We start from the raw sequence: 230,686 nt of genomic DNA, 5'->3' as shown, positions 1-230,686 counted from the left end.
TGGCCGTGCCGCATCCGCAGGCGCGCTACTTCTTCCACGACTTCGGCCGCTTCCGCCTGAAGTGGGAATGCCATACCGAGTTCGCCACCTACACCTTCGTCGAACGCAGCGAAGCGGACGCCAGCTGCGGCGAAGCCTTCGAGCGCATGCCGCTGCAACACGTGCCGCAGGAATGGCTGGCCAGCCTGCACGGCAAGATCATCGTCGCCGCCCACGTCCTGCTGTGCAAGGGAGAACCGGACGACGCCGGCGCGGTCGACGCGATCCGCGAACTATTCCAGGGCAAGTCGCTGGTGGGCAGCAGCGTCGGCAGCGGCGCCGAAGTGTGGACCGATTTCCTGATACAGCCGGACGGCTTCAGCCGCTTCGTCGTGCGCGACCTGAGCCTGCGCGAATTCCAGGCCGGCCGCCTGGTCGGCCGCATGCTGGAAATCGAAACCTACCGCATGATGGCCCTGCTCGGCCTGCCGCAAGCCGAAGCCACGCAGCCTATGTTGAACGGCATCGAGAACGAACTGGCCGACCTGACCGCCATGCTGGTGCAGGCCGACCAGCCGGACGGCATCTCCACCGAAGCGCGCGAGGAGCAGGCACTGCTGCACCGTATCACCAGCCTGGCGGCGCGCCTGGAAAAACTGTCGGTCAACAACAGCTACCGTTTCGCCGCCTCGCAAGCCTACTTCAGCCTGGTGCAGTCGCGCATCCAGGAGTTGCGCGAAGTGCGCATCGCCGGCATGCCGACGCTGGCCGAGTTCATGGGCCGCCGCCTGGCGCCGGCCATGCACACCTGCACCTCGGTGGCGCAGCGGCAGGAGACGCTGGCCAAGCGTATCGCCCGCAGCAACGACTTGCTGCGCACCCGCGTCGGCATCGAGCAGGAGCGGCAGAACCGCAAGATCCTGCAATCGCTGGATGCGCGCGCGGCGCAGCAACTGCGCCTGCAACAGGCGGTGGAAGGTTTGTCGGCGGTGGCGATTTCCTATTACGCGCTGGGCCTGATCGGCTACGCCGGCAAGGCTATGAAGGCCAGCAACCTGCCGGTCAATCCCGACATCCTGACCGGCATCGCGGTGCCGCTGGTGATCGGCGTCGTGTGGCTGGGCTTGCGCCGGCTGCACCACCAGCTGACCGACAAGCCCGTCAGGATTGCGGCTGGCTGAAGCGGTGCGCCAGGAAGCTGGCGATGCGCTGCTGCGTCGTATCCAGGTAGGGGATGTTCATGTGGTCGGAGTCGGGCACGATTTCGTCCGCATGCAGCAGCCCCAGCTTTTCGACCAGCAGATCGGTGTGCGAATGCGGCACCACATCGTCGAAGGCGGCGCGCAGCACATAGGTCGGCGCCTTCAGCTGATGCGCGTATTTGACCGATTCGAATTTATGCCGCAGCACATACTCCACCGGGATCGCCTTGAACTTGCGCTTGGCAATGGCGAGGATGGAATCGTAGGGCGTAATCAGCACGATGGAGTTGGCGTCGCGCTCCATCGCCACCTGCACCGCCACGCCTGAACCCAGGCTGCGGCCGACCACGGCGATGCGCTTGGGGTCGACATGATGGCGTTCGCTGAGCCAGTCGAACAGCATGCGGCCGTCGTCGACGAAATGTTCCTCGGCCGGATCGCCGTGCGAATCGCCGTAGCCGCGATAGTTCACCGCCAGCACCGCCATGCCTGGGAACAGCTTGCCGGCGTCGCGCGCCACCCAGGACACTTCCTCCGAGCGGCCGCCGAAATAAATCACGCCGGGATGCGGCCCTGCCACGGGCGGCGTCATCAGCCAGCCGGACAAGCGCGTGCCATCCTTGGAGCGCACCACGATGGGCCGCGTGCGATGGCCGCTGCTGTAAGGCTTGAGCACCTCGCGCTTGCTGCCCAGCGGATTGAATAGCAATCGCTTCTGGTTGGCTGCCACCGCGGCCGTCAGTCCCATCCACAGCACGCTGACTATGCCTGCCAAGCCCGCGACTTTTTTAGAATTATTCATACCTCTACTTTACTCCCGCCCCTCACTTCCACGGAACGAAAAAATGACGCCGTGCGTGATATAGGCCACACATCGTGGCGCGCTGCCGGTTTCACAAGTGCCGGTATAATATGCGCTCCGTTTTTTCGTGTCGTGCTGATAATGAAACCTGCTGTTGTACTGCTGCATAGTTCCATGAGTTCCAAGGCCCAGTGGGCCGACCTGGTGTCGCAACTCGAAGACAGTTTCCGCTGCATCGCCGTCGACCTGCTTGGCTACGGCGCCTCGCCCTTCCCGGCCGATGTCGGCGACGGCTACGTTCACACGCTGGCGCACGAAGTCGACGCCGTCAACGCCGCCATCGCCTCGCGCCTGGAGCCAGGCGAAGCTTTCCACCTGATCGGCCACTCCTACGGCGGCGCCTCGGCGCTGCACATGGCGCGCCGCATGCCCGGCCGCGTGCTGTCGCTGACACTGTTCGAACCGGTGGCCTTCCACCTGCTGCCGGCCCGGCATCCGGCGCGCGCCGAGATCGTCGATGTGGTGGGCCGCATCAATGCCTGCGCGGCGCATCAGGACCGCGACGCCACCCGCATCTTCATCGATTACTGGAACCGCGCCGGCGCCTTCGACGCCGCGCCGCCGGCGGCGCAAAACAAGATGGTGGGCATGATCGCCAAGGTGCGGCTGGACTTCCAGGCGCTGCTGGGCGAAGCGGCCACGCTGGACGATCTGTCGGCGCTGACCATGCCGGCACTGGTGATGTCGGGCGCGCACAGCCCGGCCTCCACGCGGCTGCTGGCCGAAGCGCTGGCCGCCGCCCTGCCCGAAGCCACCGCAGTGCAAACGCGCGGCGGCCACATGGGGCCGATCACCCACGGTGCCGTGGTCAATTCCGCCATCGTCAACTTCCTGGCCGACGCCGAAGTCACCGCCGATTGACAAGGATGCGGCCCCCAACAAGGAACTGGACGCAGACAACAGCGTCGCCATCGCCGGCGACGCTGTCAATGGTGTTCCGAGCTAGGCCGCGTCAATGCCTGCGCGACCGACCAGGAACGCGACGCCCCAACGCCATCAGCCCCAGGCCGGCCAGCAACATTACATAGGTCTCCGGTTCAGGCACGGCACTCACCTGGGCGGTGAGCATCATGTCGCCGAAGCGAATCTCAGAGCGCGATGGCCCTCGGTATAGTATCGGAATCTCGCCATGAGGATAGGTGACCGAGGCGCACAATGCGAACACATCTACCAAGCTGAGGATGTTAGAAACGAAAGTGCCGGTGTTGTGTAGCGCCAAGGACATACTAAAATTTGTGACGCCGTTCAAGTTCTCGGTTTTCCAATCGGCGGCCAGTGGGGCGAGGTCGGGCTGCCAGATACTCCACCGGACCTTTGCCGAGTTGGTCGCTTTGCCCTCGTTCCAGTAGCTATAACCAACACCGCTCGTGTCGACTTCCAGCAAGCCGGTGAGGGTGCCGCTCAAGGTCAGCGACGTAATCTGATAGCCCTGCCGAACGGAGCCGCTCAGTTGGGTCAACGCTTGGTCGCCGTCCGATCTCCAACTATAGTCTACCTGCAGGGCGGTGTCCGGGGCGCCAGCCCCCCGCATCGCAATCTTAATGGTTCCATTTTCATCGGACACGACATTCATCCCGAAGCTAGAACTATCCACCGACTCAGTCAGCTCGAGGTCGAAGCCGCTGGTGCTAAGCTGCGTTGCCGCGTGGGCGGCAGAGCCAGCCAAAAACAAACTGCTGAGCAAAAAACCGGACAACGCATCTTTCATATTCATCCTACGCTCCGATAGTTATAAAAAAGAATAGATTAATGATAATGCATTTTCAATTAAGACAATCTATCCAATTATCGCCTTTTCAATTAAATATCGGATGAAACCTCTGGACAGGCTAGCTGGCGCACAGTCATCACCAGCGGCACACGCACCGTCATTCCCGCGAAAGCGGGAATCCATGCGCCGCCTCCGCCGCAAACTCGGCATTGCTCAGGCACTGATTGTTGGCCCACGAGCGCGTCAGCTTGTCGCGCGTCTCCAGCAGCGAGGCGCGCTGTGCATCCAGAGTCTGCACCATGCGCTCGATCTCGCCCAGGCGCGCATCGAGCTTGTCTAGCAGCCCGTCCTGGAACGCCGCCCCCTCCAGCATCGACACCGCGCGGATCGCCTCCAGCGTGAAGCCCAGATTCTGGCCGATCTGGATCAGAAGCAGCCGCTCCAGCGCCGCCTCCGCATACACGCGGTAGCCATTCGCGCCGCGCACCGCCCTGGGCAGCAAGCCCTCCCTCTCGTAGTACCGGATCGCCGAGGCCGCAACGCCCGAGCGCTGCGCCAATTCGCCTATTTTCATTTTTCGCTTGACCTTGAAGTGAACTTCAACCTTAGGATACATCATCTCCTTTACCCGAATCCGGAATCGACATGATGTTCACCGCTCTGACGCTGCCGAACGGCAGCACCCTCCCCAACCGCCTGGCCAAGGCCGCGATGGAAGAAAACATGGCCGACGCCGGCCAGCTGCCCGGCCCCGCGTTAAACCGTTTATACGAAAGCTGGGCTGACGGCGGCGTCGGCCTCATCATCACCGGCAACGTCATGATCGACGGCCGCGCGATGACCGGACCGGGCGGCGTGGTGCTGGAAGCGGGCACGCCGCTGGACGCGTTCCGCACGTGGTCGCAGGCGGCGCGCCGCCAGGGCGCGCAGGTGTGGATGCAGATCAACCACCCCGGCCGCCAGGTGATGGCCAATATGGGCGGCAACGCCTGGGCGCCGTCGGCGGTGGCGCTGGATATGGGCAAGCACAGCAAGCTGTTCGCGCAGCCCGTCGAGATGGGCGCCGCGCAGATCGAGGAAGTCATCAGCCGCTTCGCCGCCACCGCGCATGCGGCGGAAAAGGCCGGCTTCAACGGCGTGCAGATCCACGCCGCGCACGGCTACCTGATCTCGCAATTCCTGTCGCCGCTGACCAACCGCCGCCGCGACGACTGGGGTGGCAGCCTGGCCAACCGCGCCCGCCTGCTGCTGGAGGTGGTGCGCGCGGTGCGATCGCGCGTGTCGCCCGGCTTCAGCGTGGCCGTCAAACTGAATTCGGCGGACTTCCAGCGCGGCGGCTTTTCCGAGGACGATGCCAGGCAGGTGGTGTTGCTGCTCAACGAGCTGCCGGTGGATTTGATCGAACTGTCCGGCGGCAGCTACGAAAGCCCGGCCATGCAGGGCCGCACCGCCGACGGCCGCACGCTGGCGCGCGAAGCCTACTTCCTGGAGTTCGCCAAGGAACTGGCGGCGGTCGCCCGCATGCCCGTCATGACCACCGGCGGCATCGCCCGCAAGCAGGTGGCCGAACAGGTGCTGGCCAGCGGCATCGCCGTGGCGGGCATCGCCACCGCGCTGGCCGAGGTGCCCAACCTGCCGCAGGAATGGCGCGCAGGCCGCTCGCCGGCAGCGCTGCCGCCGCCCGTGACGTGGAAAGACAAGACCATGGCATCGGTCGCCGCCATGGCGCTGGTCAAGCGCCGTCTGCGCGCGTTGGGCAGCGGCGTGCAACGCACAGGCAACTACTCGCCGCTGCTGACCATGGTGATGGGCCAGCTGCGCATGGCCTTGCTGACCAGGCGCTACCGGGCCTGGCTGCAGCGCTAGTCGGGCGCCATCAGCCGTTTCAGCTCGGGCGCCATTGCCCGCGCCCAGATTTCATAGCCCTTCTGGTTCGGATGCAGCAGGTCGGGCATGATGTCGGTCGACAGCCTGCCATCGGCCGTCAGGAATTCCTGGTTGAGGTTGAGGAAGTAGACCTGCCGGTTGTCGGCAAAGCCGGCGATGATGCCGTTGACCTGCTCGTTGATGCGGCGCAGCGGGTCGTCCGCCGTTTCGCCGCGCGGGAAGATCGCCAGCAGCAAAATCTTCGCGGCCGGCAGACGCTGGCGCAGTTCCTCGATGTCGCGCCGGATGCCGGCGGCGGTGGTCTTGGGATCTTCCTTGCGATGGCCGGTGTTGTTGGTGCCTATCATCAGCACCGCGACCTTGGGCGCGATGCCGTCCACCTCGCCGTGCTGCAGGCGCCACAGCACGTTCTCGGTGCGGTCGCCGCTGAAGCCCAGCCCCAGGGCGTGCATGGGCTTGTAGTAGCGCTCCCACACCTCGGGTCCACGGTCTTCCCAGCCATGCGTAATCGAATCGCCGATGAAGACGACCTCGGCCGACTTGCCCAGCGCCCGCGCTTCCGCCAGCTTCTTCTCGTGGCGCGGCATCCACCAGTCGACGGCCCAAGGTTCGTTCAGCGTTGCCGGCGTTACCGACAAGGACGCCTCAAGCGGCGCGGCGCAGCAGGCAAGCTGCAGGACGGCCAGGCATACGGCCACGGAGCAGCGGATACGATTCATAGCAAGTGTCTCCCTGAGTGAAATGGTATGGTTCAATCGGCCAACGATGTTTGCACGCGATACGACAACGGCAGCGTCAACAGCAACAAGGCGGCCAGCGCCATCAACGCAGTCGGCACGCCGACCACATCGCCCAGGCGGCCGAACAGCACCGGCGCCAGCGCGCCGCCGCCGACCGTGCCGGTGTAGAACTGGGCGAAGGCTTGCTCGCGCTTGCCGGGCGCGGCCAATTCGGGCACCGTGCCGTACAACACCGACGAGGTGCCGTTCAAGGCCAGCCCCAGCAGCGGCAGCATGGCCATCATCGCCGTCAGCGGCAACCACACCGACAACAGTATCAGCATCGCCGTGGCCGACTCCGTGATCCACACCGTCTTCATCATGCCGATGCGCGCGCCCAGGTAGCCGCAGAACAGCTTGCCGAAAGCGCCGCCGACAAACAGCAGCGACAGCGCCACGCCGATGCCGGCCGTGCCGGCGCCCTTGTTCTGCAACAGGAAAGGCAGGAAGGTCAGAAAGCCCATGCGCACCGCGCTGTCGAGCATGCCCGTCATATTGAGCGCGCGCAGGCCGCGGACCGAGCCCTTGCCGACGACCGTCCTGGCGGATGGCGTGGCATCGTGCTCCGCCACCACGGCCACCGGCAGCAGCCACCACAGCAGCGCCGCCGCGGCCAGGCCCAGGCAGCCGATCAGCACCACGCTGGCCTGCCAGCTCACCACCACCAGCAGCAGGCCGACCGCGCCCGGCACCAGCGTCTTGCCGATGTCGCCGGCGAAGTTGTACTGCGCCAGCGCTTCCTTGACGCCGCCGCCCGCCTCGTGCGTATCGGTGACGATGGACGAGGCCAGCGGATGCTGGGTGCTCGCGCCCAGGCCTCCCAGCAGCAGCGCGAACAGCAGCACCGTCAGGCCGCCGGCCATGCCCGCGATCAGGTAAGCGATGCCGGCCAGCGCGGTGCCGCCGATCAGCGTGCGCTCGCGGCCCCAGCGTTTGGCCATGCGGCTGGCCAGCAACTGGAATCCCGCCATCATGCCGGAGTAGGCGCCGCGCAGCAGGCCCACCATCGCCAGGCTGATGGCGAACTGCGCCTGCCAGATCGGCAGCAGCACATAGATCACATCGGTCAAGCCATCGTGGATGGCATGGGCGCTGCAGGCAGCGATAAGCGAACGGCGGCGTACATTCTTGGTATCATTCATTGCAGGGATTGTAATGGATTCCCCGGTACTGCGCGCCATAGCCGGGCCGGAGCGCGTACATTGGCGGCGTAGAGCCAGCCATCAAGGAGGCAGCCGTGCCGACCAAGTACATCGACGATTACGAAATCGAATTTTCGGCGGAGCCGCTGGAAGGCTGCGCGCTGTGGGGCGCCTACGTCGCGGTGTTCGCGCCGTCCACCACGCCCATGCACCGCATCAACATCCGCCACAAGCGCCGGGTGGCGGTGACACAGCGCTTCGTCGACGCCGCCTCCGCCTGCGCCGCGGCGGAAGCGGCGGCGCCCAATATTGTCGCTTCGATCAAGGCGAGCCCGACAGGACGTAGATAGGCCGCCACACTTGCGGGCTCAACGCTTGCAACGGGCGGCGCTCAGCTGATATTCTTTTCCCAACGCTACTATTGGGATACCAGCGATGAATCAGAAAGCCAGAGTCTCCCACCGCCACGCGACCCGTCATGCGGCCACGCTGACGATGATCGACGAAACCCGCCACACCGCCCGCACGCTGGACTTGTCGCATGGCGGCGTCAGCCTGCAAACCGGCAGCCAGATCCGGCTGGCCCAGTACTGCGCCGTCTCGTTCCAGGTGCAGCTGGGCGACGCCAGCCACAAGGTGCTGGCCATGGGCCAGGTGGTCTACAGCGATCCCGACGCCGAACTCGGCTACAAGACCGGCGTGCAATTCCTGCGCATCGACGACGGCAGCGTGGCCGTCATCGACCAGCTGCTGCAGTCGCCGGCATGACGGCTCAGTAGCGCACGAACTGGGACTCGTCGGGCGCTTCGACGCTGATCGCGCGCACCGGCGCCAGACGGCTGCGCAGCACCACACCATGTTGGCGCTGTCCGCCGTGCCTTGGGGCAGAACCGTTCAGCGCAAAGAAGCCCATGGTCTGCTGCAGCTCTTCGGCCTGGGTGCTCATCTGCTCCGCCGTCGCCGCCAGCTCCTCCGAACCGGAAGCGTTTTGCTGCGTGGTCTGGCTTAACTGGCTGATCGCGGAATTTATCTGCACCAGTCCGGTCGATTGCTCTTCCGATGCGGCCGTGATTTCCTGCACCAGGTCCGAAGTCTTTTTGATGTTGGGCACCATCGCGCCCAGCATCTGCCCGGCCCGCTCGGCCAGATCGACGCTGCCGCTGGCCACCTGGCCGATTTCCTGCGCCGCCACCTGGCTGCGCTCGGCCAGCTTGCGCACCTCCGCCGCGACGACGGCAAAGCCCTTGCCGTGCTCGCCGGCACGCGCCGCTTCGATGGCCGCGTTCAGCGCCAGCAGGTTGGTCTGGTAAGCGATATCGTCGATGATTAACACCTTGGCCGCGATCTGCTTCATCGCCGCCACCGTCGAGCGCACCGCATCGCCGCCCTCGCTGGCCTCGACGGCGGCGCGGCTGGCCATGGCGTCCGTCACCTTGGCGTTGTCGGTGTTCTGGGCCACCGAGGCCGTCATCTCTTCGACCGACGCGGACGTCTCTTCCACATTGGACGCCTGCTCGCTGGCGGCCTGCGCCAGCGCCTGCGCCGTCGCGCTGACTTCTTCGGAGGCGGCGGCCAAAGCCTCGGCGCTGTTGTTGACTTCGCTGACCACCTGGGCCAGCTTGGCGACCGTGTTGTTGGCGTATTCCTTCAGCTCGCCGAACGCGCCCTCGTAGGGCTTGTCGATGGTCTTGGTCAGGTCGCCTTCCGACATCGCGCCCATCACGCGCACCACGTCGGCAATGCTGGTGCCGGTGGTGATGGCCAGCTGGTTCAGGCTCTCGCCCATCTCTTGCTGAAAGCCCGCCATGCCGGTCAGGTCGACGCGCGCATCGAAGTTGCCGCGGTTGGCTGCGGACACCAGCGCGCGCTGCCCGTCGACCACCTTGCGCAGCTTGACGATCATTTCGCTGATCGCAAACAGCATGCTGTTGCGGTCATCGGGCTTGAGGCGGATCTCGCCGCTCAGGTCGCCCTTGGCGATACGCTCCATTAGCTCGGCCGCGTAGGTCGGCTCGCCGCCCAGCCGCTTGACCAGGTCGCGCGTAATCAGCCACGCAATCACGATCGCCGCCAGCACCGCCGCGATCGACAGCGTGACCACCACCTTGCGCGTCTCCAGATAGCTGTCTTCGGCCTGCTGGGCTTCCTGGTCCATCAAGTCGCTCTGGAACTTGGCGAAGGTGTCCAGCGTGCCGGCATAGACGTTGTTGGATTCCGCGAAATCCCCTTTCAGGAATTCGATCGCTTTTTTCTGGTCGCTCTTGGCCAGCGCGTACAGCTGATCGTATTTCCCGGTCATCATCTCCGCTTTGCCGGCGACATCCTTGAACAACTGCCGCCCCTTCTCGCTGCTGAGCAGCTTGTCGATCTTTTCCATCGCCTCGGCGATCTTGGCGCGGTCGGCCTCGGCCAGCTTGCGGAATTTCTCGCGCTCGTCGTCGCTGGTCGCCAGCATCATGCTGCGCAACTGGCGACCGCTATCGATGGTGTAGCGGATGTTGTCCTTCGCCAGCACCACCTTGGGGTAACGGTCTTCAGTGATGCGATTGATCGCGTCATTCAACGCAGCAAGGCGCGTTATGCTCACCACCGACAGCAGCAGCAACAGGACCACTACAGCGCCAAAACCCAGACCCAGACGGGTCGCCACCTTCATGTTTGCAAACATCATGTCTCCTCGAAGAAACGCTATGTCTTGCTGCTCACGGAATTGAGATGAATCAGGGCTGGTCCGGCGGGTGCAAGCTTGCGGACGGGGTGAAGGAAATGTGCGCGCTCATCTCGACAATCTGATCAAAAAATTAAAGCTGGCACCAAGTCAAACTTGATGCCCTGCCATGGATGTTTTTCTCAGCGAGTTACTTGAAGCAGAGAGAGATTGTCCACCAGCATATTGGCCGGGTCAATCACTTCAACGCGAGGTGTGGTTGAAACTAATCGGGCAGCGGGATGTTCATTTGCTGCTTGCCGCCGGCGGCTTCCATGGCAAATGTTCCCGGCTGGATTTCCACGCCCCACAGGGTCTTGTTGCTGCTGCCGTGTTTGCAGCGCCTTCGTCCGCCGCGAGGAGATACGGATGTTCCAGCTTACTGCGCTCCGGCGTGTGTTCTGTCCGCGCGGGGTAGACCGCATTGCCGACGAAATACCTGTCCACGCGCATGACGCCGCCGTGGGCCGCGCAGTAATCCGTCAGCTGCGGCTTGGGCCAGTACAACTGCGTGCTGTCCGCGTCGGTGAAATGCGCCACATAGCCGCCCGCAGAAGCCGGGGCATCGGGCGGCTTCACGGCGGAGGCGCAATGTGTCACGGGGCATCAAGCCCCGTCAAGGAAAATTTGTCTTTGTGACAATTGGCGAGATTGCCGCCGCGCTCAGGTAACGGTGAACGCAGCCGGGCCGGCCAGCACGCCGTAGCCGTCGTTGTACAGGCACCAGGCGCTGTAGTTGCCCGGCGCCAGTTTGCTGGTGTCGAAGCTGGCGCTGCCGCTGGCGGCGGTGACGTACTGCCAGATGATGTAGGTGCCGCTGCCCGGCGTGACACCGGCTTTCCAGATGCCGATCCAGTTGGTGCTGTTGACCTTGGACGCAGGCAGTGCATAGCTGAAGGCGATCGCCGTCCCCTGCTTTACGCTGGCGGCCGATGCGGCCAGCTGCGTCACGCTGAACGCCACCGGCCCGCCCAGCGTCACGTAAGCGTTCTGATACAGATACCACGCCGTGTAATCGCCCACCGCCATCGAGCCGGTGTTGAACGATGCGCTGCCGCGCGCATTCGGCGCGTAAGCCCACTGCACCGCACTGCCCTTGCCCGGCGAAGTGCCTGCCGCGAACAGGCCTATCCAGTTTTGCGCATTGAGCTTGCCGGGTGGCGCTGCGTAGTTGAACACCGCCGCGCCGCCGCGCGTGACGTTGGGCGTGCTGGTGCCGAGAAAAATCTTGACGCGGTTGGTGCCTATCATCGGATCGGGACGGCTAGGCATTCCGGTTTCCACGTGGCCGGCCGCGCGGCGCAGCCATTGCGGATCGGCGTCGCTGGTGACGCTGAGGTCGTACCAGCCGTAGCTGCCCGTCAGATTGAACGGCACCGACAAGGTCTGGCCGGCGGCCACGCGATAGGTGGCGGTGCCAGCGCCGTAGGCATTGTCGGTAACGGTGTAGCCGCAGGCCTGCTGGCCGTCCAGGTTCGACAGCACCAGGCTGATGTTGCCGCTGCCGCGCTCGTAGCGGACTTGCACTTCCGGCCGCGCGCCGCCTGCCGTGGCCGCAGCGAACGCGCCCTTGTACTGGCGCAGGAAGCCGTTGGCGCCATGTACGCTGAGGTCGTAGGCGCCGCCGCTCCAGTTCCACACTTCGTTGTCGATTTCCTTGCCCGCTTCGACCGTGTAGTACCACGGTCCATCGGCACGCAAGCCGGAGTAGACGATGAAGGCCGCACCGGCCTGGCCGCTGTTGGCAAAGCTCAGCGCGTACTGCCCGGCGCCGGCCAGCTTGCCCTGCACCGACAGCTCATACGGCAAGGCGCAGGCGATGCGCGGCCCCGGCGCGCTGGTGCCGGGCTCCTGCCTCGGCATGGCTTGCACCGTCGGCGGCATCGGATACGGCTTGCCGGAGACGCGCTGGTAGGCCGCCGTCTTCGGCACGCTGTCCGGCCAGATGCTGTTGGGCGTGCTGAAGTCGAAGGCCGAGGTCAGATCGCCGCAGACGGCACGGCGCCACGGCGAGATCAGATCGCACTGAACATTGGCGCGGGCCTTGCCGCGCACCACCAGCCACTCTTCCAGGAAGCGCAGCTTGGACGTGTGGTCGAACAGCTGCGAGCACACGCGTCCGCCTTTGCTCCACGGCGAGATCACCAGCATCGGCACGCGCGGCCCCAGTCCCACCGGCACGCCCTGGTAGTTTTCGTGGGTGCCGACATCGGCCAGCGTGGTCTTGCCCATGCCCGCGTTGAGCGGCGCCAGGTCCGACGGCACGTGGTCAAAGAAGCCGTCGTTTTCATCGTACATCAACAGGAACACGGTCTTGGACCAGACCTCGGGATTGGCCACCAGCGCGGCCAGCAGGCGCGCGGTGATGTGCTCGCCGGCGTTGGGCGAGTTCGGCGCATGCTCGGTGTAATCGTTCGGCGAACTGATCCACGACACCTGCGGCAGGCGGTTGTTGCGCACATCGTCGGCGAAGGATTCGACCAGCCAATCGCCCTTGGTGCCGCTGGCGTTGGCCGCGTTGGAACCGGGCGCCAGCAAGCGGCCCTTGCGATACAAGGGCGAGTTGCTGTCGAGGCGGCTGCCGTCGGCGTTGACGCGGAAGTTCTTGAAGTAGGCCAGGTAGTTGTCGCCGTAGTTGTCCCACTCCTGGTAGACCTTCCAGCTGACCTGGTTCGCTTCCAGCACTTCGGCATAGGTGCGCCAGTTGGGCGCGCCTGCGGTGACGCTGGCGGAGATATTGTCCAGCGCGGGATCGCCGTTGTAGTAGCCGGCCGCGTTGATGTTGTACAGGCTGCCCATGGCGCCCATCCAGCCCTGGTTGCTGCCGGTGAGCGAGTACAGCCGGTTCGGATCGGTGGCGCCGAACACCGAGCAGTGATACGCGTCGCAAATGGTGAACGCGTCCGCCAGCGCGTAGTAGAACGGCAGGTCGCCACGGTCGAAGTAGCCCATGGTCTGCGGCGTCTTTTGCTTGACCCACGCATCCCAGCCCTGCCAGGTGGTCTGCGAGCCCTTCCACGAGTGGTTGGTGCCGACCGACAGCGCGCTGGTGTTCTTGGCGTCGAAGTGGAAGGGCAGCACGTAGCCGCCGCTGCCGTCCGGCTGATACCAGACCGGGTGGCCGTCGGGCAGGTCGATCGCGCGCGGATCGTCGAAACCGCGCACGCCGGCCAGCGTGCCGAAGTAATGGTCGAAGGAACGGTTCTCCTGCATGAAGATGACCACGTGCTCGACGTCGGCCAGGGTGCCGGTGGCGTTATTCGCGGGCACTGCCAGCGCCTGCCGGATCAGGTCCGGGAACATCGAGCTGGCGGTCACGCCAGCGCCGGCGGCGTAGCGGAGGAATTTGCGGCGGGTGATGGACATCGGCGGTCTCTCGGAATGCGCGGAATCAAGAATCATAGCGAGCAAATATGACAATGTTGTTGCAGAGTGCGGATAAAACATCACGATCCTGCGAATTTCATCAACAAGCCCCTCCCGCCTCAAGAGCTGAAAAATCGTTTCACATCGCGAAATTCCGCACAATTATCGGCTGCCCGATCTACCTCACTTTTTGAAAATTCATTTTACATAGTGGAATTTAACATCTAAGCCGTTGAAATACAAAGACTAAATTTAAGTTATATGTCTTATATAAGACCTTGATGCAGTGCACCAGAATGGCCTACTATTTAGTCATGCAGTTTGCTTCGACAAGACGTAGCGGCGCACTCAAGATTTTCTCAAACTTGCTTTATTCTTTAGGAGATACACATGTCCCAATATCAAGACGACATCAAGGCAGTTGCTGGTTTGAAAGAGCAACAAGGCAGCGCCTGGAACGCCATCAATCCTGAGTCCGCCGCCCGCATGCGCGCCCAGAACAAGTTCAAGACCGGTCTGGACATCGCCAAGTACACCGCCAAGATCATGCGCGCCGACATGGCCGCCTACGACGCCGATCCATCCAAGTACACCCAGTCGCTGGGTTGCTGGCACGGTTTCATCGGGCAGCAGAAGATGATCTCCATTAAGAAGCACTTCAACAGCACCGACCGCCGCTACCTCTACCTGTCGGGCTGGATGGTTGCCGCGCTGCGCTCCGAGTTCGGCCCGCTGCCTGACCAGTCGATGCACGAAAAAACCGCCGTCTCGGCGCTGATCAAAGAGCTGTACACCTTCCTGCGCCAGGCCGACGCCCGCGAACTGGGCGGCCTGTTCCGCCAGCTGGACGCCGCCGAAGGCCCGGCCAAAGCCGCCATCCAGTCGCAGATCGACAACCACGTGACCCACGTCGTGCCTATCATCGCCGACATCGACGCCGGTTTCGGCAACGCCGAAGCGACCTACCTGCTGGCCAAGCAGTTCATCGAGGCAGGCGCCTGCTGCATCCAGGTGGAGAACCAGGTGTCGGACGAAAAGCAATGCGGCCACCAGGACGGCAAAGTCACCGTGCCGCACGAAGACTTCCTCGCTAAGATCCGCGCCATCCGCTACGCCTTCCTGGAACTGGGCGTGGACGACGGCATCATCGTCGCCCGTACCGACTCGCTGGGCGCCGGCCTGACCAAGCAGATCGCCGTCACCAACGAACCAGGCGACCTGGGCGACCAATACAACTCCTTCCTCGATTGCGAAGAAGTGTCGGCCGACGCGCTGGGCAATGGCGACGTCATCATCAAACGCGAAGGCAAGCTGCTGCGTCCTAAGCGCCTGCCAAGCAACCTGTTCCAGTTCCGCGCCGGCAGCGGCGAAGCGCGCTGCGTACTCGACAGCATCACCTCGCTGCAAAACGGCGCCGACCTGCTGTGGATCGAAACCGAAAAACCGCATATCGCCCAGATCGGCGGCATGGTCAGCGAAATCCGCAAAGTGATCCCGAACGCCAAGCTGGTGTACAACAACAGCCCATCGTTCAACTGGACGCTGAACTTCCGTCAGCAGGTGTATGACGCGATGAAGGCAGAAGGCAAGGATGTATCGGCCTACGAGCGCACCCAGCTGATGAGCGTGGAATACGACACGACCGAACTGGCGATCGCCGCTGATGAGAAGATCCGCACCTTCCAGGCTGATGCAGCCCGCGAAGCCGGCATCTTCCACCACCTGATCACGCTGCCGACCTACCACACCGCCGCGCTGTCGACCGACAACCTGGCCAAGGAATACTTCGGCGACCAGGGCATGCTGGGCTATGTGGCTGGCGTGCAGCGCAAGGAAATCCGTCAAGGCATCGCCTGCGTCAAGCACCAGAACATGTCCGGCTCGGACATCGGCGACGACCACAAGGATTACTTCAGCGGCGAAGCAGCGCTGAAGGCCGCTGGTAAAGACAACACGATGAACCAGTTCTAAGATTTGGTCTCAGAAAAAAAGCTCGCCTCGGCGAGCTTTTTTTTCGACCATGTCCCACCGTCAGAACGCGCTCTTGATGACGCCACCGTCGACGCGCAGCGCCGCGCCGGTGGTCGCCGATGCGAGCGGGCTTGCCACGTAGGCCACGAGCGAAGCCACCTCCTGCGGCGTGCCGAAGCGCTTGATCAGTGAAGTCGGACGCACGTGATCGAAGAACTCCGCCTCGACCTGCTCGAAACTCTTGTCGCTAGCTCGCGCCATGTCTGCGACGAAGTCGCCAACGCCACGCGATTTCGTCGGGCCGGGCAGTACGCTGTTGACGGTGATGCCGGTGCCGGCAACCGATTCCGCCAACCCGCGCGCCACCGCGAGTTGCGCGGTCTTGGTCATGCCGTAGTGGATCATCTCGGTGGGAATCTGCACCGCGCTTTCGCTGGAGATGAAGATGATCCGTCCCCAGTTGGTGCGCTTCATCTCCGGCAGCACCAGGCGCGCAAGGCGCACGCCGCTCAGCACATTGACATCAAAGAAGCGCATCCAATCTTCATCGAGAATATCTTCGAAAGCCTTGGGCTCGAAGATGCCGAGGTTGTTGACCAGGATGTTGATGTCCGGATGAAGCCGTACGACTTCCGCCGCAGCCTCGGCGCGGCTCAGGTCCGCGACATAGCCGTGGACGGTGCCCTGCGTCTCCGAGCGGATGCGTTCCACCGCCTCGTCGACCCCGGCCTGCGTCCGGCCGTTGACGATCACGCTGGCGCCCTCCTTGGCCAGCGTCTGCGCTATCGCGTAGCCGATGCCGGCCGTGCTGCCACTTACCAAAGCTACTTTGCCACTGAGTTGCAAGTCCATGTCGATCTCCTAAGGATGTGCTCAAGTTGGTGTTCGTCATATCGGCTACAACTTCAGTGTATCAAGAAGCCTCTCCCGCATCCTCTCCCATTTAGCCCAGCTCGAAGGTCGTGATGCCGTACTGCCTGTCCATGTTGAGCTCGGGCGCTTCCCGCGTGTACATGCGCGCAGTCTCAAAGCAGCGTTGCATCTGATGGCGCTCGGCAAGCGCAACGGCCGCGGGATTCAATTCAGGGACATCGAGAAACACAGGCTGCTCCGGCGTCAGCTGATCCAACACACTGGCAAACAACTGCTCCGCCACCGCAGGCGTATCGGCGAACAAGGGACCGACCTTGTAGCCGGTGCGACACGGCCGCGCCACCACATACCCAGCCAGCCCTTCAGCGCCCGCAATGCCAAGCGCGATGTGCTGTTCCTGTCGCACCCAACGTTGCAGGAAGCGGGCACGCGCTTCCGGGAAGAAGCGCCGGTCATAGCGGCAGATTTCAGCATCGCTCAGCGTCGACAACGGCACCGTTGCGCGCGCGTCAGTCGAGCGTCCGCCGCCTCGTCCCTCATATCGGAAATTGCGATGTGCAAGATGAAAGCCCGACTTCGCATAATTGGCTTGTTGCGCCAGCACGCCGTCGAGTCCGATGTTACGGCCGGAGAGCCGCTGCATCGCGGCCTGCCACAGCGTCCAACCATAACCGCGACCGCGCCAGGCGGGCTTGACGATGTAGCCGCCGATGAAGCCGAAGCCGGCGCCATACCTGACCGCGAAAATACTCGCGACCGGCTCGCCGTCCAATGCGCCGATCAGAAACCCTTCGGGGTCGGCGGCGTAGAAACAGGCCGCATCGTGCAGGCCGGGATTCCAGCCTTCATCGGCCGCCCAGTCCAGGGCGAGACCAAGCTCAGCCTCGCTCATGTGTCGTATTGCCAGCGGTGGTGCAACCATGATTTCCTCCCGGCCGTAGCGCGCCTTGATTACTTTTTGCTGACCTGGCGTGCCGTGTCGTGATACTGCCAAAGCACATTGACGATCTTCCACTCGCTGCGCTGGTTCTTGTACAAGTGCATATAGTCGATCCACTCGTCGGCGGTCAGCTTGACGGTGGCCACACGCTGGTCGACATCGAGGATCTTGATGTCCACACGTGGCTGAGCGGGGAACTTCGTGCCGTCCTTGTTGTAGGTGCGGGCTACCTTGACCATGGTGTCGAAGTCGGTGTTCATGATGAACTCCGATCCGTCAGCCGCCTGCCAATACGTGCGCTTGGCCAGCTTGGGGTCGATGCCGCGCTCCATGCGCGCCGGATCGGCCTTGTGCTGCGACTCGATGTAGTCGCGCACTGCGCGTTCGATCAGCTGGTTATCGGTGGCATCGGCTGCATGCACAGCCAGCGGCGACAGGGCGAACAAAAGAAGCATCAAAGAGCGTTTCATGGGCACCCTTACCAAGTAGATAACACCAGCATGAAAACACAAGTCCAAGCACTAGGCAACGTGATTCGACCCAGTGCTTCGGTGGAGCAAGAATAGCTAAAAAATGTTGAACCGTTTTGTCGAACCAAGGTCTGTACCGCGCCGCACGAAGACGATTCGCAATAAGGAGAAAAATCATGCGGCAATTTCTGAGAGAGCTGCGTTGATCGATTGAATCCGCAACTCCCGGGTGATAACCGATTAGATGAGCGAGCAGGAATCCGACATCGGAATCTTGGCCATGTCTCCTCTGCCAGTGCAGGTCATCTCGACCTGGGCGCCCCGCTTGAGCTTGGCGAGTTGAGGGCCGGCGTCCTTATCGAAGGCAAACTGCGGCTCCATGAATTCGTTCACGCCACCGCGCAATGTCAAGTACGGACGGCCAAGGATATCGGTATTGATCTCCGCAACGGTGCCGGTCACTTTGAATGCCTTGTCTTTAAATTGCTGATCGGCTGCGACGGTGTTCTCGTCATAGGCGACGGCCATGTCGTGCGCGGTCACTGATGGCAGCGCGGCTACCTGAGCCGGAGTTTTCGCGGCTTGATCACTTTCCGGAGCAGCTTGTTGAGCAGCCTTCTCCGCTTTCATTGCATTGACAACGACACCCAGGACCACCAGTGCGAAAAATCCACCGCCTACCCACTTCAAAATCTTTTTCATGCTGTCATCCATTCAATGTTTAGTATAAGAAATTATATTCTAGCAATTAAATGGCGACGGCGCGAGGATCAGTCCCGGGAATACGCCCTTGGTTGCCATGCTGGACCAGCTGTTTCTACGGCCTGGCAAGCGGCGGTGGGATTTGGAGAGTTTGCCAGCATAAAAAACTGTTAACATCAAACAGTTAATTGCACATTAACCAATGTTTATCAACTTCTATTGCGAGTGGAAACCCAATGAAAATTTCCCGTTACACAGTACTCTTCGCTGCGATTGCCGCGACGTCGGTCGCCCATGGCCAAAATGCCATGACCATCGAGCAACTAGCGAAATCGACGGCATGCTCAGCCCCCGTTTTTATTACCGACTCCGGAAAAGAAGGCATGTTCGTCAAGTCTTCGGATTCTTCTGACCAACTAAACGGAGGCACTACGCTTCAGTGCAACGGAACAAATTATTTGTACAAGCGGGTCTACGACAATGCCATCAATGCCAGATGGTTCGGCTTGTCCGTCGATGCGCCGGACAACTCCGCTGCCGTACAGAATGCCATCAACGCGGCGCGAAACGGCCAGGAAGTACTGATTCCGGAGGGTACTTATCGCTTTCTAAATTCCATCACCTTGCGTGACGGAACCTACATCCACCTGACGGCGCGCGGAACATTATCTTTTGGTGCACGGGATGGCATTATCGTCGAAGGTCGTTTCGGACACGTTGTTGAACTGACGCGACTGCTCGGCAGGCCTTGGGAAGACCATCCAACGTACGGCTATGTGGGGTCGGGCATAACCTTGGTGAACGCGCAATTCGCGAAGGTTAGTGTTAACTGGATTGACGGTTTTCAAAACGCGATCAAGTTGACGGCCAAAGGAAGAAACGGCACGCAATACAATAAAATCGACTTTGATGGGTTGAGACAAAATGACGTCGGAATATTGCTGACGACCGAGAGCGATGTCCCGAAAAACTGGGTAACCGAAAATACCTTCACTGGCGGAAAAATCACCGGCGTCACTGGTGTTCTGTCCGCGCCAGGCGCAGGTGCGGACCCGTTTAATGGCAACAAATTTTACAATGTAGGATTCGAAGGCATTACCACTGCTGTCGACGCGACTGGCTTCTCGCGCAACATATTCATAGCACCGCGAGTGATGGGAGCGGAAGGTGTGCTTAACGGTTTCAAGTTCAGCGCAGATTCAATTAATAACACGATTATTACCACCGCACTTTATGAAGCTGCATTTGTATCGAACGGAATATCTGGTAATGCTGGTGGCAACACCTTGGTATTAGGTACGCTGTCGACACCAAGCGGACGCACATCAGGCGTGTTAAGCGTTGCAGATGACAAGGGCCGCTTCCTTGGCGTGATTCGGGACAAGAACACCGAAACTATCAAAGAAAGCAAATCCCGCATACTGTCGCTCGATAAGCAGACTGACGTCTCGAATTAATAACTAACTTGCAACGCCTATCAGAGTCTTGAGCGACAGCGCAAATTCGCGTGCAACAAGCGGCTTCCCCTGGGGAGCCGCTCAACAAGCGTCACAGAACCGCCGAATGCCTCATTTTGGATCAGCCAGTCTCTGTCAGTTCGGCCGCGGTTCCGGTATCATTCGGCATGAATACGATTTCCTTCCAACCGTTTATTATTGGCGTCGCAGGCGGTAGCGGCAGTGGCAAGTCCACGGTGTCCCAGCAAGTGCTAGCTGCGTTTGGCGCAGATATGGTCTCGGTAGTGATGCAGGACGATTACTACCACGACCAAACCCATCTCTCCCCTGAGGTCCGTCCCCAGCAGAATTACGACCATCCGCAGGCTTTCGAATGGTCGTTGCTGGTGCAGCATGTCCAGGCCTTGCGCAATGGCGAATCGATCGAGATGCCCGAGTACGACTTCACGATCCACAACCGCTCCAACCGGACCATTCCGGTCAAGCCTGCCCCGGTCATCGTGATCGAAGGCCTGTTTGCCCTGTATGACGCGGACTTGTGCGACATGATGTCGCTGAAGATTTTTGTCGATACGGCTTCGGATATCCGCTTCATCCGCCGGATGCAACGCGATATTACCGAACGCGGCCGCTCGGTGGAAAGCGTCGTCAGCCAGTATCTGGAAACGGTGCGTCCGATGCATAAACAGTTCATCGAGCCGACCAAGCGCAACGCCGATATCATTATTCCGCATGGCGCCAATGGTCCGGCGGTCGATATGATTACCACCAAGGTGGCCAGCGTTATCGAGCAGTTGAAGCCGTAACCAGCCCGATGGGCCGTCAAGCGGCTCAATCATCAGCGGAACAGGCGGTGGTTTGCATGACGTGCTGCGTCACCTGTTCCAACAAATCTTTCAGCTGTGCGACCATGGAGAGCGCGCCCTCCACCTCGCTGGCAGCCTCCCCCGGCGCAAGCCGCTCCAGATCCTCGCACAAATCGGCCATGCGGAAAGCTCCGACACTACGCGCCGCCGATTTGATGCGGTGCCCCAGGTCGCGCACCGTCTGCACCTCGCCGCGCGCCAGCGCGGCGTCCATGTCGCGCACACCCTCCTGCGAACTGAGCAGGAATTTATAGGCAAATTTGCGCAGCTTCTGCGGGTCGTCACCGAGCAGCGTGGCCAGCACCGACAAGTCCATCACGGCCGGGCCGCCGCCGATGCCGGACTTGACGGCTGGCTCCGGCAGCTGCGGCCGCCGCGCATCTGCCGGCGACGCGCGCTGAGGCAGCCAATTGGCGACGGTCTGGTACATCAAGGCCGGATGCACAGGCTTCGAAATGAAATCGTTCATGCCGGCATCGATGCAGCGCATCCGGGCTTCGGTGGTGGCGGTGGCCGTCATCGCCAACACCGGTATATGGGTCAGTTGCGGATCGGCGCGGATGCGGCGGGTCGCTTCCAGTCCATCCATGAGCGGCATTTGCAAGTCCATCAAGACGCAGTCGAAATCGCGCTGGCGCAGCAACTCCAGCGCGTCGACGCCATTATTGGCGAGGCACACCGTGGTGCCCACCTCTTCCAGCATTTCCTGCGCAATTTGTTGATTGAACAGATTGTCCTCGACCAGCAAAATGCGGGCCGCACTCAGCGCCGCCATCATGGCGGACGTGCGCGCGCTGGCCAGCAGCTCGCCGGCAGCGTCGCCAATCTGGTTGATGAGCGCGGACATGGTCTTGTACGATACGCCCAGCTGGGCCGTGAACCAGAACGTGCTGCCGACCCCGGGCTGGCTGTCGACGCCGACCTCGCCGCCCATCAGCTGGGTCAGCTCCTTGCAGATTGCCAGGCCGAGGCCGGTGCCGCCGTATTCCCGCGTGGTCGATGTGTCGGCCTGCTGGAACGAGACAAATAATTTGTCCATCTCCGCTTGGCTCAGGCCTATGCCCTGGTCGCTCACTTCGAAACGCACCAGGCAATCGTTGGCGTCGCCGAGGACCTTGCGCACGCGGATCTCTATCCGGCCCTGCTCGCTGAATTTGATGGCGTTGTTGGCGTAGTTGATGAGCACCTGTCCCAGCCGCAGCGGATCGCCCACCAGCACCGGCGGCAGGCTGGGGTCGAGGTCGAACACCAGTTCCAGGTTGCGGGTGGCCGCCTTCGGCGCTACGACCGTGGTCAGCGTTTGCACCACCTGGTCGAGCGAAAAATCGATGTGCTGGATCTCCATCTTGCCAGCTTCGATCTTGGAAATGTCGAGTATGTCGTCGATGATGCCCAGCACGTGTTCGCCGGCGAAACGGATTTTTTCCAGGTAGTCGCGCTGGCGCGGGTCCAGTTCGGTCTTCAACGCCAGGTAGGCCATGCCGATGACGCAGTTCAGCGGCGTGCGGATTTCGTGGCTCATATTGGACAGGAACTGGCCTTTGGCCATGCTCGCTGCCTCGGCTTGCTGCTTGGCCTGCTGCAGCTCTTTGTTCTTGGCTTCCAGCTGTTCTTCGTAGTGCCGTTCGGAGGTGACGTCGTGGTAGATGGTGACGAAACCACTCACCTTGCCGTCTAGGCCGTAGATCGGGCGGCCTATGATGTTCAGCAGCACGCCGTCCATCCGGGCTCGGGTGAAATTGTGGGGCTGGAACTGCAGGCACAGCGCTACACGGGCGGCTACCAGTTCGTCGATGTCGCCCGGCCCATAGTCCCCGCGCAAGGCGATGCAACGGAATACGTCGGCCATGGTGACGCCGGGGTGCATCACTTCGACCTGAAACCCTTGCAGTTGGCAAAAGGCGGGGTTCCAGAATCGGATGGTCAGGTCACAGTCTACGATGGTCACACCTACCGGCATGTATTCCAGTGCAGCTGCCAACCTGGGGAAATTTAACCTGATGAACTCGTCACTTTGAACTGTTAATTCCATAGGTCGATCATCCAGCAGTGCCAAACAAGATAGCTTCCCGGGATTCGGGGCCTTGTACCTGGCCCTTACCTAAAGGCCGGACATCTCACTTGCATCTTCGATCATCGCGACGTTCGCTTTTAGTCGCTTGCGGACCAGGGGAAATCGCTATTCAATCTTACTACACGTGGCGCATCCATTGTCTGAGCAAGGCGCGAGGGTCAGATATCGGCAACGTGCCAGTTGTGCTTTTCGGCAGTCCAGGGGCGATTTCAGGCAGTTTGTCGCTTTTGCCCGCTAGCGCCGCACGGCCGGCTTTACCATTTGCCTGACTTACAACAGGAGGCAATATGCAACGCAAGGTTCTCGCGGCATCCATACTTTTCTTCAGCAGCGCGCTGGCCCAGGCCCAGGCCACCAGCCCGGAACTCCAGCGCATGCTGTCCGGCGCACTCAAGGACCGCAGCGTACCGGCCATGGGCGTACTCGTCATCCGCGACGGGCAGCCGCAGGCGCAGGCCGTCGACGGCGTCCGCGCCAAGGGCAGCGCGGAGCACGCCAGCCTGCAGGACAGCTGGCATATCGGCTCCGATGCCAAGGCCATGACGGCCACGCTGGTGGCGCGGCTGGTGGAACAAGGCAAGTTGTCGTGGGACGCGCCGCTGAAGGACATGCTGCCGCTGCTCGGCATGCGCGCCGAATATGCCGACGTCACGCTGGCCGACCTGCTGTCGCACCGCGCTGGCCTGCCGCCCAACAGCGACGAAAAACTGATCGAGGCCACCCGCAAGGACGCACGCCCGCTGCCTGTGCTGCGCATGGAGTACGCCCAGCGTGCCTTGTCCGAAGCCCCGATAGGCGCGATCCGCAGCGACGCGCGTTATTCGAACAGCGGCTTCATGATCGCCGCCGCGATCGCGGAGCATGCCACCGGCAAGGCGTTCGAGGAACTGATGCAGGAACAGGTGTTCGAGCCGCTCGGCATGCGGGTCGATACCGGGCAGGCGCAACGGGGACAGCTGCTGGGACATAAAAAGGGCAAGCCGCTGGCCGGCCCAGGTTCCGACATCCCGCCCTTCTTCGCGCCAGCCGGCGCCACGGTCAGACTGTCGATGGCCGATTGGTCAAAGTTCCTGGTCGATCAGATGGCCGGCGAACGCGGGCACGGTAAGCTGCTGTCGCAGGCCGGCTATACCCATCTGCACACGCCGCAGGGCGACTCCAATTCGGCGCTGGGCTGGGGCGTTAAAACCAACTGGCCGGCGCAGGCGCCGATCCGCATGCTGATGCACGCGGGCTCCAATGGCTACTGGAACGCGCTGGTGGCGCTGGCGCCGGACCGTCAGGATGGCGTGCTGGTGGTGGCCAACGCCGGTGAAGGCACGGGAGCCGAGCAGCAGCAAATGAAGTTGGTGATGACGCTGATGTCCACCATCGCTAAGGGGCAGTAGGATGGCATAGGCTCTGCCGTCTGGCTAGACGCGAGGGTTGTAGGCGAGTTGCCGGCCGCGCGAGGTGGGGGGGGGTTCCGGCATCGCGCCAAGGCTTGGAGGGGATTTTGCGCTGCGCGCTGCGCCTTCGGCGCGCCACCGCGCAGCGGTGGCAATCGGACGATTCGGAGAGGCTCGCCCCGGTAGGGGCGATGCTACTAGGCAGCCCCATGAACAAGTGCGCAGTAATTCTACCCACATAGAAAAATCTACGAGACTTGGAGCCCCTCTCAGTCGAACCGCCCCCCCTCATCCAACCATGTCATGATCCATCGTCGCCATACTTTAAAAGCATCTGATATAAATATCCTTCTTTCTTAGTAGTTAAATCCCTTAATTCAATATCAATATTCCACATCTTCTCAAATACTTCACAATCAATGTAATCGAGAGCTTCACCCACTATTATTCGATAAACTGGCATACTAGCCAGCGCAAACAACTGAATTCGCACTTCCAGAAAATCTGTTCCCCTTATATTTATCCAGTCAGCCTCGTAGACAATTGAGTGCTCAGACTTGGGACCAAAGCCAGACTGTCCACCGACAAAAAATTCTCCCTGAGCACGATCCCCATATAAAATAAATTCTCTTAGTAGAGGTCGAAATGGTATTCCACTATGAATTGCAAATCCGTGCGCTATTTTAGCTAAGAGCCTCATAAATGGAACAAGTTTAAGCTCCCCTGTAGCGACGTATTCTGAAGGGTAGCGTCTCTTAAATTCTTCGTGTTTTTCTGGATCAAAAACAGAAGTAATGAACTGCAAGTTCATCTCGCCGGTCCTTAAGGTTGGGCGATCGCACGATAATATTGACGGTTCTGGAAGAGCAACTAATGTTAAAAATCCGGGATTATGCTCCAACGGCACCTTTACTTTCACCTCCTCAGAGTCTGATTTTATCAAGGTTAGTGGCAGCGGATCCTTACTGTTCGAACTTGACCTGAGACCAAGAAATTTTCTGGGAGACCAGAATATTCCTTTAGACATGGGATTCTCTATCCCATCATTTATGATTTTTTGACATTTATAACAACAGGATTTTTTTATGTAAGAAATCCCCCCAAGCCACTGGGAAATATGATGTTCATCAGTGGTTCCTGCATCTCCACAATAGATACAAAATCCAGTGTAACTTGTTTCAACATTCATTATCCCTCCGTGAGAACTTAAAAATAGAACATCTTTAAATATTTCAACATAGGTAATAACCTTCCACTCCCGTCATTCTTTATTTTATTCTAAATCACACTGATGATGGCTCGGTGATTGTTCCCTATGAGGCGAGAATTCAAATAGTCGAAACTACGCCAAGAGTTACGCCCAAGAATTTGATCGCCTAACTCGCAGTGAAAGCCAATCCACCGCAATACGGTCGCGAAAAATCACGATATCGTTGACGGTCAGGAGAAGTCATTCATGGAACGCATCGAACGCCGCAGCAGGCCTGAACGCACCCGCGACACCATCGTCAACGGCGGCATCGTCATGATGGCCATCGACGGCCGCGAGGTGGGGTCAGTTCCGGCCGCGAAGTGGGGTCAGCGCGAGGTGGGGGTGGTTCCGGCATCGTGCCAAGTGCTTGGAGGGAATAGTGGGCTGTGCGCTGCGCCTTCGGCGCGCCACCGCGCAGCGGTGGCAATCGGACGATTCGGAGAGGCTCGCCCCGGTAGGGGCGATGCCTTCGAATCCCCCCCGCACGCCCCGCAGGGGGCGTGCTTCTCTCCGCTAAGGATGCAAAAACAAAAAGGCCACCCGAGGGTGGCCTTTTGTTTTTGTATCCTTGGCGGAGAGAGGGGGATTCGAACCCCCGATAGGCTATGAACCTATACACGCTTTCCAGGCGTGCGACTTCAACCACTCATCCACCTCTCCTGCATCACTTCTTCCCCTTTCGGAGAAGCCGCGAATTATAGCAAAGATTCCCAAGAGTACAAAGTTTATTTCCCGCCCCTTAGGAAGCTTCCTTCAACTGCTCCAGAATCGCCGGATTCTCCAACGTGGACACATCCTGCGTAATCACCTCACCTTTGGCCAATACCCGCAGCAAGCGACGCATGATCTTGCCCGACCGCGTCTTCGGCAAATTATCCCCAAAACGAATCTCCTTCGGCTTGGCAATCGGCCCAATCTCCTTGGCCACCCAATTGCGCAACTCCAACGCCAGCTTCTTGGCCTCTTCCCCAGTCGGACGCGCCTGCTTCAGCACGACGAACGCACAGATCGATTCACCCGTCGTATCGTCCGGCTTGCCCACCACCGCAGCCTCGGCCACCAGTGGATTGGCCACCAGCGCCGATTCGATCTCCATCGTGCCCATGCGGTGCCCCGACACGTTCAGCACATCGTCAATCCGTCCGGTGATGGTGAAGTAACCCGTATCCTTGTTGCGAATCGCGCCATCGCCAGCCAGATACATCTTGCCGCCCAACTCCTCAGGGAAGTAGCTCGACTTGAACCGGTCCGGATTGTTCCAGATGGTGCGGATCATCGAAGGCCACGGACGCTTGACGACCAGGATGCCGCCCTGCCCGTTCGGCACATCCACACCAGCCTCGTCCACGATGGCGGCCATGATGCCCGGCAGCGGCAAGGTGCACGAACCCGGCACCATCGGCGTCGCGCCCGGCAGCGGGGTAATCATGTGGCCGCCGGTCTCGGTCTGCCAGAAGGTGTCGACGATAGGACATTTCTCGCCGCCCACCTGCGTGTAGTACCACATCCATGCTTCCGGATTGATCGGCTCGCCCACCGTGCCCAGCAAACGCAGCGACGTCAGGTCGTAATTTTTCGGATGCACTTTCGCATCCACATCCGACGCTTTGATCAGCGAACGGATCGCGGTCGGCGCGGTGTAGAAGATGCTGACCTTGTGCTTGGCGATGGTGTCCCAGAAGCGGCCGGCGTTCGGGAAAGTTGGCACGCCTTCGAATACCACTTGCGTTGCACCCACCGCCGTCGGGCCGTAGGCGATGTAGCTGTGGCCCGTCACCCAGCCGATGTCGGCCGTGCACCAGTACACGTCGTCAGGCTTGATGTCGAAAGACCACTTCATCGTCAGCGCGGCCCACAGCAGGTAGCCGCCGCTGGAATGCTGCACGCCCTTCGGCGTGCCGGTCGAGCCGGAGGTGTACAGGATGAACAGCGGATGCTCGGCATCCACCCACTCCGGCTCGCACTCGGCCGACTGGTTGGCGACCAGCTCGTGCAGCCACAGGTCGCGGCCTTCCTGGAAGTTGATGTTGCCACCGGTACGCTTGTAGACGATCACGTCCTTGATGGTGTCGCAGCCGCCCAGCGCCAGCGCTTCGTCGACGATGGCTTTCAGCGGCAGCTGTTTGCCGCCGCGCAGTTGCTCGTCGGCGGTGATGACGGCCACAGCGCCGGCGTCGATGATGCGCTCCTGCAGCGATTTGGCGGAGAAGCCGCCGAACACCACCGAGTGCGTGGCGCCGATGCGCGCGCAAGCCTGCATGGCGGCGACGCCTTCCACCGACATCGACATGTAGATGATGACGCGGTCGCCCTTCTTGATGCCGCGCGATTTCAGGCCGTTGGCGAATTTGCAGACCTTCTCATGCAATTCCTTGTAGCTGACGTTGACGGACTTGCCGTCGTCCGCTTCGAAGATGATGGCGGTCTTGTCGGCGTTGCCGTTCTGCAGATTGCGGTCCAGGCAGTTGTACGAGACGTTCAGGTGGCCGTCTTCGAACCATTTGTAGAACGGCGCGTTGTCTTCGTTGAGGACTTTGGTGAACGGCTTTTGCCACACCAGGTTTTCCTTCGCCAGACGCGACCAGAAACCTTCATAGTCGGCCGCCGCTTCGGCGCACAGGGCGTTGTAGGCGTCCATGCCGGCCACGGTGGCCTGTGCTACAAACGCCGCCGGTGGCGTAAAGACGCGGGATTCCTGTGGACCTTGTTGGGTAGTTGTGCTGCTCATGCGTGTCTCCAGAGGTTGTAATCGTTTGCTATAAACATAAACTTCGTCGCTTACTGAGCCCTTACAGATTGATAGTCCCCGGCGGAGGATGTGGCGCTCTATGTAATTTTACCAATATTTCATCAACCATATGTAGTAGCCAACGGCTGCGATGTAGGAGGAATGTAGTAGCCGTCGGCTGCGATTGCTGGACGGCACGTGTAAAATATCGGCATTCCGTTAGTCTGCACCAATTCAAGGAGTTCCGCCCTAATGACCAAGCCACAACCGAAGCTGCGACCGCTACCCGCCTTTATCTTCATGACGCGATGGCTGCAGTTGCCGCTGTACCTGGGCTTGATCCTGGCACAGTGCGTCTACGTGTTCCATTTCTGGGTCGAGCTGAAAGACCTGATCGGCGCCATCATGGGCAACGAAGCCTCCTTGCAGCACATCCTCGCAGCCGTGGCCGTGCACGCCCCTACGCCCGAAGCGGTGGCCGCCGCAGCAGCAGCCCACGCGGCGCCGGCCAAGCTGACCGAAACCACCATCATGCTGGTCGTGCTGGGCCTGATCGACGTGGTCATGATTTCCAATCTGCTGGTGATGGTCATCATCGGCGGCTACGAGACCTTTATCTCGCGCATGAATCTCGACACGCATCCGGACCAGCCGGAATGGCTGTCGCACGTGAACGCTTCCGTGCTGAAGACCAAGCTGGCGATGGCCATCATCGGCATCTCGTCCATCCATTTGCTGAAAACCTTTATCAACGCCAGCGTCTACGATGAGAAGACGCTGATCGCCCAAACCGGCATCCACGTGGTCTTCCTGCTGTCGGCGCTGGCGATCTCGTACACCGACCGCATCACCACGCTGACCCACAACGAATCCCATTAATATCCCATTCACCACGCGAGAACATCATGACCATCATAAAGCAAGAAGACCTGATTGAATCCGTTGCCGCCGCGCTCCAGTACATCAGCTACTACCACCCTGCCGACTACATCGAGCACCTGGCCCGCGCCTACGAGCACGAGCAAAGCCCGGCCGCCAAGGACGCGATCGCGCAGATCCTGACCAACTCGCGCATGTGCGCGGAAGGCAAGCGTCCGATCTGCCAGGACACCGGCATCGTCAACGTCTTCCTGAAGATCGGCATGGGCGTGCGCTTTGAAGGCTTCAGCGGCACCGTCACCGACGCCGTCAACGAAGGCGTGCGCCGCGCCTACAACTACGACGACAACAAGCTGCGCGCGTCGATCGTGGCCGACCCGCACTTCGATCGCAAGAACACCAAGGACAACACGCCGGCCGTGGTCCACATGGAACTGGTCGAAGGCAACACCGTCGACGTCAAGGTCGCAGCCAAAGGCGGCGGCTCGGAAAACAAATCCAAAATGGTCATGATGAATCCTTCCGATTCGCTGATCGACTGGGTACTGAAAACCGTGCCAACCATGGGCGCCGGCTGGTGCCCGCCAGGCATGCTGGGCATCGGCATCGGCGGCACCGCCGAGAAGGCGATGCTGATGGCGAAGGAAGTGCTGATGGAAGACATCGACATGTACGAGCTCAAGCAGCGCGGCCCGCAGAACAAGCTGGAAGAGCTGCGTATCGAACTGTGCGACCGCATCAATGCGCTGGGCATCGGCGCTCAAGGCCTGGGCGGCCTGACCACCGTGCTGGACGTGAAGATCATGACCTACCCGACCCACGCCGCGTCGAAGCCGGTCGCGATGATCCCGAACTGCGCCGCCACCCGCCACGGCCACTTCGTGCTGGACGGTTCCGGTCCTGCCTACATGACCCCGCCTCCACTGTCGACCTGGCCTGATGTCAGCTGGGCGCCGGACACCGAGAAGTCCAAGCGCGTCGACCTGAACACGCTGACCAAGGAAGAAGTCGCTTCGTGGAAGCCGGGCCAGACCCTGCTGCTGAACGGCAAAATGCTGACCGGCCGCGACGCCGCGCACAAGCGCATCCAGGACATGCTGGCCAAGGGCGAGGAACTGCCGGTGGACTTCAAGAACCGCGTGATCTACTACGTCGGCCCGGTCGATCCGGTGCGCGATGAGGTGGTAGGCCCGGCCGGCCCGACCACCGCCACCCGCATGGACAAGTTCACCGACATGATGCTGGAAAAAACCGGCCTGATCGCGATGATCGGCAAGGCCGAGCGCGGTCCTGTCGCCATCGAGTCGATCCAGAAGCACAAGTCGGCCTACCTGATGGCGGTCGGCGGCTCGGCCTACCTGGTGTCGAAGGCAATCAAGGGCGCCAAGGTACTGGGCTTTGCCGATATGGGCATGGAAGCGATCTATGAGTTCGACGTGGTGGATATGCCTGTCACCGTGGCAGTCGATGCCGCCGGTACTTCGGTGCATGAAACCGGTCCGAAGGAATGGAAAGCCAAAATCGAACAGCTGAACGTTCCGGTCCTTACCGCCTGATGATAGTCGCCCGCACTCCCGGTGCTCCTATCGGCGTCTACGATTCCGGCGTGGGCGGGCTGTCGGTGCTGCGTCACATCCGCGCGCAGCTGCCGGCCGAGGACTTGATCTACTTCGCCGATTCGGGCCATGCGCCCTACGGCGAGAAGACCGAGCAGTACGTGGTCGACCGCGCGCTGCTGGTCGCCGCCTTCCTGCTGGAGCGCGGCATCAAGGCGCTGGTGGTCGCATGCAACACCGCGACCGTGGCCGCCATCAAGGCGGTGCGGGCGCGCTATCCAGATCTGCCCGTGGTGGGCGTCGAGCCCGGCCTGAAGCCGGCCGCCGCCATCACCCGCTCCGGCAAGGTCGGCGTGCTGGCGACGGCGCGCACGCTCAAGGGCGAAAAATTCCTGCAACTGCGCGAGCAGATCAGCGCCACCACGCGGGCCGAGTTCCTGCTGCAGCCTTGCATCGGCCTGGTCGACCAGATCGAACTGGGCGACCTGGAAACACCGGCCATCGCCGCGCTGCTGGAGCAATACGTGGCGCCGCTGCTGGAACAGGGCGCGGACACGCTGGTGCTGGGCTGCACCCACTACCCCTTCGTCCAGAAGGGCATAGAACATGTGCTGCGCGAGCACGGCCATCCGGACGTGACGCTGATCGACACCGGCGACGCCGTAGCGCGGCAACTGGTGCGCCTGCTGGACGCCGGCGGCCTGCTGCATCCGGCACCGGCCGCCGGCGAGGCATCCGCCTCCCTGCGCGGCTACACGACGGCGGACGTCAGCGCGCTGGCGCCGGCCTTCGCCAATCTGCTGGGCCTGCATCCGCCGGTGGAAAAGGTTGATGTTTGAGCAAGTTCGGATTTTTTGAAGAATCTTTGCATTTAGATTTGCAGGATTCAAAACTGGCTTGTATAATTCGGCACCTGTCTACGAAACAGTAGACAAAGCGAAGTAAATCAGTGGTGGCTGTAGCTCAGTTGGTAGAGTCCAGGATTGTGATTCCTGTTGTCGTGGGTTCGAGCCCCATCAGCCACCCCACTGTTTGAACGTTGAAAAAATAGCCGCCCTAGCGGCTTTTTTTTCGTCTGCACCTTCAGTCACCTCCCCTCCCCTTCCGCATCGCCCATCTCAGCCCCTCCCTCAAGTCAACATCGTAAATGCGAATGATTCTTGTTATTATTCGTACGGATTGCTATCATGCCTCCTTTTGACAGGACGCGACGCGGTGCTCGAACGCTATTACCAGGAACTGCTGCGCTTGATGGCGCGCGCCACCGGCTGCCGCGACAAGGCGCAGGACGTGGTGCAGGAAGCCTATGCGCGCGTGCTGGCCGTCGGCCGCGCCGGCAATGCGGCCGAGCCTGGCAGCCGGGAGCGCGCCCTGCTCTACGTGACGGCGCGTAACATCGTCATCGACCAGCAGCGCCAGAGCATGGCGCGTCGCTACGAGGACATCGCCCTGCACGAGCCGCTCGCCTCGCGCGCCGACGAACCCGAACAACGACTGGCCGACAGGCAGCACATGGAACATTTGCTTGCGATCATAGAAAACCTGCCGCCACGCTGCCGGCAAGCCTTCACCCTCTACAAATTCGACGGCCTGAGCCATATCGAGATCGCCGCGCAGATGGGCATCTCGGTCAACATGGTGGAAAAGCACATCATCAGGGCGATGGTCGCCTGCAAACAGGCGATCGCGACGGAGGTGCGCGCATGAGCCTGCACCGCACCTCCAACAGCGAGGACATCGACATCGCCGCAGCCCAGTGGCTGCTGCGCCGCGACGCCGGCCTGACGCCGGCCGAACAGACCGAGCTGGAGCAATGGCTGGCCGGCGACACCGCCCACGCGCTGGCCTGGCAGCAGATGTGCCGCACCGACCAGTTGCTGGCCAGCCTGCCGGCCGCCCGCGTCGCGGAACTACGGCGCAACGACGCCGCGCCCGCCGCCGCCGCCTCACGCTGGGCCGGCGTGGCGCATTGGCTGCGCGGCTGCGTCGACGCCGTGCCACGCGGCGCGGTCGCGGCCTGCGTGCTGCTGCTGTGCGGCCTGCTTGGCTACCGCCACCTGATGGAACCCGACTACGCCCAGACCTTCAGCACGGCGCGTGGCGAAATCAGCGTGCAGCGCCTGCCCGACGGCAGCACCATCGAGCTGGACACGTCGACCGAGCTGCAAGTGGCGCTCTACGCCGACCGCCGCGAAGTCCACCTGCTGCGCGGCCAGGCGATGTTCCACGTCCAGCCCGACGCACAGCGTCCCTTCCACGTCGACGCAGGCCCAGCCCGCGTCACGGTGCTGGGCACGCATTTCTCCGTGCGCCACACCGGCGGCCAGGTCAACGTCGCCGTGCAGCAAGGCAAAGTCTCGGTGGCGGGACCAGGCCGCAGCACAACGGCGCCGGCGCTGCTGGCCGGCGACGGTCTGATCCTGGCGGAAAACGGCGCGGCCACGCCGCTCAGCGTGGCGCCCGCCGCCGTGGGCAGCTGGCGCCAGCGCCGCGTCAACTTCGACGACACCACGCTGGCCGATGCGCTGGCCGAGTTCGACCGCTACGCCGACAGCGGCCTGAGCATCGTCGATCCCGCCGTGGCCCAGTTGCGCCTGAGCGGCAGCTTCGACGTCGGCAACCCCGCCCAGTTCGCCGCCGCGCTGCCGCTGGCCCTGCCGGTGCGGGTGGTCGGCAACGGCAGCGTGCGCCGCATCGTGGCGCGCTGAGCCGGCGCGCCGGCCGGTCAACTTTATTTCATTGCGGACGTCAGGGTAAATGAGACTCATTCGTTTTAACTATGAGCGACACCTTCATCACCATAGGAAACAACGATGCCTTCATTGATACGCCGCAAGTCTTCTCCCCTGCTTCTGCTGCTAGCCCTGGCCTTCGCCGCGCCCTCCCCATCCCAGGCGGCGCCGGCCGCCGGCACCGAATTCAACATCGCCGCCCAGCCGCTGGGCCGCGCCCTCAACGAACTGGCGCGCCAGGCCGGCATGTCGCTGCTGGCCGACGCCAGGCTGACCCAGGGCCGCACCAGCCCGCAACTGAAGGGCAGCTTCAGCGTCGCCGAAGCGCTGCGCCAACTGCTCGCCGGCAGCGGCCTGCGCGCCGACATCCGCAGCGACGGCAGCATCATCCTGTCGGCGGCGCCGCAGGCGGCGGCCGGCGCGGTGCAGATCGGCACGCTCAGTGTGCACGGCCAGGCCGGTGGCAGCGCCTGGCCGTCGGATGGCGACACCGACCCGGCCGACCTGCCCTACACGCTATCGTCGTCGGCCGCCCACATCGGCCGCGAGCAGATCGAACGCTTTCGCGGCACCTCGCCGGCCGACATGTTCAAGGCCACCGCAGGCGTCCAGGTTGGCGACAGCCGCAACAGCGGCGCCGTCGACATCAACGTACGCGGCCTGCAGGGACAGGGCCGCGTGCCGGTGCTGATCGACGGCAGCCTGCAATCGTCGACCGTCTACCGGGGCTACGCCGGCATCGCCGACCGCAGCTACATCGATCCTGACCTGATCAGCGACGTGCGCATCGACAAGGGACCGAACCTGTCGGCCCAGGGCGCCGGCGCCATCGGCGGCATGGTCAGCATGCAGACCCTGCGTCCGGAAGACGTGCTGCTGCCGGGCGCGCGCAGCGGCGTGCGCCTGCGCGGCGGCCTGCAGAGCAACAGCGTCAGCGCTCCCGGCGATTTCTCGGCCACGCCGCGGCGCGACCGCAACGGCCTGCTCGACGCGCACAGCGGCTACGGCAGCGTGGCCGCCGCTACCAGCCAGGACGACTACGATCTGGTGGCCGCTTACAGCCGCCGCCACATCGGCAACTACTTCGCCGGCACCAAGGGTTACAACCGCTACCAGATGCTCGACGAATGGGGCGACGACAGCGGCGTGACCCAGTTCTTCAAGGCCGGCGACGAAGTGCTCAACACTTCCAACACCACCACCTCGATGCTGCTGAAGGGCGTGCTGCGCCTGCCGCGCGCGCAGACGCTGGAACTGGGCTACCGCTACTTCGACAGCGCCTTCGGCGAAGTAATGCCGTCGCAAATCTACCGCAACAGCACCGGCTACATCCCGCAGTGGAACACCAGCCAGGTGCGCACCGACGCCTGGACCGCGCGCTACGGCTGGAAGCCTGCCGGCCAGTCGCTGCTCGACCTGAAGGCCAATCTGTGGCTGACCGATATGCACAGCGCCGCCCGCAACGGCGACATCTTCCACAACCCGCTGGAAGGCAAGCCCAATCCCGGCGACCATGAATGCCAGGACTGCGTCGAGAGCCTGTACCTGGCCAAGACCCAGGCGCGCCGCGTCGGCGCCGACCTCAGCAACACCAGCCAGCTGGACACCCGTTTCGGCCCGCTGCGGCTGAACTACGGCCTGTCGCTGCAAAACGAAAACATCGGCCCCGGCAAGGACGTCAAGATCATCGACGACGATATCAACCACAACCGCACCCAGCGCAACGGCAAGCGCCACGAGGAAAGCGCCTTCCTCGCCTTGCAGTGGCGGCCGCTCGACTGGCTGACCGTCGACGCGGGCGGACGCTACCAGCGCTACGGCACCCGCGACCGCAACCGCATGGCCGAGCAGCTGCATGATCCGCGCGGCTGGCAGTGGGTCAACCTGTACGACAAGGCCGGCGACAACATCGGCAGCGTCAAGTGGTACCAGGACGACGCCGGCAAGTTCAGCGCCGCCACCAATCCCATGCTGACCGGCGTGGGCATGGTCGAGAACTACGGCAAGCCGCCGGTGCCGATCGATGTATCGCAGGTCGACTACGCGCAACCCAACGACTACGTCTACCACGACGACATTCCCGGCGCGTTCAAATACAGCGAACCGTTGCAGCGCAAGGACCACGGCTTCTCGCCCTCGTTCGGCCTGACGGCGCGGCTGTCCGACAGCGTCAGCGTCTACCTGCGCGCCGCGCGCGGCCTGCGCATGCCCAGCCTGTACGAATCGACGCTGGGCTTCTCGGCCACCTATTTTTCGCCGCTCAAGCCCGAGCGCAGCGACAACCGCGAGATCGGCCTGAACCTGGTGCGCGACGGCGTCTGGAGCGACAGCGACAAGCTGCGCGTCAAGCTGGCCTACTTCGACAACATCACGCGCGACTACATCACGCGGCGCCAGATCGCCGGCCTGCCGGCCTGGGCGCAGAACTTCTCGATGGCCAACACCGACAGCTACCAGGTGTCCGGCTTCGAGCTGCAATCGAGCTACGACCGGGGCCGGATGTTCGGCGAACTATCGGCCACCTACAACCGCAAGACGCTGATCTGCGACGCCGCCACCGCCGCCTACCTGCGCACCAAGGGCAGCTTCCTGCCGCGCATGAAGGAGACGCCGGACTGCTCGCCAATCGGCTTCACCACCTCCTATGTGAGCAACCACATCCAGCCCAAGCTGAGCATGAACGTCACGCTGGGCGCCCGCCTGCTGGACAACAAGCTGACCTTCGGCACGCGCCTGAGCCACGTCGGCTCGCCGCTGGCCACCGAGGATCCGGACGCGCAGTGGCAAAGTTCGGCCGGCACGGCAACCCAGGTGCTGACGCGCGCCTACACGCTGGTCGACCTGTTCGCCAGCTACAAGCTCGCTGACAACACCACGCTGGACCTGGGCGTCGACAACGCGACCGACCGCTACTACCTCGATCCGCTCACCCTCAGCCTGATGCCGGGGCCAGGCCGCACCGTGCGCCTGTCGCTGGGCGTCAAATTCTAAGCCATCCATCAAAGGAATTCCCATGCACCCTAACGATCTTCCCCTGAGCCGCAGCCAGCGCCTGAAAGCGCGCACCACCGCGACACATCAACAACTGGACGACGGCATCATGGCCAGCGCGCCCTTCTCCAGCAAGGAAAACTACGCGCGCTTCCTGCAGGCGCAATATAGCTTCCTGCGCGACGTCGACGCGCTGTACGAGCACGCCGGCCTGGCCGCGCTGCTGCCGCAGCTCGACGAGCGGCGCCGCTACGCCGCCATCGCCGCCGACCTGGACGACCTGGGCGCGGCGCTGCCGGCCGACGGCCCGGAAGCGCCGCTGGACATCAACGTCGACCTGGCCACGGCGCTGGGCTGGTTGTACGTGACTGAGGGCTCCAAGCTGGGCGGCACGATCCTGTACAAGCTGGCCGGCAAGCTGGGCCTGGACGGCCGGTTCGGCGCGCGCCACCTGGCCGCCCATCCGGACGGCGCGGCGCAGCACTGGCGCCAGTTCACGGCCGCGCTCGACAGCGTCAGCCTCGATGCGGAACAGGAGGCGCGCGTGGTCGCCGGCGCCGAGGCGGCATTCATGCGCATGCACGGCCACGTCGGCCGCACGCTCTGATGATGCAACCGCCGGCAACGCAGGAAGCGCCGGACGGCGGCGCCGACAAGCCGGCCGCGCGCCTGCTGCGCTGGGGCTACATGGCGCTCGGCATGCTGATGGTGGCCCTGGGCGTGATCGGTGCGCTGCTGCCGGTGATGCCCACCACGATCTTCCTGATCCTGGCGTTGGCCTGCTTCAGCCGCGCCTCGCCACGGCTGGAGCAGCGCTTGTTGCAGCACCCGCGCTACGGCGCATCACTGCGCCAGTGGCGCGAGCACCGCGCCGTGTCGCGACGCGGCAAGCGCATGGCCTGCCTGGGCATCGCGATCGGATTCGTCGCGATGTGCCTGGGCCGTCCGCCGCTGGCGGTGGTGGTGCTGGTCGGGCTGTCCGAGCTGATGCTGGTGGTGTACCTGCTGCGCCGTCCCGAGGGGCCGCCCGCAGCTCTGGCCGAGCCGGCCATCCCGACCATCCCGGCCGGCGCCGCCGCACGCACGGACGCCCGCGCCACCTCGCGGCCGCTCGCCGCGGCGGCCATCGTCGCCGTCCACGGCGCGCTGCTGGCGTGGATACTGTACGGCCACGCACAAGCCCCGCAGCGCGCCACCATCGTGCCGCAGGCCGAGCGCAATGTAATGCTGCTCTACCTGCCTGCCGCCGCCCCGCCCAAGCCGGTGGAGCAGCGCCAGGCCGAGCGCGTCAGCCCGGACTCCGCGCCGAAAGAAAAACCCCAGCTGCCGCCGCGCGAAACGCCGTCGCCGCAAGCGCCCGCAGCACAAGCCGCCACGCCCGTGCCCGTGGTTGCCGAGGCCCCGCCAGCCGCTGCGCCGGTCAGCAGCACGCCGCGCAGCGTGGCGCCATCCAGCGCCGCGACCCAGGCCGCAGCGCCGCCATCGCCCGCGCTGCCGCCCGCGCCGCAGGAAGTACTCAGCGGCGCATCGAGCTGGGAGGGCAAGGTGCTGGCGCGCATGGAACGCTTCCGCCGCTATCCGGCCGCCGCGCGCGCGCGTGGCGATCAGGGCGTGGTGACCTTGCGCTGCCGCGTCAATCGCGAAGGCCAGGTGCTGTCGGCCGCCATCGAGCGCAGCTCCGGCGTTCCGGCGCTGGACCAGGCCGCGCTGGAGACGCTGCAACGCGCCGCGCCGCTGCCGCGCGTGCCTGAAGAACGCCCCGCCCCGCTCGACCTGTCCATCCCGGTGCAGTTCAGCGTCGGCTAACCAACCGGCCTGCACACACCTCAGTGCAGCCTGAAGAACCGTCGTATGCCTTCCAGATAGGTGGCTTGCTGCGCCTGCTCAGGCTCGGCATGGTCGGTGCGGATGGCGTTCAGTACCTGGTTGCGGTCGCTGAGCACATGGGCGAATTGGTCGGCCAGCTCGGGGCGTTCCTGCAGGATGGAGGCAAAGTTTTCCTTGTCCAGCCGATAGCACAGCACATCGGTCTTGGCGGTGACGGTGGCGCCGCGCGGCGCGCCGGTCAGCAGGCCGATCTCGCCGAACACATCGCCGGCCTTGAGCGTCGCGCAGTAGACGCGCTCCTGCCCCTCGACTTCGAACCACACGTCGGCCTCGCCGCCGACCAGCAGATACAGCCAATGCGCCACCGCGCCTTGCCGGGTGATGATGTCGTCCTTGACGAAGGGCGTGTTGCGCAGCGCCTTGGCGAGCTTGGCCAGCTCCTCTTCGGTGAGGCCGGAAAACAGCGCCACCTTGGCCAGGGCCTGCTTGCGCACGTCCATTTCCGCCGCCAGCCGGGCGCTTGAACGCCGCTCGGTATCCGTGTTCAGGCGGATGTCCATGCACGGATGGGCCAGCGACATGCTCTGCCGCTGCAAGGCGCTGTAGAAATGGATGCGTACCGCGGAATCGGTGCCGTCGTCGTGCGCCGGATTGGTGAGCCAGTAGCGCACCGCATACTGTATCAAGCCTTCGCGGTAATCGGTGACGATGCATTCGGGCGGCCTCTCCGACGAGATATGCGCGATATGGGTCTGGCGCAGCGCCGCCTGGACGGTGGCGATGACTTGCTGCGGCGGCACCCCATCCTCGATCCAGAAATTCACCCAGCGCCGGAACTCCGGCTTGCTCTCGCGGCTGTACACATCCACTTTCGATTTCATCAGCACGCTGTTGGGAATGACGATCAGGCTGCCGTTGTTGGTGCGCACGGCCGTATGGCGCCAATGGACTTCCACCACTTTGCCGCGCACGTCGTCGACCTTGATCCAGTCGCCGATGCGCACCGAATTGTCGAGCTGTAGCGCGAGTCCGCCCAGGATATTGCCCAGCGTTTCCTGCATCGAAAAGGCGACCACGCCAGTGATGACCGCCGAGGTGGTCACCAGGCCGCTCAGGTCCAGGCCGGCCACGCGCAGCCACACCAGGCCCCAGACGATGTAGGTGAGCACCAGCAGGATGTCTTCCATGATGCGCGGCGGGTGCATGCGCAGCGCCGGCAGCAGCACGCGGAACGCGGTCAGGCCGAGGATGCGTATCAGCAGCAGGCCGAAGCCGAGCATGGACGCGCTTTCGAACAGGCCGGCGGCCTGGCGCTGCTCCATGTTAATCATGAGCTTGCTGGAGAGGCTGAGTATCAGGCACAAGCCGCCGAACAGCAGATTGTTGCGGAACAGATGAGGACTATCCGGATCGGAGCGGGTCAGCAGCAGCTGCATCACGCTGCAGAAGAGGACGGCGGCAACCAGACCGGCATGCCATGGATTGATCCACGGGCCATCTATCGTCAGCATCCAGGCTCCTCATCCATCAGGCCGGACCGGCGGTCGCGCGGGCGGCGCGCATTTTGGCGACGACGTGGTTGAGCGTATCCATCACCGCGCCCGGCGTGAAGGGCTTGACGATATAGCCCTTGGCGCCGTTGCGCAGCGATTGCTCGACCGTGCTGCGGTCGGCGCTGGCGGTGACCATCAGCACGGCCGCCTGCGGCTGCTTCTGGCCTATCCATTCCAGCAGGCTCAGGCCGTCGCCGTCCGGCATCACCACGTCCAGGCAAACGATGTCCGCCTTTTGCGAACGCAGCCGCAGCTTGGCCGATTCGGCCGTCCCGGCATCGCCCACCACGTCGAATTGCTCGCCCTGTATGATGACGCGCAACAAGTCGCGCGTCATTTCATTGTCATCGACGATAAACACCCGCAATCGCTGCTGAGATGCCATGCCTTCCTCCGATCGAGACCGTCACCGATAAACTATAGCGCAGTTTGCCTCCGGCATCACCGGTTACAAAATTTTCGCGTAGCTGTTGCCTAATGGAACTAGATTGGCGCTACAATGATCGACGCTGCATCCGCATGCAGCGCCAGCCCAACCCCACGAAGAATACATCCAGCCATGTCCCAAGAGAGAACACCCCTGCACGAAGTCAGCACCTACAGCAAGGACACGCCGGTCGGTTGTCCCGACATCAACGGCCGCGCCGCCGTGTTCGTGCCGACCCCGATGTTTGATGTGAACGCCTCCACCACGATCCGCAAAGGCGCCGGCATCGTCGGCTACGGCAACCCGGACGGTTCGCTGACGGTCTACTTCGAAGCCAACCGCTTCGACGAAAGCAGTCTGCACAAGTGGGAAAACAAGGCCCGCAAAGCCTACGACCGCATGGTGGCCGGCGCGCCGACCGTGTCCAAGGCCAAGATGGACCCGAAGATGGTCGAACAGATCGGCTACATCGACGGCTCCGGCATCCAGCTCAAGCAGCCGGAAAGCCTGCAGCACTGGCTGGAAGTGTCGAACGCCACCGACACCGCGCCGGCCGACGCCATCATCGTCTGGAAAACCAAGTAAATATTGGCAAAAAGATAGAGACGGGCGTTTGTCCTACAAAGCGCCGGACATTCGGCTGATGTCCGTCCGACATCTCCTGGGCTATTCTGGCTACATCGGAAGTCCCACACACTCAGGAGTTTGTCATGACACGCTATCTCCATTTCGCCTTCGGCGCGTTGCTGCTCAGCCTGGCTGGCGCATCGACCTACGTGTTGTGCTCGGAAAACGTCCTGCAAGACCAGACCACCTCGCTGTACCAGCTGCGCTAGGCCGGCGTCACTCGCGCAGCCCCAGCATATTCACCAGACGGTTCAGATCCCCCTCCTCCCGGATAATCTCCGCCATCAGCTCGGGCAGCGGCATGCGCCCCCAGTTGACGGCGCGGCGCAGCAGGTAAGGCGTCGGGCTGTGCGGTTCCACCAGACTTAAATAATCGGCAATCGCGCCCAGCGCCGCGTAGGCTTCGTCGCGGTTCTTCCAGCCGGACAGGGCCGCCGCCGGCGGCGCCAGCCCGGCCGCCAGGCCGATCACTTCCTCGCCGCCTTGCGGCTCTTCGGGCGTCGTCATTTCTTCTTCCCTTTCCTCGGGAACCAGCTGTTGCAGCACGCGCTCCACCGCCACCAGCGTTCCCTTCAGTTTAGACAGATTCGGCGCCTGCCCGCCCAGTTGCAGGTCGACAAAGGCCAACATGGTTTCCAGGCAATTCAGGCAGCGCTGCACCACCTGCAGGCGGGTGGACAGCTCGCGGCCGAGCCGCTGCCGGGCGTAAGCGATCACTTCGATGCGGGTCAGCGGCGCCTCGCCGTCGGCGTGCGGCTCGCCCGGCTGGCCGGCCAGCTCGCGCGCCGTCATCCGCTCCCAGTCGAACAGGCTCTGCGCCGGCGGCTTGCGGCCGTTGATCTTCAGGATAGGCATCTGCACCCGCATCGTCATCGAGAACGAGGCGTTCAGCCATTCCAGCGGCGCGATGCGGGCGTCGGCGTCGCCGTCCTGGATGGCCGGATGCAGCGGCTCCCAGAATTGCCGCAGCAACTGGTCCACCAGGCTCAGGCCGCGATACAGGCCGTCGATGCCGTACTGCATGGTCCACGCCTCCAGCAGCCAGACGGCGATCTGCAAATCCTTGGAGCGGCTCGACAGCATGGCCTTGCAGCGGTTTTCGATCAGCGGCCAGTCGGCCTTCTTCAGCGGCCGCTCCCACTGCCCCATCGGCAGGCTGGGGTCGTCCTCCTCGCGCGCCAGCCGGATCTCGGTGAAGATCGGATCGTAGCGCAGCGCCGGCCCGCAGGGCTGCGGCCCGGACAGCGGCGCCAGCAGCAATGCCAGTTCCTGCTGGTGCTCCAGGTTCATCAGGGACAGCGGTATCGGCAGGCTCGGTGCGTTCATAGGGGCGGTCGGGGTAGCAAAACGGGGTGGTCGGTCATCGGAAATCAGCAGGCGCGCCTTGTCGACCAGGTTGCGTAGATTGTTTTTGATGGTCGCCATGCGCCATTCCGCCTACGGTAGCATCTTGCCGAGTTCGCGCGCAAAAAACTTGGCCGCCACCGGCGAGGTCAGCTTGTGCAAGTCCACCACCGAAGCGCCGGCCGGCACATAGATTTTTTCCGACAGCGCCAGCAGGCGGCCGGTGTCGAAGCCCTCGTCGATCTGGTGCATGGCGATCACCACGTGGTCGGAGCCGTTGTCCAGCAAGGCCTGGAAGGGATTGGGGCCGGCGTAGTGCGAGGGCCAGCCGTCGTCGATGCACGGATGCAGGTTGTAGAACCCCTTGGCCGGCAGCTCGAACAGCCGGGCGTCGATGCGCTGGCCGAAGGTGGCGGTGATGCACAGGTCCGGCTTCCACTGCTGCTCGAACAGCTGGTAGAACTCGTCGGTCTTGACGCGGCCCTTGTACGGCGCCAGGCCGTGCGACAGCGCCAGCCGCTCCACCATCACTTCCTCCTCCGGGCTGTGCGGATAGGCCCAGACCCGGCGCGCGCGGCTGACATGGTCCGAGCCGACATCGTCGGTGGCCACGCCGACCACGCGCACGCGCTGCGCCAGCGGCCCTTTGAGCAGCTCGCTGAGCACGTGGAAGCCGCGATGGAAGCTGCCGAACACGGCAACGCGCATGAGAGGAGGCAGGGATGACATGGCGAGACCTCGTTAAACCCGGCCTACCAGGCCGGCGCCTTGACAGGGAAGACCGGCGGCCACACCAGCGGCGTGCGCTTGCCGGCCGCGCTGACGGTCAGCCGCACATACACCCTGGCGCGGCTGTCGCGGGTGGCGATGCGGCCGTCGCCGACCGCCACCATCGGGAACTCCAGCTTCAGCAACTGCGAACGGGCGCCGGACGCCGGCGCCGCATCGGCCTCGCGGTAGGCCGACACCAGGCTGAACAGCGCCCACGGATCGTCGAAACGGTAGCTGACGGTGCGCTCGTCGACCGCCATGCCGGGATGGCCGGCCTCGGCTTTCGGTAGCACCGGGCCGTCCTGCGCCAGGCGCAAGGTCAGCACCACCGGCAGGCCGGGTTCCCAGCGCAGCGCGCGCGCCGGGTCGCGCTGGTGCACGGTGTGGCTGCCGATGGTCAGCGCCCAGTCGATGATCTTGTTGCCTTCGCTTTCGACGGCGCTGTTGGCGCGGAACTCGGCCATCACGTCCAGGCCGGCGGCCTGCCCTTCCTCGCTCGGATACAGCGGCGCCAGGAATTCGCGCACCTTCTGCATCTGCTCGTCCACCTTGCGCACCGTGCTGGCCGGCGACGGCCGCGTCGGGTCGCGGTCGGAGGCGACCGCCAGCACATGCACGCGGTCGAACAGCTTGAGCACGGCGCCGACTTCGTCGACGTCGGCCGGCACGCGCTCGCCCGGCGCGGCCTTGGCGTTGGCGCCGCCGCCGGCGTCGGCCGGCGCCAGCGCGCGGAACGGCGCGCGGTTGGCCAGGCTGGCGTTGAAGGCGTCGGCGAAGCGGGTCCAGGCGTCCTGGTAGCCGGTCTGCATCAGCTCGCGGCAGCGCGAGTACAGCCCGGCCTGCAAGCCCTGCATGCGCTCGGAGAACACGTCGGTGGCGCGGCGCTGGGCGGCGCGCGCCGACAGTTTGTCCAGGCAGTTGTTGAGGTCGAGATCGGCCGCGCCCGCCAGCACGAACTGCTCCAGCGTGGTCAGGCTGCTGGTCGGGCTCTTCAGCTTGTAGCGGTTCAGGTCGGCCACCGTGGCTTGCCAGCGCGTCACCAGCGGATTGCCGGCGCCGGCCCCGCCCAGTTGCAGCAGCAGCGTTTCGGCATCCTTGCCGGTGGCTTCGATGAACGATTGCTGCTGCGACACATAAGCCGCCAGCGCGCCGGCATCGGCGGCGCCGAAGGCGTCCAGCAGCGGCGCCTTCTCGCCGTTCCACGAGCGGAAGGCGCGGTCGCGCGGCACGAACACCTCGGCCCGGGTCAGCGTTTCGTCCAGCAGCTGCAGGCGCGTCAGCGCATCGCGGCTGAGCACGGCGGTGAGGTTCTCCGCCACGCCGTTCGCGCCGAGGTCCTGCAGCCACGAGCGGATGCGCAGCGCCTTGGCGCGGTCGGCCTCGGAGGCCGGCGCCTGCACTTCGCGCGCCGAGATGATGTAGGCCTGCGACAGCAGGTCGCGCGCGGTCTCGCCCAGCGCGCCGTCGGCCAGGCGCGCGGCCGGCGCCTGCAGCATATTGGGGAACTTGGGCAGGAAGTCGGTCTGCACCCGCTTGCGCGCGTCCGTCAGCGCCTGCACCTGCTCCAGCCGCGAACCGTCCCAGCTGACGGTGGAACCCGGCGGCACCTCGGGCAGGCGGCTCAGGTGGTTGACCTTCATGAACGGTTGCGACAGCAGGCCGTTCAGCGCGTCCATCAGCGCCTTGCGGTCGGCCGCGAAGGCCCAGGCGCCGTTCGCCTCCACCCATTCCAGGCCCGAGCTCAGGCCCTGCGAGTGGCTGTCGGCCGCCAGCGTCGCATCCCACTGCGAGATGAACTGGCTGAAGCCGTCGTCGATCTGCTTGCGCGCCTCGTCGGCGGTGGCCTTGCCCAGCATGCTGACGTTCTCGGCCTTTTGCAGCAGGTTGTCCCAGGCCGGGCCCAGGTCCGGCGTGCTGCGGTGCATCCACGCCCCCTTGCCGCTGGTCAGATACGCTTCCTGCGTCTTCAGCGCGGCGCGCAGCGCCTGCCAGATGACAATGTTGGTGGCGGCGTCCGCCTTCGGATCGGCCTCGTACAGCGCGGCCGACGCCTCGCCGATGGCCTGCTCGGCCTTCAGCAGGCCGTTGTTGACGTACAGGCGCTTGGCCGTGGCCCGCACCGCCAGCCTGAACGAACAGGCCGCCGCCACCTGCAGCGGTTCGACCGTCAGCGACGTCACATCCCTGGCCGCGCGCCGGAACAGCGCCGCCGTGTGCGTGGGGTCGCCGCTCAGTTCGCTGCCCAGCAGTATCCGCACCACCAGCGCCAGATCCTCGCCGGACGGCGGCCCCGATGCGTCCGACTTCAGCCGCATCATCGCCTGCTGCACCTGGTCCAGCTGCTCCATCCGCTCCACGTATTGCAGCAGCGCGGAAAATTCCGGCAGGTTTTCCATGTTCAGCGCGGTGTTCGGCATCGAGGTCATCTCGGCCCAGCGCGCCGGCAGCGAGCAGCGGCCGCCGATGATCAGGCTGCCCGAAACGGGATCGACCGGCACGCCGGTCAGCTCGCTGACGCGGCCGTACATCGAGCGCCGCAGCGGGTCGAAGGCATTGTCGGCAAAGCCTTTTTCCATGCGGCGCCGCACCCGCTGGTGCAGGTCGTCGAACCACGGCCAGGAGCCGGGCATGAACACGGAACCGAGCCGGGCATTGCCCATCTGCTCGATATTCTGCAGCGCCTCGATCGCGCGCCGGCGGCTCTGCGCCGGATCGGCCAGGCTGCGGCTGCTGGCCTGCAGGCTGGCGCGCGAATCGTGGTCCAGCTTGTACAGATAGAGCACGATGTCGTTGCTGAGGCGGTGCACATTGAAGGTGGCGAACACCAGCCCCAGCACCCACACCGCCGGGATCGCCACGGCGCTCCAGCGCGCCGCGCGGTTCATCGCCGGCCGCCGCATGCGGTGCACCGACGACGAGCGCACCAGCCCCGCCTCGGCGAAGATCTTGCGTTCGAAGATATCGCGCAGGAAGGCCGGCACGGCGCTGCCCTGCCCGGCCGCATACGCCGAGGCCTGCGCGGCGCCATCGGCCGACAGGGACGGCTCGGCCCGCTCAGGCAGGGCGGCGGCCGGCCCGGTGGCGGCCTGGTCGACCGTCATGAAGCCGTCGTCGTCGGCCGCCAGGCCGGCGCCCAGCAGCGCCGCTTCGTCGCTGCAATCGCCGGTCAGGTAGACGCCGCGCAGCAGGAACGGTTCGTGGTAGGCGCTGGGCCGCATCAATTCTTCGGCGAACAGCTTGAGGCCGGCGCGCAGGCGCTCGACCTGGTTGGGCAGCAGGAAGTAGGCGCTGCTGTCCGCATCCGACGGTTCCAGCGCGCACAGTTCGGCGCAGCTGTCGGACAGCGTGCGGACTATCTCGTTCATCGCCGTGTCCATCCATTGCGCCTGGAACGGCGCGGCCAGCTCGTGCGGCGACGACCAGCCCAGCATCGAGCGGCGCAGCGGTTCCGGCAGCGCCGCCGCGAAGCGGGCGAAGCCGGGGATGGTTTCGCAATCGCTGATCGCCAGGTAGATCGGGAAGCGCAGCGCCAGCCGGTTCTGCGCCAGCCACAGGCGGCGGTGGATGGCCTTGGCGCGCGCGGCCAGGTCCAGCTGGCCGGCGCCGTCGGCGTCGAGGAAGGCGCGGGCCGGGATCGCCACCACGATGGAATCGAACGGCCGGTCGGGACGGTAGTTGCGGCACAGGCCGAGGAAATCGTCCCAGGTGCTGTTGGCCATGGCATTGGCGCCGGAGGCTTCGGGATCGGGCGAGCCCAGCAGGTCCGATTGCAGCTGCACCGCCACGCCGTGGTCGAAGAAGTTCCAGCTGATGCCCTGGGCGCCGGCGGTCAGCGCGCTGTCGGTGCTGAGCGCGCTTTGCAGGCCGGACTGCAGCAGCGGCAGTTCGCGGCCGGCGCTGCCTTCGTTGAGCACCAGCGTCCACGCCAGGCTGTAGCGCTCGGAGCGGGCGGCGATATTGTTTTCGATCAGCTCCACCGCCACGCGGAACGATTGCTTCAGCGAGTCGGCGCTGATCAGGCGCGGTTTCTGCTCGGCCGGCTGGTCGGCTTTTTCCGCGCCCTTCATCGCCGCCCAGATGACGATGGCGAACAGCAGCATGACGAGCAGCGTCAGCACCAGCAAGGTGGCGATGGCCGTGTTATCTGACAGGAAGTTCAGCACTATGCGCCCGTCCCGATGATGGTTAGGTTACACGGTTGTGGCGAGCGCGGCGCGCACCGGCCACGATTGCCACAACCACAGCAGTTCAGACAGGCCCAGCAAGATCAGCAGCGCCAGCAGGAACATCAGCCCGCTGCGGTTGAACTTGGGCAGGCGCCGCGCCGCCAGATGCGACAGCGTGCTGGCATACGCCTGCTCGGACAGCGTGCGGTCGCGCCCCTGCAGGTCGGCCGGCCGCAGATACACGAACTGGAACAGCTCGCGCCGGTACTCGGCGATCTTGTCCTGCTTCTGGCCCCGGTAGCGGCCCTGGAAGCCCAGCGACAGCAGATACAGGTACAGCCGGCCGACATGGCGGCGCGACGCCTCGCGCTCGCGCAGCAGCTGGTCGAGGTCGTCGAACACGCGCTCGCCGGCATAGCTGGACTTGAACAGCGTGGTCTCGATCAGCACATGGCGCCAGTAGCTGCGCCCGGCCCACTCGGTGTTGAGCAGCACCTCGTCGGCCAGCGCCGCCTTCAGGAAGCGGCCCTGCGCCTCGGCCTCCATGCCGGCCTTGCCGACGATGCGGCGCGCCTCCAGCGACTGCAGCTCGATCAGCTGGCACAGCTGGCGGCTCAGCGCCTCGGCGGCCGACCTGGCCTCGCCCTCGCCGACCCGCGTGGCCGCCTGCGCCGAGCGCGACAGCATGTCGTAGAAATCGCGGAACTGCACCGACGCCAGGTCCACGCCTTCGCTGACGCCGCCGCTCCAGGCCGGCGCGGCCGGCGCGTTGTTCGCCTTGCTCGATAATATGCTCACGGCCTCATCCCTTTATGAACAACACCACTTCCTGCGGCCGCTGCGCCAGCAGGCTTTCATTGGCGTTGCTGATTAACAGCGCCTGGTCGGCCACGATGAACTCGTCGCTGACCTCGACGCTGAACAGCGTGTAGCCGGCGCTGGCGCGCAAGCCCAGTTCCGGCGCGGCGTCGATGCGGGTGCGCGCCGCGCCCAGCACGCGGCGGTCGGTCAGCGAAGTCCACACCGTCTGCGAGCCGATCACCGCGCCCGCCATCCATTGCGTGGCCTCGCGCTCCGGCTGCCCGCGCAGGCCGACCACCAGCCGCGCGCCGATCCAGTCGGCCTGCATCGCCAGCGCGAACGCCTGGCCATCGTAGTTGAACACGCAGGTCTTCCATTCCTGGCTGACCTCGCCCACCAGGTCGGTCAGCGCGCTCAGCACGGCGTCGAAGGCCGGGCCGGCGTCGGCATGGTCGTAGGCCGGCGGCATGATGGGCACGGCGCCGGGGCGCAGCGTCGCCAGCGGCCCCAGCTGCGCGCACAGCGCCAGGTACAGCGGCAGCGGATGCACGGACGGGCTGCGCAGCAGGGCTTCCAGCAGCGGCAGGTTGAGGATCAGGCTGGACAGCCTGGCCTTCTGCTCCAGCAGGTTGATGCGGTCCTCGGTGCGCGACGACGGCTGCGCGGTCTGGCGCGCCAGGAACACCGCCTTGTTGCGCATATGGGTGGCCAGCACCTGCGCGCGCTGGCGCACGCCGGACGCGGCCGGCACCTCCAGCAGCGCCGGCAGATAGGCGCCGGGCCGGACGATCTCGTTGCCCTTGTTGACCGTCATCAGCCGCAGCGAAGTGTAGGCGGCCGACGGCACCGGCCCGGCCGCCAGCGCCAGGTTGACCGCCATGCGCGGCACGTCGGCCGGCAGCGCCTGCGACACCTCGTCCTCCACCGTCGGGCTTTCGATGCCGCGGAACATGGCCGGCTGGCCCGGCTGGTTCAGCGAGCGCGTGTTGCCCACCACCAGGTACACCGCCAGATCCTGCTGCGCCATCGCTTCCGCCCACGGCGCCAGGTCCAGCTCCAGCGGCCGGCCCTGCGCCAGCGCGCTGTCGTAGGTCACGGCCATGCCGTTGGGCAGTATCGCTTCCAGTTGCGCGACGCGCAGCAGGCCGGTGGTCAGCAGCGCCTCGTCGATCTGCAGCGCGCGCACGCCCCAGCCGTAGGGATTGGTCGCCATCGACTGCCAGGCCAGCAGCGCGTCGATGCGCGCGCCCTCTTGCTGGAAGTGCTGCGGCGTCAGCATCATGCCTTCGTGCCACTGGATGCGGTGTGAGAGTTCAGGTACGGTCATTGAGTGGCTTCCATAAGCTTACTGGGCCGCGCCGGCTTTGGGCTCGTTCGCCACGAAGCCCTGCGCGTTCAGTTGCACAACATATCCCGAGGCGTTCAGCAGCAGGCGCGCGCGGTGTTCGCCGGCGTTTGCATAGCCGGCAAACACCAGTGCGGCCCAGGCTTTCTGGTCGCTCCATTTTTTATCGCTCAGCTTGATCGTTTGCGCCGGCACCAGCTCGTAGGGGTAGACCGTCAGCGCTTCCGGGAAGGTGCGCTGCAGTTCGGCGCGCGTGGCGAACCATTTCGAGGCCGGCATGGTCAGCAGCGAATCGAGGACGGCCTGGTCCTTGACCAGCACCACGTCCACCGCCACCGCGCTGTTGCTGTTGGCGTCGTCGGCGGCGCGCAGCGTCAGCGACTTCCAGCCGGGCGCGGCCATGCTGGGGCCGAACAGCGCGCGCGTGGCGCCGCAGCCGGCCAGCGCCAGCATGGCCGCCACGGACAGCAGCACGCCGCGGCGCGTCATGCGGGCGTCCATTCGAACATCGAAGTCATCATCAGTTGCATAAGTCAGTCTTCAAAAAGCCCTGCGCAGGCCGTAGCCTATGCCGGCGCAAAACACTGTGGACAAAGCAATCAACAACAGGAACAGCACGGACAGCGCTTGCTTGCGGGTGAAGACGAGCTTGAGCGTGGACGGATGCCACGCTTCGGAATCTTGCTCGTTATTAATATACAGACCATCCGCTACCAAGGCAATCAGAGCCGATGATATGAGAAAGGAAAGTAAATTCCGTGGTCCTTCGCACAACACTTCCACCAGCATAAACACCGGCAACACGGCTTCCAGCGGCAGTCCCATCGAGGCCATCACGAAGCTGCCGAGTATCACCGACTTGACACCGGCGATGCCCACCGACCACAGCGCGGCGGTCCACGACAGCGCGCAGATCCAGGCGATGTCGGCGGCCGACAGCGGATGGTGGTACAGATTGGCGATGAAGATGGCCAGCACCGCGAAGAACATCGCCTCGCCGGCCTTGATGAACACCGGCGCGATCGGCGACACCAGCTCCACCAGCCCGCGGCTGAAGCCCAGCCGCACGCTCATGCCGTGGATGAAGCCCGGCACCGCCGCCACCGCCACCGGCGAGAACAGGCACACCGTGATCGGCTCGCGCAGCGCCAGCAGCACCGGCCACGGCGACTTCTTCAGCTTCCAGCAGATGATGGCGATGGCGCCCGCGCACACCGCCGCCGCCGCCGCGAAGAAGGCCGCCAGGAAGCTGCCCAGCAGGACGATGGCCTCGACCCCGGCGGTGGCGGTGGCGGCCGCCGCCAGCACGAAGGCGGCGGCCGGCAGCAGGGTATTGAAACGGTTCACCAGCGATTCCAGCGCGCGGTAGGCGCCTTCGAAGATGCCGCTGAGCTGGGCCGAGCGCAGCGGATCCTGCACCGACACCGCCGCGCCGAAGCACAGCACGCCGATCAGCACCGACGGCAGCGAACCGTAGGCCAGCACGCCGAAGAAATTGTCCGGCACCAGCGTGCCGATGTCCCACACGTCGGCACCGGCGTCGCTGCTGTCGCGCAGGGCCATCATGAATTGCGACTCCGAGCGCAGCGCCAGCTTGCCCAGCGCCGCCGTCTGCCCGGCCGACATGCCGGAACCGGCGCCGCCCACGCTGGCCACCAGCACGCCCACCACCGCGCACAGCAGCATCGCCAGCAGCGACATCGCCGCCAGCCGCGCCAGCCGCGCACCCGAGCCCGGTTCCGACGGCAAGCGCTGCAGGCCGAAGTACACCGCCAAAATCACGAACGGCAGCGCCGCCATCTGGATCAGCGACAGGTACAGCATCGACACCGCCGCCAGCAGCGGCGCGCTGCCTGGAAACAGCGTGCCCACCCAGCCGCCCAGCAGCATCGCGCCCAGCAGCGTGGCCGGATGATGGAAGATATCCCTGATCTGGAACATGGCGGGTTTGACGAGGGTCTGCATGGCCGGTCCTAGAGCTTGACGGGTGCGGCGCAGATGCTGGCCACGGCGGCGCAGCTGCCGATCACGGTGACGGCGGTGCGCGCCATGGCGCAGATCGGATCGACCGCCATCAGCAGGATGAAGGCGGCCTCGAACGGCAGCGTCATGTAGCTGCAGATGGTGCCGACCAGCGACACCGTGACCACGCCGGCCATGCCGGCCGAGGCGAAGCCGGACAGCACCGACACCAGCACCAGCACGCCCAGGTCCAGCACCGACATCGGCCGGCCGTACAGGGCGGCGATGAACAGCGTGCTGCAGACGAAATACGCCATCGCCCCGACCCGCAGCAGCGAAATACTCAGCGGCACCAGCAGCTCGACCCGCGCGCGCGCAAACTGCAACTGTTCGACCAGGCCGCTGACCATGGCCGGCATGCAGGTGGCGCTGTTGTTGGTGGCCACGCCCAGCGCGAACGGCTCGCGCATCGCCGCCATCACCGCGCCGAAGGGCACGCCGGCGCGGCGGCTGATCAGCGCCATCGCCAGCGCCATCAGCAGGCCGGACACCAGCAGGAACAGGATCACGAAGCCGGCCATCGCCGCGATCGGCTGCAGGCCGGTCTGCGCCACCTGGCTGGCCGCCATGCACACCAGCACGAACGGTATCGGCAGATTGACCCAGCGCGTCAGCGTCTGGCAGGCGTGGTAGATGGTTTCCAGCGCCTGGTGCAGTCCGCCCGAGATGCGGCTCGGCACCTGGCCGGCGGCAAAGCCGAACAGCAGCGCGAACACCAGCGCCTTCAGCGTTTCGCCGTTGGCCAGCGAGGCGAAGATGTTTTGCGGGATCAGCGATTGCAGCACGTCCTTGAGATCGGTGTGGTGCGGCGCCGCCTCCTCCGCGCGCAGCGCCATGACGGTGTTGCTGCTGTCGCCGTCGGCGCTGATGATCTTGCCCAGTGCGGCGCGGGTTTCCTGCGGCAGATTGCCGCCCGGCCGCACCAGCACCGAGCACACCGTCGCCAGCACCGCCACGATCAGCGAGAAGCTGATGAACACCACCACCACCCGCTTGAAGATGCGCGCCGCGCCGCCGTCGCGGTACAGGTTTTGCAGGCTGAAGATCACCGCCGAGATCATGAACGGCAGCACGATCATCTTCAGCAGGTCGACATACACCACGCCCACCACGCCCAGATGCCGCGACAGCGGCGGCGAAGCCCAGCCCAGCAGCCCGCCGGCCAGCACGCAGCCGAGCACGGTCCACGGGTTCAGGGCCCAATCCTGGAAGCGCTGCATGCTGGTCGGAGCGTCCACGTGGTTTCCTTATTTGATGACTCTGAGCACGCTGTCGGCCGTGGGCTGCACGGCCCGCTGCGCAATCAGCTCGTTGATGAAGGACAGCAAGGTCAGATCGCGGATGCCGACGATCACGCTCAGCGGCGCTTCCAGATCGCTGAAGGTGACGGTGCGCAGCGTCAGCGCCAGGCCGGGATCTTCGCGCAGCAGTTGCACCACTTCCATTTCATCGCGGTAGACCACCGTCACCTCGCCCTTCTTGGCCGCCTCGACCAGTTCGGGCCAGGTGGGATAGGTGACCAGCTTGGCCTTGGGGAAGTTGCGGCGGCCAAACTCGACCCATGACGAGCCGGCCAGCACGCCCATGGTGCCGTTGTAGTCGCGCACCACCTGCGGCAGCGGGCGGTCGCCGGCCAGCTCGGCAAAGCGGATGCGGTTGATCAGCAGCGCATGGCCCAGCTTGATGTAGGAGATCGAGAAGTGCACCATCTGCGCGCGCTTGAGCGTGCGCCCCAGCCGGCTGACGGCGACATCGGCCTTGCCCAGCGCCACCGCCTCGACCACGCTGTCGAAGGTCTTGTAGCTGCGGTCGAAGCGCAGCGATACGCCGAGTTCACGGGAAATCAATTTGGCCAGGTCGATGTCGGTGCCGACCAGGTCGCCGTTCTTGTTGGCGAAAAATGGCGGATTGTCGGTCGCCAGCATGGCGACCACCAGCTCGCCGTGGTTGACGATGCGGGCGATATCCGGCGCCAGCATGCGGCCGTCGGCGACCTTGACCAGCCCGGTACGGTCCGGCTCCGCTGGCGCGGCGGGCGCGGCCGGTTGCGCACCTGGCTTGCCGTTCTGCTGCGCGCCGTGCGCCCACGCTACGGCGCACAGGCACAGCGCGGCCAGCAACAGCGCGATGCTGGACAGGCGGCTCATTGGGCGGCTCATTGGGCGGCCTTTTGCGCGGCGTTCACGCGCTCGGTCACGGGAGCGGCCATGGTGGCGGCCTCGCTGTTGACCTTGCCCGTCAACTGCTGGCGGGCGCGCTTGGCGGCGTTGTCGACCACGGCCGGCGCGGGACGCTCGGCCATGCTCTGCCCGATCTGGTAGCCCAGGGCGAACAGCAGCACCATCATCGCCACGCCGGAGAAGATGGCCAGGGCGATCAAACGGGGAGTCAGGCTGAATCGGTATTCCATGGTGGCGGTCGCGGTTAAGTGTTCAGGGAATGGAAACGGTGGTCTGGCCGGGCGCGTTGATCGCGATCACGCCGCCCCACATGCACATCAGCTTGGACGAATTGTTCAACGCCGGCATATTGCCGATCAACACAGTGGGCGAACCCGGCACCCACGGCGCGACGGTGGCCGGGATGCACGGCATCGGCGTCAGCACGCCCAGCGCCGCCGCCGTGGCCGCCGCCACCATCGGGTTGGCCATCGACTGGCACATGCCGAACGGCAGGATGTTGACCATCGGCTTGTTGTCCATGATGTTGGCGTCGGGGACGGCGGTCAGCACGGCGTTGGCCGGCAACACCATCAGCGTGCCCGGCGCCACGCCGAAGCTACATTTGAGCATCGCGCCCATGCAGGTTTGTTGTCCCATCAGCTTCCCCTCACCAGCTTTTGCAGCCGGTCCAGAATTGCGGGTGTGGCGGCGGCGTTGTCGGTGCGCTTGCCCTTGGGGTCGAAGCGCGCCGGCGAGCCGACCGGCTTGCCGTCGCGGTAGATCACTTCTTCCATCAGTTCGCCGTCCGGCCAGTAGCGGCGCATCGGGCCGTGCAGCAGGTTGGCGCGGTAGGTGCAGGTCTGCACCACGCTGCCCTGGGCGTCGAAGTCGGTCGACTCGCCGTCCAGCAGGCCGGCCTTGTAGTGCGATTTGCGCACCCGCAAGCCTTCAAAGAAAAATTCGGCGGGGCCGTGGATCTGGCCGTCGAACATGTTCAGGCGCGAGGTCAGGTGGCCGGCTTCGTCGTAGGACAGCGACGGCCCGGCCGGCACGCCGTCGACCATCGTCTGGCGCGCGATGCAGCGGCCGTTGACGTAGGTTTCCATCTGGCCGTGCGGCACGCCGTGCTGGAACTGCGATTGCTGCACCAGCTTGCCGTCCGGGGCGAACACGGACATGGGGCCGTGCATCTTGCCCGATTCGAAGTGCGCCTTCATCAAGGTATGGCCCAGCGCGCTGAACTGTTCGAACGGGCCGTGCAGCACGCCGTCGCGCAGCCAGGCGCGCTGCAGCAGCTGGCCGCCCTCGTTGTGCTCTTCGAGCAGCAGCGGCTCGGCAGGCACGGGCGCGGAGGGCGGTACGGCGGCGAGGTCGGTTTCGGTCGTCATATCAGTTCACCTTGGCCATGGCGCCCTTGAGGGTCAGCATCGCGCCGGCCTCCACGGTCTGGGTTGCGTCGGCCTTGCTGTTGATGACAGGCGCCTTGTTATCCATCTGCACCGCCGCCTGGTTGACCATCTTGGTGCCGGCCTTGTTGGTCAGGTCGGTGCCGGACTCGTTGGTCAGCGCCGTGCCCGCCTTGGCCGTCAGTGCCGTGCCGGCCGTGATGGCGTAGGTCGTGCCGGATTCCTCCTTCACCGATGCGCTGGACTTGATGCTGATGTCGCCCGTCACCGTGATGGTCAGCTTGCCGTCGATGGTCAGCGCATAATCGCCCGTGACCTTGTGGGTGAACTTGGCGGCGTTGGTATGCGTCTCGTCGCCCGTCACCGTCACCTCGCGCGTGGCTTTGACGTTGTGCGTCTCCTTGCCCTTCTGCACATCCACCGTGCGGTCGCCTTCCTGCAGCGTGTGGATTTCCGCGCCCTTCTTCACCGTCGTGGTCAGCGCGTTCTCGATCTCGGTCAGCATGTCCTTCTGCGCATGCATGTAGAGCTGCTCGGAGTCTTTCTTGTCCTCGAAGCGCAGCTCGTTGCCCGCCGCGCCCTGCTTGGACGACCAGGTGCGCATGATGGTCTGCGTCTGGTTGGCCGGCAGCTCGGCCGGTGTGGCGTTCTCGCCGTTGTAGACGCAGCCCGTCACCAGCGGCCGCTCCGGGTCGCCGTTCAGATAGGTCACCACCACCTCCTGCCCCACGCGCGGCAGGAACAGCGAACCGAAACCCTTGCCCGCCACCGACTGCGCCACGCGCATCCAGGTCGAGCTCTTGTCGTCCTTGGTGCCGTCGCGGTCCCAGGGGAACTGCACCTTGATGCGGCCATACTTGTCGGTCCAGATTTCCTCGCCGCTCGGCCCCACCACCAGCGCCGTCTCGCAACCGACCGCGCGCGGACGCGCCGTCTGCACCGGCGGCCGGAACGGCACCGTCACCGGAAACGCCTCGAAGGAATTGGTGTACAGATCGTCGCGCGCCGTGTGGTGCACGCGGCGCAGCACGAAGGCCGCGTTGAGCGCGGACACAAAATGCCCGGACAGCGTGAACTTGCTGCCGGCGCAGAACGGATAGCAGAAGCTGTCGCCGCGCAGCACCTCGGCGTTGACCTGGCTGGCCTCCACGCGCAGCTTGGCGATCGCCGTGGCGGCGGCCACCGCCAGATGGCCGGTGGCGAACTCGTACACCGCGCCGCTGCCGCCGCTGGCCGAATGCGTGCCCTCCAGCGACGTGCTGGGCTTGGTGAAGTCGTAATCGTTGACGGTGGCCTTCTTCACGGCGATGGTGTTCTCGTGCGCGAAGCGCGACACCGTGTCGATGGCGTTGCCCATGCCGGTGCGCGGGAAAAAGCGCACCGCCGCCGCGCCGTCGCAATCGGCGAAGTTGGACGAGGCGTCGCCCAGCACCATCGTATGCGCGCTGCTGCTGAAGGTGAAGAAATAGAAAATGCCGGCCTGCTCCATCAGCCGGCTGATGAAGTCGAACGCGGTTTCGTCGTACTGCACGATGTAGTCCACCGGATCGTAGGTCTGGGTCAGCTTGTCGTCGAAGGTGACGCTGAAGTCGCCCAGCACCGCCTTGATGATGTCCGCCACCGACTTGGCCTGGTAGATCTTGCGGTCGCGCGACAGGGTCAGCAGCCACAGCATCGGCACCACCTCGGCCTCGTAGGTGGCGAAGTCCTGGTCGAAGCCGCTCTGGATGAAGCGCGACACCATGCCGGTGATGTAGCGCTTGCTGCCGCCCTCCACGCTCAGCGTCACCGTCATGGTCTTGCCGACCGCCGTGGCGGCGCTCAGGCTGGTGCTGCCGGAACGCATGTGCAGGTTGAACTTGAACATCTCCGAAATGCCTTCGCTGCCCTCGACCGAGTCGAGCAGCAGGTCGTTGTCGCCGAAGGGCGACGACAGGGCCATCAGGCCGCCGGGCTGTTCGAAGCCGGTCCTCATGGTTGCCCCCGCAGCGGATGTTCGCGGAAGGTGTAGGCGAACTGCTCGTCCGCGCCCACGCTCATGTGGATGGCGGTGAAGGGCTTGAGCATGGCCATGCGTTCCAGCACCAGCGACGACAGCAGCGGCAGCACCGTCTGCGTCAGGATGAAATCGATGTTGCGGGCGCCGCTGTCGACCTCGGTGCAACGGGCGGTGACGACTTCGGTCACGCGGTCGTCCCAGGTGAAGCGGGCGTTGTGGTTCTGGGCGAAGCGCGCCGCCAGCTTGGCCAGCTTGAGATCGACGATGTTGCTGATCTGCTCGTCACCGAGCGGATAGTAAGGCACCAGCACCAGCCGCCCCAGGAAGGCCGGGCTGAACTGTCGCAGCAGGGCCGGCCGCAGTTGCTCGATCAGCTCGGTCGGGTCGGGCCGCTTGCCGTTGGCGCAGGCTTGCGTGATGACGTCCTGCGCCGCGTTGGAGGTCAGCAGGATCAGCGTGTTCTTGAAGTCGATGGTGATGCCTTCGCCGTCCTCCATCGTGCCCTTGTCGAACACCTGGAAGAACAGTTCCAGCACGTCCGGATGGGCTTTTTCCATTTCATCGAGCAGCACCACGCAGTACGGCCGGCGGCGCACCGCCTCGGTCAGCACGCCGCCCTTGCCGTAGCCGACATAGCCGGGCGGCGCCCCCTTCAGGCTGGAGATCGAATGCGCCTCCTGGAATTCCGACATATTGATCGTCACCATATTGCGTTCGCCGCCGTACAGCATGTCCGCCAGCGCGAACGCGGTCTCGGTCTTGCCGACGCCGCTCGGGCCGACCAGCATGAACACGCCGACCGGCTTGCCCGGATCGTCCAGCTCGGCGCGGAAGGTGCGCACGCGGCGGGCGATCGCGTCCAGCGCCTGCTCCTGCCCGACCACGCGGTCTTCCAGCCGCTCCTTCAGTTGCAGCACGGTGTGGATTTCATCGGCCAGCATCTTGCCGACCGGGATGCCGGTCCAGCCGGAAATCACGCCGGCGACGATTTTCGAATCGACGCAGACCGGCACCAGCGGCTCGTCGTCCTGGATCGCCTCCAGGCCTTTTTGCAGGCGCTGCAACTGGTCGCCGCGCGAGATGCGTTCCTCGTCGTCGAGGGCGGCGTGGTCGTCGGCCGAGGCGGCGATTTCGCGCCGCAGCGCCAGGATTTCTTCGACGGCGCGGCGCTCCTCGGCCAGCTTGTCCTGCAAGCGCAACAGGCGGCCTTGCAGCAGCGCCTGCTGTATCTCCATCTTGGCGATGGCGGCGGCCTGGTCCTCGCCGCGCGCATGCCGCTGGCGGGCGATACGCAGTTCCTCGCCGTTGAGGACGATGTCGTGCTCCAGCGCCTCCAGCTGCTGCGGCGCGCCGGCCTGGCCGATGGCGACGCGGGCGCAGGCGGTGTCGAGCACGCTGATGGCCTTGTCCGGCAGCTGGCGGCCCGAGATGTAGCGGTGCGACAGGCGCACGGCGTCGGTGACGGCTTCGTCGAGGATCTCGACGCCGTGGTGCTGCTCCAGCGTCGCCACCATGCCGCGCAACATGCCGATGGCGGCGTCCGTGGTCGGCTCTTCGACCTTGACCACCTGGAAGCGGCGCGCCAGCGCCGGATCGCGTTCGACGTATTTCTTGTACTCGGCCCAGGTGGTGGCGGCGATGGTGCGCAACTCGCCACGCGCCAGCGCCGGCTTGAGCAGGTTGGCGGCGTCGCCCTGCCCTTCGCTGCCGCCGGCGCCGATCAGCTGATGGGCTTCGTCGATGAACAGCACGATGGGCGTGGCCGAGGCGCGCACTTCGGCGATCACCGATTTGAGGCGGTTTTCGAATTCGCCCTTGATGCCGGCGCCGGCCTGCAGCAGCGCCAGGTCCAGCGTGCGCACCACCACGTTGGCCAGCGACGGCGGCACAGCGCCGGCGGCGATGCGCTGCGCGAAGCCTTCCACCACGGCGGTCTTGCCGACGCCGGCCTCGCCGGTGAGGATGGGGTTGTTCTGGCGGCGGCGCAGCAGGATGTCGATGATCTGGCGGATCTCGGCGTCGCGGCCGCGTATCGGGTCGATGCGGCCGGCGCGCGCCAGCGCCGTCATGTCCACCGTGTACTGGTCGAGCGACGGCGTGGCGCCGCCGGCCGCCTGCGGCGTGGGCATCATGCCCGGCACGGCGCCGCCTTGCCGGGCCACAGGGCCAGCGCCGCCCGCTTGCGGGCCGCCGGCCAGCGGTCCGCCGCCATCCTCCGACGAGGCGGCCAGCAGCGACGGCAATTCCTGCTTCAACTGGTCGCGCGGGATCTTCAGCAGCTCGGGCGCGCTTTCGATCAGCAGGCCGCGCAGGCTGTCCACTTCCAGCATCGCCAGCAGCACCGTGCCGGAGCGCACTTGCTGGCTACCCAGCAGCATCGAGCTCAGCATCCACGCTTCCTGGAACAGCGCGATGAAGTGCGGCGACAGCGCCGGCGTGCGGCCGTTGCCGCGCTTGAAGCCGTCCATGCTGCGCTGCAGTTGCGCCGCCACCGCGCCGTCGTCGATGCCGAAGCGCTGCAACAGCAGCGCCAGATCCGGCGCCCGCTCCTCCAGCAAGGTGAACAGCAAATGCTCCAGCTCGACGTTGTACTGCGTCTGCTTCACGCACAGCTCGGCCGCATGCCCCATCGCCCGCTTGCATTCGGGGTTGAGCTTGGACAGCAGGGTGCGGATATCGATTTCCATCGCCGTCAGCCCTCTTCCGTCGACAGCAGGAACTGCGCCGGCTGGTAACTCACCGGCGTGGCGTCGTCGGCGCGGCGCGGGCTGCACAGCCAGGTGCTCAGACCCAGGCGCGGCGGCAGTTCGATGGCGGCGCTCAAGCGCGTTTGCGGCCGCACCGCAAGGTCCAGCCGCAGCCGCACCTGGATGTCGCTTTGCAGATGCCGCGCCACCAGCCAGCCCAGCAGCGCATTGTCCTTCTGTCCCGGCAGCAGGGCCGCGTACTGCTTCGGTTGCAGCGGCGGCGCATCCAGCGCCAGGCCGGCGCCCTGGTCCCAGGCCCGCGCGCCGAGGCTGGCGCCCATGCCCAGCCGCGCCGTCATCGGCGCCGGCTTGCCCGGATCGTGCAGCGTGGCGCGGTCGCACGGCGCCAGCGCATGCCAGCCGCCGACAAACTGTTTGCCGCTGAAACGCACGCCCATGCGGTCGCGTACCACGGCCAGCAGCGACACCATCGAACGCGGCGCCGCGCCCTGCAAACCCGCGTGCCGCAGCCAGGCTTGCTGGCCGTCCGGCCCGCGCACGCCTTCGGCGCGGCCCAGGCTGGACAAGGCGTCCAGGCTGCGCACGATGGGTGCGTGGTTGATGCTGTCCGTGCTCAGCGCCAGGTGGTGCTTGCGGCGGCTGCGGTACAGGAAGCCCAGCAGACGCTGGTTGAAGATGTCCAGGAACTCCAGCCCCGCCATGTCGCGCGCGCGGCGGCGCTCCATCAGCAACTCGGTGAACGGCATCGGCAGCGGGCCTTGCGAACCGGCCAGCGTCAGCACCGGCGTCTTCAGCGTCAGCGGCGGGCCGGCCTGCTTGCTGTCGTGCAGGCCGCTGACGTCGCTGGGCGCGAACGACAGGTCGACCTGCGCCGACAGCCGCAGCGCCTCGTCCATGCCGACCGAGGTGCCGACGTGCGCGCGCGCAGGTTCGCTGCGCTCCAGTATGCTGATCGCCTGGAACAGATCGAAGGCATGCGGGTCGTCCCGCAGCAGCGACATCAGATCAGACATTGGCGTCCACTCATGGCAGGCCACTGCATCCACGGTTCGCCGCCGCGCGTGACGGCCAGGCGGACGAAGGAATTGGCGGAGGTGTACAAAGCGAAAAACCGCGACAGCACGCCGGCCAGCACCAGCGGCGAGGTGCCGACGAAGGCGTCGGCGTCGAACTCCAGCACGATGTCGGTGCCGCGGCAATGGCCGCGCCAGGTATCGGCGCCCAGCCGCGCCGTCGCCACCGACGCCGCCATGCTCTTGACGCCGCGCACCTGCGCCTGGTCGCGCGCGCTGTCGCCGGCGAACAACATCAACATCTGCTGCAAGGTCTGGACGCCGGTGGTGCCGTCGACCAGCGAGCGGTGGTTCAGGCGCAGCAGCGCCACCAGCGACCACAGGGCCTTGGCCTCCATCACCGGCGGCCGCTGGGCGCTGGGCTGGTACAGCGCGCGGATATCGGTCGAGGTGGAGATGCCTTCGCCGTAGAAGCGCGTGCCGGGCGCGATCTGCTCGGCCAGGCCGCGATTGGTGCACAGCAGTTGCGCGTACACCACAGGCTCGTCCGGCATGCTGCGCACATCGCTGCGGTCGACAAAGCTCAGGTAGACGTCGGTGCCGGTGATGCCCTTGCGCAGGCTCATCTCGCGCCGCAGCGACCAGAACACCGTGGCGTCGCCGGCGTCGGCCGCCGATTCGGCAAACACGCTGGGGATGATGCCGGGGCGCTCGGCGCGCGGGTCGGACGCCGTCACCGACACCACCGAGTGCACTTCCATCACCGCCTCGCGCTGGTAGTCCGGCACCAGCATGTATTCGTAGTGGCGGCGGTGCAGGCGGATCGGCTCGCTGGTGACGGGGAACAGGTTGACGGCCGGCACGCAGCCGAGCAGGAAATTGGCGGCGCTCAGCTGCGACAGCACGCGCGCGCTGCGGTTGAACACGAAGCGCAGCGAGAAGCCGGTGCCCGCGCCCAGCCGGCCGCGCAGGCCGGCCAGGTCGAAGAACTGGAACTTGCGCGGGAAGGCAAAGTATTCCTGCAACAGCGCGTAGGCCGGATGGGCGTGCGCCGGCTGCGCCAGGATGGCCTGGCCTTCGTCGAAGCCGACCTCGCTCAGGCTGCCGGGCGACAGGCGGTGCAGCCCGCCGCCGCCGGACAGCAGTTCGATGCGCTCCAGGCCGCTAATCAGCAGTTCGTGCAGCGGCATCGTCGTCAGCAGGTCGCCGGACAGGTGCAGGCGCAGGCGGTCCAGCTCCAGCTCGGAGACGTCGAGGCCGGTGTCGCAGCGCAGGTCGAGGCGCAGCGTGCGCGTGTCTTCCATCTTGATGGCCGCCACTTGCAGCGGCCACAGCGTGGTGTCCCAGGCGACCTGGAAGCGGCAGTTCTCGCCGCTGGCGGCGGTGGTCGACAGCATGGCGCCGCGCGCCACCGGCATGCCGGCCATGACCTTGCCCTGCGAAGAGTCCAGCGTCATCCGCACCACCGTCATGGCCGGCACCGGCTGCGTCAGGCTCGGGCACAGGTTGTCCAGCATGGCGCCGGCGATGGTGGGGAAATCGCGGTCGAGGTCGCGGTGCACGCGCGCCGTCAGGAAGGCCACCGATTCGATCAGGCGTTCGGTGTGCGGATCGGCCGATTCGCCGCCGCTCAGCACCAGCCGCTGCGCCACCTTGGGATAGCGCGCCGCGAAGTCGGCCGACTGGGTGCGCAGATAGGACAGTTCGCGCCGGTAGTATTCGAGGATGTCGTCGCTCACCGCGTGGCCTCCATCTGGCCGACCATCATGCGGCCGCCTGCATCGCGGCCGAACGGGCGTCCAGCGCAACGTCGAAATTGACCCGGCACAGCTGCTGCCCCAGCAGCACCACGGCGGCGATGGCGGCGCGGGCGGCGTAGGGCTTGGCCGGATCGGCGCTGACCTCCACCTTCACGTGCGACAGCCGGGGTTCGTACAGTTCCAGCGCGCGCTCCAGCACCCTGCCCCAGGTGCCGAGATCCTGGTCGGTCTGCGGCGACAGGCTCAGCATGTCCGGCAGGCCGTAGTCGAGCACGGTGGGGTCGCCGTTCAGATAGGCGTCGATGGTCAGCGCATTGCGCACGTTGAACAGCCGCATCAGGTCCAGCTGCAGCGAGTGCTGCAAGCCGCCGCCATCGAGCAGCCTGCCATCCGGCGAGGCATGGTGCGCGCCGGTCAACCGATCAAACAAGGGAACGAGCGACGCCGTGATGGCTTTAGACATAGGGTTCTGTACGAGCAGCACTCAAGACGGGCGATCGGCGGCGCGCCCGGGGGCGCCCGCCGCAACGCCGCATCAATCCGCTTTCATCGTCTCCAGGTTCCAGTTCCAGGTGCCGGTACCCTTCGCGGAGGAATCCGCCTGCTGCTGGGTGTAGTCGCACTTGATCTTGGTGAAGTTGAGCGAGAACGAATCCGACGGAATGCCGCCACCGCCCGAGGTGCTGATGTTGGAGATCATGGCGTTGGTCATCTCGTACGTGAAGAAGTTCATGTACTTGCCGTTTTCCACCCGCCCCACGTGCAGCTTGGCGCTGCCGATCTTGGTGCCCTGGGTACAGGCCTTGTACATCTCGGTGGTCGACAGGTCGGACATTTTCGAGAACGAGATCTCGGAAAACACCGGACGCCCGGAAGTGCGCTCGGTGTTCGATGCATCCATTTGCAGCGGCATCGAAGCGCTGTGCGAGTACGACAGCACGATGATCTTGGCGGTGTAGCCGGTGACCATGCAGTTGCCTACGATGGTGGTGCCCAAATCCAGAATAAGTACGTCAGACATTGCTGGCTCCAAATTTTTGAGAGCCCGCCCGGCGGCGCTGCCGGGCGGGCGGGAACATCAGTGTATGCAGCGGGGCATCAACCCAGGGCGGCCGGCAGTTCGGCCACCAGGCGGATCGACGTGGTCAGCTCTTCCATCTGGAAGTGCGGCTTGAGGAAGACGGTGGCCGAATAGGCGCCGGGCTTGCCCGGCTTCTCGGTCACGTCGACCCGGCCTTCGGCCAGCGGGAAGCGGGCCTTCTCGCCCTGCGTCGCGTTCTGGCTCAGCAGCACATAGCCGCTCAGCCACGAGTTCAGGTAGTTCTCCACGCTCTGGCGGGTCTGGAAGCTGCCGACCTTGTCGCGCATGATGACCTTGATGTAGTGCGCGAAGCGCGAGGCCGCCAGCACATACGGCAGGCGCGACGACAGCGCCGCGTTGGCGTTGGCCGAGTCGAGGTTGTAGACCTTGGGCTTGTTGACGGTCTGGCCGCCGAAGAAGGCGGCGAAGTCCGAACCCTTGGAATTGACCACGGCGATGAAGCCGAGGTCGTTGAGCTCTTTCTCGCGGCGGTCGGTGATCGTCACCTCGGTCGGGCACTTGAGCACGACATCGCCTTCGTCGGTCTTGAAGGTGTGGGCGGTCATGCCCTCGATCTTGCCGCCGCCTTCGACGCCGCGGATCGCGGTGGTCCAGCTGTGCTTGGCGTAGGCGTCGGTGATGCGCAGGCCCAGCTGGTAGGCCGAGTTGGCCCACAGGTATTTGCTGTGGTCGCGGCCGTTGACGTCTTCCTCGAAGCTGAAGCTTTCCACCGGAATGGTCTTGGCGCCGTACGGCAGGCGCGCCGAGTAGCGCGGCAGCACCATGGCGATGTAGCGCGAGTCTTCCGATTCGCGGAAGCCGCGCCACGAAGCCAGCTCGGCGCTTTCGAAGATCTTCGACATGTCGCGCGGCACTCCCAGGTCGGTGAATTCGGTCATGTCGAACAGCGACGGTGCGGCGGCGGTGATGAACGGCGCGTGGGCGGCGGCGGCCACCTTGGACAGGCGCTGCAGCAGGGCCACGTCTTGCGGATGGCGGCCGAAATAGTAGTCGCCGATCAGCAGCGAATACGGGGCGCCGCCGAAGGTGCCGTACTCTTCTTCGTAGACCTTTTTGAACAGCACGCTCATGTCGTGGTCGACGGCGCTCTCCAGGTCTTTCAGCAGTTCTTTCTTCGACACGTTCAGCAGTCGCAGCTTGAGGGTCGGGCCGGTTTCGGTGCCGTACACCATGTCGTGCAGGCCGCGCCAGGAGCCTTCCAGTTTCTGGAATTCCTCGTGGTGCATGATGGCGTTGAGCTGGTCGCTGAGGATGCGGTCGATCTCGGCCACGCGCTCGTTGATGGTGGCGACCACGCCCTTGTCGGGGGCGGTCTTCATGCCTTCGTCCAGCACCTGCGTGGCGAACTGGCCCAGCAGTTTCTTGGCGTAGGCGTGTTGCGACGGTTCGACCGCCATCTTGCCTTCCTGGACGATGCGGTCCAGCAAGCTCAGCTCGCCGGCGGATTCCGTCGACTTGGCGCCGCCCTTGGCGGATTGACTAGTAGCCATGATTTAGCTTTCTCTGTAAGCGATGAGGGGAAGCACGCGCGCGGCGTGCTATCAGGATGGGGTCGCTTCTGCGTCCGCCGCCGGGGCCGCGTCGGCGTCCGGTTCCTGGTCCTTGAGTGTCTTCAGCTCTTGCGTGTTCTGGACGATGTTTTCCAGCAGCGCATCGAGCTCATCGTTACCGTCGAGTTTGCCGAGCAGGTCGCGCAGTTGTTGGCGCACTTCCAGCAGCTTGGCCAGGCGCGGCACTTGCTGCACGATGGCTTCGGGATGGAAGTGGTCGAATTCGGAGAAGTTCAGCTCCACCTTGAGATTGCCTTCGCCCTTGAGGGTGTCGGGCACGGAGATGTCGAGACGCGGGGCGATCTTGCCCATGACTTCGTTGAAGTTGTCGCGGTCGATTTCGATCAGGCGTCGCGCCTTGAGCTTGGGCGGTGGCACCAGGGGCTGGCCGGAAAGATCGGCCAGCAAGCCGACCACGAGGGGCAGCTCTTTTTTTTCAGTGGCGTCACCGATTTCGACGTCGTACGTGATTTGCACACGAGGGGGACGGTTACGTCCTACCCATTTTTGTAAGCTGTCTGACATTCACATCCTCACATTATGGTGACTAGCGGCCGACGATACTTTTCATGCAAAAACAGGCGGACTGAGCACGAGGCTACCTCTCATGACACCACCATTCGCTGCGCCGCAACGTAATTGATAGGTACAAAGATTTCCGATACTCAATTGATATTAAATGTAAATTCTATTACGAACAAGCTATTTCAAAATTTCACACGTCATATTTTCGCCACGCATTTGAGCAGGATCAATATGACAAATTGATGACGGTGTTTTTAGTTGGCGGCTGGCGGGCCGGCGGGTGGTGGGATTGCATCTTTGAAGCTTTGCAGGGTCGCGGCTGGGTCTGATGGAGGGAGTTTGGCAGCGGCTTCCCTGGCGGCTTTGAGTTTGTCGGCCAATGCCTGGGCGGCGGCTGGATCGGCGGCGGGTGGTGTGGCGGGAATGTCGATTTTTGGTTTGAGCGCCGAGAGTGCGTCGGTCGATGGGAGCTCGACTTTTGGCTTGGCAGTGGCGAGGACGTCGGCCGGTGGAATGCTGGCTTTGGGTTTGGCAGCAGAGAGGATGTCGGCTGCGGGGATGTCGGCTTTCGGTGCGGCGGCCGCGAGTTTGTCGGCGGACGGGATGTCGAGCTTGGGCTTGGCGGCTGCGAGCGTGTCGACAGCTGGGATATCGGCTTTCGGCTTGGCCGCTGCGAGTGCATCGGCCGCCGGAGCGTCGGGTATCGGCTTGGGGACTGTCGACTTGGCTGCCGCGAGCGCGTCGGCTGCGGGAGCATCGGCTTGCTTCGAAGCTGGCGCGGTCGCGGTCGCGGTCGCGGTTGGAGCGGCGGCATCGGCGGCGGCGCCATCGGGCGCGACTGCGGGCGTTGCGTCGCTGGCCGCAGCATCCGCAGCGGGCGCCGATGCTTCGACAGGTGGAGAGCCCGCATCCGTCGATGCAGCGGCTGGCGAATCGGCTGCTGCGGTTGCCGTCGCATCGGTCGATGCAGCGGCTGGCGAATCGGCGGCTGCGGTTGCCGTCGCATCAGTCGCGGCGCCTGCCGGCGCAGCTGCGGCATCGGGAGTGGCGGTTGCCGATGCTGCGTCAGTGGTGGTGGCCGTTGCCGCAGCATCGCCGTCGGCCGTGGTGCTGGTTGCGGCGTCCGTACCAGCTGCCGGCGCAGCTGCATCGGCGCTGGCAGCGCCTGTGGCCTCAGTTGCGGGTGCCGCGTCGGCGGCGGCTGCATCGGTGGTCGCCGTGGCGGCCGCTGCATCGGTTGCAGCAGTGTCGGTGGTTGCCGTAGCGGCTGCGGCATCGGCTGCTGTCGCATCGGTGGTTGCGGCTGCGGCAGCGGTTGCGGCGGCGGCCTCGGTGGCTGCTGCGGCTGCGGCGGCATCGGCGCTGGCGGATGTGCCGCCATGCTTGACCACCTCCGCGTCGACAATCGCCTCCGCCTTGATCGCCTCAGCGCGCGCCACGTTGACCTGCGCCTGCACCGCCTCCACCTGCGCCACCGTCTTGTTAATCCCCGCCTGCGCCTCATCCTTCATGGCCGTCGTCTGCGACGCCGCATCGTCCGCCGCCGCGCCCACATCCTGCTCGCCGGCGACCACCTGCGCCGCCAAGGCCTGCTCCGACTCCTTGGCCGCGTTGGCCGCCTGCTCCGCCTTGTCCGCCTCCGACTTCACATCGGCCAGCATCGCATCGCTATCCGGCACATACGGCTCCATCGCCGTCTCCGACTCCGTCTGCGCATCCTCCAGCGAGCCCGACATATCCGCCAACGCCCCATCCGACTCCGCCGCCACACCCTCCGCGTCCTGCTTCATCTCATCGAACGAGGCCTGCACCTGCTCCGCCACAGGGCTATCGACCATCGCCTCGCCCGCGCTCTGCGCGCCGGACGCCGTGTTGTCCGCCGCCGTCTGCACATCGCTGACGCCTTGCTGCGCCTCGTCCGCCGCCTGCCGCGCGCGGTCCAGCAAATCATTGGCCGCCTGCTGCGCATCGCTCTTCCAGCTATTCACCTTGTCGGCCACGGCGGCAGCGCTCTGCACCTGCGATTGCACCTGATTGAACGTCCCCGCCACATCGTCATAGAACTGCGCATACGGCGCGATCTGATCGCCCACCGCGCGGATGTTCAACCCCGAAATCGCCTGCGACGCCTGGTCCACATACGACAAGGCCTGGTCCGCCGCCTGCCGCACCTGCTGCCGTGCCGTTCCGCTCACCGAGTCCACCTGCCCGCGCGCCGTGGCCAGCGTGTCGGTCAACTTCTGCAGCGGCTGCATGGCCTGCTGCTTCACCGACGCCAGCGCCGCGCTGAGCTTGCCCAAGCCATCCTGCGCCATCGCCGCCGCCTTGCCGACCTCCGCCTTGCCCTGCTGCAGAACGTTCTGCAACGGCGCACCGGCGGCCTGTATCTGCGCCTCCAGCGGCTTGAAGGTCTTGTCGAGCAAGTCCGACAGTTGCTGCTGCAAACGCCGCACCAAGGCCTCGCATTGCAGCTTGGCCAGGCACTGCTCGGCGGCATCGCGCACCTTGTCCAGGATCTGCTGCACGGCCGCCTTGGCCTTGTCCATCTGCTCCTGCATCAGCGGCGGGATTTTCTCGGCCGCCGCCGACACCTGCTTCAACGCCGCCTGCATCTGCTCCAGCAAGCCGATCAGCGCATCGATCGCCGCCTGCACCTTCGCGATGGCCTGGTCCAGCAGGGGGTTGAGTCCATCGACCAGCGTGATGGCCTGCTCCATCAAACCGGTGGCCTGGTCGCCGGCCGCCTTCACCGCCGCGCGCGCGCTGACGATGGCAGTCTTCACGCCCGGTATCATGGCCTTGATGCCGACGAACAAAGTGCGCGCCGCCATCAACGGCGGCGCTTTCATCATGTAGCGGGTGCAGATTTCGATCGCGCCGGTGCACAGCGCGTCGGCCTGATCGAGCTCGCCGGAGGCCGCATCGAGCGCGCTGTTGGCCTCGGCCACGAACACCGGAATATTGTCCTTCACCTGCACCAGCATGGCGATGGCGTCGGCGATCATGGTGCGCACCGGGACGAAATTCTCCGGCAGCTGGCGCAGGATGGTCTTGGCGTTTTCCGCTTCCTCATCCAGTTCCACCATCAGTTGCAGCACCTTCTCCACCTCGGCGCGGATGGTGTCCAGCACTTCCTGCAAGGCTTGCTCGATGGCTGCCACGCTCCGCTCCAGCGCGTCCAGCGGTTCCATCGCCTTCTTCACCATGCCATCCACGGTGGCCGCCGCTGCGGCCAGCTGGTCGATGACGACGTCGGCCTGCGCGCGCGCGGCGGCCAGCGGCTTGATCAGGATGTCGCTCAGGCGGCCCAGCTGCGCCGACGCTTCATCGAACAAGGCATCGCAGTTGCGCGCCTCGTCACCCAGCGCGCGGTTGATGTTGTCGACCAGATCGATCTGCGCCTGCAACGGCGCCAGCAGCGCATTGCCTTTCTCGCTGAGCAGGTCGGATACGCCGCTGATGGTTTGCGTGGCCTGCGCGGTGGCGTCCTGCATCGCCGCGTCGAGATCGGTGACGTTGCCGTCCAGCGTAGCGCGCAAGGCCTTGACCTGCGCCAGGCTGTCCGCCTGCAACTGCTCGGCGCGCGCCAGCACGGCTTGCACGGCGTCGTTGCCGGCGCCGGGACCGCCCTGCATCGTGGCCAGCTGTTTCATCTGCGCCGACAGCGGCAGCAGGTCGCGGCCGTACTGCTCGACCATGGCGCCGGTGCGTTTGGCCAGGTCGGCCAGCGCCTGCCCGCGCGACGGCAGGCTGTTGAAGAAAGTCATCTGCGCGCCGAAGTCCGGCACCAGCCCGGACAGCTCGGGCAGCAGCGTGCTCATCGCTTCGACGGCCTGGTTGGCCGAGGCGATCACCGTCTGCACGCCGGCCGTCTGTGCCAGTAGGCGCTGCGGGATCGCGGCGGCGTCGTTGGCCAGCTTGCGCAGGTCGCTGGCCGCCTGCTCCAGCACGCCCGTGCAACAGTCCAGGATGGGTTGCGGATTGAGCAGGTCCGGAATCGCCTTCATCTGCTCCGCCACCTTCTGCATGTCCTGGTTCAGCGAGGCGGCGGTGGTCGTGACTTCGGTGGCGAAGGTCTTGCCCTGCCCGACGATGGTGTCGGCCGCCTTCTGCACCGCGCTGGCGATGTTGACCGGACATTGCGGCAACACCTCGATGGAGTGGTCGATGACTTTCATCTAGAGCGAACCCAGCGTGGAGGTGGTGCGCTCGGTGGCCGCGCTCAGCGCCGCCTTGATCGCCGCCACCTTGGTCGGCGCCGGCTCCAGCGACAGCGAGGCCGAGCCCACCGTCGAGATCGTCACCTTGACCTGGGCCAGCGCGTCGTTCAGCTCGGGCAGCACTTCGGCGCCTTCGATGCGGATATCCTCCAGCACCGGCAGCAGATTGGGCACGACGGGGATTTGCGGCACCGCGCTCAGCGCCGGCAAGGCCGACAGCGCCGCGGCCGACATGGCGGCCGCCGGCGGCGCCACCAGCCGCCCCGGCATGGCCTGGCGGCTCAGTTCCTCCAGCACGACGACGGCGCCGCTGACCAGGCGTCCGGCCAGCGCGTGCAGCCAGCCGTCCACGCCCGCGTGGGCGGTCGCCAGCGACGGGCCGGAACGTTGCAAGATCCATTTGAGTTCGGCGCGCGCGGCCGGTTCGCCCAGCCAGTAGCGCAGGTAGCTGTAGGCGTCGTCGGCGGACGCGAAGCGCCGGCGCGAGCCCGCCATGTGCGCTCCGCCCTGCAGCAAGGCCTGTCCGACCTGGCCGCCAGATTCATAGAAGGTGACGCGGCTGGAATGGCGCCATAGGCTGGCCAGTGGATGCAGCATGGATGTCTCGGGAGGACAGGTGTCGATTGACAATAACATGAGCAGCTTGATAACGCAATCCACTCCACGGCACGGCCACGCCACAGTGCCAACCGCCGTCGTTGCGTGATGAGCCCGCATTGGGGTAGCATGAAAATCGGTCTGGGCCCCAGAGAAAAACAACCATGCGGAATCGAGCTTTTTTGTACCTGTTGGGTCTGATCGGCTTGCTGTTCCTGCCACTGGCGGCGCAGGCGGCGGGCGACAGCGCATCGCTCGACAACATCCGCAGGAAGGGCGTGATACGGGTCGGCGTCAAGACCGACTTCAGCCCCTACAACTCGCTCAACGCCCAGGGCGAGGTGGTCGGCTTCGAGAGCGATATCGCCGCGCTGATCGCCGGGCGCCTCGGCGTCACCCTGAAAAAAGTCAGCATCACCACCGAGAACCGGTTTCAGAAACTGGAGCTGGGCGAGGTCGACATCCTGATCTCCACCGTCGGCGACACGGCGGCGCGGCGCAAGATCGCCACCGCCGTCGAGCCCGGCTACAACGAGACCAGCGTCAACGTGCTGTTCAAGCCGGGCGAGGCGGTCGACACCTGGCCCAAGATACGCCACGAAACCATCTGCGCGGTGCAAGGCAGCTATTTCAACAAGCCGATGAGCGAGCGCTATCTGCTGGAGCTGCAAACCTACAAGACCGTGCGCGACGCCCACCTGGCGCTGCGCGACGGCCAGTGCTCGGGCTTCCTATACGCGACGGCGGCGCTGGCCAACACCAGCAAGCTGCCCGAGTGGCGCGGCTACACGATGCCGCTGCCGAACGCGCTGATCACGCCGATGGCGATCTTCATCGCGCGCAATGAGCAAGGCGGCGAACTGGATCTGGCGCTGGGCAATATCCTGGCCGAGCTGCACCGCACCGGCTGGCTGCTGGAGGCCAACAACAAATGGGGCATCGCCTCGACCGGCTGGCTGACGGCGCAGAAGGCGATCTGGTCCGAGCAGGACAAGAACGGCCAGTACAAATGCGTGCGCAACAGCAGCGGCCTGTGGGTGGCGGCCTGCCGCAGCGGCGAGTATGTGTCCAGCACCGAGGTCACCGGCATGCAGGCGGTCGGCCTGTGGGTCAAGGAGCAGCTGGGCGTGGACCTGAACTTCATCTACGATCCTTACGACCGCACGCAATTCCTGACCGGCGTCGCCTACTCGATGCTGCTGATTACCTGCAGCATCGCCATCAGCCTGACGCTGGGCATCGCGGTCGCCATCGCGGTGGACGGGCGCAGCGGCCTGGACACGCGCGCCATCCACACCATCATGGCCTACGGCCGGCTGACGCCGCCGCTGCTGATGATGTACCTGATCTTCTTCGGCTTCGGCAGCTGGACCATGCGCGAGTTCGGCCTCAAGCTGCCGGCGTTCGCGGTGGCGGCGTTCTGCTCCGGCTACTACACGGCGGGCATGGTGATGCGCGCCTTCCTGGAGGCGGCCAACCACGTGCGCAGCAGCGAGCCCGGCTACCGGCTGCGGCTCAGGCAGCTGGCGCGCACCGCGCAGTACGCCAACTGGCCGGTCAAGCAGGCGCTGATCAACCTGACCAAGCAGACCATGATCGCCTCGGCCATCGCCATCCCCGAGCTGCTGAGCGCGAGCAGCCTGCTGATCGCCGAAAAGGGCAATATCTTCCTGACCATGACGGTGCTGCTGATTACCTTCTACCTGATCACCAGCCTGTGGACGCGGCTGTTCGACTACCTGGAAAAGGCCTGGCTGCCGGCGGCGGAGCGGCCATGAACAACGAGACCCTGAGCTTCCTGCTGACGTGGACGCCCTTTCTGCTGCAGGGCTTCCTGTGGAATGTCTTCATCGCCGTGTGCGCGGTGGGACTGGGCTCGCTGATGGGCGCGGGCCTGGCCTGGCTGCGCGTGACGCGCCACGGCCGCACCGCCGCCCTCGCCGAACGCATCTCGACCTTCTTCCGCGGCGTGCCGACGCTGGCGCTGATTTTCTACGCGGTGTTCGTGCTGCCCAGCGAGTTCGTGCTGCCGGGCAGCGGCGCCACCGTGCACATCCCGCAATGGATCAAGGCGGTGATCGGGCTGTCGGCGGCGCCGCTGTCGTTCACCTCCGAAAGCCTGGTGGTGGCGCACCGCGCGTGGCGGCGCGGCGACATCGGCGCGGCGCTGCTGTTCATCCCCACCTGGATCAATGTGTTCCTGATTTCCTTCATCGCCTCCAGCGCTTCGTCGCTGGTCGGCGTGAGCGAACTGGTCAGCCGCTGCAACACGGTGATCGCCGCCACCGGCACCAGCGTCATGGTGCCGGTCTACCTGTATTGCAGCCTGTATTTCGTCGTCACCTCGCTGGTGTTCACGGCGCTGATCGGCAAGTTCAAGACTTCGGCCTTCATGGCCCGCATCGCCCAAAAGCTGACCGACTCTGCCCGCCCCCATCCATAGGAGTTTTCCGCCATGCCACTCACGTTCAACGAAGAGATCGCACTGCAGGCCGCCTTCATGCACATCAAGCGTGAGCGCAGGGAATCCTTGCAAGCCATGTTCAACGGCACGCAGCTGCGGCCCAAGAGCCGGGTGGAGGACGCCAAGACGCTGGCCAAGGACGCCAAGGATTGCAAGAAGAAGCTGGGCGCCATCCCCGGCGTGGCGGTGCCGCACTTCAGCGTGCCGCAGCTGAACATCGACCTGTTCAAGGGCATCGACCTGCGCGGGCTGGTCGACTTCCGCATCCCCGCCATCGGCCTGCCGAACTTCGACATCAACCTGATCCCCGATATCCGGCTGGGCTCGATTCCCGGCTTCAGCCTGCCGACGGTGCGGCTGAACCTGAAGGGCCTGATCAAGTTCAAGGACCTGCTGCCGGATATTTCGCTGCGCGCGCTGGTGTTCCATATCGGCCTGAAATTCCCCGAGCTGAACATCCCTTCGCTGCTGTTCGACCTGAGCAAAATCCTGGACGTCGATTTCGACATCGCCTTCCCCCGCATCCGCGACCTGTTCCCCGACTTCTTCAAGATCGACCTGAACATCAGCCTGCCGCACCTGGCCATCCCCGACATCAGCCTGCCCAACGTCAACCTGCCGAATCTGGACCTGCCCAGCATCAACCTGGGCGAGATCGATTTCAGCAAGATCCACATCCCCGGCTTCGACTTCCCGACCATGCTCAAGGTGCCGGGCTTCGACAAGGTGCTGCGGCTGCTGTTCGAGCTGTTCGATTCGATCGACATCCACGTCATCCTGGCCGAACTGGGCGTGGAGTTCATGGCCGACTTCATCAGCTCGGCGCTGCCGCTGGTGCAGCAGGTCAAGGCCGGCGCCAAGGCGGCCAGCAACTGGGGCACGGCGGCGATGGACTGGCACAAGGCGCGCAAGACCACGGTGCAGCGCGGCTTCCTGCTGCCGGGCGACGCGCGCGACGCCTGCGACGCCGTGGCCGCGCTGCTGCGCACCAGCCGCAACGAGCACGCGGCGCTGGCGGCGATCCAGACCACGCAGCTGGCGGTGTCGACGGCCGGCCTGTTCGCCGACCTGGGCGGCGTGACCGGCCCGGCCACGGCGGCCGCCAGCGCCATCGCCACCACCTGCCAGAAGATCATGATTATGGGTGCGCGCTACAAGGAAATGAAGAAGGTCAACCTGGTCCTGAGCACCTCGTCGATGGAAGCGCTGAGCTCGAACATCTTCCTGGTGTCGCCGCTGCTGGGCTGCTACTACCTGGCCAACAACAGCACCAGCAGCGTGCTCAACATCCTGTGCAACAACATCATCGAGGATGGCTGGATGGCGCAGTGGGAACAGAACAAGCGTCAGCACCTCGATCCGCTGCTGACCGAGTGCGCGCGCTTCATTTCGGAATCGCGCTACGTGCTCGATCCGGTGCGGCAAAACAAGGGCATGTTCGTCGAGAAGAGCGGCATGGACAAGCTGAAGGAGGGACTGACGCTGTACCTCAAGAAGAAAGCCGGCATGGCGCCGGCCCACGCCAGGGTGGCGACGCACAAGTATGTGGGGTGAAGCGGCCCGCCGCGGGGGCGGCGGGCGTCAGGCGAGAATCAGCGGCGGTGGTAGCCGCGGCCCCGGTAATGGCCGCCGCAGCACCAGTGGCCGAACGAGAAGTCCAGGCCGATGCTGACCGGCGGATAGTAATAGGCAGGCGCAGGTGCGTAATACACCGGCGCGGGCGCGTAGTACACGGGCGCAGGCTGGACGTAGGTGGTGGTGTAGACCGGTTCCGTGGTGTAGACCACGCGCGAGCTCGACGCCGGCGCTTGCTCGGTCGTGTAGCCGTCCCGATCCGACGGCGCGGACGAGACGGTGTGCCACTGGTACGGATCCTGGACCACGCGGGTAGTGGTGGCGTAATAGCCGGGCTGCTGGACGGCACAGCCGGACAGTGCCGCCACTGCGGCGACAACGGCGATGATGGTTTTCATGGCACTCCTCCTAGTTTCAAAGTGTACTATATAAGGAAGCGCGCCGCCCCGAGAGCCCGATTACAGCTTGTTACAACGCTTGTGACAGCTGAAAAAAAAGGAACCGCACGCGGTTCCTTTTTGACGACTTGGGGAATATCAGTCCAGCTTCCAGGCGTAATCGACCTTGGTCCAGGTTTCGGCCGGAGCGCCGTCCTTGGTGCCCGGCTTGAACTTGCAAGCGCTCAGGGACTTGATCGCCGCCTTGTCCAGGTTCTTGAAGCCGCTGCTCTTGTCGACCTTGGAATCGGCCACGGTACCGTCGGCCTTGATCAGGAAGGACATCGAAACCGTACCCTGCTCTTCGTTCATCAACGACGCTTTCGGGTATTCCGCCTTGCAGTTTTTGGCATCAAAACTGGCCGGGACTTCGGCAGCAAACGCTACCGGTGCGCTCGAAACGAGCACTGCTGCGATCACACTCAACCAACGCTTATTTGTAGACATGATTTCCCCAAGTGTTTGTATCCGGCACTCAGGCCGCGCGTCGCCGCACGGCCCCGTTTAACACTAGCTGATTACAGCTTCCAGCTGTAGTCGACTTTGGTCCAGGTCTGGGCAACTGCGCCATCCTTGGTGCCTGGCTTGAACTTGCAAGCGCTCAAGGCCTTGATCGCAGCCTTGTCCAGATTCTTGTAGCCGCTCGACTTGTCGACCTTGGACTCGACGACGTTGCCGTCGGCAGCCACCAGGAAGGACATGGTCACATCGCCCTGCTCTTCGTTCAGCAGCGATGCTTTAGGGTATTCAGCCTTGCAGTTCTTGGCATCCAGGGTTGCTGGCACTTCACCGGCGAAGGCGGTCGAAGCGGCGGACAGGATGACGGCGGCGAATACACTGGTCGAAAACTTATTCATTTTGCAATTTCCAAACTTATTATTAAAAACTGGTTGATCGAATCCCACAGCGGACCTACATGCCGCGCAAAAGCGCGACGGCAGACTGCGGCAAAGTTTTAAAACTCTTCCCACTCATCGCTGCCGGCTGCGCTAGCTGCCGAGGCGACTTTCTTCGGTTTGGCTGCTGCGGCAGGCGCCGGCGCGGAGGCCAGTTTCTTGACAGGAGCACGGGCCACGATCGGTTTGACCGGAGCCTTGGCGGCGGCAGGCTGGTACACCGGAGCCGACACGCGCTCCTCGCCTTCCACCAGTTTGAAGATGCTGACCACGCGCGACAGTTCTGCGGCCTGGTCCTGCAAGCTTTGTGCGGCGGCGGCGGCTTCTTCCACCAGCGCGGCATTTTGTTGGGTCATGCTGTCCATCTCGATGATGGAGTGGTTCACCTGCTCGATGCCGGCGCTCTGCTCCTGGCTGGCGTTGGCGATCTCGCTCATGATGTCGGTCACGCGGCGCACCGAGGCCACCACTTCGTCCATCGTCACGCCGGCCTGGCCGACCAGCTTGGTGCCGGCGCCGACTTTTTCCACCGAGTCGTCGATCAGCATCTTGATTTCTTTGGCGGCGCCAGCGGAACGCTGGGCCAGGTTGCGCACTTCCGACGCCACCACCGCGAAGCCGCGGCCTTGTTCGCCGGCACGGGCTGCTTCCACCGCCGCGTTCAGCGCCAGGATGTTGGTCTGGAAGGCGATGCCATCGATCACGCCGATGATGTCCACAATCTTCTTGGCCGAAGCGTCGATCGAGCTCATGGTGTTGACCACTTCCGACACCACTTTGCCGCCCTTGATCGCCACGTCCGATGCTGCCGACGCCAGTTGATTGGCTTCGCGGGCATTGTCCGCATTCTGTTTCACGGTCGAGGTCAGCTCTTCCATCGCCGAAGCGGTTTTTTCCAGCGAGCTCGCTTGCATTTCGGTACGCGACGACAGGTCGATGTTACCGGCGGCGATTTCACGCGAGGCGGTGCCGATGGTTTCGGTGCCCGAGCGGACCTGGCCCACGATGTCGACCAGGCTGTTGCGCATTTCCTTCATCTCGGACAGCAGGCTGTCCTTGTCGTTGCCGTCGGTGTCGATCGAGATCGACAGGTCGCCGTTGGCGATGCTGCCGGCGATCGACGCGGTGTAGTCAGGTTCGCCGCCCAGCTGTTTCAGCAGGCCGCGGGTGATGACGTAGGCGGCGGCGACCGAGATCGCCACGGCCAGCACGCCCAGGATAATCATGAAGCTGCGGGCGGACGAGAAGCCGGCGGCGGCGTCGGTCTGCACTTGCGCGTTCAGTTTTTCTTCCAGCGCGCCCAGTTGATCCAGCGCGGCCATCCATTTTTTCTGGGCCGGACGGATTTCCTTGATCAGGACTTTGGTCGCTTCTTCGGCCTTGTTGGCCAGCCACAGTTCGGACGCCTTGGCGATGGCCGGCATGGCGATCGCTTCCTGCTCCTTGACCGTTGCCAGCAGCGCTTTTTCTTCCGCAGTGGCTTCGTTGGCGAACTGTGCGCTCAGTTTGTTTTGTGCATCGGCGTACTTGGCAGCCAGTTCCTTGATGCGGTTCATGTCCGGTTCCATGTCGGCGGCATCGGTCATCATGGTCAGGATGCGCAGCGAGGTGACGCGATCGCCGACGTTGGCGCGCATGTCGACCACCAGGCGCGACACGACATTGTTCACCGTAATCACGTGATCCAGACGATCCTGAATCTGTGCCATGCGGAAGATACCCACGGTCGTGACGGCTACCAGGAATAACAGTACCAGGGCGAATCCGAGGCCCAGGCGCGTTCCGACTTTCATTTTTGCTAAATTCATTTCGTCTTCTTCTTAAGTGACACAGTTGATAAGAGTGCCCTGGATAGTCTCGTCTTGTGCACGACACAATCCACCCGGCCCTTGCTGCTAGGTAATATCTGTGACAGTAGCAAACAATGACTGCGAATGCAAAACTTGCGGCTCCACCGGCTGCTTGCATGTAGTTTTACCGCAATATACAAACGTCAATACAAGGTGGATATGTGTGTATATTCAGGAATTATAGATGCAAATTTTGCCTCAAAGCAAGCAAAACCCGCCTAAAAAATACGCAAACGAACTTTCTGCGTGGAAATACCAACAGTCCAATATATTGTTTGCCAGAAACGTCAGATTGTGCTCTGAGCTACGCAGCAATACGTAGGCGGGCAGCGGCTTCGCGCAGCAGGTGGGCATCGCCGAGGGCGAGTTTTTTGGAGTCGGACAGAACCTGACGGAATGCGCGGGCACCCGGCAGGCCCGTCATCAGGCCCAACATGTGGCGGGTGATGGTGTTGAGTTTCAAGCCGTGGGCGCCGTGCTGGGCCAGCTGGGCTTGAATGTAGGGGATCATCGCTTCGATCACTTCTTCGCGGCTCTTGGGCGCGCGCGTATCGCCGTAGTAGCGCTGGTCGAAACCGGCCATCACGAAGGGATTGTGGTAGGCCTCGCGGCCCAGCATGACGCCGTCCAGGTGCTTCAGGTGCTCATCGATCTCGGCTTCAGTCTTGATGCCGCCGTTGATAATGATTTCGAAGTCAGGGAAGTCGCGCTTGAGCTGGTAGGCGAACTCGTACTTGAGCGGCGGGATTTCGCGGTTTTCCTTCGGCGACAGGCCCTTGAGGATGGCGTTGCGGGCATGGACGATGAAGGTCGTGCAGCCGGCCTCTGCCACGGTGCCGACGAAGTCGCGCACGAAATCGTAGCTCTCGGCCTGGTCGATGCCGACGCGGTGCTTGACGGTGACGTCGATGCTGACGGCGTCGCGCATGGCTTTGACGCAGTCGGCCACCAGCTGGGGCTCGGCCATCAGGCAGGCGCCGAAAGCGCCCTTCTGCACGCGTTCCGACGGGCAACCGCAGTTGAGGTTGATTTCATCGTAGCCCCACTTCTCGCCCAGCCTGGCGCTGGTGGCGAGATCGGCAGGATCGCTGCCGCCCAGTTGCAGCGCCACCGGATGCTCTTCATCGTTGAAGCGCAGGTGGCGTTCGACGTCGCCGTAGACCAGCGCGCCAGTGGTGACCATCTCCGTGTACAGCCAGGTGTGCTGGCTGATGTGGCGGTGGAACACGCGGCAATGGCGGTCGGTCCAGTCCATCATCGGCGCGACGGACAGGCGGCGGCTCGCTTTCACGGGCGCGTTGTCGGTGGTCGGCAAAGTGATGATGGTCATGGCGGCAACTATGGGAATCGCTTGGGGGTCGACATTATATCGCAAATGGCAGCGTCACCAGCCCGACCAGGTAGCGCGCCGGCGTCTTGCCGGGATTGGCGTAGCTGATGTGCTGGTCTTCGCGGATGGCCAGGCAGTCGCCCGCCTCCAGCCGCCACTGCTGGTCGCCGGCGCTGACGTCCATCACGCCATCCAGCAGCCAGATCTGCTGGTGGATGTCGGCCTCGCGCACGACCTGCTCGTAGGTCACCCGCTGGCCTGGCGGGAACACCACTTCCACCAGCTGCAGCGGCGTGCGCACGGCCGGCGACAGCTGGCGCCGCACGTAGCCGGAGGCGGGATCGGTCCACACCGGCTGGTCGGCGGCGCGCTGCAGCGGCGACGGCGGGGCCGGCTGGCCCTGCCCCGCTTCGAACAGCGAGGCCAGGGTGACGCCCAGCGCGCCGGCCAGCTTGTCGAGCACGGTGGCGGTGGCGCTGCTTTCGCCGCGCTCGATCAGCGAAATGTTGGAGCGGCTCACGCCGCTGCGCTCGGACAGCGCGGTCAGCGACAGCCCACGGCGCTCGCGCAAGGCCAGCAGGCGGCTGGCAATTAATTTGTTGATATCCATGGAATCCATTATACTGGATTTTCTCATCCACTAAACTGTCCATCGCCGCCATGCAGATCGCTTTCGAATCCCCCGACCAGCCCGAAGTCATCGCCCTCATCGCCGACCTCGACGCCTACCAGCTGAGCCTGTACCCGCCGGAATCCGTGTACGCGCTGGATTTGCCGTCGCTGACGCAGCCGCACGTGCGCTTCGCGGTCGCGCGCGACGATGGTGGCGCCGTCGTCGGCTGCGCCGCCGTGGTGCTGACGCCGGAATACGGCGAGATCAAGCGCATGTATGTGCAGCCGGCCGCGCGCGGGCTAGGCCTGGCGCGCGGACTACTGGACTTGCTGGAAGGGGCTGCACGTGAACACGGCTGTCCGCAGCTGACGCTGGAAAGCGGCCCCGCCCAGCCGGAAGCGCTGGGCCTGTACGAGCGCCACGGTTTCCAGCGCTGCGGACCCTACGGCGACTACCCGGAAGATCCGCTCAGCGTCTTCATGCAGAAGCCGCTGGCGCGCTGATCAGGCCTTGGTTTTCTTGCGCACCACGGCCAGCTTGGGCGACAGCGGTGCGAACATGGCGGCGACGCGCTCCAGCCGAACCGCGCCGTCGCCGCTGACCGTGCCGGTCGCGCCCGCCACCTGGCGGACGATGGCCAGCGCCGTCGCCCGCGCTTCCGGCGCTTCCGGCAGCAGCAGCGGCAGGTCGCGGATCGCCGCTTCCTCGTCCACCTGCAGCATCAGATATTGCTCGCGCAGGATGGTCTTGAAATGGGTGACGCTCAACTCCTTGTCATCCGAAGTGCGCAGGCGCAGCTGGCGGATGGTGGCGAAGGCGCGCTCGTCGGCCGCGCTCATTTCCGGGCTGCGGTAGATGTACAGCAGGCCGCGGATGATGGCCTCCGTAACGCCGCCCTCCGCCGTCTTCAGCGCCGCCGCCGCGCGGTGCGCGTTCAGCGCCGCCTCGCGCGCGATGTCGCGGCCGATGCGGCGCGGGCGGCCGCCGTCGGTGCGCAAGCCCACCAGCGCCTGCAGCACCGGCGAGCCGTACACGCCGAGGAAGATGTTTTCCGTGGCCTGGTCGCGCAGGTCGCGGTAACGGTCCAGCGCATCGACGATCTGTTGCGACATCGCCTCCTGCATCTGCATGAAGATGTTGTCCTCCGCCACCGGGCGGCGCTCGGCGCGCACCTTCTCTGCCATCGCCGGTATGCCGTCGAGCAGCGGATTTTTACTGGAGAACATGCGGTAGCGCAGCCGCAGCGGATGGGCTTCGCGCTGCTGCTCGGCGCCGGACTCCGTCACCATGGCCTTGACCAGCGGACTGGCGAAAGTCTGGTACAGGCCGGTGTTGATTTCCGACACGCGGGCCACGGTGGCGAAGCGGCGTTCGTCTTCGATATCGTTGCCGCCCAGCTTGCGCAGCGCGTCCAGGTTGCGGCGCTCGAAGCGCATCACGTAATCGCCGGCCGCCATGTCGCCGGAGGCGATTTCCGCCTGCAGCATTTCCTCGTCCTTGTCGAGGAACACCGCCTCGTACAGGCCGGGCGGCATGATGTCGATCATGTCCATCGCCGCCGTGAATTCCTCGTGCTCCTTGTTGGCGACCGAGGCGGAAACGAAGATGCCCAGGTGGCCTATGCTCTGGTGCATGGAATAGATGATGGTCTGGCCGCCCGCCACCAGCGCGGCGTCGTCCTCGTACAAGTCCAGCACCCAGCCCAGCGCCTGCTGCGGCGGCGTGATGTCGTCGCCCCACGAGCAGAACACCACGATCGGCGATTTAATGTTGCGCAGGTCGATGCGGTGGCCGCTGCTGTCCATCAGCGCGGCGTCGCTCAGGCGGTTGCCGACAAACAGCGAGTCGGCGATGTACTGCATTTCGCCGGCGTTCAGCAGCACCGGATTGCCCCACCATTTTTCGAATTCCAGGAAGCGGTGCGCCTCGGTGTCGATCTTCGAATAGACGTTGTAGTTCTTACTCCACAGCGTGTTGGATGGATTCATTTTCTCGAAGTTGGCGACCAGTTGCGCGCCGTCGAAAATGCCGTTGCCGAGGTCGCCCGCCAGCGCCGTCAGCCAGGTGCCGCCGAGCACGCCGCCCAGGTAGCGCAAGGGATTCTTGCCGCGCACGCCGGCCCAGTACGACAGCGGCGCCCCGGCCAGCACCAGCGGGCCGACCAGGTCGGGATTGAGGGCGCTGGTCATCATGATCTGCCAGCCGGCCTGGCAGTTGCCGATCAGCGCAGGCTTGCCGTCGGCCTTGGGGTGCAGCTCGGCCACCTTGGCGATGAACTGCGCTTCGGCGCGGCACACATCCTCGATGGTCTGGCCCGGCACCGGATGGGGCAGGAAGCCGACGAAGTAGCAGGGATGGCCGGCCTTGAGCACCACGCCGATTTCGCTGTCGTGCTTCATGCCGCCGATGCCGGGGCCGTGGCCGGCGCGCGGGTCGAACACGATGAAGGGACGCTTGGTGGGATCGGGCGCGACGCCGTCCGGCGGCACGATGTACAGCAGGCCGTAATTGACCGGCCGCGCCAGGTGGCGGCCGTCGAGGATGACTTCGAATGCAAAGCTCAGCACGTGCGGCGCGGTCTGCTCGGCGCGGTGGTTGCGCTCGTCGCCGCGCTGGCGCAGCACATCCATGAACAACACGCTGCGCTGGCAGGCGTCGACCCAGTAATCGGTCGCCTGCTGGGCCAGTGCAAAGGGATTGCCGGGCCATTGCGGCCACGGGTTAGTCTTGTCGTCGCTCACGGAACTTCCTCCACGCGGGTTATGCTGCCATGCACCAAAATAACCCGGCGACAAGGAAAACGCAAACGAATTCAACGCGGGATGGACGGACGAAAAAAAACCGCAGCCTAAGCTGCGGTTTATGTCGCCAAGCAGGTATTACGCTTCGCGCGATGCCTTCTTACGCTCGTGCTCTTTCAGGAAGCGTTTGCGCAGACGGATCGATTTCGGGGTGATTTCCACCAGTTCGTCGTCGTCGATGAATTCGACAGCGTATTCCAGCGACATCTGGATAGGCGGCACCAGGCGCACTGCTTCGTCGGTACCCGACGAACGCACGTTGGTCAGCTGCTTGCCCTTGATCGGGTTGACGACCAGATCGTTGTCACGCGAGTGGATACCGATAATCATGCCTTCGTACACTGGGTCGTTGTGGACCACGAACATACGGCCGCGATCTTGCAGTTTCCAGATAGCGTAGGCAACAGCGGCGCCGTCGTCCTGCGAGATCAGCACGCCGTTGCGACGGCCGCCCAGTTCGCCTTTGGTGTTGTCCACTGGCGCGTATTCGTCGAACACGTGCGACATCAGGCCGGTACCGCGGGTCAGGGTCATGAATTCGCCCTGGAAGCCGATCAGGCCGCGCGCAGGGATCTTGTATTCCAGTCGCACACGGCCTTTGCCGTCGGATTCCATGTTCTGCAGGTCGCCACGACGACGGCCCAGTTCTTCCATCACGCCGCCCTGGTTGGCTTCTTCAACGTCAACCGACAGTTGTTCGAACGGCTCGTGGCGCACGCCATCCACCATTTTGAACACCACGCGTGGACGCGATACAGCCATCTCGAAACCTTCGCGACGCATGTTTTCGATCAGGATGGTCAGGTGCAGCTCGCCACGGCCCGATACTTCGAACGTGGTGTCGTCTTCGGTTGCGGCAACGCGCAGAGCGACGTTGGCTTTCAGTTCTTTGTCCAGACGGTCGCGCAGCTGGCGCGAGGTGACGAACTTGCCTTCGCGGCCGGCCAGCGGCGAGTTGTTGACCATGAAGTTCATGGTCAGGGTAGGCTCGTCGACGGTCAGCATCGGCAGCGGCTCAGGGGTGTCGACCGCGCACAGCGTCGAACCGATGCCGATTTCGTCGATACCATTGATCAGGCAGATGTCGCCGGCAACAGCTTCGTTCACCAGCACGCGCTCCAGGCCCTTGAAGTTCAGCACCTGGTTGATGCGGCCTTTGATCGGGGTGGCGCCTGGGCCATTGATGACCAGAACGTCCTGGCCGACCTTGACGGTGCCGCGGTTGACGCGGCCAATGCCGATCTTGCCGACGTAGGACGAGTAGTCCAGCGACGTGATTTGCATCTGCAGCGGGCCTTCTGGATTGTCATCGCGCACTGGCACGTGTTCCAGGATGGCGTCGAACAGTGGCTTCATGTCGCCCGAGCGTACGTCTTCGGTCAGGCCGGCGTAGCCGTTCAGGCCCGAAGCGTAAACGATAGGGAAGTCCAGTTGTTCGTCGGTAGCGCCCAGCTTGTCGAACAGTTCGAAGGTCTGGTTGATCGCCCAGTCAGCGCGCGCGCCCGGACGGTCGACCTTGTTGACCACGACGATAGGCTTCAGGCCCAGGGCCAGTGCCTTGCGGGTCACGAAACGGGTCTGTGGCATCGGGCCTTCCTGGGCATCGACCAGCAGCAGAACCGAGTCAACCATCGACAGAACACGCTCCACTTCGCCGCCGAAGTCGGCGTGGCCTGGGGTGTCGACGATGTTGATGTGGGTGCCTTCGTACTCAACAGCGCAGTTCTTCGACAGAATCGTAATGCCGCGCTCCTTTTCCAGGTCGTTCGAGTCCATGACACGGGTGTCGACCGCTTGGTTTTCACGGAAGGTGCCGGACTGACGCAGCAGCTGATCCACCAGGGTAGTTTTACCGTGGTCAACGTGGGCGATGATGGCGATATTACGAATTGCGCGTTTTGTAGTAGACATGATGATTTTATATGCTGAAAAACTGCGGGTACGTACGTACTGTACGAGAAGCCGGCAAGTATAGCATGTTGCGTTGCAACTATCTCGCCGGTTTCCTGAATATTTTCAAAGAGTTGCTATTCGGGCGCGAAGGCGATCAGCCGCTCCGGCGCCAGGATGCTGTATTCGCCGAGGATGGCGGTGCCCAGCAGTTTGGCGTCCAGGTAGACGCGCACCCTGCCCTGCCCGGCCGGCACCTCGACCGGTTCCTTGCCCAGCGCCAGGCGCTGGCCATTGAGGAAGCGCTTGGCCAGTTCGGCGTTCAGGCGCACAGCCGGGAAGCTGGCCAGCAGCGCATCGACCGGCGCCAGCAGACTGAGCGGCGCTGCGTGCGCGGTCAGCTGTTCCAGCGTCAGCATGCCGTCCATGGTCAGCGGGCCGACCTGGGTGCGGCGCAGCGCGTTCAGGTGGGCGCCGCAGCCGAGCGCTTCGCCGATGTCCTGGCCCAGCACGCGGATGTAGGTGCCCTTGCTGCACGTGACGACCAGCTTCAGGAACGGCGCCTCGTAGGACACCAGCTCCAGCTTGTGGATGACGACGTTGCGCGCTTCGCGCTCCAGCGTGATGCCGGCGCGGGCGTACTCGTACAGCGGCTTGCCGTCGCGCTTCAGCGCCGAATACATGGGCGGCACCTGGGCGATCGGGCCGCGGAATTTTTCCAGCACGGCGTGGATCTGCTCCAGCGTGACGTTGACGTCGCGGCTGTCCACCACTTCGCCTTCGGTGTCGCCGGTGTCCGTGGTCTGGCCCAGGTGGACGGTGGTCTCGTAGGTCTTGTCGGCTTCCAGCAAGTCCTGCGAGAACTTGGTGGCCTCGCCAAAGCACAGCGGCAGCAAGCCGGTGGCGAAGGGATCGAGGGTGCCGGTATGGCCGGCCTTCTTGGCGTTGAGCACGCGCTTGGCCTTGATCAGCGCGTCGTTGCTGGAAAAGCCGACCGGCTTGTCGAGCAACAGCACGCCGTCGACCAGGTCGCGGACTTTTTTAGGATGGTTTTGCTTCATAGGTAGGATGCTCAGTATGGGTTCCCGCGTTCGCGGGAACGACGGCGCGCGCTGCGTCATTCCCGCGCAGGCGGGAATCCATAGAACGCAGGATTACTCCACGTCCTTCTTCTCTTCGGCCGGTGCCTGGTCGTCGTCCAGCGAACGGGTGCTGTTGGCCTGGTCGATCAGTGCCGACAGTTCCATGCCGCGCGCGGTCGAGGTGTCGTGCACGAAGTGCAGCGCCGGCAGCGTGTGGATGTGCAGGCGCTTGCCCAGCTGGCCGCGCATATAGCCGGCCGCGGCGGACAGGCCGTCGACGGTTTGCTTGACCTGCTCTTTGCTGTCCTTGAGCATGGTGAAGAAGATCTTCGCATGCGCGTAGTCCGGCGTCACCTGTACTTCGGTGATGGTAATCATGCCGACGCGCGGGTCTTTCAACTCGAAAGCGATGATTTCAGACAGATCGCGCTGGATCTGATCCGCCACGCGCTGACCGCGCTGCGGGATGTTTTTGCTATGTTTTGCCATGATATTCCATAAACGGCAAGTGGACGGGAGCTGATGCCCCCGTCCACTTTACCTTATTGCTGCCTGTGCGCCTGGGCTTACAGCGTACGGGCGATTTCCTGAACTTCGAACACTTCCAGGGAGTCGCCCACCTGGATGTCGTTGTAGTTCTTCAGCGACAAGCCGCACTCCAGACCGGCGCGTACTTCTTTCGCGTCGTCCTTGAAGCGTTTGAGCGAGTCGATCTCGCCGGTCCACACCACGATGTTGTTGCGCAGCAGGCGTACCGAGGACGAACGCTTGACCACGCCATCGGTGACCAGGCAACCGGCAATCGCGCCGACTTTCGAGACCAGGATAACCTGGCGAATCTCGACCTGACCGATAACGGTCTCGCGCTTCTCCGGCGCCAACATGCCCGACAACGCCGATTTGATCTCGTCGATCGCATCGTAAATGATGTTGTAGTAGCGGATATCCACGCCGTTCGACTCGGCCAGCTTGCGCGCCTGTGCATCGGCACGGGCGTTGAAGCCGATGATGACCGCTTTCGAAGCGACCGCCAGGTTGACGTCCGATTCGGTGATGCCGCCGACCGCTGCGTGCACGACTTGTACGCGCACTTCGGAGGTCGACAGTTTCTGCAGCGAGCCAACCAGCGCTTCCTGCGAACCCTGCACGTCGGTCTTGATGATGAGCGGCAGGTTTTTGACTTCGCCTTCGGCCATCTGGTCGAACATGTTTTCCAGCTTCGCGGCTTGCTGCTTGGCCAGTTTCACGTCGCGGAACTTACCTTGACGGAACAGACCGATTTCGCGGGCTTTACGCTCGTCCGCCATGACCATGACTTCTTCACCGGCTTGCGGCACTTCGGTCAGGCCCTGGATTTCGACCGGGATCGAAGGACCGGCTTCGTTGATCGGCTTGCCGTTCTCGTCCAGCATCGCGCGAACGCGGCCGAAGGAGGAGCCAGCCAGGATCACGTCGCCGCGCTTCAGCGTACCGGACTGAACCAGCACGGTCGCGACCGGGCCCTTGCCCTTGTCCAGACGGCCTTCAACCACCAGACCGCGCGCAGGCGCATCGATCGGGGCTTTCAGTTCCAGCACCTCGGCTTGCAGCAGCACCTGTTCCAGCAGGGCGTCGATGCCCTCGCCGGTCTTGGCCGATACCGGCACGAATGGCGATTCGCCACCGTATTCTTCCGGCACCACTTGTTCTGCGACCAGCTCTTGCGTCACACGGTCCACGTTGCCGCCCGGTTTGTCGATCTTGTTGATCGCCACAACCAGAGGCACGCCGGCCGCCTTCGCGTGAGCGATAGCTTCCTTCGTTTGCGGCATCACGCCGTCGTCGGCTGCCACCACCAGGATGACGATGTCGGTTGCTTTCGCACCGCGGGCACGCATCGCCGTAAAGGCTTCGTGACCCGGCGTATCCAGGAAGGTGATCGTGCCGCGTGGGGTGTCCACGTGGTACGCGCCGATGTGCTGGGTAATGCCGCCGGCTTCGCCCGACGCCACTTTGGCGCGGCGGATGTAATCCAGCAGCGAGGTTTTACCGTGGTCGACGTGACCCATGACGGTAACCACCGGTGCGCGCGGCACGGACTCGAAGTGAGCGTGCTCACCCTGGTCGGCCAGCAGTGCTTCCGGATCGTCCATCTCGGCGGCGAACGCCTTGTGGCCCATTTCCTCGACCAGAATCATCGCGGTTTCCTGGTCCAGCACCTGGTTGATGGTGCACATCTGGCCCAGCTTCATCAGTTGCTTGATGACTTCGGAAGCCTTGACGGACATCTTGTGCGCCAGTTCGGCCACGGTGATGGTTTCCGGCACGTAGACGTCTTTGACGACGGCTTCGGTCGGCGCCTGGAAATTGGTTTCACGGTCATCCGAGTGCGAGCCACGACGGCCGCCCTTGCCACCACTGCGCCAGCCGTCACGGCCACCGGAACCGGTGTTGCCACGGCCCTTGTTGGCGGTGTTGCCAGGTGCGCCGCGTTTCTTGGCGTCGTCCTGCCAGGTCGACGAGACATTGGCCGACTTGATCGATTTCTTGTCCGCGCTGACAGGCTTCTTGTCGCCTGGCTTGTCGCCAGGTTTGGCGACGGCGCCGGTGGCTGGCTTGTGCAGCGTGCCTTCGGCAACCTTGGCCTTGACCGGCGCAGGCGCTGGCTCAGGGGCTTTGATGGCGCGGCGCGGCGCGTTCATCATGGCCTTGATCTGCGCTACTTCGTCAGCCACGGCTTTGCGTGCCAGCTCGGTGGCGGCCGCTTTGTCGGCGGCTTCCTTGGCGGCGGCGGCAGCCTTTTTCTTGGCTTCTTCGGCAGCGGCTTTTTTCTTTTCTTCGGCAGCGGCGTCGGTCGCGGCTGGCGCGGCGCCAGCGGCTACGGCGGTCGCGGCGGCGGCGGCCTTGACGGCGGCTTTCTTCGCTTCAGCGTCGGCTTCCTTCTTGGCTTCGGCTTCGGCGGCGGCGGTGGCTTTAGCCTGCGCTTCCTTCTCCGATTCCAGCTTAGCCAGGCGCTCTTGCTTCTCGCGCAGTTCCGCTTCCTGACGTGCGATCAGTTCCGCTTGCTTGCGTGCTTCTTCTTCACGGCGAGCGACTTCAGCGGCATCGACCACCGGGGCGGCAGGCGCCACCGGCGCGGCGGCTACCGGCTCGTCGCGCTGGACGAAGGTGCGTACCTTCTTCACAGCGACCTGAATCGTGCGGGCCTTGCCATTGGCGTCGGCCTGTTTGATTTCAGTGGTTTCTTTGCGCGTCAGCGTGATCTTCTTCTTTTCGGTATCAGCCGATGCACCGTGGGTACGGCGCAAGTGATCAAGCAGCTTATCCTTATCATCTTTCGACAATGGATCTGACGTCGAACTTTTTTCGACGCCGGCAGAACGCAGCTGCGTCAGCAGCAAATCTGCAGGCATCTTCAGTTCGGTGGCAAATTGGGCTACGTTGTTACTCGCCATTCAGTCCTCTTTTCTATGTGTCGCGGAGATGATAAAGATACTCAAATTAAGCCTTTGCGGATTCGGCAAGACTCCATGCCTTGGCTTGCAAGCCTTTGGCACGATCGTCGTACTTTGAGTCAACCAACTTCATCTCATCGTCGGTCACATCTTCAAATTCACTCTTAATCAGTTCTCGTGCACGGTCGGCGGACAGGGCCAGGATGGCGCCAAATTCGTCGTAAGCCAGTGCAGCAAATGCTTCTACAGTCTTGATACCAGCCAGGCCGAGCTTGCCTGCGGTGATGCGGTCCATGCCTTCCAGACCGACCAGCGCCTCGTCCATGCCTTCCAGGCCTTCTTCCGAAGCGATGGCTTCGGTGACCAGGGCGTCACGGGCGCGGGTGCGCAGTTCGTTGACGGTATCTTCGTCGAACGATTCGATTTCCAGCATTTCGGAGATCGGCACGTAAGCGATTTCTTCCAGGCTGGCAAAGCCCTCTTCCACCAGGATGTCGGCGACTTCCTGATCGACGTCCAGTTTTTCCATGAACAGTGCACGCACTGCCGCGGTTTCCTGGGCTGCCTTGTCGGCCGATTCTTCGGCCGTCATGATGTTGATCTTCCAGCCGGTCAGGTCGGAAGCCAGGCGCACGTTCTGGCCGGAGCGGCCGATGGCGATCGCCAGGTTTTCCTCGTCGACGACGACGTCCATCGCGTGTTTCTCTTCATCGACCATGATCGACGAAACGTTGGCCGGAGCCAGCGCGCCGATGACGAATTGCGCCGGGTCTTCGGACCACAGCACGATGTCGACGCGTTCGCCGCCCAGCTCGCCGGTCACGGCCTGCACGCGCGAACCGCGCATGCCGACGCAGGTACCGATAGGGTCGATGCGCTTGTCGGCCGTGTAGACGGCGATCTTGGCGCGGACGCCGGCATCGCGTGCCGCCGATTTAATTTCCAGCATGCCTTGCTCGATTTCCGGCACTTCCAGCTCGAACAGCTTCATGATGAAGTCTGGAGCGGTACGCGACAGGATCACTTGCGGGCCGCGCATATTGCGGTCGATACGCAGGATGAAGGCGCGGACGCGGTCACCGATACGCAGGTTTTCTTTCGGGATCATCTGGTCGCGTGGCAGGCGGGCTTCGATCTTGCCCGACTCGACGATTGCATCGCCGCGTTCCATGCGCTTGATGGTGCCGGTTACGAGCGAGTCGCCGCGTTCCAGGAAGTCCACCAGGATCTGTTCGCGCTCGGCGTCACGCACGCGCTGCAGGACGACCTGTTTGGTGTCTTGCGCAAAGCGGCGGCCGAATTCGACGGATTCGATAGGCTCTTCGATGTGGTCGTCCACTTCGATGTCCGGAATCTGTTCCTTGGCTTCGAAGTGCAGGATTTCCTGGTCCGGCAGTTGCAGGCCAGCCTCGTCGGGCACGACGTGCCAGCGGCGGAAGGATTCGAACTCACCCGACTCGCGGTCGATCGAAACGCGGATATCGACTTCACCTTCATAGCGTTTCTTCGTGGCTTGCGCCAACGCGAACTCCAACGCGCCGAAAACCACATCTTTATCGACGTTTTTCTCACGCGCCAGCGCGTCTACCAATAACAAAACTTCGCGACTCATGCTTTGCGTCCCTTAAAAACCACCTGTGGCACCAAGCGTGCCTTATCCACATCGGCGAGCGTAAACTCCAACAGCGCCGGACCATCATTGCTTTCAAATTCCAACGACAAATTATCGCCCTGAGGTTCTTGCAGAATCCCCTGGAACGATTTCCGGTTGTTCGTACCCGGCATTGCGGTGCGCAGTTTGACGATTGCTTCGCAACCGGCAAAACGCACGAAGTCTTCCAGCTTGCGCACCGGGCGATCCAGCCCTGGCGACGAGATTTCGAGACGCTCGTAGTTCACGTTCTCGACCGTCAGCACGTGCGACAGCTGGTGGCTGACCGTAGCGCAATCTTCTACGGTAATCGGGCCTTTTTCTTCGGCGTCGGCTGCGCTGAAATCGATAAAGACGCGCAGCAGTCCGCGCTCGGCCCGTTCGACATCAACCAGCTCATAGCCCAGACCGGCAACGGTCTTTTCAATTAATTCCGGCAGCTGCAAGAAATTCTCCAGATCAAGGCCTGTTTCCAACTTATCAAAAACAGACCGTTCAAAACGGTTCACCAAAAAAAAAATGGGCATCTGCCCATCTTCTTGTAATACTCAGCCAGATGAAAGCATTCTCAGGGATATACCCTGTGAAGAACTTTTACTAGGCTGGTTATTATAACCTTATATGCTTTCCGCTGCAATGCCGCACGGGGCGGAAAAGCAGGCTTACAACAGTTCATAGAAGGCCAGAAGCCTTACAAACAGGGGCTTGCGCCCCGTTTTGCAAGTTGACTACATTAACCCTTGCGGCGGCGCGGCATGCCATGATCGATGGCACCACCACGCGGCGGCTGGTTGCGGCGCGGCGCGCCGGCATTACCGAAACCGAAAGTGGTTTGCAATGGATCCGGCTGACGCGGACCGCGGCTCGGGCCTTTGGCCGATTGGCCGCCGCCCTGACCTTGTCCACCTTGGCCGCCACCTTGGGCACGGCCCTGGCCTTGACCTTGCGGACGGCCACCCTGGCCTTGCGGACGCGCCGGGCCTTCGCCCAGCGGACGGCCGCCGGCGTAACCGCCGATGCCTTGCGGACGACCACCTGGACGGCCGGACGTCTGCGCGCCGCCACCCGGACGACCGCTGCCCGGACCGCCACGGCCATTGCCGGCACCAGCACCGGCGCCGCCTGGACGGCCCTGGCCGCCACCGAAGCCGCCCTGGCCACGGCCATTGCCGCGCGGGCCCTTGGCGAACGGCATCGCGTTGGCGTTGCTGACGTCGGCGCGGTTGAAGTTTGGTTCGTCGTGATCGTCCTCGTCGTCATCGTCGAAGTCGCGATCGTCGCGCTCGGCATCACGGCCGCGCTGCGGGCGCTTTTCCGGCCCCTTGTTCTGGGCCGGCTTGGCTTGCTGCGGGCCCTTGCCGCGCGGAGCGGCAGGCGCGTCGCCGCCTTTTTTATCGACGCCGTAAGCGGCCAGCATGTCGCGCACGGTGTTTTCTTCCAGCTCTTCCCAGCGGCCGCGCTTCAGGCTGCTTGGCAGGGTCATCGCGCCGTAGCGGGTACGGATCAGGCGCGACACGGTCAGGCCGATCGCTTCGAACATGCGGCGCACTTCGCGGTTACGGCCTTCGCCGATGATGACGCGGTACCACTTGTTGATGCCCTCGCCGCCGCCGTCGGCGATCTTGGAGAACTGCGCCAGGCCGTCTTCCAACTCGACGCCGGCCAGCAGCTTCTGGCGCATGCCCTCTTCCAGCACGCCCAGCGTACGCACCGCGTATTCACGGTCGATGTGATAGCGCGGGTGCATCAGACGGTTGGCCAGATCGCCGGAGGTCGTGAACAGCAGCAAGCCTTCGGTGTTGAAGTCCAGACGGCCGACGGCCAGCCATTTGCCAGCCTTCATGGTCGGCAGGCGGTCGAACACCGATGGGCGGCCTTCCGGATCGTCCATCGAGACGATTTCACCGGCTGGCTTGTGGTACACCAGCACGCGCGGCGGTTTCTTGCTGACGCGGCGCTGGATCAGCTTGCCGTTCAGGCGCACAGCGTCGGTCGGCAGGATGCGCTGGCCGATGTGGGCCGGCTCGCCGTTGACCGACACGCGGCCGGCAACGATCAATTCTTCCATGTCGCGGCGCGAACCCAGGCCGGCTTCGGCCAGCACCTTGTGCAGCTTGGGCGCGTCGTCGTCCGAGGTCAGGTCGCGGCGCACGGCTTTCGGTGCGGCGTGACGGCCCTTGGCCGGTTCGTCGCTGTCGAAGGCGTCCGAGGTGACGTAGGAGAACGCTGCATCAGCATCGTTAGGCTTGCCGCCGGCGTTCTGGCCGTTGCGTGGCTTGCCGTTCTTACCCTTGCCGTTCTTGCCGTTGCGCTGACCATCGGCGCGTGGACCGCGCTCGTGGCGTGGCTTGCCGCCTTCGGCAGGAGCGGCGCCGTCGGCTGCCGGAGCGGCTTCACCATCGGCAGCAGCGACCGGTTCCGGACGCGGCATCATGGCCTGGCGGGCAGCGCGCTGTTCGCGCATCTGGCGCGGGCCACGTGGACCACGCGGGCCGCGTTCGGCACGTTCTGCGCGCTCGCCGGCTTCGGCAGGAGCGGCTTGCGCTTCGACTGCTGGGGCTGGAGCTGCGGCAGAGGCTGCAGGTGCGGCATCGGCGGCTGGTGCGACGGCTGGCTTTTTGGCGCGTGGCGCCTTGGCTGGCGCATCGGCGGCGGCTGCGACTGGCGCGGCGGCCTGCGGTGCGGCTTCAGCGCTAGCGGCTGCATCGGCGGACTTGGCGGCCGGTTTTGCGCGCGGCTTTTTCACCGGGGCCGGTGCATCGGCGGCGGCGACTTCGGCATCAGCCTTGGTCTTGCGCTTGGCCTTGGCGGCGACTGGCGCATCGCCGGACGCTGCGGCTGCCGCATCGGCTTCGATCTGGGCTTTGGTGCGACGCTTAGGCTTGGCGGCCACTTCGGCCGGCGCTACGTCGTTGACTGTCTCTGGGGAATTAGGATTGTTCATTATTCGTTTCTTGGTTGTGCTCAGCGTCAACCGTTACATCTGGCGCGGGTTGTGTTTGTGCTTGCTGGCCGGCTTCCGGGCTAGTCGCGGCTTCTGCTTCGGCCACTGGCAACTCGCTATCCGTACCATCTGGTTGTTGCGCGGCTTGGTGTGCCGCTTTGTCAAAGTTTTCCTGCAGGGCTGCTTCCAGCGCTTCCATGTCCGGACCGCCGCCCTGCGTATCGCTGATTTGCTGCAAAGGAGGCAGCTGGGACAGCGAATTCAAGCCCAAATCATCCAAAAACTGCTTGGTGGTGCCCAGCAAAGCCGGGCGGCCGACGACATCGCGATAACCGATGGCGTCTACCCAGCCCCGGTCTTCCAACATCTTGATCGTCTGCGAATTGACGGCGACGCCGCGTATTTCTTCAATATCGCCCCGCGTGACAGGCTGGCGGTAGGCAATGATGGCCAATGTTTCCAGCGTCGCCCGCGAGTATCTGGGTGGCTTTTCCGGGTTCATCCGGTCGAGATACAGCTTCATCTCGGGGCGGCTCTGGAAGCGCCAACCGGTCGACAGGCTGATGACTTCAACACCCTTGCCGGCCCAGTCCAGCCTTAATTCTTCGAGCAATTCCTTGATCGTATCGGAACCGACTCCGGGACCGCGCGGCCTGTCTTGATCGTCCACTTCGACAAACAGCTTTTTCAGACTGTGGATCGACAATGGCTCACGAGCGCATAGCAAAGCGGTTTCGAGGACTCTTTTAGCCTCTGCTGTATCCATAGCAATCTTGTGGTTGCATTTTCATGCAAGAAAGAAATCAATCACATTCAGTGAGGCAATGGCTGGCATCAATGATGCTGCCTGCTGGAATAACTCGCTGAAGCTGTTTTTCCGACGCCCGGGCCGATGCGCGCCAGGCGGGAGAGAGGGACATGCCAGCAACGGCCTAGGCCATCACTTTCTACGTGAAACGCGGCCGGCAGGCGCAGTTTTCGGGCGAAAACATACGAGACCAATCAAAGACGTTTCATCCAACAAGCCGAATTGTACCTGATAAAACGGCAAAACGCGCATTTCGCCTTCATCGAAATGTAACTAGCCTTACGCGGCAGCAAGTCTTTCTGACAAGATTGCGGAAACGCCCACAAATGCCGGGTATTCGGCGGTGATGACCCAGGTCGGCACTTCGGACAGATATTTGTTGAAGCGCCCTTTGGCTTCGAAGCGGGCGCGGAAGCCGGAGCGGTCGAAACGCGCGCCCAGGCGCGGCACGATGCCACCGCCTATATAAATGCCGCCCTGCGCGCCCAGCGTGACCGCGATATTGCCGGCGATGGTGCCCAGCATGCAGCAGAACGCCTCGATCACTTCGTCGCACAGCGTGCACTCGCCGGCCAGCGCGCGGCGCGAGATGTCGGCGGCGCTCAGCTTTTCGGCCGGCATGTCGGTATGGTCGGCCAGCGCGCGGTAAATCAGTTCGATGCCGGCGCCGGACATCAGGCGTTCGGCGGAAACGTGTTCGAATTCTTTCCAGGCAAATTGCAGGATGGCCACTTCGGTGGCGTTGGCCGGCGCGAAGGTGACGTGGCCGCCCTCGCTCAGCAGCGCGGTCCAGCCGTCCTTGCCCGGGATCAGGCCGGAGACGCCGAGGCCGGTGCCGGCGCCGATCAGGCCCAGCGGCGTGCCGGCGATGGCGGTGCCGCCGCCGACCTGGTGTTTTTGGGCGGCCGACAACTGCGGCAGCGAGCTCGCCAGCGCGGTGAAGTCATTGACGACGACCAGGGTGTCGAAGTTAACTTCGCGGCGCAGCGCCTCGATCGAGAATTCCCAGTGGTGGTTGGTCATGCGCACCATGTCGCCGGTGACAGGATTGGCGATAGCGATAGCGCCATTCCGGATGCCGGTGACGCCGGCCTGGGCGACGGTCGGCGAGGCCAGATAGGCAACCAGGGCGGCGGCCAAGGTTGGATATGCGGCACAGGCCAATACTTCGATCGCTTCAATCCGGCCCGGAGCGGTTTCCAGCGCAAAGCGCGCGTTGGTGCCGCCGATGTCCGCCAGCAGACGCGGGCCACCTGGGAAAGCAGTGGTCAGGGAGGGAGGCGTTTGGAGGGACTGAGCTGTCATGATAGATCGAAAATAGTTGAGGCCTAAGCTTAAGGTATTTTCACGCAGAGAAGCAAGCGAAGTTTGTAGTTTTAGTACACATGAAGCGGCTTTGCCACATGAAATTACAATGTGGGATATTTTTTACGTAGTATGACTACGATTTTTATGGGCAATATTGCGGACTGAACTACGGTTGAGCGGTCTCAAAACGGCAGGGATAAATGAAGTCAGTCTTGAGTCTTCATAGTCGTAACGGGAGAGCTCCAATGGCCACGCATGCCACACGCAAGAAAAGAGTTGCGCACGGAGATACGTCTGAACGGGATCCATCGGTGGTTCCCGAGTCGTCGAAAACCGCACTGCGGGAGGCAATGCGGCTAGAAAAAGTTCCGACCACACAGTTTCAAGATCTGTTGTGGATTATGGCGCAGGAATCCAGTGGCAAAGTTGACGCACGCAACAGTCACTCTACGGCGCGGGGCTTGTTCCAGCTACTAAGAAACAACTACGAGCTCAACCCGAATGGAGCAGATTCGTTCGGCAACGACCTGGAAGAATGCCAGGGAGGCATACGATACATTCGCCAGCGCTATCATAGTGCGGCCAAGGCCCGGAAATTCTGGCAAAGACACCACTGGTACTAGCCATGACGCCCATATTTCACTTGTTGACCATCACTACGTTTGCTCTGACCGTCATGGACGCGAGGGCGGAGGCTCCCCCATTCTCCCGCTTTCGTACCAGCGAAAACTACACGGGCCCCGTAGCAAAACCCATATTTCGCACTCCGGCCGACCGTGAGTTTCGCACCAGGCTGAACACGGCCGCAAAACAGCCGGTAAATTTCGCCGGCCGTTATGTGCTGAGTACCTGGGGTTGCGGGACGCAGTGCTTAATGGGAGTGATTCTGGACGCCCGCAGCGGAAACGTGACTTGGCTGCCATTCACTGTTTGCTGCTTCCAGGACGTAACGAAGGAACCCATCGAGTTCCGTCGCGACAGCACCTTGCTGGTGATCCGGGGAATGCGCAATGAGCAGGGGCTAAATGGAACGTTCTATTACCAATACGATCACGACGACCTAAGGCTGATTCGCGATCAGCCTCGGACTAGCGATTAACCCACCGAGGCCGTATTGCCCTCGTCGACTTCGCGGGGCACGCCGAAGGCGGCGTTCCAGGCGTCCAGGCCGCCGTGCAGGGGCTTGGCGCGGCTGTAGCCGTGACCGATCAGCTCTTTCGCCACGTGGGCGGCGGTGACGTCGTTCGGGCAGCTGCAGTAGACGATGATGTGACGGTCCTTGGCCAGCGCCGCCAGCTCCGGTATCGGTTCGCCGCCGTTGAACAGCAGCGCGCCCGGTACGGCCGGCTCCAGCATCTGCGCCGTGACGCTGCGGGCGTCGATCAGCACCGGCTCCTTTCCCTGCTCCAGCAACTTTTTCAGCTCGTCGATGGTGACGCGGTCGATTTCCACCGACTGGCGGAAACGCTTGCGCTCGATATATTTGAAGGTGACGAACAACACCAGCAACACGCCCAGCACGATCAGCGCGGTGGTGCCCATGGTGCTCAGGATCTCCAGCACCTGGTCGATCTGGGTGTGGAAACCGGCGCCGATGGCGATGCCGGTGCCGCTCCAGACGATGCCGCCGGCGATGCTGAAACCGAGGAAGGTGGCGTTGCTGGTGCCCATGGCGCCAGCCAGCGGCGGCGCGATGGTGTTGAAGCCGGGAATGAACTTGGCCACCACCAGCGCCTTCGGGCCCCAGCGGTTGAAATTGTCTTCGGTCTGGCTGACGCAGTAGTCGGGCGACAGGGAAATCTTGCACAGCAGGCGCAGGATGCGCTTGCCGTAGTAGCGCCCGGCGCGGAACCAGAAATAGTCGCTGATCAGGCAGGCAACCACGCTGACCGACAGCACGGCCAGCCAGCTGCTGTCGCCATCGACCGACAAGGCGCCGGCCACGATCAGCAAGGGGAACGCAGGAATCGGCAGGCCGATCTGCTCAACCAGTACGATCGCGAACACGATCAGTACGCCATATTCTTGCAATAGAAGGATTAAGTTCGCCATACGGATATCTTATCTTAAAAAGCGCTTAACCGTGACGCGGTATTGCGGCCAGCAAGGCCCGCGTGTACGGGTGCCGGGGATCGCGGTACAACTGGTCCGAATCGGCCATTTCCACCACCGCGCCCTGGTGCATCACCATCACCTGGTCGGCGATGTACTTCACCACCGACAGGTCGTGCGAGATGAAGATGTACGACAGTCCGAACTCATCCTGCAGATCCTGCAGCAGGTTCAGCACCTGAGCCTGCACCGACACGTCCAGCGCAGAGACGGACTCGTCGCACACCAGAATCTCCGGTTTCATCGCCAGGCAGCGCGCGATGGCGATGCGCTGCCGCTGGCCGCCGGAAAACTCATGCGGATAGCGCTGGAAGGCCGATGCCGGCAGCCCGACCTTTTCCAGCAGCTGATGCGCCAGCGCGACGCGCTCGCGCTCGCCGGCGCCGATGCGGTGGATGCGCATCGGCTCCATCAGGATCTGGCCGACCGTAAAGCGCGGGTTCAGCGAGGCGTACGGATTCTGGAAGATGATCTGGATGCGCCGCTTGTATGCCTGGAATTCGCGCGCCGACATCGCCAGCAGGTCGCGGCCATCGAACAGCGCGCTGCCGCCACTGGCCTGGTGCAGCCGCAGCAGCGTCAGGCCGACGGTGGTCTTGCCGGACCCCGACTCACCCACCACGCCCAGGGTCTTGCCGCGTGCCAGCGTGAACGAGACATCCTTCACCGCCTGGAACTCGCGCCGGCCGAACCAGCCTTCTCGCTGGTAAAAACTTTTGCTGAGATTGCTCACCACCAGCAGCGGCTCGTCGTCCGGGCCGCTGCCGCGCTGGCGCTCAAGCGGATGCAGCGGCGTGACGCCCTGCCCTTCGGCGATGTCGCCGCCTGCGTAGCGCTGCGGCTCGACGCCAGCCAGGTAGTCGGCAATCACCGGCAGATGCCAGGGCCGCGCATCGAGCGACGGCCGGCAATGCAGCAGCGCCTTGGTGTAGCCATCCTGCGGCTGGTCGAGCACGGCGCGCGCGGGGCCGGCTTCGCGCACCTCGCCATGGCGCATGACGATCACGTGGTCGGCGATTTCCGACACCAGACCGAGGTCATGGGTGATGAACAGCACCGCCATCGCGTGGCGCTTTTGCAGGCGCGCGATCAGCTCCAGAATTTGCTTCTGGATGGTGACATCGAGCGCGGTGGTCGGCTCGTCGGCGATCAGCAATCTGGGCTCGCAAGCGATGGCCATGGCGATCATCACCCGCTGCTGCTGGCCGCCGGACATCTGGCTGGGATAGGCGTCTATCCTGGTCTCCGGATCGGGGATGCCGACCTCGTCCAGCAGTTCCAGCGTGCGGCGGCGGGCCTGGGCCGCGCTCATTCCCATGTGCAGGCGCAGCACTTCGGCGATCTGCGCGCCGACCGTGAACACCGGGTTCAGCGACGACATCGGCTCCTGGAAGATCATCGCGATCTCCTTGCCGCACAAGGCGCGGCGTTCGGCGGCGGACAGCGCCAGCAGGTCGCGGCCGTCGAACAGGATGCGGCTGACGGGATCGATGATGGCGCTGTCGGCCGGCAGCAGGCCCATCACCGCGAGCGAGCTGACCGACTTGCCGCTGCCCGATTCGCCCACCAGCGCGACGGTGGCGTTGCGCGGTACCTGGAAGGACACGCCTTTGACGGCGTCCACCGTGGCGCGGCGCCCGCTGCGAAAGGCGATACGCAGATTGTTGATTTCCAGCAGTGGATTATCAAGAGGGTGAGCGCTCATCATTTCACCTTGGGATCGAGGGCGTCGCGCAGGGCGTCGGTGAACAGCGAGAAGGCCGTCACCAGCAGCGCCATGGCGATGGCGGCGGCACTCAGTTGCCACCAGCGGCCGAGTATCAATTCGTTCTGCGCTTCGTTGAGCATGCTGCCCCACGAAACCACGCCCACCGGCACGCCGAAGCCGAGGAAGCTGAGGATGACCTCGGCCTTGATGAAGCCCACCACCAGGATGGACATCTGCACCAGCGCGACGTGGCTGACGTTGGGGAAGATGTGCGTGAACATCTTGCTCCAGTGCGAGACGCCGATGGCGTCGGCGGCCAGCACGTATTCGCGCGACTTGTGCTTGATGTATTCGGCGCGGATCAGGCGGTAGGGGCCGGTCCAGCCGGTCAGGCCGAGGATCAGCACGATGGTCAGCACGCCCTTCTGCTGCAGCACGGCGGCCACGGCCAGTATCATCAGCACCGAGGGAATCGCGGTGAAGATGCTGTAGAACCAGTTGAAGCAGTCATCCACCACCCCGCCCCAGTAGCCCGACAGCGCGCCGAACAAGGTGCCCAGGCTGACCGCCAGCAAGGCGGCCACTAGCCCGACCACGATGGAGGTCTCGCCGCCCTTGATGGTTTTCTTGATGACGTCGTGGCCCCACTTGTCGCCGCCGAACGGCAGCGTCGGCCGCCGAGCAGCGCCAGCATGGGTCGCCGCGCCCGAGCCCGCCGCCGTCGCCAGCGAGCCCGCGCCGGCCGTCGCGGTCGCACCGCGCAATTGCGCCATGTCGTCGGCCAGCGGATCGGCGACGCCGTACATCTCCACCGCCCCTGCCGCAGCGGGCGCGAGTTGCGCGCGCAAGGCGCGGATGTCGTCGGCCAGCGGATCGAATGGATTCTCTGGCAAGGCCTGCGCCGGCGCGGCAGGGACAGCCGTCTCGCTGGACGCCGGGGTGGCGCCCACAAAGCCCGGCGGCGCATAACTCACGCCCACCTCCGCCTCCCAATCCGCCACGATCAGTCCGCTGGCCGACAACACCAGCATCAGCAGGAAAGCCGACACCACCGCCAGCGACACCATGGCCACGCGGTCCGCGCGCAAGCGCCGCCAGGCCAGCAGCCACAGTCCGGGCGACCCGGCGTGCACGACGGCCGTCATGTCAGCTGCACCCGCGGATCGACCGCCTGGTACATCAGGTCCGTCAACAGATTGAACACCATCGTGGCCGCAGCCACGTACACGGTGATCGCCTTAATCACCGGGAAATCGCTGCGCTCGACCGCCAGTATCACCTCGCGCCCTATACCCGGGATGCCGAAGAAGCGCTCCAGCAAAAAGGCGCCGATCAGCAGGGCCGGCAGATTGGCCATCACATGCGTGATGATGGGGATGGCCGCGTTGCGCAGCACATGCACCCACATCACGCGCCGTTCGCTCAAACCCTTGGCGCGCGCGGTACGCACATAATCCTGCCCGACCTCGTCCAGCACGAAGCTGCGGTACAGGCGCAAGGTCGGCGCGATCGACACCGCCAGCCCGATCAGGATCGGCAAGGTGGCGTAGCGCAGCAGGTTCTCCCAGAAGCTCTCGCCCCAACCCTGCACCGGGAACCAGCCCAGCTGATAAGCCAGGCCGTACTGAAACACGATGATGTAGACCAGGATGCTGACCGACATGCCGACGGTGCAGGCGATCATCACCGCCCGGTCCGTCAGCGAGCCGCGCACGAAGGCGACAGCCAGCGCCAGCGCGATGCCCAGCAGCGTCTCCAGCAGCGTCAACGGCAGCAGCACCGTCATCGACGGCCCCAGCCGCGTGGCGATGATGTGCGACACCGGCTCCCCGGTCGCCCAGCTGAGGCCGAAGTCGAAACTGGCGATCTGCTTGATGAAGATCCACAGCTGCACCGGATACGACTGGTCCACACCCAGCTGATGGCGGATGTTGGCGATGCTCTCGGCATTGGCCATCTTGCCGGCCAGGATGTAGGCCGGATCGCCGCCCACCCAGTTGAACAGCACGAACACCAGCAGCACCACGCCCAGCATGGTCGGCAGCATCTGCCACAGGCGCCGCACAATATAAGCCAACATTTCTAGTCCTTGCGCTCGATATCGATGTACTTCCATTCCTGATGCAGGATGGGATGCTTCTTATACCCCAGCACGGCCGGTTGCGCCAGCATGCTGCGGTAGCGCGAATAGGCCGGCATCGCCGCCGCCTGCACTTCCAGCAGCCGTGCCATCTTGCGGTACAGCGCGTCGCGCTGCGGTCCCGGCGGCATGGCGTGGCTGGCTTCGTACCACTGGTCGAACTGCGGATCCTGGTAACAACCGTTGTTGTTCTGGTTGATGTTGCGGCCGTAGAACAGCTGCATGAAGTTGTCGCCGTCGGGGTAATCGGCCATCCACTGGTAGGTGCGGGTCTGCAGCTTGCACAGCAGTTCCGCCTGCTGGATGTCGCTGAAGATCATGCGCTGGTTTTCCATGCGGATGCCGAGCCGCGTGTAGGTCTTGCGCCACAGCTCGGCCATCAGCACGCCGGCCGCCTCGTTGCGCGAGGTGTAGTGGATCAGCAGCGGCTTGCCGTCCGGCAGGGTGCGCCAGCCGTCGGCGCCCTTCTTGTAGCCGTAGCGGTCCAGCAGCTGGTTGGCCAGCGCCGGATCGTAGCGCAGCAGGCCCTGATAATCAGGATCGTGCCCTTCCACGCCGGGCGGGATGGGAAACTCCAGCCGCCGCGCCTCGCCGTTGAGCACCAGGCGGATTTCCTCGTCGACATCGTGCGCCATCGCGATCGCGCGGCGCAGGGCGATCTTCTCCTTGCCGAAGCCGCCCACCACCGGATCGCGCATATTCCAGTAGTAATAGGTCAGCACCGGGTCGACGATGCGCGACAGCTGGATGCCGCGCGCCGCCAGCTCCGGCCGCAGCTTGCCGTCGGCCAGGCCCTTGGGCGCCAGCGGGCCGTCAAGCCAGAACAGATCGGCCTCGCCGCTGGTGAAGGACAGCCAGCGCGACTGGTCCTCGACCTGGATGCTGATCTCGATGCGGCCGATTTGCGGGATCTTCTTGCCCTGCATCTGGCGGATGATGCGCTCGTCGTCGGCGCGGTCCTCGGCGCTGGGTTCGAAGTTCCACGACTCGGCGCGATGGCCGGTGTTCTCCTCCAGCACGATGCGGCTGCCGCGTATCCACTGCCCCAGCTTGTAGACGCCGGTGCCGACCGGATGGCCGGCGACCTCGCCCTTGCTGTCGCCGTACTTCTCCACCACTTCGCGCGCCACGGCCGCCATCGGTTCGTAGGCCAGGATCATGCCCAGGCTGAAGTCGCTATGCGTCAGATGGATGCGCAGCGTGTAGCGGTCGATCTGCTCCAGGCCGGGCACCGGCGCATCGTAGTCGAAGCGGCCGGTCTGTTTGGCCTGCTCGGCCAGCGCGTCCAGGCCCACCACCTTGCCTTCCAGCAGCCAGCTGTTCGGCGAGGCCAGCCGGGGGTCGAACAGCCGCTTCCACGAATACACGTAGTCGGCCACGGTCAGCTCGCGCGGCTTGCCGCCGAAGGCCGGATCGGGCGTGAAGTGCACGCCCGGCTTCAGGCGGATCAGATAGGTCTTGCCGTCGGCCGACACCTCGGGCAAGGCCGCCGCCGTCTCGGACGCCAGCTTGACCGGGCGCGCCAGGTAATCGTAGGTGTACAGGGTTTCGAAGATCGCTTCGGTGATGTGGCCGGTATAGAGATCGCGCCCCAGCGCCGGATCGAAACTGGCTTCGGCCGCCGGCAGGATGTAGCGCAGCGTCTTGACCGGCGGCGCCGCCAGCACGGCCAGCGACCAGCAGGCGGCGCTCACGGCGGCGGCGAATTTGATGCACTGCATACACTTCCTCTGGCCGCTGATAAGTGCTTGAACAATACAACAAATCGCCGGCGGCCGAAATGCCTCCTGGGTGATAGCGAATGACTAATACGCCGTCGCGAGCACAGCGGGCCCGACACACCAGCGCTTGTCGCATAAATGTAACGCCACGTTGCAGCATGAACGCAGGTTCATGAAATTGCACCGCACCAACTTGTTGCATGCAACCGACGAAGTCACAAGATTTTCCCTTCTTTTTTGATACTAAATCAATGTTACAGACAGTTTTTTTGCTGGACGCACCAAATTAGAGCGTTTTTACGTCCACTTTTGGATCATTGTTGCAATCACGTAAAGAATAACCTTTAGCTATCAGCTTGGAAGCTTGTCCGTTGACAGTCGATGTCGGCGAGTGATCTGATGAAAAGACGAAAAGAACGTTGGTGTTTTTTTCAGACGGCAAGGCATCGCCGATAAAAAAAATAAATCACACCCTTGTGTTTACATCGTTTTAAATTGGGAGCAAAAAATAATGATGGTTGAAACTGTATTGTCCCGCTCGGTACGCCTGATCTGCGCCAGTGGCCTGGCGCTCGGCATGCAAGCGGCTGTAGCTCAGACCGCTCCGGATGCAACGATCCAGCGCGTGGAAATCACCGGCTCCAGCATCAAACGCATCACGTCCGAAGGCGCGCTGCCGGTGCAGACGCTGTCCAAGCTGCAGATCGAGCAAAGCGGCGCCAGCAGCGTTGCCGACCTGATCGCTACCCTGCCTTCGATGCAAGGTTTCACCACCTCCTCGATGTCCGTCAACGGCGGCGGCGGTGGTCTGCAGACCGCCTCCATCCACGCCATCGGCGAAGGCTACACCCTGGTGCTGCTGAACGGCCGCCGCCTGGCCCCAGCCACCTCCGGCTCCACCGTCAACCTGGCCAGCATCCCGCTGGCGGCAGTCGAGCGCGTCGAGATCCTGACCGACGGCGCCAACACCCTGTACGGCTCGGACGCGATCGCCGGCGTGGTCAACTTCATCCTGAAAAAGAACCAGACCGACGCCATCATCGAAGGTTCGTTCAACTCGCCGAAGAGCAGTGGCGGCCAGACCACCAACGTGTCGATTTCCAAAGGCTGGGGCGACATCGACAAGGATGGCTTCAACATCCTGGTGTCGGCGGCTCACGATGAGAGCAAGGCCATGTACGCTTCCGAGCGCGACTTCTCGAAATCGGGCGTGATCGCCTTCCAGGACAACGGCAAGAACTACTCGCTGTACCAGCTGAGCTCGAACTCGATTCCAGGCAACGCCACCGTCAAGTACAAAGACGCCACCGGCACCGCCACCAGCAAATCCTTCGGCCCGAACTTCCTGGAAACCGGCAAGTGCAACGGCCCGAACCTGTTCAACGTCGGCAACCGCTGCCTGTTCGACTACGCCGCCACCGTGCAAGACACGCCAGGCCTGAAGCGCGACAGCGTGTTCGGCTCGCTGAACTACCGCGTCAACGACAACACCAACTTCTTCCTGGAAGCGCTGGGTTCGTCGTTCAGCAACACCGCCCAGTACGCGGCACCGGCACAGCCGCTGGGTATTCCGGTCGGCAGCGCGCTGTACAAGAAATCCATCCTGCCTTACCTGTCGCGCCTGGGCATCGATCCGAACTCGGTCACGACCGTATCGATGAACCTGCGCCTGGTGGACGCCGGCGGCCGCGCCGACCAGTACAAGACCGAAGCCAAGCACCTGGCCTTCGGCTTCGACGGCTCGTTCAAGGGCTTCGACTACCGCGCCGCCTACACCCACTCGGAAAACAGCCAGACCGACACCGCCGCCGGCGGCTACATGAGCCTGGACGCCTTCGACGCCCTGGTCAACAACGGCAAGTTCGATCCGTTCGCACCGTCGGGCAGCTCGAAGGACGTGCTGGCGCCAGCCGTGCTGCACAACCAGCTCAACGAGACCAAGTCGAAGATCGACGTGCTGCAAGCCAGCGCTTCGACCGAACTGTTCAAGATGCCAGCGGGCACCGCCCAACTGGCGCTCGGCGCCGACTTCACCAAGCAGCACTATTCGGAAGCCCCGGATGCGTACTCGCAAGGCCAGAACAAGCAACAGCCTAACTTCACCGACGCCATCGTTGGCGGCGGCGCCGGCGCACTGCCGATCGACGCCAGCCGCAAGAACTGGGGCGCCTACGGCGAACTGCTGCTGCCGATCATGAAGTCGATGGACCTGACCGCGTCGACCCGTTACGATCATTTCAGCGCTGTCACCAACGACAAGAACTTCGACACCGCCGGCAATCTGATCGCCTCCGGTTCGCAGGGCGAGACCGCCAGCAAAGCCACCTACAAGCTGGCGCTGCGCTGGAATCCGATCGACACGCTGCTGCTGCGCGGTTCCTACGGCACCGGCTTCAAGGCGCCTAGCCTGACCAACATCGTCAAGCCACTGGTAAACGGCGGTTCGTCGCAGTTCCACGCCTGCCCGATCACCGCGCCTAGCGATCCACGCTTCCCGCTGTGCAACCCAGGTTCGTCGGAATACAACCTGCTGACCGGCGGTAACGCCGCCACCGGCGCCGGCGCGCTGAAGCCTGAACAGTCCAAGCAAGCGACCCTGGGCTTCCGCCTGGAACCGGCTGCCGGCCTGTCGATCGGCTTCGACTTCTGGGACGTCAAGCTGAACAACCAGATCCAGACGCTGTCGGAAGACACCGTGTTCGGCAATCCTAAGCTGTACGACAGCCTGCTGCGCACCTACTTCGACCCGATCCAGAAGCAGAACGTGCTGGCCGCCGCGCTGACCCCGTTCAACCTGGCGTCGTCGCACTTCCAGGGCATCGACTGGGATCACAGCTACAAAACCGCCACCCCGTACGGCAAGCTGAACGTGCAGTGGACCGGTACCTTCATGAGCAAAGCTGAACAGGAAACCCCTGAAAGCGGCGTCGAGAAGAACATCGGCCGCTTCAACTCCTACTCGGACGTGACCTTCCGCTGGATCTCGAAAGTGACCGCCTCGCTGCGCACCAGCGACCGCTTCACCCACGCGCTGACGGCCAACTACCACTCGGGTTACACCGACCAGGTGTACAGCGAAGACGACAGCGTGGTCCGCACGGTCAACGCCGACGGCAGCCTGGGCGACTACGTTGCCTTCAAGCGTCGCGTGTCCTCGTACACCACCCTCGACTGGCAGAGCAAGATCGCGTTCAGCAAGCAGTTCACGCTGACCGCCGGCATCAAGAACATCGCCGACATCGCTCCGCCGTTCACCATCCGCAACGCCGGCGGTGGTAACCAGTCCGGCTACGACGGTCGCTACACCGACCCGCTGGGCCGCCAGTTCTACCTGGTTGGTTCGTACAAGTTCTAAACCTTTGGTGACCGGCTCATCCCGGTTTCCGCAAGACCCCGTCTTTTTCGGAAGACGGGGTCTTTTCCTTTGATGCAACATCAACTGTCGCATTAATGTAACGTCCCGCCCTCCGGCCGCCCACGCCCCCGCACGCCCTCCCCTGCACCACCATGTTGCACGACCACGACGCCGTGACAATACTTTCCCTTCTTTTTAGTTTTCAAACAATGTTTTATGCACCGAGAAGCGTTTCGCACCGAATTAGAGCGTCTTTTTGCACCAATTTGATGCATCTTTGATTTTCCTCCGATTGTGGCAATTTTGTTCATTGATAAACGTTTGTTCGTTGACAGTAAAGACGGGCGGATGCTCTTATGAAGAAGTGAAGAACATCGGGTTCTTTACATAAGACTCAAAAAAGACTGCATTACTTGGTGTTCATTGTTTTCAAATGGGAGAGAGAAATAATGATGGTTGAAACAGTATTGGCGCGATCCGTGCGCCTGGTGTGCACCGGCGGCTTGCTGGGCCTGGGCCTGATCGCTCCATTGGCGCAAGCCCAAACCACCGACCAGCCGATCCAGCGCGTCGAAGTGACGGGTTCCTCGATCAAGCGCCTGGTGTCGGAAACGGCCAACCCCTTGACCGTGTTCAAATCGGACGACTTCGTCAAGCAAGGCTTGACCACGGCCCAGGAAGTGCTGGACCGCATCCCGTCGAACAGCTCCAGCTTCAGCTCCGGCAACGTGGTCGGCGGCAACAGCAGCGGCCTGCCGACCGGCGGCCAGGCCAGCGCCGACTTGCGCGGCCTGGGCGGCGACAAAACCCTGGTGCTGCTGAACGGCCGCCGCATCGCCAACCACCCGTATGACGGCGCCAGCGTCGACCTGAACATCATTCCGGTGTCGGCCCTGGAACGCGTCGAAGTGCTGCGCGACGGCGCCTCGGCGATCTACGGTACCGACGCCATCGGCGGCGTAATCAACTTCATCACCAAGCGTTCGGTCAAGACCACCACCATCACGGCCGAAGCGGTCGCCCCACGCAAGGTCGGCGCCGACGAGCATCGCCTGAACCTGTCGACCGGTTACGGCGACCTGGACGCCGACGGCTTCAACGTGTTCGGCGTGTTCGACTACCACAAGCTCGACATCCTGACCTCGCAACAGCGCGAGTTCTCCAAGACCGGCGTGATCCCCGAGCGCGGCCTGAACCTGACCTCCGGCACCACCTATCCGGGCAACTACTTCGACCCGACCTCGGGCGCGACCGGCAACCCCGGCTTCGCCAAGGGCTGCGACGCGCCGCTGTCGGTGCCGCGCGCCAGCAACGGCACCTGCCGCGAAGACTACACCCGCCTGATCGACGATCTGCCGGCGCAAAAGCAGACCGCCTTCTTCGGCAAGGCCACCTTCAAGATCAACAACGACCACCAGGCTTCGATCGAGTACCTGCACGCGGAAAACGATGTGGTGTCGCACACCGCGCCGCCGCCGCAGACCGGCCTGATCCTGCCGAAGTCGAGCAAATACTATCCGGGCAATTCGGGCGGCGTGCCGGCCATGCCTGGCCTGTCGGGCGATCCGCTGTCGGTCAACTGGCGTCCGACCGAAGCCGGCCAGCGCACCATCAATTCCAAGGGTGCGGCTGACCGCCTGAGCATCGCCGCCGAAGGCCTGTACAAGGACTGGGACTACAAGGCCGGCTTCACGCTGTCCGAAAGCCGCTCGGCCGAATACTTCACCGGCGGCTATGTGCGCGACGACAGCTTCGCCGCCGGCGTCGCCAACGGCATCCTCAATCCGTTCGGCCTGCAGGACGCGGCCGGCAAGACCTACCTGGACAGCACCGCGCTGCGCGGCCAGGTGCAGAACGGCAAGACCCGCAACACCGGCATCGACGCCAAAGCCAGCCGCGAGCTGATGGACCTGGCCGGCGGCAAGCTGGCGGTGGCCGTCGGCGCCGAACTGCGCCGCGAAGAGGCGGACTTCTTCGTCAACCGCGACATCGCCGGCCAGGCCGCCAGCTCCGGCCTGTCGGGTTCGCAATCGACCGCAGGCGACCGCACCATCAAGGCCATCTTCGGCGAGCTGAACATGCCGCTGCTGAAAGACCTGGAAGTGCAGTTCGCCGCCCGCTACGATGACTACAGCGACGTCGGCAGCACCACCAACCCGAAACTGGGCGTGCGCTACCAGCCGACCAAGCAAGTGCTGCTGCGCGGTTCGGCCTCGACCGGCTTCCGCGCACCGACGCTGTTCGAGAAAAATGCACCGCGCTCGAAGAACGATACCAACAACTCGTACAACGATCCTATCCTGTGCCCGGGCGGCAAGCTGTCGAGCAACCCGATCGCCAACCCGCTGCGCGACTGCGACCTGCAACAGTTCAAGCTGCAAGGCGGTAACGCCAACCTGAGCCCGGAAAAATCGAAGACCTTCTCGATGGGCATCGTGCTCGAGCCTATCCCGCAAGCGACGCTGGCCCTGGACTACTGGAACATCCGCCTCAAGGACAAGATCAACGCGCTGCCGGAAGAAGCGATCTACGGCGACTACGCCAAGTACCAGGCGCGCTTCCTGCGCAATCCGGACGGCTCGCCGTACGCGATCCTGGACTTGAAGGAAAACCTGGGCAAGGTCAACACCGACGGCGTCGACATGAGCCTGACGCTGCGCTCCGGCACCACCGGCTACGGCAACTTCACGCTGACCGTGGACGGCACCTATGTCCACAAGTATGAGTACCAGGACGAGCGCGACGGTCCATTCATCCAGAACGTCGGCCGCTACGCCGCCAACAATCCAGTGTTCCGCTGGAAGCACAACGCCGCGCTGAACTGGCGCCTGGGCACCTGGAGCGCGACGCTGGCCCAGTCGTACAAGTCCGGCTACACCGACCAGAACCTGGACCTCGCGCCTGAGTTCAAGAACTCGGTGCCGTCGTACTCGCTGTGGAACCTGTCGGGCACTTACACCGGCTTCGCAGGCCTGAGCCTGACCGCCGGCGTGAAGAACTTGCTGGACAAGGAACCACCGTTCTCGAACCAGGGTACGCTGTTCCAGAAGGGTTACGATCCACGCTACACGGATCCGGTCGGCCGCGCCCTGTACGCCCGCGCCAGCTACACCTTCTAAGCTAGTTTAGCTCCTGCCCCAGTGGCGATGCCCCGGCCCCGGCCGGCGCATCGCCACTTTCTTTTGGGCGCTTAGAACTTGTAGTTGCCCGTGATGTAGAACGCGCGGCCGGCCGGATCGGTGTAGCGTCCGTCGTAGCCGAGCTGGTTGCCGCCGCCGGCGTTCTGCAAGGTCAGCGGCGGATTGCGGTCGAACAGGTTCTTGATGCCACCGGTCAGCGTGAAGCGGCCGAAGTCATACTTGCCCTGCCAGTCAAAGGTGGTGTACGACGGCGTCCACAAGCCGGCGAAGTCCACCGAATCGCTGCCGCGGCTGCCGTCCGGATTGACCGGGAAGATCGCCGTGCCGGCCGGATAAGCCTGGTCGTGGTAGCCGGACTTGTAGTGCGCCGTCAGCGTGTTGGTCAGCTTGCCGTTGGTCAGGCTCAGCGCCAGGTTGCTCTGCACGCGGAACACCACCGCGTTGTCCGGCCCGAAGCGGCCGAGGTCGGAATTGATGTCGCCGCCGGCAGTGGTGGTGTAGTTCTGCTTGATCATATACGTGCCGGTCCAGGCCGCCTTCCAGTCGCCGAACGGCGACTTGTTGCGGTAGCTGAAGTCCCAGTCGACGCCGCGGTAGTTCGCCACGCCGCCGTTGATCGGCGCCTGGATGTAGGCGATCGTGGTGTAGCCGGCAGGATCAGGATACGGGTTGACGAACAGGCGCTGGTACTGCTGCGGATTGGCGAAGCCCACCTGCTCCGGTATGCCGGCCGACAGCACCTGGTTGCGGATCTGGACGTTCCACAAATCCAGCCCCAGCGACAGGCCGCGCAGCGCCTCGATGCGGCCGCCCAAGGTCCATTGCTTGGATTTTTCCGGCTGCAGGCCTTCGCTGCCGCTGGCGCCGTTCGGCCCGTTCAGCAAGTCGTACTGCGCCTGGGTCGCCACCTGGCAACCCGGCGATCCCGGGAACGGACAGCGGTAGCTGCCGGCGGTGCTGCCGTAGAAGGTCGGCGCGCCGGCGATGTCGCTGATGTTGGGCGTCTTGAAGCCGGTGCCATAGGCCGCCCGCAACAGCAGGCTCTCGACCGGCGTCCAGCGCGCGCTGACCTTGTAGGTGCCGGCGCTGAACGAGTTGCCGACCTCGCCGGACGGCAGCAGCGGGCGCAGGCCGCTGGCGTCGGCCAGCTTGGCGAAGATGTACTCGCTGTGGGTCTTGTCGTAGCTGTCGTAGCGGCCGGAGACGGTGGCCTCGAAGGTCTTCGCCAGCGGCAGCAGCACCTCGCTGTAGATGCCCCAGTTGTCGCGGCGGGCGTCGAACGGCACCTGGCCGTAGTTGCCGCCGACCGGATAGTTGCCCGATGCCGGCTGGGTCGAATAGCCGGAGTTGGACAGGATGGTCGGATGGTAGGCGATCTGGTAGCGGGTCTTGGAATAATCGCCGCCCAGCGAGATGATGGACGTGCCGCCAGGCAGGCTGAACAGGTCGTGCTGCGCGCCGGCGTGCAGCGTGTTCAGCTTGGAGGTGTTGGTCGAGAACGTGGTGCCGTTGACCAGCGCGCCGCGCAGCTGGTCGGCGCCGCTGCCCATCACCGGATCGTAGGCGCCGGACGCCACCAGCGCGTTGAGCTTGTCGAAGTCCGTGTAGCCGCCGTAAGCGTTGTCCTTGATCTTGCTTTCCGAAAGGATCAGGCTGGCGTTGTAGGCCCAGCCCCAGGCGTTGCCGTCGACGCCGACGGCGAAGTGGCGGGCGTCGGTGATGTATTCGTCGGCGCGGCCGCCGACCAGCACCGAACGGTAACCCAGCGTGCCGTCACCGGTCGGGTTCTCCAGGTTGTTGGCGTCCAGGTAGGGCTGGATGTAGCGCGCATACAGCTGCGGGAAGCGGTCGGTGGAATTGACGCCCATCGGCTGCGCGGACGGCGCGTACTGCGCGGTCATCGAATAACTCGACAGCACCAGTTCGCCCCACAGGCGGGTGTCGTCATTCAGTTGCCAGGTGCCCTTCAGCAGGCCGCTGTCGCGCCGCGAGCCGGGCACATCCTCGACGGTGGCGCCGTAGTTGAAGCCGCACTGCGTATCGAGCGGGCCGGCCAGCGGGCCGCCGCAATTGCCGTTGGCGATCTGGTAGGGATTGATCGCCACGCCGACCGTGGCGACGCTGTCGGCCGAGCCGCGCGGACGCACGTTGAACGAGACGTTGGCCGGTTCGGTGTTGGCGGTGCGCTGGTCGAACCAGTACTGCTTGCCGCCGCTGTTGAACTTGAAGAACGCGCCCTGCGCCGAGAAGCCGCGCTGCAGCGCCGTGATGCGCTGCTGCTCGTCGTGGCTGTACGAGAACAGGATGTTGAACTTGTCGTTGTCGAGATCGCCCCAGCCCTTGGTCAGGCCGGCGCTGTTCCACTTGCCGCCGGAGGCGCGCGGCTGGCCGTAGGTGGCGTAAGCCTCGCCCTTGGTCATGTTCTTTTTCAGGATGAAGTTGACCACGCCGGCGATCGCGTCCGAGCCGTACAGCGCGGAAGCGCCGTCGCCGAGGATCTCGACCCGCTCCACCGCCTCCAGCGGGATGCTCTCGATGTTGACGGCGTAGCCGCCGCCCTGGCCGTTGCCGAGCAGGCTGGGCGCCATGCGCTGGCCGTCCAGCAGCACCAGCGTGTACTTCGACGGCAGCGAGTGCAGCGCCGCCGTGGTGACGCCGGCGCCGCCGCCGTTGACCGAGCTGGACGACGGCACGAAGCCCTGCATCGACGGCAGCATCTGGATCAGGTCGGTCGCGGAGGTGGCGCCGCTCTGTTTGATGTCGGCCGCGGTCAGCACCTGCACCGGCAGCGCGCCCTCCTTGGCGATGCGCTTGATCGCCGAGCCGGTGATCTCGACCCGCTGGATGGGCTGCTTGTCGGTTGCGGCGTCTTGCGCGATGGCCGGCAATGCCAGCAAACCGAAGCCGGCGATGGCGCCGCCCGAAAACATCAATCGCAAGGAACGCGACAACACTCTTTCTTGAATCATGACTTACCTCCGATATTATTTTTTGAATGCACCGGTCCAACGCCCGCTGCCGGGGTGGCAACGGGTCGCGCTGAAAACAGGACAGGTGAATTAACGTAGAAGGGTGTTCGAAGACACCATCCATGCTTAGTATAAAAACATGCAAGGAAGGTAAGGTCAATCGAACTCGTGATGCATTCGGGGTTCTTACAACACTCTTGATAGCAATCCGCAAAAACAAAGGGCCCCATATAGCCATTGGGGCCCTTTGTATCAAGAGTGTAACGGCGCTACATTATTTTACTTGGCGGCGGCCTCGGCAGCCTGGGTAGCGAGACGGCGCTGGCGCACGGCGGCGGCCAGGTCGTGCAGCACTTGCACGCTGCTGTCCCAGTCGATGCAACCGTCGGTGACGGACTGGCCGTAGGTCAGTTCCTTGCCCGGCACCAGGTCCTGGCGGCCGGCCACCAGATGCGATTCCACCATCACGCCGACGATGCGGTTGTCGCCGCCCGCCACCTGGCGGCCGATGTCGGCGCACACCGGCACCTGGTTCTCCGGCTTCTTCGAACTGTTGGCGTGCGAAGCGTCGATCATCAGGCGCGCCGCCAGGCCCTGGGCCGCGATCGCCTTGCACGCTTCATCGACGCTGGCGGCGTCGTAGTTCGGGGTCTTGCCGCCGCGCAGGATGATGTGGCAATCCTCGTTGCCGTTGGTCGAGACGATGGCCGAGTGGCCGCCCTTGGTCACCGACAGGAAGTGGTGCGGCTGCGACGCCGCCTTGATCGCCTCGACGGCGATCTTGACGTTGCCGTCGGTGCCGTTCTTGAAGCCGACCGGGCACGACAGGCCGGAAGCCAGCTCGCGGTGCACCTGCGATTCCGTGGTGCGGGCGCCGATCGCACCCCAGCTGATCAGGTCGGCGATGTATTGCGGGCTGATCACGTCCAGGTATTCAGTGCCGGCCGGCAGGCCCAGCTCGTTGATGTCGCGCAGCAGTTCGCGCGCCATGCGCAGGCCGTCGTTGATGCGGAAGCTGCTGTCCATGTACGGGTCGTTAATCATGCCCTTCCAGCCGACGGTGGTGCGCGGTTTCTCGAAGTAGACGCGCATGACGATCTCCAGGTCGCCGGCCAGTTCGCGGCGCAGTACCACCAGGCGGCGCGCGTATTCCATCGCCGCCTTCGGATCGTGGATCGAGCAAGGGCCGACCACCACCATCAGGCGGTCGTCCTGGCCGTGCAGGATGCGGTGCAGCGCGATGCGGGCGTCGGCGGCGGTTTGCTCGGCCTGTTCCGAACACGCGAATTCGCGTATCAGGTGGGACGGCGGCGTCAATTCCTTCATTTCGCGGATGCGCAAATCATCGGTACGGGGCATGCTGTTCTCCAGGTGATGAATCAAAAAATATGGGTAAAAAAAAACCGCCTCGGGAGGCGGTTTTTTTGGAATTTGCTGGAACTCGTTTTTTGCTTCTACGTGCACCGGCCGCTACTCCACCGCCTTTGGGTTGGAATTGCTAAAGTAAAAGTAGCCGGTAAAGAAGAAGCGGGTCATGAACGTGTTCCGTAAGAGTTGACTGACTATAACCCTAATATTCGAAATCTGGCAAGCGTTTTCTTAGGCCGTGCCGCCGACGGTCACGCCGTCGATGCGCAGCGTCGGCTGGCCCACGCCGACCGGCACGCTCTGGCCTTCCTTGCCGCACACGCCCACGCCCGGGTCCAGGCGCATGTCGTTGCCGATCATGGAAACGCGGTTCAGCACCTCGGGACCGTTGCCGATCAGCGTGGCACCCTTGACCGGGTAAGTCACCTTGCCGTCCTCGATCATGTAAGCCTCGCTGGCCGAGAACACGAACTTGCCGTTGGTGATGTCGACTTGGCCGCCGCCGAAATTGACCGCGTACAGGCCGTTCTTCACCGACGCCAGTATCTCCGCCGGATCCTTGTCGCCGCCCAGCATATAGGTGTTGGTCATGCGCGGCATCGGCAGGTGGGCGAACGATTCGCGGCGGGCGTTGCCGGTCACCGGCATCTTCATCAGGCGCGCGTTCATGGTGTCCTGGATGTAGCCTTTCAGGATGCCGTCCTCGATCAGCGTGGTGCACTGGGTCGGGTTGCCTTCATCGTCGATGTTGAGCGAGCCGCGGCGGTCGGCCAGCGTGCCGTCGTCGACCACCGTCACGCCCTTGGCGGCGACGCGCTCGCCGATCATGCCGGAGAAGGTCGACGAACCCTTGCGGTTGAAGTCGCCCTCCAGGCCGTGGCCGATCGCTTCGTGCAGCAGGATGCCGGGCCAGCCCGGTCCCAGCACGACGGTCATCGGACCGGCCGGCGCCGGGCGCGCGTCGAGGTTGACCACCGCCGAGTTGACGGCGTCGGTCGCGTATTGTTCCAGCAGCGTATCGCTGAAGTAGCCGTAGTCGTAGCGGCCGCCACCGCCGGACGAACCCATCTCGCGCCGGCCGTTCTGCTCGACGATCACCGTCAGCGACACGCGCACCAGCGGGCGGATGTCGGCCGCCAGCACCCCGTCGCTGCGCACCACCAGCACCACATCGTATTCGCCGGCCAGGCTGGCCATCACCTGCACCACGCGCGGGTCTTTGGCGCGCGCCATTTTTTCGATGCGCTCCAGCAGCTTGACCTTGGCGGTCGCGTCCAGCGACACCAGCGGATCGTGCGGCAGGTACAGCGAGCGGCCGCCGCTCGGCGTCATCGCGCTGGCCACCTTGATCTTGCCGGCGCCGGCGCGGGCGATGGTGCGCGTGGCCGAGGCCGCGTCCATCAGGGCCGCTTCCGAGATATCGTCCGAGTAGGCGAAGGCGGTCTTGTCGCCGGACACGGCGCGCACGCCGACGCCCTGGTCGATCGAGAAGCTGCCGGTCTTGACGATGCCCTCTTCCAGGCTCCAGCCTTCGTTTTTGGTGAACTGGAAATACAGGTCGGCGTAGTCGACCTTGTGGGTGAACATCGAGCCCAGCGTCTTGAGCAGCTTGGCTTCGTCCAGTCCGAACGGCGTCAGCAGGATGTCGCGCGCCACGGCAAGGGTGGACAGATTCGGTTCAAATGGCTTCATGATGGTGTCTTTGTGTAGTGTGGTGCAATTGTAGCGGAGTTCACATGGTCCGGTGTTTGAGGGCAGGCAGGCTCTGGCGCACGCTGTCCATGAACACCAGGTCGATATCGCCGTGGACCGTGCCCTCGCCCTCGGCCAGCACGGACTTGACCGCGCCCCACGGGTCGATCAGCATGCTGTGGCCCCAGGTGCGGCGGCCGTTCGGATGGTTGCCGCCCTGCGCCGCCGCCAGCACATAGCACTGGTTTTCGATAGCGCGGGCGCGCAGCAGGATTTCCCAGTGCGCGTGGCCGGTGGTGTAGGTGAACGCGGCCGGCACGACGATCAGCGACACCGGCCCCATCGCGCGGTACAGCTCGGGGAAGCGCAGGTCGTAGCAGACCGACATGCCGACCTTGCCGAACGGCGCTTCGAACACGCCGACATGCTTGCCCGGCACGATGGTCTTGGCTTCGTTGTACGACTCCGTGCCCTTGGTGAAGCCGAACAGGTGGATCTTGTCGTAGCGGCCCACGTGCTCGCCCTGCGGGTTGTAGACCAGCGTGGTGTTGATGACTTTTTCGGCGTCGTCGGAGGCCAGCGGCAGGGTGCCGCCGATCAGCCAGATCTCCAGTTCCTTGGCCAGCGACGACATGAAGTCCTGGATAGGTCCGCGGCCCAGCGGCTCGGCGACGCCCACCTTGTCGCTGTCGTTCAAGCCCATGATGGCCCAGTATTCCGGCAGCAGCACCAGCGTGGCGCCGGCATCGGCGGCCTGCTTGACGAGGCGGCGGGCGGTGGCGATGTTCTCCGTCACGGACGGCGAGGAAATCATTTGTACTGCGGCGACTGTATTCATGGCGGTCCCGTTCAATTTAGTGCATGCCCTTGGCGGCGGGCGGCGGCTCCACTTTGGAGGCATCGAGCTTGGTGACGACCGGCGCCTTCCAGGGCCCGGTCACCTGCATATGATAGGTCAAGGCCTTCATCACCGGCGCACTCAGGAACAGCTGCGCCAGGAAACTGCCCAGGCCGATCACCGGATTGACGGCCAGCGCATACACCAGCGGCGCCGTGCCCAGATTCACTTCCGGTATCACCACCACATGCAGGTTGGTGGTTTCGTTGGCGATGTCGGCGCTGCCATCCATCAGCACGGTGGCGGCGACGCCGTGCATTTTCAAGTTGTCGGTCTTGGCGATGCCGTGGTTGATGGCGGCGTTGGCGGTAATGCCGTCGAATGCCAGGCCGTCGGAAAACACGTCATGGAAATCCAGCTTGAGCAGGCGCGGCAAGGCTTGCAGGCTGAGCACGCCAAGCAGCTTGGCGGCGCCCGGATCCTGCTTCAGGAACTGGCCTTTTTCCACGTTGAGCTTGATCTCGCCGGACAGGCTGGGCAGGTCCAGCGCATACGGCAAGCCCTTCCAGGCGATGTCGCCGGTCAGCGTGCCCTTGCCGTTTTTCAGCGTGCCGGCGAAGCCGAAGCGGTCCAGCAGCTTGCCGGCGTCGGCGATGTCGAGATTGAAGTTCAGGCCGGTGGTGTGCACGCCATCCTTGGTCACCCACTTGCCGGTGCCTTTGAGTTCGCCGTCCGGGTTGGTCAGCGACAGCTTGCTGATGCGCCATTCGCGCGCATTCGACAGCTGCGCGTTATTGGCTTGCAGCTCCAGGTGACCCAGCTGCTTGTTGAACAATTCGAAGCGGTCGACCACCACGTCCAGCGCCGGGATGGTGGCGGCCGCGCTCTTGCCGTCCAACAGTTCCTGCACATCCTTGGAGGCCGATTCCGGAATGACCAGCGACGACAGGCGCGCCGTCACCTTGCCCAGGCCTTGCCCGGTCGACGGTTCGCTCCAGGTCAGGTAGCCATTGGCCTGGCTGGAATCGACGCTGGCCTGCCACACCGATTTCTGGCGGCTGACGCCGACCACCACGTTTTCCAGCTTGCGGTCGCCGATCACCAGTTCGCTGGCGCGGGCGGCGATGGTGTCCGGCATCACGTACTGGGCCACGTCGGCGCCTTCGCCGGCGGGCGATGCGGTGTCGGCCTTGCCGGCGATCTCGGTGCCGAAGTCCAGCCACGAATCCACGTTCAAGGCGCGCAGGCTGATGTTGAAGGCCATGCCGCTGTCCGGCTCCGGCGCCGGCGTGTTCACGCCTATGCCGCCGCGCACCAGCTTCCACGGCGTCTTGCCGGTCTTCTGGCGCTGGTAGCGCGCCGCGATATTGCCGCCGAGGGCGATACGCATATCGTCATGCACGGCGCCGGCAGCGTCGGGCGTGAGCGCGCTGGTCAGCACGAAGCGCAGCGGCAATGCATCCGGCGCGGCCTTCCTGACCGGCGCCGGCAGTTCAATGCCGAGGCCGTTGAGCGTGGAGTCGACCGCCACCACCACCTGATGGTCGCGCGCGGTGACGGTGCCGGTGTAGCGCGTGGCGCCCGAGAAGTGGCTGGCCAGGCGCTGCATGGCCGGCATCGGATAATTCTTGCGGAAGCCTTCGGCCGTCAGCATGCCGCCCAGCTTGACGACGATGGAGTTGTCCTTCTGGCTGCCGCCGGTGATGCTGACCGGGCCGCCGAGGAAGTTGCCCGACAGCTGATTCAGATTGACGCCGTGTTCGTTGAATTCGATCTTGCCCTGCGACGACTGCACCGGCGGCAGGTCGTTCATCAGCACGATATCGTTGTTCATCAATTGCAGCGCGCCCTGCACCTTGGCGTCGATCATGTGCGACAGCGGCAGGCGCAGGCTCAGCGCCAGCTTGGCGTTGCCGCTGGCCTGGGTTTCGTCGGTGAAGTGCGAGATCCATTCCAGCACCGGGCTGACGGCCATGTACTTGAGGTATTCCTGCATCGGGCCGGCCGCGTTGCCGTCGATTTCCAGCATCGAATCGTGGATGGTCAAATCGGGGATCACCGCTTTCACGCCGGACAGCGCGACGCCGCCGGTGGTGGCGGTGTCGCCGCGGATTTCCATGCGGGCGCGGTCGAACACGAAGCTGCCCTTGATGTGCTCGGCTTGCGGCCACAGCGGCAGCGGCTTGCCGTCCTTGCCCAGCTCCTTGCCGTCGTGCAGGAAGTGGCTAGGCGAATAATTGAGCTTGCCCTCGGTCAGCTTGCCGGCCACGCGGAACTCGCCGCGCGCCTTGTCGGCGCCGGTGTCGCCGTGGAAGGGGAAGTGCGCCAGGTCGCCGCGCAGGCGCAGCGTGACGTCGCTGGCGACGCCGCCTTCAAGCGCGCCGGTCAGCCAGGCGCGCAGGTCGTGCGGGGTCTGCATCGGCAGGTAGTGGTCGATGCGGTTGAGCTGGAATCCGTTCAGCGTGCCGGTCAGGTCGATATTGCCTGCGCCCTTGCCGGCCAGCGGCATCTTGTGCGTGCCTTGCAGCGTGCCGCTCAGGCCTTGCTGCAGGAAGTCCATGCTGTCGATCTGCAGCAGCAGCTGGTTGTCCGGCTCGAACGACCAGCGCGCCTTCAGGTTCAGGTGATCGAAGGGCATCGACGCTTCGCTGAAATAGTCCGGCATCTGCAGCACCAGCTGCTGCGAGGCCAGGCTGAAGCTGCCGCCCTGGTCGCTGGCGTCGATGGAGCCGCTCAGGTTGTCGAAGCCGGGGATGGCGGGCATGGCGGCGATGGCCGGCGACTTCGCGGTCTTGGCTTGCGCCAGGCGCGGCGGCTGCGGCTTCAGGCCCAGCCCGACCAGGTCGCCCTTGACGCGGTAGGATTGCAAGGCCGGATACGCGCCCTGCCATTCGGCGGAAAAGTTTTGCAGCAGGCCGCGCGGCGCGAAGTCGGCCAGCAGCTTGCGCTGGTGCTCGGTCAGCGGCAGGCGCTCGGCCAGGCCGGCCATGGTTTGCAGGTCCAGCTGGCGGGCGCGGATTTCATAGCGCTCCGGCTTGGCGCCGCTGGCGGCGGTGTAGTGTTCCGACAGCGAGGTCGGCGCCATCACCAGGCCGTCGCTGGTGGTCAGCGTCAGGTTGCTCAGTTCGATGCTGTGGCCCAGCGCGCCGAAGCGCGGCTTGATCGCGCCCCGCTTCACCAGCGGCGCGGTGGCCGAGACTTCTTCGCGGGCGGCGATGCGGCCGGTCAGCTGGCGCAGGTCCAGCAGCGGCAGCTCCTTGCCCAGCACGGCGGACACATCGCGCAGGCCGACGTCGGCGGTGAAGCCGGTCAGGCGCGACTGGTCGATGCCCACCCAGGCGCGCAGCGAACCGCCGCCGCTATTGAGTTCGAACGGGAAATCCAGCCACGGCTTCCAGGCCAGCAGGTCGGTGCCGCGGATGTCGGCGTAGACCTCGCCCTTCCACATCGAGACATTGGAAACCCGCGCGCCGAAGGCAGGATGGGTGAAGTCGGCGCGCACGTCCAGCGGCGCGGCCAGCGCCGACGGCGGCGTCGCCTTCAGCGCGAATTGATGGTGCAGCCACTGGTTGCGCAGCACGATGGTCAGGCCGTCCAGCGCCAGCGGCGGCGCGGCGCGCTGCAAGTCGGTCCATTGCAGGCGGCCTTCGCGGATGACGATTTCACGCTGCGACAGCAGCCAGTCCGTGCCCTTGCCGTCGCTCGGCCGCTTCGGATCGATGTAGATGCCGGCCACCAGCAGGCGGCCGTCGGCTTCGCGCCGCACGTCAAGCTCGGGCCGCACCAGCTCCAGCGAGTCGAAGCGCACGGCGCCGGCCAGCACGCTCCACCACGAGACGGTGGCCGACACGCTCGGCAGCGCCAGCGCCTGCTTGCCTTGCTGGTCGTGCAGCACCACGTCGCCCAGGAACAGGCTGGGGCGCAAGCCCTTCCAGGAAGCGTAGATGCGGGAAATGGTGACGCGGTTGCCTACCGCCTGGCTGGCGGCCTGCTCGATATCGCCCTTGTAGTGGTCGATATTCGGCAGCACCGCATAGCGCAGCGTCAGGAACAGGATGGCGAAGGCGAAGTACAGCAGCAGGAACAGCTTGAGCGTGAAGCCCAGCACATGATGGGTGGCCAGGTTGCAGATGCGATAGGCGGCACGCAGCCGGTGCCAGCGCGCGGCCAAAGGCCCCTCGCCTGTCACAGTCTCCTCTTCTGGTTTTTGCATCAATAAGCTAATAAATCAGGCCATGCGTCAAATAAATCGCTAAACTCGGTTTCAAGCTTTTATGCCTGCGCAGCAATTCTACCGCATCACCTGTGCAAACCCGCGCCACTTATGGCCTGGATGCACCGGTTTTACATGCTTTACAGTGGGTTACGCGCCGCTACCGATCAACCGCCGTCACAACTGCTTCAGGAAACACGTCGCCAATGATTGCACCAACCGTTTCACGTTTTTACCAGCGCTGGCTGGCCGCCGCTCCCGACCGCGCCGCCAAGGCTGATGATTTAGCGCAATTATCGCTTGCCCAGATCAATCTTGCTGATTATTTAGCAAAAGAAGCGGCCAACGTGCCGGAAGGCGCCCCGCCGCTGCCGCTGGTGCGCGCCATGCGCCGGCTGCGCAACCTGCTGGTGTGCGTGCTGATACGCCGCGACCTCGGCGGCAAGGCCAATCTGGCCGAGGTGGTGGAGACCATGACGCGCTTCGCCGATTTCGCCATCCAGCGGCATATGCATGAGCTGCACGCGGAAATGGAGGCGGCCCATGGCACGCCGATCGGCCGCGATTCCGGCCTGCCGCAGCAGCTGATGGTGCTGGCCATGGGCAAGCAAGGCGGCGGCGAGCTGAACGTCTCGTCCGACATCGACCTGATTTTCGTCTACCCGGAAGATGGCGACACCGTCGCCGGACCGGGCCAGCGCAGCCTGTCCAACCACGAGTTCTTCGTGCGTCTGGGTAAAAAATTGATCGCCGCTTTGGCGGAGATCACGGAAGATGGCTACACGTTCCGCGTCGATATGGCTTTGCGACCGAACGGCGGCTCGGGTCCGCTGGCCGCCAGCCTGAACATGGTGGAGCAATATTTGATCGTCCAGGGACGCGAGTGGGAGCGCTACGCCTGGGTCAAGGCGCGCGCCGTCACCGGCCAGCCCGAGGATATCGCCGCGCTGGACGCCATCGTGCGGCCCTTCGTGTTCCGCCGCTACCTGGACTTCGGCGTCATCGACGCCATCCGCAATATGCACGCGCAGATCCGCGCCGAGGTCAACCGCCAAGAGCGGCTGCACCCGGACCGCAGCAACAACGTCAAGCTGGGCCGCGGCGGCATCCGCGAAATCGAATTCTTGGCCCAGGTATTCCAGCTGATACGCGGCGGCCGCGACGCCGCCCTGCGCGACCGCTCGACCCGCACCACGCTGCGCATCATCGCCGAAAAAGGCTTGCTAAGCCACGCCATCGTCTATCAACTTCTGGCTTCCTACACCTTCCTGCGCAATCTGGAACACCGCCTGCAATACCTGGACGACGCCCAGACGCACACGCTGCCGGCCAACGACGCCGACCGCCTGCTGGTGGCCGAGATGATGGGCCTGCCCGACACCGCCACCCTGCTGACCCAGCTGGAAGCGCACCGCCAGTTCGTCGCCGGCCAGTTCGATGAAATGTTCTCGGACAAGACCAGCAACAGCGACAACGACATCGATCCGCAATCGAGCAACGAGTGCGCCGATCCCGACAACCGCGAAGCCATGGTGTCGCGCTTCGCCGCGCTGGGCTTCGACGATCCCGAGGGCGCGGCCAAGCGCCTGATCTCGACCTGGCAGGCGCCGCGCCTGCAATCGATGCCCGAGGCCAGCCGCAACCGCCTGCTGGGACTGGTCAACACGGCGCTGCCCATCATCATCCAGTGTTCGCGCGAATCGAGCGGCGGCAGCCAGCAAGCCACCCTGGGCCGGCTGCTGGATTTCCTGGAGGCGATCGCGCGCCGCTCGGCCTATCTGTCGCTGCTGACCGAGTATCCGCACACGCTGGCGCGGGTGATCCGCATGGTGCACGCCAGCGGCTGGGCGGCGCAATTCCTCAGCCAGCACCCCATCCTGCTGGATGAGCTGCTGGACGACCGCGTCCGCAACGCCGTGTTCGACCCGGTGGCGCTGGCGGCCGACCTGGAAACCCAGCTGGCCTCGGCGCTGGGCGATACCGAACGGCAAATGGATATCCTGCGCGAAATCCACCACGCCCAGCTGTTCCACCTGCTGGCGCAAGACCTGGCCGGCGACCTGACGGTGGAAAAACTGGCCGACCACCTGTCGGCGCTGGCCGACACCATCGTCGCCGCCGCCATCAAGGCGATCTGGCAGACGGTGGCCACGCGCCACCGCGAAGTGCCGCAGTTCGCCGTGATCGCCTATGGCAAGCTGGGCGGCAAGGAGCTCGGCTATGTGTCCGACCTGGACGTGATCTTCCTGTACGACGACAGCGACCAGGAAGCGCCGGCCCAGTACGCCAAGCTGGCACAGCGTTTTATTACCTGGATGACATCGCACACCTCGGCCGGCATCCTGTTCGACATCGACACCGCGCTGCGCCCGGACGGCGCCAGCGGCATGCTGGTGTCCAGCGTGTCGGCCTTCGAGAAGTACCAGAGCAACTCGGCCTGGGTGTGGGAGCACCAGGCACTGACCCGCGCCCGCTTCTGCGCCGGCGACGCCGCCATCGGCCTGCGCTTCGAGGAAATCCGCCAGGCGGTGCTGCGCAAGGAACGTCCGGCCGACGGTCCGCTGAAACAGGAAGTCATTGCAATGCGGAAACGAATGGTCGACGCCAAGCCCAACCATACCGAGCTGTTCGATCTGAAACAGGATCCGGGCGGCATGATCGACATCGAATTCATCGTCCAATTCCTGATCCTGCAGCACGCCGCTGCCTACCCGCAGCTGACCGCCAACTTCGGCAATATTGCACTTTTGAAAATGTGCGGCGAGCTGGGATTGATTGATGCGGAGCTGGCGGCGCGGGTCGGCGACGCCTATCGCCAGTTGCGCAAACTGCAACACCAGCTGCGCCTGCAAGGCCAGGACTTGGCGCGCATCGATCCGCAATTGGTGGCCGCGCATGCGCCCCATGTACTGGCTTTATGGCGCAGCATATTCGATGGCAATGTTGCCACATAACAACGGTTCATTTGTTAAATTGCCAGCGCCGTGATTTAAAGCCATTAACTACAGTAATATTGAAAAACACAATCATCAGAGCGCACAGCGCCGTCGCAATTTTACTCAAGAGGAGAAATGGTATGAAAGCATTATTCGGTGCCGCAGCGTTAAGCTTAAGCATGTTTGCCATGTCATCGACCGCCCTGGCCGCCGACAAGGGCACTCCCGACGAAGCCGTCGCCATGGTTAAAAAAGCGGTTGCCCTGATTAAATCCGATGGCAAGGAAAAAGCTTTTGCGGCGATTTCCGATCCGGCCAACACGACTTTCCATGACCGCGATCTGTATATCTATGTGTACGATTTAAATGGCGTGGCTTTAGCTCACGGCAATAATCCTAAAATGGTTGGAAAACCTTTGATTACCCTCAAGGATAATGAAGGCAAACCAATGATTAAAGAAATGGTCGACCTCGCCAAAGGCAAAGGTAAAGGCTGGGTCGATTTCAAATGGCCGAATCCGGTCACCAAGGCGGTGGAAGCCAAATCCGGCTATATCGAAAAAGTCGACGACATGCTGGTCGGCTCCGGCATCTACAAATAAAACCTGCCACGCGCACACAAAACCGGGACGATGTCCCGGTTTTTTTTCGTCCTCATTCTGCGAACATGCCAATTATTGGCATGTAAACGCCAAAAACGAGCTTACGGCCACGGGGAACTCTTCGGCAGCCTAGTCAGTCTATAAGCGGTGACATTTCAAAATAACCGCGACCTACCCTAGGAGTCGGATAATGAACAACGAAAACTCGCTCGCCCGCTCGATACGTCTGCTTTGCGCCGGAGGCTTGGCGCTGGGCACGCAAGCCGCCCTCAGCCAGGAGGCTGCCGAACCGATGCAGAAAGTATTAATCACCGGTTCGCGCATTGCATCGCCAGCGGCGGAATCGCCCTCGCCTTTGCAGATATTAAATTCGGTAGATATTGCCGCCTCCGGCGCCACCAATCTGCAGGATTTATTGCAGAAAAACCCCACCATGGGCACGCCGACTATCAGCCGCAGCAATTCCAATTTCCAGACTTCCAGTGCCGGCGTATCGACTATTAATTTAAGAAACCTCGGAGATTCCCGCACGCTGGTATTAATGAATGGCCGAAGATTTGTTTCCGGCGTGCCCGGAGATACTGCTGTCGACCTCAATACAATACCGACGGATTTTATTGAGCGGGTCGAGTTATTAACCGGCGGCGCCTCCGCAACCTATGGATCGGATGCCGTGGCGGGCGTGGTGAATATTATTTTGAAGAAAAACTTTAATGGCCTGTTATTCGATGCGCAAACCGGCCGCAGCAACGAAGGCGATGACTTTAAAAAGAAACTGGCGCTGACTTTCGGCACCACCGGCGCCGACGGCGCAAGCAATGTCATGGGCCATTTCGGCTACTCGAAACAGGGCGCGGTGTACTCGCGCGACCGCCCGGCCTCGGCCGTCGACCAGACCTCGGCCATCACCCAGGGCCACCCGGAACTGGCCTTCGTCGCCAAGCGTCCCAACTTTTCGGGCTACGCGCCGCAGGGCCATTTCTTCGGCGACAGCGAGGATTTCACCTATGATACGAATAACAACATTATCCCGTGGAATCAAAATGGCACAGCCGGCAGCGGCGCCGGCGCGACTGGTTTCAACCGCTCGGCCTACCGCCTGATCGCCGTCCCGACCGAGCGCTACCTGTTCGCCACCAACGGCAACTGGGCGTTCAACGACCAGCACAGCGCGTTTTTCGAGGGCACGTATGCGTCGTCCAAGGTCGATACCAACATCGAAGCCTTCGCCCTGGGCTCGGACCAGGTGTACAAACCCAGCGGCCAGGTGCCGGCCGCTTCCATGGTCAACGGCGTGCTGGTCAAGAATCCGCTGGTGCCGCAGTATTTATATGACCGCATCAGCGACACCGACGGCGACGGCTTGCCGGACTACTTCTTCACCCGCCGCCTGTCCGAATTCGGCCCGCGCCACTCTACCGTGGACCGCGACACCTTCCGCCTGGCCACCGGGCTCAAAGGCACGGTACGCGACTGGAACTATGAAACCTACCTCAGCTATGGCAAGACCAAGGAAGCGCAAAACTCCACCGGCCAGGTCAATGTCATGAGTTTGCGCAATGCGCTGGAAGCCATCCCCGGCGCCGATGGCGCGCCGGTGTGCCGCGACACCCACGCCGTGGCCGAGGGCTGCGTTCCCATCAATATCTTCGGCTACAACAGCATCACGCCTGCCGCGCTCAAGTACGTTACCGCGCCCGGCTCGCTGGAAACCGCGATCACGCAGAAACTGGTGGGCGGCTCCGTCACCGGCGAACTGCCCGGCCTGGCCGCCGGCCGCATCGGCATCGCCGCCGGCTTCGAATGGCGCAGCGAAGAGTCCAGCGCCGTGCCCGATCCGCTGACGCAGTCCGGCCTGAACGCCGGCAACGCCCTGCCGCCCACCTTCGGCCACTTCCTGGTGCGCGAGGTGTTTGTCGAAACCCGCGTGCCCCTGCTGAAAGACCTGCCCTACGCACGCGACCTGAGCTTCCTCGGCACGGTGCGCCACGGCGACTATTCCACCGTCGGCAGCACCAACAGCTGGAACGCCGGCCTCGAATGGGGCGTCACCACCGACATCAAGCTGCGCGGCACGCGCGCGCAATCGACGCGGGCGCCGAATATCAACGAACTGTTCCAGGCGCCCAGCCAGGATTTCCCCACCGGACTGGTCGATCCCTGCGAAGGCGTGTCCATTTCCGGGACCAGCTCGCTGGCCGTCAATTGCCGCAATGCGCCGGGAGTTGCCGCCAATATGAACGCACATGGCGGCATTTTCACGTTAAATCAAGCCGACCAGCAGGGCATCAGCGGCTACAACAGCGGCAACCCCAACCTCAAGGCGGAAAAAGGCCGCTCCACGACGATAGGCCTGGTGGTGACGCCGCGTTCAGTACCGATGTTGCGCAAGTTCACCTTCACGCTCGACTACTTCACCATCAAGATCGCCGACGCCATCGTCAACACTGACCGACAATATGCGCTGGATCAATGCTATAACCAGAACAATCAAGCCTTTTGCAGCTTTATCACGCGCCGTCCGGCCGCGGTCGGCAACCTGAGCTCCGGCTCCATCCAGTACAGCAATATCGCCGCCACCAATAGCGGCGGCTTCGGCACCGAGGGCGTCGACGTCACCGCCTCGTGGGCGGATCAGCTCGGTCCCGGCAAGCTGAGCGCCCGCCTGGCCTGGACCTGGCTGCGCGATCTGTGGCAGAAGGCGACGCCGGAGGCGGAAAAGAACGTCGATGTCGGCGAGATCACGGCAGCCAACACCAATGCCCCGCGCAACCGGGCCGGCCTCAACCTCGCCTACAAATGGGGGGCCATGGGCGTCAACTGGACGGCCACCTACACCGGCCCGGTGTCGCTGGACGACCAGTTCCTGAAAAGCTTGAGCATTCCGCCCGGCACGGTGGGCGTGGGTTCGCGCACCTACAACGATTTCCAGTTCACCTACGACCTGAAGAAATCTCTGCAGCTCTATCTGGGCATGGACAATGTCTTCAACGCCAAGGCGCCGCCCATCATCAGCGGCCTGCCCGGCAACCAGACCGGTACCGAGACCGACACCTCGACCTACGATGCGATCGGGCGGCGCTACTATCTGGGCTTGCGCGTCAGCTTGTAGTATAAAAATAACACCAACATTGGTTTTTTGACTTCATTGCCATTTTGTGTTTACAAAAACACCATTCCGCCAATACATTAGCAGATCGGAAAAAATGTTTTTCCGACAATTTGCACGACTAATAAAAATTGGAGGAGTAGGCAATGATCAAAGAAACAACGTTATCCCGTTCCGTACGCATGATCTGCGTGGGAGGACTGGCGCTGGGCTTACAGGCCGCCCACGCGCAGGAAGCTGCCGCGGACGGCATACAGAAGGTTCAAATCACGGGTTCCCGCATCTCGGCGCCAGGTGCGGAATCGCCGTCGCCGCTGCAAATCCTGTCGTCGGCCGACATCGCCGCCTCCGGCGCGACCACTCTGCAAGACCTGCTGCAGAAGAACCCGACCATGGGTACGCCTACCCTGAGCCGTACCAACTCGAACTTCGTGACCTCCAGCGCCGGGGTATCCACCGTCAACCTGCGCAACCTGGGCGATTCGCGCACCCTGGTGCTGGTCAACGGCCGCCGCTTCGTATCCGGCGTGCCGGGCGATACCGCGGTCGACCTGAACACCATTCCTACCGACTTCATCGAACGGGTCGAACTGCTGACCGGTGGCGCCTCCGCCACCTACGGTTCGGACGCCGTGGCCGGCGTGGTCAACATCATCCTGAAACGCAATTTCAACGGCCTGCTGTTCGACGCCTCGACCGGCCGCAGCTCGGAAGGCGACGACTTCAAGAAAAAACTGTCGCTGACCTTCGGCACATCCAGCGCCGACGGCGCCAGCAATGTCATGGGCCACTTCGGCTACTCCAAGCAGGGCGCGGTGTTCTCGCGCGACCGCGCCATCTCGGCCAACGACCAGACCTCGAAACTGCCCAAGACCAAGCTGGCCAGCGACGCCTTCATCCCTGTCCCCAACCTGTCGTCGTTCGCGCCGCAGGGCCACTTCACCGGCGACGATGACGACTTCACCTACGACCGCGCCGGCAACATCATTCCGTGGAACGTCAACGGCGGCAACGGCCAGGCCGCGACCGGCTTCAACCGTTCGGCCTTCCGCACCATCGCGATCCCGACCGAGCGCTTCCTGTTCGCCACCAGCGGCAACTACGCGATCAACGACAAGGTCAGCGCCTTCTTCGAAGGTAACTTCGCCTCGTCCAAGACCCGCACCAATACCGAGCCGTTCGGCCTGGGGTCGGACGATATCTACAAAGCCTCGGAAGGCCTGGTGCCGGCCGAGACCATGGTCAACGGCAAGGCGGTGCGCAATCCGCTGGTGCCGCAGTACCTGTACGACCGCATCACCGACAAGGATGGCGACGGCCTGCGCGACTACAGCTTCACGCGCCGCATGTCCGAGGTGGGCAGCCGCACCCAGACCGCCGACCGCGACACCTTCCGCCTGGCGACCGGCCTGAAAGGCAGCGTCGGCGACTGGAACTACGATACCTACATCGCCTACGGCAAGACCAAGGAAGCGCAGAACTCGTCCGGCCAGGTCAATGTGCTGAACTTCCGCAATGCGCTGGAAGCCATCCCCGACGTCAACGACGTCAACCGCAACGGCAGCACCACCGACGCCATCTGCGCCGACGCCAACGCCCGCGCGCTGGGCTGCGTGCCGATCAATCTGTTCGGCTACAACACCGTCAGCCCGGAAGCGTTGAAGTACGTGATCGCGCCCGGCTCGCTGACCACCTCGATCACGCAAAAACTGGCGGGCGGTTCGATCAGCGGCGAGTACTTCGATCTGCCGGCCGGCAAGATCGGCTGGGCGGCCGGCTTCGAATGGCGCGACGAGCAATCGAGCGCGGTGCCCGACCCGCTGACCCAGGCAGGCCTGAACGCCGGCAACGCGCTGCCGCCGACCGAAGGCGGCTACCATGTGCGCGAGTTCTTCATCGAAACCCGCGTGCCGCTGCTGAAAGACCAGCCCTTCGCCAAGTCGCTGGCCTTCAACGGCGCCTTCCGCAACGGCCACTACTCGACCGTCGGCAACACCAACAGCTGGAACGCCGGCCTGGAATGGGCGCCGACCTCGGACATCAAGTTCCGCGCCACCCGCGCCACGTCGACCCGCGCGCCCAATATCAACGAGCTGTACACGGCGCCCAGCCAGACCTTCCCCGACGTGTCCGATCCGTGCGAAGGCGTGACCGCCACCTCGACCGGCAAATACGATGCGGGCTGCCGCGCCAATCCCTACGTCAGCGCCAACATCGCCGCCAACGGCAAGGTCGTGCTGACCCAGCCCGATCTGCAGGGCGTCAGCGGCTACGACAGCGGCAACTCCCGCCTGAAAGCGGAACAAGGACGTTCGACCACCGTCGGCGTGGTGCTGACGCCGCGCTCGATTCCGATGCTGAGCAAGTTCACCTTCACGGCCGACTACTTCAACATCAAGATCTCGGATGCGATCCTGCTGTCCGACCGCCAGTACACGCTGAACCAGTGCTACTCCGGCGACGCCGCCTACTGCAAATACATCACGCGCCGCACCGCCACCGTGGGCGATTCCAGCGTCGGCGCGCTGAAGTATGTCGACAGCCTGTACCTGAACTCCGGCGGCAAAGCCACCGAAGGCGTCGACATCACGGCGTCGTGGTCGGACTACGTCGGCCCTGGCCGCCTGAGCGCGAACATCGCCTACACTTACCTGAAGGACTTCTGGGAGCGTCCGCAGCCGGACGCCGACCGCGACTACAACGTCGGCGAGGTCGGTTTCGCCCGCAACAAGGCCGTCATCAACCTGGCGTACAAATGGAACAAATTCGGCGCCCACATGACCACGTCCTACACGGGTTCCAGCGCGCTGAGCGATCAGTTCCTGCTCACCAACAAGCTGCAGCCGGGTTCCGTCAAAGTCGGTTCCAAGACCTACAATGACTTCCAGTTCACCTATGACGTGGCGAAGAAGATCGAGCTCTACCTGGGTATCGACAATGCCTTCAACGCCAAGCCGGCACCGATCATCAGCGGCCTGCCCGGCAACACCACCGGCACGGAAACCAACGCCAGCGTGTACGATCCTATCGGCCGCCGCTTCTACCTGGGCGTGCGCGGTACGCTGTAATCCCGCCGCAAATGAAAAAAGCCTCTATCTGCACTGAACGCGATCTTGAGCGCGTTCAGGCTGATGGAGGCTTTTTTTTATTGAAGACCGAAATTACTTGGCGGTCATCAGTGCAACGGTGGTGTCCAGCATGCGGTTCGAGAAGCCCCACTCATTGTCGTACCACGACGAAACCTTGACCAGGCGGCCCGACACTTTGGTCAGGGTCGAATCGAAGTTCGACGACGCCGGGTTGTGGTTGAAGTCGATCGACACCAGTGGCTCGGTCTGATAGGTCAGCACTTCTTTCAGCGCGCCTTCAGCGGCGGCCTTCATCAGCGCGTTGACTTCGTCCACGGTCGTGTCGCGCTTGGCGATGAACGACAGGTCGACCAGCGACACGTTGATGGTCGGCACGCGGATCGCGAAACCGTCCAGCTTGCCGTTCAGCTCAGGCAGCACCAGGCCAACCGCGGCGGCAGCGCCGGTCTTGGTCGGGATCATGCTCATGGTGGCCGAACGGGCGCGGCGCAGGTCTTCGTGCATCACGTCCGACAGCACCTGGTCGTTGGTGTAAGCGTGCACGGTGGTCATCAGGCCGGTTTCCACGCCGATGGCGTCGTTCAGCGGCTTGACCAGCGGGGCCAGGCAGTTGGTGGTGCACGAAGCGTTCGAGATCACGGTGTCGGTGGACTTCAGCACGTGCTGGTTGACGCCGTACACGATGGTGGCGTCAACGTCCTTGCCGCCTGGTGCCGAGATGATGACTTTCTTGGCGCCGCCCTTCAAGTGAGCCGAAGCTTTCTCTTTGGTGGTGAAGAAGCCGGTGCACTCCAGCACCACGTCCACGCCCAGCTCGCCCCATGGGATTTCCGCAGGGTTGCGCTGTGCGAACACGCGAATCACGTCGCCATTCACGATCATATTGTCGCCGTCTACCGTCACGGTGCCTGGGAACTTGCCGTGGGCGGTGTCGTAGCGGGTCAGGTGGGCGTTCGACTTGGCATCGCCCAGGTCGTTGATCGCAACGATCTGGATGTCTTGTTTCTTGCCGCCTTCGTAGAAAGCGCGCAGCACATTGCGGCCGATGCGGCCGTAGCCATTGATTGCAACTTTGATCGTCATACTATGCTCCTGATTAGAAAAATAGGTAATGCAACAAGCAATTATAGATTATGCAATGACAGATTTGACTTTCGCCACGACGTTTTCCACCGTGAAGCCGAAGTGCTTGAACAGCACGCCTGCCGGAGCCGATTCACCGAAGGTATCGATGCCGACCACGGCGCCTTCCAGGCCGACGTATTTGTACCAGAAATCGGTCACGCCGGCTTCGATTGCCACGCGCGGCAAGCCTTTGGTCAACACGCTGGCCTTGTAGGCGGCGTCCTGACGGTCAAATACATCGGTCGACGGCATCGACACCACGCGCGCCGCGATGCCTTCCGCGGCCAGCGCGGAAGCGGCGGCCACGGCCAGCTCGACTTCGGAACCGGTGGCGATCAGCGTGACCTTGGCGCCGGCCACTTCGCTCAGCACGTAGCCGCCGCGGGCCACGTCGGCGATCTGCTGGGCGCTGCGTTCCTGGTACGGCAGGTTCTGGCGCGAGAAGATCAGGGTCGAAGGACCATCCTTGCGCTTGACCGCCGCGCCCCAGGCGACCATCGATTCGACGGTGTCGCACGGACGCCAGTTGTCCAGGTTGGGGATCAGGCGCATCGACGAGATGTGCTCGACCGACTGGTGGGTCGGGCCGTCTTCGCCCAGGCCGATCGAATCGTGGGTGAACACGAACAGCGAACGCTGCTTCATCAGCGCGGCCATGCGCAGTGCGTTGCGGCTGTAGTCCGAGAAGGTCAGGAAGGTGGCGCCGAACGGGATGTAGCCGCCGTGCAGGGCGACGCCGTTCATGATCGCCGACATGCCGAATTCGCGCACGCCATAATTGATGTGGTTGCCTGGTTTGCCGGAACGCAGCGCGATGCACTCTTTCCAGTTGGTCAGGTTGGAACCGGTCAGGTCGGCCGAGCCGCCCAGGAATTCCGGCAACACCGGCGCCAGCGCCTGGATGGCGTTCTGGCTGGCCTTGCGGGTGGCGATGTTTTCTTTCTTCTCGACGCAGGCGGCGATGCCGGCGGCCAGAGCGGCGTCGAAGGCCGCTGGCAGGTCGCCCTTCATGCGGCGGGTCAGTTCGGCGGCTTCGGTCGGGAACTGTGCGCTGTAGGCGGCGAAGGTCGCGGCCCAGTCGGCTTCCAGCTTGGCGCCGGCGGACTTGGCGTCCCATGCGGCGTAGACGTCGGCAGGGATTTCGAACGGTGCGGCGCTCCAGCCGATGTATTCGCGTACGGCAGCCACTTCCTTGTCGCCCAGCGCGGCGCCGTGTACCTTGTCGCCGCCTTGCAGGTTAGGCGAACCCTTGCCGATCACGGTCTTGCAGCAGATCAGGGTCGGCTTGTTCGAGGTCTTGGCGGCGGCGATGGCGGCCGACACGGCGGCGACATCGTGGCCGTCGACCGCGCGGATCACGTTCCAGCCGTAGGCTTCGAAACGGGCCGGGGTGTCGTCGGTGAACCAGCCTTCGACCTTGCCGTCGATGGAGATGCCGTTGTCGTCGTACAGCGCGATCAGCTTGTTCAGGCCCAGGGTGCCGGCCAGCGCGCAGACTTCGTGCGAGATGCCTTCCATCAGGCAACCGTCGCCGACGAAGGCGTAGGTGTAGTGGTTGACCACGTCAAAGCCAGGCTTGTTGAACTCGGCAGCCAGCAGGTACTCGGACAGCGCCATGCCGACCGCGTTGGCGATACCCTGGCCCAGCGGGCCGGTGGTGGTTTCCACGCCCGGGGTGATATCGACTTCCGGGTGGCCCGGGGTTTTCGAGTGCATCTGGCGGAAGGACTTGATGTCGTCCATGCTCACCGCGTAGCCGGACAGGTGCAGCAGCGCGTAGTGCAGCATCGAGCCGTGGCCGTTGGACAGCAGGAAGCGGTCGCGGTTCACCCATTTCGGGTTGGCCGGGTTGTGGCTGTAATGGCCACTCCACAGCGCAACGGCGATTTCGGCCATGCCCATCGGCATGCCTGGGTGGCCGGAATTGGCCTTCTGGACGGCGTCCATTGCCAGCGCGCGGATCGCGTTAGCCATTTGGGTGGTTGGGAGCGTAGAAGTCATCGTAGGTCTATCACGAAAGTATGGAAACTGGGGGCAATGGGATGCTGCCTGTCGGTGCTGCTCACTTGCTGAACCCATTATTTTACCAGACCGAGGCGTCCACCATTTAAAATTGCGGAACTCAAACCGACCGGATTCGCGCATGCCCCGCTTTTATCTCTCCCAGCCGCTGGCCATCGGCCAGCTCGTCAGCCTGCCCGAGGCCGTGGCCCGCCACATCCAGGTGCTGCGCCTGGCCCAGGGCGAGCTGGTGACGCTGTTCAACGGCGACGGCGGCGAATACAGCGCCACGCTGAGCGAGATCGGCAAGCGCAGCGTGACCGCCGAGGTCAAGGCGCACAACCCGCGCGATGTCGAGCTGCCCTACGCCGTCACGCTGGCGCAATGCCTGCCCGAGGCCAGCAAGATGGACTGGATCATCGAAAAAGCGATCGAGCTGGGCGCCGGCGGCATCGTGCCGCTGGCGGCGCAGCGCTGCGTGGTGCGGCTGTCGGCCGAGCGCGCGGAAAAGAAACTTTCGCACTGGCAAGGGATCATCGAGTCGGCCTCGGAACAGAGCGGCCGCAACCGCCTGGCCCAGCTCGCCGGCGTGCAGGATTATCAACAGTGGATCGCCCAGCAGGACTTGCACAAACGCATCATCCTGACGCCGCGCGCCGAGCAGTCGCTGGCCCACTGGGCGCGCCATCAGCCGCCGCAGCCGGTGACGCTGGTGGTCGGCCCCGAGGGCGGCCTGAGCGAGGCGGAAGAACAGCTGGCGATCGCCCGCGGCGCGCTGCCGCTGGCGATGGGGCCGCGCATCCTGCGCACCGAGACCGCCGGCCTGGCCGCGCTCGCCATACTGAGCGCCAGCTGGGGCGGCATGGATTAATACGGACGTGCCGTTAAGTCATTTAATTTTGTTTATAAAATGATATTCATGCCCGGCAGGCAAAGATATCGGCCCGGTTTGAATTAACTCTGGCGGGATTACGCAGGGGCCGAAGAATGGATGTGGTTTTTTCGCATCACATTTTAATATGATTTTGATATTACCTGAGTTTATATTTCAAATAAAATACTTGCATTCTGCATGGCCCTGCTGCAGTCCCTGAATTCCCTCTGCTACGGCTTGTTTCGGGCCTCATCCATCCGTTCCGTCAAGCGACATTTACGTTCAAAACACCTCTGCCACCCCACCAAACCGTTGTATTTTCAATACAGCTGTTTGGCTGGCAACAATTTGCTATGTTGACAGGAAATACAGCGTGATGGTCTCATAAGGTGGCTGAAATTCTTTACTATCCGTAATGAACATCTCAGTAACCCGCCCATAAAGCGTAAAAAGCACACATAATTTTCCCGCAGAGGAGTTTGAGCAATGATGAGAGAAACAGTTTTATCGCGTTCGGTACGCCTGATCTTTTCGAGTGGTGTAGCGATCGGCATGGGCCTGGCGGCACAATCGGCCATGGCGCAAGAAGCCGGCAACGAAAACATTCAACGAGTAGAAATCACCGGCTCGTCGATTAAACGTATCGCCAAAGAAGGCGCGTTGCCAGTCCAGGTCATCAGCAGCGCCGACATCGCCAAGAGCGGCGCCAAGAACGTGGAAGACCTGGTCCAGGCATTGCCAGCAATGCAAGGCTACATGACCTCTGCGAACTCGGTCAACGGCGGCGGCGGCGGCGTACAGAACGCGTCGATCCACAGCGTCGGCGCCAGCTACACCCTGGTGCTGTTGAACGGCCGCCGCATGGCGCCGTACACCGCGGGCAGCGCGGTCAACCTGGCCAGCATCCCTCTGGCAGCCGTTGAACGTGTCGAAGTACTGACCGACGGCGCCTCGGCCCTGTACGGCGCCGACGCGATCGCCGGCGTGATCAACTTCGTGCTGAAGAAAAACGCCCAGGACTTCACCGCCGAAGGCACCTACACCTCGCCGGAAAAAGAAGGCGGCCGCAGCGGCAATATCGCCCTGTCCAAAGGCTTCGGCGATCTGGAAAAAGACGGCTTCAACGTGCTGGCCAGCTATAGCCACGACGATCAAAAAGAACTGAACGCTTCGCAGCGCGATTTCGCCAAGACCGGCCTGGTGCGCTTCACCGAAGGCGGCAAGCCATATTCGATGTACCAGCTGGCCATCAACACCACGCCTGCTTCGGTGACGCTGAACTTCAAGGATGCCACCAAGACCCCGCTGACGTTCTCGCCGAATTACATGAAAGACGGCAAGTGCGCACCTAACACCGCCTATATCGGCAGCGACTCCGACAAATCGTGCTGGTTCGACTATTCGGGCACGGTACAACTGATTCCTAAATCGAAGCGCGACAGCCTCTTCCTGTCCGGCCGCGCCAAGATCAACGACGACACCACCGTCTTCGCCGAAGCCGTCGCGTCCAAATTCAGCCAGACCGGCCGCTTCGCGCCGCCAGCCCAAGCCATTGCGCTGCCGCTGGGCGACGCTAAATATGCCGCCAATGTGGCGCCTTACCTGGCGCAGCTGGGCGTGAACCCGGCTGACGTGAAGAAGGCCACGATGAATATGCGCTTCGTCGACGCTGGTGGCCGCGCGGAAGAATATGTTTCCGAGGCACGCCACTTCGCCGGCGGCGTTGAAGGCCGCTTCAAGGACTTCGATTACACCGCATCCTACGTGCATTCGGAGAACACCCGTACCGCCAACTATGCCGGCGGCTTCATGAGCAAGGACAAGTTCAAAACCCTGGCCTTCGATCCGTTCGCACCAGCTGGCGGCGCAGCAGCCGTGCTGGCACCGGCTGTCCTGCATGAGCTCGACACCGAAACCAAGACCAAACTGGACATCCTGAGTGTGCGCGCTTCGGGCGAACTGTACCAACTGCCAGCTGGTCCACTGCAAATCGGCGCCGGCGCCGATATGACCAAGCAGAAGTACGCCTCCCTGCCTAGCTCGATCACCCAAGGCCCTAACCCGCAACAGCCGAACTGGACCGATACCGTGTTCGGTAGCGCCCCGGGTGCACTGCCGATCGAAGGCTCGCGTAAGAGCTGGGGTACGTTCGCCGAGTTCCTGATCCCAGTGATCAAGAACCTGGACGTGACCGCCTCGGTGCGCTACGACAGCTACGACGCTATCCACAGCGACCGCATTTACGATCTGGATTCGAAACTGATCGGTTCCGGCGAACAAGGCAACGACGCGTCGAAAGCAACGTATAAACTGTCGTTCCGCTACAGCCCGGTCAACACCGTGCTGCTGCGCGGTTCCTACGGCACCGGCTTCAAGGTTGCCAATCTGGACGACGTGATTGCTCCGGTCGCGGATGCTGGCGTTACCTCGGCTAAATACAACTGCCCTGTGAAAGCACCGGATCCACGCGCTGCAGACTGCTCCGGCAATACCCAGTACGCGCTGACCTCGGGTGGTAACAACCTGAAAGGCGAAGCCGGCCTGAAACCAGAAGAGTCGAAGCAATACACCCTGGGTATCCGTCTGGATCCGCTGACCGGTCTGTCGCTGGGCTTCGATCTGTGGAACGTCAAAATGACCAACCAGATCACGGCACTGCCAGAAGGCCTGGTATTCAGCAATCCAGCCGCCTTCAACTCGCTGTTCTCGACCGTGTATGACGCCGGCATCGGCGCCAACAAGCTGGTGACCTTCCTGCCTAGCTTCAATATCGGTTCGGCGCGCTACAAAGGTATCGACTGGGATCATTCCTTCCGCACCAAAACTGGCTATGGCAACCTGTCCGTCAACTGGACCGGTACCTATATGCTGAAGTCGGAAGTTGACCTGCCAGATGCTGATGCGAACGGCAACAAAATCACCACCACGGAAAGCAGCCTGGGTCGCTTCGACAGCTTCAACAACGTCACGACCCGCGTGATCAGCCGTATCGCTGTCAGCCTGAAAACTCCAGGCATGTTCACGCATACCCTGACCATGAACTACCGTTCGGGCTACCATGACCAGGTGCGTACTGCTGCCGATGGCTCCATCAAGGCAGTCAATCCTGACGGCACCCTGGGCGCCTTCGTGGGCATGGCACGCGACGTTAAGTCGTATGACACCTACGATTGGCAAACCCGCGCGGAGATCACCAAGAACTACACGGTCACCGCTGGTATCAAAAACCTGCTGGACAAAGATCCATCGTTCTCCAACCGCACCTCCGGTGGCGGTAACCAAGTTGGTTACGACGGTCGTTACAACAGCCCACTGGGCCGCACGTTCTACGTGACCGCTGCTGCCAAGTTCTAAGCCGATCCCCTCCCAGGCCTGCGGGCCTGGGACGATCCCAAGCCGCCGGCTCACCCCGGCGGTTTTTTTTTGCCCGGGCGCTTACGGTAAAATAGCGGTTCGCGGGCCGCACCCGCGCTCCTCCCCGCTAACTACGGGGCCCAGCAATTTTCCGGATCGATCTACCATGTTGCGACTGAATGAAGTAAAACTCCCGCTTAACCATACCGAGGACGAACTGCCGGCCGCCATCCTGGCCCGCCTGGGCATCGCCGCCGACGCCCTGCTCGGCTACACGGTATTCAAACGCAGCTACGACGCCCGCAAGAAAACCGCGATCGTGCTGATCTACTCGCTCGACGTCGACGTCAAGGACGAAGCAGCGCTGCTCAAACGCCTGCACCACGACACCCACCTGATGCCGTCACCCGACACCTCGTACAAATTCGTCGCCCACGGCGAGCAGCTGGCCGGCCACGACCAGAACCCGCGCCCGGTGGTCATCGGCACCGGCCCCTGCGGCCTGTTCGCGGCGCTGATCCTGGCGCAGATGGGCCTGCGTCCCATCATCCTCGAACGCGGCAAGCAAGTGCGCGAGCGCACCGTTGACACCTTCGGCTTCTGGCGCAAGCGCGAGCTGAACCCGGAATCGAACGTGCAGTTCGGCGAAGGCGGCGCCGGCACCTTCTCGGACGGCAAGCTGTACAGCCAGATCAAGGATCCCAAGCACTACGGCCGCAAGGTATTGACCGAGTTCGTCAAGGCCGGCGCGCCGGAGGAAATCATTTACGTCAGCAAGCCGCACATCGGCACCTTCCGCCTGGTGAAGATGGTCGAGCAGATGCGCGCCAACATCGAACAGATGGGCGGCGAATACCGCTTTGAAAACAAGGTGGTCGACATCGAGATCGAGCAAGGCCCGGACGGCGGCCAGGTGCGCGGCCTGACGCTGGAGAGCGGCGAGAAAATCGTCACCAACCACGTGGTGCTGGCGGTCGGCCACAGCGCGCGCGACACCTTCGAGATGCTGCACCAGCGCGGCGTCTACATCGAAGCCAAGCCGTTCTCGATCGGCTTCCGCGTCGAACACCCGCAGTCGCTGATCGACACCTGCCGCTTCGGCCCGAACGCCGGCCATCCTATCCTCGGCGCGGCCGACTACAAGCTGGTGCACCACGCCTCCAACGGCCGCGCGGTCTACAGCTTCTGCATGTGCCCGGGCGGCACGGTGGTGGCGGCCGCGTCCGAGCCGGGCCGCGTCGTCACCAACGGCATGAGCCAGTACTCGCGCAACGAACGCAACGCCAACAGCGCCATCGTGGTCAATATTTCGCCGGAAGTCGACTACCCGGGCCACCCGCTGGCCGGCATCGAATTCCAGCGCCGCCTGGAAGAGAAGGCGTTTGAACTGGGCGGCGGCACCTACAACGCGCCGGGCCAGCTGATGGGCGACTTCGTCGCCGGCCGCGCCTCGACCGAGTTCGGCAGCGTGGTGCCGTCCTACAAGCCGGGCGTGCACCTGACCGACCTGGCGACCATCCTGCCGGAGTTCGCCGTGACCGCGCTGCGCGAAGCCTTCCCGGCCTTCGACAAGCAGGTCAAGGGCTACTTCAAGCACGACGCCGTGCTGACCGGGCTGGAAACGCGCACCTCGTCGCCGATCCGCATCAAGCGCCGCGACGACACGCTGCAAAGTCTGAACACGCGCGGCCTGTTCCCGGCCGGCGAAGGCGCCGGCTATGCGGGCGGCATCCTGTCGGCCGGCGTCGACGGCATCAAGGTGGCCGAGGCCGTGGCCCTGTCGATGGCCGCCGACCAGCAGCCCAAGCCTTAAGCCTGTTCCGGAGCCGGCAGCCGCAGCTTGATGCGGCTGCCGCTCTGGCAAGCCTCGACCGCCGCCTGCCCGCCCATCTGCTGCATGATCGTGTAGACGATGTGCATGCCCAGCCCCGATCCGCCCTGCCCGCGCTTGGTGGTGAAGAAGGGTTCGAACAGGCGCTCCCGCACTTCCTTCGTCATGCCGACACCGTCGTCGGCGAACTCCAGCAACAGCCAGCGCACGCCATCGACCTCCGCCATGCACGCCCCCAGCGTCACCACGCCGGGGCCGCCGTTCGGATACGCGTGCTTGGCGCTGTTCATCAGCAGGTTCGACAGCACCTGCGACCAGCGTCCCGGGTCCAGCCGGACCCGCAACTCCGGCGCGATATCGAGCACCACCGAAATGCCGCTCTTGCGCAAGGCCGGGCCATGCGCCGACACCACGCTCTGCGCGTGCTCCAGCAGCGCCAGCGTGGTCACATGCAGGCTGCCCTGGTCCACCGCCAGCTGCTTGAAGTTGCCGATCAAGTCGGCGGCGCGCAGCAGGTTGCGTTCGACCAGCGAGGCCGCCTCCTGCATGCGCTGGGCCGTCGCCACCAGCTCGGAGCGGCTGACGCGCTCGCCCGACACGCATTTGGCCAGCTCGGCCGCATAACTGCTCAAGGTCGACGCCGCCGTCACCGCCACCCCGATCGGCGTGTTGACCTCGTGCGCCACGCCGGCCACCAGCGCCCCCAGCGCCGCCATTTTTTCCTGCTCGATCAGGATGGTCTGCGCCGCCCGCAAGGCCTCGGTGCGCTGCTGCACCTTGTGCTCCAGCATCTGCTCGCGCTCCTGGTGCTGCAGTTCGGCGGCGCCGCGCGCGGCAAAGATCGACAGCAGCGACAAGGCCAGCAAGCGCTTGTCCTCCGACATCGGCTTGGTGTCGATGGCCGACAGGATGCCCAGCGTGCGGCCCTCGGTATCGATCATCGGCATGCCGATATAGCTTTCCGCCCGCATATCGACCAGCAGCGTGTCCTTGGGGTAGTCGGCCTGGATGCCGCAGGCGTGGAAACACATGCTCTGGTCGGTCACATCCTGGCAGGGCGTGTGCAGCAGGCTGTACTCCATGTTCGGCAGATAGTCGGCGCCGCCCCACACGGCCAGCGTGCGGATGCCTTCCTGCCCATCGGCCATGACGATCACCCGGCCGGCGATCACATAGGTCACGTCCAGCGCCAGCGCCAGGTCGTGCACCAGGATGCGCAGGAAATCGTCGCCGCGCGCCCGCGCGGTCGACGCCGTGATCGAACGCAGCGCCGCTTCGGCCAGCACCCGGCCGCCCTCGGCGCCAAACAACGGGGGTGGTGTCACTTGTTCGGTCAACAACTTGTCATCACTCATCATACCCCTCAGCTCACATGAACATGGTTGAATGTTTGCCGTGCCATTAGCACGATCCAGCTATAAACAACCAAAAACTTTGTATTTTTGTGTAAATAAGTCGTCTTTTTTTGAAATAACCACCAAAAGTGTTGTTTATTTCATTGTTGTTACAGAGCGCTAATTGACCATGCTCAGCCCAAGTGGTCTGATGACCGCCTGAATAATTTTATAGATAGATTATTCATTGTGAAATTTTCAATGACAAAGCATTAAGTCATATCTCGCCAGGAGTTCAAAGCATGATGATGGAAACTGTAATTTCGCGTTCACTGCGCCTGATGTTTTCGGGCGGCGCCGCACTGATCGGTGCAGGCCTGCTGACTCAGCCAGTATTTGCACAGGATACCCCTGTTATACAGCGCGTGGAAATCACCGGCTCGTCGATTAAGCGTGTAGACGCTGAAACGTCGCTGCCGGTACAAGTTGTCACCAAGGCTGACATCGCCCGCACCGGCGCCACCAGCACCGAAGAACTGTTGCAATCGATCTCGGCCTTCTCCTCGGCGGGCGGCACCAGCAACGCCACCGGCGCCGGCACCTCGACCGGCGGCCTGTCGTCGATCTCGCTGCGCGGCCTGGGCTCGGCCCGCACCCTGGTGCTGGTCAACGGCCGCCGCCTGGCGGCGTTCGCCGGCAGCGACGGCGCATCGGTCAACGTCAACGTCATCCCGCTGGCCGCCATCGAGCGCGTCGAAGTGCTGAAAGACGGCGCTTCGGGCCTCTACGGCAGCGACGCGGTGGCCGGCGTGGTCAACTTCATCCTGTCCAAGCAGACCGACGGCGTGGAAATCACCGGCGGCTACGGCTCGCCTGCGCAAAGCGGTGGCGGCCAGAACAGCAAGGCCTCGATCACCGGCGGCTACAACACCGACAAGCTGAACGTGGTTGTTTCCGGTTCCTACGAAAAAGAAAAAGCCCTGTTCGGCCGTGACCGCGACTACGCGGCCACCTCGACCAAGCTGCCTTACTACAACGGCACCGCGACCGGCCTGGGCAACATCCAGGGTTCGTTCACGCCGGGCAAAGGCCCCGACGCCGACTTCAGCTCGGGCGGTTCCGGCTACGGCAACCCGCTGGCCATCGGCGACAAGTGCGGCACCATCAAGATGGGCACGCTGCAAGGCGGCGCCATGGGTTCGCCTTACTGCTACTACGACAGCGGCCCGGACGTCGGCCTGACGCCTGATCGCGAGCTGTTCAACCTGACCGGCAACCTGACCTACCAGATCAACGACAAGCACCAGCTGTTCGCCGACATGCTGTACTCGCAGAGCAAGGTCACGCAGACCTACCAGGCGTCGCCAGCGCGCGCCAGCTTCTTCGAGACCGACGGCGAGTTCGCCAAGCAAGGCGTGGACGCGGCCCTGCTGCTGTTCCCGAACAACCCGGTGTACCAGTCGATCGCCGTGCCTTACCTGCAAAGCCAGGGTTACACCTCGCTGATCGGCAAGCCGCTGTCGATCACCTCGCGCGTGTTCGACTTCGGTCCACGCCAGAACGTCGACACCGCCAAGCAGGCGCGCGTGGTCGTTGGCGCCAAGGGCACCGTCGGCGCGGTCGACTACGAAGTGGCGCTGACCCACAACGAGTCCAAGCTGAACAGCGCCGTGACCACCGGCTACTTCTCGCAAGTGGCCTACGCCAAAGTCATCAACAACAGCAACTGGAACCCGTGGGCGGCTGGCGGCGTGCAAACCGGCGCCCTGGCCGACCAGCTGAAAGGCACGGCCTTCACCGGCGACTTCCTGTCGGCCAAATCGACCAGCGACTCGTTCGACGCCAAGATCATGGGCGAACTCTGGACCATCGCCGGCATCACCCCGCAATACGCGACTGGCGTCCAGTCGCGCAAGGAAAACTACACCACCAGCCCTAGCCTTGCCTACCAGTCGGGCGACATCTCCGGCCTGGGCGGCGCCATCAAGCCTGTCGACCGCGACCGTACCGTGAACTCGGCCTTCGGCGAACTGGTCGTTCCTGTCACGAAGGCGCTGGAACTGACGCTGGGCGCGCGCGACGACCACTACGACGACGTCGGCAACGCCGCCAACTGGAAAGGCAGTGTCCGCTGGCAGCCGATCAAGACCGTGGTGCTGCGCGGCTCCTACGGCACCGGCTTCCGCGCACCGTCGCTGATCGACCTGTGGCAGCCACAGACCCTGGCTACCTCCGAGCAGTTCAACGACCCGGCGACCAAGCAAACCGGCCTGCAAGTCAATGCGCTGTCGGGCGGCAATCCCAACCTGAAGCCTGAGAAGTCGAAGCAGTACTCGTTCGGCGTGGTCTGGCAGCCGGCATCGACCACCAGCATCGGCGTGGACTTCTTCAACATCAACATCCGCGACATCCTGGCGACGCCGTCGGCACAGGAAGTGGTATCGCGCTTCCGCGCCGGCGACCCGGCCTACGCCGGCCTGGTCAAGCTGAACGGCAACGACATCGTCAGCATCACGTCGACGCTGGCCAACACCGGCAACGCCAACGTGCAGGGCCTGGACCTGTTCGCCAACTGGAAGGACAACTTCAGCTTCGGTAAGCTGGAAGCCAACCTGAACGGCACCTACATGGATACCTTCGACCAGACCAGCCCTGGCGGCGACATCTCGCACAAGGTCGGCACCATCGTTGACGGTTCCGGCAACCCGGTGATCGGCGCGCAAAACGGCGGCGTCATCCTGCGCTGGAAACACCAGCTGGCCGGCACCTGGAGCAAAGGTCCATGGTCGACCACCCTGGTGCAGAACTATCGCACCGGCTACCAGGTTGGCCACGACTTGAACGACAACAAAGTGTTCATCGCGTCGGAAGCCACCTACGATGCCAACGTCACCTTCCGCGGCATCAAGAACCTGACGCTGGCGCTGGGCGTGAAGAACCTGTTCGACAAGCAGCCTGGCACGATTGGCACCGCAGTCACCAATCAGTTCCAGTCCGGCTACGACATCAACCAGTACGATCCACGTGGCCGCTTCGTCTACGTGACCGCTGGCTACAAGTTCAAGTAAGCCTTTGCTTTGAAATGAAGACGCACCGTGTGCGCATGCGACGCTCAAGATCGTCGCATGGCCACACGGGCGTTTTTTTTGCTACAGCCAGCCGGCCTTCTTGAAGCGCCGGTGCAGGTACAGGCACACTCCCACCATCACCGACAGCGCGAACGGATAGCCGTACTTCCATTCCAGCTCCGGCATGACCTTGAAGTTCATCCCCCACACACCGGCAAACGCGGTGCAGATCGCGAAGATCGCCGCCCATGCCGCCAACCGCTTGTTCACTTCGCTCTCCTCGATCGCCACCATCGACAGGTTGACCTGGATCGCCGTCGCGATGGTGTCGCGTATCGTGTCGAGCGCGGAACTGATGCGGTGCAAATGGTCGTGCACGTCGCGGAAGTATTCCTGCGTGTCCTGGCACATGGCCGGCACGCGGCCGCCGTGCAAGCGCCCCACCGCTTCCATCAGCGGCGACACCACGTGGCGCACGATCGTCACCTTGCGCTTGAGCTCATACAGACGCTGGATGTTGTCGCGCTGCCGGCCCTGGCTGAAGATCAGCTCTTCGATTTTTTCCAGCTCGGTTTCCAGCATGTCCAGCACCGGGAAGTAGCGGTCCACCACCGCGTCCATCAGCGCATACAGCACGAAGGCCGGGCCCAGGCGCAGCATGTGCGGCTCCTTCTCGGCGCGCGCGCGCACGCCGAGGAAACCCTGCTGGCTGCCGCCGTCGCGCGCCGACAGCACGTAGCTGTCGCCGACGAAGATGTCGACCTCGCCGATGGCGATATCGTTGTCGCGGCATTCGATGGTCTTGACCACCACGAACAGCGAATCGCCATACTCCTCGATCTTGGGCCGCTGGTGGCCGCGCCGCGCATCCTCCACCGCCAGCTCGTGCAGGCCGAATTCCTGCTGCATGATGGACAGCTCGTCCGGCTGGGCGTCGCGCAGCGCGACCCAGACAAAGGTTTCCGGCTTCTCGATGTAGTCGCTGATCTCCTCGACCGGAATGTCCGCCAGCTTCTGGCCGTCCTGATAGGCCACACAATTAATCAACATACTGTTTCCATAAAAAAAAAGCCCTTGGCCTCATCAGCCAAGAGCTTACCTCAAACCGGCGCCGGCGCCGGGATCAATCGTCCTTGGCGCCGTCGATACCGAGTTCGGCGATCTTGCGGGTGATGGTGTTGCGGCCTATGCCCAGGCGCACCGCCGCGTCGTTCTTGCGGCCGTGCGTGTGCTTGAGCGCCGTGCGTATCAGCGCCGATTCGAACTGGCGGCCCAGCACCGCCATCACTTCCTGCTGGCCGCCGCTGAGCATGGTGGCGGCCTGCGCCTCCAGCAATCCCAACCACGCATCCGGCGAACCGGCCGTCGCATGATGACCCGCTTCCGGCACCGGTATCGCCATCACCGTGCCGTGGTGCTGCACCGGCGCGTAATGCTCGGCCGGCGCCGGCGCGTTGGTAGCGCTGCCCTGCTCCTGCGTCAGCTCCAGCGGCAAGTCCTTGACCTCCACCGTCTGCCCCGGCGCCATCACCGTGATCCAGTTGCACAGGTTTTCCAGCTGGCGCACATTGCCCGGCAAATCCAGGCCGCTGAGGAACTGCAAGGTGGCGTCGCTCATGCGCTTGGCTTCCACGCCCAGCTGCTTGGCACTCTGCACCAGGAAGTGGCGCACCAAAATAGGGATGTCCTCGCGCCGCTCCCTCAAACTGGGCAGGCGCAGCCGGATCACGTTGAGGCGGTGATACAAGTCCTCGCGGAACAAGCCTTCGCGCACGCGCTGTTCGAGGTTCTGGTGGGTGGCGGTAATCACGCGCACATTGGCCTTGAGCGGCTGGTGGCCGCCGACGCGGTAGAAGTGGCCGTCCGACAGCACGCGCAGCAGACGCGTCTGCAAATCGAAGGGCATGTCGCCGATCTCGTCGAGGAACAGCGTGCCGTTCTCGGCCTGCTCGAAGCGGCCGCGGCGCGTGGTCTGCGCGCCGGTGAAGGCGCCGCGTTCATGGCCGAACAATTCGGATTCCAGCAAGTCCTTCGGAATCGCCGCCGTGTTGAGCGCGATGAAGGGCTGCGATGCGCGCGGGCTGTGCTTGTGCAGCGCGCGTGCCACCAGCTCCTTGCCCGAGCCCGATTCGCCGGTGATCAGCACCGTCACATTCGATTGCGACAGGCGGCCGATGGCGCGGAACACTTCCTGCATCGCCGGCGCCTGGCCGAGGATTTCCGGGGTTTCCGACGGACCCGATTCAACGCTGGTCTCGCGCAGGCTCTCGTCCAGCGCGCGGCGGATCAGCTCGACGGCCTTGTCGATGTCGAACGGCTTGGCCAGGTATTCGAAGGCGCCGCCCTGGAAGGCCGCGACGGCGGAATCCAGGTCGGAGAAGGCGGTGATGATGATGACCGGCAGGCCGGGGAAGCGCGACTTCACCAGTTGCAGCAGGTCGAGGCCGGAGTCGCCCGGCATGCGGATGTCGGACACCAGCACTTGCGGCGTCTCGAACTCCAGCGCGGCGATGGCGTCGCGCGCGTTGGCAAAACTCTTGGTGGCCAGGTTTTCCCGGGCCAGCGCTTTTTCCAGTACCCAGCGGATCGATTCGTCGTCGTCTACTATCCAGATTGGCTTCATGTGTTGTGTGTATCCCGCAATATGGATCGTCAATCAAGGGACTCGGCGCCCGCCCCTGCCTGCCTGGGCTTATGGCAGCGGCAGCAGGATGCGGAAATCCGTATATCCAGGCCGGCTCTCGCACTCGATCACGCCCATGTGCTGTTGCACGAAGGTTTGCGCTAGGGTCAAGCCCAGGCCGCTGCCGCCTTCCCTGCCCGACACCAAGGGGTAGAAAATCCGGTCGCGGATCTGGGGCGCGATGCCCGGTCCATTGTCAATGATATGCAAGTCTAATGCCAGCCCGTAACGGACCTTGGCCAGCGTGACTTGCCGGGCGACGCGCGTCTTGAAAACGATCTCCGCATCGCCGTTATCGATGCGGCTGGCGAGCGCCTGCGCCGCGTTGTGGGCGATGTTGAGCACGGTCTGGATCAGCTGTTCCTTGTCGCCGCGGAACTCGGGTATCGAGGCGTCGTAATCGCGCAAGATGGTCAGGCCGGACGGGAACTCCGCCAGCATCAGGCTGCGCACGCGCTCCAGCACTTCGTGGATGTTGACGTCGCCGACGATGTGTGGCCGGCGGTGCGGCGCCAGCAGGCGGTCGACCAGCGTCTGCAGCCGGTCGGCTTCCTTGATGATGACCTGGGTGTACTCGCGCAGCTGGCCGGCGTGCAGCGCCGGCAGCTCCATCTCCAGCAGCTGCGCGGCGCCGCGTATGCCGCCCAGCGGGTTCTTGATTTCGTGCGCCAGGTTGCGGATCAGCTCCTTGTTGACCTGGCTCTGGTCGAGGATGCGCTCCTCGCGGTCCAGCTTGAGGTGCTGCAAGTGCTCGCGCAGCTCGATCAGGATGTGGCCTGCCGGCTCATCCAGCACCGAGACGATGCTGTGCACGTGCAGCGCATCGCGCCCGGCCCGCTCCAGCATCAAGTCCTGGCGCAGGTCGGAGAACTTGTGCTCGCGCGCCTGGGCGCAGATGTTGTCGAGTTCGCCGGGGTTGAGGAATTGCGCGCTCAGCGTCTGGCGCGACAGCGCCTTGAGCGAGCTCTCCAGCAGGTTTTCTGCGGCGGCGTTGGCGTAGACGATCTGGCCGTCGGCGTCCAGCAGCACCACGGCCGAGGCCAGCAGTTCCAGCCCCGCCAGTGAAGGCAGGCTGTGCCGGCCGGCTTGCTTACTCACTAAAGTCATCGGATATTCGCGATCTCACGTTTCAAGGCTTCCACATTTTTTTCCGAGCGGCTGATGTTGTCGCGCATGCCGGCCACCCGTTCCTGGTACTTGGCGTAGTTGCGCTCATCGCCGCGCCGTTCCGGCTCGCCGTTGTTGAACTCCTTGCGCAACTCGGCCAGCTTCTGCGTTTCGGTTCTCAGCTCATCCTCCAGAATGCCGCGGCGGTCGGCGTCGCGGGCCCGCTGCTCGGCGTTGTCGACGCGGGGAAAATCCCCCGGCGTGCTGACCGGCGCCGGCACGCCGGGCACGCGCGCGGGCGCGCCCTGGCGGCGCGGCGGCGCCGGCACCACGGTGCCCGGCAAGTCCATCGATTTGCAGTAGCTGCCGCGGTTGATATCGGTGTACTCGATGCTGCCGTTGGGCGCGGTGCACTTGTAGATCTGCGCTTGCGCGGCGGAGCAGACCAGCAGCGCCAGCAACACCGGCAGCGCGCATCGTTTGAAACGAGTTGTCATTCGTAATCCGTGGGTGGAACTATCCATCCCGAATATACAACATCCAAAGAAAAACGCGGGGAAAGCTCTGCTCGCCCCGCGTTTTTTGCTTCATTCCAGGCACCGGCATGGCCGGTGCGTTGTCATTACAGCGAGTAGTACATGTCGAACTCGGCAGGGTGAGTCGTCATGCGCATGCGCTGGACGTCCTGCATTTTCAGTTCGATGTAAGCGTCGATCATGGAATCGCTGAACACGCCGCCACGGGTCAGGAACTCGCGGTCTTTGTTCAGGTTGTCCAGCGCTTCTTCCAGCGACGAGCACACGGTTGGGATCAGTGCGTCTTCTTCCGGCGGCAGGTGGTACAGATCTTTCGATGCTGCTTCGCCCGGGTGGATCTTGTTGGCGATACCGTCCAGACCAGCCATCAGCAGCGCTGCGAAGCACAGGTAGACGTTGGCCAGTGGATCCGGGAAGCGGGTTTCGATACGGCGGCCCTTAGGATTGGCCACGTGTGGAATACGGATCGAAGCCGAACGGTTTTTAGCCGAGTACGCCAGTTTGACTGGAGCTTCGAAGCCTGGAACCAGACGCTTGTACGAGTTGGTGCCTGGGTTGGTGATCGCGTTCAGTGCCTTGGCGTGCTTGATGATGCCGCCGATATAGTACAGCGCGGTGTCGGACAGGCCGGCATAGCCGTCGCCAGCGAACAGGTTGACGCCGTCTTTCCAGATCGACTGGTGCACGTGCATGCCGGAACCGTTGTCGCCAACGATAGGCTTAGGCATGAAGGTGGCGGTCTTGCCGTAGCTGTGAGCCACGTTCCAGACCACGTATTTCAGGTTCTGGGTCCAGTCGGCGCGCTCGACCAGGGTCGAGAACTTGGTGCCGATTTCGTTCTGGCCGGCGCCGGCCACTTCGTGGTGGTGCACTTCGACCGGGATACCCAGCGATTCCAGGATCAGGCACATTTCCGAACGCATGTCCTGGAAGCTGTCCACTGGTGGCACTGGGAAGTAGCCGCCCTTGACGGTTGGACGGTGGCCGGTGTTGCCGCCTTCCAGCTTCTCGCCGGTGGTCCACGATGCTTCTTCGGAATCGATCTTGACGAAGCAGCCGGACATGTCGATCTTCCAGCGCACGCTGTCGAAGATGAAGAATTCTGGCTCTGGGCCGAAGTAGGCGGTGTCGCCCATGCCGGACGATTTCAGGTAGGCTTCAGCGCGCTTGGCGATGGAGCGTGGATCGCGGTCGTAGCCCTTGCCGTCGGCAGGCTCGATGACGTCGCACTGCATGAACAGCGTGGTCTCTTCCATGAACGGGTCGATGTTCGCGGTGTTTGGATCCGGCAGCAAAATCATGTCCGATGCTTCGATGCCCTTCCAGCCGGCGATCGAGGAACCGTCGAAGGCGTGACCCGATTCGAACTTGTCGATGTCGAAGTGCGACACAGGCACGGTAACGTGCTGTTCTTTACCACGGGTGTCGGCGAAACGGAAATCAACGAATTTGACTTCGTTTTCCTGGACCATTTTCAGAACTTCTGCGGCTGTCATTGCCATGCGTATCTCCTAAAGGAATGTGGGGCTCGTGCGCTCTTGGTAAGCAGTATTCGTGCCAGCATAAAACTCATCAGCTTATGTCGATAGCGTCTTTGAACTTGCAGGCAAATGAATCTAAAATTCGCCGACCGGCCCAAGTGCCACAATATGAGGCAGCTCAATACCGCACCAAGGGAGTGCATGTTCGAGATATTGCACCGTATTTGTGCATTTTTGGAATATTTCCGAAAAACGCACGGCTTTGGTGCGCCTGCCTGTGGTGCGCGTGCAGGAAGCCTATAATAAACTCAAACTTATTTCTGGAACATGACATGAGCAAAATAGACGATATTCTGGCGCTGGCGCGCAGCCGCAGCAAAGACTGGCCCTACGCGGGCGCCGTCACGCCCCAGGAAGCCTATGAACTGATCGCCGCCGACAACGCCGTCAAGCTGATCGACGTGCGTACCCATGCGGAGCGCGACTGGGTCGGACGGGTGGCGATACCGGAAGCCCAACATGGTGCGGTCCAGTGGACCATCTATCCGGGCGGCATCGCCAACCACGAGTTCATCGAGGAATTGAATTCGGTGGTGCGCAAGGACCAGGTGATTTTGTTCCTGTGCCGCTCGGGCGTGCGCTCGCGCGGTGCGGCCAAGCTGGCGACCGAACACGGCTACCTGCACTGCTACGACATCCTGGAAGGCTTCGAAGGCGACAAGGACGAGCGCGGCCACCGCAAGAACATCAACGGCTGGTGCAAGGCCGACTTGCCCTGGACCGGCGCCTGACGCCCGTCAGACCGCCACCGCCTCATCCACAGCGGGCGCCGACTCGCCCATCAGGAACTGGATACGCTTGCGCACGAACTGTATGTGGCTGCGCAAGCCATACAAGCCATCCGCAAACGACAGCGGGATCGACACCTGGTTGACCAGGTCTTCGATCTCGTTCAGGCGCTGCAGCTGCGCCTCGTACACCTGCATGCGCGACGCTTCCGGCGCCTCCTCCACCGCCTGCTCCACCGCGCGCAGCTGGCCGTACCAGCGGTACACACGCGAGCGGATGCGCCACACGTATAGCGGCGGCACCACCTTGGACAGCGGCAGTATCAGCGCGCCCAGCGCCACCACCACGACCCACATGCGGTCGAAGAAGTTCGCCAGCCAGAACGTCATATAGCGCTGCAGCAGCGGCGGCCCGCTCTTGTAGTACTTGGCCGCCTCGGCATCGACCGGAATCTCGGTGTACTTGGCCGACGGGAACTGGCCCTGCTGCGAGAACCAGCCCGCGCCGCTATGGATGCTGCTGGCCGCCTGCACGAACAGGTCGGTCAGCGCCGGATGCAGATCGTCGCGCGCCACCAGCGTGGCGGTGGGGGCGATCAGGTTGTAGTCCTCGGCCGGGATGTCGCGGCCCAGGTCGACGATCCCCTGCGGCAGCACCACATGCGTCAGGAAGGGCAGCTTGCGGGCGTAGGCTTCGGCCTGGTTAAAGTTGAACAGCTTGATGCCGGGCGTTTGCAGCAGCATCTGGATCAGCGGCGCTTCCGGCGCGGAGGTGAACACCAGGCCGTCGATGCGGCCTTCCAGCAGCTCCACCGTAGCCGGCGTGTTGGCCAGCGAGAAGCGCTCGACCTCGCCCTTCTCGACGCCGTTCAACTCCAGCACCTGGCGGAACAGGCGTGGCGCGCCGGCGCCCTTGGGGCCGTAGTTGATCTTCAAGCCCTTCAGTTGAGTCAGCTGGGTGATGGGCGGCTTGCCCTTGGTCTCGCGCAGGAACAGCCACAGCGGCTCGACAAACAGGCTGCCCAGCGAGGTCAGGCCTTCGCGTTCGGCCGCTTCCTCGTTGGTGGAGCCGCTTTGCACGAAGGCGATGTCGACTTCGCCGGCGCGCAGGCGCTTGAGGTTTTCACCGGAGCCGGCGGACGGCACCAGCGTCACCTTGACGCCGTGCTTGGCCAGCGCGGCCGCGTATTTCTTGCCGAATTCCTCGTAGGCGGAATTTTCCTGGCCGGTGGCCAGGCGCACCGTGCGCGGCGGCGCCGGGTCCACCAGCCAGTAGGCCAGCAGGCAGACGCCGGCAATCAGCGCGATGGTGGGTGCGGCGGCGACAAACAAGTCCCGCACTGAGAACTGCGTGAACTTGAGGATTTTGGACATGTGATGGCGTATCGGTTTCATGGGCTGATACATTGCCAACAAATGAGCAACTATGCAAGGGAAACACGAGCGCGTCGCTCCCGCGCAGGCGGGAGTCCATAGAACGCTGCCTCAGCATGGATCCCCGCTTTCGCGGGGACGACATTCAGCCGCCGCAGGTCTGCAGCGGCGGCGTCACCGCCGCCGTGGTGTTGCCGCCGGTCTTGACGATCACCGGCGGCGTCGCCCCCGGCTTGGCCACCGGATGCGGCTCGATCAGCGGCATCAGGTTGGGCGCCAGCACCACCAGCAGCTGCACCGGCAGCGCGCTGGTGAAGTCGTAGTTCTTCGATTCCGGGCCATGCACATAAGCCGTCATCGAACCGAAGAAGCGCTCGCCGATATTGAACACAAACGTCGCCGAGCGGTTCACATAACGCGACTCGATCAAACGTCCGCCGCCACCGTAGACGTCGAAACGCTGGTCGCCGGTACCGGTCTTGCCGCCCACCGGGATCACCTTGCCATCCGATCCCACGAAAGCCATGCGCGCCCGCTTGGCCGTACCGTCCGACACCACGCCGCGTATCGCATCCGCCACCACCCGCGCCACCTCCGGCGACAGTACCTGCTCGTTGGCGGTCGGCTTGCCCTTGGTGACCACCGTCTCATACGGCGTCCCCTCGGCGAAGTGCAGCGAGCTGATGCGCTGACTGCTCTTGCGCACGCCGCCATTGACGATAATCCCCATCATCTCCGCCAGCGCCGCCGGACGATCGGCCGACGCGCCCAGCGTGGTCGCATACGACGGCACCAGCGAATCGAACGGATAACCCATCTTCTTCCACTGCTTGTGGATTTCCATGAAGCCTTCCACCTCGATCAGGCCGGCGATGCGCTTGTCCTGCGCGTGCTTGTGGTGAGTCTTGAACAGCCACTGGTAGACCTCCTGCCGCTCCTGCTCGCTGGCCGCCGTCATCTGCGACAGCGTGGCGCCCGGATGCAGCCGCATATAGGCCGCCATCCACAGCTCCAGCGGGTGCACGCTGGCCAGGTAGCCGCGATCCGCCAGCGACCATTTGTCGATCGCGTACTGGTCGTACAGCTTGGCCACGCGCTCTTCCGGCACCTCGTTCTGCGACGGCAGGTTGTCCTTCAGGAAGGCCGCGAACTGCTGCTGGCTGGCCGCCGGGTAGACGGTGCGATGGATCACCGCCAGCCGCACCGGCGTGCTGCGGATGTTCGCCAGCAGCACCTTGTCCAGCTCGGACGCCTGCTTGCCCTTGTACTTGACGTAGAAGCGCGCCAGGAATTCCTTGCCTTCCTTGTCGGCGAAGCGCGCCAGGTATTGCGCGCGGCGCGGGTCGTCCGCATCGGCCAGCAGCGACGCCGACGAGCCCGGCGACTGGAACATGTAGTACTTGGCCACGTCGCGCATCAGGCGCACGAACACCAGGTTGGTCGAGTGGCGCAGCGCCTCGGTCACGGTCAGGATCTTGCCGTTGTCTTCCTTCGAGAAGTTGCCGAAGTGGTGAAGCCCGCCGCCGGTGAAGAAGCCCTCGCCCGGATTGCCCGAATACTTGCGCTCCATGGCCGCGTTCAGCATCGGCGTCAGCTCGCGTCCGCCCTTATCCAGCGGCAGCGCCTTGAAGTAGTCCAGCGCCCACTGCGACAGCTTGTCCTGCGGATCGACGCGCACATTGCCCAGCGCCGCCGTATCCATGCCGCCATACTTGCGGTGCAGCTGGTCGACGATGTCCAGGTAAGTCACCAGCGTGCGCAGCTTGGCGGTCGAGCCCAGGTCCAGCTTGGCGCCTTCGTTGATGTCCAGCGGCTGGTCGAAGTTATCGGTCTGCAGGCGCAGCAGATTGTTCTGCTCGCCCTTCTCCAGCAAGGTGAAGCTGTACACCACATTGGCCGGATCGCCGTTGCCCAGCATGCCCTTGCCGGTCAGGCCGGCGGCCTTGGCCTTCTCGGGATCGCGCAGGTCGCGCAGCACTTGCGTGACGGCGGTCTGGGCTTGCGCGTCCAGCGTGCTGACCACGCTCAGGTCGAGCCGGTCCAGGTTGTACATGCGGTTGTCGCCCAGCAGGTTGGCCAGATGATTGCGGATCGCGTTCGATGCCTTGCGCGAGACGAAGGTCATCGCCGGCGCCGACTCCAGGCCATTGCCGGTGGCCGGATGCAGTTTCTGCTGCAAGGCCATATCGCGCATGGCCGGCGTGATGACGCCGTCCTGCGCCAGGATGCGCAGGTGGCTGTTGGCCAGCACTTCCAGGTCGGCCGCGCCATTGCCCAGATAATGGCTGGGGCGGCGCTGCGCGATCATCAGGCTCAGCGCTTCCTTGTAGGTCAGCGCGGTTTCCGCATCCGGGTTGTCGAGATTGCCGCCCAGCAGGCGGTTGAAGTCCGGGAAGCTGCGGCCGTACCACACCCACATGCCGTCGCCGATGCCGTTCACCTCGCCGTAGCCGGGCTTGGCCGACAGCGGCACCGTGTTCAGGTAATCGATGACGATGCGGCGGCGCGCCTTGGTGGTGTCCGGGCCGTCCTGGTAGGAACGCAGGCTGGCCGACACCATCTGCTGCAGCTTGTCCTTCATCGAACCGGTGCGGCCTTCCGGCGAATGGCGGTATTTCTCGATCTGCGTGGCCAGCGTGCTGCCGCCCGCCGCGCGATGGCCGCCGGCGACCGAGCTGACGCTCTTTTCAATCACGGCCTTGCCCAGACGATCCCATTCGACGGCGGGATTGCGGGTCGGGTACTTGGTGTCGAGCAGCTCGCGGTTTTCGATGAACAGCAGGCTGTTAATCAAGGCCATCGGCGCCTGCTCGAACTTGTTGTAGATGCGCTCGGGATAGCTGGCGGCGAACAATTCCTGCGCGCGGCAATCGTAGATCGTCAGGCCGGTCTTGGTCTTCTCGCGGTAGGTGGCGAACACGCCCATGTCGGCCAGCTCGGCCATCTTCGGCGAGATGCGGACCTGGGCGCTGACCTGGTAGTCGCGCGCGCTCAGCTTGCCCAGATAATCCGGCAGGCCGGCGTAGCCGAGCCGTTCGTCGTACGGGCTGTCTTTCGGGAAGCGGATAGCCTTGCTGGCGCCCGGCTCCATCTTGTACGTCATCTTGCCGACCAGGTCGGTGAAGATGCGCGCCTGCATGCTGGAGGTGCGCGTTTCCTGCACGCCCCAGTAGACCGCGAACGACAGGCCGACCAGCAACACCAGCAGGAAGGCATTGCGCGAGCGCTTGCTCTTCGGCGGCACTTCAGGCGGCGGCGGGTCCATCTGGGCCTGGGCCAGATGCGCTTCGGTTTGCTCGGGAGTGGGCGGCGGCACGACACGCAAGTGCCGGGTGCGACGATAGCCAAATGCTGCGGCGCCTGCGCGCAATTTGCGCACTGCGCGAACAACAATACGGGGCCGGCGGAAACGACGATTGCTTAACATATGATTCAAACCGGTCAGCTGTTTCAGTAAAACTTACTCGAATGTATGCACTACATTGCTAGCTTCCATTGCACCACATCAGAGAGGTGCGAACCGGCGCGGAGGCAGAATAATTTTACCGCGCCGTTTGTTTTTCGCAAAAAAACAACGGCGCTCTTCCGCAGGGAAGAACGCCGTTTTGCAGCGTTTGATAACAGTGTGGCACTAAGTGTTGCTGAACTCTACACGGAGCTTCTTGAGCTCAGCGCACAATTGAATAAACGCAGTGGCTGTCTGGACCGCTTCACCTTTGACACCCAGCTCGATGTGGCGGCGCGTGTTCGCATCGCCCACGCTCGGCAGGCTGAATACCTTCACGCGCGGATAGCGCGCTTCCAGCTCCACCATCAGCGGCGTCAGCGCCGATTCGGCCGCCTCGTACACCAGCACCGATTGCTCCAGGCGCGGCTCGCGGTTGAACAGGTCGGCGTAGTGGTGGTCGAGCACCCACTCGATCATCGGCCACGCCATCACCGGGAAGCCCGGCACGAAGTAATGCTTGTGCAGCGAGAAACCGGCAATGTTGTTGTACGGGTTAGGAATCAGCGCCGCGCCCTGGGCGAACTCGGCCATCTTCAGGCGGTGCAGGTTCTCGGCCGAGTTCAGGTCGACTTGCTGGCCGGCGTCCTGCCCCATTTGCAGGATGCGCTGCTGGATGTTGATCTTGCCCTGCTCGTGCATCACCAGCGGCAGGCCCAGCGCGTTGGCGGCGGCCAGGCGCGTGTGGTCGTCCGGCGTGGCGCCGATGCCGCCGCAGCAGAACACGATGTCGTCGCTGGCGAAGGTGCGCTTGAGCGTGGCGGTGATGCGCTCGGGATCGTCGGCCAGCACTTCGGCCCAGTTCAGTTGCAGCCCACGCGCCGCCAGCAGCTGCACGACTTTGGGAAAGTGCTGGTCGACGCGCCTGCCGGACAGGATTTCGTCGCCGATGATGATGAGACCGATCGTCATGATTGCCCGCTTTCTTCAATGGTGGTGACAACAACGGCCGCGGCCCGCAAGCGCGCCAGCGCATCGAGACAATAATACGCAAACCACAGGCCGGTGAAGATAAAAATCAGCACGTACAGCCAGATCGACGCCGCCGCCAGGAAGGGGAACAGCACCACCGCCATCACGGTGCCGCCCAGCCAGATCGCGCCCGGCACGGCGCCGGCCGCGCCGGAGATCACGCCGATCGCCAGCAGGCGCCAGCGGTGTTCGGCCAGGATCTGGCGGCGTTCCTCGGCGCTGGCGTAATCGGCCAGCGCGTCGTACACCATCACGCGGCAGGTCAGCCAGCCCCACAGCAGCGCCTGCACGATCACCGCCAGCGGTGGGAAGAAGTACAGCGGCAGCGTCACGATCCACAGGCCGATGAAGATCGCCATGCCGCCCAGCGCGGTCACGGCGCTGCCCAGCAGGCTGCCGCCCTTGCGCTGCTCCAGCTGCGGATAGTGGCGCAGGCCGACGTGGCGGCCGATCAGCGGCATCGCGATCACGCCGATGAAGATCAGCGCGGTCAGTATCATCAGCGGCAGGAATAGCAGCATCGCGATCAGCGGCGGCATCACGGTCTTCAGGAAGGCCAGCCCCAGCGACGCCAGCAGATTGCCGGCCGGCGTGAACAGATTGTGCTCGGCGAACTGCGCGTGCACGTAGTCGATCAGCGGTTGCAGCCAGAAGTACAGCGCGACGGCCCAGACGCCGACCGCCAGCAGAAAGGGTGCCAGGCTCATCGCCAGCATCTTGCCATGCCATTGGGACAGGAAAGCCCGGCCCCACGAACGTATCACCTGATTCATCAGACCACATCCTTGCGTGCGTATTCCACCATGCGCTTCAGGCCCAGCCATTGCTGCGCCCAGAAGCCCCTGCCGTACTCGCGGCCCGGCGTGACCACGCCGCGCTCATCGGTCTGCGGCAGCTGGTCGCGGATGCCGGTGGCGACGAACTGCGGCGTGAAATTGGCGGTGCGGAAAATGATGTCCCAGACCGGCAGCAGCACGGCGAAATTGCAGCCGCCCAGCGTGCCCTTGCCGTGCGACTCGTGGCCGACGCCGATCGCGTGGTGCATGCGGTGGTAGCGCGGCGACACCAGCAGCCATTCGCCGACGCGGCCGAAGTGGATGCGCACATTGGCGTGCTGCAGGCTTTGCAGGATGCGCGAGACCGACACCAGCATCACGTACTGCGCCGGCTCGACGCCGATGCACAGCGCGATCACGCCCATGTAGACGTCGCGCAGCAGGTCGTCGAGCAGGTGGTTGCGGTTGTCGCTCCACAGGTTCATATTCTGCTGGCTGTGGTGCAGGCCGTGCAGCCCCCACCACCAGTTGAACTGGTGCGAGGCGCGGTGGTACCAGTAATCGAAGAAGTCCAGCACCACGAAGTAGACCATGAAGCTGCCCAGCGGGCTAATGCCAGGCATCAGGGTTTCGAGGTTGAGCGGGTGGAAGCTTTCAAAGCGCAGCATGGCGGCCACGCTGTCCATCAGCGGATCGAGCGTGAAGAAGATCAGCACCGGGAACAGGCCGATGCGGTGCAGCACGGTGTAGATGAAGTCGTTCCAGCGGGCGCGCGGGTCGGTGATCTTGTGCACCGGGATCATCGCCTCCAGCGGGCGCAGCACCAGGAACAGCAGCGTCAGCTCCAGCATGCCGATCAGCAGCCATTCGGTGCCTTCGAAGGCTTCCTCGACGAACTCGCCGCAGCCGAGCTGGAACACCAGCGGCTGTATCACTGTCTCGAACAACCAGCCTTGGGCGGCGCCCAGCCAGTCGGAAATTAATTGCATCATGGGTGTTTCGAACTCGGCTTGAACTGTGAAAGATAGTCGGGGTGCTCGCGCAGCGTGGCGAAGCAATAGCCCTTTTGTTCCAGGCCGCTGATCAGCGGCTCCAGATTGGCCGGCGCCCACGCCTCCTTGCGCGACCAGATGCCCATGTGGGCGACGAAGATGTCGCCATCGCGCAGGTCACGCAGCGACTTCTGTAACAATACCGCATTCGGGTAGGCCGCGCTGGAGAGCTCGTCGCCAGAGAAGCCGGCCGGCGCCCAGCCCACGTGGGCGTAGCCGCAGGACTGCGCCGCCGCCAGCGAGCGCGGCGTGGTGCGGCCGGCCGGCGCGCGCCAGATCGGGTCCAGGTGCTTGCCGGTCAGTTCGACGAAGCGCTGGTCGACCCGCTTGATCTCTTCGCAATACTGCGCCGGCGTCAAGGCAATGGTTTTGCCGGCGTGCGCGCCGAAGCCGGGCTTGACCAGGATCTCGCCATTGGCGCCGTCCTTGGCCAGCACGTCATGGTCGAAGGTGTGGGAGCCGATCGCATGCCCTTCGGCCACGCGGGCTTTCCAGTAGGCCGACCACGACGGATCCAGCGAATAGTCGCCGTTGACGGTTTTCTCGTTGGCCAGGAAGAAGGTGGCCTTGATCTTGTGGCGGTTCAGCGTATCGGCGATCAGGCCGGCCTGGGATTGGCTGCCGGTGTCAAAGGTCAGGTAGATGGTGCCCTTGCAGGCGCTGTGGTGCAGCACGGCCGGCTGCGGCTTGGCGGCGGCCGTCGTGGCGGCGCTTGCCGATGCGGCGACCGCCGCAGCAGAAGCTGGCGGCGCTGCAACTGCTGCCGTTGCGGATGCTGCCGCAGGTGCTGCGGCTGCCGCCGCTGCGGCGATGCCGGCGGCCTTGGCTTCGGCCGCGCGTCGCGCCGGGCCGTTCAGGCTGCGGGCGTGGGCGTTGGCGGCGCGGGCGGCGTCGTTGAGTTCACGCGCGCCGTTGTTGGCTTCGCCGGCCTGGCCGGCAGCCGACATCGCCGGCGGGGCCGCCAGCGCCAGCACGGTCAGGGCGGCGGCGGCCTTCATTACATGCGCTGGGCGGAGTTGAAGAAGAACACTCCGTGCGGCGAGCGTCCCACCGGTATCAGCTTGGTCACTTTGCGGGTGGCCAGATCGATCACGGCCACCTTCTTGATCCAGCGCAGCGTTACCCACATGGTTTTGCCGTCGGCGGTCACTTCCATGCAATCCGGGCCGCCCGGAACATTGATCTGGCCGACGTTTTCCAGCGTCTTCTGGTCGATGATGTTAATCGAGTTCGACACCCGGTTCGACACATAGGTGTAGCGGCCGTCGCCGGCGGCGCGGAAGTTGTGCGCGCCCTGGCCGGTCTTGATGCGCTTGACGGTCTTCTGGGTTTTCCAGTCGATCACTTCGACGTAATCGCTGCCCATGATGCCGACCAGCAGATACTTGTCGTCCGGCGTCATGGCGATACCTGCCGGCAGTTTGCCGACCGACATGGTCCACTTCAGCGTCTGGGTGCTCAGGTCGATGGCGCTGACCTGGTCGCTGCCCTGCTGGGTGATGAACACCATATTGCTGGCGGCGTTGAAGGCCATGTGGCTGGGCAGCTTGGCCAGCGGAATGCGCTTGGCCAGCGTCAGGCTGGCGCCATCGTATTTGTACAGGTCGACGCGGTCCAGGCGCAGCGAGTTCGACACGAACCACTTCTGGTCCGGCGAGAAGCCGATCTGGTACGGATCGAGGATGTCCTTGATGGTGCGCTGGACCTGGCCGGTCTTCGGGTCCAGGAAGATCAGCTCGTTGCCCACCGAGCTGGCAACGATCAGGGATTTGTTATCCGGGGTCGACATCAGGTGGTGCGGCTCTTTGCCAACCGGAATGGTGGACAGGTCTTTGTAAGTATCCTGGTCCAGCAGCTGTATGGTGGCGTCGCGCGAGTTGAGCACAACCACTACGTTCGCCTGCGCGCTGCCGATGGCAGTGACGGCGCAGACACAGGAAAGCACGATACGGCGGAAACTACGGAGCATGAAAAAATCGCTTGAAAGAGCAAAACGTTTATTTTACGTGCAAACTACGCCGGGACGAGACAAATGCCGTAATTATTCCTTCGCCCGGGCGCCCTGCTACAATTCGAGGCTGTCTTTAACGTATCCATAGAAGGAAAATCATGTCCACCATCACCACCGAATCCGGTCTGCAATACATCGAACTGACCGTGGGCGAAGGCGCCGAAGCCAAAGCCGGCCAGAACGTCACCGTGCACTACACCGGCTGGCTGCGCAACGACGACGGCACCAAGGGTCCGAAGTTCGACTCCAGCAAAGACCGCAACGATCCTTTCGAATTCGCCCTGGGCGCCGGCATGGTGATCCGCGGCTGGGATGAAGGCGTACAAGGCATGAAGATCGGCGGCGCGCGCCAGCTGATCATCCCTGCCGATCTGGGCTACGGCTCGCGCGGCGCCGGCGGCGTGATTCCGCCGAACGCCACGCTGATCTTTGACGTCGAACTGCTGGGCGTTTAATTACGTTCGCTAGCGCTGCCAGTTGCGGCGCAGCGCTTCCAACTCCGCTCGCGTGTCGAGCATGCCGCCGACGATGCGCTGGTCTATCGCTTCCAGCAGCGCCGTCGGCATTTCGGTGCCGGCCATCCGGTAGGCGCCCATCGCCGGCACAGGCCGCGCGTTCTGCACCAGCACCGGTATCCGCCATTCATCGCCGACGCGGCAAGCTATCCCCACCAGATCCTGGCTCAGGCCGACCAGCGTAAAGCTGCGGCAATAACCGCCCTCGTTCGACAGAAAACTCAAGCCCACCCGCACCTCGCCCTCCGACGGCGCGGCGCCGCCCATCTGCTGGCTCAGCGCGCCATCCAGCCGGCCCTGCGCGATCAGCATGCCGTTGCGGCTGGCCACCGTGGTCGGCGCGACAGGCGCGTCGCCGAACCAGCCCGGCTGCCAGCGCCCCAGACCGAATTTGCCGGCCGCCAGACCCAGCACCATCACCAGCATCAGCGCGCTCCATTCCAGCCAGCCCCACTGGCGCTTGGCGGCCTTGCGCGCGGCCTGCTGCTGCGCGGCGCGCTGCGCCCGCACGGTGGCCAGCTGCACCACGTTGGCGCCCTGGCGCGGATGGCCGCCCAGGCCGGGCTGCGCGTGCCCGGCATAGCGCTCGTCGCGCGCGGCGCGCAGCCGCTCGACGCGGCGGCCGATGCTGCTGTCGCGGCGCATGGCGGACTCGACGGAGCGACGGGTGGCGTCGTCCAGATCGCCGTCGGCGTATGCAATCAGTGTCTCGTCTGAAAAGGTCATAATTCCCGTCCGTGGTCGTTCCATCATAAACCTTTTTACGGCGCGTGGCGGCATGGCGCGCACCGCATAGCACCAGTAAACACGGGGGTTTTATTGCAGTGCAGCGTGGCGCGGCAGCTACTGTAAGGGCTACTTCGTACAGAAACCATTACATTTGACAATATTTATGCTAATCTGCGCGCTCTAATAACCAAGGAGGTAGTAATGAAAAAAGGCGAATTGATTGCAGAATTTGCGAAACGCACTGAAGTGTCCGCTGCTGCCGCCAACGGTGCAGTGAATACTCTGATCGCCATCATCACCGAGCGTCTGAAAAAAGGCGACACGGTAGGCATCACCGGCTTCGGCACCTTCTCCGTGGCGAAACGCGCTGCCCGTAAAGGCCGCAATCCTGCAACCGGCGAAGCGATCAAGATCGCCGCGTCGAAAACTCCTAAATTCTCGGCTGGCGCCACCCTGAAATCGGCCGTCAACCCGACCAAGAAGAAGTAAGCAGGCCAGCACGCGGCGTTCGCGCCGCAGTGTCAGTGCCCGCGAGGGCACCGGAAACGGCGGTGCATGCCAAGTCCTCGGACCTGCATGCCCGCCGTTCTGTTTTTGAGGAGACCCTCTAGCGGCTTTTGCGGTGGCTGCGGGTATGATGGCGCGTACCCCATTCCACACACGAGGAGAAGTGATGAGTTTAGAAGAGCAATTCGCGCAAGCCCAGCTCGATTCCAAGAATCTGCCTGAGCGTCCGGACAACATGACGCTGCTGAAGATCTACGCGCTGTTCAAGCAGGGTTCGGCGGGCGACGCCACCGGCGACCGTCCCGGCATGACCGACTTCGTCGGCCGCGCCAAGTTCGACGCCTGGGCCGCCCTGCAAGGCACCTCGCTGGACGAAGCCAAGCAGCAGTACATCGACCTGATCGAAGGCCTGAAGTAAGCTGCGTCCCTTATGCGCCCGTGAACACGCGGCGCATTTTATCGGCCACCTTGGCCTCGATCTGCGAGGCGAACGCGCCGAACAGGAAGCCCAGTTCGATATGCAACCGGGCCTCTTCCTGAAGCAAACTCAGCGATCCGCTGACGCCGCTGCGCTCGAAACGCAGCACATCGCCGTCCCAAACACATTCCAAATCAAATTGCTCGGCCAGCTTGTCTGCCACTTGTTGGGCGGCCGCGCGGGCCGCTTCCGGCGCCAGGTGGTGCGCCTGGACGATGTTGATATCTGCCATCCGGCATCCTCGGTAATCAAAAAAGCGCCATGATGCCAGTTGCGCCGCGGCTGCGCCAGCCCGGCCGCCCCGGAGCGCGGCGGCTTCCCGCCCAGTGCCGGAACGAATTTGCTTATATGTATTGTATATAAGCGCAATTTGTGAGAAATAGCGAATTACCTTAAAATACAGTGCTTTGCTGAGGTTAGCCGGGCCATCCCACCGCCGCCGACGCCGCTGCACACCAACATTGATAGGACTGTTATGACCCACGTTGTCACCGAATCTTGCATCAGCTGCCGCTACACGGACTGCGTCGATGTTTGCCCGGTAGATTGTTTCCGCCAAGGCCCGAACTTCCTCGCCATCGATCCAGACGAGTGCATCGACTGCGCCGTCTGCGTGGCCGAATGCCCGGTCAACGCGATTTTTGCCGAAGAAGATGTGCCGGGCGACCAGCAGCAATTCATCAAGATCAACGTCGACCTCGCCCGCAACTGGCCTTCGATCACCAAGACTATCCCTCCGCTGGCGGAAGCGGATCAGTTCAAGGACGTCAAAGAAAAACTGCACCTGCTGGTACGCTAAGACACCGTCTGGCGAGGCAGCAAAGGGGCAGCGCCTTCCGCGTCCGCTGGCGACAGCCGGCGCGCAGCCTCGTGTTGCCTAACCATTACTGAAATAACAGGAACCCACGTATGAATAGCACTGTCACTCCTCCTGGCGTCATCGAAGCCGATGCCGTCATCATCGGCGCCGGCCCGGTCGGCCTGTTCCAGGTCTTCGAACTCGGCCTGCTGGAAATCAAAGCCCACGTGATCGATTCGCTGGGCGCGGTGGGCGGACAGTGCGTGGAACTGTATCCGGACAAGCCGATCTACGACATCCCTGCCGTGCCGTCGTGCACCGGCCAGGAATTGACCGACAACCTGCTCAAGCAGATCGAGCCGTTCGAACCGACTTTCCACCTGGGCCAGGAAGTGACCAAGGTCGCGCGCCGCGACGACGGCCGTTTCGACGTCGAAACCAGCACCGGCACCGCCTTCATCACCAAGACCATCTTCATCGCGGCCGGCGTCGGTTCGTTCCAGGCGCGCACGCTGAAGGTCGACGGCATCGAAGCGTTCGAAGGCTCGCAGCTGCACTACAAAGTCAAGGATCCTGCCCTGTTCGAAGGCAAGAACCTGGTCATCTGCGGCGGCGGCGACTCCGCGCTGGACTGGGCGCTGAACTTCGTCGGCAAGGCCGAGTCGGTCGTGCTGCTGCACCGCCGCGAAGACTTCCGCGCCGCGCCGGCGTCGGTCGCCAAGATGAAAGCCTTGTGCGATGAATACGAGATGCAGCTGATTATCGGCCAGGCCACCGGCCATGAAGTCGATGCCGACGGCAAGCTGTCGCAGCTGAAAGTGACCGGCGCCGACGGCGTCACCCGCCGCGTGCCGCTGGACATGCTGCTGGTGTTCTTCGGCCTGTCGCCGAAGCTGGGCCCGATCGCCGAATGGGGCCTGGACATCGAGCGCCGCCAGCTGAAGGTGCAGAACACTGAAAAGTTCGAAACCAACGTGCCGGGCATCTTCGCCGTGGGCGACATCAACACTTATCCGGGCAAGAAAAAGCTGATCCTGTCGGGCTTCCACGAAGCCGCGCTGGCCGCCTTCGGCGCCGCGCCCTACATCTTCCCGGACAAGAAGATCCACATGCAGTACACCACCACCTCGCCGAAACTGCACAAGGTGCTGGGCGTCGAGACTCCGGTCTTCGATTAAGTACGATAAGCAACTGTCCTACACAAAAGCAGCGGAAACGCTGCTTTTTTTATTGGTTCGGCGGTATTATTATTTGACCACAGCGGGACTGTGGATAATACGTACCCTTGCCCCGCAGTATTTTGGAATGCTTTACGTCACGAACAATTATTCTATAATCTGGCTTATGATGTATGGTATTGGTGCATCGCACCAAGCTCTCGATCCCAGGAATACATATGCTCTACCAACTGCACGAAATGCAACGCTCGTTCCTGACGCCCCTGATGCAATGGGCCGACGCCTCGTCCAAGATGTTCAGCAATCCGGTGTCGCCGCTGGCGCACACGCCGTTTTCGCAGCGGATCGCGGCCGGATACGAGCTGATGTACCGGCTGGGCAAGGATTACGAAAAACCGGCGTTTGAAATCGACAGCATCGAGCTCAAGGGCGAGAGCGTCGGCATCATCGAACAGGTCGTCACCAACAAGGCCTTCTGCCGCCTGATCCACTTCAAGAAAGACCTGGACGACAAGAAGGTCAAGGCCCTCAAGCAGCCTACCGTGCTGCTGGTGGCGCCGCTGTCCGGCCACCATTCGACGCTGCTGCGCGACACCGTGCGCGGACTGTTGCTGGACCACGACGTCTACATCACCGACTGGACCGATGCGCGCATGGTGCCGCTGTCCGAAGGTGCGTTCCACCTGGACGACTACATCTACTACGTGCAGGACTTCATCCGCCAGCTGGGCCCGAACGTGCACGTGATTTCCGTGTGCCAGCCTACCGTGCCGGTGCTGGCGGCGATTTCGCTGATGGCCACCGCCAAGGATCCGGCGCTGCCGAAGACCATGACCATGATGGGCGGCCCGATCGACCCGCGCCGCTCGCCTACGCAGGTCAACAACCTGGCCACCGAAAAGAAATTCTCGTGGTTTGAAAACACCGTGATCTACGCGGTGCCGCCGAACTACCCTGGCTTCGGCCGCAAAGTGTATCCAGGCTTCCTGCAGCACGCCGGCTTCATCGCCATGAACCCGGGCCGCCATGCGCAGAGCCACCGCGAGTTCTACATGCACCTGGTCGAAGGCGACGACGAGCCGGCCGACAGCCACCGCAAGTTCTACGACGAATACAACGCCGTGCTGGACATGCCGGCCGAGTACTACCTCGACACGATCAAGACCGTGTTCCAGGACTTCGCGCTGCCGATGGGCACGTGGAAGGTCGGCGGCAACCTGGTGCGTCCGCAGGACATCACCTCGGTGGCGCTGTTCACCGTCGAGGGCGAGCTGGACGACATCTCCGGCGCCGGCCAGACCCAGGCCGCGCACGACCTGTGCACCGGCATCCCGGCCGACATGCAGCAGGACTATGTCGCGCCCGGCGCCGGCCACTACGGCATCTTCTCCGGCCGCCGCTGGCGCGAGATGGTGTGCCCGAAAATCACCGACTTCATCAAGAAACACGGCTGAGCGGACACCGTCCTCCACCAGTAGCCCGTGTGTGCTGGCGACGTTCGACAACGTCGCCAAGCCACACGGGCTTTTTTATTGGATAATGGCGCTTTATCGCCATCACATCCGCCGTGCCGACTCCCCCCTCACTCGCCGACCGCATCGAAGACGTCCTGCCGCAAACGCAATGCACCAAGTGCGGCTATGACGGCTGCCGGCCGTATGCGGAAGCGATCGCCGCCGGCGCCGCCCAGATCAACCAATGCCCGCCAGGCGGCGCGGAAGGCATCGCCAGGCTGTCATCGGTGACCGGCTACCCGGTCATCGCGCTGAACCCGGTCAACGGCCTGGAGCGCCCGCGCGCGGTCGCCTACATCGACGAGTCGCTGTGCATAGGCTGCACGCTGTGCATCCAGGCCTGCCCGGTCGACGCCATCATCGGCGCGGCCAAGCTGATGCACACCGTGGCGCCCGAGCTGTGCACCGGCTGCGACCTGTGCGTCGCGCCCTGCCCGGTCGACTGCATCGTCATGTACCCCGTCACCGAGACCACCGGCTGGGACGCCTGGCGCCAGGCCGACGCCGACGCCGCGCGCGAACGCCACGATTTCCGCACCCTGCGCCTGCGGCGCGACCAGCAGGAAAACGACGCCCGCCTGGCCGCCAAGGCCCAGGCCAAGATGGCTGCGGTGCACGCGCTCGATCCGGCCGATGCCGCCGGCGAAGCGGAGAAGGAACGCAAGCGCGCCATCATCGCCGCCGCGATGGAGCGCGCCCGTTTGAAAAAAGAATCTGAAACCAAGCAATGAATCCAGCCAAACGCCAAGAAATGTTCGAGCGCTTCCGCGCCGCCAATCCCAAACCAGAAACCGAACTTGAATACACGTCGCCATTCGAACTGCTGATCGCCGTGCTGCTGTCGGCGCAGGCCACCGACGTCGGCGTCAACAAGGCCACGCGCAAGCTGTATCCGGTGGCGAACACGCCGCAGGCCATACTGGACCTGGGTGAAGAGGAATTGAAGACCTACATCCAGACCATCGGCCTGTACAAGACCAAGGCCAAGAACGTCATCTCGACGTGCCGGATGCTGGTGGAGCTGCACGGCGGCGAAGTGCCGCGCGACCGCGAGTCGCTGGAGGCGCTGCCGGGCGTGGGCCGCAAGACCGCCAACGTGGTGATGAACACGGCTTTCGGCGAACCGACGATGGCGGTGGACACGCACATCTTCCGCGTCTCCAACCGCACCGGCCTGGCGCCGGGCAAGAACGTCGACATCGTCGAACAGAAGCTGTTGAAATTCGTGCCGAAGGAATTTTTGCAGGACGCCCACCACTGGCTGATCCTGCACGGCCGCTACACCTGCAAGGCGCGCAAGCCGGAGTGCTGGAACTGCATGCAGCTCGACCTGTGCGACTACCGCAGCAAGACCCCGGCTCCGGACAACCTCTAGATTAAACCAGCACCAGGTTGTCGCGGTGGATCAGCTCCTGGCCTTCGACGAAGCCCAGGATGGATTCGATTTCGCTCGACGGCTTGCGCATGATGCGACGCGTTTCCGCGCTGGTGTAGTTGGACAGCCCGCGCGCCACCGCCACGCCGTCCGGGCTGACGCAGGTGATGACCGCGCCGCGTCCGAACTCGCCCTTCACATCGACCACGCCGATCGGCAGCAGCGACTTGCCTTCCTTGCTCAGTTTCTGCACCGCGCCGTCGTCCAGCACCACCTGCCCCGCCGTGTGCAGGTGATCGGCCATCCACTGCTTGCGCGCCGTCAGGTGGCCGGTCTGCGCCGCCAGTTCGGTGCCGATCGCCTCGCCGCTCGCCAGCCGCTCCAGCACATTGTTCTCGCGGCCATACGCGATGACGGTATGCGCGCCCGACTTGGCGGCGCGCTTGGCCGCCAGGATCTTGGTCAGCATGCCGCCGCGACCCAGGCTGCTGCCCGCACCGCCTGCCATCGCCTCCAGCGCCAGATCGCCGGCGCGGCCTTGCTGGATCAGCGTCGCCGACGGATCCTTGCGCGGATCGGCGCTGTACAAGCCTTGCTGGTCGGTCAGGATAATCAGCGCGTCGGCCTCGATCAGGTTGGCCACCAGCGCGCCCAGCGTATCGTTGTCGCCGAACTTGATTTCATCGGTGACGACGGTGTCGTTCTCGTTGATGATGGGTACCACGCCCAGCCGCAGCAAGGTGGTCAGCGTCGAGCGCGCGTTCAGGTAGCGTTCGCGGTCGGCCAGGTCGGCGTGGGTCAGCAGCACTTGCGCCGTGCCCAGCTGGTGGGCGCGGAAGCTGGTCTCGTAAATCTGCGCCAGGCCCATCTGGCCGACGGCGGCGCAGGCCTGCAATTCATGGATGTCGGTGGGGCGCTGCTCGAAGCCCAGGCGAAGCATGCCCTCGGCGATGGCGCCGGACGATACCAGCACGACTTCCTTGCCCAGGGCCCGCAGGCCCGCAATCTGTGACGCCCAGCGCGCGATGGCGGCGTGGTCCAGGCCACGGCCGTCGTTGGTGACGAGCGAGGAACCGACCTTGATGATGATGCGCGTAGCTTTTTGTATGACGGAATTCATGGGTGCGACAATTCTCCAAACAAGCGGATGATGGGTTCAGTGCTGTGATTTGGCGGGCGGATTGCCCTGCTTTGCCGCTAACAGTCGCCGGCCCTGCTGTGGCAGGACGGGCGCCGAGATGGAAAGGCATAATCAGCTGATAACTGATTATGCCGGTGATGCAGAGGATTAGTCGAGGATTTTGAAACGCGGATCGTCCGGATCGATGGACGAGATGCCACGCGCCTCTTCCGTCATCTGGGTTTCTTCCGCGCGCTGCTCGGTGTGGCGCTTCTCTTCCAGGTGCTTCTGGATGGCGTTGACCAGCTCCTGCGTGCCGTCGTGGCTCAGCGCGGAGATCTCGAACACAGGGCCCTTGAAGCCGAACTTCTTGATGAAGTCCTTGACGCGCTTGACGCGCTCCGCTTCCGGCACCATGTCCAGCTTGTTCAACACCAGCCAGCGCGGCTTGTCGACCAATGCTTCGTCGTATTTTTTCAGTTCGTTGACCAGCGCCTTGGCTTCCTTGACCGGATCGACTTCCGTTTCGAACGGTGCCAGGTCGACGATGTGCAGCAGCAGGCCGGTGCGCTGCAAGTGGCGCAGGAACTGGTGGCCCAGGCCGGCGCCTTCGGAAGCGCCTTCGATCAAGCCGGGAATATCGGCGATCACAAAGCTCTTCTCGTGCGACACGCGGACCACGCCCAGGTTAGGGTGCAGCGTCGTGAACGGGTAGTCGGCAATTTTTGGACGCGCATTCGACACGGCCGAAATAAAGGTCGACTTGCCGGCGTTCGGCATGCCCAGCAGGCCGACATCGGCCAGCACCTTCAGTTCCAGACGGATGTCGCGGCGTTCGCCTTCCTTGCCTTCGGTCTTTTGACGCGGGGCGCGGTTGGTCGAGGTCTTGAAGTGGATGTTGCCCCAGCCGCCCTCGCCGCCCTTGGCCAGCAGTTCCATCTGGCCGTGTTCGGTCAAATCGGCCAGGATTTCGCCGGACAGATCATCGATAATCAGCGTGCCGACCGGCATGCGCAGATGGATGTCGTCAGCGCCCTTGCCGTAGCAATCGGCGCCACGGCCGGATTCGCCGTCTTTACCGCGGTGCACTTTGGAGAAGCGGAAATCGACCAAGGTATTGATGTTACGGTCCGCTACAGCCCAAATCGAGCCACCCTTGCCGCCGTCGCCGCCGTCAGGGCCGCCGAACGGGCGGAATTTTTCACGGCAAAACGAGGCGCAACCATTGCCGCCGTCACCACCGATTACTTCAATTTTTGCTTCGTCGATAAACTTCATGATGTACCGCCATAAAACTAAAAAGGCCCTACCGTGGGCAGAGCCTTTCGATTGAAGGCTTGCGCCTTACAGACTTGGCTCGCAGTGCGAGCCAAGTCGACCCGCATCACTACGAGCCGGGTAGCGTTATTTACGCTGGAACGACGGTAACGAATTGCTTCGAACCTTCGCCCTTGACTACGAACTTGACCTTGCCGTCCACCAGAGCGAACAGGGTGTGGTCTTTGCCCATGCCAACACCTTCGCCGGCGCGCACTGGCGTGCCGCGTTGACGAATGATGATGCCACCAGCATTGATCGATTGACCGCCGTAAACCTTAACGCCCAGGCGTTTTGATTCTGAGTCACGACCATTTCGCGTTGTGCCGCCGCCTTTTTTGTGTGCCATTTAAGACTCCTTGGATACTAATTCTCGGGCAAACGGCGATTAGCCGTTGATCGATACGATTTGGATTTCGGTGTAATTTTGGCGATGGCCTTGATGCTTCTGGTAGTGCTTACGACGACGCATCTTGAAAATCTTCACTTTATCGTGACGACCGTGTGCCACAACAGTAACCAGTACCTTTGCACCCTCAACCAGAGGAGCACCAAATTTGATGCTCTCGCCTTCGCCAACGGCGAGGACCTGATCGATGGTGAGTTCGGAACCAATGTCTGCCGGTATCTGTTCTACTTTAAGTTTTTCGCCAGCGACAACTTTGTATTGTTTGCCACCGGTTTTTATGACCGCGTACATGATTTGAAACCTCATCAAATGATTAAGAAAATTTCGTCCGATATCCTTGCAACGCCCTTGAGAGGCAGGCATGAAAACCGGGGAACCGCTGATTATACATGGGATGGGATTTCGCGTCAAAAACTATTCACAAATGCTGGCGGGCGTGGTATGTCGACAATTTTGCAGTCGCCAATGCGTTACATATTTGGCAAACATGTTGCCGTCCACCGGCCTCAGCGCCCCTGTACACGGGGGCATGACGTATAATCTCGGCACCAATAGTCTACCGCACAGGTTCGCCTTGTCTGCCGCTACCCAAAACGCCACCCAAAACAATATCGCCCACACGATCGCCGCCGACATGGACGCGGTCAACACGGTGATCCGCCAGAAACTGCATTCCGAAGTCAGCCTGGTCAACCAGATTGCTGAATACATCATCAGCGCCGGGGGCAAACGCATCCGTCCCGTGCTGGTGCTGCTGGTGGCCAACGCCTATTCCTACAAGGGCACCGCGCACCATGAGCTGGCGGCGGTGGTCGAATTCATCCACACCGCAACGCTGCTGCATGACGACGTGGTCGACGAATCGTCGCTGCGCCGTGGCCGCGCCACCGCCAACGCCCTGTTCGGCAATGCCGCCTCGGTGCTGGTGGGCGACTTCCTGTACTCGCGCGCCTTCCAGATGATGGTCGGCCTGAACAATATGCGCGTGATGCAGATCCTGTCGGACGCCACCAACGTCATCGCCGAAGGCGAAGTGCTGCAGCTGCTGAACATGCACGACCCGGACGTCAACCAGGAACGCTATCTGCAAGTGATCCGCTCCAAGACCGCCAAGCTGTTCGAAGCGGCGGCCGAGCTGGGCGCGCTGATTTCCGGCTGCAACGATACGCAAATCGAAGCGGCCGGCGAATACGGCCGTTCGCTGGGCACGGCCTTCCAGCTGATCGACGACGTGCTGGACTATGCCGGCGACGCCAATGAAATCGGCAAGAACGTCGGCGACGACCTGCGCGAAGGCAAGCCGACGCTGCCGCTGATCTACCTGATGGAAAATGGCACGCCGGAACAGCGCGAGCTGGTGCGCAGCTGCATCGAACAAGGCGACGAGCAGCACTTCGACACCATCCTGGCGGCGATCACCACCAGCGGCGCGCTGGACTACACGCGCCAGCAGGCGGTGACGGCGGCCGAACGCGCCGCCGCCGCGATTGCCGACCTGCCCGACAGCGTCTACAAGGAATCGCTGCTGCAGCTGGCCCACTTCTCGGTCCACCGCACGCACTAAACGACAACGGCGCCTCAGGCGCCGTTGTGCAAGGACAGCCCCTCTCATTCGATGGGCTCAGGGTTGGTACAAGCCTAACTTGGGAGTTCAATCACTTCTTTGAGCTGCTCGATGATGGCCGCCGCCGACGACGCCGCCAAATCCAGATTATCGAACGCCACCAATTTAAGTTTGCCGCGCCGCGCTCGCTGAAACCGTCCATAGAGTTGGTCTAGGGTATTTGCCCCCTCAGGCAAGTCGTACAATATCAATGTGCTCACAAAGCTGAAGTCCGCACTCTCCGCCAGCAACAAGGAGCCAAGCAGGATGCCGCCATGCTCAGTAAAGTCCGCAATAAGTTGCTGACGCTCACTATGCGTGGCGGTATCGAGCAGCAGGCGAACCGGAACGCCTACATCATCCAAAGCGGCCTTCAGGTATCGCAATGTGGCGGTATAGGATGCGTAAATATAGACGTGCGATAGTCCACTATAGGCACCGAAGTCCTTTTCAAGACAGGATTTCAGGGCGCTCAGTTTGGAATCCGCCGACAGATCTTCTATCTGACGCAGAAACTCTGTCAATGCCAAAAACAGATGTGGGACATCGGACAAGGCTGAGTCCTTTCCCTTGAATTCAGCAGCAGACCATGACCTTGCTCCATGCGCAATGTCGTTTCTGAGTCCACGAGCGGCTTCTTCAAACGCAATCAAGCTCGACTTAAGTCGTGAAGCAAGATCTTGAGCAACCTGCTCGGACTTGAGGTCTCCCGCGATACGGATGATTGATGCGACCGACTCAAGCACGATCGACTCGGAAGTCGTCGGTTGCGGGCTTAAAACGGACAATGTTGGAAACAACTGCTGATCAGCGGAGATCCCGACCGACTTGGCAATCTCATCGGCGTTCAGTCCGGCACTGCTCCAGGAGTTGTCGCCAATATTCCGCCATTCAGTTCTCACATAGGACTCGGCTAAGACGCGAAGCGCCGGTGAGCAGGACATAAGCCGCTCCGCCAATTGGCCGGGACCAAATATGGCTGTAGAAGAGATCGCCAACAATAAGGTCCAGTCGGCAGAGCACAGACTCGCTGCGACGTCATCCATTTTGGCAAACTGCTCGTCCAGTAAATACACTTGCCCGCGAGGCCACATCGGTTTTCCCGATACAGTCGCGTCTTGCATAACGCGATATCCATACCGATCCATGATGATGCAACTTATTCCCATAGAAGTGGCGCGCTCAAAAAAAGCTCGCAACAAAACTTGGCGGTCAAATATGGCCAATATACGCGCGCCTGGCTGTGCCGAGAGGGTTCCCTTGAGTATGTGGGCGATAGTCAGCGTCTTCCCTGCACCGGTTGGCCAATCAAGACGCCAAAGACGCTTCTCGGGAGGTGCCCGCAAGAACTCATCCACAAAATCCTGCTGGAATGAAGCCAGTTCTCCAACTATTGGGGCCATCGCATCGTAGCTCATAACTTCCCCTCTTTTTCGCTCAAGTCGACTATCCTTGCTTGGATCAAGAGCCATTCGCGATGGTTGCCCAACAATTCGTGCTCTTGCAAAGTAATCTCCCGCTTGAAATGAAATATATCATTACGAAGTTCGCCGATCTCACTCAACTTCGCAGAAACGCGTGCCCTATTCGCGCCGAGCACCGGGGCAAATTTAGGCCAGTTTCCTCCGTGGGATATGATCGCCCTGTAATTATCAAAAGTCATCTCAAGCAGGGACTGAGGTGCCTTGCCCACCCCATAATGCTGAGCCAAGGCGCGATTGGAGCACTCGGCCAACTCGACGGAGCTTACAGCACTATTCATGAGCGCCCTCAACGCCGTTTCAATCTCAGAAATCATGACAAATGGTTTGGTGACTCTATAAAGATAGCGTAAAAGATCCATCGGCGTAAGAATACCTTGCGGCAGTTCAGGATTGCCGACCAAGACGCCGTTGTCGCGCTCCATGGCGTCAAAAGTATTTTGCAGTTCCTCAGTTATTCGAACGTATGTAAACTGCTCGAGGCATTCATCCACGGTGAAGTCTCCGGGCGCTCGCCTCTCCTTTTGCGCATGCTCCAGCGAAAAGTCCGCACACTTTAAAGAAAATGAGCGAAAGGAAAAAACCCCTAAAACCGAGCCGTTGAAAATGACTGGGGCCTGAGAGTAGCCATTGAGTTTAAGAAGAGACAGGGCCTCTGCCGCTTTCATGTCAGGACGCAAGAATAATAACTTCTGCTGCTCAGGCAAAACCCGATTAATCTGATGAAACAAACTGGAAATTAACGTGAGCTCCCCCACGGAGGTAGTCGCCTTGTCTGCCCCGCCATCTGTACTGGCCTGCTCACTCATGGATTTTCCTTGGTATTGCAATGCGATGCGACCGCACCTGTCCCCGCAGTCTACGCCTTGAACGCAGGCGTCGACGACGCAATCATCGAGTCAATATATGCTTCTCTCATCAAGTGAAGTTGTTGAATCACAGGACGCAAGTTCGCTTACAGCAGTTCCAGCACCAGCTCGGATGGACGGCACAGGCGCACGCCCTTGTCCGTCACCACGAACGGGCGATTGATCAGGATGGGATGGGCCATCATCGCGTCGAGCAGCGCGTCATCCGACAGCGAGGCGTCGGCCAGGCCCAGCTCTTCGTACAGATCGCCCTTGTCGCGCATCGCCGCGCGCGTGCTCAGGCCGGCCTTGGCGATCATGGCCTTCAGCGCCTCGCGCGACGGCGGGTTCTTGACGTAGTCGACGATCTCCGGCTCGACGCCGGTGGCGCGTATCGCCTCCAGCGTCTTGCGCGAAGTACCGCAGGCGTTGTTGTGATAAATCGTGATGGTCATGATGCTGCCCTTGCGTGGAATTCAAAGGCAGCATTATCGCTTAAAACTTCGCCGCCACGCTCACGCCTATGCTGCGCGGCGCCAGCCGGTAGCCCTGCACGATGGACGCCACTTGAGGATGCTGGATCACCGTGTCATTGTCGAAGGCGTTCTTGACGAACACGCTGACGTTGTAACGGTCGAAGGCCATGCCGGCGCTGAAGTCGGCCGTGTGATAGGCCGGACGCTGGTAGTCGGTCTGCGCCGGATTGAGCGAGCCCTTGCTGGCGCCCACCCACTGCATGCCGCCCATCACGAACGCGCTCTTGTCGCCGAACACCGCGAAGTTGTAGGTGGCGTTGAAGGCGGCGTTATATTTCGGCACGCCCTGCACTTGCGCACCGGCCACCGCGCCCACCACGCCGTTGCGCGAGCCCTCGTCGTTCGACAGCTCGGCCTTGACGTAGCCGGCCGAGGCCGTCAGCGTCAGACCCGGCAGCGGCTTGGCCTTGATGTCGAACTCGAAGCCCTTGCTGGTGGCGTCGCCGGCGTTGGCGTTGTAGGTGTAGGCGCAGGTCGGCAGGTAGACACCCTGCTGGATGTTCTTCCACTTCACGTAGAACACGTCGGCGTTGACCGTCAGGCGGTTGTTGAGGAAGCGCGACTTGCTGCCCACCTCGTAGCTCCACAGGCTGTCGGCCGAATACGAATCCGGGCCCTTGGTCAGGCCGTTCGCCTCCAGGTCTTGCGAGCAGGTGGTCGGCGGCACGTAGATGTTGTTGCCGCCCAGGCGGAAGCCCTTGGCCACGCTGGTGTAGACGGTGTTGGTCGGATTGACTTCCCACGTCAGCGCGTACTTCGGCGTGAAGGCCTTCGACGACGAACTGGCGCTGCTGTTGTTGCCGGCGCCGGCCAGGTAGTTGCCGTTGCGCTGGTCCAGCGTGGAATCGGCCTTCAGGTAGCGCGCGCCCACCGTGGCGTGCACGGTCGGCGTGAAGTAGTAGTTGACCTCGCCGAAGACCGAGCTCTGCTTCTCGCGGAAGTGGAAGGCGCCGGCAAACGAGTTATCGCCCGGGAACTGGCCGGGCCGCGCGCCGGGCAGCAGGTCCGGATCGGCGATGTCGAAGCCGAAGCTCTTGAAGGTATCGGTGACGCCGAAGATCGGATCGTTCTCGATGATGTTGGTGTGCTGGTTGGAGAAGTAGGTGCCGGCCAGCCAGGTCCACGGCGACACGGCCGCATCGTAAGGCCGCGACGCCAGGCGGAATTCCTGCGACACCTGGCGCACCTGGTTGTTCAGGTAGACCGCCGACGGCAGGCCGGCGATCGCCGCGATCAGTTCCGGCGGCGCCTTGCCGCCGTCATCGGTCGAAGTCAGGAAGGTCGACAGCGAATAACTGTTGTAGGCCGAGCCGTTTTGCGTGCGGTCGAACTTGCGCTCGAAGTAGCTGGTGGCCGAGGTCAGGTCCATCGCGCCCAGGTCCCAATTGACGGTGACGCTGGGCGTCAGCAGCGTATCCTTGGACGGTTCACGCACCTGCTTCTGCGCCTGGTAGTTCGGACGGTCCAGGTTGAAGGCGGCGATATCCTTGGCGTCGACCTTCTGGTAGTAGACCGATGGCGTGATCGTCACCGAGCGGATCGGCTTCCACTTCAGCGCCATGCGCATTTCCTGGTCGCTGAGTTTGTTGATATTGCTGGCCAGGTTCTTGCCGTCGCCATCGACCTGATTGATGTAGCCGCCCGTGTGCTGGGCCTGCACGCCGATGCGCAGCGCCAGTTCGTCCGGGATCAGCGGGAAGTTGGCGACCATATTGGCCGCGTAGTTGCCGCTACCGCCCTTGGTGTTGGACAGCTCGCCATAGGTGCTGAATTCGCGCTCCTTCAGGTCCGGCTCGTTCGGCACGAACTTGATGGTGCCGCCCATGGAGCTGGCGCCGTACAAAGTGGCCTGCGGGCCGCGCAGCACTTCGACGCGGTCGATGTCGAAGAACTTCGGCTCGACCGTGCCCATGGTGTAGACGTTGCCGACCGTGATGGAGACATCGCCCAGATAGATGCCGACCGTGGCCGCGCCGGCCGTCGAGCTGATGCCGCGGATCTCGATGTTCTCGGTGCCGGGCCCGGCACCGCCGTTGCCGCTGGCGGCGGTGAAGGAGATGTTGGGCACCACGCGCGTGAGGTCGGTGAAGTCGTTGACGTGTTCGGCCTGGAGCTGGGCGCCGGTGACGGCGGTGATGCTCATCGCCACCTTGGCCGGATCTTCCTTGCGCTTCTGCGCCGTGACCTTGACCACTTCGATCTCGTCGGACGGCTTGACCTGCGCCCAAGCCGGAGCGGACAACACCGCCATCGCCGCAGCGACGGAACTGCACATAATCTTTTGTCGTATCTTCATGCCAGACCTTCCCATGTCAGTAAGGGCGACGCCCCAAAAAGATGCATATTCTGATAATTAATCATATTAACCATCTTGATCTTTTTGCAAAGCAAGAAACTTGCCATTAGCGGGCTGAGCGTTGGAATCTGGTCACAAATTGGCGGGTTTGCGGCGCCAGCAGCTTGTTTGCGCCCGATTGAAAACAGCGATGAAATCTGGTGTAATTATTACGTAATCGGGGTGTGGCTCAGCCTGGTAGAGCGCTGCGTTCGGGACGCAGAGGCCGGAGGTTCGAATCCTCTCACCCCGACCAGAACCGCTTCCCGGATCCCCCGTCCCTCCTCCAGACCGGCCTGCCGCGCCGGCGCAACACATTTTGTTGTTTTTTGGTCATTCTTTCCCAGCAACTGCTGAGAATGCGTTCGCGCAACGTGATTTCAATATAGTATCTTGCACTGTCGACAAGTTCCATGCCCAGGTCGCGGTCAATAACAATCGCTCTATCCGATGACAAAATTTCCCAGCCACTACGAATGCCTCAACGTCACCCGCGACGCTCCACCAGAAGTGATACGCGCGGCCTATCGTTCGCTATCGCAGAAACATCACCCGGATAAGAACGTTGGCGACGAGGCCGCCGTGCAGATGATGGCGCGCTTGAACACCGCGTACAGCGTACTGTCCGATCTGGATCAGCGGGAACTCTACGATTTGCAGATCCTCTACGAACAGCGCCCTGCCGTCAGGAAAAAGGCGGATGAGATGCTCCGCGGCATACACCGCCACGTGCAAGGCCGGCATGCCCGCATCGCCGCTGCCGTGCTGTGCCTGCTCATCCTCTCGGTCATGGCAGCGTTATGGTATGTCTGGCGGGACAATCAGACGATGCTGCGCGTTGAGCAGGCGGCTTTTTACACCGCAGACGCCGCTCCATCCACCCAGGAACCGGAGCAGTCCAGCGCGCACGCGGCGAGCAGCGCAGCCAAAGGCAAGGCTGCCGGCGCCGGTACCGCCGAAACCGCAGCCCCCTCCGGCATAGGGGCTGTCGCGGCGGAACTGTCGAAGCCAGCCGCCCCCCAAAAAGCGCCAAGCGCAACCGCCAAGGCGACGGAATATGAACGCCTGACAGCCATGTTGAAAAGCATGGGCCTGGGCCTGCACAAGCTGGACTTGCCTAGCCTGGCATCCAACACAAAACAACCGCCGCCGCCACCGCCAGCCAAGCCTGCCGAGGCAGCCAAACCGGCTCCGGCGCCCGCCGCTCCCGTCCAAGCCGCCAGGTCCGCCGCAGCGCCCGAGGCGAGCCGTGCGCGCGAGGAAGCCGAGCGCCCGGCAGATCCGGTTCCTGCGCGCAGCGAAGCGAAGCCCGTCGTGGCTGAAGCAAGCCGGGCGAGCGCGCCACCGGTCGCCAGCGTCAGCGCCAGCAGCGCCAGCTCGGCGCTGCGTCCCGCTGTACTTGTCGACGCGCGCGCTTGCCCCACGCCGGCCTACCCGATCACCGCCTACCGCAATGGCGAGAGCGGCTCGGTACTACTGGCGCTGCTGGTGGCTAACGATGGCCGAGTCCTTGAATCGAAGATACAGAAGTCGAGCGGTTCCTCCGACCTGGACAAGGCTGCACGCAAGGCGCTGTCGCAATGCCGGTTCAAACCTGCCAGCAGCGACAGCCAGGCCGATCCGACCTGGGCCACACTGACCTATGTCTGGTCCATCGACTGACAAAGGCCAGCGCAACAAGCTCAGGCTGCCGAACGCGCTTTGCGGCGCGCCATCCAGCCGACCAGGCCCAGGCCGCCGATCAGCATGCCGTACGTGGACGGCTCCGGCACTGGCGTGATCGACAGGTTGTCGATCGCGACGTCGTACCTGGCGTAGTCGAAGGCATAGCCCGGCTTCAGCGTCGTGAACACGACCTCATCCACACTGGCCAGCACGCTGGCGAAGGTCCGGCCGGACGGCAAAGTCGGTCCCTGCGCATCGGGACCGCCATAACCGCCCCAGCCTGCAGGCAGCGCCAGCGATTTGGTATCACCGATAGTCACCGACAGATGCTGCCATCCCTTGGTCGAATCGATGCTGCCAAGGTTGTAGAACACGCTGGTGTACGGCAGGTTGGCCGGCTTGTTGTCGTAATCGCGCAGTTCGACGACCAGGTCGCGTGACACTTCCTGGCCGAAGAAATCGATCTGCTGCGCCGAGATATCCAGGCCGATGGTGACGCCCGAGAGTTTGGTATAGTCGCCGAGGAAGGCCTGGTTGAAATGGGTACCCCAGCTCACGCCGAAGTTGTCGATCACGGTGCGCAGGGCGGGCGCCGCATGCCCCATGCTGGTGTCGATGCCGGAGCCGCCGACGCCGTTGAGGGGCTGCATCGCCCACCAGCCTTCTTGCCCCTTGGAGAAATCAACCGTTGCAGAATGCGGCACGGCCATGGCCGTACCACCAGCCAGGGACAGCACCAGCGCCATCATTGCTTTATTCAAAGTCATGGGTTTTCCTTTGCAGACAGGTTAGAGGGATACCGCTACCACCACACGGCCGAAACGCAGAAAAATTAACGTTTTCTTAAGCCGGTGTGAGGCCGATTCTGTGATCGGCGAACCCGTCTGTCAAAGAGCGCACACAACTAAATTGTAAGGAAAATGTAACCAAGTTTCTCAACGATCAAGCGCTATTCCAGCTGGAAACTTGTAACTAAAAGTAAGAAGCATGTGGCAAAACAGCAATTCCCCTATGACGATATACTTTAAACATCAAACAAATTTGACCGCCTGGACAAGCAAAACAAGCTCGTCCGTAGCGTTTTGCGTCAGTCGGGAAAACGTTTGTTTTTTGCTACAAGAATGCGCAACCTGGAACGAAGCGAGGCCGGGGTTCAGCTGTCATAATGCGATCATTGTTACTGAGGTCTGGACGATTCATGAGATTCGGCATTTTCGCACTTGCGCTCGCCATTGCCATCGGCAACTGCGCCGCCGCAGCCGCTTGCGAGCCGATACGGATAGGCTACCTGGACCAGGAGCGGCCGCCCTACTGGCTCGGGACGGGGGCCGACGTGCCGGCCAAGCCCGGCGCATCGGCGGAGCTGGTGCAGCGCTTCGCCGCCAGCGCGGGCTGCGAAGCGAGCCTGAAGCGGCTGCCGGTCATGCGTATCAAGCCGTCGCTGGTGGCAGGCGAACTGGACTTCGCGCCCATGGATTCCAGTGCCAGGGAAACAGCCGGCATCGTCTTCCCCCGCGATAAAAACCACCAGCTGGACATTACGCGCGCACTGCCGCTCAACATCGTCGTGTTCGTTCGCAGCGCCGACCAGATACCTCGCGCCACCGATCCGGCCAGGTATTTCCAGGACCGTTTGCTGGGCATCACCCTCGGCGCCAGCTACAAGCTCCGCATGCAGAACCTCGGGCTGAAAGTCGATAGCGGCGCCGTCGATATCGCCCGCAACCTGGAGAAGCTGCGGCTGTACCGCATCGACGGTTTCGCGGTCTCCGTCACTTTCCCCAACGATATGGACGCCTACATCGCCCAAAAATACCGGGGAGCCATCGTCCGCCTGCCGCAGCCGATTTTCACCGACCACATCTGGCTGGCGGCCAGCGAAAACTACTACGCCGCGCACGCGGCCCAGGTGGAAAAAATGTGGTCCTGGCTCGCCTCCCCGGGCATACGCGAGTATGCCAACCTGCTCAAAGAGTACGCCGAATTACCCTAGCTTCAGCTGGTTGACGAACCAGCGTCCGGCCGGGCCGGGTGGGTGGTCGCGCAGATGGATGGCGTGCATCGAGAAGCCCGGCCCCAGCGGCGCGTGCGCCTCCAGCGTGATACGCACCAGCTTGCCCGTGCGCAGGTCGTCCTCCACCATGTGCAGCGGCATGTAGCCCCAGCCCAGTCCGGCGCGCAGGAAGGCATGCTTGGCGCCGAGATCGGCCAGCCGCCAGATCTGCGCCGCGACCACGCCGAAATTGCGCCCGGCCGTCAAATCCGAACGGTCCGTCAGCACCAGCTGCACATGCTGCGCGGCCTGCGCCTGCGGGATCGCGCCATCAAGCTCCGTCAACGGATGGCAAGGCGCGGCCACGCACACCGCCGTCACGCTGAGCAGGAATTCGGATGCGCAGCCGGGCGGTATCTCCGGCAGCGAACCGATGATCGCCACCCGGCACTGGCCCGCCACCAGCGGCTGCACCACCGCGCCCAGCGCCTCCACGTACAGCCTGAGCGGCGTGGTCGGGAACGCCGCCTTGAACGCCTGCACCGCCGCCGTCAGCGTAGCGATCGGGAACATCACATCGACCGCCACCGCCAGCTCCGGCTCCAGTCCCTCGGCCAGCGTGCGCGCCTTGGCCTTGAACGCATCCATGCCGCCGACGGCGGCGCGCGCCTGCTCCAGCAGCGCCCGGCCCGCCTCCGTCAACTGCGGATAGCGCCCGGTGCGTTCGAACAGCGCAAACCCCACCTGCAACTCCAGATTGGCCAGCGTGGTGCTGACCACCGACTGCGCCCGGCGCAGCTTGCGTCCGGCGGCGGAAAAACTCCCTTCGTCCGCTGCGGCGATAAAGGTGCGCAGCTGGTCCATCGACATGGCGTCAAGCATGTATCTACTCCCTGGATACTATCCATCTAATTATATAGGCTATTCAGATGGATAGAGCGAGCCTAAGATGGCTTCCATGCACTGCAAACAAGGAGCAAGCAAATGAAAACACGCAACATCGCATTCCGCACCAAAGGCAATACCCGCGGTCCGATCACGCGCCTGGTCAGCCCCGGCGATGTCGGCCAGATGATCAAGCCCTTCGTGTTCCTCGACCGCTTCCGCATGGAAGCCAGCCGTGGCGGCAAGATGGGCATGCATCCGCACTCCGGCATCGCCACCGTCACCGTCGTGATGGACGGCGCCACGGCCTACCGCGAAACTACCGGCAGCGAAGGCGTGCTGCACGCAGGCGGCGTCGAGTGGATGAGCGCCGGCAACGGCGTCTGGCACGACGGCGGCCCCATCGAAGGCCAGGGCGTGCATGGCTTCCAGCTGTGGCTGGCGCTGCCGCCGGAAGATGAGAACGGCCCGGCGCACAGCCAGTACCTGGCGGCGGAGCAAGTGACCAGCAGCGGTCCGGCACGCGTAATCATCGGCCGCTACGGCGATGCAGTCAGCCTGATCCAGCCACGCGCTTCGATCAACTACCTGCACGTGAAACTGCGTGACGGCGAACGCTGGACTTACCAGCCGCCAGCCGGCCACGACGTGGCATGGGCAGCGGTGGCAAGCGGCGCGCTGCACGTGGGTGATGCCGAGATCGGCCGCGAAGTGGCGGTGTTCGAAGAAGGCGGCGGCGCCATCGACTTCGTCGCTGAAGGCGAAACGGAATTCGTGCTGGGCTCGGCGGTCAAGCATCCGCACGAACTGGTCACAGGCTATTACTCGGTGCACACCAGCCTGGCCGCGCTGGCGCAGGGCGAAACGGAAATCGAACGCATCGGCACCCAATTGCGCTCGGCAAATTTGATGTAATCCAACTCATTGAAAAGGAAAGACCATGAACAACGCTAACACTTCGATCATCCCTGCAATCGGCCGCGTCTTGATGGCTGCCATCTTCGTCATGAGCGGCATCGGCAAACTGCTGGCGCCGGCCGCGACGATAGGCTACATCGCTTCCTCCGGCCTGCCGTTCGCCACCGCCGGCCTGGCGGTCGCCATCGCGGTTGAACTGGGCGGCGGCCTGCTGCTGGCACTCGGCATCCAGACCCGCCTGGTGGCTGCCGGACTGGCCGCGTTCTCCATCGTCACCGCGCTGGCCTTCCACCACGCGATCGGCGACCAGAACCAGATGATCCATCTGCTGAAAAACATCGCGATGGCAGGCGGCCTGCTGCAAGTGGTGGCCTTCGGCGCCGGCGCCTACAGCTTCGACAACCGCCGCGCCGTCATCGGCGGCCGTCAACCGGCATAAGCGCAAGCGCCATAAAAAAACGGCACCGCATGCGGTGCCGTTTTTTATCGTCAGCGCGACGCGACAAACAACTTTTGCAGATCCCCATACGGCATGGCTTTCGCGACCAGCGGCCCGGCGCTGCCGGTGGCCAGGAAGTCCCTGGCCATGTCGCCGGCCACCGCCCACAAGGCTTGCGAAATACCGGAACCCGCGCTCAGGCGGCGCACACCCAGCCGGTGCAGCTCATCGGCCGACGGCACGCCCGGCCAGTCCATCACGTTGACCGGCAAGCCTGCGCCGGCCACCACCGCCTTGATCTCGTCGACCTTGCAGATACCCGGCACGAACAGGCTGTCTGCGCCGGCTTCCTTGTAGAGCGCGGCGCGCTTCAGCACTTCGGCCACGCGTTCGCCTTCGGACGCCAGGCCTCGCAGATACACGTCGGTGCGGGTGTTGATGAAGATGTCCTTGCCCGACTGTGCCGCCAGCTTCTTGATGGCGGTGATTTTCGCGGCCAGCAGCAGCGGCGCATCGCCGCCGTCTTCCAGGTTGATGCCGGCCACGCCGACATCGATCAGGCGCAGCACGGTTTGCGCGACCACGTCGGCATCGTCCGAATAACCGTTTTCGATATCCACCGACAGCGGCACCGTCAACACGCGGGCGATGTTGGCGGCGACGCTGATTGCCACCTCGGCCGGCATCTGGCCGCCGTCGGCATAGCCTGCGGCCCAGGCCACGCCGGCGCTGGTGGTGGCAATGGCCGGTGCGCCCAGGCTTTCAAACAACCTTGCGCTGCCGGCGTCCCAGGCGTTCGGCAGGTGCAGCAGTTTACTTCCATCGTGCAGTTTCTTGAAATCGCTCATGCTATCTCCGTTTTAGAAAAGGCTGGCTTGCGCCGTGGTCAGGCTGGTAAAACTGTCGTGCATCGGCAGCAGTATCGAATCTGCGATCGGCTGCAGTTGCTTGGTCAGGTAATGCTCGTAGTCGATGTGCGAGCGCACTACCTCGGTCGGTTCCGGGCCGCTGGTGGTCATCACGTAGCTGATCCAACCGCCGTTCTGATAGCGCAGCGGACGGCGCTGCGCCTGATTGTACTCATCCGCCAGACGCGCGGCGCGCACCTGCGGCGGCACGTTGACCTTGTATTCATCGAGCCGGTGACGCAGGCGCTTGCGGTACACCAGCAGTTCGTCGTAGTCGCCGGACAGCGTCTTCTGCGCGTACTCGCGCACGAAATCCTGATAGGGCTGGTCCTTGAAGATGCGCGTGAACAGGCCTTGCTGGAACTGCTGCGCCAGCGGCGTCCAATCGCTGCGCGCCACTTCCAGGCCGCGATAGATCACTTCCTCGTCGCCCTTGGCATTGACGGCCAGGCCGGCGTAGCGCTTCTTGCTGCCGGTCTCGGTGCCGCGTATGGTCGGCATGAAGAACTTGCGGTAGTGCGTGTCGAATTCGATTTCGAGATGGCATTCCAGGCCGTGCTTTTCCTTCAGCATGGTGCGCCACCAGTCGTTGATCTTGACGGCCAGGCCTTCGCCGATGGCCAGCGCCTCGCTGTTGCCGTATTCCTTTTTCAGCCAGATGAAGATGGAATCGGTGTCGCCGTAAATGACGTCGTAGCCTTCCGCCTCGACCAGCTCGCGGGTCTGCTTCATCATCTGGTGGCCGCGCAGCGTGACCGAGGAGACCAGGCGCGGATTGAAGAAACGGCATTCGGTCGCGCCGAGCACGCCGCAGAAGGAATTCATCAGCAGCTTCAGCGCTTGCGACAGCGGCTCGTTCCTGGCGCGCTTGGCGGCGTCGCGCTGCTTCCAGATTTGCGTGGTGATCTCGGGCAGGCAATGCCTGGTGCGCGAGAACACGGTGCCGTTGACGCCCTCCACCACGGACGCCGGATCGTCTGCCACCTCGCCTTCGATCAGGCCGACCGGGTCGACCAGGAAGGTGCGGATGATGGACGGATACAGGCTTTTATAATCGAGCACCACGACCGAGTCGTACAGGCCCGGCTTGGACTCCATGACGAAACCGCCCGGCGAAGCGCCGCCGGAAATATCGCCGACGCTCGGTGCGACATAGCCTTCGCGATGCATGCGCGGCAGGTAGTGGTGGCCGAAGGCGGCGATCGATCCGCCGAGATGGTCTGCCTGCAAACCCGTCACCGTCGAGCGCTCGATCATGAAAGCCAGCAGATTGGCCTTGTCGAAGATGCGCGTAACCAGCTCGCAGTCCTTCAGGTTGTAGTGGGCCAGCGCCGGCTTGTCTTCGTGGAAGCGGCGTTCGATTTCGGCCATCTTGTCGTAGACGTCGCCGATGTCCTTGCCCTCGCCCAGCATGGCCTGCGATACATTCTCCAGGCTGAAGGACGGGAAGGTCCACGACGCGGCCTTCAGCGCATCGATGCCGTCGAGGACGATGCGGCCGACCACGGGCGCGAACAGATAGCCCTTCTGGCCCGGATGCTCGCGCCATTCGATGGTCTTGCCTTCGCGGCCCAGCGCCAGCGGGAGCTTGTACTTGTCGGCGTTCTTTTGCAGCACGCGCAAGTCGAACTGCACCACATTCCAGCCGACCAGCACATCGGGATCGTGGCGCACGAACCAGGCGTTGAGCTTCTCGATCAGCTGGCGCGGCGTGGCGCAGTATTCCAGGTCGAAGTCGATCTGCTGTGACGACTCGGCCGGCGGCTCGCCCAGCATGTAGACCTGGCGCTGGCCGCAGCCTTCCAGCGCGATCGAATACAGATCCTCGAAGGCGCTGGTTTCGATATCGAGCGAGACCATCTTCAGCTTGGGCCGGTACTCGGGTGCGGGCTTGAGCTTGCAGTTGTGGATGACGGTGGCGCCCTGCGTCTGGCCGCCTTCGAACTGCACGGCGGCGGTGATGAAACGCTCCATCAGATAGCGCTCGGGCGGGCGGATGTCGGCCTCCAGCATCTTGATGCCGTGTTCGCGCAAGGTACGCTCCAGCGCCGTGAGCTGCTTGTAGCGGGAGGCATAAATGCCGACCACCGGTTCCTGCTCGAAGGTTTTCAGTTCGAGATCGCGCAGCTCGATGCCGGGCTGGCCGCCGATCAGCGCCTCGATGGCCTCGCGCTGCTTCGCCTCGGCGAAGGCCACCGAAGTTTGCGCGGTCAGGCGGATCTTTTTCGGGCCGTCATCGGTCGCCAGCCAGAACTCGATTTCCGTCCCATTGGCCGCGTCTCGCCAGTGGCGAGTCAGGATAAAGCCGTTTTGGGCGGTATGCGTCATGACAGAATTATACTGTATGCACATACAGCCCGCAAACAACCCGGGGTCAAGTCTGACATTCGGACACGAGCTCTGCTGTAGAAGCCTATACAGCAGAGCTCGTGTCCGAATGTCAGACTTGACCCCGGGGGTTTTAATACTTCACATCGAGCTTGACGCTGAAGTAGCGGAACACATCACGCGGTGGCACCCAGCTGTTGACCGTCAGGGCCGGCGACGTGGCTGTGGGGCCGGCGCGGAACGATGGGCCGCTGGCGTTGGCGTTCGGGATGTAGAAGCGGTCGAACAGATTGTTCACACGGAAGCTGATGCCGTAACGCCCCTTCTGGTCCTTCACGCCAAAGCCCAGGTCGGTAATGCTGTAGCCGGCATTGACCGAACGCGGATCGTTGTTGATGTTGGTGTTGTACTCGTTCTGGTAACGCACGTTGACGTTGACGAAGCCATTGACCGGCAGCTTGGGCACCGGGAACTCGTAGGTGGCGCCGACGTTCAGCTTGATCTTCGGCGTGCCGGGGAAGATGCTGTTGTCCAGGTTCTGCACACCCGTGGTCGAGCCCGGCGCGATCGGGAAGCAGCTCGGGTTGGAGCCGGCCAGCGAACCGTTGGCCGCCAGCTTGGTGTTGCCGACTGCGACGTTGGTGGTGTCGGCATAGCATGGACCATTGGCCCACTTCTCGATGGTCGGCAGCGTGAACGCCAGCGACGCGTTGAGGGTCAGATCCTTGGCCGCCAGCAGATGGCTGTCGATCTCGAAGCCGTGCGTGCGGATGCGCGGAATCGAGTTCAGCTGGCTGTAGATGGTCGGGTCGTTCGGCAGCACGTAGGTGACGTTCTGCTGGTAGTTGAAGAACTCCGAGTTGTACACCGTGGCCGCCACCGACAGGCGATTGTCCAGCAGATTGGCCTTGGCGCCGATCTCCATCGTCTGGCTGGTTTCAGGACGCACCGGGAACGCCGCCACCGCCTTCAGGCCCGACGTCACATCATACGCCTTGCCCTTGTAGCCGGTCGCGCCCATCACGTACACCATCAACTCCGGCGTGACCTGCTTCTGCAGGCTGACCTTGCCGGTGTAGGAGCGATCGGCATTGCCGGTGCTCTGGAACTGGTCAACGCCCACCGGGCCGGGCACGAAGCTGGCGCGGTCGACCTGGTTGGTGTAGTAGTTGCGCGCATAGTGGAAGCCCGAGGTTTCCAGATTGTCGCGCAGGCCGGCCTCCAGCGTCCAGGTCGGTGCGAACTCCCACGAGGCCTGGCCGAAGATGGCCTTGTTGGTGTTGTAGATGTCGGTGTAGTAGTTGGTCGGGCTGGAGTTGGAGTTGCCGTTGCACAGAGCCGGCGACACGCAATAGCCACGGATGAAATGGCGGTAGATTTCGTTATGCGCCGCCCACAAACCGGCCACGTATTTGAAGTTGCCACGGTCTGGCGAGACGTAGCGGATTTCCTGCGTCTTGGTGCGGATGTCGTAGGTGCCGTACTGGTTGTTCCCCTGTGTCAGCGCGGTCTTGCCCGCTTCGGCGATGGTCGGCACGTCGGTGAAATCCTGGTCGCGGAAATCGTTGGCCAGGTACTTGTCCACCGAGCTGATCGCCATCAGCTGCGCGTCGTTGGGCAGCGTGTAGGTCAGCTTGAGCCCGGTGCCACGGTCGCTGGACACCAGGCCGGTCGGGAAGTCGCGGCGCACGTTGCGGTTGTTCGGATCGTTGACGTTGATACCGGCCAGCACCGACGTCGCCGGCAGCAGCGGGTTGCCGTTGAAGTAGGCGCCGTCCAGGCCAACCGGCGTCGACACCAGATTGCCCGCAGCCGCCGAACCGGTGCGCAGGAAGAAGCCGTTGATGGCGGTGACGCCGCGCGTGTTCTCCGAATAATTGTAGTGCGGCGACAGGTCGATAGACAGATTGTCGAGCGGCGTCCATTGCAGCTTGGCGAGGAAGGTTTTGCCGCCCGAGCCGTTGACATCGCGGCCATCGGTCAGATTGTGGAAGGTGCCCGGCAGCCGCGTGTTGCTGGCGGCGAGGCGCATGGCGAAGTGTTCGTTGATGGTGCCGCCCATCGAGGCGTTGACGCGCCATTCGTGATCGCTGCTGAGGTAGGTGCTACCGCGATAAGTCATCGGGCCGGTCAGCGGCTTGGTGACGATGTTGACGGCGCCGGCCACGGCCGATTTGCCGAACAGCGTGCTCTGCGGCCCTTTCAGCACTTCGATGCGCGACACGTCGGCCAGATCCTTGAAGGCCTGGAACTGGGTGGCGATGGGGATGTCGTCGATGATGACGGCCACGTCCGACTCGACGCCGATGCCGACCGACACGGTGCCGATGCCGCGCATGAAGATGGCGTTGTTGGCGGCCGTGGTGCCGGAGTTGAGCGTCAGCGACGGCATCATGTTGACCACGTCTTCGAACTCGCGGATATTGGCGCGCTGGATTTCCTGCTCGCTCATGACCGAGATGGCCATCGGCACGCTTTCCAGTTTTTCCACGCGCTTGTTGGCCGTCACCACCACGGTTTCCAGCTGGCCGGGTTTGGCGGTCGAGGCTTCCTGCGCCTGCGCCGCCATGGCGAACAGGGCCAGCGCCAGGGCCGAGGCCATCGGCGTCATCTTGATGGTCGTTTGCTGCTTGTAATTGTTGTTAAACACTTTTGTCCCCTAATTGACAGATAAGAACCGCTACGTACCTCTGCTTAGTTGTACGATGTGTAGACGTTTAACAACAACAGAATCACACCGACCAACTCCCGCGCCGCACCATTTTTTCAGGCTAAACGCGGTCTTGCCCCGGAAACTGCCCCTTGCACCACATCCATGGTACCGGTACCAGTTGTACGATGACTCAGGTTAATCCGTGCAGTTGGAGATGTCAATAATTTTCAGAAGTGGCTGTGCAAGCAGCCGGCCGGCGTGACGGGATCAGGCGCTGTCGCGCTCGATGATGGAAAAACCGATGTCGATGATGCCGTCGCGCACCTCCCGCTCCTGCGAGCGGTCGACGATGAAGCGGGCAGCGGTGCTGCCTATCGTCGCGCCGTCGATACGCACCGTGGTCAGCGCCGGTTGCAGGTCGCGGGCGAAGCTGAGGTCGCCCAGGCCGACCACGGCCAGCTGGTCCGGCACTGCGATGCCCTGCGCCTGCGCCTCGGTCAGCACGCCCAGCGCCACCATGTCCGAGCTGCAGAACAGCGCGTCGATGTCGGGATGGCGGGCCAGCAGTTCGCGCAGGCCGGAGCGGCCCAGGCCGACGTTGGTCGGCGCCGGCACCACCCAGCCCGGCACTTCGGTCTCGCCCGGCCGCGCCATGCCGAGTTCAATCGCGGCCTCGGAGAAGGCCTTCATGCGGCGCATGGCGCGCTGGTCGTTCGCGCTCAGCGTGGCGACGCGGCGCTTGCCGCGCGCGTGCAGATAGCGCGCCACTTCCTCGCCCACTTTTTCGTGCGAGAAGCCGATCAGCATGTCGATGGGGTCGGGCGTCAGGTCCCAGGTTTCCACCACGGGGATGCCGCTGGTGAGCAGGCGCTGGCGGCCCTGCGGCGAACGCATGATCCCGGTCAGCACCACGCCGTCGGGACGGCGGCCGATGATGGCCTCCAGCAGTTCATCTTCACGAGAATCCTCGTAGCCCGACTGGCCCAGCATCAGCTGATAGCCGGATGCCGCCAGCGATGCCGTCAGCGCCTGCACCATCTCCAGGAACACGTTGCCCGAGATGGTGGGGATCACCGCCGCCACCAGGCGGCTCTTGCGCGAGGCCAGGCCGCCGGCCAGCATGTTAGGCACGTAGCCGGTCTGCTCGACCGCCGCACGCACCCGCTCCAGTATCGCATCCGACACCGCGTTCGGCGTGTTGAGCGCACGCGATGCGGTGATCGGCGCCACGCCCGCCAGCTTGGCGACGTCGCGCAATGTGGTGCCGCCGCTTTTGCGGCGGCTGCGGCGCGGAGGGGCCGCTACTGGCGGCTCTGTGTTGTGATCCGGGGTGTCATCCATGCGGCGATTCTAACACCGGCATCAGTGGCTGCGCGGCGCCTTGTAGCGCGCCAGCTCCATCTTGCCGATCTGGCTGCGGTGCACTTCGTCCGGACCATCGGCCAGCCGCAGCGAACGCGCACCGGCGTAGGCCGAGGCGAGGAAGGAATCGGCCATGCCGCCGCCGCCCTGCACCTGGATGGCCCAGTCGATCACCTTGCAGGCCATCGTTGGCGCGGCCACCTTGATCATGGCGATCTCCTTGGCCGCGACCTTGTTGCCGACCGTGTCCATCATGTAGGCCGCGTTGAGCACCAGCAGGCGCGCCTGGTCGATCATGATGCGCGACTCGGCGATGCGCTCCAGCGTCACGCCCTGTTCCGCCACCGGCTTGCCGAAAGCGACGCGAGCCAGGCTGCGTTTGCACATCTGCTCCAGCGCGCGCTCGGCCAGGCCGATCAAACGCATGCAGTGGTGGATGCGGCCCGGCCCGAGGCGGCCCTGCGCGATTTCGAAACCACGGCCCTCGCCCAGCAGCAGATTGGTGGCCGGCACGCGCACATTCTCGAACACGATTTCGGCGTGGCCGTGCGGCGCATCGTCGAAGCCGAACACCGGCAGGTGGCGCAGCACCTTGACGCCGGGCGTATCGCGCGGCACCAGTATCATCGACTGCTGCAGGTGGCGGTTGGGATTATCGGGATCGCTCTTGCCCATGAAGATGAAGACCTTGCAGCGCGGGTCGTTGCCGCCGGAGGACCACCACTTGCGGCCATTGATTACATACTCGTCGCCGTCGCGCACGATGGAGCTGGCGATGTTGGTGGCGTCCGACGAGGCCACGTCCGGTTCGGTCATGCCGAAGCAGGAACGGATGCGGCCATCGAGCAGCGGCTCCAGCCATTCGCGCTGCTGCGCCTCGGTGCCGTAGCGCGTCAGCACCTCCATATTGCCGGTGTCCGGCGCCGAGCAGTTGAACACTTCCGGCGCCCACACGGCGCGGCCCATGATCTCGCACAGCGGCGCGTATTCCAGGTTGGTGAGACCCGCGCCGTGCTGCGAATCGGGCAGGAACAGATTCCACAGCCCCGCCTCGCGCGCCTTGAGCTTGAGCTCTTCCATCACCTTGGTCGGCACCCAGGCATCGCCGGCCGCGCGGTTGGCGTCGATCTCCGCGTGGAAGCGTGCTTCGTTCGGATAGATATGCTCGTCCATGAAGGCCGTCAGCCGGGCCTGGAGCTGCTTTACTTTCGGGCTGTAGTCGAAATCCATGATGCGGTTCCTTTATCGGTAGGTGACGGCGCCGGCTTGTCCCAGCCATTCCAGATGCGCGTAATTGTTCAGGTAACTGAGCGTGAACTGGCCGGGCCGCTGCAGCAGCTTGGTGACGGCGCAATTGGCCAGCGACCAGCTCAGCTCCATCACCTGATAGTCCTGCAGGCCAAGCAGGTGCTGCATCAGCGTGGCGATCACACCGCCCGACGTGAACACGATGGTGGCCTGCTTGCTGCTGTCGGTGTCGAGCCGCTCCAGCGCGGCCACGCAGCGGCGGCGGAACTCCGGCCAGGTCTCGGTGTACTCGTCGTCGTGCCAGCCGCTCATCCAGCGCTGCATGGCGGCGCGGAACAGGTGCTCCAGCGCGCGCTGCGGCTCCTCGTGCCGCGCCAGCAGCTGCTGGAAGGCCGCGGCGTCGACCGCCTCCGGACAGTGGCGCCGCAGCACTTCGTGATGATCGAATTCGGCGAAGCCTTCATCGGTGATCCATTCGGCGTCGGCCAGCTGCGGCTTGGGCAGCTCGGCCAGGCAGGTGTCGGCGGTCTGGCGATGCCGCGCCATGCCGCCCACCACCACGCGCTGGAAGGACTGGCGGCTGTTGGCATACCACTGCCCCAGCAGACGCGCCTGCTCGTAGCCCAGCGTCGACAGCTGGTCGTAATTGGCGCTGCCGAACGAGGCCTGCCCGTGGCGCACCAGATAAATTTGTCCCATTTGCTTCCAGCTCCAGATCAAAACAGGCACCAGCTTAACGCCCGGCCTATAATTCATCAAATGAATAGTTTTAATTTAGCCGCATAAATCTCATGCATATATCCAAGGTCGATCTCAATCTGTTCATCGTCTTCGAAGCAATCTACGCCGAAGGCAGCATCACGCGCGCCAGCCTGAAGATGAACCTGACGCAGCCCGCCATCAGCCATGCGCTGAACCGTTTGCGGCAGTTGTTCGACGATCCGCTGTTCGAGCGCCAGGGCCATGTGATGGTGCCGACGCCGCTGGCCCGCTCCATCATCGACCCGGTGCGGCAATCGCTGCGCGGCTTTGAAGTAACGCTGAACGGCGCCGAGCGTTTCGACGCCGCCACCAGCGAACGCGCCTTCTCGCTGGCGCTGCGCGACGTGCTGGAAGCGAGCGTGCTGCCGCCGCTGATGGCGCGCGTGGCGCAGGATGCGCCGTCGGTGGGACTGAACACCTTGCAGGTAGGCCGGCGCGAGCTGGAAAGCGAACTGGCGGCCGGCACGCTGGACGCGGCGATCGACATCCTGCTGCCGCTGTCGAACGACATCCGCCGCACGCTGCTGGCGACCGACCAGACGGTGGTGCTGGTGCGGCGCGATCATCCGCTGGTGCGCGGCGCGCTGGATCTGGATGGTTACCTGAAGCTGGAGCACATCCAAACCAGCTCGCGCCGGCGCGGACCGGGGCTGGAGGATTTTGAGCTGAGCCGGCTGGGATTGCAACGGCGCGTGCGGCTGCGCTGCCAGCACTACTTCGCCGCCTGTCGCGCCGTCAGCCAGACCGACCTGGCGCTGACGATGCCGGAGCGCCTGGCGCGCGTGGTGAACCAGCAGTTCGGCAACCAGATCCTGCCCTTCCCGCTGCAGATGCCATCGCTGGACATCTACCTGTACTGGCACGCCAACGTCGACAACGACCCGGCCAGCACCTGGTTGCGTGAGCAGATCAAGCAAGCCATGCAGGCTGTGGACTAACTCACTGGCTCCAGTCTTCCAAGACTAAGCCTGATGGGTGAAAACTGAAAGCCGCGTCATTGGTGACGAGCGTCGCGCCGATTGCCTTCGCGTGAGCGGCGATTAACATATCTACGGGCGCCAGCGTTGCCCCGGCAGCTTCGCGAAGCACGCGCAGAGCTGCATACGTCGACGCTACATCACTATTCCATGGCAACACTCGCACGAGCCGAAGAAACTTGTCCACCCGAAGCTTCAAACCCACAGAGCCTCCGCGTTTGGCGACGCCATACAGCAATTCCGCCTCAGTCATTACTGAAACAGTCACGCTGCCCAAGGGCGCACCGCGCAATCGCTGAGTGACCAAAGGGAGGTCGCCTCGGATGATATAACTGGCGATATTTGTATCGAGCATGTACATACTCATACATCAAAACCCGCAAATGGATCGCGTTCCTGCTTTCCTTGCTGACGCTCTTCTTGAGACATAAAGTCCGCAGGCACAATTTCCGACACATCCTCTTCCAGGAACTCGTCCCAAGATAGCGGAGGTCTGCTCGACAAGATGACGTCGCCGGTCACGGAATCTCGATGAATATAAATCTCGGGGTTCTCAAACCGGCAGTCCTGCGGCAAACGAACCATCTGATCTCCTTCAGTCATCAACAGCTGAACCTTCTCATACATGGCAGTCTCCCATTTTGATACCGGTATCCACCAATATATGCCCCAATAAAAAGAGCGCAAGCCACACGTTCAGCCATTTTAATTTTTCGCATAAGTTAGCACGGTTTCATTCGTTTCCAAGTCAGCAAGCTATCGATAGACTCGGCTTCATTCGATAGTTCATAACCTGTTATGACAGGTTATGCCTGACCAGTGAAGCCATGAAAAATTTCCGCACCGTTGAGCTGTCTCCGATACCGCTGTACACGCAGGTGAAGGAAAACCTGCGCGACTCCATCCTCGACGGCAGCTATCCGGCCCACGCCAAGCTGCCGGCCGAGAGTGAACTGAGCACCATCTTCGGCGTCAGCCGCATCACCGTGCGCCAGGCCCTGAACGACCTGCAAAAGGAAGGCGTGATCTTCAAGATCCCCGGCAAAGGCACCTTCGTCGCCAAGCCCAAGGCCTTCCAGCAACTGACCCAGCTTGAAGGCTTCGGCGAAGCCATGAGCCGCATGGGCTACGAGATCTACAACCAGGTCATCAGCCACAAAATCATCGCCGCCCCGCCCCACGTGGCGCAGCAACTCAAGCTGCCGGCCGGCGCCGACGTCGCCGAGATCAAACGCGTGCGCCACCTGAACCGCGAGCCGGTCTCGCTGGAAGTGACCTACCTGGCGCCGGACATCGGCGAGCGCCTGCTGCGCGAAGACCTGGCCAGCCGCGACATCTTCCTGATCCTGGAAAACGACTACGGCATCACGCTGGGCCACGCAGACCTGCAGGTCGACGCCATGCTGGCCGACGACACGCTGGCGCACGCGCTGCGCGTCGAACAAGGCAGCGCGGTGCTGCGCATCGAGCGCCTGACCCACCGCGCCGACGGCGCCCCGCTCGATTTCGAATACCTGTACTTCCGCGGCGACGCCTTCCAGTACCGCCTGCAGATCGCCCGCCGGCCCTGATATCCCAACCTAAGGACATCCCATGCAAACCCATATCCAGACTGTCGATGTGCTGGTGATCGGCGGCGGCACCGCCGGCCCGATGGCGGCCGCCAAGGCCAAGGAAGCCAATCCGCAGCTGCGCGTGCTGCTGCTGGAGAAAGCCCACGTCAAGCGCAGCGGCGCCATCTCGATGGGCATGGATGGCCTGAACAACGCCATCGTGCCCGGCTTCGCCACGCCGGAGCAGTACGTCAAGGAGATCACCACCGCCAACGACGGCATCGTCAACCAGAAGACCGTCATGGCCTACGCCGAAAACAGCTACGCGATGATCGAGGAACTGGACCGCTGGGGCGTCAAGTTCGAGAAGGACGAAACCGGCGACTACGCGATGCGCAAGGTGCACCACATGGGCACCTATGTGCTGCCGATGCCCGAAGGCCACGACATCAAGAAGGTGCTGTACCGCCGCCTGAAACGCCAGCGCGTCGAGATCACCAACCGGCTGGTGGCCACGCGGCTGCTGCTCGCGGCCGACGGCAGCATCGCCGGCGCCATGGCCTTCGATTGCCGCACCAGCGACTTCCACGTGATCCGCGCCAAGACCGTGGTGCTGGCGACCGGCGCCGCCGGCCGTCTGGGCTTGCCGGCATCGGGCTACCTGTTCGGCACCTACGAAAATCCGACCAACGCCGGCGACGGCTACAGCATGGCCTACCATGCCGGCGCCGAGCTGTCCGGCATCGAGTGCTTCCAGATCAACCCACTGATCAAAGACTACAATGGCCCCGCGTGCGCCTACGTGACCGGCCCGTTCGGCGGCTTCACCACCAATAACAAGGGCGAACGCTTCATCGAGTGCGACTACTGGAGCGGCCAGATGATGCAGGAGTTTTACAACGAACTCCAGGGCGGCAACGGCCCGGTGTTCCTCAAGCTGGACCACCTGGCCGAGGAAACCATCAGCGCCATCGAGACCATCCTGCACACCAACGAGCGGCCGAGCCGCGGCCGTTTCCACGAGGGACGCGGCACCGACTACCGCCAGCAGATGGTGGAGATGCACATCTCGGAGATAGGCCTGTGCAGCGGCCATTCCGCCTCCGGCGTGTGGGTCGACGAGCGCGCCGCCACCACGGTGCCGGGCCTGTACGCGGCCGGCGACCTGGCCTGCGTGCCGCACAACTACATGCTGGGCGCCTTCGTCTACGGCAAGCTGGCCGGCGAAGCCGCCGCCGAGCGCTGCGCCGAAATCGAACTGGCGGAACTGGACGAAGCCCAGGTCGAGACCGAGCGCGCCCGCGTGTGGGCGCCGCTGAACCGGCCGGACGGCCTGCCACCGTCGCAGGTCGAATACAAACTGCGCCGCATGGTCAACGACTACCTTCAACCGCCCAAGGTGACGCGCAAGATGGAGATCGGCCTGACCCGCTTCGAAGCGATACGCGGCGACCTCGATCGCCTGTCGGCCACCAATCCGCATGAACTGATGCGGGCGATGGAAGTGCACGCGATCCGCGACTGCGCCGAGATGGCCGCGCGCGCCTCGCTGTTCCGCACCGAGAGCCGCTGGGGCCTGTACCACAACCGCGTCGACCACCCACAGCGCAACGACGCCGACTGGCTGTGCCACGTCCAGCTGAAAAAAATCGACGGCGCCATGAGCTGCTTCAAGCGCCCGCTGGAACCGTACCTGATCGCCCTCGACGAAGAGGAAAAGCAAGCTTACCAGCGTCTGCGCATCGGCAAGGACGCAACGCCGGCCACACTGGCCCCACTGGCTGCCTGAGGAGAACCGCATGCCCATCGCCCATACCCCAAGCAGCGTGCCGGTGCGCGTCAACGAAGAGCTGTGCATCGCCGACAAGGGCTGCACCGTCTGCGTGGACGTCTGCCCGCTCGACGTGCTGGCCATCGACTTCAGCAAAGGCAAAGCCTTCATGAAGTTCGACGAATGCTGGTACTGCATGCCCTGCGAAAAAGACTGCCCGACCGGCGCGGTGACGGTCGATATTCCCTACCTGCTGCGATGAAGCCGCCGCGCCGCAACCCGATTTGAGCATAACCACTGGAGAACACCATGACTTTGCAACAGAAACTGATTGCCCTGCTGGCCGGCACGCTGAGCCTGCCCCTGGGCGCCGCCCAGGCCGAAACCATCCGCATCGCCATCGGCACGCAGGACACCACCATCAACTGCGCCACCGGCGGCCTGCTGATACGCGAATTGAAGCTGCTGGAAAAATACCTGCCGCACGACGGCAAGTACAAAGACGCGCAGTACGACATCCAGTGGAAGAACTTCACCTCCGGCGCGCCGCTGACCAACGAGATGGTGGCCGGTAAGCTGGACCTGGGCTCGATGGCCGACTTCCCCGGCTCTTTCAACGGCGCCGCGTTCGAGAAGGCCGGCAGAAAGAGCCTGTTCATCACCGTGCTGTCGGGCAGCGTGCAAGGCAGCGGCAATGGCATCGTCGTGCCCAAGTCGTCGCCGGTGCAGTCGCTGGCGGAGTTGAAGGGCAAGACCATCTCGGTGCCGTTCGCCTCCACCGCGCACGGCATGCTGCTGCGGGCGATCAAGGCCCAGGGCTGGGAGCTGGACAAGGACATCACCGTCGTCACGCAGTCGCCGGAGGTGGCCGGCTCCGCCCTGCAGGGCAACAAGATCGAAGCGCACGCCGACTTCGTGCCGTTCGCCGAACTGTTCCCGCATCGCGGCTTCGCCCGCAAGATCTTCGACGGCTCGCAGGCGCAGGCGCCGACGCTGCACGGCAGCCTGGTCGACGCCGACTACGCGAAGAAGTACCCGGAAATCGTCACCGCCTTCCTGCGCGCGGCCATCGAGGCCGACCGCATCATCGCGGCCGAACCGGAGAAGTACAGTGAGCTGATCGCCAAGGTCACCGGCATCGAAGCGGAAGTCGATTACCTGTTCCACGGCCCGCTCGGTTTGCAGACGCGCGACTTCACGTGGAAGCCGGAGTACCGCCAGGCGGTCAAGACCTCGATCGAGACGCTGCGCCTGATGAAGCGCACCGACAATGACCTGGACGTGAACACCTTCATCGACGACAGCTACATCCGCAGCGCCTTCAAACAGGTCGGCCAGGACTACGATGCGCAACTGAAGAACTACGCCCGACAGCCGCTGGTGGCCAAGGACGCCGCCACCGGCAAGACCATCACCGATTTCTCGCGGCTGGTGCAGGTATGGGTGGCCGGCGAGCCGCTGGTGCGCCACTACGGCACGGCGGAAGCGGCGTTCGCCGCGGTGCGCAAGCTGGAGAAAGACGGCAAGAAAATCCGCGTGGTGTATGCACATGACCGCAACAGCGGCCTGAAACTGTTTGCCGCCGACGCCTGGTTCGTCAGCGCGAAGAACGACACCAGCGCCTTCCTGTCCCGCGCCTCGGCCGAAGCGTGGGCAAAACAGCACGGCGGCAAGGTGGCCGACTACGCGGCGGTACTGGGCACGGGCGGTGATCGCCAGCTGGCCAGCAAGTAAGTAAATAAGGACGACCGATGAAACGTACACGCATCGACGGCGGCGAAACGCTGCGCTGGGGCCTGCGGCTGGCCTCACTGGGCGCCTGCCTGCTGGCCTGGCAATGGGCCGCCGGCGGCCGCGTCAACCTCGGCCTGCTGACTTTCCAGAACGTGCCACCGCCGGGCGAGGTGGCGCAGGCCGCGTGGGCGCTGCTGCACTCGCCGCTGCTGCTCGGCCACCTGAAGGCCAGCCTGGGGCGCGTGTTCAGCGGCTTCGCGGCGGCGGCGCTGGCCGGCATCGCGCTGGGCCTGTGCATCGGCCGCTGGCAGCGCTGGGAAGACCTGCTGATGCCGCCGCTGGAGATGCTGCGGCCGATACCGGCGGTGGCGTGGATACCGCTGGCGATCCTGATGTTCCCGTCGTCGGAGATGTCGATGATCTTCATCACCTTCACCGGCGCGCTGTTCCCCATCCTGCTCAACACCGTGCACGGCGTGGAGCAGATCGACCCGCGCCTGGTGGCTTCGGCGCGCAGCCTGGGCGGCGGTTCGTGGGCGGTGTTCACCGAGGTGGTGCTGCCGGGCGCCGCGCCCAGCATCGTCACCGGCCTGTCGATCGGCATGGGCACCGCGTGGTTTTGCCTGGTGACGGCGGAGATGATCTCGGGCCAGTTCGGCATCGGCTACTACACCTGGGCGTCGTACACGATCCAGAACTATGCCGACATCGTGGTCGGCATGCTGGTGATCGGCGCGCTGGGCATGGGCAGCAGTGTGCTGGTCAAGCGCATCGGCCAGGCGCTGATGCCGTGGCATCTACAGGAGAAGAAGACATGAGGGACGTGAACGGAGCATTGGGCCGGATCGCCATCGACCGGCTGTCGCTGCGGGTCGGACGCGGCGCGCAGGCATTCGAGGCGGTGCAGGACATTTCGCTGACGGTGGCGCCGGGCGAATTCGTCTGCCTGCTGGGGCCTTCCGGCTGCGGCAAGTCCACGCTGCTTGGCGCGCTGGCGGGCCATCTGCAACCGAGCAAGGGCGCCATCAGCGTCGACGGTGTGGCGGTCGACGGGCCGCACGCGGAGCGCGGGCTGGTGTTCCAGCACCACACGCTGTTCCCCTGGCGGCGCGTGATCGACAACGTCGCCTTCGGCCTGAAGATGCAAGGCGTGCCGCGCGCCGAACGGCGCCGGCGCGCGCTGGAACTGCTGGCGATGGTGGGGCTGGAGGAATTCGCCCAGCACTATCCGGCGCAGCTGTCCGGCGGCATGAAGCAGCGGGTGGAAATCGCCCGGGTGCTGATCAACCATCCGCGCGTGATGCTGATGGACGAGCCCTTTGGCGCGCTCGACGCGCAAACCCGGCTGATGATGCAGCAACTGCTGCTGCAGCTGTGGGCGCGCATCCGTACCACCATCGTCTTCATCACCCACGATATCGACGAAGCGCTGTTCCTGGCCGACCGCATCCTGGTCATGAGCCCGCGCCCGGGCCGCATCATCGAGGAAATCAAGATCGACTTTGCGCGCCCGCGCGACGCCACGCTGGTCACGTCCGAACACTTCACGCGACTCAAGCGACGCTGCCTGCAACTGCTGCAACCAGCCGACGCCGGCCTGCCGCTGGAGCGCCTGTCGCCGCTGGGCGCCAACGCACAGCGCCCTTTGCAATTTGCCATTTAAGGACAGCATGAGCACCATTTTTGACGACGACGCCGAGCTGGCGCAGATCCGCGAACGACTACAGCATTCCGACAGCGCGGTGCGCCGCATCGCGGTGCTGCAACTGGCCGACTGGGACGGCGACGAACATGCGCTGCTGTTCGTGGAAACGCTACGCGACGCCGACGCCGCGGTACGGGCCGAAGCGGCGCGCGCGCTGGAAGCGTTTGAGAGTCCCGAAGGCGTGGCCGGCCTGGTCGCGCTGCTCAGCGACGAAGACGACGAGGTACGTGAAACGGCCGCGCACAGTCTGAGCGAATTGAAGCAGCAAACCTCGGCCGCCGTGCTGTTGCCGCATGCCGCCCACGCCGATCCGTTTGTCCGCGTCGCCGTGCTGCGCGCGGTGCGCGAGCTGCGCGCCCCCGGCAGCTTCGAACCGGCGCTGGCCGCGCTGGCGGATGAAGATGCGGCGGTGCGGCGCGAAGCGGTAACGGTGCTGGGCTACCTGAAGCAGGCGGACGCGCTGCCGGCGCTAACCGCCCTGCTCAGCCGGGACGCCGATGCGGAAGTGCGGCGCGCGGCGGCAGGCGCGGTGGGTTATGCCCGCAGCGATGCGGCGCTGGCGGCGCTGCTCGACGGCTTGCGCGACAGCGCCTGGCAGGTGCGCGAAGAAGCGGCGACCACCATCGGCAAGCTGGCATTGCCGCCACAGGGGCTGGCGCAGGCCGGCGCCGAACTGATTGTGGCGCTGGGGGACGCCTACTGGCAGGTGCGTCTGCGCGCGGCGCGCAGCCTCGGACGGTTGCGCGTTGCGGCATCGCTAGGCGCGCTGCTGGAAGTGCTGGTCCATCCGATCAGCAATCTGCGAAAAGAAGCGGCCCTAGCGCTGGGCGAGTTGCGCGCCGCCGCCGCCCTGTCCGCGTTGCAGGTCGCCGCTGAAGACGCCGATCCCGAAGTGCGCAAGGCGGCACGGCTGGCGTTGACGCAAATTCAAACCGCGCAGGTGCCGTGATGGAGGCCGCGATCTATCCAAGTACGCTGGTCAACAACCGGCAGGGCCGTATGCTGGATATCGTCTGGGATGACGGCCAGACGCAGCACCTTCCGCACGCGCTGCTGCGCGCCCAATGCAAGTGCACCGTATGCCAGTCGCAGCGCCTGCTGGCCGGGGCGGCGCAGGCCGTGCCGCAGGCCGATGTGCGTATCGACGAGATCCATCAGGTCGGCGCGTACGGTGTTCAACTGGTCTTCAGCGACAAACACGAACGCGGCATCTACCCCTGGGCTTATCTGCGCACGCTAAGCTCGGAAACCTAGCAAGCCGGCGCGGAGCCTGCGGCCAGCCCACGCACGGCCTTGGAGATATCGGCGGCGATGCGGGTGACGGCGCGGCGGTGGCCGGCCACCAGCGCATCGTAGCCGCCGCTCACCTGCTCGTTGGCGACGCTGCGGCAGGTCAGCACCTTCGTGCTGCCGACCAGCCGCACGCTCCACACGGCATCGATCAACGCATACCGGCCTGGCGCGGACTCGAAGCGCTGCACGTTGGTGCTGATGCGGTAGACCGGCGCGCCATCCGTGGTCGGCGTGCGGAACACGTCCACCGTCCCCAGCTCGCCGGTGATCGCCAGCGACAGCGCCTGGCCGATCTCCGACGCGGGCATCGCGGACCAGCGCTCATGCTCCAGCAGATCGATGCGCCCCGCCTCCGTGCTGACCACCATCTGATAGCGCGCCACCTGCTGCGGCACCGCCACCGCCGGCAGCTCGATGTAGTAGCCGGCCGGTGCGGCGGCAGGCGCGGGAACACCCATGCCGTTACTCAGGCTGTAGAAATGCTCGGGCGGCGTGGCCGCGCAGCCAGCCAATAGCAGCGCGGCCGCCATGGCCAGCATGGCCTGCACAGTTTTATGCTGCATCATTTCGGTTCTCCCTTGGTGTCCTGCTTGCTGGTCTTCCCGCGTATCAGCGACTCGGGATGACGCTCCAGATAATCCGACAAGGCGTTCAGCGATTGCAGCGTTTGCGTCAGCTGCTGCAAGGCCTCGCGCAGATCGGACTGCACCGGCGAGTCCTTTTGCAGCAGCTGATTGGCCTCGCCGAAGGTCTTGCGCGCCGCGCCCAGCGTATCCTTCATCTCCGGCACCACCTGCGCGTCGAGCTGCTTGAACAGCACATTGGCGCTCTTCAGCGTATCGCGCAGGTTGTTGCCGATCTCGCCGAACGGCACCTGATCCAGCTTGCGGGCGATGCTGGAGATCTGCGTCTGCAGTTCATCCAGGCTGTTCGGCACCGTCGGCACCTCCAGCGGGTACAGCGCCATATCCAGTTTGGCCTGCGGCGCGTTGGGGAAGAAGTCCAGCGCCACATACAGCTGGCCGGTCAGCAGATTCCCCGTGCGCAGCTGGCCGCGCAGGCCACGCGATACCAGGCGCTCCAGCACCACCGGCCCGGCGTTGCGATCCTGCTCGCTGGAGACGGTCTGCTGGAAGCTGCGGCCCAGCCGCGCCGGGTACATGTCCACCGTCACCGGCATGCGGAAGTTCTTCTTCACCGGATCGAACTCCACGCCGACCGAGCGCACCTCACCCAGCACGATGCCGCGGAAGTCCACCGGCGCACCAGGCGACAGGCCGCGCAGCGACTGGTCGAAATACAGCACCGTCGTAATCGGCACGCCGTCCGGTTCGCGCAGCGCGCTGGCCTGGTCGGCGGCCAGCGGGAAGTCGCTGCCGGACGACGCCAGCTGATCCGGCTTCTGGCCGTTCATGGTCTCGAAGGCGATGCCGCCAACCAGCAGTGCCGCCAGCGACTGCGTGTTGACCTTGAAGCCGTTCGAATCGAGCCGCACATCGACGCCGCTGGCATGCCACCAGCGCGTGTTCTTGCCCACGTACTGGTCGTAGGGTGCATTGACGAACACCGTCATCTGCACGCCATGCCCTTTTGCGTCCAGATCGAAGCCCACGACCTGCCCGACCTGGATGCGGCGATAGAAGATCGGCGAGCCGACATCGATCGAACCCAGGCTCTCGCCATGCAGCGTGTACTTGGTGCCCTTGTCGTCGCCGGCTACTTGCGGCGGCTTCTCCAGGCCGACGAATTCGTGCTTGGTCTCCTCGGCCTTGCCGGCGTCAACGCCGATGTAAGCGCCAGACAGCAAGGTACTCAGGCCGGACACGCCGCTCGCGCCCACCCGTGGACGCACCACCCAGAAACGCGTATCGGCAACGGTGAAGCGCTCGGCCTCCTTGCTCATGTCGATCGTCACCAGCACCTTGGACAGATCGCGCGACAGCGTAATCGAACGTACCAGGCCGATATCCACGTCCTTGAACTTGACCTTGGTCTTGCCCGGCTCCAGCCCGTCCGCGCTGCGGAAGCTCACCGTCACCGTCGGCCCCTGGTCCATCACCGACTTCGCCACCAGCGCAAGCCCTATCAGCGCCGCCAGCAGCGGAATCAGCCACACCAGCGAAGGCAGCCAGCGATTGGCCTTCTCCACGCGGGGCTCGGGTAGCGGCGGCGCGCCGCTGTCGTTTTCAGGCATGGTTTTCTCCATTCGAATCTATTGGATCCCAGATCAGGCGCGGGTCGAACTGCATCGACGCCAGCATCGTCAGCACCACCACCGCGCAAAACGCCAGCGCGCCGGGACCGGCGGTAATCACTGCCAGCGACTGGAAACGCACCAGCGCCACGGTCAGCGTAATGACAAAGATGTCGAGCATCGACCAGCGGCCGACGAACTCCACGATCCGGTACAGTATCGTGCGCTGCAAGGGGCGCCAGCGCGAGCGCCGCTGCGCCGTGAACGCCAGCAGCGACAGCGCCGCCAGCTTCAGCACCGGTACTACGATGCTGGCGATGAAGATGATCGCCGCCAGCGCCGGCGAACCGCTGGTCCAGAAGTAGACCACGCCGCTGATGATGGTGTCGTCCTCCTTGCCGAACAGCGAGTGCGTGTACATCACCGGCAGCAGGTTGGCGGGAATATAGAGGATGGTCGCCGCCAGCAGGAAGGCCCAGGTGCGCCCCACGCTGTCGGGACGACGGCGGTGCAGCACGGCGCCGCAACGCGCACAATGCTGGTGCGCGGCCGGCTGGTCCTGCGCCACCAGGCCGCAGCTGTGGCAGGCGGCCAGGCGCGTGCGCGGCGTGTAGCGGAACTCGGCCTGCGCCGGCCTGCGCGGTCCGGGCAGGTGCTCGCCGATATTCCACAACATCTGCGGATCGAAGGACACTACGATGGCCAGCATCAGCGTCAACGCGCCGAAGGCGAACAGGCCCGGTTGCACCATCACCTGCGCCAGGCTGGTCATCTTGACGATGGTGATAAGGATGCCGATCATCAGCACCTCTGTCATGCCCCAGCGCCGCGCCGCGCCGACGGCGCGCAACAGGTGGTCGAAGCCGTGCGGCCGCACACCGCTGCGCAAGGCCAGTGTCACGTACAGCAGCGAGCCCAGTTCCACCGCCGGCAGCAACACCGTGAACAGGAATACGATCGTCGCCACCACCTGCATCTGCTCCGCCCACAGCACGCGTATCGCGCCGAGCAAGGTGGCGCTGGAGGTGTAGCCGCCGACATCCAGTTCAACGATGGGGCAAAGCTGGGCGATCAGGAAGGTGAAGATGGCGGCCAGCGTGATGGCGGCCATGCGGTTGACGTCCGAATGGATGCCGCGATAGAGGATGGAACGGCAACGCACGCAGCGCGCCTTCTCGCGCGGCAGCACCGGCCGCCGCTTGTGAAGCGCGCCGCAATCGTGACAGCTGATCAAATCGTATCGATACACTGGCTGGCCGTTTGGACAATAATGAACATATCATACGATAATCCGGCAGATGCACGTAACAGTCCGCATCCGTTATGATGAGCGAAGATTTTGAAGTTTGAAAAGGTATCTATGCCAAGCCGCCAGTTGACCCTCCTGATCGCCGCAACGCTTGCCGTTGCGGGCTGCGCGCATGCGCAGGCCGGGAAGGAACTGGTATTCGGCACCACGCACGACGAGAACTCGCCGCTGTTCCTGTACGCCAGCGCCTATCTCCAGCAACTGTGCGACGAGAGCAAGCAGCGCTGCACGCTGCAAAACCTGCCGGGTCGGCGCTCCGAAGCGATGCTCGCCGCCGGCACCATCGTCGGCGAGGTAGGCCGTGTCAAAGGCTATATCCAGAAGCATCCGGACTATGTTCGTCTCGACGAACCCTTCATCATCTCGCGCACGCGCATTTTCACCCGCACAGACAAGGACATCACCAGTTGGGACTCGCTGGCGAAGAAGGTCAAGACGGTCAGCTACAAGCGCGGCATCTACCTGTACCAGCAAAGGCTGGAGGCGCTGCAGCCGGCGATCCAGCCGCATGACGTGCAAAGCGAATCGGCTTGTCTGCAAATGGTGCTGGCCGCGCGCGACGACGCCTGCGTCTTCGACGACGGCGGCATCAGCAGCGAGGCAAGGCCGCTGCTGGCGCAGGGGCACAGCAGCGTGTCTGTGGAAGACCTGCCGCTGTACATCTATCTCGGGAAGGACAACAAGGCGCTGGCGCCATCACTGTCCGAAGCCGCCAGGCGCCTGGCGGCGCGCGGCGTTCCGGCGCAGCTGCACCGCAAGTTCTACGAAGGCAAATAGCTTCGAGGCGGCGCTTACTTGATGCTGGTGTTCAGTTCCTGGAAATCGGCGGTCTTGCCCAGCGACTGCCAGGTGGCCAGCAGATTGGCCGGTGGCGCAATCAGTTTGCGGGCCGCCAGATCGAGCCAGCCGCCGGTGCTGGTGACGCGCGCGGCCAGCTTGCCGTCGGCGCGGATGATGTCGGTGCTGAGCGACCAGCGGCTGCCATCGGTCGACAATCCCGCCACACCCAGCGTGACGGTGATCTCTTCAAGCAGCATCACTTCCTTGAAGTAGGCGATTTCGTCCTTCATCACCACCGGGCCGATTTTCAGGCGCATGAATTCACTCATCGGGAAGCCGTTCTCCGACAGGAACAGCATGCGTACATCACCCGCCTTGTCCAGGAAGGCCGTGTTGCGCATATGGCTGTTGAAATCCATATCGCCCCAGCCGGCCATCATCTTCTTTTCAAACATCTCACTCTCCAAGGAAATCCAATAGCGTGCATGCTACCACCTTGGTCGCCTTGCGCAGGTCTTCCAGCTGCAAGCGCTCGTCGGCCTTCTTGGCGTTGGACTCGGGCACGCTGCGCGGACCGGCGCCGTACAGCACCGCAGGGATGCCATGCTCGCCGTACAGACGCGCATCCGCGTACAGCGGCGTGCCTTGAGCCGGGATCTTCTCGCCGATGAAGGTCTGCGCGTTCTGCTGAAGGCTGGCCACCAGCTTCTCCGTGCCCGGCTGCTCACGCAGCGCATGCGACAGCAGCAGGCGTTTGATCTCGATGCGGATGCCGGGCTGGCCTTCCACCGCTTTCTCGATCAGTGCGCGCACCTGCGCCTCCACCGCCACCGGATCTTCTTCGGGAATCATGCGGCGGTCCATCTTAAGCACGACTTTGCCCGGCACGACGTTGGTGTTGGTGCCGCCGTCGATGCGGCCCACCAGCATGGTCGGCGAGTCGATGCCCGGGATTTTCGACTTGACCTTCTTCAGCTCCGGCAGCTGGTCGAAGATCGCGTTCAGGATGCGGGTGGCCGCTTGCAGCGCGTCGTGGCCCGTTTCCGGCATCGCGCCGTGGCCGGACTTGCCGTGCACCGTGATCTCAAGCTGCAAACAGGCGTTGTGCGCGGTGACGATGTTGTAGCTGAAGCCCGCCGCGATGACGAAGTCCGGCTTGCTCAGCTTCTGTTCCAGCAGCCAGCCGGGACCCAGCAGGCCGCCGAATTCCTCGTCATACGTGAAGTGCAGTTCCAGCCCGCCCTTCAGCGGCACGCCCAGCGCTTCCAGCGCGCGCGTGGCGAAGATGTAGGTGGCGAAGTCGCATTTGGAGACGGCGGCAGCGCGGCCGTAGATATAGCCGTTTTCCACCACGCCGCCATACGGCGGATAAGTCCAGTTGTCGCCCGGCGGCACCACGTCGCCGTGGGCGTTGAGCGCCACGGTCGGGCCGCCGGCCTGGTATGGACGACGCACGATCAGGTTGGTGATGGTCTCCATGCCGTAGCCCTGCACCACATCGGCAGGCACAGCGTGCTTCTCGGCGGTCCAGCCGTAGGCCTTGACCAGGTCGGCCACCATGTCCGCGTGCGGCGCGTTGTTACCTGGCGGGGTATCGGTCGGCACGCGCAGCAGTTGCTGCAGCACGCCTACTTCTTCATCGAAGTGCGCGTCGATCCATTGAGCCAGTTGTTCTTTTTTCGTCGTCATCGCTGTTCTCTCACTTGGCGCCGGATTCGAACCAGGCCGCAATCTGCGCCCGTTCGGCATCGGTCATATTGGTCAGGTTCGCAAGCGGCATGGCTTTCAGCTGCACCGATTGCTTGTAGATTTTTTCCGCGTTCTGATGCACCTGCTCCGCGCTGTCGAGCATCACGCCGGCGGGCGCCGTGGCGAAGCCGGGCTGCGTCGGATGCGCGGAGTGGCAGGCCACGCAGCGCTGGTCGATGACGGCTTTCACCTTGGCGAATTGCGCCGCCGGATCGGCAGCGGCGGCCGACGCCACCGGGCGCGGTGGCGCGATCGCCACGGCCACGCCGATCAGCAGCGCGACGCCGATGGCCGGATAGCGCCACTCGACGCGCCCTTTGTGGCGCAGGTTGAAGAAGTGGCGGATGAAGACGCCGGCCGCCATGATAAAAGCCAGCACCAGCCACGCATGGTCGTTCCGGTAGGTCATCGCGTAGTGGTTGCTAATCATGATGAACAGCACCGGCAGCGTGAAGTAGTTATTGTGGACGCTGCGCTGCTTGGCCTTCTGGCCGTGGATCGGGTCGGGCAGGCGGCCGGCCGACATGGCCTCCACCATCTTGCGCTGGCCAGGGATAATCAGCATCAGCACATTGCCAACCATGATGGTGCCGATCAGCGCACCGACATGGATGTAGGCGGCGCGGCCGCTCAGCACATGCGTCAGGCCATACGCGGCGCCGACGATCAACGCGAACACCACCACGCCGAACCACAGGTCGCGCTGCCCCAGCGGCGAGCGGCACAGCAGGTCGTACACGGTCCAGCCGACGACCAGCGTGCCGACGCCGATGCCGATCGCCTGCCAGCTGCCGATATCGGCCACCGACTTATCGATCATCATCGCCTGCGCGTTGAAGTAGTAGGCGATGGTCAGCAGCGCGATGCCGGACAGCCAGGTGGAATATGCCTCCCACTTGAACCAGTGCAGATCCTTCGGCAGCTCGGCCGGCGCCACCAGGTATTTTTGCGGGTTGTAGAAACCACCGCCGTGCACGGCCCACAGTTCGCCGGAGACGCCCTTCTTCGCCAGCTCCGATCCTGGTGCGGGCGGGCGGATCGAATTATCCAGCCAGACGAAGTAGAACGAAGCGCCGATCCAGGCGATGCCGGTGATGATATGCAGCCAGCGCACGATCAGGTTCAGCCACTCAAGGCCATACGGGATCAGATAGGCGAAAAAGTCCATGGGTGCTTTCAGGGTAAAGAGTGTGGCTAATTTACAGAAGATAAACGGATTTGACGCCGACCACATGAACATTAGAGTATATTAAACATATCCAATCCCGTATAACAGAAATACTCTCATGGCCGCCCTGCCGCAACACCTGGATCTGCATCTGATCCGCATCCTCTACCTGCTGCTGGTTGAGAAGAACGTCTCCCGCGTCGCCCTCAAACTGAATCAGCCGCAGCCCTCCATCTCCGCCTCGCTGCGCAAGCTGCGCGAGCTGACGGGCGATCCGCTGCTGGTGCGCGGCGCGCGCGGCATGGTGCCGACTCAGCACGGCGAAAGCCTGCTGATACCGGCCAAGCGCATACTCGACGAAACCGAAAACCTGTTCCTGAAGAAGACGCCCTTCGTGCCGCAGGAAGAAGCGCGCACCTTCCACATCGCTGCGCCGGACTACCTGGACAGCCAGTTCCTGCCCAACCTTGTGGCGCTGCTGCGCCGTGGCTCGCCCAACAGTCGCGTAAAGATCCACAGCCTGGGGCCAGGCGTGGACTACGTGCGCCTGCTGTCGGACGGCGACATGGACCTGGTCATCGCCAACTGGGACGAGCCGCCCGAGCACCTGCATATGTCCAAGCTGTTCGAAGACCCGATCATCTGCGTAATGCGCTCCGACTGCCCCTACGCGCTGCGCACCGGCAGCGAGGACATGACGCTGGCCGACTACCTGTCCCTGCCCCACGTGGCGCCGACGCAGATCCTGCCCGGCTACCACGGCGTCATCGACGACTTCCTGGAGCGCCAGGGCCTGCAGCGCAACGTGGCGGTGGAATCGGCCTACTTCGGCCTGATCCCCTACATGCTGACGCAGACAGACCTGGTGCTGACCACCGGCCGCCAGTTCGTGCGCTACTACGAGCGCAATATGCCGCTGAAGACCTACACGGTGCCGGTCAAGTTCCCGTCGATGCGCTTCTACCAGCTGTGGCACGAACGCGTGCACCAGGCGCCGGAGCACAAATGGCTGCGCGAACAAGTCTCCATTGCGGCCAAGGCGCTCGGCAAATAGCAAACCTTATAAACCTTAGCGGATACCGCATATAACTGGGCGGCTCAGTTGCGATTACACTAGGCTATGACCACACTATCCGAATTAAACGGCTGCGACGCCGCCACCTTCACCGACCGCCTGCGCGGCATTTACGAGCACTCGCCGTGGATACCGGAACGGGCGGCGGCCCAGCGCCCCTTTGCCAACGCCACCGCGCTCAAGCTGGCCTTGCAGGCCGTGGTCAGCGCCGCGTCGCTGGACGAGCAACTGGGCCTGATCCGCGCCCACCCTGAGCTGGCAGGCAAGGCCGCCGTCTCCGGCCAGCTGACGGCGGAATCCACCAATGAGCAAGCCAAGTCCGGCCTGCACCTGTGCAGCGCCGAGGAATTCGCCACGCTGCACAAGCTGAACGCGGACTACAACGACAAATTCGGCTTCCCCTTCATCCTCGCCGTTAAAGGCCCGGACGGACAAGGGCTGACGCGCCGCGCCATCATCGCCACCTTCACGCGCCGTTTGAAGAACCAGCGCACCGACGAAATCGCCGAGTGCCTGCGCCAGATTAAGCGCATCGCCGAGCTACGCCTGAACGACCTGCTGGGCATAACGCTGGACTTCGGTCCAACCATCATGCAGTGGTGCGAAACCCTCGGCGCATGGAGCGACACCGACAACAGCACCAACGAGGACTTCGACCTGACCTGCGCCTACATGACGCCCGCCCACCGCAAGACAGCCGCGCAGCTGCTGGACTGGATGCGCGAAGCCGGCATGGACACCCGCATCGATGATGTCGGCAACGTCGTCGGCGTCTACTGCTCCGACGCGCCGGGCGCGAAGACGCTGATGACCGGTTCGCACTACGACACCGTGCGCAACGGCGGCAAGTACGACGGCCGGCTTGGCATCCTGCTGCCCATCGCCATCGTGCGCCACCTGCATCGGCGCGGCGAGAAGCTGCCCTTCCACTTCGAGATCGTCGGATTCGCCGAAGAGGAAGGCGTGCGCTTCAAGAGCACCTTCCTGGGCAGTAACGCGGTGACGGGCCGCTTCGACCCGTCGCTGCTGGACCAGACCGACGCCGACGGCGTCACCATGCGCGACGCGCTGCTGGCCGCCGGCCACGATGTCACGCGCATTCCCGCCATCGCTCGCGATCCGGCGCAGTTGCTCGGCTTCGTCGAAGTCCATATCGAACAAGGCCCGGTGCTGCTGGAGCACGACCTGGCACTGGGCGTGGTGACGGCGATCGCCGGCAGCTCGCGCTACCTGGTCGAGCTGACCGGCCTGGCCAGCCACGCAGGCACCACACCGATGAACATGCGCAAGGACGCTGCTGCGGCGGCGGCCGAAATCGTGCTGCTGGTCGAGCGGCGCTGCGCGCAAGGCGCATCGCTGGTCGGCACGGTGGGCCAGTTGCAGGTGCCGGGCGGTTCGGTCAACGTGATCCCCGGCGCATGCAAGCTGTCGCTGGATATCCGCGCCGCCGACGACGCCGTGCGGCTCGCTGCGGTGAAGGATGTATTGGACGGCATCGCTGCAATCTGCGCGCGGCGCCAGGTGGAAGTGAGCATGCAGCAGATCGTGGACGCCTCGGCCGCGCCATGTGCGCCGCGCCTGATGCAGCAGTTCGGCGCCGCCATCGAGCGCGCCGGCCTGCCGCGTTTCGACCTCCTTTCCGGCGCCGGCCACGACGCGATGGCGATGGCCGCGATCACCGACGTGGCCATGCTGTTCACCCGCTGTGGCAACGGCGGCATCAGCCACAATCCGCTGGAGACGATGACGGCCGACGACGCCGAACTGGCGGCCGTGGTGCTGCTCGATTTCCTGCGCAGCTTCCACCCCGCCTAGCGTCATGCCGGGCTAGCGCCCCTCGACCTGCCGGCTCAGTTCAGGCGTCCACTCGATGCGATAGCGCTCCAGCAGCCGGCGGTATTCGCCGCTGGCGATCAGGGCGCGCAGGCCCCGATCGAACTGGTCGCGCAACGCGGCCAACTGGCGCCCCTTGGCGAAGGCGATGTAACTGGGTACGCTGTCGATCGCCTGCGGCAGCTTGACGATATGGCCGGCCAGTTCGGCGCCGAGCAGCTTGTCGAGCGTGTAGCTGGCGGTGTACATATTGCTGGGTATCAGATCGACACGGCCCAGTGTCAGCTTGCGGAAGTTTTGCTCCAGCGTGGGCACCTCGCGGATCGCCAGTTGCGGGCGCGCCGCCTCGAAGCGGGCGCCGTAGTTCACGCTCAGCACCGTGCCCACCCGCAGTCCGGCCAACGCGGCAAAGTCGCCGTCGAAACGCGCGCTGTTGTCGTCCCTGGCGTAGAAGTAGATAATCTGCGGAATCAGCGATTCGCGGCTGAAGTCGAGGAAGTGTTCGCGCTCCGGCGACTGGAAGATCGTGAAGATGCAATCACGCTCGCCCTGCCGCATCAACGCCAGCGCCCTGCCCCAGGGCAGGATTTCAACGCTGACGGTATGGCCCAGACTTGCCATCACCGACGTGACGATGTCGACCGCCAGACCGTGCACCGGACGGCCGGCGTCCTGCTGGATCAATGGGGGATAGTTGAGCGATACGCAGCGATAGGCTCCGGCATGGGCAAAGCCGCAGGCGAAGAGCAGCACTGCCGCCAACCGAGACTTGCCAGGCACGAAGCCGCCCGATTGCTGCGGCGAGCAGCGCTGCGCCACAAGCCAGCGACGGTTAATCACGGCTTCTCCGCCGTCCGCAGACCCTTCACCTGGGACTCGCCAACCGTGCCGGCCTGCCCGCCCCAGCTCACGCGCAGGAAGTTGGACAGGCCGGCGATTTCCTTGTCGCTCAACTTGGCCGCGAAGCCCGGCATGGCCTGCATGCTTTCCTTCGCGCCGAAGCGCTGGGCCTCGATGCCGTCCAGCGTGACGGCGATCAGATTGCGCGGATCGGCGCTGCGCACCGTGGTGTTGCCCTTCATCGCCACCGCGACATGCGGCTTGCCGCCACCATCGATGCCATGACAACCGGCGCAGACAGCGAGATAGGTGCGGCGGCCGGCGTCGATGGACGCATCCGCGCCAGCCGGCGCAGGCTTCAAAGGCTGCGGCGGCAGGGGCTTGTCGCCCAGCAGATAGGTGGTCATTGCCCACATGTCGCCCGGCGTCAGATGCTGGGTGCTCAGGTGGACCACGGCGAACATCTCGCCGTACGCCGAGCCTTGTTGCGCAACGCCGGTTCTCAGGAACGACGACAGGTCGGCGGCCGTCCATCCCGAGGCAGACAGGCCGGCCGGCGTGATATCCGGCGCGGCGATGCGTGCCATCGCGCTGCCGCCCAGGGGCTTGGCGCCATCCATCTGCCCCAGCGCACCGCGTGGCGTATGGCATTCCGCGCAGTGTCCCATCGTGTTGACCAGGTAGCGGCCGCGCAGATAGGCGGGCGACTGGCCAGCCGAGGCGTCGGGCAGCGCGTCCTTCAGGAACAGCATGTTCCAGAAGCGCATACCGAAGCGCATGTTGTACGGGAACTTGAGATCGGCCGCCTTGCTGGCCACCGCAGCGGGCTTGATCTGCATGAGATAGGCGAAGATGGCGTCGCTGTCGGCGCGGCTCATCGAACGGTAGGAGGTGTAGGGCATGGCCGGATACAGATGACGGTCCGGCGCCACGCCGTCGCGCAAGGCCGCGTAGAACTCGTCGGCTGTCCATTTGCCGATGCCATGCTCTTTGTCCGGCGTGATATTGGTGCCGTAAAAAGTACCGAAGTCGGACTTCAGCTCCACGCCGCCGGCGAACGGCGCGCCGGTGGCCGAGGTGTGGCAGGCGGCGCAATCGGCCGCCTTGACCAGATAGCGCCCACGGCTGACCGCATCGTTGCCGGCGGCGGCCGACTGTGTCGCCACTACCAGCGCTGCGGCGAGAAGAACAAGATGGCGGCTCATCATTTCCCCTCCTTCACCAGCCCGGGCGTATTCAGCACCACATCCTTGACCGCTTCGAAGTAGCGCACATAACCGGTACAGCGGCAGATGTGGGCGTTCAGGCTTTCCGTGATCGTCTCGTCGATCTGATCCCGGCTGACGGGCGTACGTTTAAGCCGCTCCAGCAGCACCGTGGCCGCGTTCACGAAGCCCGGCGTACAGTAGCCGCACTGGAAGCTGAAATGTTCGAGGAATTTCTGCTGCACCGGCGACAGCGCCACCACCTCGCCCTTGTCGTTCAACTTGGCGTGGCCCTCCACCGTACGCACTTTTTTACCGTCGAAGAAATGCGCGCCCGTGATGCAGGAGCGGATCTCCTCGCTGGTGCCGTCGGCTTTATCGAGTATCACCACGCAGGCATGGCAAACGCCCTGCCCGCAGCCTAGACGTGAACCGGTCAGGTCCAGATATTCGTGCAGGAAGTCGATCATCATCAAGCCTTCCGGCACCTGCATCGGGCCGGCCTGTTTGCCGTTGATGGTCAGCGTGATGGGTTTGGTCGCGATGCTCATGCCAGCACCTCCTGGATATGTTCCGGCGTGACCGGCAAGTCGGTGAAGCGGTGGCCGATGGCGTGCGCGATGCCGTTGACGATGGCGCCTACCACGGGAATCATCACCACCTCGGCGATGCCCTTGGGCGGATCGGTCTCCGTCAATGGAGGCAGAATCTCGGCCGTCTGCTTCCACACCGCGACATCGCGCGCGCGCGGCAGCTGATAGCGGTTGAAGTTCCAGGTGCCGTTGCCCGGGCCATCCTCGTACAGCGGCAGGTACTCGTGCAGCGCATGGCCTATGCCCATCGCCAGCCCGCCCTGCAACTGGCTGGACACCAGCTGCGGCGAGAGCATGCTGCCGCACTCCATGATGGAATGATGGCTGAGCAGCTCGACCTTGCCGCTGGCCTCATGCACCGACAACTCGACCAGCGTGCCCACCGCGCTGTAATAAGTGACGGTGGCGTTATTGCGCTGCACCGGCGGGATGAACACGCGCTTGCGGTTCAGCACATGGTAGCCGCCGGAAGAACTCATGCTGGCCTTCCTGCCCTGGTCCGCGCCATCGCCATAGCGCAGCGACAGGCCATCTATCGGCAGCCGCACGCCGGCGCCGTTGACGTCGAACTCCGCCTCGCTCCACTGCCAGCGGTTGAACACATGCACCGTGGCGCCGGTCACCAGTCCCAGCTCGTGCGCCTTGCGCGCCAGCTGTTCGCAGGACAGCGCCTGCAAGCCGCCGGCCGACAGCTTGCCGTCGACCCAGCGCGCATCCTCCACCCGCACCACCAGCGACGCTGCCTGACCGCCCGCATAGCCCTCGCTCCAGATGGCCATCGCGGCCGGCCACAGGCCGTGCATGAAGACCACGCGCGCCGCTTCGCGCGTGCTGTGCGTGAAGTAGTAGGCGGAGTTGGTGGCGCTGGCGGGAGAACAGTAGGTCGGCGACCAGCGCGGATTGGCCGACAGCTTGTCCTGGTCGGCCTGGCTCATGATGTATGGATCGCCGCTGCTGACCACCGGCAGGTCGTCCCATTCAGTGACGGCGGTACGCACCGAGCCGGCCGGCTTGCCCAGCCACTTGGCGCATGCCACCGCCTGCGAGGTCGACATGCCGGTGCCGATCTCGGTGCCGCTGTGCGACAGCTCGATCGCGCCGTCGGCGTTGATCTGCACTTTGGCGAACGAACTCTCGGCGCCGGTGCCGAAGTCCTTCTGCACGCAGGCGAATCCCACGCCGTAGCGATAGCCGGGACGTGCCGCTTCAAACGCGCGCTTGGCGCCTGCGCGGCCGGTCCACAACGGATGCACCTTGGCCTTTTGCAGCACCTCGTCGACCCGCACCGCGCCTGCCGGAATCGCACCCTGGGTATTTTTCATCCCCGAGCGCAGCGCGTTCTTCAGCCTGAAATCGATGGCGTCCAATCCCAGCTTTTCCGCGAATTCGTCCATCATCATTTCGGTTGCGGCCATGCTCTGCAAGGTGCCGTAGCCGCGCGCCGAGCCGGCGTCGATGGCGCGCGTGGCGATGGCCACGGCCGCGAAATCGTTCTTCGGAAAATAGTAGATCGACTGTGCAGCGGTGGCCGACACCATCGCCACCGACGGCGAGAAGTTACAACGCCCGCCACCATTGGCTTCGAAATAGCCCTGGAACGATTGCAGCATCGCGCTCTTGCGGTCGACCGCGATGCGGTACTTCATCTTGAACGCATGGCGCTTGATCGACGACTGGAACTGCTCGTAGCGGTCGTTCGCCAGCCGCACCGGATTGCCGTTTGCGTACAGCGCCGTCATCAGGCCGTAGAACGGGAAATTGTAGTGGTCCTTGGAGCCATAGCCCACCGTGTAGCACGGATGCAGGAACAGCTTCTTGAGCGGGAACTTGCTCTTCTTGAGCATCTCGATCGTGCTGTCGATGACCTCCTGCGGCGACTGCGTCGGCACCACCATGTGCAGCGTTTGCGCGGCGGCGTCGTACCAGCAGTTGGCGTTGTCCGGCTCCATCGCCGCCGTGTCCACCGACTGCGTGTTGTAGTCGCGTTCCAGCACCAGCCAGTCGGCTGGAGGACGATCCAGTTCGTCCTTGATCTGATTGGCGTAGTACATGCCCTGCTCGCCCAGCTTGCCGTGCTCTATGCCGTCCGGCCAGACCGGCTGCTGCTTGCGCATCGCGCTGGGGAACACCGGCGCGTTTTTCAGGCTGGAGAAAACATCCATGTCGGCCGACGTGGCGCCGCCCACGCGCACAAAGCGGAAGGTGCCCCACGGATCGCGCTCCATCGGCGGCACAGCGGCGCCATAACGCACCACGCCATCCTTGAACTGCAAGGCATCCTTGGCCGCGCGGAAGCGGGCGAAATCGTTGAAGATCAGGACCGCCACCGCGTGCCCCAGGTAAGCAGGCTGCTTCCCGGCCGGCAGCAGCATGTCCGCGCCATAGAAACCGGGGAAGGCGACACCGTCGCGCACCAGGTCTTCCGCCGTCACGATGCGGTCCGGTTTCAGGTCCGCGCCCAGCAGCGACAGGTCGATGCCGTCAAAGAGTACGTCGGTACGGGTGGCGCGCAGCATCAGGGCGTGGGCTTGTTGCTGCGGCCAGTGCGGCATGTCGCGCGAGCGGATGTCTCGGGCGAACACCTTGGCGCCGGTTACCTTGGACAGGCCATCGATACGAAACCTGGCCAATCCAGCCTTGCCGTCCCAGGCGACCGGAGTGAGGATTTTTTCCTCGAACAGTGCGGCGAATGCCTTGCCGCCCAAGGGCGCGATGTAGACAGAAACACCAGCAACCACGCTGGCCTTCAAAAAACTGCGGCGTGAAATGTCCCCATTCATCTTGTAACCTCTCAGAGAGTCAGGTCAAGGCGATGTTTCTTTTCGAGTTATCTAGTTGAACAGAGAGCGCGGAACGAGTCAACATCTTTCAATTGGGCGGCGCAACAGGGCCAATTCGCGCGCGACAGCGTCGATTACCGGCGCCCAATCGCCTGCCCTGGATTGACGGAACAGGCGCATCGACGGGTACCATGGCGTATCGCTGCGTTCACTCATCCAGCGCCAATCGCAGCGATAGTCGGGCAGCAGCAGCCAGCACGGCTTGCCCATGGCGCCGGCCAGATGCGCCACCGCCGTATCGACGCTGATTACCAGATCGAGATTGGCGATGACGGCGGCGGTGTCGGCGAAGTCGCTCAGTTGCGGGCCGGCCGCGTACAGCTGCATGGCGTTGGGCGGGTCCAACGCCTCGCTCTCGCCCGGGCCTTTTTGCAGGCTGACGAAATGCGCAGGCGCGGCGGCCAACGGCGCCAGCGTTCGCAGCGATGGCAGCGAACGATCCGCGTCGTTCTCGAAATGCGGATTGCCCTTCCACGCCAGGCCGACACGCAATCCGTGCGACGGCAACCGGCCGGCCCAATCGCCCACCAGTTCCGGCTCTGCGGCGAGATAGGGAATCGACCTGGCCGCGTCGGCATCAACGCCGAGCAGCAAGGGCAGGCGCATCGGATGCGTCCAGTAATCCCAGCCATCGGCAGGTATCGCTTCGTCGGACGCATAAACCGCATCGACGCCTTCCAGCGTGGCGAACAGGCGCCTCAGGGCCGCATGGCAGATCACGGCGACGCGCAGCGCACCGCGCTTTTTCAGCTGCGTGGCATAGCGGCAGAAATGGATCATGTCGCCCTGCCCCGCCTCCAGCACGATCACTATCGACTTGCCGTGCAGCGGCTCACCGTTCCAGCGCGGGCAGGCGAAGGTATGCGCGAATGCGTCGAACTGCCAGCGGGCCTCCAGCAAGGGCCAGCCTTCGTCAAACCGCCCTTGCCGCAACAGCACATATGCCAGATTGAAGCCCGCCCGCGCATGCTCCGGGTCCAGCGCCAGCGCGCGGCGATAACACTGCTCCGCCTCCTGCTCGCGCTTCACGCATGCGAGCAGCACACCCAGTTGGCTCCACGCGGCCGGCGACTCAGGCGTCAGCTCCAGCGCCGCGCGCGCGGCCGCTTCCGATTCGTCGAAGCGCTTCATCTTCAACAGCAGCACGCCCAGGTTCTGGTGCAGCTGCGCGTGGTCCGGCATCAGCGCGAGCGCCAGACGATAGTGGAACTCCGCCTCCGCGTATGCGCCCTGCCGCTCTTTCAGATAACCGAGATTGGCGCGCGCCCCGCCATGCGTGGGCTCCAGCGCCAGGGCGTGCAGAAAGCAGTGCTCCGCTGCGGCGAAACCGCCGGCGGCCATGTGCTGATTTCCATCGAGGTAGGCTTGCTGCGAATCCGAATACATCGATCTACAAGCCTGCGATGAGTGCCAGCAGTTCCGACTCCGGCAGGGGCTTGCTGAACAAATAGCCCTGGTAGCTCTGGCAACCTTCGGCAATGACGAAGTTGAGCTGTTCCAGCGTCTCCACGCCTTCGGCCACCACCGACATGTTCAGCGCCCGACCCAGCGCGACGATGATGCGGACGATGGCTGCACCGCTATCTTCCTTGACGGCGGCCCAGATGAAGGAGCGGTCTATTTTCAGCTGGTCCAGCGGCAGCCGGTGCAAATACGAGAGCGACGAATAACCGGTGCCGAAATCGTCCAGCGCGAAGGTGATGCCAGCGGCCCGCAGCCGCTGCATCTTTTCCACGGTGCCGTCGACATCCTTTAACAGCAGGCTCTCCGTCATTTCAAGCCGCAACTTGTCGGCGCGGGCGCCGGTTGTGGTCAGCACCTCAAGGACTTGCTCCACGAAGTCCGGACGATGGAACTGCTGGGCGCTGACATTGACCGCCATGGCCAGCTTCGCAGTGCGCTTGTTGCCGGCCCACTGCGCCAACTGGCGACAGGCCTCGTGCATCACCCATCGCCCCAGCGGCAGGATCAGGTTCGAATCCTCCGCCACCGGAATGAACTCGGCGGGCGACACCAAGCCGCGCTGCGGATGCTGCCAGCGCACCAACGCTTCCGTACCCGCCATGGTTCCATCCATGTTCATCAGCGGCTGATAGTGCAGCACGAATTCGTCGTTGACCAGCGCGCGGCGCATGTCCGCTTCCAATGCGGCGCGCGCGGTGACGCGGGCCTGCATCGCCGGGTCGAAGAAGGAGACGTTGTTGCGGCCCGCCGCCTTGGCCTGGTACATGGCCAGGTCCGCGCGCTTCAGCACCTCGTCCACGCTGCCGCAGGAACCGTTGAACAGCGTGACGCCTATGCTCGGCGTGCTGTACTGGTCCACGCCTTCGATGACAAACGGCGCACCGAAGGCGTGAATGATCTTGGCCGCGATCTCCTGCGCCGCCTTGGCGACAGCATCCTCGGTCGCCCCCAGGTCTTCCAGCAGCACGATGAATTCATCGCCCCCGAAGCGCGCCACCGTGTCGCAACTGCGCACCGCCGCGTTCAAACGGTCGCCGACCATCTGCAGCAGGATGTCGCCCTTGTCGTGGCCGCGCGTGTCGTTGATGGTCTTGAAGTTATCCAGGTCGATGAACAGCATGGCGCCCAGCCTGCCCAGCGACAGCGCATGCCCGGCGCGCTCCAGCAGCAGCTGGCGGTTCGGCAGGCCGGTCAGCTTGTCATAGAAGGCCATGTTGTGAATCTGGGCCTCGGTGGCCTTGCGCTCGCTGATGTCGCGGAAGTAGATCGTCACGCCTTCCGCCGACGGATAGGCGCGGATTTCGGTCCACAGATTGAGCGGCGCGTAATGCTCCTCGAAAGCGACTGCGCTGTTGGTTTCCACCGCCTGGTGATAGGCGCGGTAGTAGGGGCCGTCCACCGCCTCGGGGAACACCGTCCATACATTTTGCCCCACGACCTCGGAACGCTGCACCTTCAGCAGCCGTTCGGCATTGCCGTTCATGTAGCGGATGTTCCAACTGTGATCCAGCATCAGGACCGCATCGGAGATGCTTTCCAGCGTGGCGGTCAGGCAGGCTGTTTCCAGCGCGTCCGCGAGCGATTGGGGTGGTACTTGCATGTTGGGAGCCGGGGAAGCCTGATCCATTTTGTGGGTTGATAGCCTACCACAAGTGAGTATGCTCCCCGGCCGGGTGACGGTCAAACAATACGCGCACGCTCCAGCATCGCGTGCAACAGGACGTTGCAGCCCGCCTCCAGGTGTTCGGACTTGGCGTCCTCGATTTCATTGTGGCTGATGCCATCCTTGCAAGGCACGAAGATCATGCCTGCCGGCGCAAGCCGCGCCGCGTAGATCGCATCGTGGCCGGCGCCGGAGACCACGTCCATGGTCGAATATCCCAGCTTGGCGGTGGCGTTGCGGACGGCGTCCACGCATTCGGGGTGGAAGGGGCATGGCGGATAGTAGGACACGCGCTCGATCGAGATCTTCAAGCCGGTGTCGCTGCGGGTCTTGTCGATAAAGGCCAGCATCTCTTCGTGCATGGTGTTGAGCAGCTCATCGTTCACGTTGCGCAGGTCGATGCTGAATTTGACTTCGCCCGGTATCACGTTGCGGCTGTTGGGGAACACCTGCACCATGCCCACCGTGCCGCGGCCGTACGGCGGATAGCGGTTGGCGATGGCTACCACTTCCTGCATGATCTTCGTCGACACCTGCAACGCATCCTTGCGCAGGCCCATGGGCGTTGGTCCCGCGTGGGCTTCCATGCCGCTGACCACGCAGTCGTACCAGGAGAGGCCCATCACGGCCGGCACCACGCCGATCACTTTGTCGGCGTCTTCCAGCACCGGGCCCTGTTCGATGTGCGTTTCAAAATAGGCGCCGATGGGATGATCGCCCGGCACCTGGTCGCCCTTGTAGCCGATGCGCTCCAGTTCTTCGCCGACGGTCTTGCCCTCGGTGTCCTTGGCGGCGTAGGCGGTCTCCAGGCTGAAGGCGCCGCAGAACACGCCGGAGCCCATCATTACCGGCACGAAGCGCGAGCCTTCTTCGTTGGTCCAGAAGGCGACTTCAATCGGCGCCTCGGTCTTGATCTTCAAATCGTTCAGCGTGCGCACAACTTCCAGGCCGGCCAGCACGCCGTAGTTGCCGTCGAATTTACCGCCGGTGGGCTGGGTGTCGATATGGCTGCCGGTCATCACCGGCGGCAGCGCGTTGTTGGCGCCATCGCGGCGCATGAAGACGTTGCCGATCTGGTCGACCGTGACCGACATGCCGGCATCCCTGCCCCAGCCGACCACCAGGTCGCGGCCCTGTTTATCCAGGTCCGTCAAGGCCAGGCGCTTGACGCCGCCCTTGGGCGTGGCGCCGATTTGGGCCAGTTCCATCAGCGCCGCCCACAGGCGGTCGCCATTAATACGCATGTCGCTCATTGCTCTACTCCTTGTTGATTAGCGCGCCGACGTCGGCTTGAACGACGGACGGTCGATATGGCGGCCCGCACCCTCCACCGCCATCAGCACGCCGCGATGGAACACGACATTACCGGCGGCCAGCGTGGTGCTCGGGATGCCGCGCACGGTGCGGCCTTCGAATACGTTGAAGCCGCCCTTGGCAAACTGCGTCAGCGACGAAATGGTGCGGGTGCCCTCCGGATCCCAGACGACGATGTCGGCATCGGCGCCGACGGCGATCACTCCCTTGCGCGGATAGATATTGAAAATCTGCGCAGCGTTGGTCGATGTCACCTTGACGAATTCGGATGGCGTCAGCAGGCCGCTGTTCACACCTGCGTCCCACACCACGGACATGCGGTCTTCCACGCCGCCGCAGCCGTTCGGGATCTTGGTGAAATCGTCCTTGCCGGCGGCCTTCTGTTCGGCGCAGAAGGTGCAGTGATCGGTTGCGGTAGTGTGCAGGTTGCCGCCTTGCAGACCATGCCACAACGCCGTCTGGTGATGCTTGCTGCGGAACGGAGGGCTCATCACGTGGCCCGCCGCGAATTCCAGGTCGTCGCTCTGGTACACGCTTTCGTCGATGACCAGGTGGCCGGCCAGCGCTTCGCCATACACGCGCTGCCCGTTGGCGCGCGCGCGGGTGATGGCGTCCAGCGACTCGGCGCAGGAAACGTGCACGATGTACACCGGCGTGTTGAGTACATTGGCAATCGCGATGGCGCGGTTGGCCGCTTCCGCCTCCACTGCCGGTGGACGCGACAGCGGATGCGCGCTCGGTCCGGTCATGCCTTTCTTCAGCAGATCCTGCTGCAGCTGATAAACCAGCTCGCCGTTCTCCGCGTGCACGGTGGGTATCGCGCCTAGCTCCAGCGAGCGACGGAAGCTTTTCACCAGCGTCTCGTCGTCGGCCATGATGGCGTTCTTGTAGGCCATGAAGTGCTTGAAGCTGTTGACACCATGTTCTCGCACCAGGATGCCCATGTCGCGATGCACCGTCTCGTCCCACCACGTGATCGCCACGTGGAAGGAGTAGTCGCCGGCCGCCTTTTGCGCCCAGCCGCGCCACTGGTGGTAGGCCTCGATCAGGTTTTGCTTCGGCGCCGGGATGACAAAGTCGATGATGGTGGTGGTGCCGCCGGCCAGGCCTGCCGCCGTGCCGGTGTAGAAGTCGTCCTGCGTGACAGTGCCCATGAAGGGCAGGTTCATATGCGTGTGCGGATCTATCCCGCCCGGCATCACATACTGGCCGCTGGCGTCGATCACCTTGGCCGATGCCGGTGCATCCAGGTTATCGCCGACGGCGACGATCTTGTCGCCGTAGCACAGCACATCGGCACGAAAAGCGCGGTCGGCGTTGACGACGGTGCCGCCGCGAATGATAGTTGTCATGGATGTCTCCTGAATCTTCTTTTAGGGGTGGGCGGCCCGCACTGCGGGCACCGCTTTGCCCTTCATCATAACCCCATACACCAGCGCCGAAATAGCGATTCCGACAAACCATGCATAGGTGTAGATCGTTTTAAATTCGGCCGCCACATCGGGGTAGGAAGCCGGGAAAGCGGCGTTGAGGAAGCCGGGAATATTCGGCAGCACGCCGATCACAAACGCCACCAGCGCCGCCATATTCCAGCCATTGCCATATGAGTACTGGCCGTCTTCGCGATACAGCTCGCCGACATTCAATTCAGTCTTGCGGATCAGGTAGTAGTCGACGATCAGGATGCCGGCGATGGGGCCCAGCAGCGCCGAGTAGCCGATCAGCCAGGTGAAGATATAGCCTTGTGTGGACTCCAGTATCTTCCAGGGCATCATCAGGATCGCGATGCCGGCAGTGATGTAGCCGCCCACCTTGTACGAGATGTGCTTGGGCGCCAGCGACGAGAAATCGTAGGCCGGGCCGACCAGATTGGCGGCCAGGTTGACGGACACGGTATCGATCAGCAGGATCAGCAGCGCGATCAGCACGGCGGCGCCGGTCATGCGGCTGGACAGGTCGACCGGATCCCAGATCGCCTTGCCGTACAAGACCACCGTGGCCGAAGTGACGATCACCGCCATCATCGCCAGCAGGCCCATAGGCACAGGCAGGCCGACCGACTGGCCCAGCACCTGGTCGCGCTGCGATTTGGCGAAGCGGGTGAAGTCCGGAATATTCAGCGCCAGCGTGGCCCAGAAACCGACCATCGCCGTCAGCGATGGCCAGAACACGGACCAGAACTGGCCAGCCTTCTTGCCGCCCACGACAAACTGCGAAGGCGCCGACAGCAGGTCGCCAAAGCCGCCGGCCTTGTTGTAGACCCAGCCGAGCAGCACGAAGCAGATCAGGATTTTCAGCGGCGCGGTGTAGGTCTCCAGCTTGCGGATCGCATCCATGCCGTGCACGATGTACCAGAACTGAATGCCCCAGAAGGCCAGGAAGCAAAGCAGCTGTCCGCCGTTGATGCCCAGGCCCGCGATCTTGTCGCCGCCGATATCACCGCCCAGCAGTACGCCGAGCAGCGTGTAGATCATCTGGCCGCCGAACCAGGTCTGGATGCCGTACCAGCCGCAGGCGACGATGGCGCGCATCAGCGCGGGCAGGCGCGCGCCGGCGGTGCCGAACGAGGATCGCGCCAGCACCGCATACGGAATGCCGTACTTGGTGCCGGCATGGCCGATCAACAGCATCGGCAGCAGAACGATAGCGTTCGCGAGGAATACCGTCAGCACGGCCTGGTAGCCGGACATGCCGCCTTCAATCAAACTGGCGGACAGCGTGTAGGCCGGTATGCACATCACCATGCCGACCCACAGCGCGGCGAAGTGATACCAGCGCCAGGTACGTTGCGCCGCCGATGTCGGGGCCAGGTCTTCGTTCCAGAGTTGCGTGCTGCCAGAGAGTTCTTTGCTCACGGGGCTTTCTCCAAAGGTTGATGTTCCTTCTATCGCTGCAAGTTCCGTACCTATATACCGTTTATACTGTTTCGGTCACCTTGATGTTCTCCGCGCGCGGGTTGCGCGGGTCTTGGGTCCAGTTCATGTATGGCTTGCCTGTATCCTGCGGCACCATCGTGATGCAGCCTTGCACCGGGCAGGTGATTTCGCACAGATTGCAGCCCACGCATTCCTCTTTTATGACCTCATACGTACGCGTGCCGGTGGCCTCATCGATCAACTGCGCGATCGACTGGTGCGACGTGTCCTCGCATGCCACGTAACAGCGGCCGCACTTGATACAGTCGTCCTGGTTGATCTGCGCGATCACCTGATAGTTCATGTTCAGGTATTTCCAGTCCGTCGTATTCGGCACCGCCTTGCCGACGAATTCACTGATGCTCTCGTAGCCCTTCTCGTCCATCCAGCGCGACAGGCCATCCTTCATCTCTTCGACGATGCGGAAGCCGTGCAGCATGGCGGCGGTGCAGACCTGCACGCAGCCCGAACCCAGCGCCATGAACTCCGCCGCGTCGCGCCAGTTGCCGATGCCGCCGATGCCGGAAATCGGCAAGCCCTTGGTCTGCGGATCGCGCGCGATCTCGGCCACCATGTTCAGCGCAATCGGCTTGACGGCGGAACCGCAATAGCCGCCGTGCGTGCTGGCGCCGCCCACGATCGGGAAGGCCACCATCTGGTCCAGGTCCAGATGGGTGATGGAGTTGATGGTGTTAATCAGCGAGACCGCATCGGCGCCACCAGCCTTGGCGGCGCGCGCTGGTGCGCGCACGTCGGTGATGTTGGGTGTGAGCTTGACGATGACCGGCAGCTTGGAGTGTGTCTTGCACCAGCGCGTGACCATCTCCACGTATTCGGGCACCTGGCCGACGGCCGCGCCCATGCCGCGTTCCGGCATGCCGTGCGGGCAGCCGAAGTTAAGCTCGATGCCGTCGGCGCCGGTGGCTTCCACCAGCGGCAGGATGTCGGCCCACAGTTTCTCTTCGCACGGCAGCATCAGCGAGACGATGATGACGCGATCCGGCCAATCCTTCTTCACCTGCGTGATTTCGGTCAGGTTGATTTCCAGCGAGCGGTCGGTAATCAGCTCGATGTTGTTGAAGCCGAGGACTTCGCGGTTCTTGCCGTAGTGCGCGGAATAGCGCGACGATACGTTGACGGCGGCCGGGTCTTCGCCCAGCGTCTTCCACACCACGCCGCCCCACCCTGCTTCAAATGCGCGCACCACGTTGTAAGCCTTGTCCGTCGGCGGCGCGGAGGCCAGCCAGAACGGATTGATGGACTTGATGCCGCAGAATTCTATGCTCAGGTCAGCCATTATGCAGCCTCCTTCATACCGTTGATGTCTTGATGGATGGCGTGTGCCGCCAGTTTCCCGTGCTGTACCGCCTGCACCGTCAGATCCTGTCCGGGCGCCACACAGTCGCCGCCGGCGTAGATGCGCGGCAGGACTGTGCGGAACTGATCGTCGACGTGGATTTTGTCACCGTCGCGTTTCAGCGTCTTCGCCAGTGGATCACTGATGCTCTTTTCGTCCATGCCCTGGCCGATGGCCTTGAAGATCGCGTCGGCCGCGATCTCGAAGGTCTCGCCGGTGCCGGCCAGGCGGCCGTTGACGATTGCGGTTTTCTCGAAGCGCATGCCGCGCACGCGGCCCGCTTCATCCAGCAGCACTTGCTGCGGCTGGGCCCAGGTACGCATGCGGACCTGGTTTTCTTTCGCGATGTGTTGTTCGTGTTCGGTGGCGCTCATCGCATCGAAGCCGCGACGGTACACCAGCGTTACCTCTTCCGCGCCCAGGCGCTGGATCTGCACCGCCATGTCGATGGCGGTGTTGCCGGCGCCGATGACGATGGCGCGTGCAGGCAGCGGCAGCTTGCTCAGGTCATCGGCCTGGCGCAGCGCGGCGATGTAGTCGACGGCGGCCAGCAGGCCTGGCGCGTCCTCGCCGGTCAGGCCCAGCTGCTTGCTGGCGCCCAGGCCCAGGCCGAGGAAGACGGCGTCGTATTGTGCGTGCAGGTCTTTCAGTTGCACGTTGCCGCCCAGCGCCTGGCCGTGTTTGATTTCGATGCCGCCGATTTGCAGCAGGAAGTCCACTTCCTTCTGCGCGAAGTTATCGGTCAGTTTGTACTTGGCGATGCCGTATTCATTCAGGCCGCCGGATTTTTCTTTCGCTTCGAAGATGACCACGTCGTTGCCCAGCATCGCCAGGCGGTGCGCGCACGACAGGCCTGCGGGGCCTGCGCCTACCACGGCGATCTTCTTGCCAGTCGATGCGGCACGCTTGAACGGATGTTCGGCGATGCTCATGTTGTCGATGGCGTAGCGCTGCAGCAGGCCAATCTTCACCGGCTGGCCTTCGGCATCGTGATTGCGCACGCAGGCGTCCTCGCACAGGATCTCGGTCGGACAGACGCGCGAGCAGCTGCCACCCAGGATGTTCTGCTTCAGGATGCCGACGGCCGCGCCGTTGATGTTCTCGTCGTGGATATTGCGGATGAAACTGGCGACGTCGATATCGGACGGGCAGATGCGTGTGCACGGCGCATCGTAGCAATACAGGCAGCGCGAACTTTCAATCGCTGCCTGGCGCGCATTCAGCGCTGGCGCCAGGTCGGTGAAGTGTTCAGCCAGTGTGGCATTGGCTTCCTTCGGCTGGGGCATGTATTTGAGAGATTCGATCATCATACGATTTCCTGGCTAAGATGTTTGCTATTTACTTCATCTGAGGGAATGCAAATTCTGCGCCAGCGCTTGCGGTGTTCGGCCAGCGCTGCATCACTGCCTTGTGGCGCGTGTAGAAACGCACGCCTTCGGGACCGTAAGCATGATGGTCGCCGAACAGGCTGCGCTTCCACCCGCCGAAACTGTTGAAGGCCATCGGCACCGGCAGCGGCACGTTCACGCCGACCATGCCGACCTGTATCTGGCGCACGAACTCGCGTGCCACGCCGCCGTCGCGTGTGTAGATCGCCACGCCGTTGCCGTATTCATTGCGATTGATAAGCTCCACCGCGCTGCCCACATCCGGTGAACGCAACATGCACAGCACGGGGCCAAAAATCTCTTCCTTGTAGATCGTCATATCCGGCGTGACGTGATCGAACAGAGTACCGCCGATGAAGAAGCCGTTCTCGCGTCCAGCTACCACGTGGTTGCGTCCATCGACCACCAGTTTCGCGCCCTGCTCCACACCCTCGCCGATCAAGCGTTCGATACGCTGCTTGGCCGCGCTTGAAACGACAGGCCCCATTTCGGCATCCGACGCCATACCGTCGCGCACTTTCAGTGCGGCAGTGCGCTTTGCCAGTGCGTCGACGATCTTGTCGCCGGCATCGCCGACCGCCACCACCACGGAGATCGCCATGCAGCGCTCACCGGCGGAACCGTAGGCCGCGCCCATCAGCGCATCGACGGTCATCTCCATGTCCGCATCCGGCATGACAACCATGTGGTTCTTAGCGCCGCCCAATGCCTGCACGCGTTTGCCCGCAGCGCAGCCACGCGAGTAGATGTATTCGGCAATCGGCGTCGATCCGACGAAGCTCACCGCCTGCACTACAGGATGATCGAGCAGCGCATCGACCGTCACCTTGTCGCCCTGGATGACGTTGAACACGCCGTCCGGCAAACCGGCTTCCTTCAGCAGCCGCGCATGCAGCAGCGACGGCGACGGATCGCGCTCGGAAGGCTTGAGAATAAAGGTGTTACCGCATGCCAGCGCCACCGGGAACATCCACATCGGCACCATCACCGGGAAGTTGAACGGCGTGATGCCGGCCACCACACCCAGCGCCTGGCGCATCGACCAGGCGTCGATGCCGCGTGAGATCTGGTCGGTGAACTCGCCCTTCAGCAGCTGCGGAATGCCGACCGCGAATTCCACCATCTCGATACCGCGTGCCACTTCGCCCTGTGCATCGGCGAAGGTCTTGCCATGTTCGCGGGTCAGCATCGCCGCGAATTCGTCGGTGTGCTGCTGGCACAGTTGCAGGTACTTGAACAACACACGGGCGCGCGTCAGCGGCGGCGTGGCGGACCACGACGGGAAAGCCGCTTCCGCAGCGCGCACGGCGGCATCGACTTCTTCCGTCGTACCCAAGGCGACCCTGGCCACCGGTTCGCCCAGCGCGGGATTGAACACGTCCGCGTAGCGGCCGCTTTGCGTATCGACTTTAACGCCGTTGATGTAATGGGTGATGGTGTCCAGGTTACTCATGATCTTCTTTCAAAAAGCGTTCAGCCCAGCAGGCTGTCCGCGTCCACATAGGCATAGCCAAGGCCGTGCGCCACCGCTTCGTAGGTGACGTGGCCGAGACAAACGTTCAATCCGTTCTTCAGGTGCGGGTTGGCTTTCAGCGCTTTCTGCCAGCCCTTGTCGGCCAGCGCTACCGCGTGGCCGATGGTTGCGTTATTCAATGCGAAGGTCGACGTGCGGGCGACGGCGCCCGGCATGTTGGCCACGCAGTAGTGGATCACGCCGTCGACCACGTAGGTCGGCTTTTCGTGCGTGGTGGCGTGCGAGGTTTCGAAGCAGCCGCCCTGGTCGATGGCGACGTCCACCACCACCGCGCCCGGCTTCATGCGCGCGATCATGTCCTTCGTCACCAGCTTGGGCGCAGCCGCGCCGGGCACCAGCACGCCGCCGATCACCAGGTCCGCATCGAGTACCGCTTCCTCGATCGAGTGCGCGTTCGAATACATGGTGGAGATGCGGTTGCCGTAGATGAGGTCCAGCTGGCGCAGGCGGTCGATGTTCTTGTCCAGGATCGTCACGCGTGCGCCAATGCCGACCGCCATCTGCAAGGCATTGGTGCCGACCACGCCGGCGCCGATGATGGCGACGTGGCCTGGCGCCACGCCAGGCACGCCGCCCAGCAGCAGGCCCATGCCGCCCTTGGATTTTTCCAGGTGCGCGGCGCCGGCCTGTATCGACATGCGTCCCGCCACTTCGCTCATCGGCGCCAGCAGCGGCAAGCCGCCGTTGGCGCCGGTGATGGTTTCGTAGGCGATGCAGACCGCGCCCGATTCCAGCAGCGCCTTGGTCTGTTCCGGGTCCGGCGCCAGGTGCAGGTAGGTGTAGAGGATCTGGCCCTTGCGCAGCATCGCGCATTCTTCCGGCTGCGGCTCTTTCACTTTGACGATCATCTCGGCGCGCTCGAAGATTTCGGACGCCGTGTCGATGATGGTGGCGCCCGCGCCCTCATACATCGCATCGCTCAAGCCGATGGCGACACCGGCGTTTTTTTGTACAAGTACTTGATGGCCACGCAATACGAGTTCCTTGACGCTGGCCGGGGTAAGGCCAACTCGGGACTCCTGGTTTTTGATCTCTTTTGGGACGCCTACCAGCATGGTGTTCTCCTCGTTAGTTTAAGTTTTTAAGTACCGTCGTCAGCTTTCCAAAAAGTTCGTCGATGTGTTTTTTCTCCAGCACCAGCGGCGGCGACAGGGCGATGATGTCGCCGGTGGTGCGTATCAAGACACCGTCCGCAAAGGCCTGCTTGAAGGCGGCGAAGGCGCGCGCGCCCGGCTTGCCGGCGATAGGCGCCAGCTCGATGCCGGCGATCAGGCCGATGGTGCGGATGTCGATCACGTGCGGCAGGCCTTTGAGCGAGTGCACCGCATCGGCCCAGTACTCGGCCATGCCGGCCGCGTGTTCGAGGATCTTCTGTTCCTTGAACACTTCCAGCGTCGCCAGCGAGGCGGCGCAGGCGACCGGGTGGCCCGAGTAGGTATAACCGTGGAACAGCTCAATGCCGGCCGGCGCTTCCATGAAGGCGTCGTGGATGTGTTTTTTGCTGAACACCGCGCCCATCGGAATCACGCCGTTGGTCAGGCCTTTGGCGGTGGTCATCATGTCCGGCTCGACGTCGAAGTAGTCGGCCGCGAAAGGCGTCGTCAAACGGCCGAAGCCCGTAATCACTTCATCGAAGATCAGCAGGATGCCGTGCTTGGTGCACAGCTCGCGCAGGCGTTTCAGATAGCCCTTCGGCGGTATCAGCACGCCGGTGGAACCGGCCACCGGTTCGACGATCACCGCGGCGATGGTCGATGCGTCGTGCAGCGCGACGATGCGTTCCAGTTCGTCGGCCAGCTCGGTGCCGTATTCCGGTTCGCCGCGCGTGTAGGCGTTCTTCTCCAGGTTGTGCGTGTGCGGCAGGTGGTCCACGCCGGGCAGCATCACGCCGTAGGGCTTGCGGTTGCCGGCGATGCCGCCGACCGAGATGCCGCCGAAACCGACGCCGTGGTAGCCGCGCTCACGGCCGATCAGGCGCGTGCGGCTCGCTTCACCGCGCGCCTTGTGATACGCCAGCGCGATCTTCAGCGCCGTGTCCACCGCCTCGGAACCGGAGTTGGTGTAGAACACATGGCCGAACTTGTGGTTGGTGTACTCCATCAGTTTTTCGGCCAGGTCGAAGGCGGCCGGGTGGCCCATCT

The 230,686-nt window shown here is 63.5% G+C and carries 180 protein-coding genes and 3 tRNA genes (2 of these 183 cut by a window edge); 62 read left to right on the top strand and 121 right to left on the bottom strand.

What is annotated here, in order from left to right; genetic code table 11:
- A protein-coding gene (locus tag GEV02_RS05970; protein ID WP_152837079.1) for a DUF3422 family protein crosses the window boundary here: on the top strand, positions 1–1,160 show its 3' portion. Its footprint begins 220 nt before the window's first position; only the last 1,160 of its 1,380 coding nucleotides appear in the window; the start codon falls outside the window, past its left edge; it ends in the stop codon at positions 1,158–1,160.
- On the opposite strand, the gene GEV02_RS05965 is transcribed toward GEV02_RS05970, so the two are convergent.
- Positions 1,141–1,983 (bottom strand): alpha/beta hydrolase, encoded by an 843-nt coding sequence (locus GEV02_RS05965; protein ID WP_152837077.1) that lies wholly within the window; start codon positions 1,981–1,983, stop codon positions 1,141–1,143. The two genes, GEV02_RS05970 and GEV02_RS05965, sit on opposite strands and share 20 nt — an antisense overlap.
- 141 nt (positions 1,984–2,124) lie before the next feature.
- Between GEV02_RS05965 and GEV02_RS05960 the strand changes: the two genes are divergently transcribed.
- Complete coding sequence (locus GEV02_RS05960; protein WP_152837075.1) at positions 2,125–2,904, top strand: alpha/beta fold hydrolase; 780 nt, start codon at positions 2,125–2,127, stop codon at positions 2,902–2,904.
- A 91-nt stretch (positions 2,905–2,995) separates the two neighbouring features.
- Here GEV02_RS05960 and GEV02_RS05955 read toward each other — a convergent pair whose 3' ends face one another.
- Positions 2,996–3,757, bottom strand: a complete 762-nt coding sequence (locus GEV02_RS05955; protein WP_235922679.1) for a PEP-CTERM sorting domain-containing protein — start codon at positions 3,755–3,757, stop codon at positions 2,996–2,998.
- Positions 3,758–3,911: 154 nt separating this feature from the next.
- A complete protein-coding gene (locus GEV02_RS05950; RefSeq protein WP_235922678.1) occupies positions 3,912–4,373 on the bottom strand; it encodes a MerR family transcriptional regulator in 462 nt (153 codons plus the stop codon).
- Positions 4,374–4,399: 26 nt separating this feature from the next.
- Here GEV02_RS05950 and GEV02_RS05945 point away from each other — a divergent pair, with 26 nt between their 5' ends.
- The gene (locus GEV02_RS05945; protein WP_152837073.1) at positions 4,400–5,620 is read left to right on the top strand and encodes an NADH:flavin oxidoreductase/NADH oxidase family protein; all 1,221 of its coding nucleotides are present in this window, start codon (positions 4,400–4,402) and stop codon (positions 5,618–5,620) included.
- On the opposite strand, the gene GEV02_RS05940 is transcribed toward GEV02_RS05945, so the two are convergent.
- Positions 5,617–6,360 (bottom strand): platelet-activating factor acetylhydrolase IB subunit, encoded by a 744-nt coding sequence (locus GEV02_RS05940; RefSeq protein WP_152837071.1) that lies wholly within the window; start codon positions 6,358–6,360, stop codon positions 5,617–5,619. The genes GEV02_RS05945 and GEV02_RS05940 overlap by 4 nt on opposite strands.
- Positions 6,361–6,392: 32 nt before the next feature.
- A complete protein-coding gene (locus GEV02_RS05935) occupies positions 6,393–7,562 on the bottom strand; it encodes an MFS transporter (protein ID WP_152837069.1) in 1,170 nt (389 codons plus the stop codon).
- A 95-nt stretch (positions 7,563–7,657) separates the two neighbouring features.
- Between GEV02_RS05935 and GEV02_RS05930 the strand changes: the two genes are divergently transcribed.
- Both GEV02_RS05930 and GEV02_RS05925 read left to right on the top strand, forming a co-directional pair.
- On the top strand, positions 7,658–7,912 hold the full coding sequence (locus GEV02_RS05930; protein ID WP_328595735.1) for a hypothetical protein: 255 nt from the start codon (positions 7,658–7,660) through the stop codon (positions 7,910–7,912).
- An 85-nt stretch (positions 7,913–7,997) separates the two neighbouring features.
- Positions 7,998–8,330, top strand: coding sequence for a PilZ domain-containing protein (locus GEV02_RS05925; RefSeq protein ID WP_152837066.1), 333 nt, complete (start codon positions 7,998–8,000; stop codon positions 8,328–8,330).
- Between the two features lie 4 nt (positions 8,331–8,334).
- Here GEV02_RS05925 and GEV02_RS05920 read toward each other — a convergent pair whose 3' ends face one another.
- The 3 genes from GEV02_RS05920 to GEV02_RS05910 all read right to left on the bottom strand — a co-directional run bounded on the left by GEV02_RS05920 (position 8,335) and on the right by GEV02_RS05910 (position 13,635).
- Positions 8,335–10,230, bottom strand: a complete 1,896-nt coding sequence (locus GEV02_RS05920; RefSeq protein WP_235922699.1) for a methyl-accepting chemotaxis protein — start codon at positions 10,228–10,230, stop codon at positions 8,335–8,337.
- A 285-nt stretch (positions 10,231–10,515) separates the two neighbouring features.
- A complete protein-coding gene (locus GEV02_RS05915; protein ID WP_152837064.1) occupies positions 10,516–10,848 on the bottom strand; it encodes a hypothetical protein in 333 nt (110 codons plus the stop codon).
- 84 nt (positions 10,849–10,932) lie between these two features.
- On the bottom strand, positions 10,933–13,635 hold the full coding sequence (locus GEV02_RS05910; protein WP_152837062.1) for a phosphocholine-specific phospholipase C: 2,703 nt from the start codon (positions 13,633–13,635) through the stop codon (positions 10,933–10,935).
- A 390-nt stretch (positions 13,636–14,025) separates the two neighbouring features.
- Here GEV02_RS05910 and GEV02_RS05905 point away from each other — a divergent pair, with 390 nt between their 5' ends.
- Positions 14,026–15,606: an isocitrate lyase gene (locus GEV02_RS05905; protein WP_152837061.1), complete on the top strand. Its 1,581-nt coding sequence runs from the start codon at positions 14,026–14,028 to the stop codon at positions 15,604–15,606.
- A 60-nt stretch (positions 15,607–15,666) separates the two neighbouring features.
- Here the strand turns inward: GEV02_RS05905 and GEV02_RS05900 are convergent, their stop codons facing one another.
- The 4 genes from GEV02_RS05900 to GEV02_RS05885 form a co-directional block, all read right to left on the bottom strand.
- Positions 15,667–16,458 carry an SDR family NAD(P)-dependent oxidoreductase gene (locus tag GEV02_RS05900; RefSeq protein ID WP_152837059.1) on the bottom strand — a complete coding sequence of 264 codons (792 nt, stop codon included), beginning with the start codon at positions 16,456–16,458 and terminating at the stop codon, positions 15,667–15,669.
- Between the two features lie 91 nt (positions 16,459–16,549).
- The gene (locus GEV02_RS05895; protein WP_152837057.1) at positions 16,550–17,401 is read right to left on the bottom strand and encodes a GNAT family N-acetyltransferase; all 852 of its coding nucleotides are present in this window, start codon (positions 17,399–17,401) and stop codon (positions 16,550–16,552) included.
- A 29-nt stretch (positions 17,402–17,430) separates the two neighbouring features.
- Positions 17,431–17,889 carry a nuclear transport factor 2 family protein gene (locus GEV02_RS05890; RefSeq protein ID WP_152837055.1) on the bottom strand — a complete coding sequence of 153 codons (459 nt, stop codon included), beginning with the start codon at positions 17,887–17,889 and terminating at the stop codon, positions 17,431–17,433.
- 240 nt (positions 17,890–18,129) lie between these two features.
- Complete coding sequence (locus tag GEV02_RS05885; protein WP_174998990.1) at positions 18,130–18,591, bottom strand: OB-fold protein; 462 nt, start codon at positions 18,589–18,591, stop codon at positions 18,130–18,132.
- 236 nt (positions 18,592–18,827) lie between these two features.
- Here GEV02_RS05885 and GEV02_RS05880 point away from each other — a divergent pair, with 236 nt between their 5' ends.
- Both GEV02_RS05880 and udk read left to right on the top strand, forming a co-directional pair.
- The gene (locus GEV02_RS05880; protein ID WP_152837051.1) at positions 18,828–20,048 is read left to right on the top strand and encodes a hypothetical protein; all 1,221 of its coding nucleotides are present in this window, start codon (positions 18,828–18,830) and stop codon (positions 20,046–20,048) included.
- 167 nt (positions 20,049–20,215) lie between these two features.
- A complete protein-coding gene (gene udk, locus GEV02_RS05875) occupies positions 20,216–20,854 on the top strand; it encodes a uridine kinase (RefSeq protein WP_152837049.1) in 639 nt (212 codons plus the stop codon).
- A 25-nt stretch (positions 20,855–20,879) separates the two neighbouring features.
- Here udk and GEV02_RS05870 read toward each other — a convergent pair whose 3' ends face one another.
- Positions 20,880–22,946, bottom strand: a complete 2,067-nt coding sequence (locus GEV02_RS05870) for a response regulator (RefSeq protein WP_152837047.1) — start codon at positions 22,944–22,946, stop codon at positions 20,880–20,882.
- 329 nt (positions 22,947–23,275) lie between these two features.
- Between GEV02_RS05870 and GEV02_RS05865 the strand changes: the two genes are divergently transcribed.
- Positions 23,276–24,376 carry a serine hydrolase domain-containing protein gene (locus GEV02_RS05865; protein ID WP_152837045.1) on the top strand — a complete coding sequence of 367 codons (1,101 nt, stop codon included), beginning with the start codon at positions 23,276–23,278 and terminating at the stop codon, positions 24,374–24,376.
- Positions 24,377–24,677: 301 nt separating this feature from the next.
- Here the strand turns inward: GEV02_RS05865 and GEV02_RS05860 are convergent, their stop codons facing one another.
- From GEV02_RS05860 to acs, 3 genes are all read right to left on the bottom strand, one after another.
- On the bottom strand, positions 24,678–25,565 hold the full coding sequence (locus GEV02_RS05860; protein ID WP_152837043.1) for a hypothetical protein: 888 nt from the start codon (positions 25,563–25,565) through the stop codon (positions 24,678–24,680).
- Between the two features lie 632 nt (positions 25,566–26,197).
- Positions 26,198–26,288: transfer RNA gene (locus GEV02_RS05855), tRNA-Ser, on the bottom strand.
- Positions 26,289–26,367: 79 nt separating this feature from the next.
- A complete protein-coding gene (gene acs, locus GEV02_RS05850; RefSeq protein WP_152837042.1) occupies positions 26,368–28,356 on the bottom strand; it encodes an acetate--CoA ligase in 1,989 nt (662 codons plus the stop codon).
- 252 nt (positions 28,357–28,608) lie between these two features.
- Here acs and GEV02_RS05845 point away from each other — a divergent pair, with 252 nt between their 5' ends.
- The 9 genes from GEV02_RS05845 to GEV02_RS33795 all read left to right on the top strand — a co-directional run bounded on the left by GEV02_RS05845 (position 28,609) and on the right by GEV02_RS33795 (position 38,320).
- Positions 28,609–29,235, top strand: coding sequence for a YqhA family protein (locus GEV02_RS05845; RefSeq protein ID WP_152837040.1), 627 nt, complete (start codon positions 28,609–28,611; stop codon positions 29,233–29,235).
- Positions 29,236–29,261: 26 nt separating this feature from the next.
- Complete coding sequence (locus GEV02_RS05840) at positions 29,262–30,791, top strand: fumarate hydratase (RefSeq protein ID WP_152837038.1); 1,530 nt, start codon at positions 29,262–29,264, stop codon at positions 30,789–30,791.
- The gene (gene murI / locus GEV02_RS05835) at positions 30,791–31,630 is read left to right on the top strand and encodes a glutamate racemase (RefSeq protein WP_152837036.1); all 840 of its coding nucleotides are present in this window, start codon (positions 30,791–30,793) and stop codon (positions 31,628–31,630) included. The genes GEV02_RS05840 and murI overlap by 1 nt, the downstream gene beginning before the upstream one ends.
- A gap of 113 nt (positions 31,631–31,743) precedes the next feature.
- Positions 31,744–31,819 (top strand) — tRNA-His (locus GEV02_RS05830).
- 187 nt (positions 31,820–32,006) lie between these two features.
- Entirely contained in the window at positions 32,007–32,498 is a 492-nt protein-coding gene (locus GEV02_RS05825) for a sigma-70 family RNA polymerase sigma factor (protein ID WP_328595734.1), read from the top strand.
- Positions 32,495–33,499, top strand: coding sequence for a FecR family protein (locus GEV02_RS05820; protein ID WP_152837034.1), 1,005 nt, complete (start codon positions 32,495–32,497; stop codon positions 33,497–33,499). Before GEV02_RS05825 ends, GEV02_RS05820 begins: the two co-directional genes overlap by 4 nt.
- 105 nt (positions 33,500–33,604) lie before the next feature.
- Positions 33,605–36,514, top strand: coding sequence for a TonB-dependent receptor (locus GEV02_RS05815; RefSeq protein WP_152837032.1), 2,910 nt, complete (start codon positions 33,605–33,607; stop codon positions 36,512–36,514).
- 22 nt (positions 36,515–36,536) lie between these two features.
- On the top strand, positions 36,537–37,121 hold the full coding sequence (locus tag GEV02_RS05810) for a biliverdin-producing heme oxygenase (protein WP_152837030.1): 585 nt from the start codon (positions 36,537–36,539) through the stop codon (positions 37,119–37,121).
- Complete coding sequence (locus tag GEV02_RS33795) at positions 37,121–38,320, top strand: TonB family protein (protein WP_174998987.1); 1,200 nt, start codon at positions 37,121–37,123, stop codon at positions 38,318–38,320. The genes GEV02_RS05810 and GEV02_RS33795 overlap by 1 nt, the downstream gene beginning before the upstream one ends.
- Positions 38,321–38,340: 20 nt before the next feature.
- Here the strand turns inward: GEV02_RS33795 and GEV02_RS05790 are convergent, their stop codons facing one another.
- Positions 38,341–39,852 carry a mechanosensitive ion channel family protein gene (locus tag GEV02_RS05790; protein WP_152837028.1) on the bottom strand — a complete coding sequence of 504 codons (1,512 nt, stop codon included), beginning with the start codon at positions 39,850–39,852 and terminating at the stop codon, positions 38,341–38,343.
- A 16-nt stretch (positions 39,853–39,868) separates the two neighbouring features.
- Positions 39,869–40,279 (bottom strand): response regulator, encoded by a 411-nt coding sequence (locus GEV02_RS05785; RefSeq protein WP_152837026.1) that lies wholly within the window; start codon positions 40,277–40,279, stop codon positions 39,869–39,871.
- A gap of 174 nt (positions 40,280–40,453) precedes the next feature.
- On the opposite strand from GEV02_RS05785, the gene GEV02_RS05780 reads away from it, so the two are divergent.
- The gene (locus GEV02_RS05780) at positions 40,454–40,906 is read left to right on the top strand and encodes a hypothetical protein (protein WP_152837024.1); all 453 of its coding nucleotides are present in this window, start codon (positions 40,454–40,456) and stop codon (positions 40,904–40,906) included.
- A gap of 125 nt (positions 40,907–41,031) precedes the next feature.
- Positions 41,032–41,157 carry a hypothetical protein gene (locus GEV02_RS33525; protein WP_268878618.1) on the top strand — a complete coding sequence of 42 codons (126 nt, stop codon included), beginning with the start codon at positions 41,032–41,034 and terminating at the stop codon, positions 41,155–41,157.
- 7 nt (positions 41,158–41,164) lie between these two features.
- On the opposite strand, the gene tssA is transcribed toward GEV02_RS33525, so the two are convergent.
- The 22 genes from tssA to GEV02_RS05670 form a co-directional block, all read right to left on the bottom strand.
- The gene (gene tssA / locus GEV02_RS05775; RefSeq protein WP_152837022.1) at positions 41,165–42,373 is read right to left on the bottom strand and encodes a type VI secretion system protein TssA; all 1,209 of its coding nucleotides are present in this window, start codon (positions 42,371–42,373) and stop codon (positions 41,165–41,167) included.
- A gap of 12 nt (positions 42,374–42,385) precedes the next feature.
- Positions 42,386–43,021 (bottom strand): formyltransferase family protein, encoded by a 636-nt coding sequence (locus GEV02_RS05770; protein WP_152837020.1) that lies wholly within the window; start codon positions 43,019–43,021, stop codon positions 42,386–42,388.
- A gap of 23 nt (positions 43,022–43,044) precedes the next feature.
- Positions 43,045–47,226: a type VI secretion system protein gene (locus GEV02_RS05765; protein ID WP_328595733.1), complete on the bottom strand. Its 4,182-nt coding sequence runs from the start codon at positions 47,224–47,226 to the stop codon at positions 43,045–43,047.
- A 27-nt stretch (positions 47,227–47,253) separates the two neighbouring features.
- Positions 47,254–48,027: a DotU family type IV/VI secretion system protein gene (locus GEV02_RS05760; protein WP_328595732.1), complete on the bottom strand. Its 774-nt coding sequence runs from the start codon at positions 48,025–48,027 to the stop codon at positions 47,254–47,256.
- Positions 48,028–48,031: 4 nt separating this feature from the next.
- Positions 48,032–49,357, bottom strand: a complete 1,326-nt coding sequence (gene tssK, locus GEV02_RS05755; protein WP_152837018.1) for a type VI secretion system baseplate subunit TssK — start codon at positions 49,355–49,357, stop codon at positions 48,032–48,034.
- Positions 49,358–49,375: 18 nt separating this feature from the next.
- Complete coding sequence (locus GEV02_RS05750) at positions 49,376–49,876, bottom strand: hypothetical protein (protein WP_235922676.1); 501 nt, start codon at positions 49,874–49,876, stop codon at positions 49,376–49,378.
- Between the two features lie 39 nt (positions 49,877–49,915).
- Positions 49,916–51,340 carry a cation:dicarboxylate symporter family transporter gene (locus GEV02_RS05745; protein ID WP_152837016.1) on the bottom strand — a complete coding sequence of 475 codons (1,425 nt, stop codon included), beginning with the start codon at positions 51,338–51,340 and terminating at the stop codon, positions 49,916–49,918.
- A gap of 8 nt (positions 51,341–51,348) precedes the next feature.
- Positions 51,349–52,635: a dicarboxylate/amino acid:cation symporter gene (locus GEV02_RS05740; protein ID WP_328595731.1), complete on the bottom strand. Its 1,287-nt coding sequence runs from the start codon at positions 52,633–52,635 to the stop codon at positions 51,349–51,351.
- Between the two features lie 9 nt (positions 52,636–52,644).
- Positions 52,645–53,544: a substrate-binding periplasmic protein gene (locus GEV02_RS05735; RefSeq protein ID WP_174998986.1), complete on the bottom strand. Its 900-nt coding sequence runs from the start codon at positions 53,542–53,544 to the stop codon at positions 52,645–52,647.
- An 8-nt stretch (positions 53,545–53,552) separates the two neighbouring features.
- Complete coding sequence (locus tag GEV02_RS05730; RefSeq protein WP_152837012.1) at positions 53,553–53,807, bottom strand: hypothetical protein; 255 nt, start codon at positions 53,805–53,807, stop codon at positions 53,553–53,555.
- 22 nt (positions 53,808–53,829) lie between these two features.
- Entirely contained in the window at positions 53,830–54,216 is a 387-nt protein-coding gene (locus GEV02_RS05725; RefSeq protein ID WP_152804735.1) for a DUF4280 domain-containing protein, read from the bottom strand.
- Positions 54,216–54,947 (bottom strand): toxin-antitoxin system YwqK family antitoxin, encoded by a 732-nt coding sequence (locus tag GEV02_RS05720; protein WP_152837011.1) that lies wholly within the window; start codon positions 54,945–54,947, stop codon positions 54,216–54,218. Before GEV02_RS05720 ends, GEV02_RS05725 begins: the two co-directional genes overlap by 1 nt.
- A gap of 1 nt (position 54,948) precedes the next feature.
- The gene (locus GEV02_RS05715) at positions 54,949–56,940 is read right to left on the bottom strand and encodes a type VI secretion system Vgr family protein (protein ID WP_152837009.1); all 1,992 of its coding nucleotides are present in this window, start codon (positions 56,938–56,940) and stop codon (positions 54,949–54,951) included.
- The gene (gene tssH, locus GEV02_RS05710) at positions 56,937–59,651 is read right to left on the bottom strand and encodes a type VI secretion system ATPase TssH (protein ID WP_152837007.1); all 2,715 of its coding nucleotides are present in this window, start codon (positions 59,649–59,651) and stop codon (positions 56,937–56,939) included. Before tssH ends, GEV02_RS05715 begins: the two co-directional genes overlap by 4 nt.
- Positions 59,652–59,656: 5 nt before the next feature.
- Positions 59,657–60,685 (bottom strand): type VI secretion system baseplate subunit TssG, encoded by a 1,029-nt coding sequence (gene tssG, locus GEV02_RS05705; protein ID WP_235922675.1) that lies wholly within the window; start codon positions 60,683–60,685, stop codon positions 59,657–59,659.
- Entirely contained in the window at positions 60,673–62,424 is a 1,752-nt protein-coding gene (tssF, locus tag GEV02_RS05700; protein ID WP_328595730.1) for a type VI secretion system baseplate subunit TssF, read from the bottom strand. Before tssF ends, tssG begins: the two co-directional genes overlap by 13 nt.
- A gap of 25 nt (positions 62,425–62,449) precedes the next feature.
- A complete protein-coding gene (gene tssE, locus GEV02_RS05695; RefSeq protein WP_152837005.1) occupies positions 62,450–62,908 on the bottom strand; it encodes a type VI secretion system baseplate subunit TssE in 459 nt (152 codons plus the stop codon).
- A gap of 72 nt (positions 62,909–62,980) precedes the next feature.
- Entirely contained in the window at positions 62,981–63,466 is a 486-nt protein-coding gene (locus GEV02_RS05690; RefSeq protein WP_152836995.1) for an Hcp family type VI secretion system effector, read from the bottom strand.
- Between the two features lie 77 nt (positions 63,467–63,543).
- Entirely contained in the window at positions 63,544–65,037 is a 1,494-nt protein-coding gene (tssC, locus tag GEV02_RS05685; protein WP_152836992.1) for a type VI secretion system contractile sheath large subunit, read from the bottom strand.
- Between the two features lie 51 nt (positions 65,038–65,088).
- Complete coding sequence (tssB, locus tag GEV02_RS05680) at positions 65,089–65,622, bottom strand: type VI secretion system contractile sheath small subunit (protein WP_152836984.1); 534 nt, start codon at positions 65,620–65,622, stop codon at positions 65,089–65,091.
- A gap of 254 nt (positions 65,623–65,876) precedes the next feature.
- The gene (locus GEV02_RS05675; RefSeq protein WP_152836976.1) at positions 65,877–69,800 is read right to left on the bottom strand and encodes a hypothetical protein; all 3,924 of its coding nucleotides are present in this window, start codon (positions 69,798–69,800) and stop codon (positions 65,877–65,879) included.
- On the bottom strand, positions 69,801–70,439 hold the full coding sequence (locus tag GEV02_RS05670; RefSeq protein WP_152836974.1) for a hypothetical protein: 639 nt from the start codon (positions 70,437–70,439) through the stop codon (positions 69,801–69,803). It abuts the gene before it with no gap.
- A gap of 164 nt (positions 70,440–70,603) precedes the next feature.
- Between GEV02_RS05670 and GEV02_RS05665 the strand changes: the two genes are divergently transcribed.
- The 3 genes from GEV02_RS05665 to GEV02_RS05655 are packed head-to-tail and all read left to right on the top strand — an operon-like array spanning position 70,604 to position 74,457.
- Entirely contained in the window at positions 70,604–72,217 is a 1,614-nt protein-coding gene (locus GEV02_RS05665; RefSeq protein WP_152836972.1) for a transporter substrate-binding domain-containing protein, read from the top strand.
- Positions 72,214–72,882: a polar amino acid ABC transporter permease gene (locus GEV02_RS05660; protein ID WP_152836970.1), complete on the top strand. Its 669-nt coding sequence runs from the start codon at positions 72,214–72,216 to the stop codon at positions 72,880–72,882. Before GEV02_RS05665 ends, GEV02_RS05660 begins: the two co-directional genes overlap by 4 nt.
- Before the next feature lie 12 nt (positions 72,883–72,894).
- On the top strand, positions 72,895–74,457 hold the full coding sequence (locus GEV02_RS05655) for a hypothetical protein (RefSeq protein WP_152836968.1): 1,563 nt from the start codon (positions 72,895–72,897) through the stop codon (positions 74,455–74,457).
- A 38-nt stretch (positions 74,458–74,495) separates the two neighbouring features.
- Here GEV02_RS05655 and GEV02_RS05650 read toward each other — a convergent pair whose 3' ends face one another.
- From GEV02_RS05650 to GEV02_RS05625, 6 genes are all read right to left on the bottom strand, one after another.
- A complete protein-coding gene (locus GEV02_RS05650) occupies positions 74,496–74,876 on the bottom strand; it encodes a hypothetical protein (RefSeq protein ID WP_152836967.1) in 381 nt (126 codons plus the stop codon).
- A 138-nt stretch (positions 74,877–75,014) separates the two neighbouring features.
- Positions 75,015–75,362, bottom strand: coding sequence for an energy transducer TonB (locus GEV02_RS05645; RefSeq protein ID WP_152836965.1), 348 nt, complete (start codon positions 75,360–75,362; stop codon positions 75,015–75,017).
- Between the two features lie 71 nt (positions 75,363–75,433).
- Positions 75,434–75,772: an energy transducer TonB gene (locus GEV02_RS05640; RefSeq protein WP_152836963.1), complete on the bottom strand. Its 339-nt coding sequence runs from the start codon at positions 75,770–75,772 to the stop codon at positions 75,434–75,436.
- A gap of 98 nt (positions 75,773–75,870) precedes the next feature.
- Positions 75,871–77,619 carry a methyl-accepting chemotaxis protein gene (locus tag GEV02_RS05635; protein WP_235922674.1) on the bottom strand — a complete coding sequence of 583 codons (1,749 nt, stop codon included), beginning with the start codon at positions 77,617–77,619 and terminating at the stop codon, positions 75,871–75,873.
- 346 nt (positions 77,620–77,965) lie between these two features.
- Positions 77,966–78,991: a tRNA dihydrouridine(20/20a) synthase DusA gene (dusA, locus tag GEV02_RS05630; RefSeq protein WP_152836961.1), complete on the bottom strand. Its 1,026-nt coding sequence runs from the start codon at positions 78,989–78,991 to the stop codon at positions 77,966–77,968.
- A 34-nt stretch (positions 78,992–79,025) separates the two neighbouring features.
- On the bottom strand, positions 79,026–79,601 hold the full coding sequence (locus GEV02_RS05625; RefSeq protein ID WP_152836959.1) for a helix-turn-helix domain-containing protein: 576 nt from the start codon (positions 79,599–79,601) through the stop codon (positions 79,026–79,028).
- Positions 79,602–79,651: 50 nt separating this feature from the next.
- Between GEV02_RS05625 and GEV02_RS05620 the strand changes: the two genes are divergently transcribed.
- A complete protein-coding gene (locus tag GEV02_RS05620) occupies positions 79,652–80,107 on the top strand; it encodes a GNAT family N-acetyltransferase (protein WP_152836957.1) in 456 nt (151 codons plus the stop codon).
- Here GEV02_RS05620 and GEV02_RS05615 read toward each other — a convergent pair whose 3' ends face one another.
- The 10 genes from GEV02_RS05615 to GEV02_RS05570 all read right to left on the bottom strand — a co-directional run bounded on the left by GEV02_RS05615 (position 80,108) and on the right by GEV02_RS05570 (position 95,519).
- On the bottom strand, positions 80,108–82,345 hold the full coding sequence (locus GEV02_RS05615) for a DUF3141 domain-containing protein (RefSeq protein WP_328595729.1): 2,238 nt from the start codon (positions 82,343–82,345) through the stop codon (positions 80,108–80,110).
- Between the two features lie 138 nt (positions 82,346–82,483).
- Entirely contained in the window at positions 82,484–84,316 is a 1,833-nt protein-coding gene (gene typA / locus GEV02_RS05610; RefSeq protein ID WP_008445737.1) for a translational GTPase TypA, read from the bottom strand.
- A gap of 116 nt (positions 84,317–84,432) precedes the next feature.
- Complete coding sequence (gene truB, locus GEV02_RS05605) at positions 84,433–85,356, bottom strand: tRNA pseudouridine(55) synthase TruB (RefSeq protein ID WP_152836955.1); 924 nt, start codon at positions 85,354–85,356, stop codon at positions 84,433–84,435.
- Positions 85,357–85,449: 93 nt separating this feature from the next.
- Positions 85,450–85,866, bottom strand: a complete 417-nt coding sequence (gene rbfA, locus GEV02_RS05600; protein ID WP_008445735.1) for a 30S ribosome-binding factor RbfA — start codon at positions 85,864–85,866, stop codon at positions 85,450–85,452.
- 77 nt (positions 85,867–85,943) lie between these two features.
- Positions 85,944–88,811: a translation initiation factor IF-2 gene (gene infB / locus GEV02_RS05595; protein ID WP_152836953.1), complete on the bottom strand. Its 2,868-nt coding sequence runs from the start codon at positions 88,809–88,811 to the stop codon at positions 85,944–85,946.
- A 46-nt stretch (positions 88,812–88,857) separates the two neighbouring features.
- Positions 88,858–90,423, bottom strand: coding sequence for a transcription termination factor NusA (gene nusA / locus GEV02_RS05590; RefSeq protein ID WP_008445733.1), 1,566 nt, complete (start codon positions 90,421–90,423; stop codon positions 88,858–88,860).
- Positions 90,420–90,908 carry a ribosome maturation factor RimP gene (gene rimP, locus GEV02_RS05585; RefSeq protein WP_152805689.1) on the bottom strand — a complete coding sequence of 163 codons (489 nt, stop codon included), beginning with the start codon at positions 90,906–90,908 and terminating at the stop codon, positions 90,420–90,422. Before rimP ends, nusA begins: the two co-directional genes overlap by 4 nt.
- A gap of 287 nt (positions 90,909–91,195) precedes the next feature.
- Positions 91,196–93,406 carry a pseudouridine synthase gene (locus tag GEV02_RS05580; RefSeq protein ID WP_152836951.1) on the bottom strand — a complete coding sequence of 737 codons (2,211 nt, stop codon included), beginning with the start codon at positions 93,404–93,406 and terminating at the stop codon, positions 91,196–91,198.
- The gene (scpB, locus tag GEV02_RS05575) at positions 93,393–94,172 is read right to left on the bottom strand and encodes an SMC-Scp complex subunit ScpB (protein ID WP_152836949.1); all 780 of its coding nucleotides are present in this window, start codon (positions 94,170–94,172) and stop codon (positions 93,393–93,395) included. Before scpB ends, GEV02_RS05580 begins: the two co-directional genes overlap by 14 nt.
- 321 nt (positions 94,173–94,493) lie before the next feature.
- Complete coding sequence (locus GEV02_RS05570) at positions 94,494–95,519, bottom strand: glucokinase (protein ID WP_152836947.1); 1,026 nt, start codon at positions 95,517–95,519, stop codon at positions 94,494–94,496.
- Positions 95,520–95,767: 248 nt separating this feature from the next.
- On the opposite strand from GEV02_RS05570, the gene GEV02_RS05565 reads away from it, so the two are divergent.
- Positions 95,768–96,145 carry an aggregation-promoting factor C-terminal-like domain-containing protein gene (locus GEV02_RS05565; RefSeq protein WP_152836946.1) on the top strand — a complete coding sequence of 126 codons (378 nt, stop codon included), beginning with the start codon at positions 95,768–95,770 and terminating at the stop codon, positions 96,143–96,145.
- Positions 96,146–96,617: 472 nt separating this feature from the next.
- Here GEV02_RS05565 and GEV02_RS05555 read toward each other — a convergent pair whose 3' ends face one another.
- Genes GEV02_RS05555 through GEV02_RS05535 form a run of 5 tightly spaced genes read right to left on the bottom strand, consistent with a single transcriptional unit; the run spans position 96,618 to position 103,203 of the window.
- Positions 96,618–97,574 (bottom strand): VTT domain-containing protein, encoded by a 957-nt coding sequence (locus tag GEV02_RS05555; RefSeq protein ID WP_152836944.1) that lies wholly within the window; start codon positions 97,572–97,574, stop codon positions 96,618–96,620.
- Between the two features lie 25 nt (positions 97,575–97,599).
- Positions 97,600–99,339 (bottom strand): ABC transporter ATP-binding protein, encoded by a 1,740-nt coding sequence (locus tag GEV02_RS05550; protein WP_217433112.1) that lies wholly within the window; start codon positions 99,337–99,339, stop codon positions 97,600–97,602.
- Positions 99,339–100,487: an ABC transporter permease gene (locus GEV02_RS05545; protein ID WP_152836942.1), complete on the bottom strand. Its 1,149-nt coding sequence runs from the start codon at positions 100,485–100,487 to the stop codon at positions 99,339–99,341. Before GEV02_RS05545 ends, GEV02_RS05550 begins: the two co-directional genes overlap by 1 nt.
- Positions 100,484–101,422 (bottom strand): ABC transporter permease, encoded by a 939-nt coding sequence (locus GEV02_RS05540; RefSeq protein WP_152836941.1) that lies wholly within the window; start codon positions 101,420–101,422, stop codon positions 100,484–100,486. Before GEV02_RS05540 ends, GEV02_RS05545 begins: the two co-directional genes overlap by 4 nt.
- A gap of 2 nt (positions 101,423–101,424) precedes the next feature.
- Positions 101,425–103,203 (bottom strand): ABC transporter substrate-binding protein, encoded by a 1,779-nt coding sequence (locus tag GEV02_RS05535; RefSeq protein ID WP_152836940.1) that lies wholly within the window; start codon positions 103,201–103,203, stop codon positions 101,425–101,427.
- A gap of 511 nt (positions 103,204–103,714) precedes the next feature.
- Between GEV02_RS05535 and GEV02_RS05530 the strand changes: the two genes are divergently transcribed.
- Positions 103,715–106,558, top strand: a complete 2,844-nt coding sequence (locus tag GEV02_RS05530; RefSeq protein ID WP_152836939.1) for a TonB-dependent receptor domain-containing protein — start codon at positions 103,715–103,717, stop codon at positions 106,556–106,558.
- Between the two features lie 452 nt (positions 106,559–107,010).
- Entirely contained in the window at positions 107,011–109,677 is a 2,667-nt protein-coding gene (locus GEV02_RS05525; RefSeq protein WP_152837517.1) for a TonB-dependent receptor, read from the top strand.
- A gap of 71 nt (positions 109,678–109,748) precedes the next feature.
- Here GEV02_RS05525 and GEV02_RS05520 read toward each other — a convergent pair whose 3' ends face one another.
- The 5 genes from GEV02_RS05520 to GEV02_RS05500 all read right to left on the bottom strand — a co-directional run bounded on the left by GEV02_RS05520 (position 109,749) and on the right by GEV02_RS05500 (position 120,778).
- Positions 109,749–112,667 carry a TonB-dependent receptor domain-containing protein gene (locus tag GEV02_RS05520; protein WP_152836938.1) on the bottom strand — a complete coding sequence of 973 codons (2,919 nt, stop codon included), beginning with the start codon at positions 112,665–112,667 and terminating at the stop codon, positions 109,749–109,751.
- A 279-nt stretch (positions 112,668–112,946) separates the two neighbouring features.
- The gene (aroG, locus tag GEV02_RS05515; protein WP_070267395.1) at positions 112,947–114,026 is read right to left on the bottom strand and encodes a 3-deoxy-7-phosphoheptulonate synthase AroG; all 1,080 of its coding nucleotides are present in this window, start codon (positions 114,024–114,026) and stop codon (positions 112,947–112,949) included.
- 240 nt (positions 114,027–114,266) lie between these two features.
- Positions 114,267–115,727: a metalloprotease TldD gene (gene tldD, locus GEV02_RS05510; RefSeq protein WP_008445719.1), complete on the bottom strand. Its 1,461-nt coding sequence runs from the start codon at positions 115,725–115,727 to the stop codon at positions 114,267–114,269.
- Between the two features lie 40 nt (positions 115,728–115,767).
- Positions 115,768–116,565 (bottom strand): carbon-nitrogen hydrolase family protein, encoded by a 798-nt coding sequence (locus tag GEV02_RS05505; RefSeq protein WP_152836937.1) that lies wholly within the window; start codon positions 116,563–116,565, stop codon positions 115,768–115,770.
- A 16-nt stretch (positions 116,566–116,581) separates the two neighbouring features.
- Complete coding sequence (locus tag GEV02_RS05500; protein WP_152836936.1) at positions 116,582–120,778, bottom strand: YhdP family protein; 4,197 nt, start codon at positions 120,776–120,778, stop codon at positions 116,582–116,584.
- 116 nt (positions 120,779–120,894) lie between these two features.
- On the opposite strand from GEV02_RS05500, the gene glnE reads away from it, so the two are divergent.
- From glnE to GEV02_RS05480, 4 genes are all read left to right on the top strand, one after another.
- Positions 120,895–123,732 (top strand): bifunctional [glutamate--ammonia ligase]-adenylyl-L-tyrosine phosphorylase/[glutamate--ammonia-ligase] adenylyltransferase, encoded by a 2,838-nt coding sequence (gene glnE / locus GEV02_RS05495; RefSeq protein WP_174999015.1) that lies wholly within the window; start codon positions 120,895–120,897, stop codon positions 123,730–123,732.
- A 122-nt stretch (positions 123,733–123,854) separates the two neighbouring features.
- Positions 123,855–124,316, top strand: a complete 462-nt coding sequence (locus GEV02_RS05490; protein WP_152836934.1) for a cache domain-containing protein — start codon at positions 123,855–123,857, stop codon at positions 124,314–124,316.
- Positions 124,317–124,506: 190 nt separating this feature from the next.
- Entirely contained in the window at positions 124,507–127,428 is a 2,922-nt protein-coding gene (locus GEV02_RS05485) for a TonB-dependent receptor domain-containing protein (RefSeq protein WP_152836933.1), read from the top strand.
- A 143-nt stretch (positions 127,429–127,571) separates the two neighbouring features.
- Positions 127,572–130,493: a TonB-dependent receptor domain-containing protein gene (locus tag GEV02_RS05480; protein ID WP_152836932.1), complete on the top strand. Its 2,922-nt coding sequence runs from the start codon at positions 127,572–127,574 to the stop codon at positions 130,491–130,493.
- A 93-nt stretch (positions 130,494–130,586) separates the two neighbouring features.
- On the opposite strand, the gene gap is transcribed toward GEV02_RS05480, so the two are convergent.
- Both gap and tkt read right to left on the bottom strand, forming a co-directional pair.
- The gene (gap, locus tag GEV02_RS05475) at positions 130,587–131,597 is read right to left on the bottom strand and encodes a type I glyceraldehyde-3-phosphate dehydrogenase (RefSeq protein WP_008445703.1); all 1,011 of its coding nucleotides are present in this window, start codon (positions 131,595–131,597) and stop codon (positions 130,587–130,589) included.
- A 48-nt stretch (positions 131,598–131,645) separates the two neighbouring features.
- Positions 131,646–133,640: a transketolase gene (gene tkt / locus GEV02_RS05470; RefSeq protein ID WP_152836931.1), complete on the bottom strand. Its 1,995-nt coding sequence runs from the start codon at positions 133,638–133,640 to the stop codon at positions 131,646–131,648.
- A 142-nt stretch (positions 133,641–133,782) separates the two neighbouring features.
- Here tkt and GEV02_RS05465 point away from each other — a divergent pair, with 142 nt between their 5' ends.
- The 3 genes from GEV02_RS05465 to GEV02_RS05455 all read left to right on the top strand — a co-directional run bounded on the left by GEV02_RS05465 (position 133,783) and on the right by GEV02_RS05455 (position 139,681).
- Positions 133,783–134,511 carry a 16S rRNA (uracil(1498)-N(3))-methyltransferase gene (locus tag GEV02_RS05465; RefSeq protein WP_152836930.1) on the top strand — a complete coding sequence of 243 codons (729 nt, stop codon included), beginning with the start codon at positions 133,783–133,785 and terminating at the stop codon, positions 134,509–134,511.
- A 489-nt stretch (positions 134,512–135,000) separates the two neighbouring features.
- Complete coding sequence (locus GEV02_RS05460) at positions 135,001–137,868, top strand: TonB-dependent receptor domain-containing protein (RefSeq protein ID WP_152836929.1); 2,868 nt, start codon at positions 135,001–135,003, stop codon at positions 137,866–137,868.
- A gap of 166 nt (positions 137,869–138,034) precedes the next feature.
- Positions 138,035–139,681, top strand: a complete 1,647-nt coding sequence (locus tag GEV02_RS05455) for an NAD(P)/FAD-dependent oxidoreductase (protein ID WP_152836928.1) — start codon at positions 138,035–138,037, stop codon at positions 139,679–139,681.
- Here GEV02_RS05455 and GEV02_RS05450 read toward each other — a convergent pair.
- Entirely contained in the window at positions 139,678–141,057 is a 1,380-nt protein-coding gene (locus GEV02_RS05450) for a sensor histidine kinase (protein ID WP_235922672.1), read from the bottom strand. The genes GEV02_RS05455 and GEV02_RS05450 overlap by 4 nt on opposite strands.
- A 278-nt stretch (positions 141,058–141,335) precedes the next feature.
- Between GEV02_RS05450 and GEV02_RS05445 the strand changes: the two genes are divergently transcribed.
- The gene (locus tag GEV02_RS05445) at positions 141,336–144,101 is read left to right on the top strand and encodes a TonB-dependent receptor (RefSeq protein WP_152836927.1); all 2,766 of its coding nucleotides are present in this window, start codon (positions 141,336–141,338) and stop codon (positions 144,099–144,101) included.
- Between the two features lie 81 nt (positions 144,102–144,182).
- On the opposite strand, the gene corA is transcribed toward GEV02_RS05445, so the two are convergent.
- The 5 genes from corA to glnA all read right to left on the bottom strand — a co-directional run bounded on the left by corA (position 144,183) and on the right by glnA (position 149,929).
- A complete protein-coding gene (gene corA, locus GEV02_RS05440) occupies positions 144,183–145,151 on the bottom strand; it encodes a magnesium/cobalt transporter CorA (protein WP_152804825.1) in 969 nt (322 codons plus the stop codon).
- A 73-nt stretch (positions 145,152–145,224) separates the two neighbouring features.
- A complete protein-coding gene (gene ntrC / locus GEV02_RS05435; protein ID WP_152836926.1) occupies positions 145,225–146,724 on the bottom strand; it encodes a nitrogen regulation protein NR(I) in 1,500 nt (499 codons plus the stop codon).
- Positions 146,725–146,793: 69 nt separating this feature from the next.
- Positions 146,794–147,891, bottom strand: coding sequence for a nitrogen regulation protein NR(II) (glnL, locus tag GEV02_RS05430; RefSeq protein ID WP_070267359.1), 1,098 nt, complete (start codon positions 147,889–147,891; stop codon positions 146,794–146,796).
- Entirely contained in the window at positions 147,888–148,388 is a 501-nt protein-coding gene (locus GEV02_RS05425; protein ID WP_152836925.1) for a DUF4124 domain-containing protein, read from the bottom strand. The genes glnL and GEV02_RS05425 overlap by 4 nt, the downstream gene beginning before the upstream one ends.
- A gap of 125 nt (positions 148,389–148,513) precedes the next feature.
- Positions 148,514–149,929: a type I glutamate--ammonia ligase gene (gene glnA, locus GEV02_RS05420; protein ID WP_008445691.1), complete on the bottom strand. Its 1,416-nt coding sequence runs from the start codon at positions 149,927–149,929 to the stop codon at positions 148,514–148,516.
- A 311-nt stretch (positions 149,930–150,240) separates the two neighbouring features.
- Between glnA and GEV02_RS05415 the strand changes: the two genes are divergently transcribed.
- Positions 150,241–150,699, top strand: a complete 459-nt coding sequence (locus GEV02_RS05415; protein ID WP_152836924.1) for a rhodanese-like domain-containing protein — start codon at positions 150,241–150,243, stop codon at positions 150,697–150,699.
- A gap of 6 nt (positions 150,700–150,705) precedes the next feature.
- Here GEV02_RS05415 and GEV02_RS05410 read toward each other — a convergent pair whose 3' ends face one another.
- The 7 genes from GEV02_RS05410 to GEV02_RS05380 form a co-directional block, all read right to left on the bottom strand.
- Positions 150,706–152,070, bottom strand: a complete 1,365-nt coding sequence (locus GEV02_RS05410) for a TAXI family TRAP transporter solute-binding subunit (protein ID WP_152836923.1) — start codon at positions 152,068–152,070, stop codon at positions 150,706–150,708.
- Positions 152,071–152,215: 145 nt separating this feature from the next.
- A complete protein-coding gene (locus GEV02_RS05405; protein ID WP_152837515.1) occupies positions 152,216–155,335 on the bottom strand; it encodes a transglycosylase domain-containing protein in 3,120 nt (1,039 codons plus the stop codon).
- Positions 155,336–155,701: 366 nt separating this feature from the next.
- On the bottom strand, positions 155,702–156,487 hold the full coding sequence (locus GEV02_RS05400; protein WP_152836922.1) for a competence/damage-inducible protein A: 786 nt from the start codon (positions 156,485–156,487) through the stop codon (positions 155,702–155,704).
- Complete coding sequence (locus GEV02_RS05395) at positions 156,484–157,320, bottom strand: EI24 domain-containing protein (protein WP_152804839.1); 837 nt, start codon at positions 157,318–157,320, stop codon at positions 156,484–156,486. The genes GEV02_RS05400 and GEV02_RS05395 overlap by 4 nt, the downstream gene beginning before the upstream one ends.
- The gene (locus GEV02_RS05390; RefSeq protein ID WP_152836921.1) at positions 157,320–158,315 is read right to left on the bottom strand and encodes a sterol desaturase family protein; all 996 of its coding nucleotides are present in this window, start codon (positions 158,313–158,315) and stop codon (positions 157,320–157,322) included. Before GEV02_RS05390 ends, GEV02_RS05395 begins: the two co-directional genes overlap by 1 nt.
- Positions 158,312–159,187 carry a polysaccharide deacetylase family protein gene (locus GEV02_RS05385; RefSeq protein ID WP_408014845.1) on the bottom strand — a complete coding sequence of 292 codons (876 nt, stop codon included), beginning with the start codon at positions 159,185–159,187 and terminating at the stop codon, positions 158,312–158,314. Before GEV02_RS05385 ends, GEV02_RS05390 begins: the two co-directional genes overlap by 4 nt.
- Positions 159,188–159,372: 185 nt before the next feature.
- Positions 159,373–160,344, bottom strand: coding sequence for a YVTN family beta-propeller repeat protein (locus GEV02_RS05380; RefSeq protein WP_152836919.1), 972 nt, complete (start codon positions 160,342–160,344; stop codon positions 159,373–159,375).
- 140 nt (positions 160,345–160,484) lie between these two features.
- Between GEV02_RS05380 and GEV02_RS05375 the strand changes: the two genes are divergently transcribed.
- Positions 160,485–160,841, top strand: coding sequence for an FKBP-type peptidyl-prolyl cis-trans isomerase (locus GEV02_RS05375; protein ID WP_152836918.1), 357 nt, complete (start codon positions 160,485–160,487; stop codon positions 160,839–160,841).
- 9 nt (positions 160,842–160,850) lie between these two features.
- Here the strand turns inward: GEV02_RS05375 and GEV02_RS05370 are convergent, their stop codons facing one another.
- Positions 160,851–161,627, bottom strand: a complete 777-nt coding sequence (locus tag GEV02_RS05370; RefSeq protein ID WP_152836917.1) for an anti-sigma factor — start codon at positions 161,625–161,627, stop codon at positions 160,851–160,853.
- A 186-nt stretch (positions 161,628–161,813) separates the two neighbouring features.
- On the opposite strand from GEV02_RS05370, the gene GEV02_RS05365 reads away from it, so the two are divergent.
- Positions 161,814–162,119 (top strand): HU family DNA-binding protein, encoded by a 306-nt coding sequence (locus GEV02_RS05365; protein ID WP_328595527.1) that lies wholly within the window; start codon positions 161,814–161,816, stop codon positions 162,117–162,119.
- 184 nt (positions 162,120–162,303) lie between these two features.
- Complete coding sequence (locus tag GEV02_RS05360; RefSeq protein WP_008445674.1) at positions 162,304–162,555, top strand: acyl-CoA-binding protein; 252 nt, start codon at positions 162,304–162,306, stop codon at positions 162,553–162,555.
- A 10-nt stretch (positions 162,556–162,565) separates the two neighbouring features.
- On the opposite strand, the gene GEV02_RS05355 is transcribed toward GEV02_RS05360, so the two are convergent.
- Positions 162,566–162,847 carry a polyhydroxyalkanoic acid system family protein gene (locus GEV02_RS05355; protein ID WP_152836916.1) on the bottom strand — a complete coding sequence of 94 codons (282 nt, stop codon included), beginning with the start codon at positions 162,845–162,847 and terminating at the stop codon, positions 162,566–162,568.
- A 243-nt stretch (positions 162,848–163,090) separates the two neighbouring features.
- On the opposite strand from GEV02_RS05355, the gene fdxA reads away from it, so the two are divergent.
- The 5 genes from fdxA (at position 163,091) to nth (ending at position 167,481) form a co-directional block, all read left to right on the top strand.
- Positions 163,091–163,414, top strand: a complete 324-nt coding sequence (fdxA, locus tag GEV02_RS05350; RefSeq protein ID WP_152804848.1) for a ferredoxin FdxA — start codon at positions 163,091–163,093, stop codon at positions 163,412–163,414.
- A gap of 110 nt (positions 163,415–163,524) precedes the next feature.
- Positions 163,525–164,592 (top strand): NAD(P)/FAD-dependent oxidoreductase, encoded by a 1,068-nt coding sequence (locus tag GEV02_RS05345; protein ID WP_152836915.1) that lies wholly within the window; start codon positions 163,525–163,527, stop codon positions 164,590–164,592.
- Between the two features lie 218 nt (positions 164,593–164,810).
- Entirely contained in the window at positions 164,811–166,046 is a 1,236-nt protein-coding gene (locus tag GEV02_RS05340; RefSeq protein ID WP_152836914.1) for a polyhydroxyalkanoate depolymerase, read from the top strand.
- Between the two features lie 113 nt (positions 166,047–166,159).
- Entirely contained in the window at positions 166,160–166,837 is a 678-nt protein-coding gene (gene rsxB, locus GEV02_RS05335) for an electron transport complex subunit RsxB (protein WP_328595726.1), read from the top strand.
- Complete coding sequence (nth, locus tag GEV02_RS05330) at positions 166,834–167,481, top strand: endonuclease III (protein ID WP_152804855.1); 648 nt, start codon at positions 166,834–166,836, stop codon at positions 167,479–167,481. The genes rsxB and nth overlap by 4 nt, the downstream gene beginning before the upstream one ends.
- A gap of 1 nt (position 167,482) precedes the next feature.
- On the opposite strand, the gene proB is transcribed toward nth, so the two are convergent.
- The 4 genes from proB to rplU form a co-directional block, all read right to left on the bottom strand.
- On the bottom strand, positions 167,483–168,601 hold the full coding sequence (proB, locus tag GEV02_RS05325) for a glutamate 5-kinase (RefSeq protein ID WP_152836913.1): 1,119 nt from the start codon (positions 168,599–168,601) through the stop codon (positions 167,483–167,485).
- Positions 168,602–168,769: 168 nt separating this feature from the next.
- Entirely contained in the window at positions 168,770–169,879 is a 1,110-nt protein-coding gene (obgE, locus tag GEV02_RS05320) for a GTPase ObgE (protein WP_152836912.1), read from the bottom strand.
- Positions 169,880–170,009: 130 nt separating this feature from the next.
- Entirely contained in the window at positions 170,010–170,267 is a 258-nt protein-coding gene (gene rpmA, locus GEV02_RS05315) for a 50S ribosomal protein L27 (RefSeq protein WP_008445659.1), read from the bottom strand.
- A gap of 39 nt (positions 170,268–170,306) precedes the next feature.
- Positions 170,307–170,618: a 50S ribosomal protein L21 gene (gene rplU, locus GEV02_RS05310; RefSeq protein WP_008445658.1), complete on the bottom strand. Its 312-nt coding sequence runs from the start codon at positions 170,616–170,618 to the stop codon at positions 170,307–170,309.
- Between the two features lie 283 nt (positions 170,619–170,901).
- On the opposite strand from rplU, the gene ispB reads away from it, so the two are divergent.
- On the top strand, positions 170,902–171,891 hold the full coding sequence (gene ispB / locus GEV02_RS05305) for an octaprenyl diphosphate synthase (protein ID WP_152836911.1): 990 nt from the start codon (positions 170,902–170,904) through the stop codon (positions 171,889–171,891).
- A 74-nt stretch (positions 171,892–171,965) separates the two neighbouring features.
- Here ispB and GEV02_RS05300 read toward each other — a convergent pair whose 3' ends face one another.
- The 4 genes from GEV02_RS05300 to GEV02_RS05285 form a co-directional block, all read right to left on the bottom strand.
- Positions 171,966–173,348, bottom strand: coding sequence for a helicase-related protein (locus GEV02_RS05300; RefSeq protein ID WP_174998985.1), 1,383 nt, complete (start codon positions 173,346–173,348; stop codon positions 171,966–171,968).
- Complete coding sequence (locus tag GEV02_RS05295) at positions 173,345–174,220, bottom strand: CBS domain-containing protein (RefSeq protein ID WP_152836909.1); 876 nt, start codon at positions 174,218–174,220, stop codon at positions 173,345–173,347. The genes GEV02_RS05300 and GEV02_RS05295 overlap by 4 nt, the downstream gene beginning before the upstream one ends.
- A gap of 146 nt (positions 174,221–174,366) precedes the next feature.
- Positions 174,367–174,714 carry an arsenate reductase (glutaredoxin) gene (gene arsC, locus GEV02_RS05290; RefSeq protein WP_152836908.1) on the bottom strand — a complete coding sequence of 116 codons (348 nt, stop codon included), beginning with the start codon at positions 174,712–174,714 and terminating at the stop codon, positions 174,367–174,369.
- A gap of 40 nt (positions 174,715–174,754) precedes the next feature.
- On the bottom strand, positions 174,755–177,091 hold the full coding sequence (locus tag GEV02_RS05285; protein ID WP_152836907.1) for a TonB-dependent receptor: 2,337 nt from the start codon (positions 177,089–177,091) through the stop codon (positions 174,755–174,757).
- Positions 177,092–177,309: 218 nt separating this feature from the next.
- Here GEV02_RS05285 and GEV02_RS05280 point away from each other — a divergent pair.
- Together GEV02_RS05280 and GEV02_RS05275 are read left to right on the top strand one after the other, a co-directional pair.
- A tRNA-Pro gene (locus tag GEV02_RS05280) sits at positions 177,310–177,386 on the top strand.
- A 194-nt stretch (positions 177,387–177,580) separates the two neighbouring features.
- The gene (locus GEV02_RS05275; protein WP_152836906.1) at positions 177,581–178,792 is read left to right on the top strand and encodes a TonB family protein; all 1,212 of its coding nucleotides are present in this window, start codon (positions 177,581–177,583) and stop codon (positions 178,790–178,792) included.
- A gap of 20 nt (positions 178,793–178,812) precedes the next feature.
- On the opposite strand, the gene GEV02_RS05270 is transcribed toward GEV02_RS05275, so the two are convergent.
- On the bottom strand, positions 178,813–179,562 hold the full coding sequence (locus tag GEV02_RS05270) for a PEP-CTERM sorting domain-containing protein (protein WP_152836905.1): 750 nt from the start codon (positions 179,560–179,562) through the stop codon (positions 178,813–178,815).
- 431 nt (positions 179,563–179,993) lie between these two features.
- On the opposite strand from GEV02_RS05270, the gene GEV02_RS05265 reads away from it, so the two are divergent.
- A complete protein-coding gene (locus tag GEV02_RS05265) occupies positions 179,994–180,788 on the top strand; it encodes a hypothetical protein (RefSeq protein WP_152836904.1) in 795 nt (264 codons plus the stop codon).
- Here the strand turns inward: GEV02_RS05265 and GEV02_RS05260 are convergent.
- Complete coding sequence (locus GEV02_RS05260) at positions 180,780–181,670, bottom strand: LysR family transcriptional regulator (RefSeq protein WP_152836903.1); 891 nt, start codon at positions 181,668–181,670, stop codon at positions 180,780–180,782. The two genes, GEV02_RS05265 and GEV02_RS05260, sit on opposite strands and share 9 nt — an antisense overlap.
- A gap of 102 nt (positions 181,671–181,772) precedes the next feature.
- On the opposite strand from GEV02_RS05260, the gene GEV02_RS05255 reads away from it, so the two are divergent.
- Together GEV02_RS05255 and GEV02_RS05250 are read left to right on the top strand one after the other, a co-directional pair.
- Positions 181,773–182,588 (top strand): pirin family protein, encoded by an 816-nt coding sequence (locus GEV02_RS05255; protein ID WP_152836902.1) that lies wholly within the window; start codon positions 181,773–181,775, stop codon positions 182,586–182,588.
- A 25-nt stretch (positions 182,589–182,613) separates the two neighbouring features.
- On the top strand, positions 182,614–183,030 hold the full coding sequence (locus tag GEV02_RS05250; protein ID WP_152836901.1) for a DoxX family protein: 417 nt from the start codon (positions 182,614–182,616) through the stop codon (positions 183,028–183,030).
- Positions 183,031–183,080: 50 nt separating this feature from the next.
- Here GEV02_RS05250 and GEV02_RS05245 read toward each other — a convergent pair whose 3' ends face one another.
- The 6 genes from GEV02_RS05245 to GEV02_RS05220 form a co-directional block, all read right to left on the bottom strand.
- Positions 183,081–183,878: an isocitrate lyase/PEP mutase family protein gene (locus GEV02_RS05245; RefSeq protein WP_152836900.1), complete on the bottom strand. Its 798-nt coding sequence runs from the start codon at positions 183,876–183,878 to the stop codon at positions 183,081–183,083.
- 12 nt (positions 183,879–183,890) lie between these two features.
- Positions 183,891–186,266 carry a DNA polymerase II gene (locus GEV02_RS05240; RefSeq protein ID WP_152836899.1) on the bottom strand — a complete coding sequence of 792 codons (2,376 nt, stop codon included), beginning with the start codon at positions 186,264–186,266 and terminating at the stop codon, positions 183,891–183,893.
- A gap of 133 nt (positions 186,267–186,399) precedes the next feature.
- Positions 186,400–188,916 carry a TonB-dependent receptor gene (locus GEV02_RS05235; RefSeq protein WP_152836898.1) on the bottom strand — a complete coding sequence of 839 codons (2,517 nt, stop codon included), beginning with the start codon at positions 188,914–188,916 and terminating at the stop codon, positions 186,400–186,402.
- 270 nt (positions 188,917–189,186) lie between these two features.
- On the bottom strand, positions 189,187–190,260 hold the full coding sequence (locus GEV02_RS05230; RefSeq protein ID WP_152836897.1) for a LacI family DNA-binding transcriptional regulator: 1,074 nt from the start codon (positions 190,258–190,260) through the stop codon (positions 189,187–189,189).
- Between the two features lie 21 nt (positions 190,261–190,281).
- Positions 190,282–191,511, bottom strand: coding sequence for an acyl-CoA dehydrogenase family protein (locus tag GEV02_RS05225; RefSeq protein WP_152836896.1), 1,230 nt, complete (start codon positions 191,509–191,511; stop codon positions 190,282–190,284).
- A 12-nt stretch (positions 191,512–191,523) separates the two neighbouring features.
- Entirely contained in the window at positions 191,524–192,228 is a 705-nt protein-coding gene (locus GEV02_RS05220; RefSeq protein WP_152836895.1) for a histidine phosphatase family protein, read from the bottom strand.
- Between the two features lie 92 nt (positions 192,229–192,320).
- Here GEV02_RS05220 and GEV02_RS05215 point away from each other — a divergent pair, with 92 nt between their 5' ends.
- Positions 192,321–193,229 (top strand): LysR family transcriptional regulator, encoded by a 909-nt coding sequence (locus GEV02_RS05215; protein WP_152836894.1) that lies wholly within the window; start codon positions 192,321–192,323, stop codon positions 193,227–193,229.
- 1 nt (position 193,230) lies between these two features.
- Here the strand turns inward: GEV02_RS05215 and GEV02_RS05210 are convergent, their stop codons facing one another.
- Together GEV02_RS05210 and GEV02_RS05205 are read right to left on the bottom strand one after the other, a co-directional pair.
- The gene (locus GEV02_RS05210) at positions 193,231–193,623 is read right to left on the bottom strand and encodes a type II toxin-antitoxin system VapC family toxin (RefSeq protein ID WP_235922671.1); all 393 of its coding nucleotides are present in this window, start codon (positions 193,621–193,623) and stop codon (positions 193,231–193,233) included.
- 8 nt (positions 193,624–193,631) lie between these two features.
- Positions 193,632–193,895 (bottom strand): antitoxin, encoded by a 264-nt coding sequence (locus GEV02_RS05205; protein ID WP_152836892.1) that lies wholly within the window; start codon positions 193,893–193,895, stop codon positions 193,632–193,634.
- A 200-nt stretch (positions 193,896–194,095) separates the two neighbouring features.
- Between GEV02_RS05205 and GEV02_RS05200 the strand changes: the two genes are divergently transcribed.
- The 8 genes from GEV02_RS05200 to GEV02_RS05165 are packed head-to-tail and all read left to right on the top strand — an operon-like array spanning position 194,096 to position 201,285.
- A complete protein-coding gene (locus GEV02_RS05200; RefSeq protein WP_152836891.1) occupies positions 194,096–194,839 on the top strand; it encodes a GntR family transcriptional regulator in 744 nt (247 codons plus the stop codon).
- Positions 194,840–194,861: 22 nt separating this feature from the next.
- Positions 194,862–196,610 (top strand): fumarate reductase/succinate dehydrogenase flavoprotein subunit, encoded by a 1,749-nt coding sequence (locus tag GEV02_RS05195; protein WP_152836890.1) that lies wholly within the window; start codon positions 194,862–194,864, stop codon positions 196,608–196,610.
- A gap of 10 nt (positions 196,611–196,620) precedes the next feature.
- Positions 196,621–196,854: a 4Fe-4S dicluster domain-containing protein gene (locus tag GEV02_RS05190; protein WP_152836889.1), complete on the top strand. Its 234-nt coding sequence runs from the start codon at positions 196,621–196,623 to the stop codon at positions 196,852–196,854.
- Between the two features lie 47 nt (positions 196,855–196,901).
- Positions 196,902–198,326, top strand: a complete 1,425-nt coding sequence (locus GEV02_RS05185; RefSeq protein WP_152836888.1) for an ABC transporter substrate-binding protein — start codon at positions 196,902–196,904, stop codon at positions 198,324–198,326.
- Between the two features lie 17 nt (positions 198,327–198,343).
- A complete protein-coding gene (locus tag GEV02_RS05180; RefSeq protein ID WP_152836887.1) occupies positions 198,344–199,144 on the top strand; it encodes an ABC transporter permease in 801 nt (266 codons plus the stop codon).
- Positions 199,141–199,989: an ABC transporter ATP-binding protein gene (locus GEV02_RS05175; protein WP_152836886.1), complete on the top strand. Its 849-nt coding sequence runs from the start codon at positions 199,141–199,143 to the stop codon at positions 199,987–199,989. Before GEV02_RS05180 ends, GEV02_RS05175 begins: the two co-directional genes overlap by 4 nt.
- Positions 199,990–199,996: 7 nt before the next feature.
- Entirely contained in the window at positions 199,997–200,980 is a 984-nt protein-coding gene (locus GEV02_RS05170; RefSeq protein ID WP_152836885.1) for a HEAT repeat domain-containing protein, read from the top strand.
- Entirely contained in the window at positions 200,980–201,285 is a 306-nt protein-coding gene (locus tag GEV02_RS05165; RefSeq protein WP_152836884.1) for a DUF971 domain-containing protein, read from the top strand. Before GEV02_RS05170 ends, GEV02_RS05165 begins: the two co-directional genes overlap by 1 nt.
- Here GEV02_RS05165 and GEV02_RS05160 read toward each other — a convergent pair.
- The 3 genes from GEV02_RS05160 to GEV02_RS05150 are packed head-to-tail and all read right to left on the bottom strand — an operon-like array spanning position 201,282 to position 204,767.
- Positions 201,282–201,890 carry a PqiC family protein gene (locus GEV02_RS05160; protein WP_152836883.1) on the bottom strand — a complete coding sequence of 203 codons (609 nt, stop codon included), beginning with the start codon at positions 201,888–201,890 and terminating at the stop codon, positions 201,282–201,284. The genes GEV02_RS05165 and GEV02_RS05160 overlap by 4 nt on opposite strands.
- Positions 201,887–203,518 (bottom strand): PqiB family protein, encoded by a 1,632-nt coding sequence (locus tag GEV02_RS05155; protein ID WP_152836882.1) that lies wholly within the window; start codon positions 203,516–203,518, stop codon positions 201,887–201,889. The genes GEV02_RS05160 and GEV02_RS05155 overlap by 4 nt, the downstream gene beginning before the upstream one ends.
- Positions 203,511–204,767 (bottom strand): paraquat-inducible protein A, encoded by a 1,257-nt coding sequence (locus GEV02_RS05150; RefSeq protein WP_328595725.1) that lies wholly within the window; start codon positions 204,765–204,767, stop codon positions 203,511–203,513. The genes GEV02_RS05155 and GEV02_RS05150 overlap by 8 nt, the downstream gene beginning before the upstream one ends.
- 126 nt (positions 204,768–204,893) lie before the next feature.
- Here GEV02_RS05150 and GEV02_RS05145 point away from each other — a divergent pair, with 126 nt between their 5' ends.
- Positions 204,894–205,604 (top strand): substrate-binding periplasmic protein, encoded by a 711-nt coding sequence (locus tag GEV02_RS05145; RefSeq protein ID WP_174998984.1) that lies wholly within the window; start codon positions 204,894–204,896, stop codon positions 205,602–205,604.
- Between the two features lie 14 nt (positions 205,605–205,618).
- On the opposite strand, the gene GEV02_RS05140 is transcribed toward GEV02_RS05145, so the two are convergent.
- Genes GEV02_RS05140 through GEV02_RS05130 form a run of 3 tightly spaced genes read right to left on the bottom strand, consistent with a single transcriptional unit; the run spans position 205,619 to position 208,524 of the window.
- The gene (locus GEV02_RS05140; protein ID WP_152804916.1) at positions 205,619–206,062 is read right to left on the bottom strand and encodes a thioesterase family protein; all 444 of its coding nucleotides are present in this window, start codon (positions 206,060–206,062) and stop codon (positions 205,619–205,621) included.
- A gap of 1 nt (position 206,063) precedes the next feature.
- Entirely contained in the window at positions 206,064–207,296 is a 1,233-nt protein-coding gene (locus tag GEV02_RS05135; protein ID WP_152836879.1) for a M20/M25/M40 family metallo-hydrolase, read from the bottom strand.
- A gap of 10 nt (positions 207,297–207,306) precedes the next feature.
- Positions 207,307–208,524 (bottom strand): urate hydroxylase PuuD, encoded by a 1,218-nt coding sequence (locus GEV02_RS05130; RefSeq protein WP_152836878.1) that lies wholly within the window; start codon positions 208,522–208,524, stop codon positions 207,307–207,309.
- A gap of 118 nt (positions 208,525–208,642) precedes the next feature.
- Here GEV02_RS05130 and GEV02_RS05125 point away from each other — a divergent pair, with 118 nt between their 5' ends.
- Positions 208,643–209,578: a LysR substrate-binding domain-containing protein gene (locus GEV02_RS05125; RefSeq protein WP_152836877.1), complete on the top strand. Its 936-nt coding sequence runs from the start codon at positions 208,643–208,645 to the stop codon at positions 209,576–209,578.
- A 66-nt stretch (positions 209,579–209,644) separates the two neighbouring features.
- Positions 209,645–211,414, top strand: a complete 1,770-nt coding sequence (locus GEV02_RS05120) for an allantoate amidohydrolase (RefSeq protein WP_152836876.1) — start codon at positions 209,645–209,647, stop codon at positions 211,412–211,414.
- 12 nt (positions 211,415–211,426) lie between these two features.
- Here the strand turns inward: GEV02_RS05120 and GEV02_RS05115 are convergent, their stop codons facing one another.
- The 14 genes from GEV02_RS05115 to GEV02_RS05050 form a co-directional block, all read right to left on the bottom strand.
- A complete protein-coding gene (locus GEV02_RS05115) occupies positions 211,427–212,272 on the bottom strand; it encodes a substrate-binding periplasmic protein (protein ID WP_174998983.1) in 846 nt (281 codons plus the stop codon).
- Positions 212,269–213,480 carry a c-type cytochrome gene (locus tag GEV02_RS05110; protein WP_152836874.1) on the bottom strand — a complete coding sequence of 404 codons (1,212 nt, stop codon included), beginning with the start codon at positions 213,478–213,480 and terminating at the stop codon, positions 212,269–212,271. Before GEV02_RS05110 ends, GEV02_RS05115 begins: the two co-directional genes overlap by 4 nt.
- Entirely contained in the window at positions 213,477–214,028 is a 552-nt protein-coding gene (locus GEV02_RS05105) for a (2Fe-2S)-binding protein (protein WP_152836873.1), read from the bottom strand. Before GEV02_RS05105 ends, GEV02_RS05110 begins: the two co-directional genes overlap by 4 nt.
- A complete protein-coding gene (locus GEV02_RS05100; RefSeq protein ID WP_152836872.1) occupies positions 214,025–216,850 on the bottom strand; it encodes a xanthine dehydrogenase family protein molybdopterin-binding subunit in 2,826 nt (941 codons plus the stop codon). The genes GEV02_RS05105 and GEV02_RS05100 overlap by 4 nt, the downstream gene beginning before the upstream one ends.
- Before the next feature lie 78 nt (positions 216,851–216,928).
- Positions 216,929–218,296: a tetratricopeptide repeat protein gene (locus tag GEV02_RS05095; protein WP_152836871.1), complete on the bottom strand. Its 1,368-nt coding sequence runs from the start codon at positions 218,294–218,296 to the stop codon at positions 216,929–216,931.
- 4 nt (positions 218,297–218,300) lie between these two features.
- Entirely contained in the window at positions 218,301–219,974 is a 1,674-nt protein-coding gene (locus GEV02_RS05090; protein ID WP_152836870.1) for a putative bifunctional diguanylate cyclase/phosphodiesterase, read from the bottom strand.
- 80 nt (positions 219,975–220,054) lie between these two features.
- On the bottom strand, positions 220,055–221,290 hold the full coding sequence (locus GEV02_RS05085; RefSeq protein WP_152836869.1) for a Zn-dependent hydrolase: 1,236 nt from the start codon (positions 221,288–221,290) through the stop codon (positions 220,055–220,057).
- A gap of 18 nt (positions 221,291–221,308) precedes the next feature.
- On the bottom strand, positions 221,309–222,703 hold the full coding sequence (gene hydA, locus GEV02_RS05080; protein ID WP_152836868.1) for a dihydropyrimidinase: 1,395 nt from the start codon (positions 222,701–222,703) through the stop codon (positions 221,309–221,311).
- Between the two features lie 21 nt (positions 222,704–222,724).
- Positions 222,725–224,206, bottom strand: a complete 1,482-nt coding sequence (locus tag GEV02_RS05075) for an NCS1 family nucleobase:cation symporter-1 (RefSeq protein ID WP_328595724.1) — start codon at positions 224,204–224,206, stop codon at positions 222,725–222,727.
- 61 nt (positions 224,207–224,267) lie between these two features.
- On the bottom strand, positions 224,268–225,563 hold the full coding sequence (preA, locus tag GEV02_RS05070) for an NAD-dependent dihydropyrimidine dehydrogenase subunit PreA (RefSeq protein ID WP_152836867.1): 1,296 nt from the start codon (positions 225,561–225,563) through the stop codon (positions 224,268–224,270).
- A complete protein-coding gene (locus tag GEV02_RS05065) occupies positions 225,563–226,933 on the bottom strand; it encodes an NAD(P)-dependent oxidoreductase (protein WP_152836866.1) in 1,371 nt (456 codons plus the stop codon). The genes preA and GEV02_RS05065 overlap by 1 nt, the downstream gene beginning before the upstream one ends.
- Before the next feature lie 28 nt (positions 226,934–226,961).
- The gene (locus tag GEV02_RS05060; protein ID WP_008445562.1) at positions 226,962–228,464 is read right to left on the bottom strand and encodes a CoA-acylating methylmalonate-semialdehyde dehydrogenase; all 1,503 of its coding nucleotides are present in this window, start codon (positions 228,462–228,464) and stop codon (positions 226,962–226,964) included.
- Between the two features lie 20 nt (positions 228,465–228,484).
- Positions 228,485–229,600 (bottom strand): alanine dehydrogenase, encoded by a 1,116-nt coding sequence (ald, locus tag GEV02_RS05055; RefSeq protein ID WP_152836865.1) that lies wholly within the window; start codon positions 229,598–229,600, stop codon positions 228,485–228,487.
- Positions 229,601–229,613: 13 nt separating this feature from the next.
- On the bottom strand, positions 229,614–230,686 hold the 3' portion of the coding sequence (locus GEV02_RS05050; RefSeq protein WP_152836864.1) for an aspartate aminotransferase family protein. The gene runs 244 nt beyond the window's last position; the window shows 1,073 of its 1,317 coding nt (coding positions 245–1,317); its start codon lies beyond the right edge, outside the window; its stop codon occupies positions 229,614–229,616.

Source organism: Rugamonas aquatica, assembly GCF_009380215.1.
Classification (GTDB): Bacteria; Pseudomonadota; Gammaproteobacteria; order Burkholderiales; family Burkholderiaceae_D; genus Rugamonas; species Rugamonas aquatica_B.
Note: the sequence above shows the minus strand (reverse complement) of the source record. Positions and strands in the feature narration are given on the sequence as shown.

Excerpts from the sequence above, each read along its gene's own strand:
- GEV02_RS05175 (WP_152836886.1), top strand. The coding sequence starts at position 199,141 with ATGAGGGACGTGAACGGAGCATTGGGCCGGATCGCCATCGACCGGCTG.
- GEV02_RS05405 (WP_152837515.1), bottom strand. The coding sequence starts at position 155,335 with ATGGACCCGCCGCCGCCTGAAGTGCCGCCGAAGAGCAAGCGCTCGCGC.
- GEV02_RS05905 (WP_152837061.1), top strand. The coding sequence starts at position 14,026 with ATGTCCCAATATCAAGACGACATCAAGGCAGTTGCTGGTTTGAAAGAG.
- GEV02_RS05670 (WP_152836974.1), bottom strand. The coding sequence starts at position 70,439 with ATGCTGCATCCACTGGCCAGCCTATGGCGCCATTCCAGCCGCGTCACC.
- GEV02_RS05205 (WP_152836892.1), bottom strand. The coding sequence starts at position 193,895 with ATGTATGAGAAGGTTCAGCTGTTGATGACTGAAGGAGATCAGATGGTT.
- GEV02_RS05445 (WP_152836927.1), top strand. The coding sequence starts at position 141,336 with ATGATGATGGAAACTGTAATTTCGCGTTCACTGCGCCTGATGTTTTCG.
- GEV02_RS33525 (WP_268878618.1), top strand. The coding sequence starts at position 41,032 with ATGACACGCTATCTCCATTTCGCCTTCGGCGCGTTGCTGCTCAGCCTG.
- GEV02_RS05450 (WP_235922672.1), bottom strand. The coding sequence starts at position 141,057 with ATGATGAGTGATGACAAGTTGTTGACCGAACAAGTGACACCACCCCCG.
- GEV02_RS05195 (WP_152836890.1), top strand. The coding sequence starts at position 194,862 with ATGCAAACCCATATCCAGACTGTCGATGTGCTGGTGATCGGCGGCGGC.
- GEV02_RS05520 (WP_152836938.1), bottom strand. The coding sequence starts at position 112,667 with ATGATTCAAGAAAGAGTGTTGTCGCGTTCCTTGCGATTGATGTTTTCG.
- hydA (WP_152836868.1), bottom strand. The coding sequence starts at position 222,703 with ATGACAACTATCATTCGCGGCGGCACCGTCGTCAACGCCGACCGCGCT.
- GEV02_RS05545 (WP_152836942.1), bottom strand. The coding sequence starts at position 100,487 with ATGACGGCCGTCGTGCACGCCGGGTCGCCCGGACTGTGGCTGCTGGCC.
- tssE (WP_152837005.1), bottom strand. The coding sequence starts at position 62,908 with ATGTCTAAAGCCATCACGGCGTCGCTCGTTCCCTTGTTTGATCGGTTG.
- murI (WP_152837036.1), top strand. The coding sequence starts at position 30,791 with ATGATAGTCGCCCGCACTCCCGGTGCTCCTATCGGCGTCTACGATTCC.
- GEV02_RS05570 (WP_152836947.1), bottom strand. The coding sequence starts at position 95,519 with ATGACAGCTCAGTCCCTCCAAACGCCTCCCTCCCTGACCACTGCTTTC.
- GEV02_RS05530 (WP_152836939.1), top strand. The coding sequence starts at position 103,715 with ATGATGGTTGAAACTGTATTGTCCCGCTCGGTACGCCTGATCTGCGCC.
- GEV02_RS05840 (WP_152837038.1), top strand. The coding sequence starts at position 29,262 with ATGACCATCATAAAGCAAGAAGACCTGATTGAATCCGTTGCCGCCGCG.
- GEV02_RS05275 (WP_152836906.1), top strand. The coding sequence starts at position 177,581 with ATGACAAAATTTCCCAGCCACTACGAATGCCTCAACGTCACCCGCGAC.
- GEV02_RS05460 (WP_152836929.1), top strand. The coding sequence starts at position 135,001 with ATGATGAGAGAAACAGTTTTATCGCGTTCGGTACGCCTGATCTTTTCG.
- GEV02_RS05505 (WP_152836937.1), bottom strand. The coding sequence starts at position 116,565 with ATGAATACAGTCGCCGCAGTACAAATGATTTCCTCGCCGTCCGTGACG.
- nth (WP_152804855.1), top strand. The coding sequence starts at position 166,834 with ATGAATCCAGCCAAACGCCAAGAAATGTTCGAGCGCTTCCGCGCCGCC.
- GEV02_RS05620 (WP_152836957.1), top strand. The coding sequence starts at position 79,652 with ATGCAGATCGCTTTCGAATCCCCCGACCAGCCCGAAGTCATCGCCCTC.
- rpmA (WP_008445659.1), bottom strand. The coding sequence starts at position 170,267 with ATGGCACACAAAAAAGGCGGCGGCACAACGCGAAATGGTCGTGACTCA.
- GEV02_RS05190 (WP_152836889.1), top strand. The coding sequence starts at position 196,621 with ATGCCCATCGCCCATACCCCAAGCAGCGTGCCGGTGCGCGTCAACGAA.
- gap (WP_008445703.1), bottom strand. The coding sequence starts at position 131,597 with ATGACGATCAAAGTTGCAATCAATGGCTACGGCCGCATCGGCCGCAAT.
- fdxA (WP_152804848.1), top strand. The coding sequence starts at position 163,091 with ATGACCCACGTTGTCACCGAATCTTGCATCAGCTGCCGCTACACGGAC.
- GEV02_RS05375 (WP_152836918.1), top strand. The coding sequence starts at position 160,485 with ATGTCCACCATCACCACCGAATCCGGTCTGCAATACATCGAACTGACC.
- ntrC (WP_152836926.1), bottom strand. The coding sequence starts at position 146,724 with ATGAAGCCAATCTGGATAGTAGACGACGACGAATCGATCCGCTGGGTA.
- glnL (WP_070267359.1), bottom strand. The coding sequence starts at position 147,891 with ATGACTTTAGTGAGTAAGCAAGCCGGCCGGCACAGCCTGCCTTCACTG.
- GEV02_RS05580 (WP_152836951.1), bottom strand. The coding sequence starts at position 93,406 with ATGAACAATCCTAATTCCCCAGAGACAGTCAACGACGTAGCGCCGGCC.
- GEV02_RS05625 (WP_152836959.1), bottom strand. The coding sequence starts at position 79,601 with ATGGATATCAACAAATTAATTGCCAGCCGCCTGCTGGCCTTGCGCGAG.
- GEV02_RS33795 (WP_174998987.1), top strand. The coding sequence starts at position 37,121 with ATGATGCAACCGCCGGCAACGCAGGAAGCGCCGGACGGCGGCGCCGAC.
- GEV02_RS05355 (WP_152836916.1), bottom strand. The coding sequence starts at position 162,847 with ATGGCAGATATCAACATCGTCCAGGCGCACCACCTGGCGCCGGAAGCG.
- GEV02_RS05230 (WP_152836897.1), bottom strand. The coding sequence starts at position 190,260 with ATGGATGACACCCCGGATCACAACACAGAGCCGCCAGTAGCGGCCCCT.
- GEV02_RS05965 (WP_152837077.1), bottom strand. The coding sequence starts at position 1,983 with ATGAATAATTCTAAAAAAGTCGCGGGCTTGGCAGGCATAGTCAGCGTG.
- GEV02_RS05415 (WP_152836924.1), top strand. The coding sequence starts at position 150,241 with ATGAGCAAAATAGACGATATTCTGGCGCTGGCGCGCAGCCGCAGCAAA.
- udk (WP_152837049.1), top strand. The coding sequence starts at position 20,216 with ATGAATACGATTTCCTTCCAACCGTTTATTATTGGCGTCGCAGGCGGT.
- GEV02_RS05490 (WP_152836934.1), top strand. The coding sequence starts at position 123,855 with ATGAAAGCATTATTCGGTGCCGCAGCGTTAAGCTTAAGCATGTTTGCC.
- tkt (WP_152836931.1), bottom strand. The coding sequence starts at position 133,640 with ATGACTTCTACGCTCCCAACCACCCAAATGGCTAACGCGATCCGCGCG.
- GEV02_RS05135 (WP_152836879.1), bottom strand. The coding sequence starts at position 207,296 with ATGACGACGAAAAAAGAACAACTGGCTCAATGGATCGACGCGCACTTC.
- GEV02_RS05650 (WP_152836967.1), bottom strand. The coding sequence starts at position 74,876 with ATGAAAACCATCATCGCCGTTGTCGCCGCAGTGGCGGCACTGTCCGGC.
- GEV02_RS05735 (WP_174998986.1), bottom strand. The coding sequence starts at position 53,544 with ATGAGCCGCCTGTCCAGCATCGCGCTGTTGCTGGCCGCGCTGTGCCTG.
- GEV02_RS05160 (WP_152836883.1), bottom strand. The coding sequence starts at position 201,890 with ATGATGCAGCATAAAACTGTGCAGGCCATGCTGGCCATGGCGGCCGCG.
- scpB (WP_152836949.1), bottom strand. The coding sequence starts at position 94,172 with ATGGATACAGCAGAGGCTAAAAGAGTCCTCGAAACCGCTTTGCTATGC.
- GEV02_RS05690 (WP_152836995.1), bottom strand. The coding sequence starts at position 63,466 with ATGTCTGACGTACTTATTCTGGATTTGGGCACCACCATCGTAGGCAAC.
- GEV02_RS05110 (WP_152836874.1), bottom strand. The coding sequence starts at position 213,480 with ATGATGAGCCGCCATCTTGTTCTTCTCGCCGCAGCGCTGGTAGTGGCG.
- GEV02_RS05770 (WP_152837020.1), bottom strand. The coding sequence starts at position 43,021 with ATGTCATCCCTGCCTCCTCTCATGCGCGTTGCCGTGTTCGGCAGCTTC.
- GEV02_RS05750 (WP_235922676.1), bottom strand. The coding sequence starts at position 49,876 with ATGGACGCCCGCATGACGCGCCGCGGCGTGCTGCTGTCCGTGGCGGCC.
- GEV02_RS05165 (WP_152836884.1), top strand. The coding sequence starts at position 200,980 with ATGGAGGCCGCGATCTATCCAAGTACGCTGGTCAACAACCGGCAGGGC.
- GEV02_RS05910 (WP_152837062.1), bottom strand. The coding sequence starts at position 13,635 with ATGTCCATCACCCGCCGCAAATTCCTCCGCTACGCCGCCGGCGCTGGC.
- GEV02_RS05900 (WP_152837059.1), bottom strand. The coding sequence starts at position 16,458 with ATGGACTTGCAACTCAGTGGCAAAGTAGCTTTGGTAAGTGGCAGCACG.
- GEV02_RS05555 (WP_152836944.1), bottom strand. The coding sequence starts at position 97,574 with ATGGCGAACTTAATCCTTCTATTGCAAGAATATGGCGTACTGATCGTG.
- tldD (WP_008445719.1), bottom strand. The coding sequence starts at position 115,727 with ATGAAGCCATTTGAACCGAATCTGTCCACCCTTGCCGTGGCGCGCGAC.
- aroG (WP_070267395.1), bottom strand. The coding sequence starts at position 114,026 with ATGCCCCGTACCGATGATTTGCGCATCCGCGAAATGAAGGAATTGACG.
- GEV02_RS05935 (WP_152837069.1), bottom strand. The coding sequence starts at position 7,562 with ATGAATGATACCAAGAATGTACGCCGCCGTTCGCTTATCGCTGCCTGC.
- GEV02_RS05715 (WP_152837009.1), bottom strand. The coding sequence starts at position 56,940 with ATGAGGACCGGCTTCGAACAGCCCGGCGGCCTGATGGCCCTGTCGTCG.
- GEV02_RS05725 (WP_152804735.1), bottom strand. The coding sequence starts at position 54,216 with ATGGGACAACAAACCTGCATGGGCGCGATGCTCAAATGTAGCTTCGGC.
- GEV02_RS05815 (WP_152837032.1), top strand. The coding sequence starts at position 33,605 with ATGCCTTCATTGATACGCCGCAAGTCTTCTCCCCTGCTTCTGCTGCTA.
- GEV02_RS05870 (WP_152837047.1), bottom strand. The coding sequence starts at position 22,946 with ATGGAATTAACAGTTCAAAGTGACGAGTTCATCAGGTTAAATTTCCCC.
- GEV02_RS05265 (WP_152836904.1), top strand. The coding sequence starts at position 179,994 with ATGAGATTCGGCATTTTCGCACTTGCGCTCGCCATTGCCATCGGCAAC.
- GEV02_RS05255 (WP_152836902.1), top strand. The coding sequence starts at position 181,773 with ATGAAAACACGCAACATCGCATTCCGCACCAAAGGCAATACCCGCGGT.
- GEV02_RS05635 (WP_235922674.1), bottom strand. The coding sequence starts at position 77,619 with ATGAATTTAGCAAAAATGAAAGTCGGAACGCGCCTGGGCCTCGGATTC.
- GEV02_RS05465 (WP_152836930.1), top strand. The coding sequence starts at position 133,783 with ATGCCCCGCTTTTATCTCTCCCAGCCGCTGGCCATCGGCCAGCTCGTC.
- rplU (WP_008445658.1), bottom strand. The coding sequence starts at position 170,618 with ATGTACGCGGTCATAAAAACCGGTGGCAAACAATACAAAGTTGTCGCT.
- GEV02_RS05730 (WP_152837012.1), bottom strand. The coding sequence starts at position 53,807 with ATGGAATACCGATTCAGCCTGACTCCCCGTTTGATCGCCCTGGCCATC.
- GEV02_RS05090 (WP_152836870.1), bottom strand. The coding sequence starts at position 219,974 with ATGCAAGTACCACCCCAATCGCTCGCGGACGCGCTGGAAACAGCCTGC.
- GEV02_RS05810 (WP_152837030.1), top strand. The coding sequence starts at position 36,537 with ATGCACCCTAACGATCTTCCCCTGAGCCGCAGCCAGCGCCTGAAAGCG.
- GEV02_RS05655 (WP_152836968.1), top strand. The coding sequence starts at position 72,895 with ATGCCACTCACGTTCAACGAAGAGATCGCACTGCAGGCCGCCTTCATG.
- glnA (WP_008445691.1), bottom strand. The coding sequence starts at position 149,929 with ATGGCAATGACAGCCGCAGAAGTTCTGAAAATGGTCCAGGAAAACGAA.
- GEV02_RS05180 (WP_152836887.1), top strand. The coding sequence starts at position 198,344 with ATGAAACGTACACGCATCGACGGCGGCGAAACGCTGCGCTGGGGCCTG.
- preA (WP_152836867.1), bottom strand. The coding sequence starts at position 225,563 with ATGGCTGACCTGAGCATAGAATTCTGCGGCATCAAGTCCATCAATCCG.
- GEV02_RS05660 (WP_152836970.1), top strand. The coding sequence starts at position 72,214 with ATGAACAACGAGACCCTGAGCTTCCTGCTGACGTGGACGCCCTTTCTG.
- GEV02_RS05890 (WP_152837055.1), bottom strand. The coding sequence starts at position 17,889 with ATGAAACGCTCTTTGATGCTTCTTTTGTTCGCCCTGTCGCCGCTGGCT.
- corA (WP_152804825.1), bottom strand. The coding sequence starts at position 145,151 with ATGTTGATTAATTGTGTGGCCTATCAGGACGGCCAGAAGCTGGCGGAC.
- GEV02_RS05535 (WP_152836940.1), bottom strand. The coding sequence starts at position 103,203 with ATGCAGTGCATCAAATTCGCCGCCGCCGTGAGCGCCGCCTGCTGGTCG.
- GEV02_RS05920 (WP_235922699.1), bottom strand. The coding sequence starts at position 10,230 with ATGTTTGCAAACATGAAGGTGGCGACCCGTCTGGGTCTGGGTTTTGGC.
- GEV02_RS05950 (WP_235922678.1), bottom strand. The coding sequence starts at position 4,373 with ATGATGTATCCTAAGGTTGAAGTTCACTTCAAGGTCAAGCGAAAAATG.
- GEV02_RS05095 (WP_152836871.1), bottom strand. The coding sequence starts at position 218,296 with ATGTATTCGGATTCGCAGCAAGCCTACCTCGATGGAAATCAGCACATG.
- GEV02_RS05260 (WP_152836903.1), bottom strand. The coding sequence starts at position 181,670 with ATGCTTGACGCCATGTCGATGGACCAGCTGCGCACCTTTATCGCCGCA.
- GEV02_RS05360 (WP_008445674.1), top strand. The coding sequence starts at position 162,304 with ATGAGTTTAGAAGAGCAATTCGCGCAAGCCCAGCTCGATTCCAAGAAT.
- GEV02_RS05185 (WP_152836888.1), top strand. The coding sequence starts at position 196,902 with ATGACTTTGCAACAGAAACTGATTGCCCTGCTGGCCGGCACGCTGAGC.
- GEV02_RS05785 (WP_152837026.1), bottom strand. The coding sequence starts at position 40,279 with ATGGCATCTCAGCAGCGATTGCGGGTGTTTATCGTCGATGACAATGAA.
- GEV02_RS05885 (WP_174998990.1), bottom strand. The coding sequence starts at position 18,591 with ATGAAAAAGATTTTGAAGTGGGTAGGCGGTGGATTTTTCGCACTGGTG.
- GEV02_RS05675 (WP_152836976.1), bottom strand. The coding sequence starts at position 69,800 with ATGAAAGTCATCGACCACTCCATCGAGGTGTTGCCGCAATGTCCGGTC.
- GEV02_RS05665 (WP_152836972.1), top strand. The coding sequence starts at position 70,604 with ATGCGGAATCGAGCTTTTTTGTACCTGTTGGGTCTGATCGGCTTGCTG.
- GEV02_RS05860 (WP_152837043.1), bottom strand. The coding sequence starts at position 25,565 with ATGAATGTTGAAACAAGTTACACTGGATTTTGTATCTATTGTGGAGAT.
- GEV02_RS05200 (WP_152836891.1), top strand. The coding sequence starts at position 194,096 with ATGAAAAATTTCCGCACCGTTGAGCTGTCTCCGATACCGCTGTACACG.
- GEV02_RS05220 (WP_152836895.1), bottom strand. The coding sequence starts at position 192,228 with ATGGGACAAATTTATCTGGTGCGCCACGGGCAGGCCTCGTTCGGCAGC.
- GEV02_RS05410 (WP_152836923.1), bottom strand. The coding sequence starts at position 152,070 with ATGTCCAAAATCCTCAAGTTCACGCAGTTCTCAGTGCGGGACTTGTTT.
- GEV02_RS05085 (WP_152836869.1), bottom strand. The coding sequence starts at position 221,290 with ATGAGCGACATGCGTATTAATGGCGACCGCCTGTGGGCGGCGCTGATG.
- GEV02_RS05140 (WP_152804916.1), bottom strand. The coding sequence starts at position 206,062 with ATGTTTGAAAAGAAGATGATGGCCGGCTGGGGCGATATGGATTTCAAC.
- GEV02_RS05500 (WP_152836936.1), bottom strand. The coding sequence starts at position 120,778 with ATGCAAAAACCAGAAGAGGAGACTGTGACAGGCGAGGGGCCTTTGGCC.
- GEV02_RS05645 (WP_152836965.1), bottom strand. The coding sequence starts at position 75,362 with ATGTCTACAAATAAGCGTTGGTTGAGTGTGATCGCAGCAGTGCTCGTT.
- tssG (WP_235922675.1), bottom strand. The coding sequence starts at position 60,685 with ATGTCTGATCTGATGTCGCTGCTGCGGGACGACCCGCATGCCTTCGAT.
- GEV02_RS05745 (WP_152837016.1), bottom strand. The coding sequence starts at position 51,340 with ATGCAGACCCTCGTCAAACCCGCCATGTTCCAGATCAGGGATATCTTC.
- GEV02_RS05215 (WP_152836894.1), top strand. The coding sequence starts at position 192,321 with ATGCATATATCCAAGGTCGATCTCAATCTGTTCATCGTCTTCGAAGCA.
- GEV02_RS05105 (WP_152836873.1), bottom strand. The coding sequence starts at position 214,028 with ATGAGCATCGCGACCAAACCCATCACGCTGACCATCAACGGCAAACAG.
- rbfA (WP_008445735.1), bottom strand. The coding sequence starts at position 85,866 with ATGGCAAAACATAGCAAAAACATCCCGCAGCGCGGTCAGCGCGTGGCG.
- GEV02_RS05720 (WP_152837011.1), bottom strand. The coding sequence starts at position 54,947 with ATGACGACCGAAACCGACCTCGCCGCCGTACCGCCCTCCGCGCCCGTG.
- GEV02_RS05340 (WP_152836914.1), top strand. The coding sequence starts at position 164,811 with ATGCTCTACCAACTGCACGAAATGCAACGCTCGTTCCTGACGCCCCTG.
- nusA (WP_008445733.1), bottom strand. The coding sequence starts at position 90,423 with ATGAGTCGCGAAGTTTTGTTATTGGTAGACGCGCTGGCGCGTGAGAAA.
- GEV02_RS05100 (WP_152836872.1), bottom strand. The coding sequence starts at position 216,850 with ATGAATGGGGACATTTCACGCCGCAGTTTTTTGAAGGCCAGCGTGGTT.
- proB (WP_152836913.1), bottom strand. The coding sequence starts at position 168,601 with ATGAATTCCGTCATACAAAAAGCTACGCGCATCATCATCAAGGTCGGT.
- GEV02_RS05125 (WP_152836877.1), top strand. The coding sequence starts at position 208,643 with ATGGCCGCCCTGCCGCAACACCTGGATCTGCATCTGATCCGCATCCTC.
- acs (WP_152837042.1), bottom strand. The coding sequence starts at position 28,356 with ATGAGCAGCACAACTACCCAACAAGGTCCACAGGAATCCCGCGTCTTT.
- GEV02_RS05845 (WP_152837040.1), top strand. The coding sequence starts at position 28,609 with ATGACCAAGCCACAACCGAAGCTGCGACCGCTACCCGCCTTTATCTTC.
- tssB (WP_152836984.1), bottom strand. The coding sequence starts at position 65,622 with ATGTCAGACAGCTTACAAAAATGGGTAGGACGTAACCGTCCCCCTCGT.
- GEV02_RS05065 (WP_152836866.1), bottom strand. The coding sequence starts at position 226,933 with ATGATGATCGAATCTCTCAAATACATGCCCCAGCCGAAGGAAGCCAAT.
- arsC (WP_152836908.1), bottom strand. The coding sequence starts at position 174,714 with ATGACCATCACGATTTATCACAACAACGCCTGCGGTACTTCGCGCAAG.
- GEV02_RS05345 (WP_152836915.1), top strand. The coding sequence starts at position 163,525 with ATGAATAGCACTGTCACTCCTCCTGGCGTCATCGAAGCCGATGCCGTC.
- GEV02_RS05425 (WP_152836925.1), bottom strand. The coding sequence starts at position 148,388 with ATGACAACTCGTTTCAAACGATGCGCGCTGCCGGTGTTGCTGGCGCTG.
- GEV02_RS05485 (WP_152836933.1), top strand. The coding sequence starts at position 124,507 with ATGAACAACGAAAACTCGCTCGCCCGCTCGATACGTCTGCTTTGCGCC.
- GEV02_RS05285 (WP_152836907.1), bottom strand. The coding sequence starts at position 177,091 with ATGAAGATACGACAAAAGATTATGTGCAGTTCCGTCGCTGCGGCGATG.
- dusA (WP_152836961.1), bottom strand. The coding sequence starts at position 78,991 with ATGACCATCATCACTTTGCCGACCACCGACAACGCGCCCGTGAAAGCG.
- GEV02_RS05170 (WP_152836885.1), top strand. The coding sequence starts at position 199,997 with ATGAGCACCATTTTTGACGACGACGCCGAGCTGGCGCAGATCCGCGAA.
- GEV02_RS05925 (WP_152837066.1), top strand. The coding sequence starts at position 7,998 with ATGAATCAGAAAGCCAGAGTCTCCCACCGCCACGCGACCCGTCATGCG.
- GEV02_RS05820 (WP_152837034.1), top strand. The coding sequence starts at position 32,495 with ATGAGCCTGCACCGCACCTCCAACAGCGAGGACATCGACATCGCCGCA.
- GEV02_RS05395 (WP_152804839.1), bottom strand. The coding sequence starts at position 157,320 with ATGAATCAGGTGATACGTTCGTGGGGCCGGGCTTTCCTGTCCCAATGG.
- infB (WP_152836953.1), bottom strand. The coding sequence starts at position 88,811 with ATGGCGAGTAACAACGTAGCCCAATTTGCCACCGAACTGAAGATGCCT.
- GEV02_RS05400 (WP_152836922.1), bottom strand. The coding sequence starts at position 156,487 with ATGACGATCGGTCTCATCATCATCGGCGACGAAATCCTGTCCGGCAGG.
- GEV02_RS05525 (WP_152837517.1), top strand. The coding sequence starts at position 107,011 with ATGGTTGAAACAGTATTGGCGCGATCCGTGCGCCTGGTGTGCACCGGC.
- GEV02_RS05960 (WP_152837075.1), top strand. The coding sequence starts at position 2,125 with ATGAAACCTGCTGTTGTACTGCTGCATAGTTCCATGAGTTCCAAGGCC.
- tssK (WP_152837018.1), bottom strand. The coding sequence starts at position 49,357 with ATGACCGTACCTGAACTCTCACACCGCATCCAGTGGCACGAAGGCATG.
- GEV02_RS05895 (WP_152837057.1), bottom strand. The coding sequence starts at position 17,401 with ATGGTTGCACCACCGCTGGCAATACGACACATGAGCGAGGCTGAGCTT.
- GEV02_RS05865 (WP_152837045.1), top strand. The coding sequence starts at position 23,276 with ATGCAACGCAAGGTTCTCGCGGCATCCATACTTTTCTTCAGCAGCGCG.
- GEV02_RS05250 (WP_152836901.1), top strand. The coding sequence starts at position 182,614 with ATGAACAACGCTAACACTTCGATCATCCCTGCAATCGGCCGCGTCTTG.
- GEV02_RS05455 (WP_152836928.1), top strand. The coding sequence starts at position 138,035 with ATGTTGCGACTGAATGAAGTAAAACTCCCGCTTAACCATACCGAGGAC.
- GEV02_RS05300 (WP_174998985.1), bottom strand. The coding sequence starts at position 173,348 with ATGAGCTACGATGCGATGGCCCCAATAGTTGGAGAACTGGCTTCATTC.
- GEV02_RS05790 (WP_152837028.1), bottom strand. The coding sequence starts at position 39,852 with ATGCTGACGATAGATGGCCCGTGGATCAATCCATGGCATGCCGGTCTG.
- GEV02_RS05640 (WP_152836963.1), bottom strand. The coding sequence starts at position 75,772 with ATGAATAAGTTTTCGACCAGTGTATTCGCCGCCGTCATCCTGTCCGCC.
- GEV02_RS05940 (WP_152837071.1), bottom strand. The coding sequence starts at position 6,360 with ATGAATCGTATCCGCTGCTCCGTGGCCGTATGCCTGGCCGTCCTGCAG.
- GEV02_RS05270 (WP_152836905.1), bottom strand. The coding sequence starts at position 179,562 with ATGACTTTGAATAAAGCAATGATGGCGCTGGTGCTGTCCCTGGCTGGT.
- GEV02_RS05390 (WP_152836921.1), bottom strand. The coding sequence starts at position 158,315 with ATGATGCAATTAATTTCCGACTGGCTGGGCGCCGCCCAAGGCTGGTTG.
- GEV02_RS05060 (WP_008445562.1), bottom strand. The coding sequence starts at position 228,464 with ATGAGTAACCTGGACACCATCACCCATTACATCAACGGCGTTAAAGTC.
- GEV02_RS05945 (WP_152837073.1), top strand. The coding sequence starts at position 4,400 with ATGATGTTCACCGCTCTGACGCTGCCGAACGGCAGCACCCTCCCCAAC.
- GEV02_RS05880 (WP_152837051.1), top strand. The coding sequence starts at position 18,828 with ATGAAAATTTCCCGTTACACAGTACTCTTCGCTGCGATTGCCGCGACG.
- tssA (WP_152837022.1), bottom strand. The coding sequence starts at position 42,373 with ATGGCGACCATCAAAAACAATCTACGCAACCTGGTCGACAAGGCGCGC.
- obgE (WP_152836912.1), bottom strand. The coding sequence starts at position 169,879 with ATGAAGTTTATCGACGAAGCAAAAATTGAAGTAATCGGTGGTGACGGC.
- GEV02_RS05120 (WP_152836876.1), top strand. The coding sequence starts at position 209,645 with ATGACCACACTATCCGAATTAAACGGCTGCGACGCCGCCACCTTCACC.
- GEV02_RS05225 (WP_152836896.1), bottom strand. The coding sequence starts at position 191,511 with ATGGATTTCGACTACAGCCCGAAAGTAAAGCAGCTCCAGGCCCGGCTG.
- GEV02_RS05295 (WP_152836909.1), bottom strand. The coding sequence starts at position 174,220 with ATGAGTGAGCAGGCCAGTACAGATGGCGGGGCAGACAAGGCGACTACC.
- tssH (WP_152837007.1), bottom strand. The coding sequence starts at position 59,651 with ATGGAAATCGATATCCGCACCCTGCTGTCCAAGCTCAACCCCGAATGC.
- tssC (WP_152836992.1), bottom strand. The coding sequence starts at position 65,037 with ATGGCTACTAGTCAATCCGCCAAGGGCGGCGCCAAGTCGACGGAATCC.
- GEV02_RS05480 (WP_152836932.1), top strand. The coding sequence starts at position 127,572 with ATGATCAAAGAAACAACGTTATCCCGTTCCGTACGCATGATCTGCGTG.
- GEV02_RS05780 (WP_152837024.1), top strand. The coding sequence starts at position 40,454 with ATGTCCCAAGAGAGAACACCCCTGCACGAAGTCAGCACCTACAGCAAG.
- GEV02_RS05550 (WP_217433112.1), bottom strand. The coding sequence starts at position 99,339 with ATGAGCGCTCACCCTCTTGATAATCCACTGCTGGAAATCAACAATCTG.
- GEV02_RS05240 (WP_152836899.1), bottom strand. The coding sequence starts at position 186,266 with ATGACGCATACCGCCCAAAACGGCTTTATCCTGACTCGCCACTGGCGA.
- GEV02_RS05370 (WP_152836917.1), bottom strand. The coding sequence starts at position 161,627 with ATGACCTTTTCAGACGAGACACTGATTGCATACGCCGACGGCGATCTG.
- GEV02_RS05210 (WP_235922671.1), bottom strand. The coding sequence starts at position 193,623 with ATGCTCGATACAAATATCGCCAGTTATATCATCCGAGGCGACCTCCCT.
- GEV02_RS05155 (WP_152836882.1), bottom strand. The coding sequence starts at position 203,518 with ATGCCTGAAAACGACAGCGGCGCGCCGCCGCTACCCGAGCCCCGCGTG.
- typA (WP_008445737.1), bottom strand. The coding sequence starts at position 84,316 with ATGTCTACTACAAAACGCGCAATTCGTAATATCGCCATCATCGCCCAC.
- GEV02_RS05955 (WP_235922679.1), bottom strand. The coding sequence starts at position 3,757 with ATGAATATGAAAGATGCGTTGTCCGGTTTTTTGCTCAGCAGTTTGTTT.
- GEV02_RS05380 (WP_152836919.1), bottom strand. The coding sequence starts at position 160,344 with ATGCTCCGTAGTTTCCGCCGTATCGTGCTTTCCTGTGTCTGCGCCGTC.
- ald (WP_152836865.1), bottom strand. The coding sequence starts at position 229,600 with ATGCTGGTAGGCGTCCCAAAAGAGATCAAAAACCAGGAGTCCCGAGTT.
- truB (WP_152836955.1), bottom strand. The coding sequence starts at position 85,356 with ATGAAGCAAAACCATCCTAAAAAAGTCCGCGACCTGGTCGACGGCGTG.
- GEV02_RS05245 (WP_152836900.1), bottom strand. The coding sequence starts at position 183,878 with ATGAGCGATTTCAAGAAACTGCACGATGGAAGTAAACTGCTGCACCTG.
- GEV02_RS05130 (WP_152836878.1), bottom strand. The coding sequence starts at position 208,524 with ATGGACTTTTTCGCCTATCTGATCCCGTATGGCCTTGAGTGGCTGAAC.
- GEV02_RS05565 (WP_152836946.1), top strand. The coding sequence starts at position 95,768 with ATGGCCACGCATGCCACACGCAAGAAAAGAGTTGCGCACGGAGATACG.
- GEV02_RS05540 (WP_152836941.1), bottom strand. The coding sequence starts at position 101,422 with ATGTTGGCTTATATTGTGCGGCGCCTGTGGCAGATGCTGCCGACCATG.